Raw genomic sequence first — 227,141 nt, forward strand, 5'->3', positions numbered from 1 at the left:
ATGGATGCCTGGTCCCGTAGTCTCGAGCGCCTCGAAGCGGAGTTCCCGCCGGAAGACGTTCATACCTGGTTGAAGCCGCTGCAGGCCGATCTGCGCGTGGACAGCCTGGTGCTGTATGCACCGAATGCCTTCATCGTCGATCAGGTACGCGAACTGTACCTGGCCCGGATCCGCGAACTGCTGGCGCATTTCGCCGGTTTCAGCGACGTTTTTCTTGAAATCGGCTCGCGCCCGCGCCCCGTGGAGGCGCAGAACGCGCCGGTTCCCACGCCGTCGGCGCAGGCTTCCAGCGAACCGCAGGTGCCCTTCGCCGGCAATCTGGACAATCACTACACGTTCGCCAACTTCGTCGAAGGCCGCAGCAACCAGCTGGGCCTGGCCGCCGCCTTCCAGGCAGCACAGAAGCCGGGCGACCGCGCGCACAACCCGCTGTTGCTGTACGGAGGCACCGGCCTGGGCAAGACCCACCTGATGTTCGCCGCCGGCAACGCCATGCGCCAGGCCAATCCAGGCGCGAAGGTGTTGTACCTGCGTTCGGAACAGTTCTTCAGCGCGATGATCCGGGCCCTGCAGGAAAAGACCATGGATCAGTTCAAGCGCCAGTTCCAGCAGGTGGATGCGCTGCTGATCGATGACATCCAGTTCTTCGCCGGCAAGGACCGCACCCAGGAAGAGTTTTTCCACACCTTCAACGCGTTGTTCGATGGCAAGCAGCAGATCATCCTGACCTGCGACCGCTATCCGCGCGAAGTCGAGGGGCTCGAAGCGCGCCTGAAATCGCGGCTTGCCTGGGGCCTGTCGGTCGCGATCGAACCGCCGGACTTCGAGACCCGCGCCGCGATCGTGCTGGCCAAGGCACGCGAACGCGGTGCCGAGATTCCCGATGATGTTGCGTTCCTGATCGCCAAGAAGATGCGCTCCAACGTGCGCGACCTCGAAGGTGCGCTCAATACCCTGACCGCCCGCGCCAATTTCACCGGCCGCGCGATCACCACTGAATTCGCCCAGGAAACCCTGCGCGACCTGCTGCGCGCCCAGCAGCAGGCGATCAGCATTCCCAACATCCAGAAAACCGTTGCCGACTACTACGGCCTGCAGATCAAGGATCTGCTGTCGAAGCGTCGGACCCGCTCGCTGGCTCGCCCGCGCCAGGTCGCCATGGCCCTGACCAAGGAACTGACCGAGCACAGCCTGCCCGAGATCGGCGATGCCTTTGCCGGTCGCGATCACACCACGGTGCTGCATGCCTGCCGCCAGATCCGGACCCTGATGGAAACCGACGGCAAGCTCCGCGAGGACTGGGACAAGCTGATCCGGAAGCTGAGCGAATGATGCACGGATGCCGATGAGGCGTCATCGCACAAAACGGTGCAGAATCCGGTAGCAAGCGCGGGACACGTTGTGGATAAAAATGGCGTTTGAAATCGCGCAGAATTTATCCACAGCTTTCCCCACCCCCTGGGGGTCGGTAATACAGAGGGTTTCGATGGATGAAACTCTTTTATTTACAAAGACTTAGCGTTGTTTTCCAGCGATTCTGTCTCTACCAGCACCACCAAGCTTTTGATTTATTCCACATTTTTTTAAAGCATAGGGGCACGGAACCACATGCGTTTCACACTGCAGCGCGAAGCCTTTCTCAAGCCGTTGGCACAGGTCGTCAACGTGGTCGAACGCCGCCAGACCCTTCCGGTTCTGGCCAATTTCCTGGTCCAGGTGCAGAACGGCCAGCTGTCGCTGACCGGTACCGACCTGGAAGTGGAGATGGTGTCGCGGATCGCGGTTGAAGATGCCCAGGACGGCGAAACCACCATTCCCGCCCGCAAGCTGTTCGAGATCATCCGCGCCCTGCCCGACGGCAGCCGGATCACCGTCTCGCAGACCGGTGACAAGATCACCGTGCAGGCCGGCCGCAGCCGCTTTACCCTGGCGACGCTGCCCTCCAACGACTTCCCGTCGGTGGACGAAGTGGAAGCTACCGAGCGTGTAGCCATCGGCGAAGCAACCCTGAAGGAGCTGATCGAGCGCACCGCGTTCGCGATGGCCCAGCAGGACGTGCGCTACTACCTCAACGGCCTGCTGTTCGATCTGCGCGGTGATGCCCTGCGGACCGTCGCCACCGACGGCCACCGCCTGGCGCTGTGTGAAACCGACCTGGCCAAGCCCAGCGGTTCCAAGCGCCAGATCATCGTGCCGCGCAAGGGCGTGACCGAACTGCAGCGCCTGCTGGAAAGCGGAGATCGCGAGATCGAGCTGGAAGTCGGCCGTAGCCATGTGCGCGTCAAGCGCGACGATGTCACCTTCACCTCGAAGCTGATCGATGGCCGCTTCCCGGACTATGAAGCAGTGATTCCGATCGGCGCCGACCGCGAAGTGAAGGTTGACCGCGAAGCACTGCGTGCCTCGCTGCAACGCGCCGCGATCCTGTCCAACGAGAAGTACCGGGGTATCCGCGTGGAAGTCTCGCCGGGCAACCTGAAGATCAGCGCGCACAACCCGGAACAGGAAGAAGCCCAGGAAGAGATCGAAGCCGATACCACGGTCAGCGATCTCGCCATCGGCTTCAACGTGAACTACCTGCTGGATGCGCTCTCCGCCCTGCGCGATGAGGAAGTCATCATCCAGCTGCGCGACTCCAACTCCTCTGCGCTGGTGCGTGAATCCAGCAGCGAAAAGTCGCGCCATGTGGTGATGCCGCTGCGTCTCTGACCGCTGTGCTGTTCCACGTGGAACCGAACGACGCCCGGGATTTCCCGGGCGTTTTTTTTGCAGGTTCCACGTGGAGCATCGCGATGGCCGGATCTCCAGGTATGGGTGAATGCCTTCCTTGAGATCGCTGGTTGCCAATTGATCCTGGTTGCCCTTCCGATGTAATTGGTCCTGAGCGACTGGAACCCCGTTCCTGGCCTGGCCGCTGTCCAGCCGCCTTGGATCGAGAATGCAGTTCCCGGGATTTTCAGGCTGATCGCATGTGCCCTGATCTGGTCCGATGGATGAAGCGGATCACGTGCGCATCGCGGTGATTGCTTCATCTGCAGACATCACTGTCCACAGGCCTGGTTTGGGCCGGATCGGGGCCAGCCTAGCTTCTAAATCTGGGTATAAATCTAAAGCATGGTGGTGATGGTAGGCGCAGATTTCGTGGAGAAATGCATTATCTGATTGATTTTGAAGAGATTTATGCACCTGAAACCCCCTGTATAGAGGCCCCTCAGGCTGGGGTGGAACCTGTGGATAGATTCGCAGGTCGGGCAAAAGGGCTTTTTTACCCACAGTTTGCCCATACCTTGTGTATAAGTCATACAGACCTGCTGTGGACGGCGTGAAACGGCGGGCTCGAATTCTTTGAAATCTGTGGAACCCTCCAGGGCATCGCATCGTAGATTTCAAGAAATCTGCGCGGTGTTCGCGCAAACCACCCGTCGGGGCACCTGGCGATGCTCGCGGAATGAGGCTGAAATCGCTGAAATCTGAGGGCCAGTACCCTGCGCCGCCGCTCAGAATTCAAGGATTCCCAGGCGTATCCAGACCCAGTAGATCCCAGGTGAGGGAGCGCCACCACGTGGAACACGCGTAGTGTTGCCAGGCGGAGGCTTCAGCACAGTGGCGATGTCTGGCGCGGCACGGCTGGCTTGACCGATGCAGTAAGCTGATGGATTCCCTGCCCCTCTACCGCCTTGTGCGGATGGTCTTTCGCGCCCCATGCTTATCCGCCGCCTCGCCTTGCATCAACTGCGTCGCTTCAGTGCGGTGGATCTGTTGCCCCAGCCGGGATTGAACCTGCTGACCGGCGACAACGGTGCCGGCAAAACCAGTGTGCTCGAGGCCCTGCATCTGATGGCCTATGGGCGCAGCTTCCGTGGTCGGGTTCGCGATGGGTTGGTGCGACAGGGCCAGGAAGCTCTGGAAATCTTCGTGGAATGGGAGGAACAGCGTGCCAATCACCCACCGCACCGCCGAAAGGCCGGCTTGCGCCACAGCGGCCAGGACTGGCAGGGTCGATTGGACGGCGAAGACGTGGCTCAGCTCGGCAATCTGTGCGCAGCGCTGGCGGTAGTAACGTTCGAACCCGGCAGCCATGCGTTGGTCAGTGGTGGTGGTGAACCCCGCCGCCGCTTCCTCGATTGGGGCTTGTTCCACGTGGAACCGGATTTTCTGTCGCTCTGGCGCCGTTACTCGCGTGCACTGAAACAGCGAAATGCCCTGCTCAAGCAAGGTGGCTCGTCGCGGATGCTGGATACCTGGGATCACGAACTGGCCGAGGCTGGAGAACCCCTGACCAGCCGTCGCCAGCACTACCTGGAGCGCCTGCAGCAGCGTACCGTCTCCCTGGCTGGCAGCTTGGCCCCGCAACTTGGGATCCAGGCACTGGAACTCAGCCCAGGTTGGCGTCGGCACGAGCTTCCCCTGGCCGATGCCCTGCTTCTAGCCCGGGAGCGTGATCGGCAGGCCGGGTATACCTCGGTCGGCCCGCACCGGGCGGACTGGAGCGTGGATTTCCAAAGTATTCCTGGGCGCGATGCGCTGTCCCGCGGCCAAGCCAAGCTGACGGCATTGGCTTGTCTGCTGGCACAAGCCGAGGACTACGCAGAACAGCGCGGCGAATGGCCGGTGATCGCGTTGGACGATCTGTCCTCCGAGCTGGATCGCACCCATCAGGCGCGGGTTCTGGAGCGCCTGCTCAACGGACCGGCACAGATCTTCGTCACCGCCACCGAAACACCGGCAGCATTGGAAGAACTGACCCACATCGCCCGGTTCCACGTGGAACATGCACAGATCGTGGCTGTGCCATAGTGGGCACACCAGGGCCGCTCGACCCCGGCTGGTATAATTCGGGTTGGAATCCTTTCATTCTCGGCGCATCGCTCCAAGCGGTGGCCGACCTGCGGAGCCTACGGCAAGCGCAATGATCGACGAACAGAACACCCCGGCAAACAACGGCAATTACGACGCCAACAGCATTACCGCCCTGGAAGGCCTGGAGGCTGTCCGCAAGCGTCCCGGCATGTACATCGGTGACGTGCATGACGGCACCGGACTGCACCACATGGTGTTCGAGGTCGTTGACAACTCGATCGACGAAGCGCTGGCCGGCCACGCCGATCACGTTGCAGTGACGATCCACGCCGACGGCTCGGTTTCGGTATCCGACAACGGCCGCGGTATCCCGACCGGAAAGCACGAGCAGATGAGCGCCAAGCTTGGTCGCGAAGTGTCTGCCGCCGAAGTGGTCATGACTGTCCTGCACGCGGGCGGCAAGTTCGACGACAACAGCTACAAGGTTTCCGGCGGCCTGCACGGCGTCGGCGTCAGCGTGGTCAACGCGCTGTCGCAGAAGCTGCTGGTGGACGTGTTCCAGAACGGCTTCCATTACCAGCAGGAATTCAGCGACGGTGCCGCCGTGACCGCACTGGCCAAGCTGGAAACCACCACCAAGCGCGGTACCACCGTGCGCTTCTGGCCGTCGACCGTTGCCTTCCACGACAACGTGGAATTCCACTACGACATCCTGGCCCGCCGCCTGCGCGAGCTGTCGTTCCTGAACTCCGGCGTCAAGATCGTCCTTGCCGATGAGCGTGGCGATGGCCGTCGCGATGATTTCCACTACGAAGGCGGCATCCGCAGCTTCGTGGAGCATCTGGCGCAGCTGAAGACCCCGCTGCACCCGAACGTCATCTCCGTCACCGGCGAGCACAACGGCATCGTCGTGGATGTGGCGCTGCAGTGGACCGACTCCTACCAGGAGACGATGTACTGCTTCACCAACAACATTCCGCAGAAGGACGGCGGCACCCACCTCGCCGGTTTCCGTGGCGCGCTGACCCGTGTGCTCAACAACTACATCGAACAGAACGGCATCGCCAAGCAGGCCAAGATCAACCTGACCGGCGACGACATGCGCGAAGGCATGATCGCGGTGCTGTCGGTAAAGGTGCCGGACCCGAGCTTCTCCAGCCAGACCAAGGAAAAGCTGGTCAGCTCCGACGTACGTCCGGCAGTGGAAAACGCCTTTGGTGCGCGCCTGGAAGAGTTCCTGCAGGAAAACCCGAACGAAGCCAAGGCGATCGCCGGCAAGATCGTCGACGCCGCGCGAGCACGAGAAGCCGCGCGCAAGGCCCGCGACCTGACCCGCCGCAAGGGCGCGCTGGACATCGCCGGCCTGCCGGGCAAGCTGGCCGACTGCCAGGAAAAGGACCCGGCGCTGTCCGAACTGTTCATCGTCGAGGGTGACTCGGCAGGTGGTTCGGCCAAGCAGGGTCGCAACCGCAAGAACCAGGCGGTGCTGCCGCTGCGCGGCAAGATCCTCAACGTGGAACGCGCGCGCTTTGACCGCATGCTGTCGTCCGACCAGGTCGGTACGCTGATCACCGCGCTGGGTACCGGCATCGGCCGTGACGAGTACAACCCGGACAAGCTGCGTTACCACAAGATCATCATCATGACCGACGCCGACGTCGACGGCGCCCACATCCGCACCCTGCTGCTGACGTTCTTCTACCGTCAGATGCCGGAGCTGATCGAGCGCGGTTACGTCTACATCGGCCTGCCGCCGCTGTACAAGATCAAGCAGGGCAAGCAGGAGCTGTACCTGAAGGACGACCCCGCGCTGGACAGCTACCTGGCCAGCAGTGCGGTGGAAAACGCCGCGCTGGTGCCGGCCACCGGCGAACCGGGCATCGAAGGCCTGGCGCTGGAAAAGCTGCTGCTGGCCTATGCCGCCGCGCTGGATTCGATCGAGCGCAACGCGCATCGCTATGACCGCAACCTGCTCGAAGCGCTGGTCGATTTCGTGCCGATGGACCTGGACAGCCTGCGCAATGCCGGCGAAGGCGAAGGCCTGGATGCGCTGGCCAAGCGCCTCAACCAGGGCAGCCTGGGCAGCCCGCGCTTCAGCCTGGAACTGCAGGAACCGAACGATGAGCGCCCGGCCGCGGTGCTGGTGACCCGCCGCCACATGGGCGAGGAGCACATCCAGGTGTTGCCGATGTCGGCGTTCGAGAGTGGCGAACTGCGTGCGATCCACCAGGCCTCCAAGCTGTTGCACGGCCTGGTGCGCGAAGGCGCGACGATTTCCCGCGGCGCCAAGTCGATTGAAGTGGACAGTTTTGCCAAGGCGCAGAACTGGCTGCTCGAGGAGGCCAAGCGCGGCCGTCAGATCCAGCGATTCAAGGGTCTGGGCGAAATGAATCCGGAACAGTTGTGGGATACCACGGTGAACCCGGAGACCCGTCGCCTGCTGCAGGTGCGCATTGAAGACGCGGTCGCTGCCGACCAGATTTTCAGTACCCTGATGGGCGATGTGGTCGAACCGCGTCGCGACTTCATCGAAGACAATGCGTTGAAGGTCGCGAATCTGGATATCTGACACAATCGGGACCTGGCCGGTGCGCGGGGAGCTGCACCGGCCGTCGTCCCTTGAACGCAGGTACCTGATGTCCGCATCCGCCCCGGTTTCCGCCCCGCCTCCGGTTCCGCCGGCATCCGCCCCTCCGCGCGCCGTTGCACCGTTGGCAGGTTTCTTCATCGACCTGGGCATCGCTGCCGTCGCCCTGGTCGGCCTGAGCATGGTCACCGGTCTGTTCTGGGGCTTCTACCGTGCGATCGTGGTCAGCCGCGCCAATGCCGAGGCCAATGGCGGCGCACTGACACCTGACACCGTCAGCGCGGTGGTGGGCCAGCCCGGGGCCCTGGCGCAGATCCTGATGGCCCTGATCGCCACCGGTGGCGCCGCACTGCTGCTGTACTTCTGGCGCCGTCCGGCAAACGCCGGCGAGCGCCAGGCCTCGCGGCAGGCGCTGCTGCGGCCTTCCACCTGGGGCTGGACCCTGCTGGTGGCCACGCTGATCGTGCTGGGCAGCAACGGCATCGCCTTCCTTTCCAAGCAGTTCGGCATCGAGCCGGTACCCACCAACGTGGAACTGATGCAGAGCGCGATCGCTCGCTTCCCGTTGTTCCTGGTGCTGTTCGCGGTCGTCCTCGCCCCCGCCTATGAAGAGCTGCTGTTCCGCCGCGTCCTGTTCGGGCGCCTGTGGCAGGCCGGCCGGCCCTGGCTGGGCCTCATCCTCAGCAGCCTGGCGTTCGCCCTGGTCCATGAAGTGCCCGGTGTCAGCAAGAATTCGCTGCTGGGCATGGCGCAGCTGTGGCTGGTCTACGGCGGCATGGGGGCCGCCTTCTGCTGGCTGTACCGCCGCACCGGCACGCTGTGGGCGGCGATCACTGCGCATGCGCTGAACAATGCGGTTGCGCTGGCCGCGATGGTGTTCCTGGGATCAACGTAACGCCGTGCCCGCTTGACGAAAGATTAAGCAGGTACGCTACACACTGCGCACATGAACACGGGGGTGGACCCATGAAACAACTGCTGCTGGCCCTTGTCATCACCACCCTGGTCAGCGCCTGCGCGACCACTACGTCGCCAACCGGACGACGGCAGATGGTGGGCGGCGTGTCACAGGCACAGCTGGACCAGCTGGGTGCGCAGGCGTTCGCCGAGACCAAGCAGAAAGAGAAGATCAGCACGGATGGCCGCCAGAACGGCTACGTGCAATGCGTGGTCAATGCGCTGGTCGCGCAGTTGCCACCTCAGTACCGTGGCGTACGGTGGGAGACGGCTGTATTCGTCGACAAGGAACCGAACGCCTTTGCCCTGCCCGGCGGCAAAGTGGGTGTGAATACCGGCATCTTCACCGTCGCCAGGAACCAGGACCAGTTGGCTGCCGTGATCGGCCATGAGATCGGGCATGTCATCGCGCGTCATCACGAAGAACGCATCACCCGGCAGATGGGCGCGCAGACCGGCCTGGCCGTGCTGGGCGCGCTGGCCGGTGCCGCCTACGGCGATGGTGCCGCCAGCACGGTCAACCAGCTGGGCGGGATGGGTGCGCAGACGGCCTTCCTCCTCCCGGGGTCGCGAACCCAGGAAAGCGAGGCCGATGTCATCGGCCAGCGACTGATGGCGCAGGCCGGATTCAACCCGGCCCAGGCCGTGGATCTGTGGCAGAACATGATGGCCGCCAGCGGCGGTCGCAGCCCGCAATGGCTGTCCACCCACCCCGATCCAGCCAACCGCATCCAGGAACTGCGACGTGATGCACCGGGCCTGACGCCGGTTTATCAGCAGGCGCAGGCGGCCGGGCTGCGGCCAAAGTGCGGATGAGTGCGCAGTTCTATGCTGTATTGCAGCACATAAAACGATTTCTCACGCCATCTGTTTCTGATACGTTTGGCGGCTCAGATTTTTCTGACAGTCCGACTTTGCCGCTATCCGGCGGTTCGATCGAGGTGAACGATGATTTTCCGTAACCACAAAGCTGTGCTTTCCGTCCTCGTCGCGACCGCCCTGACCGGCGCCGTGGTCACCGATGCCTTCGCGCAGTCCTCGCGCTCCTCCGACCGTGGCAGCCGCGGCGGCAGCAGCAAGCAGGCCAAGGCCGAACCGCTGTACCCGAATGCGACCCGGCAGGAGCCGACCGCCAAGGCCTCGGCCAAGATGGGCAGCAAGCTGCAGAAAATGATCGACAGCTACAACAAGGAAAAGTTCCCGGAGACGCGCACGCAGGCTGACGCGATCCTGGCTGACAGCGCCTCGAACGAGTACGACAAGTCGCTGGCCGCGCAGCTGGCCTCGCAGGCCGCCTACCAGACCGACGACACCCCGGCCGCCATCGCCTACCTGAAGCAGGTGATCCAGTTCAACGGCCTGGACAACAACGGCCACTTCCAGTCGATGCTGATGCTGGGCCAGCTGCAGCTGCAGGAAGACCAGACCGCTGAAGGCCTGGCCACCCTGGACAAGTACTTTGCCGAGAGCAAGTCGACCAAGCCGGAAGAGCTGATCGCCAAGGGCCAGGCACTGTACCAGCTGGAGCGCTACCAGGAAGCGATCCCGGTGCTGAAGCAGGCCATCGCCGGCGCTGCCGAGCCGAAGGACAACTGGAACCAGCTGCTGATGGCGGCACTGTCCGAAGCCGGCCAGACCGGTGAGGCCGTGCAGGCCGCAGAAGCGCTGGCGGCCAAGAACCCGACGGACAAGAAGGCCCAGCTGAATCTGGCCAACATGTACATGCAGGCTGACCAGATGCCGAAGGCCGCCGCGGTGATGGACAAGCTGCGCAGCAGCGGCCAGCTCACCGAAGAGCGCGAGTACAAGCAGCTGTACTCGATCTATGCCAACACCGAGAACAAGGAAAAGGACGTCATCGCGGTCATCAATGAAGGGTTGCAGAAGGGCATCCTGAAGCCGGATTACCAGGTTTACCTGGCGCTGGCCCAGTCCTACTACTACTCCGACCAGGTGCCGCAGGCGATCGATGCGTGGCAGAAGGCCGCCCCGCTCTCCAAGGACGGTGAGACCTACCTGAACCTGGCACGCGTCCTGCATGCCGAAGGTCGCGTCCCCGAGGCCAAGCAGGCCGCCCAGCAGGCGCTGGCGAAGGGCGTGAAGAACCAGGCTGATGCCAAAAAAATCATCAACCTGAAGTAAGTAGGAATAACGCCTGAATGCCTGCTCAGTTGATGCGCAGGCGCTCAGGATTGGTATAAGCTTGGAGGTTCCTGCGGTGTCATGCACCGCTGATCAGGGATCCCGCCCCCGGGATTCCGGCCCCACTATTGAGCTCTTGGCGCATGACGGAACAACTAGTCGTTCACCGGTACGAACAACCCGATGACAAGGGGCTGAGCTGGCCTCGCATCGTCGGCATCGCGTTTGTAATTGCCCTGCATCTGGCCGCCTTCATGATGCTCCTGATTCCCGCCGTGGCTCCCAAGGCCGTCGCGGAGAAGGAGCGCAACGTCATGGTGACCATCGTCGACGCGCCGCCGCCGCCCCCACCGCCGCCGCCGCCGCCGCCGCCGCAGGATACTCCGCCACCGCCGGTGAAGAATCTGTCGCCGCCGAAGCCGTCGCCCGTACCGCCGCCGCCGCAGGCGCCGGTCGTCGATGTGCCGGAGCCGCGCCCGAACGATATCGTCACCCCGCCGTCGCCTCCGGCGCCGCCGGCACCGCCGACCTCGATCGAGGCCAGCGTGGACATCTCGTCGAAGGCCATGAATCCGCCGCGCTATCCGCCGGCAGCCTTCCGCGCGGGTATCCAGGGCGAAGTGATCCTGATCATTGATGTCGATGCCAACGGCAACGTCACCAATGTCACGGTGGAAAAGTCCAGCCGTAACCGCGACCTGGACCGTGCTGCGATGGAAGCGGCTCGCAAGTGGCGCTTCAACGCCGCTGAATCTGGCGGTAAGAAGACGGCAGGTCGCGTTCGCGTCCCGGTCAACTTTGCGCTGAACTGATGCGCCCGGGTGGCCGCCTGGCCGCCCCGGTTCCCAGTTCGATTGTTTGCTTAGCTACACCCTTTATCACCACACACAACAAAGGTAAGCGTCATGCTGCAGGAAATTTTCATCGCCGCTGCTGCCGGGGGCAATCCGTCCAATGCCCTGTCGCAGATGGGCTTCGAGCACCTGATCCACGAAATGACCACCAAGCCGGGTGATTTCGCGGTTTCCTGGGTCGTGCTGCTGACCCTGATCGCCATGTCGGCCATGTCCTGGTACTGGACCGTCATCAACATCTTCCGTGCCACCCGCCTGAAGAGCGCCGCTGATCGCGTCGTCAGCCTGTTCTGGGACACCCCGAACGCGCAGGACGCCATCCGTGCGATGGAAGAACAGCCGGCTTCGGAGCCGTTCTCGAAGATCGCCCTGGACGCTGCCCAGGCGGCTGCCCACCACCAGCGCGCTGAAGGCGGCGCCACCGGTGGCCTGGGTGAGAACCTGAGCCGTTCGGAGTTCGTCGACCGCGCTCTGCGCCAGGCCGTCACCCGCGAAAGCAACAAGCTGCAGTCGGGCATGACCCTGCTGGCAACCGTCGGCGCAACCGCTCCGTTCGTCGGTCTGCTGGGTACCGTGTGGGGCATCTACGGCGCGCTGATCAAGATCGGTGCCACCGGCTCCGCTTCGATCGACGCCGTTGCCGGCCCGGTGGGTGAAGCGCTGATCATGACCGCGATCGGTCTGTTCGTCGCGATCCCGGCCGTGTTCGCCTTCAACTTCTTCAGCAAGATCAACAGCGCGACCATCAGCAAGTTCGATACCTTCGCGCACGACCTGCACGACTTCTTCGCCACCGGTTCGCGCGTCCGCTAATTGCGGCGCGCGTCACCCAGCGACGAAGTAAGTAGTCACCAAGATCTAGACGGAGCCCGTTATGGCTTTCAGTAGTGGTAACAGCGGCGGCCCCATGGCCGACATCAACGTTACGCCCCTCGTGGACGTGATGCTGGTGCTGCTGATCATCTTCATCATCACGGCGCCCCTGATGTCCCACAAGGTCAAGGTGGATCTGCCGGAAGCCAACCTGATCCAGAAGCCGGAAGATGCTGAAAAGCGTTCCGGACCGATCACCCTGGCAGTCAAGGAAGACGGCTCGATCTACTGGAACGACGAAGAAATCAACAAGCAGACTCTCGAGTCGCGCTTGGCGACCGCCGCCCAGCAGACCCCGCAGCCGCCGCTGAACCTGCGTGGTGACCGCACCACCAAGATGCGCGTCATCAACGACCTGACCAAGGTCGCGCAGGAGCAGGGCATGCTGGACGTCGGCTTCGTCGCGACCAAAGAAAAGGGGCAATAAGCCATGGCATTCAGTAGTGGTGGTGGCAAGGGCCCCATGGCAGACATCAACGTCACGCCCCTCGTGGACGTGATGCTGGTTCTGCTGATCATCTTCATCGTGACCGCGCCGATCATGACGTACCCGATCGCCGTGGACCTGCCGCAGCGCGTGCTCAACCCACCGCCGCAGCTGGTCGAACCGCCGCCGCCGATCGAACTGAAGATCGACGCCAGCAACCAGGTCTCGTGGAACAACAGCCCGATCAATACCAGCGAGCTGCAGCAGCGGATGGAGCAGGAGGTCCAGCGTGACCCGACCAACCAGCCGGAACTGCGCATCGACGCCAGCCCGGATTCGGAGTACGACGTGATGGCCAAGGTTCTGGCCGCCGCGAAGAACGCTCAGATGAAGAAGATCGGTTTTGTGCAGCAGTAAACGCGACACCGCAACACAACAGTCATGACGCGACTGCAGACGCCCCTGGAAACAGGGGCGTTTTTTTTTTGTGCCTGCGGGGCCCGTCGGGGTCAGATCCCTTTCCCTCAGGAAAGGGATCTGACCCCATCAGGGAGCACGCGCCCGCTATGATCGGCGGATGCTCGCCCTCTTCGACTCCCTGCGCCATTGGCTCGACGGCATCGCCCACCTCGGCACCATCCTGGCGGTGGCCTACCTGCTGTACCTGTTCGCGCTGGCGGGCTGGATCATGCTGCAGAAGCGCGAGCCGGTGGCCACGCTGAGCTGGATCCTGTCGTTGGCGCTGCTCCCCTACCTGGGGCTCTTCATCTACTACCTGCTGGGTCCGCAGAAGGTGAAGCGGCAGCGGCTGCGCCGTGGTCGCGCCCGCTCGGGGATGGAGCACTACAGTGATGTCTGCCCACCCGATTCGGACTGCACAGAGCTGGCCAAGGTTGCCCAGGCCACCACCGGGCTGGCGCCAAGCAGTGCCACCGAGGTGACCTGGCTGGTCGACGGCGCGGCCACCTACGCCGCACTGCTCGATGCGATCGCACAGGCGCGCGACCACGTGCACCTGGAGTACTACATCTTCAATCCGGACCACGCTGGCACTGCCCTGCGTGATGCCCTGGTCGAGCGCGCCCGTGCGGGGGTGCAGGTGCGCCTTCTGCTGGATGCGGTTGGCTCGTCCGCCCTGCCCCGCCGCTTCCTGCAGCCCCTGCTGGATGCCGGCGGCGAAGCAATCTGGTTCCATCCGCGGCAGCTGCTGAAGCCGTTCAAACGCCCGTGGTTGAACCTGCGCACGCATCGCAAGCTGGTGATCATCGATGGCCGCCTTGCCTTTACCGGCGGCATCAACATCACCGACGAGGAAGACGAGAGCCGCAGACCCGACGCCTACCGCGACCTGCACATGCGTATCCGCGGCCATGTCGTGCGCAGCCTGCAGCTGGTGTTCGCCGAAGACTGGCTGTACGCCAGTGGACAGGATCCCTCGCGGATGGACATCGCCCGTCTATGGCCGGCCGACATGCCGCTGCGCGGTGATGGCGCGATCAACGCGCAGGTACTGGTGTCGGGTCCGGATTCGGGCTGGGAGACCATCCACCGCCTCCACGTCGCCGCCATCCAGGAAGCACACGAGCGGGTGTGGCTGGTCACCCCCTATTTCGTGCCGGGTGAAGCGGCGCGGATGGCGTTGACCTCCGCTGCACTGGGCGGCCTGGATGTGCGCCTGCTGGTACCGAAGATGAGCGATTCGTGGTTCGTCACCCAGGCCGCACGTTCCTACTTCGATGAGCTGTTGCATGCGGGCGTGAAGATCTACGAATACGGCCCGCGGATGCTGCATACCAAGGCGTTCATCGCCGATGACGATGTCTGTATTGTCGGCAGTGCCAACTTTGACCACCGCAGCTTCCGGCTGAACTTCGAGCTGTCGATGATGATCAGCGACCGCGACCGTGTGGCGGCCCTGGCCGAGCTGCTGCAGGGCGAATTCGACCGCGCCACGCGGGTGCATGACCAGGCCGGCCGCTCGCTGTGGCTGTACCGCCTGCCCGAGGCCTTCGCCCGGCTGGCCTCGCCGCTGCTCTGACGCAGCGCTACACTGCGGCGATCATCCGGGGAGCCCGACTATGTACTGGTTGTACCTGCTGCTGGCGCTGGGCTGCTTTGCCTTCGCGCTGAAGACCCCGAGCGCGGGGTTGATGACCCTGTGCCTGCTGGCTGCCCTCGCCTTCCTGCTGGCCTGGGTACGCGGCCGCTACGTGGCCCGTTTCGGCGACCTGCAGCGCGACCCGGCCACCCTCATTGACGCCGAAGAACTGCGACGCCTGCGCGAACAGGCCCAGGCCCGCCGCAACGACGACCACAACGACCACGACCCGTCTCCTCTTTCCAAGTAGTCCCGTTCCATGACCCAGCTCAGCGTCAACGTCAACAAGATCGCCGTCCTGCGCAATTCGCGCGGCGGCGCCGAACCGGACGTGGTGCGCGCCGCCCAGGCCTGCCTGGATGCCGGCGCCCACGGCATCACCGTGCATCCGCGGCCGGACCGCCGTCACATCACCGCCGAGGACGTGCTGGCCCTGTCCACCCTGACCCGCGCGCGTGGCGTTGAATTCAACATCGAAGGCAATCCGTTCGCGCCGCCGCGCGAGGGCTACCCGGGGCTGCTGCCGCTGTGCGAACAGACCGGTCCGGCGCAGGCCACCCTGGTCCCCGATGGTGATGGCCAGATCACCTCCGACCATGGCTTCGACTTCGCGCGTGACGCAGAGCGGCTGCGCCCGCTGATCGCCGAACTGAAGGCGATGGGCTGCCGGGTCAGCCTGTTCGTCGATGCCGGCAACCCGCTGCTGGAGCAGGCGGCCGAGGTCGGTGCCGACCGCATCGAGCTGTACACCGGCCCTTACGCAGAGGCGCATGCGGCTGGCGATGCCGACGCGATGCTGGCGCTGTTCGCCACTGCCGCCCGCCGCGCGCAGGCCGTCGGCCTGGGCGTGAATGCCGGTCATGACCTGTCGCAGGACAACCTGCGCGACTTCCTGGCCCACGTGCCGGAGGTGCTGGAGGTCTCGATCGGCCACGCACTGATTGGCGAGGCGTTGTATGACGGGCTGGATGCCACCGTGCGCGGGTACCTGGCGCTGCTCTGACACCTCCCCGGTAGAGTCGAGCCGTGCTCGACTCAGCACCGCCCTGAACCCTTCAGACGGCCGTCGCAGCCATTGAGACGGTCGCGACGTACTCTGCCGTCATGGGTATTGCGATCAAGGGCCGAGGTTCCACGTCCCACCTTGCCGGGCGCTTTGAAAGCACCGTCAGCGAGGCGGTGGACGACGGCTGGGCGGTCGACGAGAGCGAGGAGTTCCTCGCCCCACGCCTGCGCACCGAGGTACGTGCGGAAACCGCACGCAGCATCATCACCCGCAACACTTCGCCGGACGTCGGCTTCAGCCAGTCGGTGAATCCGTATCGCGGTTGCGAGCATGGTATCAATACCCCCTGATTGTTCACTAGATAAATCCATATAGATCAACAGGTTAGAGAATAATCAGTAAACACATTGCTATCGGCACAATCCCCCGCGCAGTGCCGGCCAAACACGCCCATCCTGGAGAGGTTGGCCAACCTTCGTGGTCTGCAAAGAGTGTTAGAGCCCTGCGGCGCGCAGCAGGGCCGACATCGAGGTACCCATGCCTTTAGCAACTCGCTCCAAGGTAGCGAGAGTGAGGTTCTTTTCGCCACGCTCGATCTTGCTGTAGTAGGCGCGGTGCATCTGGATGTGGTCAGCAAAGGCTTCTTGGCTGACACCCAGATCAATGCGATGCGCGCGGATCACATCTGCAAGTTTCGCTTGGTTCGTATGCTCGACCATACGAAGCAGCTTGTGGTTCCAGTACTTTAAAGACTACGCCTCTAAAGGTAGTCTACTTATAAGTACTAATTGCATCTCCCATGAACTTTTACCTCGTATGTCCGGAACTGGAGTTCACTCTTGAGCTTCCCTTTTCTCCCATGGGCAGGGAGCAGGTCGCTATGCAGATGCGTCGAATGCAAGAAGAGGAAGGGCAAGCAAGAGGCTTTGAGTACCGCCTGGCAGAAGAGCTCTCAAAGCTCATCCCCCAGCTAACGGATTGGGACATCAAGCCGCCCACGGGTGCACAGATGGCATATGCGACTTCGCTCTGCGCACAGTTGGGCATTCCACTGCCTGCAGCAACACGTCGATCGCGGGCATTGATGCAGATCTTCTTGGCGGAAGCCAAAGCGCTCCATGGCCAACGCAGCTGATAAAGGCCTTGCCAGCCGAAGCTGTGGATAAGCCTGGGCAGAACCTACTCGCCAAACGACCGTATGGCCTACAGCTAGCTGAATTTCACGGTGTTGCGGCGCCTGTGGTTAGCAATAATACTAACGGCCCGACCTTCCCAAGTTGTCGCCATGGAACAGGATGCTCGAAAGGCCCAAGTTCCCCTCAAAGGCAGAGGGGCCGCATCGCGTGTCCCAAGCCGTTTCGATACCACTGCAACAGTGGGAGTCGACGACGGCTGGGAGTCGGTCTACCAGGAGATGGAAGACGCGCCACCGCTGAGAACTCAGGTGCAGGAAGAGCGAGCGCGCACAGTGATCAGCCACAACTCATCCCCTGACGTTGGCTTTAGCGCGTCGGTCAACCCGTACCGCGGCTGCGAGCATGGCTGTGTTTACTGTTTTGCTCGCCCTTCTCACTCCTACTTGAGCCTTTCACCAGGCTTAGACTTCGAGACGCGCCTGTTTGCAAAGACAAATGCCCCGGAGCGCCTCAGAGCAGAAATTAGCAAGTCGAACTACAAGTGCACCCCGATTGCGTTGGGGATAAACACAGACGGCTATCAGCCGATTGAAAGGAATTACCAAATTACACGCCAATGCCTTGAGGTGCTTGCTGATGCCAAGCATCCGGTGAGCTTCGTCACCAAGAGTGCCTTGATCACCAGGGACGTCGAACTGCTGGCGTCGATGGCCAAGGATCGGTTGGTTACGGTCTACTTCTCGGTCACCACGCTCGACAGGAAGCTATCTGCAAAACTGGAACCACGAGCTGCTGCTCCCCACGCAAGGCTGCGAGCAATGAATCAGCTGCACGAGGCAGGAGTACCGGTAGGGGTTTTGATCGCGCCGGTCATTCCCATGATCACCGACCATGACCTAGAAGCCATCCTTGAGGCTGCTCACGAACACGGCGCTCGGGCAGCAGGCTACGTGCTTCTCAGGCTACCCAACGAGATTAAGGACATTTGGAGAGAATGGCTCGAGCTGCACTATCCGGACCGCGCTGCGCACGTGCTTAGCTTGATGCGACAGATGCATGGTGGAAAGGAGTATGACGCCAGCTTTGGCACCAGGATGTCCGGAACTGGCCCTGTAGCGGACTTGATCCGGAAGCGCTTTGAAAAGAAGCATCGTGAACTCGGTTTCACTAGGCTGCCAGCGCTGGCCACTCATCTTTTTCAACCTCCCCAAGACAAGTCGCCACAGGGGCAACTTTTCTAGCCGAACGGAAAACGAGGCTAGCATCAGTACAAAGCTATGGATGCAGTCCGAGCGGCGCCTACAGGGACAGAGCGTCCTAGGTTTCTGAGTACTGATACCATCTCCCCGAAAAGGAAATAGCATCTCCTCCGCAGCAAGCTTAGACGGCTTTCCAAACATATTTGGTTATCCCGCTTCCTCATGAAAAGGACCAGCGTATGCCCAAGCAAGTGAGAGGTTTATCAGTCTACCGAAGCACGATTGAGCGGCTGCCACAGTTTCGCATTCTTAGCGGCCCACTCACAGAACACCAAGCGGCGATGCTGGGATTCGACGACCTTCCGCTCGCAGGCGCTTCCATTGTGCCAAGCGCCGAAGGACCCGCGACGTTATTCAATGCCCGAGGCAAAGAGATCATCCGAAAGGACCTTCCGATGGTCACCAAGTCTCGATCAATCAATACCTCGTGGAAGGACTGGCACGGACACACTCACCACGGTACTCAGACAAGATCCTATGAGACCTATCCCAGGGAATACGTTGCACCACCTGGTGAATTCCTCACTGCTGTAGATACAGACAGTGGTATCGCAATGGCTACTAGGATCATTGACCGGACGGAGCCAGAAGAGAGCATTGCAAACCTCCTCAACATCTACCTGGAATGCTTCCAACACTTCGAAATCGTTGACCCGGACCTCGCGGTGCCGGTCAGGGTCGAGAAGATCAACTGGCGCATTCTCCCTCCGGGGAAGTTCCCGTTCGATAGAGCGATGCAGGTATTGGATAGTTATCTGAAGCAGTTGACCGACAGCGACCGCGCAGTCGCTAAGCAGCGCATCCGGACCATCACTCGTCACGAGCCCGACTTCATGGCAGTCGGATTAGGCGGTTTCAGTGAGTACATCGTTTTTGGGTTCACGGGAAGGAATCGATACGTGTTCGAGAGTCCCGAGTCAGGCAATGCCACTTACATCTTCAGGAACGAGTGGGAGGCGGTGTCTCAGCTCACCAAACGCCAGATCCTTCAAGAGCAGCTGCAGGAGACCAGGATCATCCACACCTCGCGTTGGGCCGTAGAGGTCTCAGAAGCAATCCAACGGAAGTGAAGTGGTTGGGCAAAGTTTCAGAGGGGCGTAGCCCGAACCGGTACCCTGTGACCCACGCCATGGATAGCTACCTACCGATGCGTTTACTCAGGCTTAGAAGCTTAGACAGGAACTCCCAATGAAGCCAACCATCCTGGCACTGGACCTCGAAGGCACGCTCATCTCCAACGCAGTCAGTCAGATTCCTCGCCCTGGGCTTCATCGGTTCCTAGAGGATGTCCGATCGCAGTTCGAGGAACTTGTACTGTTCACTACGGTTCCCGAGGCACTTGCAAGAAGAATTGCCGGACTCCTGGCTAGGGAAGGCAGTGTTCCGGCATGGTTTGTCGAGCTTCGATACATCCACTGGTCTGGAAGGACAAAGGATCTTTCCTATGTCTCCCCCCACGTGGGTGAAGCCCTTCTCTTGGATGACCATGGCCCCTATGTGCATGATGGGCAGGAGAGACTGTGGGTCGAGATCCCGCTGTTCGGCTCCCCGTACTCGTCAGACGATGACGGGTTGCAGATCGCAGCTGAACGCCTGACCGATCGCATCATTGAACTGCAGAGTGCATCCGACCTTGGCCACATGATCGCCGATCATGGCTGAGCAGCGCGTTGTCTCGATGGCTCGTTGAAAGAGCGCGTATGCAGCGGCCGTCCTCTCGCACATTCGGCACAGTTAGGGATCAGCACGCGGGCAGCACTCGAGAAACTCTTTGATAGCGTCGCTCCGGAGAACCCGGAGACGGCCAACCAAAGGTTGCCAGCAATCAAAAGTGGTGCAGTGGCGTTGCGGCAACCTTACCTTTGCCGGCAGCAATTGAATCGGTAGCTCCAGGCGTACCCACTGCCCAGCCAACACGCTTCCCTAAAGAACGCGCAGTAGCAACCGCGGCGTCTCCCGATTGATGATGTCAACTCACTGCCAGCCTTGGGTAGCCATTGACCGCGCGCTACCGATTGCCGCGCCAAGCGGACACCAACATTGGTACTGAAGGAGCAAATCTAGCCTGCGCGACGAACGAACCCACCTCTCTGTTGCGCACTTCCCCCGTACCAGCGAGCAGGTCTTCCTTCACACCGAGCGTACCAGTAGGGTCACGATCACGCGTAAATATATGAATCAATGGAAGTAAAAAGTAGGCATGATTCTCATTTCAGTTGTTAACGTACCGTAAGGCTCACAGCAAAAAAAACTTTCCGTATACCTGATAGCTTTCGGCGCCATGGTCTATGACGTCGAAATATGCACCGCACGTGCAATCGCTTCGGAAGCGACAGGAATCAAGTGTGCGCAAGGCGTACCCTTACCCGAAGGCTTCTGCTTTTTGGTCAGCAGGTCTGATGGAACGATCGTTCAGCCCGCTTTTGAATTCTTTGCAGATGCCCATCTAACGATCGGTCCAAAGCCAAAGCTTGCCTGCAGCAAGAACACAACCGCAGCTATCGCGGCTGACCTCACCGACTTCCATCACTTTCTTGACGCAAGAAAAAAGCTCGTTTCCGACGTAGATGAGGATCTCCTCAGATCCTATGCGGACACCTTGACTGACCTGGACTCTGCGGTGACCTTGGATAAGCTCGCCGCCGCGACTATTCATCGAAGATGGTCGACCGTGACCAAGCTAATCGCATTCTGCGTGAAACGGGGATACCTGAGGAAGGCACCAGCGCTGCTGAGCAAGCAGACGAAGCGAGGAACTGTTCAAGTTCTCGACGTTGGCGTCGACCTTCCCGGGCTGAACGACGCTGACGAACTCATCACTGCGCTCCATCCCGAGACCGTCGTCGGTATTCTTGACGAACTAGGTCCAAACCCTGTGCTCGAGCGAAACGGTCTGGTTGAACTGGCATACGCAACCACGGCGCAGCGATTGATGGCTGAGCTTTGCTATCAAGCAGGACTGAGGCGGGCGGAAGTGTGCGATCTCAAAGCGAAAACCATCCTTCAGGCCCGTACGGAAGGGCGCGATCCTCTCACTGCAGTCGCCATCCCCGTGCTCGGGAAAGGTAACAAGAAGCGCAATGTTCCCGTTCCAGTCTGGCTAGTCAACGCGTTGAAGCGCTATGCCAAAGGTGTTCGGCAGCGCCTCGTTGACCTCCGACTGGGATACCACAAGCTCGAGGATCACGGCGTCCTATTCGTCCTCGACGCAAACAACCGCAAGCATGCGGGCAATCCGATAACCCCGCAGATCTTCGACCGGCATTTCGCCCAGGCCAAGGACAGGCTGCTCAAACGGCTCTCCAAAGAGCGTGACCTGGCTCGCTACGAATCCACGCAGCGCGAGCGAATAACCATTCACGCCCTTCGACACACCTTCGCCTTGTACACGTACATGGAGAAGCGCGCAAACGGTGACATGGATGCGATCAAGTATGTTCAGTCGGTACTGGGACACAGTCTCAGGGATACGACTGAGTCCATCTACCTGCGAAGCGCGAACGCATTCGAGAGCGAAACCAGGGAATCGATCAGACTGCACCTTGAAGGTCAACCCTTTATGCGAATCGGCGTCGAGGCCTGACGAGTTGGAGCTCACACGGCTCCACGGCCAGCATACGCACTACTCCTCGCATGTGACCGACTCACCTTATCAAATCAGATTGAACACGGATTGGAGCGTTACGTGGCAGGAAGAAGATCCGCCCAGCTGCGGCACGCCGTAGTAGTTGAGGAAAAGGTAGGCAACACAAAGAAATGGGATGTCCGCGAGAGCGCTGGTCGCCTAGAAGTCGCGTTCAGGCGCGCCGGAGACCTGCGCGACAACATCGTTAATCTCAGCCGGTGGAAGGGCATAGGTGCAGCGGCACCGCTCTTCGCCGAGGCGTTCTGCCGAGCTAACAAGAACAGCAGGGAGACGACTAGATCCTCTTCAGCTAACAACATCGTGAGTGGCCTGGTGCAGTACCTAACCGTAAAAGGGGTAAAGATAAGCGGCCCAGACGACACTCCAATGGATCTCGGCGAGTCCTTTCTAACGTATCTGAAAGGTAGGGATACCACGCACCCGACAGTTCTCTCGGTGGAGACCCAGCGCCACTATTACGGGACCTTCAAGAAGGTCGTTCTTGCGCTGCACGAGATGGATCCACGGTGGAAGGTGATCCGTATTCCGCCAAAGCCGTTCGCAGGACTGCCACGGAAGAGCAAGCCGAAAGAGCTGGACCGTGCGGCTTGGGCCAACGTCATGAAGGCGGCGGTCGAAGAATGCATATCGACAATGGACGAAGTGTGGCCGCTTCTAGATAGGGTTCACAGTGCCCTCGCTCAGAAGAAAAAGGGCGACGCTGTATCGCTAAGCGATCCGGCAGAGGCAATTGCTCAAATATTGGCAAACTTTGACGGTCATCTTCCTCGCCAAGGCGCGGTTCACAAGCTCCCAGGCGTAGGAAAGATCAGCGAAAGCGAGTACTTCCGTCTGAGGAGACTAGCGCACCCGATCGGCGGCGATCTGATCCCATTCTTTCTCGTACTAGCCATGCACTCGGGCTTCAACGAGCAGCCACTTAGAACACTCACCCTGAATGGCATATCGGAGCACTACCCGCTTGGACAAAAGCGAACGGTGATCAAGTCCTCCAAGCGCAGGGCTGGAAGTTCCGCTCAGGGCGCGACACAGCGAGCAGCCTTCCCCGCTAGCGATCACCCGCTAGCGCCTGAAAGATTGATCAGTTTCGTTATTGCTTGGACCAAACGAATCAGAGACTACGCTGCTGGTGAGCTTGCCAATGACTTCTTCCTCCACGCAGTTTCCGAAGGCGGGCGGCACAAGCGCCGAGGAATGCACATCGACTCCTACTCAGCCAGAACCGACGACGTGACCACGCGGGTGACCGGTTACATCACGTTGTTCTGCAAACGAAGGGGGCTTAAGTACTCTGGCTCTCAAGCAAACAGGCTTGCGTTCTCCGAAGCGGTTGATGGGCTGACCGACGGCGACGCCTTCGAGCTCCGAGCAATGCTAGGCCATCGGCTACTGTCAACTGGTCAAGACAGTTACCAGACAACCACGATGCAGCATCGGCAAAAGGAACAGCTGGCAGGAGCCATGACCGCACAGGAGCGCTGGGTGACTTCAAATGGAAAGATCGACACACGCTCCGCCCGAAGTGATCGTGAGCAAACGGCAGCCACGCAGGGCTTCTGCTGTGCAGATCCATTCCAAAGTCCTCAACCAGGGCAGCGCCATGGAAAGCTCTGCACCAGCTATGGTTCCTGTCCTGCATGCCCGCTCGCCGCAGCTGATCCAAACGAAGCCTACGCGCTCGCGCGCTTTCTTCAACTGCAGGAGCTATACGAAGAAGCCAGGGCAGAGCTCGGCAGCGAGATCTGGAGGCGAAAGTTCGAGAATGCCTATCTCGCTCTCCGCGATTCATGGATCCCAGCAGTGAGCACAACTGCGAATCGACAATCAGCGATGATGATCATGCTGACGCCCCTGCCTGGACTTGAATAGTCCGGCTGTACCGCCACTAGCGAATCAATTCTAGAGATATGGCTATGCCCGCAGCAAGAAAGGTCGAAACAGCGCAGGCAGCGACCCTGCATCCTTCCTTCCAAGTTGACTATGACAGTGATGTCTGGACCTTTGCCCAGACCACGGTCGGCCAACAGAAGGAGTTTGTCACAGTTGACTGGGCAATCCCTGTGGCACGCGGAGAGTTGCTCACGGACTACAAGCACAGAGGACTGCTCTCTGAGCTGAAGTGCTACCTCAAGACCGCCATCATTGAGGACACCGTACGTATGACGGTTGGGTCTATCCCTGGCACTTACATGGGCATGAGGGAGCTGGTGAAGTTCATGGGAGAGCGGGAGATCCACTCCCTCTTCGATATCACCACGGCGATGAGCTGGGACTACGTCGAAGGTCTCGAAGAGCAGTACATGACGGCCCGAAGTGATGCCGGTCGAGACAGGGCGTGGACGCATGCGACCGCCTACAAACTCATCCATCCACTTACACAGATCTACGAAATCGCGGACAGCTTGCGCGCCAGAGGCGGACAAGCACCGTGCGAAGCGCCGTTTGACGGAAGAAAGACCTACGACGTCGTGACAGAGCCGCTCGGGCTTGCTCGAACGGGTGGATTGATGCCTGTCCCGGACGAGATCTCGGTACCGATTCTTTCCTACGCATGTGAATGGATTGAGTACGGCTCGGAGGATGTGATCAGACTTCAGGCTGAGGTCATCCCGATGCTGATCGACGCAAGAAGTGCTACGGGACCGAGACGAATCGCCTGCTTTCGTCAGATCAAACGGCACATCGAGGAGTTCCAGATGAGCCCGATCCCAGGGACACTGACACCCTGGCATGAGCCATTGGCCACCATAGATCGGATTGATGACGCTGGTGACGAGCGCGAGATTAGCGGAACTCAGGGCCTGAGACGCCTAATACTAATGACTCAAAGCGCATGCAGTGTCTTGCTGCAGGGATGCACCGGGATTCGAGCTCATGAGCTGATTGGCCTCTCCCTGGACCACGATCCGACGCTACAGCACGGTGTGGTCAAGTCAGTGACGTCGCTAGACGGACTAATGGAGGTGTTCTCCATCTGTGGCATTTCCGCCAAAAGGGAAGCGACTCGCCATGAGTGGACTGCCGGACTGCGCCCGTTGGGCACGAATCACCTGCCGATCGTGCTGAAATCCGTCGAGGTGCTGGTGCGGCTAATGGAGCCTTGGCGAGCACTATCGGGCACTAAGTCACTGATGCTCAGCTTCTCCCACGCCAAGTCCCTTCCATCGGGTCCCGATGGAATCGGCCGAATGACAGCATCCAGAAATTCTCTGCTGCAACGTGAGTTTGCCGTCGAAGCCCTCACGAAGAAGCGTGGCATCGAAACGACGCAAGCTGTTTACGAGGTGAGGTACCTACGCCCGCAGCGATGGAGGATCACCTTTGCGCACTATGTGTTCCGATCCAAGCCGGAACTAATGCCAGCGCTACGGACGCACTTCCGTCACATGAGCGAGCAGATCACGGATCAAGGGTACATTGGAAACGATGCGGCTCTGCTCGAGAACTTGGAAGGAGAGAGAGTCATGGAGACCTCTCGGTTCCTAGTTCAAATCACCCTCGGCAGGCCGATCGGAGGTGGACCGGCGCAGCGTCTTCTCATGCAGCATGCCGAATCAATGACCGAGGCACTGTCCAAGATGGACGGAGAGACGCCGATCGATAAGGCCGTGGCATACGTGAAACTCACCGACCTGCGGATATGGACAGGGACCTACGCAAGTTGCCTGATTGATATGTTGCCTGACCGTTCCAGCTGCAACCCACAAGCAAGCCTCCTCACTGTCCGCGCCTCGCCGAACTTCGGCCTACGGTCGCCCGGCCTGTGCGCGGGGTGCAAGTGCTGCATCATCCTGCCAGAGCATAAGGACTTTTGGGAGGATCGCCTCCTGAAAAATCAGGCCATTGTCCAGATGGAGCGGACCAACTCTAGGGATCAGTATTCCAAGATTGCTATGAGCCGTGTTGTTCAGAGTCGAGCAGTGCTGAGGATGATATCCAACGCTACCGGGGACGCTTCCGATCGTTCCGGCGAAAGTTGACGACATTTGCTCCATCGTCTCTCTTGGTACTCTGCTTCTGAAGCCGGGACACTGCGAGTTGGAGAGATGCGTTGTGGATGTTGGTCTTGTAAAGCAGAGCCTTCAACCTTGCGTTCTCAGCCTTAACCCTGGCGAGCTCTTCAGCTACTGAGCCTCGCCTCTCCTCCTCAGCCAGCTCCTGAATTCTAAGCCAGACGTGCCCAAGTCGAGCGTGCCTTGATCCAAAGCTCCCTCTATTTACTCCTGCCTCTGCCGCGACCGCGGTAGGCGTGATGATCCGATGACCTGCGGCCATCTTTGCCTTCAGCAGTTCATTGGTCGGGCGTCGCTTCACCAGGCGGTCAAGAGCGGCCAATGCCTTATCCTCTACTGAGTTGGGTCTGCTCATTCTGCTGTCCGCTGACGCATCATTGGTAAGCAGATAGCCTACGCCACCTTCGCCGCCCAATCATCTAGGTGGGACAAGGAGAACCTTGAAATCAATCCTGATGCAGTCGCTGCCCGGCGAGACCCACGTTCTTCAGACCCAGATGTTCAGCAACGACTTTGGGACAAGGTCCATTGTGACCATTGCAATGATGAAGCGCCGCAAAGCTTCGTGCCTGATAGGGCGCAGAATGGTTAGGTTGAGGCTATGGGGTCGGGGTCAGCGTTGGGGTACTGGAGCAGATCACCAGCCCTTTCGCACCACGCGTGAGGGCTACATAGAGGTTCTGCACGCTCATGCTCTCCGGATAGAGGACCACGGCAATGTCTGCCTCGAGACCTTTCAGAAGGAGAGTGCTGCCGACTGCTCTGCGCGCAATGGGGCGGCTGAGGTGACGATTTCGCTCGCGGGCATGAAGTGCGGCTCCTAATAGATCTTGCTCTCCGTTGATAACGCTTCGCATGGCTGATCGACAGCAGTGCAGAATCTCGGGCCGATAGACCCGAGTGCCTGTCTGTTCGGCCAAAGCGTCCACCAGCCGCAAGGCGCGCGTCATGGTCCGCTCGGACTCAAAGGCGACTGCCTCAGCTTCTACAGGAGTTGGAGGTGTCCTGGCTCTCCCTCTACGAATGGTACCGACACGCGTCACTAGATTCGCCGTGCCGACGCCCGTCATCATGAGAGCGGAGAAGGTGGCCAAGTCTTGCAGCGCACTAGGAGCCTGAAGATTGAATTGCCTGGCGAAGTTGACGAGGTCTCGCATGTCCACGGCTTCTACCGCCATTGCCCCAGGCGTTTGGCTGGTGAGTTGGTGGCGGCCTTGAACATTCATGGACTCGCCAATTACCAGAACCGTTCCTTGGCTACCAGGCGCATTGGTCCGTGCCGCAGTCAATCTTTGCTGCACTTCACTACCGGCAACCAGCTGGATCCAACGAACGGATGACGGAGCCGTAGTTAGATCAATGGGTAAGCCGGCCGTAAGAGCATGCCTTTGGGATAGCAGCCACTGGCCCAGCTCTTCATTACCTGCAATTTGCCAGCGCCAAGGGGTTCGAAGGCTACCCGCTGCTGGGAAGGACGATTGAACGTCTTGTTCCCAGTGAACCAGCCGATTTCCGCCAAATCCGAAGATGGCCTGCAGAGGGTCACCGAGGACGCACGTGGGCAAAAGCGCAGCGAGGGTGGACACGATGGAGTGCTGAACGGTGCTGCAATCCTGATACTCGTCAACCAAAAGCCGGGCGTAAGTGGCTGCGATGGGTGCAGCGATATGCCCCGAGTCCAAGAGTTGCCGGAATGATTCACGGATCGCGGGGTAGTCGCTACCCGCGTTGTTGAGCTCCAAGAGTTGGGGATGATGGCCACTGCGCGCCGGGAACTTGGCGATGAGACGCATAGCGAATCCATCAATCGTCGACAGCCGATAGGCAGAGCTGGGCACCCCCGCGCGTTTCAAGCGTGTCCTCAACGCGGTGACGCCAGCATTTGTGTGAGTCAGAACAAGGATCGGTCTGTTCCCAGAGTGGGATGCCAGCGCCTCGGCAATCAGCTGGGTTTTGCCGCATCCTGCTGGGGCGGTGATCGATCCGCGTTGGATAGCTAGCAGATCGATTTCAGGCAGCACGGGTAAAGGCCCAGAGTTGGTCTACTACTGCCTTGAAGCTAGCGTCCGCGTTTGCGTAGCCCCGAGAGACGATATCCAGGACGATTGACTGGTAAGTCGTAAGCGACTTGAACCAGCTATTCTTTTTGATACGGGAGACTTCGCCAAGCAGTACGCGAATATCAGGCGGATAGGGTGAATTCGGCCTCAGCGCTTCGATGGACGCCAAAGTTGTTAGACCGTTCGATTTGGCAACCAGCTGTTGGTTCATAAGATCTTCGCCAACACGCTCTTTAGCCTTCAGGAGCAGGGCATCAATCGATGTGTCAGGAAGGCAGAGGAACAGCTCGTCCTCCAACGTCATTCCTGCCCGCCAAGTCACGAGGCTGCCGCCTGATTGAAGATATGCTTCTGCAACACCTGGAGCGGCAGGTTTGTCAGCGTCTATGAAGACGAGGACTCGGTAACCCAGATCCATAAGCGCAGTCGCTCGGGCAAAAGCGTTGTCCGGAGTGCCTCCGCCTGCATTGACGTATGCACCACCTAAAGCCAAGAAAGAGGATTCTTTGCTGGCTACCCCCCATAGATCGAGGCCACGCACAAACCCTACCTCGCTTGCTCCCTCGCACACAATCACAGACTTCGCCAGAAAGGCCTCCGGGTCAGTGCGCAGCGTGCTTTGAATCTCGTCGGTCGAGCCAGCGGAAATGACGACATGGCCAGCCGGTCGTGGCCGAACTACAAGCAGCTGCTCACCTGAAAGCTCACGAAGTGCCACAGGGGAGTGTGTTGTGAGAAACGCTTGGAGAGGCGGCGGCGTCTCCTTGGCTCCCAAGGAATCCAGCAGCCGCATGAGCCGATGGGGCTCTAACCCATATTCCACCTCATCCACCAAGGCAATCGGCGCTGACTCCGCCGCGGCCCGTTGAAGTCCCGTCACCAAGAGTCGAGAAGAACCCGTACCAAGGGACCGAAGGGGGATGCCTGCCTCGCTGTGAAGCGCGATGGCGCCTTCGCCGATGGAGACGGAGTGCGAGTCGAGTAAGGCCTGCGGCATCGATCCGACGTCAACTCCAAGGCTCTGGGCAGTTGTCCGGACGATTCCGAGTGTCTGACTCAGGTGGGGCGATGCTTGAGCGCCAAAGTTGGCGCGCGCCTGACGCGCTGCTAGAGCGAGCTGGGCTCCCAATTCTGCGCGCTCGTCTGTTAGCCGGTTGAGCACCGACCCGCGGCTCCAAGATAAGTTGGAGCTTGTAAAGCTGCCGATGCGTGCCGGAGCTAACACGATGCGTTCTTTCCAAGGCAGGCTTCGTTCCAAGCCTTGTTGAAGCGACCTATCGGAGATCAGCGTCCAGCTGGGCTCAAGGTCCGCCCCGACTTGAAGCAGCAGCGTAAGCACTGTCTCCAACCCCGCGGCGGGTTCGTCTTCTAGGGTGTCAAATACCGAATCGAATCCTCGCAAGAAGTCGCCATAGACATCAATGTCCATCAGCGATGCCGGCAGTTCCCCGAATGTCACGGCAATACGAATGGGCTCTGAGACATCGAGGTCAAAAAAGTCCATGTCGCCGAAGGAAATGCTTCGTCGAGCACCCAAGCACAGGTCGATGGCATCGAGGATGGTGGACTTGCCACTATCGCCAGGACCGATCAAACAGTTGATGCCCGGGGCGGGCGACCAGTCGAGCGCCTTGATGGATCGAAAGTTCCGAATGGCCAAATGGCGAATTCGAGGCATGGGGCGTCCTGTAAGAGGCTTGGTCAACGGTCCGTGTAGGACGCAGACTGACACCAACTCCTACTACGCCCCTGAGGCAATCCTAGCCCTAAAGCGTTCTGCCAGTCATTGGCTCATTGGTGGAACTTGGCGCCACGCCGAGCTGCTTCGCGAACTTCCCTAACCTGTAACGCGGCAACACTGAGAGAGCGGTTCCAGGTCGCTTCTTCCGTGGTCACCTGCCCGCTTGCAGGCGACGGAGGTCCGTTCATCGCCAACAGCGGACTTCCCTGAGCGAAGGAAATTGGTTCGCGAAGCTGAATAGGCTTGAGCTGGTGTCCGCCCGGCGCGCGGCGGTGCTAGGATTCGGCCATGGACATCGGTCGGACAACCTTAACCGTCGGCGTCGCCATAGTCGCGGTTTCTTGCGGCGGGTCCCAGGGGCGCTGGACTGCCTTTGTCTATCCGCCCGGCGCGTCCACTCAGGAAGTCCGTCACGCTGTTTATGGCGATTACGACACCTTCGAGCATTGCCAGGCGGCTGCAATAGCCGCCCTGAGAAATAGCCCTCCACTGCCAGGGGCGCAGGAAGTGGGATCTTACGAATGTGGGCGCGCGTGTCGATATGACGTCGATATGGACTTGTACGTCTGCGACCAAACTCGCAAGTAGGTAGCTCCGTGCTCGCCGCCCGCCTGGCGCCTTGGTCAGCCTGGCCAGCGTGTGTGAAGTTGATCGATGACAAACCGGTGACGGTGCGTGCCATCCACGTCTCGGTGTGCCAAGAGGTGCGGGTCGTCCTCAGCAAGATGTTCGTGCTTATGCGCTATCTCCTCTGGATCGTGCGCCGGCCATCTGCGCCACGCGGCGACCAAACCGAGTGTGGCCAGAATCCCCAAGGCGGCCAAGGCAACATGCAAGCCGTAGCGCGCACCAACCCACCCGGCGAGTGGATAGGCGATCAACCAGCAAACATGCGATAGGGAAAATTGGGCAGCGAAGAGGAATGGTAGATCGGCGGACTCAGCCGAACGCCGCAGCAGCCGCCCGCCGGGGGTAACCAAGCCGGCATACGCCATGCCCAGCAGCGTCCAGGCCGGAATGACCGCCGTCCACCCGGGATGTCCCTTCAGGGCAAACCAGACGCCAAGGAAGGTAACCAGGACAACTGACATGAACAGTCCTGCAGCCAACATTACTGTCCGGTCCGAAATGCGGTCGAGAACCTTCGGAAGAAGAAGTGCGACCAGCATGGACCCGCCTCCGAAGGCCGCCAGCGCCCATGCAACCTGCTCCTCCGCCCCGCCCAGAACGGTGCGGACCATAACCACCGTATTGACGAACACCATCGCGCCGCCGGCTGCGGCGCAGAGGTTCAACGCGAGCAGGCCCTGCAATCGCGGTGTGCGGAGGTAGATTCGCATTCCACGGATGGCTCGGGCATAGGGACCGTCCTTGGAAGAGACCGCAGCGAGGGCCGGGAAGGTGGTGGACGCGACGAGCAGCGCCGAGAGGATGAAACCTACCGAGGTACCAGCGAACAGCCCGTGGAAGCTAATGATCGTCAGCAGTGCGGCAGCAAGCGCCGGGCTCAGCAGGCTTTCAAGGTCATATGCCAATCGGGAAAGTGAGAGCGCACGGGTGTAATCACGCTCTTCTTGAAGAATTTCGGGGATGGTGGATTGAAACAGCGGCGTGAAACATGCCGATGCCGACTGCAGCACAGCGATGAGGACATACACCTGCCAGATCTCGGTGACGAAGGGCAGGCAGACCGCCACAACCGCACGAACCAGATCGAGTGCGATCAGCACCCGCTTGCGCAGCCGTGCAGGGACCAACGCTCCTGAAACGGGCGCCAAGGTCACGTACACGACCATCTTGATCGCCAGCGCGGTGCCCAACACCGCTCCGGCCTGGCTGCCAGCGAGGTCGTAGGCCAGGAGGGCAAGGGCGACAGTCGCCAAGCCGGTTCCGACCAGGGCGACTATCTGGGCACCAAACAGGCGCCGAAACGCCGGGTGACTCAGTACTTCGAGCATGGGATTGTCCTGGTAGCAACGTTCTGACGGCACCAACCCGTGTGCGCCCTTTTGCCCGGATTCAGGGCAGAGGCGGCAGACAGGCGGAGTGTACGCCCACCACTGTTCGGGTCGAGGTGACGACCCCGCCGGAATGGCAGGGTCGTTGGCTAAATCCGAGTGGATTTACTTCTTCTTCGGAGCTGCCTGTGCGTCGCAACGTTCCTTCAGCGCCTTGGTCTGGGCATCCTTGAGGTCCACCTTGTACTTCGAACGGTCGGCAAGCTGTTCGCAAGTCGTCGGCTTGGCCTTGGGAGCAGCCGGGGGAGCCGGATCGGCATGGAGGGCAGGATCATGAGCGGATGCCGTGGTGAAAAGGGACATGCTGAAAAGCAGGCCGGCAATTACTGCGCTATGAGTTTTCATGTTGTTTCTCCTCGGGTTGGGTCGGCGAAGTGCCGGGTGTTACGGCTGATAGATGTCGGCTTGGTAGCCCACAAGTTCGATGCTCACGGTCACCGGCGTGTCGCTTCGGTTCTGCCAGTACCACCCATGAGTTCCTTCAAATGGCGCGACGAAGGTGCCGTGCGCCTCCCGCTGCGCAGCTTCGACGGCGTAGCTGGTCCATGCACCCTTCACGTCGGGCCGCTCACCATGCATATCGACTGCTACATCACCGGTCGCCTTCCAGCTGAACAGAATTCCCGCGCCAGCAGCCATGTGGGATTTGACCTCTTTGCCTTTCCCCGGCTCCAGCGTGATCGTCATCGCGTCCTGGCGAAGCTCACCGTTGGTGAGCGATACCGCGGCTGGATCAAGCGATTGCCCCTTGTTCGCCCCGAACGCAGCCGCAGCCTTTTCCGCCAAGGTGGTCGCTGCGTCCGATGCTGTCGAGGACGTCGGCGTAGCCGGGTCTGCGGCGGTGCTTCCGCCGTCTGCCAGGGCAGTCAGGCCCAGCGCTCGGCCGATCCCGGTGGGATCAATGCCGTACTCCGCCGGCAGAACGGCCGTAACGAGAAGCGCGCCGGCAATGGCGGCAGCGACAAGGGTCGACTTCAGCAGGCGGCCAGTCGTGGGAAGTGGTTGATTGATAGTGATTGACATGATGGGTCTCGGTCAGAAATCAGGAAGCGAAGTAGCCGGTGAGCTGCATGCCGATGAGCACGAAGCCGGCCGTCATCAAGATGGTGTTCACGCCGTAGGCCTGGCGGTTGAAGGAAGGCAGCCGACGCCAGAAGCCCATCACGATCAAGATGCCGGCAAGCGCCAGAAGTTGGCCGAGCTCAACGCCCACGTTGAACGCAAGCATGTTGGGGACCAGCCCGTCCGGCGATAGCGAGAAGTCCTGAAGCTTCGTGGCCAGGCCGAAGCCGTGGAAGAAGCCGAAGACAAGGACTGCAATCTTGGTGTTGGGTTGCACGCCGAACCACCGCTTGAACGCGCCCATGTTGTCCAAGGCCTTGTAGACCACCGAGAGACCGATGATCGCGTCGACCAGATAGGCGTCGACATGAAAGCCGCCGAGCACGCCGAGCAGCAGCGTCGTGCTGTGGCCAATGGCGAACAAGGTGACGTAGATGCTCACGTCCCGCATGCGGTATAGGAAGAAGATCACCCCGAACAGAAATAGAAGGTGGTCGTATCCAGTCACCATGTGCTTGGCGCCAAGGTAGGTAAACGCGATCAGTTGCCTACCGGTGCTTTCTTCAAGGAAGGCCTGGTCTCCCTCGCTTACACCGTGCGCGAACGCCGCAAACGGCAGGAGGACTGCGGCAAGCATCGAAAGCCAAGCAAAGAGCTTGTTGGAAGAAGTCAAAGACAAGTTCCTTGTGCAGAAAGGGGACGGGTGGTTCATGAGGAGCGACTTTCCAGAACAGAATCTTCGCGGTGAACCAATCGATACAGCGCCGGCAGCACGAGAAGTGTCAGCAGCGTTGAAGAGATGATTCCGCCGATAACAACAGTGGCGAGCGGACGCTGAACTTCCGCGCCAGCACCGACGTTCAGGGCCATAGGAAGGAAGCCCAGACTCGCCACCAAGGCCGTCATCAGGACTGGCCGGAGGCGGGTAAGAGCACCTTCGGTGACAGCCTTGTGCAGGGGGACGCCTTCTTCCCGCAGGTTCTTGATGAAGCTGATCATTACCAGGCCATTGAGCACGGCAACGCCCGAAAGAGCGATGAAGCCCACACCTGCGGAGATGGACATGGGAATGTCGCGCAGCCACAGCGCCACCACGCCCCCGGTCAGTGCAAGCGGCACGCCACTGAATACGATCGCAGCGTCCTTCCCTGAGCCGAATGCCATGAACAACAATCCGAAGATCATCACCAGAACCACTGGCACGACGACGGACAGCCGCTTGCTTGCCGAGATCAACTGCTCAAACGTGCCGCCGTACTCGATCCAGTACCCTTCCGGCAGCTGGACCTCCTGTCCGACCTTGGTGCGCAACTCCTCGACAAAGGACCCTAAGTCGCGCCCGCGCACATTGCTTGTGATCACCACCCTGCGTTTACCATTCTCACGGCTGATCTGGTTCGGACCAGGCGCGATCTCGACCTTGGCCAACTGGCCCAGCGGCACGAAGCTGCGCTCTTGGCCTGTGCTCACCCCGGGCGCGACGGCCACAGGTAGTGACGCCAGTGTCCGGACGTCCTGGCGAAGGTTCTCCGACAGACGAACCACGATATCGAAGCGCCGATCGCCTTCGAACACCTGGCCGACCGATTCACCTCCCAGCGCCACCGAGATGGTCTTCTGCACGTCGTCAATGGCTACGCCGTATCGTGCAAGTGCATCCAGGTCCGGCGTGATCGTCATCAATGGCAGACCGGTGATCTGCTCAAGTTTCACGTCGGCCGCTCCCTGGATCTCACTGGCAACGTTCTCTACCTGGCTGCCGATGGTTGCCAGTTGCTCCAGGTCGTCGCCGTACAGCTTGACAGCAACCTCAGCCCGAACGCCCGCAATGAGCTCGTTCATCCGCATCTGCACCGGCTGGGTGAACTCATAGTTGTTGCCAGGAATGGCGCGAACCACTTTCTCGAGCTCGGCAACAAGCTGTGCCTTCGGCTTGCGCGGATCAGGCCATTGGTCCCGATCTTTGAGCATGATGAAGGTGTCGGCTACGGAGGGGGGCATGGGATCGGTGGCCACCTCGGCAGTGCCGATCTTTGCGACGACTTCATCTACCTCGGGGAACTGTTTGATCGCCGCTTCCAGCTGACGTTGCATGCCGATCGCCTGGGTCAAGCTGGTCCCTGGAATTCGAAGCGCATGCAAGGCGATATCGCCCTCATCCAGGTTCGGAATGAACTCGGTGCCGAGGCGACTTGCAAGCAGGCCCGCCAGGACGGTGAGCACCGCAGCAGAGGCCACCACTACCTTGCGTGCATTGACGGCACGCTCAAGCATCGGGCCATACACGTTGGTGACTCGGCGCATGGCTTTGGTTTCCTTCTCCGAAACCTTTCCCGTTACGAACTGAGCCACAGCGGCAGGTACGAATGTCAAGGACAGTGCCATGGCACCGGTAAGCGCGATGACCACGGTAAGCGCCATCGGGTGGAACATCTTCCCTTCCACGCCGGAGAGGGCAAAGATCGGGATGTAGACCGCCGCGATGATGAAAAGGCCGAACAGGCTTGGCTTGATCACCTCTGCACTGGCACTTGCCGCCAAGGAAAATCGTTCTTCCCGAGTCAACAAACGGCCCTGAAGGTGTTGCCGCTCGCCAAAGCGACGCAGGCAGTTCTCTACGATGATGACTGCCCCATCGACGATCAAGCCAAAATCCAGTGCGCCCAGGCTCATCAGATTCGCAGAGACGCGATTCTGGACCATGCCTGTGATCGTCAGCAGCATCGTCAATGGAATGACCGCCGCAGTGATCAGTGCCGCACGAAGATTGCCCAAAAGCAGGAAGAGCACCGCGATGACGAGCAAGGCGCCTTCGAGGAGGTTCTTCTTCACCGTCTCGATGGTCCGATCCACCAGTTCGGTTCTGTCATACACAGGATGCGCCCGAACGCCGTCAGGCAGCGTAGCGTCGATGTCCTTGAGCTTGGCCGCGGTTCGCTGAGCCACGTCCCGGCTGTTTTCGCCGATGAGCATGAACGCCGTACCAAGGACCACTTCGTTGCCATCCTTGGTTGCCGCGCCTGTACGAAGTTCGGTGCCTTCTACAACTTCTGCCAGATCGCCAACACGCAATGGCATGCCATCACGGTTAGCCACTACGATCTTGCGCAAACCCGCCATGTCGGCCACTTGGCCCGGCACGCGTACCAAGTACTGCTCACCGGTTTTCTCGATGTAGCCGGCACCCACGTTAGTGTTGCTGCGGGCCACGGCTTCGAGCACATCCTGCAGCGTCAGTCCGTATGCTTGGAGCTTCTTCGGGTCCGGCGTGATGTGAAACTGGCGAACATAGCCTCCGACGGTGTTGACCTCGGTTACGCCTTTCAAGTGGCGCATCTGCGGTCGGATCACCCAGTCCTGCAGCGTACGAAGCGCCATTGGTGTCCACGTCTCTTCAGCACCGGACTCCGCTTCCACGGTGTACATGAAGATCTCACCCAGGCCCGTCGCTACCGGTCCAAGGCTTGGCTTTAGTCCCACGGGCAATTGGGATCCCGCTTGCTGAAGTCTCTCTGCGACCTGCTGACGGGCGAAGTAGATATCTGTGCCATCTTCAAACACGACCGTGACCTGAGACAGGCCGTAGCGTGAGATGGAACGGGTGTATTCCAGCTTTGCCAACCCGGCCAACGCTGTTTCGACCGGGAAGGTGACCCGTTGCTCGGCCTCCAGCGGTGAGTAGCCCGGAGCTTCGGTGTTGATCTGCACCTGGACATTGGTAATGTCAGGAACGGCGTCGATGGGAAGCTTGCTGTAGTTCCAGATCCCAAGGCCTGAGAGGGCCAGGACCAGAAGGAGCACAAGCCATCTGTGCGCGATAGACGCGCGAATGATTCGCTCTAGCATGGTGCGTCCTTAGTGGTCGTGGCTTGCGCCGGACTTTTCGATGTCGGCACGAATCAGGTAGCTCTGCTCGGAAACGTACCGGGTTCCCGGCTTAAGCCCTTTCAGTACCTCCACGCGATCGCCATCGCGCCTACCCAGTTCAAGCATCCGCACCTCATAGCTGTTGCCCACTTGGGCGAATACCACGGTGAAGTCCCGAAAACGCTGCAGGCCCGATTCCTTTACTGTTAATGGAACCTCCGTTTCCGCGATGACGACTTCGGCGGATACGGCCATTCCTGGTCGCCACCTGCCCTCGCTGTTGGTAAGGGCCACACGTGCCACCACGGTCTGGCCAGCGCTGGCCAACGGAAGGATGCCCTGCAGCTTTCCCGTTGCTTCCAAACCGCCTGTTGCCGAGCGAATGGTCACCATCTGGCCTGGCGACAGTCGCTCGGCATCGCTTCCCAGCGCACGCAGGTCCACCCAGACCTCCGAAAGGTCGGCAATTTCAAACAGCGTGTTGTCGGCAGCGACATCGCCTACCGACGTGCTGCGCGCGAGTACGACTCCACTGAAAGGTGCCGTGACGGAGTAGGTCCGCATGCTGTCATTGCCCTCGACTGTGGCCAACGTCTGACCAGCCGAGACGCGTTGTCCCATCTCGACCGCCACACTGCGGACCACGCCAGGGAAGCGTGCCTTGACCGCAGCAAATCGGCCGGTGTCGACCGCGACGTTGCCCATGAGGGAAACGGTGTCCCGGATGGTCCCCGGTTCGGCGGACTCGACCACGACACCTGCGTCGGCAGCGGCTTTCGGATCTATCGTGGTGCGCCCTTCATAGGAGGCGTAAGACCAGGCGTAGTTCTTTCCACCCACCACCGCATCGGCTTTGACATCAAAGGAATGCGGCTCGACCACCTCCCCGCTGCCGACCAGGTAGTCCTTCTCTGGAATAAAGCTGAAGTTGTTGACTTCGCCGTCCAGACGCTTGAGTTGTATCGTCGCTTTGACTTCTCCAGGTGCCAGCGGTTTGTCGTTGCGATAGGCATACAGCCGGAAATGAGGCGGGGTATTGGTTTCGTAAACAGTTACTTCAAGGGCGAAGTCGCCGTCGCGAAGCATGCGACCGCGATGCGGCCCTCGCTCATAGTCGCCTGCGGTCGCAGCAGTGTCCTCTGGCTTTGCTCGTTGCGACGATTCGTTGCCACCGCACGCAGCCAGGGCAATTGGAAGCAGGATCAGGAATACGTATCGGTTCATGGGCGAATGTCCAAGGCAGAAGCGGTGAGGCGGTCGGCCTCGACCAGGAGACGGAGATAGCGCGCGGCGGCTTCGACTTCCCGTTCGCGAAGATCGAAGAGCCTTTGCTGAGCCTGGCTGAGTACCAGGAAGGAGAAGCGTCCTTCCTCAAAGCCCCTGCGGCTCTGATCAAAGGCCTGCTGGGCCTTTGGCAACTGACGCTGGCGCACTGACTCCACTTCCGATTGCGCTTGCTTGAGCTGTTGGTAGATGCCAAACAGCTCCTGACGCATTTCCAGCATCTGCGCCTGGCGCCGGTATTTGAGAGAGGTGAGTTCGTAGTCCGCTTCAGCCACGGAGAAGTCCGATCGCCGACGGCTCCCCAACGGGACGGAGACGGACATCACCAGGCCGCTGTCCTTGGTGGCTTCCAGTCGGCGGATGCCGAGGCCAACGCTGACATCCGGCTTGGCGCTAGCGCGGGCGATCTCCCTCCTTGCATCTATAACTCCGGCTTGAGCGTCCAAGGCGCGCTGTTGTGGTGTCGTGGCGAGGCGCCGGCTCAGATCATCAAAATCATCCAGAGGGGGAAGGACCGCGGTATCCCCTGCAACCGAGCCGAAATCCGGACTTGGCGCCCCCACGTGGCAGCCAGCGACATTCGCGCGCTTTCCAGAGCCTGCAATGCCTGCTCCCGCTTCAGCTCGGCATCGAGCAGGGCGATCTCGGCGGATCTCAGGTCCGAGTCGGGATTGCGGGCGGCCGCGACCCAACGGGCCACTTCACGGCGCATGGCGCTGGCCATTTTGATGCGCTCTTCGGCGTGCTCGACATGCTCCTGGGCGGCCAGCACGTCGACGAAACGCCCTGCGGCCAAAGTTGCGATAGCGATACGGGTGACGTCCGCTTCGCTTCGGGCAGCGTCCACCTCGGCGCCGCCGAGCGCTTGGCGCGCAGCCCGCTTCCCACCCAGTTCTAGAACCTTGGAGATGCGGAAGGTGGATTCGGCGGCGTCTAGGCCGCTCAGGCCGCCTGAGCCAGCCACGTTTTCAAGCTCGCCGCCCAGCACGAGCGGCGTAGGCAATGCCTCCCGGCCCGCCCGGCTTCTGACAGCTTCCAGTCGAGCGGTGTCTGCCTGGACGCTGGGATGGGTGCCGAGGGCGCGGGCGACCACATCCTCCAAGCGCAGCACTTCAGCGGCATGGCCAGGCACGGCCACACCGTAGGCGCCGGCTATGGCGAGCGCCCACAAACTACGTAATTTCACGGAAAATCTCCGACGATGGTCATGACGACGCGCTGCCGGCCAACATTGGGTGGACAGCGCGCTCAGGCCGCTACAGCGCGGCAGGTGTCGTCAGACGATCGGAGGTCTGAATGGCGAGCCGCGATGACCAGAGGGCTCATCGACGGAGTGCAGGCCGGGCAGTAAAGATGCCGGCGGAACAGTTGCTAGGTTCAGATTCGAAGACACCAGCATGCCGGCAAAGCTCACATCGGCCTGGTGAAGGACGCTGTGCACGCCCGATGCATGCTTCGGATCTACGTTGTCGCCAGTTCCAGGACCGTGTGAGTGCCCGTGCTCTGCCGTTGCAGCGATGTCGTGCTCGGCAGTATGGAGCTCGCCCTGTTGGATCACGATCGGCCGAACAACGACGCTCAACAGCATCAGCACGAAAAGGCTGAACCGGATGAGTCGACGGTGGCGGGCCGAGAAGGCGGACATGAAAGGAAGAATAGAGGCAGTCAAGCTGAGTTGTCGAGAGCCCTGAGTTGGAGCCCCCCCTGATCCAGTTATGGCTTGGCGCTCGAGGGAGGGCGTCGCTTAAGCCCACTCCGATCAGATCGCATTGCCTCAGGTATCGCCGCGCCTGCTGCCGCTTCTGGCCGATAGCGGCCGCCCAGTAAGGATGGTGCCGGCCAGAGGCTGGAACTGGGCCTCACTGCTCTCTGGAACCGCGTCCTCCAGGCTCGTTCCAACGTCGAATGGGGCCTGGCCCCTCTCTCAGGCGTTGGGCGATTCTGCGCTGCTTATGGGATTCAGTAAGACCATATCCGTACCACTAGGCTCACCGTTGGACTTTCAGGTTAAAAGGGCGCAGCGTTCGCTTCTCGCCCAACAGGGCCATTGATTTCGGAGAGCGCAGGTGAGCAGAACAAGTAATTCTCATCCACTGCAGATTGCGACGCTGCCTATCGGCGTGAATGGCGGTGCGATCGGCGTTACCTTTGCACCGGGAAAATATCAGGACGTCGCAATGACGGGGTCTTGGGCCCGAGACTTGGATATCGATCTGGCGTCGATAGTCGCGTGGGGAGCACAGCATCTGATCACGTTGATTGAGCCGTGGGAGTTCGAAGAGCTACGAATTACCTCCTTGGCAGAGCGTGCCAAAGCGCATGGCTTGATGTGGCACGGCCTACCGATTAAGGATGGTGCGGCTCCTGATGCACGGCTGCTTCTGCCATGGCAATCCACAGGACCCCAGTTCGCAGCCGAGCTCTTGTCCGGAAGCAGGATCGTGGTGCACTGCAAAGGAGGCCTAGGGCGAGCGGGGACCGTGGCGTCGATGCTTCTCATTGACACGGGCTGCGCTCCAGACGGCATCGATGCGATCGCTAAGGTGCGCTCGGTGCGCCCTGGTGCAGTGGAGACTGCGGAGCAGGAAGAATTCATCCTGAATTGGCCTGCTCGCAGAGCCTCAAGTCTGGGGGTAGTCGCAATGCCCGGCTAACCTACCCTTTACCGCCTTGGGCTGGAATACAAGAGGACGGAACTCCGCAGGTAGTCTGTAGGGAAGCCGCCGTAGGGGACGCAGTGCTGAACACTTTTCCTCGAACACATATAGTGTTGCTGCTCGTACTGCTTCGCGCGCCCCTCGCATGCCTATCTGAATCTGTCGCCGGGCCTGGATTTCGAGACCAAGCTGTTCGCCAAGACCAATGCGCCGCAACTGCTGCGCAAGGAACTGTCGAAGCCGGGTTACGTGCCGCAGCCGATCGCGCTGGGCATCAACACCGATGCGTACCAGCCGATCGAGCGCAAGTTCAAGCTGACCCGCCAGCTGATCGAAGTGATGCTGGAAACCAAGCATCCGTTCTCGCTGATCACCAAGAACGCACTGGTCGAGCGCGATATCGATCTCCTTGCGCCGCTGGCCGCGGAAAACCTGGTCAGCGTGCACTTCTCGGTGACCTCACTGGACCCGCATCTCTCCGCAAAGCTGGAACCGCGTGCATCAGCACCCCATGCACGGCTGCGTGCGATGAAGCGGCTGCATGACGCCGGCATTCCGGTCGGTGTGATGGTGGCGCCGGTGATTCCGTGGATCAACGACAGCGGGCTGGAAGCCGTGCTGGAGGCCGCACACGATGCCGGTGCCAGCACCGCCGGCTACGTGCTGCTGCGCCTGCCACTGGAAGTGGCACCGCTGTTCCGCGACTGGCTGGATACGCACCATCCCGATCGCGCCGCGCATGTGATGAGCACCATCCAGCAGCTGCGCGGCGGCAAGGACTACGACAGTCGGTTCGGCACGCGCATGCGCGGCCAAGGCGTATATGCCGATCTATTGAACAATCGCTTCAAGCTGGCGCGCAAGCGCCTCGGCTTCAACGCACAGAACAGCCACTGGCCGAAGCTGGATTGCAGCCGGTTCCAGAAGCCGCTGCCGCCGACGAAGGATACGCCGCAGGGCTCCTTGTTCTGAGAAAAGTCGAGCTTGCTCGACTGGCGACGGAAAAGCAGTCGAGCAAGCTCGACGCTACCCCCCAAACAGTTTCTGCGCACTCTGGAACAGGATCCAGCTGGTCGCGATGAACTTGTCGCCACCCTGTGGCCGGTTGCCACGATGGGTGTGGGTGAATGCCGTCGGGGCGATCAGCAGGCTGCCGGTGCGCGGCGCGATCTTCCGCCCCTGGAACAGGAATTCGGTCTCGCCTTCGTCGAAGTCGTCGTTGAGGTACAGCGTCCACAGTACGTGCCGGTGCAGGGTCTCGGCCTGCGCATCCTTCGGGTACAGCTCGCAGTGCCAGTACGGGTAGCCGCCCTCGCCTGCCGCATACCACTGCAGGTTGATCGCGCCCGGACGCAGGCAGGTGCGGGCCAGGTCGGCCAGCTGCTGCTGCGGCATATCGGGGAAGTCCTCGGCAGACAGGCGTCGCGGTTGGCCGTTGCTGTCCTGGATCTGCAACATCAGCGGAGCGATCAACGCCTGTGGATAACGGCGTAGATAACTCAGCAGGCCGTTGAACACCGCAATCTGCAGCTGCTGGTCGACATCCTGCCAGCCGTCCAGGCCACTGATGCGCAGATCCTTGCTGTGCTTGAGTTCGGGGAACACACCACTGCCTACCGCACCGGGCAGCAGGCCACGCGTGGCACGCATGCGCTCGACGATGGCCGCGCAGACCTCGCTGGGGACGGCGTTGTGGATGATTTCGATGAAATCGACCGGGCCCTGCTCGTGCATGCGTGCATTCCTTAGGCGGCAACGGCTTGATGGTGCCGTTTGCCGCCCTCGGTGTCACCCCACGGTCATGTCATCGATCTGCCATGACCGCCGTCAGGCAACCGCCAATCAGACCTTCGCGTCGTCGTGCGCGTGGTGGTAGCGCACGGCTTCAGCCACTTCCTCGCGCGAACCCAGGAACACCGGCACGCGCTGGTGCAGCTGGTCGGGCTGGATGTCGAGGATGCGCTCGCGGCCGGTCCAGGCGGCGCCACCGGCCTGCTCGACCAGCAGGCCCATCGGGTTGGCTTCGTACATCAGGCGCAGCTTGCCGGCCTTGGACGGATCCTTCTTGTCCCACGGGTAGATGAAGATGCCGCCGCGGGTCAGGATGCGATGCACGTCGGCCACCATGCTGGCGATCCAGCGCATGTTGAAGTTCTTGCCGCGCGCGCCTTCCTTGCCCGCCAGCAGGTCGCCGACGTACGCCTGCATCGGTGCTTCCCAGTGGCGCTGATTGGACATGTTGATGGCGAATTCCTGGGTGGCCGCCGGAATCTGCATGTTCTCGGTGGTCAGCACGAATTCGCCCTTCTCGCGGTCCAGGGTGAAGGCGTGGGTGCCATGGCCAACGGTCAGCACCAGCTGGGTGCTGGGCCCGTAGATGCAATAACCGGCGGCGATCTGCTTGCTGCCCGGCTGCAGGAACGCGTCATCGCCCGGCAGTTCGACGTTGGTCGGGCAGCGCAGCACCGAGAAGATGGTGCCGACGGAGACGTTGACGTCGATGTTGGAGCTGCCATCGAGGGGATCGAACAGCAGCAGGAAATCGCCGCGCGGGTAGATATCCGGCACCGGCTGGCTGTGGTCCATTTCCTCCGAGGCGCAGGCGGCCAGGTGGCCACCCCAGGCATTGGCTTCGAGCAGGATCTCGTTGCTGATGACGTCCAGCTTCTTCTGCGCTTCACCCTGCACGTTGCCGGTACCGGCGTCGCCGAGCACGCCACCAAGGGCGCCCTTGCTGACGGCGATGGAGATGCTGGTGCAGGCGCGGGCGACCACGGCGATCAGCTGGCGCAGGTCGGCATTGATGCGGCCGGCGTGCTGTTCCTGGATCAGGAAGCGGGTCAACGAAGTACGGGACATGGTCGGGCAGGTCTCGGCAGCGGGAAAACGCCTATTGTCGCCCGTCTGGCCGAGGCGTGCGTGAGCGCGGGAAGGCGTAATCGTTTCCAGATGCGTTGCGCTCGTGGCGCCTTCCTTCATGGAGGCACAGGGCGAGGTACACCGTGGCCAGGACACGCCGTAAACCCCCCTCCGGGGTCCGGCCCAGCCGCTGACGGCAGGGCGTTCGGGCGCTTGCGAAGCAGTGCTTCGCAGGCAAAGCGCCCTCACCCATGGGGGCTCGGTCGGCGCATCCATGCGCCCCACGGTCCTGTCCACGGTGTACCTCGCCCTGCGCTTCAGGGTTCGCCGCGAGCGCGGAGGGTGTGGCAAAGGCAGAGGCAAAGCAGAAGCAAAAACAAAGGCGCCTTTCGGCGCCTTGTCTTCAAGCTACTGGAGCGTTGCTTCAGCCCTTGGCGACGGTGGCCACGGCCTTGGCGACGTATTCCAGGTTGTTCTGGTTCAGCGCGGCCACGCAGATGCGGCCGGTGCCGACGGCGTAGATGCCGAACTCGTCGCGCAGGCGCTCGACCTGCTCGCGGCTCAGGCCGGAGTAGGAGAACATGCCGGCCTGCTCGTTGATGAAACCGAACTGCGGCGCACCTGCAGCGGCCAGCTTCTCGACCAGGCCCTGGCGCAGGGCGTGGATGCGCTCGCGCATCTCGGTCAGCTCCTGCTCCCACATCGCGCGCAGTTCCGGGTTGGTCAGCACGCCGGCCACCAGCGCAGCACCATGGGTGGACGGGCTGGAGTAGATCGTGCGGATCACGCGCTTGACCTGCGACTGCACGGCCTTGGCGTCCGCGGCGGTCGGTGCCACCATCGACAGCGCACCCACGCGCTCGCCATACAGCGAGAACGACTTGGAGTACGAGTTGGCGACGATGAAGCTGTCGATGCCGGCTTCGGCGATGATGCGCACGGCGGCGCCGTCCTGCTCGATGCCCTTGTCGAAGCCCTGGTAGGCCATGTCGATGAAGGGGAACAGCTGGCGGTCCTTCAGCAGCTGTGCGACCTGCTTCCACTGGGTGACCGTGAGGTCGGCACCGGTGGGGTTGTGGCAGCAGGCGTGCAGCAGCACTACGGTGCCGGCGTCCAGCTTGCCCAGGTCGGCCAGCAGGGCGTCGAAGTTGACCCCATGGGTGGCCGGGTCGAAGTAGGAATACTCCACCACCTCGAAGCCGGCCGCGCTGAACACGGCGCGGTGGTTTTCCCAGCTCGGGTTGCTCAGCGCAACGGTGGCGTGCGGCAGCAGCTTCTTCAGCACGTCGGCGCCGACGCGCAGCGCACCGCTGCCACCGACGGTCTGTGCGGTGGTGACGCGGCCGGCGGCCAGCAGCGGCGAGTCCTTGCCGAACACCAGCTCACGCGTCGCCTGCGTGTATGCCGGCAGGCCATCGATCGGCAGGTAGCCGCGCGGTTTGGCTTCAGCGGCGAGCTGCTGCTCGATCTGCTTGACGGCGCGCAGCAGCGGAATGCGGCCGCTCTCGTCGTAGTAGATGCCCACACCCAGGTTGACCTTGGTCGGGCGGCTGTCGGCGTTGTACGCCTCGGTCAGGCCCAGGATCGGGTCGCCTGGGACCAGTTCCACGTTTGCAAAGAAGGACACGGCGGTACTCGTTCGGTAGACGGAAAGGGGGAGGAAGTGCGCTACGCGGTCTGCGGCTTTTCGGCCGGAAACAGCCCATCGTAACAAAGCCTGCCGGGGCTGGCCGCCGCCATCGTCATCCGCCGCCCCGTACCATGGCGTGCGTTGCCGCCCGATCCATCAACCTGAATCATGAATCCTGCCGCACGACGCCATTGCCTGCCCCTGTCCGCCCTGCTGCTGTCGCCCTGGGCGGCGGCGGCCGAGCCCGCACCGACCGCCCTGCCCAGCGTGCAGGTGCAGGCCGCGTGGGTGCCGGGCATCGACCCGTTCGCGCTGCCGGCCAGCCAGGATACGGTCTGGATCGACGCCGGCCGCGCTGGCGCCGGCGCACAGCTGTCCGAGGCGTTGGCCGGGGTCCCGGGCCTGGTCGCCCGCGACCGGCAGAACTTCGCGCAGGACACCCAGCTGTCGATCCGTGGCTTTGGTGCGCGCTCGACCTTCGGTGTGCGCGGGGTGCGGGTGTTGATCGACGGGGTACCGGCGACCATGCCGGACGGCCAGGGCCAGCTGTCGCACGCCAGTCTGTTGGGCGCCGAGCGCATCGAGGTGCTGCGCGGGCCGTTCTCGGCGCTGTACGGCAATTCCTCCGGTGGCGTACTGCAGGTCTGGAGCGCACAGGGCCAGGCCGGCGACCCGTGGCGGCTGCGCCTCAACGCAGGTGCTGACAACACGCTCAGTGTCGGCGCACAGCTGAAGGGTGCCGGCCGTGTTCTGGATTACAACATCGCCGCCAACCACTTCAGCACCGATGGCTGGCGCGATCACAGCCGTGCGCGCCGCGAGTCGCTCAACGCGCGCATCGGTGGTGAGCTGGGCGGTGGGCGGCTGGAGTTGCTGCTCAACGTGCTGGATGCGCCCGATGCGCAGGACCCGCTGGGCCTGACCCGTGCCCAGGTGGCGGCCGATCCGCGCCAGGCCACCGCCGTGGCGCACCAGTACAACACCCGCAAATCGGTGCGCCAGCAGCAGGCCGGGCTGCGCTGGACCCGGGAGACCGGGGCGCAGCGCTGGCAGCTGATGGGCTATGCCGGCCAGCGCGCGGTGACCCAATACCTGCCGATTCCGCCGACTGCCCAGGTGAATCCGCTGCATGCCGGCGGGGTGATCGATCTGGATGGCGGCTACGGCGGCCTGGACGCGCGCTGGGGCTGGCACGGCGACCTCGCCGGCCGACCGCTGGATCTGGTGGCCGGGCTCAGCGCCGACCGCCAGCGCCAGCATCGCACCGGCTACGAGAACTTCATCGGCAGCACGCTGGGCGTGCGCGGGCGCCTGCGCCGTGACCAGATCGACGTCGTGCAGAATGTGGACCAGTTCGCCCAGGCCTGGTGGCAATGGAGCCAGCGCTGGTCGCTGCTGGCCGGGCTGCGCCACAGCACGGTGCGCTTCGCGTCCGATGACCGCTACATCGTCGGCGCCAACCCAGATGACAGTGGTCGCCGCCGCTACCAGGCGACTACGCCGGTGGCCGGGATCAGCTTCGAGGCCAGCCCGCAGTGGCGACTGCACGCGGCCGTAGGGCGTGGTTTCGAGACCCCCACCTTCAACGAAATGGGCTATCGCGCCGACGGTCAGGCGGGATTGGCACTGGACTTGGCAGCCGCTCGCAGCCGCAATCTGGAGATTGGCAGCAAGTGGCACGCGCAGGACGGAACCCAGCTCGATATCAGCCTGTTCCGTGCAGATACCGACGATGAGCTGGCAGTTGCCAGCAACAGCGGCGGGCGCAGCAACTATCGCAACATCGGCCACACCCGCCGCCAGGGCGTGGAACTGCAGTACCGGCAGCCGCTGGCCGAGCAGCTGGAACTGCAGCTGGCCTGGACCTTGCTGCAGGCGCAGGTGCGCTCGCCGTACCTGACCTCGAACCGTGTGGTTGCCGTCGGCAGCCGCCTACCCGGGGTACCGCGCCAACAGGCCTTCGCTCGGCTGCAATGGTCACCTGGCCAGTGGCAGTGGGCGCTGGAGGCCTCCGCCAGCAGCGATACGGTGGTCAACGACGTGGCGACCGAACGCGCGCCCGGCTTCGCCCTGCTGCATCTGGAAGCAGGCCGTCGCTGGACCGTGCCGGGTGGTGAGCTACGCGCCTTCGCCCGGCTGGAGAACGTGCTGGACCAGACCTACATCGGCTCGGTGATCGTCAACGATGGCAATGGGCGCTTCTACGAGCCGGGACCAGGACGGCGGGCCAACGTCGGCGTGCAGTGGTCGTGGCGCTAGCATGCGACCGCTGCGCCCGCCGGGCATGGCCCGGCGCTACCGTCAATCGGGGGCCTTGGCCGGCACAAAGGGCGAAGTCGGGTCGCTGGCGGGGAAGGTTTCCTCCAGCGCCTCGTCCTGGTTGTCACTGGCGCGCTGCTTGCGCTCGCGGCGCTTGAGCGGGCTTTCCTGACCGCCGCGATGGCGGTCTCCGCCATCCTTGCGGTCCTGCGCCGCCTGTTCAGCCTCGTGTTTCACGGGTAGATGGTCACCACCGTGCTCGGCATCGAAGAACGGCGCGCCGGTGCCGCGGTAGTCGGCATTGTCGGCATCGCGCTTGCCACGTTGCTCGCCGGGAATAGGCGGATGGTTCGCGCGCAGCGGGTCGCGGGAGGTCTCTCGGCTCATGGTCTGATTACCTTCGCTCTGGGAGCCCCACTACACCGCCAGCAAGGTAAAGCCACCGCGAACCTGGCGTCATGAACATCTCGCTCACCCCCTGGTAACGGCACCGCGCGTATTCCTGCCCACCCGCCCCCGCTGCAGGAGCCGGCCATGCCCCGTCTTGAACGACCCGCACCGTCCGTGTTCAACGCCCTGCTCGATCCGCTCGGCCAGCGCACCGCTCAGCGCCGCACGCGTCGCCATGAGGATCCGCAGGCGGTGGCGCAGGACTACCTGCAGTACATGCTCAGTGACTACGAGGAGAGGCGTGACCAGAGCCACCGCAACTGGCGCGATCTGTGCCCGGTCTATGCCTTCGCGCTGACTACCCACGCTGCCGACTGGCCGCGCGGTGATGCCGCCGATACCTGCGAGGAACTGGCCGAGCACTGGGAACAGATGCGCGGGCAGTCGCGGCTGGGCTGGTCGCAGGCACGGCCGGTAGTGGAAGACGCCTGGCGGGCGCTGGATCATATTCCGGCGGCGGCAGTGAGGCCGCTGCTGCAATAGCACCGGGCACCTGAAGCAGCCGAGCGTGGGTTCGGCTCTACAGCAAAGCGGCGGCGCCACCTGGCGTGCACGGCACGGACACGAGTGGTTTACACCGCCAATCCCAAGCTGGGCACCCTGCCCCGCGCAAGAGGTCTGTCCATGGCCCGCCCGATCTGGACCGGCACGCTCTCCTTCGGCCTGCTCAATGTGCCGGTGTCGCTGATGTCAGGCGAACGCAAGGTGGATCTGCAGTTCCGCATGCTCGACTCCCGCGACCGCAAGCCGATCCGTTTCGAACGGGTGAACGCCGACACCGGTGAGGAAGTGCCCTGGAAGGACATCGTCAAAGCCTATGAGTACGACAAGGGCAGCTATGTCGTGCTGGAGGAAGGCGATATCCGCTCGGCCGCGCCGGAAAGCCACGAAACGGTGGAGGTGGAATCATTCGTGGATGCGGCGCAGATCGACCCCCGCTACTACGAGAAACCGTATCTTCTGGTGCCCGGCAAGAAAGCCGAAAAAGGCTATGTGCTGTTGCGCGAAACGCTGCGCAGCACCGGCAGGGTGGGTATCGCACGGGTGGTGGTGCGCACGCGCGAGTACCTGTGCGCGGTGATGCCACAGCAGGACGCACTGGTGCTGATGATCCTGCGCTATCCGCAGGAACTTGTGGATCCTGAGGACTACAAGCTGCCCACCGGCAAACTGTCCGACTACCGCATCACCAGCAAGGAGACGGCGATGGCCGAACAGTTGATCGAGTCGATGGCCGGCGACTGGGATCCGTCGCAGTACCACGATGAATTCCGCGAGCGGCTGCAGCAGGTGTTGAACAAGCGCATCAAGTCCAAGGGCGGCACCACAAGGGTGGACGATGAGCCGGCGCCGCGTGAGGATGCCAGCACCAACGTGGTCGACTTCATGGCGCTGCTGCAGAAGAGCCTGGATGCGAACAAGCGTACGCCGGCGAAGAAGACGGCGACGCGCAAGGCACCGGCGAAGAAGGCTGCGAAGAAGACGGCCAAGAAGGCGGTGAAAAAGACCACCCGGCGCAAGGCAGGTTGAACCATGTCGCTGCATCAGTACCGGCGCAAGCGCCAGCTTGGCGGGGGCGCCGGGCAGACGCCGGAGCCTGACGACACGCCCGCACGCGGCGATCCGCAGCGGCGGCCGATCTTTGTCATCCAGCTGCATCACGCAAGCTCGCGTCACTACGATTTCCGTTTGGAGATGGACGGTGTACTGAAGAGCTGGGCGGTGCCGAAGGGGCCTTCGCTGCGCGTCGGCGAGAAGCGACTGGCCGTGGAGGTGGAGGACCATCCGCTGTCCTACGCCGGTTTCGAAGGCGACATTCCTGAAGGCCACTATGGTGCTGGCCACGTGGATGTCTTTGATCACGGCATCTGGGCCTGCGAAGGCGATCCATTGCAGGCGCTGGCCGCTGGAAAGCTCGACTTCGTGCTGCACGGGCAACGCCTGGCCGGTGGCTGGAAGCTGGTGCGCACGGCAATGAAAGGACGTCAGGTGCAGTGGCTGTTGATCAAACGCGATGACGAGCAGGCGCGCGACGCCGAAGCAGACGATCTGCTGGAAGCACCCGTGCCGGAACGCTCATCCGCAGTGAAGAAGCGTAGTGCGAAGAAGAGGGTACCCGCCGCACCGGCTGCACGCGCCGCTACCCGCAAGGCCGATGCACGCTGGCATGCGCGCGCGCTGAAACTGGACGGCGCACGTGACACGCCCTACCCGCGTGACTTCAAGCCACAGCTGACCGATCATCGCGACGACGCGCCGGACGGCGAACGTTGGCTGCACGAGATCAAGTGGGACGGCTATCGCCTGCTGGCCGATCTGCACGACGGCGAGGTGAAGCTGCGCTCCCGCAATGGCCTGGATTGGACCGATGATTTTCCCGAGGTGGTACAGGCCGTGCGGGCGCTGCCGGTGCGTGATGCGCGCCTGGACGGTGAGCTGGTGGTGCTGGACCCGGAAGGACGCAGCAATTTCGCAGCGCTGCAGCGCGTGATCGATGGAAGCTCGAAGCAACCGCTGCGCTACATCGTGTTCGATCTTCCGGGCGTGGCCAACGCGGACATCAGTCGTGCGCCATTGCTGGAACGCAAAGCACTGCTGAAGGATCTCATCGGGCCCGTGCCCGGTACCCTGGCCTTCAGCGAACATGTGATCGGCCATGGCCCGCAGGTGTTCGACGCCAGTGGCGAGGCGGGATTCGAAGGGATCGTCAGCAAGCAGGTGGATGCACCGTATGTGAACACCCGCGCACGCAGCTGGGTGAAGGTGAAGCACGAAGACACCGACGAGTTCGTGATTGTCGGCTACACGGCCCCCAAGGGCTCACGGGTGGGTTTCGGATCATTGTTGCTGGCAACGACGGACAAGGAGGGCCTGCGCTATGTGGGCCGCGTCGGTACCGGCTTCGACGACGAGAACCTGCGCGCGCTGCTCAAGGCATTGCAGCCACTGGCAGTAAAGACGCCCGTGCTGCAGCTTCCGGCGCATGTGCCGTTCCGCGCCGCCAGCGTGCGCTGGGTGAAGCCGGTGACGGTGGCGGAAGTGGCATTCCGTGGCTGGGGCAAGGAAGGCCTGCTGCGCCAGGCCAGTTTCAAGCGGCTGCGAAGCGACAAGCAGAAGGAGGATCTGGAAGTGGCCACATCGAGTGTTGGAACCGGGGGCGAGGTCCAGATCACTCATCCGGAACGTGTGGTGTTTCCAAGGCAGAAGCTCAGCAAAGGCGATGTGGCCGACTACTACCGGCAGATGGCGCGCTGGATCGTGCCCGAAATTGCTGGACGGCCGCTGTCGCTGCTGCGTTGCCCTGATGGCGTGGGCAAGGCCTGTTTCTTCCAGAAGCACCATGGCCCGGGCCTGGGTGATGCGGTGCATGCGGTGCCGCTGCAGCAGAAGAGCGGCCGCGAGGACTACGTCTATATCGACGATGCGCGGGGCCTGCTGCAGCTGGTGCAGATGAACACGCTGGAGCTGCATCCCTGGGGCGCGACCGTGGCCGACCCCGAGCATCCGGATCGCCTGGTGTTCGATCTCGACCCCGGCGAAGGCGTCAGCTGGGCACAGGTGAAATCAGCTGCACGTGATGTGCGTAACCGCCTGCAGCAGGTAGGCCTGGAGAGCTTCGTGCGCTTGTCCGGTGGCAAGGGCGTGCACGTGGTGGTGCCGCTGCAACCCAAGGCCGACTGGGAACAGGCCAAGGCGTTCTGCGAGGCTTTTGCGCAGGCAATGGCGCTGGAGCAGCCTGATCGCTACGTGGCGACGATGAGCAAGGCCAAGCGTGATGGGGTGATCTTCATCGACTGGCTGCGCAATACCCGAGGGGCTACCAGCGTGTGTTCGTGGTCGCTGCGTGCGCGCGATTCCGCCGGTGTGGCAGTGCCGCTGCGCTGGGAAGAACTGGCCCGGGTGAGCGCGGCCGACGCGTTTCCGATGGCCAAGGCGCTGGCCAGGGTGAAGCGGCTGAAGGGTGACCCTTGGCAGGGTATCGAGCGGTTGAAGCAGGTGCTGCCGCCGCTGAAGCGGTAGTGTCGGCCGCTGGCCGGCACTACCTGCATGCGCTCAGCGCGGATCGCGCGAGGCGCGACGGCCGAACCACCAGCCGGCCAGCAGCTGCAGCGGCAGTGACGCCAGCAGCGAAATGACGAACCAGAACGGGAAATCCGCACCGGCCGTCCACATTGCGTAGCCACAGCCCAGCGCGATCAGCGACCAGATCGAGAAGCCGTGCGAACGCGGCCAGCAGGGCGCGTAATAGGTGGCGAAGGAAATGCCGGCGATGCCGCCGAGCACGCTGAAGGTGAGATCCCACCCCAGCTGCACGCTGTTGCCGCTCGGCGACAGGCCCAGCAACGGGGGCAGCCAGCTGGCGACGCTGCTGACCAGCGCAAGCGACAGCACGCCGCCGATCAGGGCAACGAGGGACAGGAACAGGGTCTTGAGCAGGCCGGGCATGCGCGCATTGTACGGCTGCTGCGGAGTGCCCGGGTTGCCGGCCAGCGGCCAGCACTGCCGATGAATCGGCATGGCCGCCGCGTCCGTGGGAGAGGGGGACGGAGCGACGACGGCCATGCACAGGCGGTCAGGCGGCGAAGTCGAGCACCACGCGGCCTTCGATGGTGCCCGCGTGCATGCGCGCGAACACCTCGTTGATGTTTTCCAGGCGGTCGGTGCTGACCGTGGCCGCAACCTTGCCTTCGGCAGCGAACTGCAGCGACTCCTGCAGGTCCAGCCGGGTGCCGACGATCGAGCCGCGCACGGTGATGCCGTTGAGCACCATGCCGAAGATGTCCAGCGGGAAATTGCCGGGTGGCAGGCCATTGAGCGAGACGGTGCCGCCACGGCGGACCATGCCCAGCGCCTGCTCGAACGCCTTGGGCGACACCGCAGTGACCAGCGCACCGTGTGCGCCGCCGATGTCCTTCTTCAGGAAGGCGGCGGGGTCGGTGGTGCGCGCGTTCACGGTAACCTGCGCGCCGAGCTGCCGGGCCAATGCCAGCTTGTTGTCGTCCACGTCCACCGCAGCCACGTTCAGGCCCATCGCACGGGCGTACTGCACCGCCATGTGGCCCAGGCCACCGATGCCGGAAATCGCCACCCAGTCCCCCGGCTTGGTGTCGGTAACCTTCAGACCCTTGTAGACGGTCACGCCGGCGCACAGCACCGGCGCGATCTCGACGAAGCCCACGTCCTTCGGAAGCAGGCCGACATAGTTGGCATCGGCCAGTGCGTACTCGGCGAAGCCGCCGTTGACCGAGTAGCCGGTATTGCGCTGCGTTTCGCACAGCGTTTCCCAGCCACCCAGGCAGTGTTCGCAATGGCCACACGCCGAGTACAACCAGGGGATGCCGACCCTGTCGCCTTCCTTGACGCGCCCTACCCCGCCTCCCACGGCCACGACGTGCCCCACGCCCTCGTGGCCGGGGATGAACGGCGGGTTCGGTTTCACCGGCCAGTCGCCCTCGGCGGCGTGCAGGTCGGTGTGGCAGACGCCACAGGCCTCGATCTTGACCAGTACCTCGCCCGCCCCCGGGCGCGGTACCGAGACTTCCTCGATCACCAGTGGCTTGCCGAACTCGCGCACGACAGCGGCCTTCATGGTCGAATGCATGTTCGGATCTCCGTAGTGCGCTTGCCCACAGAATGACGCCGGCTCGAGGCCGGCGCTTTGATCACGATCAAACCTTTGAAGATTCGCGGAGCGGGTTCAGCTGGCCAGCACGGACGCTTCGCGGGCCAGGCGCTCGATCGCATCCCAGTCGCGGGTCTGCAGCAGCGCCGGCGTGGTCAGCCACGAACCGCCCACGCACAGCACGTTGGGCAGGTGCAGGAACTGCGGCGCGGTCTGCGCGCTGATGCCGCCGGTCGGGCAGAAGCGCACATCGGCGAACGGACCGTGCAAGGCCGCCAGCAGCGCAGCGCCACCGGCCTGCACCGCCGGGAAGAACTTGAAGGTATCCAAGCCATGCTCGAGGCCCTGGATCAGGTCCGAGGCGGTGGCGGCACCGGGCAGGTACGGCAGGTCGGCGTCGCGTGCAGCGGCATACAGCGCCGGCGTGGCACCGGGGGACACCGCGAAACGCGCACCGGCCTGCTTCGCCGCCTGCATCTGCGCGGCGTCGAGTACGGTGCCGGCACCGATCACCGCATCCGGCACAGCCTCGACCATCGCCTTGATCGCATCCAGCGCCTGCGGCGTGCGCAGCGTCACCTCGATCACCGGCAGGCCACCGCGGAACAGCGCCTGGGCCACTTCGACCGCTTCATTCACATCTTCGGGGGTGTACACCGGGATCACCGGTGCCAGCTTCAACAGCGCGCGCAGGCGCGGATCAGCGCTGGACATGGTCTTGCTCCTTGCCCGACGGGGCATCGCGGATCGCCGCCGGGTCCGGCAGCGCAGCGGCGCATGATGCCACGTGGCTCCGGAAGGTGCTGGCGGAGCCCCGCCCCGCAGGCCCTCGGCTCAGGCCGGGTCGGCCTGCAATGCCTGGATGCGACGCTGGTACCAGCCACCGCCGAGCGGATCGAACACCGCCGACCGTTCCATCTGCGCCTCGTACACGTGCACCGAGATCGCCAGTGCGTCATCGCTGGCGTTGCGCAGGGTGTGGTATTCGTGCGGCGGGATCAGGCTGCCAGCACTGCCGCAGCCCCCGCGCAGCGCGGCGTGGCGGTGGAAACGCCAGCGCTCGCCGGCGCGCTCCAGCAGCTCGTAACGGGTGATCTCCAGCTCGCCCAACCACACTCCCTCCACACACCACATGGCATCGTGGTCGTGCAGCGGCGTGCCCTGCCCTGGGCCCCAGCTCATGGCAATCACGCTGTAGCCGTGTTCGCGGCTGTGGTACAGCGGGCGCCGCGCGTAATGATCGCTGACCGGCCGATGCACGCATTCGGGCAACTCGATGCGGCTGTCGGTTATGGCTTCCTGCAGCGCCAGCTGCAGGTCGGCGGTGATCCGACCGGCATCACCGGAGGTTACCGCCGCGTCGACCGCGGCGATCAACCGGTCGCGGCCACGGAACGGCGGATACGGAGAAGTCTGCAGGTCCATGCACCTGACTGTAGCGGAGCATGGTTAAGGGAATGTTGGCGTTCGCGCGCGTCGCGTCTGCATTCAGGGTGAACATGCGCGGAAGAATGGTTCAGATGCAGAGGCAGTAGAGCGATCACAATGGAACCTCGCGCAACAAAACGGGTCGAACACGACACGATTGAGATCCGCTGCGACATTCCGCAACTTCGCGCCCGACGGGCGCAAGGCTAGAATTCTCCGACTTACCTGGTTCTATACATGTCAGTGCGAAATATCAGCGATGCCGCGTTGCCGGCATCGAAGGGCAAGGCTGCCACGATCAACGACATCGCACGACTGTCGGGAGTTTCCAAGAAAACGGTTTCAAGAATCATCAACAACTCGCCGCTGGTGCGTAAAGACACCCGCGACAAGGTCGAGGCGTTGATGCGCGAGGTCGGTTACGTGCCCGACCCGCTGGCGCGCGGACTCGCGTTCCGCCGCTCCTTCCTGATCGGCCTGGTGTATGACGACCCGGGCGCCCAATGCATTGTTGACCTGCAGCACGGCGCGCTGGAAGCGCTTCGCGGCACTGGTTATGAACTGGTGGTGCACCCGTGCGACAGCGAGGATCCGGACTGCGCCGACGGCGTGCGCCGCTTCGTGCAGCAGCAGAAGCTGCATGGCGTGATCCTCGGCCCGCGCGCCTCCGAGTCGGTGGCGCTGGCGCAGATGCTGGACGCGATCGACTGCCGCTACATCCGCATCAGCGCGCATGCCTCGGACGACGAAGCACAGGCAGTGGTCACCCACGATCGCGATGGTGCCGCCGCGGCTGCGGGCTACCTGCTCTCGCTGGGCCATCGCGATATCGCAGTGATTGCCGGCCCCGGTGACCGGCGTACTGCCCGCGAGCGGACCCATGGCTTCCTTGATCGGCTGGCCCAGGTCGGCCTGACCCTGCCGGGAGAACGCGTGCTGGAGGCGGGCGACACGTTCGAGTCCGGCGTGCATGCCGCCGAACGCCTGCTGATGGGCGACCAACGCCCCAGTGCGATCTTCGCCGGCAACGATGAAATGGCCGCAGGCGTGTACCAGGTGGCATTGCGCGCAGGCATCGCAGTGCCGCAGCAGTTGTCGATCGTCAGTTACGACGACAGCCCGCTGGCATCGCGGCTGTGGCCGCCGCTGACGTCGGTACGCCGCCACGTCTCCGACATTGGCCGGATGGCTGCCGCGATGCTGGTGCAGACCGATGTGCCGGATGCACCGACCGCGGCCAGCGTGCATCCGCAACTGATGGTGCGCGGTTCCTGCAGGGCCATTGACGGTTGACTGCCCTGCCCTTGCCTGCACCGTTGCGACAGGATGGTGCAGGCAGCACTGAAAACGGCGCACCAAGGCGCGCCGTTTTCAGTACGAAACCGTGTGCGCTGAGCGCTTACACGTCGCCGCCGTCAGCCCAGCCTTCGCCGGTGCCGGCCTGGAACACGCGGTCATCGCCCTGCACATCGCCCGCCGGCAGATGCGCCTGATCAGCCAGTGCTGCGTAGATCGGGGTGAAGTCCGGTGACGTCGCCTGCATCAGCTGTTCGAAGCTGTCGATGACGAAGTAGGTCTTCTGGAACGTGTCGATGCGGTACTTGGTGCGCATGATCCGCTGCAGGTCGAAACCGATGCGGTTGGGCGCGGCCGATTCCAGCGAGTACAGCGATTCGCCCTTCGACGACACGATGCCGGCACCGTAGATGCGCAGGCCGTCGGGCGTATCGATCAGGCCGAACTCCACCGTGTACCAGTACAGGCGGGTCAGGTTCTGCAGCGCATCCGGGCCGATCGCGTGGGCTTTGACGCCGCCACGTCCGTACGCCTCCATATAGTCGGCGAACACCGGATTCATCAGCAGCGGCACGTGGCCGAACAGATCGTGGAACAGGTCCGGTTCGGCGATGTAGTCGATCTGGTCCGGGCGGCGGATCCACCAGGTCACCGGGAAACGGCGGTTGGCCAGGTGGTCGAAGAAATCCAGTTCCGGCAGCAGGCCTTCGACGCCGACCAGAGTCCAGCCGGTGGCCGCGCCCAGTACTTCGTTGAGCTGGTCGAAGCGCGGAATCATGTGCGCGCTCATGCCCATCTCGTCCTGTGCATCCAGGAACTCCTGGCAGGCGCGGCCGACCAGCAGTTCGCGCTGGCGCTGGTACAGCGTGCTCCAGGTGGCGTGGTCGTCGGCGCTGTAGGTGTCCCACGGCTGCTCGACGAGCGCGGTGGTGTACACCGGCACGTAGCCCTTGTCGGTCTGCTGGTGTTCGACGCGGCGGGGCTGGGCGAGGTCCATGGGGCACTCCTGGATGGGATACCCACGATGCTAGGGCAGGGCGCGCGCAACAGGGTTGCAAAAGTTGCGTCGATTGGCATTGTTGGCGCAATATCCTTGCGTACTCACCATGTTGCGGGGCAACAATGGCCGGAGAAGTCCAGTTCGATCGCACGGATATACGCCTGCTGGCTGAAATCCAGCGGGATGGGCGCGCCACCAACGCCGAGCTGGCGACGCGGGTGAATCTCTCACCCTCGGCCTGCCTGCGCCGCCTGCAGCGGCTGGAAAGCGAGGGCGTGATCGTCGGCTACGGCGCGCGGCTGGAGCCACGGCAGCTCCGGCTGGGCCTGCAGGCCTTCGTGCGCGTGCAGCTGGAAAAGCACGATCAGGCCGCCATCGGCCACTTCGTGGACAGCGTGCAGGGCTGGGATGAAGTGGTGGCCTGCCATGCACTGACCGGCGACATGGACTACCTGCTGCACGTCTACGTGCGCGACCTGGAGCACTTTTCGCACTTCCTGCTGGACCGGCTGCTCAACGCCGGTGGCGTGGCCGACGCCAATTCCAGCTTCGTGCTGCGCACGGTGAAGGGCTTCCAGGCGTTGCCACTGTCGCAGCTGGAGTCCTGAGCGACCACCGGGCGTGCCCGGTGGCCAGGCATCAATGGATCAGCACTTGTCCTTGCGGCCCATCAGCTTGCCCAGGCGCGAGGGTTCTTCGCACTTGGGTGCGGCCACCGGCGCCGGCGCTGCTGCGGCGGCGCGTGCACGCTGCAGCTGCTGGATCTTCGCGCGGATCTGCGGCATGGCCGCCATCGCGGCCTTTTCGCCTTCCAGGATCGCGGTGCCGCGCTGGCTGAAATCGGCAGCGCCGATGTCCAGCACCTTCGGGCGGATGACGATGTCGGCGCGCGCCAGTTCCTGCTCGCCCAGGCGCTGGCCCATGATCGAGATGGACTGGTTGACGATGCCCAGCATGTCCGTCGGCGCCTTGCCGCTGGCCTTGCTGGAGATGTCGACGGCAATCACGAAGTCGGCGCCGAGCTGGCGCGCAGCGTCCACCGGCACCGGACTGACCACGCCACCGTCGATGTAGTTGCGGCCACCGATCTTCACCGGTTCGAACACGCCGGGGATGCTGCTTGACGCGCGCACCGCCTGGCCGACGTTGCCGCGCACGAAGATCGCGCGCTCGCCGGTTTCCAGCTGGGTGGCGACAGCTGCGAACGGCTTCTTCAGGCGCTCGGCGGGACGGTTGGCGACCTGCTCGTTGACGTAGTCCTGCAGTTTCTGGCCCTGCACCAGGCCACCGGAGAACAGGCGCACGTCGCGGATGCTGGCTTCGTCCAGCGCGACCGCCTTGCTCTGCATCTGGAAGGCGTCCATGCCGCTGGCATACAGCGCACCGACCACGCTCCCGGCGCTGGTGCCGGAAACCACGGCCGGCTCGAAGCCGTTGGCTTCCAGCATCTTGATCACGCCGATGTGGGCGAAGCCCTTGGCCGCGCCGCCGCCAAGGGCGATGCCGATCCTGATCGGCTTGGCCTGCGGCACCACGGTCGGCGCTGGCGGCGGGGAGGGGCGGACCGGGTCGCCACCGCAGCCGGCCAGCAGGCCGATCAGGGCGACGGACAGCAGCAGGCGGGGGCGGAACAGGCTCATCGGCAGTGCGCTCGCGGCGCCGGATTCAGGAAAGGGCGCCAGCATACCGAAGCCGTGGCGGGGCGGGCAGGGTGGGGGAGCCTCTGATAGCTGTGAATCGCTTCTGGTGGGTGCGGACCTTGGTCCGCGCAAATGCCTGGTCGCGCGCTGAAGGAATGTGCCAACCAAGGTTGGCACCCACCAAAGGCAGGTCCAGGCGGCCGCCGAGAACCTCCCTATTCAGCAAAAAGGAACCCCGGTAGGTGCCGACCAAGGTCGGCACCTACCGGGATCCTGTGGTCAGAACCGGTTGTCGCCGTCCAGCATCCGGCCCAGGCCGCCCAGCACCGAGCCTTCGCCACGGTTCTGGGCACCGCCCTGCGGTGCGGCCATCCACATGCGGCCGGCCAGGCGCGAGAACGGCAGCGACTGCAGCCAGACCTTTCCCGGACCGGTCAGCGTAGCCAGGAAAACGCCTTCGCCGCCGAACAGCATGCTCTTGATGCCGGCGACCCGGCGCACGTCCATGTCCACGCTGGGGTGGTAGGCCACCACGCATCCGGTATCCACGTCCAGGCGCTCACCCGCAGCCAGCTCGCGCTCGACCACGCAGCCACCGGCGTGGATGAACACCCAGCCGTCGCCCTCCAGCTTCTGCATGATGAAGCCTTCGCCACCGAACAGCCCGGTCATGATCTTGCGCTGGAACTGGACGCCGATCTGCACGCCGCGCGCGCCGGCCAGGAAACTGTCCTTCTGGCAGATCAGTCGGCCGCCATGCTGGTCCAGCTTCATTGCCAGTACGGTGCCGGGGTAGGGCGCGGCGAAGGCGACCTTGCCCTTGCCGTGGCCGCTCTGGGTGTAGACGGTGGCGAACAGGCTCTCGCCGGTCAGCACCCGCTTGCCGGCGGCCATCACCTTGCCCATCAAGCCGCCGCCCTGGTCGCCGTTGGCGGCGCCGAACACCGTATCCATCTGCACGGTGGCGTCCTTGAACATCAGTGCGCCGGCCTCGGCAATGGCGCTCTCACCGGGGTCGAGCTCGATCTCGACGAACTGCATCTCATGGCCGACGATGCGGAATTCGATGTCGTCGGCGCGGCCGCTGGCGGCGGGGACCGGCGGCGGGGTGTTGGGCATGCCCGGGGCCGCGGACTGAAGTTCGGGCACCTCGGCAATCGACGTCCACCCGCTCATGCCCTGGCACCAGGCCAGGGCGCGTGGATTGGCCTGCGCGTAGCGGCGCGCGGCCTCGTCATCAAGCGGGCCGATACGCTCGGCCTGGGGGGAGGCATGGAAGTACCACTGGGTCATTGCGGCGGCTCCACAGGGCTGGAAAACCCCGAGTCTAGCGAGCGCGTGGGGGCCGGGGCGACGGGGCCATGAACGGCCGGCATTTGCGGGGCAGGTGCTGTATTGCAACAATTATCTGGTAGCGCCGTTTTACCACCCCTCCAAACACAGCCTACCGCCATGTCCCCGACCCGCACTTCCCGTGGCCGCCTTCCGGTCGCGCGCCCCCTCGTTGCCGCCCTTTCCGCCCTGTTGCCGCTGGTAGCAGCCGCCCAGGAAACTCCCGCTGCCAAGGATCCGGTTGCCCTCGACACCCTGCAGGTGACCGCGCAGCGCCGCGTCGAGAACGCCAAGGACGTACCGGTCGCGGTCAGCGCGATCCAGGGCGAGAAGCTGGATGTGCTCGGCTCGGCCGGCGATGACATCCGTTTCCTGGCCGCACGCGTGCCCAGCCTCAACATCGAGTCGTCCTACGGTCGTGCCTTCCCGCGCTTCTACATCCGCGGCCTGGGCAACACCGACTTCGATCTCAACGCGTCGCAACCGGTGTCGCTGGTGTACGACGACGTGGTGCAGGAAAGCCCGCTGCTGAAGGGCTTCCCGCTGTTCGACCTGGCCAACGTGGAAGTGCTGCGTGGCCCGCAGGGCACGCTGTTCGGCCGCAACACACCGGCCGGTGTGGTCAAGTTCGATTCGGCGCGTCCGTCGCAGGATGCCGACGGCTACGTGCGCGTGGGCTATGGCAGCTACAACAGCTGGAACGTGCAGGGTGCCTACGGCGGCCCGCTGACCGACCGTTGGTCGGCACGCGTCTCGGCGATCTACCAGCGCCGCGATGACTGGGTCGACAACACTCGTGTCGGCGCTCCCAACAGCGGCTTCGAAGGCTACGACGAGGCCGCCGGCCGCGTGCAGTTCCTGTACGAAGGCGATGATTTCGAAGCGCTGTTCAATCTGCACAAGCGCAAGCTCAACGGGACCGCCCGCCTGTTCCGCGCCAACATCATCCAGAAGGGTGGCAATTCGCTGGTCGAGAACTTCGACCGCGACAAGGTTGCCAACGATGGCGTCAACTTCTCCGATCTGGAGACCTGGGGTGGCAGCGCACGCCTGCAGTGGAATCTCGGCTCGGTGACCCTGCACTCGATCACCGGCTATGAAACCGCTGAATCGCTCAACCGCGGCGACATCGACGGTGGCTACGGCGCGGCGTTCCTGGGTGCGGGCAATTCGGGCCCGGGCCTGATTCCGTTCTCGTCCGAGTCGGCCGATGGCCTGCCGCATCACCGCCAGTGGACGCAGGAAGTCCGCATCGAGTCCAACGAATGGGGCCGCTTCGACTGGCAGGCCGGCGTCTTCTATTTCGATGAGGACGTGACCATCAACAACTTCAACTACGACTCGCTGGCTCCGGGGAACCCGCAGACCGGCCACGTGGTGCAGAACCAGCGCAACAAGGCCTGGGCGGTGTTCGCCTCGGGTGACTTCGATGTCACCGACCGCTTCAAGCTGCGTGCCGGCGTGCGCTACACGCAGGACAAGAAGGACTTCAGTGCCAGCGTGCTGCAGGCTGTTCCGTTTGGTACCCCGGTCAGCGGCCCGTACCTGGCCAATACCGACGTCAACGACGTCAGCTGGGATCTCAGCGGCGTCTACAAGCTGACCGACGACATCAACGCCTACGCCCGCGTAGCCAAGGGTTTCCGCGCACCGTCGATCCAGGGACGGCTGGCCTTCGCGCCGGGCCTGTCGCAGGCCGATTCGGAGAAGGTGATCTCGTACGAAGCGGGCATCAAGGCTGACCTGTTCGAACGCCGCGCACGCCTGGGCCTGAGCGTGTTCCGCTACGACGTGGATGGCCAGCAGTTGATCGCGGTGGGTGGCACCAACAACACCGCCACCCTGCTCAACGCCGACAAGACCATCGGGCAGGGCGTGGAGCTGGACCTGGAAGCCTACCTGGCCGACAACGTGCTGCTGACCTTCGGCAGCAGCTACAACGACACCGAGATCAAGGACAAGGACCTGGCGGTGGCGATCTGCGGCGGTGGCTGCACCATCAACGACCCGACCACCGTCATCAACGGTGGCACCTATGCGCTGGTCAACGGCAACCCGCTGCCGCAGGCGCCGAAGTGGATCCACAACGCGACCCTGCGCGTCGGCTTCCCGCTCAGCGATGGCAGCGAGCTGTACGCCTACACCGATTGGGCCTACCGCAGCGCGGTGAACTTCTTCATCTACGAGTCGCCGGAATTCCGCGGCCGTAGTTCGCTGGAAGGCGGCCTGCGCCTGGGCTACAACTGGGATTACGGCCAGTACGATGTGGCGGTGTTCGGCCGCAACCTGACCAACCAGACCCGCGTGGTCGGCGCGATCGACTTCAACAACCTGACCGGCTTCCTCAACGAGCCGCGTACCTGGGGCGTGGAGTTCACCGCGAAGTTCTGATGCGGTGGCTGCGGCAATGCAAAGAAGAAGGGCCGGCGCAATGCCGGCCCTTCTGCTTTACATCCATCGGTTGCCGAATGGGGTCAGAGCCCTTTCCAGTGGAAAGGGCTCTGACCCCGGATCGCCGCTTACAGCGCGCTCTGCGGGCGTACCTTCAGCACCGCATTCTCGGTGGCGCAGTCGCGGCTGGAGTGCAGGCCGGCCTTGCGTGCGGCGGCGATCTCCTTGCGTGCGGCCAGCAGGTCCTTGTTGAAGGCAGCGTTGTCGTGCAGGCGGGCCACGGCGGCGGCGCCCATGAAGCGGCCTTCGAGGATGTCGCTCTGCCAGTGCACGTTGCAGACCAGGCGGCTCTCGCCGTAGTTGCGGCCACGGGCCTGGATCGCATCGGCACGGTCCGGCGCGATCTCGGACAGGATCAGTGCCCAGGCCCAGCCGATCGAGGTGTGGCCGGACGGGTAGGAACCGTTCTTGCGCAGGCCTTCCTCGTCCTTCGGCGAGCAGGTCGGCTCACCGTTGACCATGAACGGGCGCGGGCGCTGGTAGTGGTTCTTGGCCGCCTTGGTGGCGGCGCTGGCGTCGATCCTGCTGCGCTCCAGCAGGCGGTACAGCGCCGGGGTTCTCACCGCATCGACGTCGATGTCGGCGGCACAGGAGAAGTGATTGGCGCCTTCGGGGAAGCCGAGTTCCGCATCGACACCGGCCTGGGCGAAGCGCGGGCTGCCACGCAGCGCGCGGGCTTCACGGCTGACCTGTTCGTCCAGGGCGAGGGCGGCCGAACCGGCGACAGGTGGCGCCGGCACCAGGTCGAGGCTGGCCGGAACCACGCTCTTGTCCAGATAGCCCACCGCTTTGGTGGTGATGTTGGCTTCGACGGCGGTCGGCTTGGCGGCGGTGGCGGCACAACCGGCCAGGACCGCAATGACGGCAAGGCCAAGCAGCGGGCGGGCAGGGCGGGAAATCAGCGACATGGACAGGCTCCGGGCAGAAAACATCGCGCCATGATCGCAGCCCCCATACGACACCGCAGTGGCCATCGGTCATACGGCCAGACCCGGCATGGTCACCACACGAGATGAAAAACGTCATCGATTGTTGCCAGTCTGCTGAATCCGGTCGCAGCGCACGGACTTTCACGCGGCTGCGCCATGAGCATCGGCACAACGGTGATCGAGAGGCCGTCCAGTTCCAGCCGGGTCGGGGGGATCCGCTGACAGAGGGAGAGAAGCGATGCGCAGCACCGCAACAGGAAGTACCGTCCTGGCCCTGCTCCTCGGGCTGGCATCCGCACCGGCGCAGGCCGCCGACGTGGTTGGCGTGGCCTTCGTGCATGGCACCGGCGCGCAGACCAATGCCACCCAGGACTACTGGCAGCCGGCGATCATCGACACCGTGCGCCAGGGCCTGCCGAACAGCAGCAACTACGTCGTCATCAACTGCGACTTCACCCAGTACATGTGGAAGCCGGAAGCCGCCGGCTGCCTGGCCAACCAGTTGACCAGCTTCATCGACAGCCGTGGCATCACCCAGCTGGTGGTGATCACCCACTCCAACGGTGGAAACGTGATGCGCTGGATCCTGTCCAACCCGACCTACGACAGCCGCTATCCGAAGATCATCCGCACGGTGCGCAAGGTCAACGCACTGGCACCGTCTTCGGCGGGCACGCCGCTGGCCGATGCGGTGCTGAACGGCAACACCTTCGAGACCTCGCTGGGATGGCTGCTGGGTTACAAGAACGACGCGGTGCGCCAGCAGCAGGTGGCGAGCATGGCCACCTACAACGCGCAGAACCTGTATGGCACGTCCGGTCGCCCGGCGCTGCCCAAGCCGTTCCGCGCGGTGGTCGGCAGCGACGTGGAGTCGGCGGTGTGGGACAGCAACAGCTACTGCGGTGGCTATGCCGCCAATGTCGGCCTGGAGTTCACCCAGAACTGGCTGTCGTCCTGCTCCGATGGCTTCCTGGAGTGCAGCAGCCAGAGGGCCGCCGGCACTACCTGGTTCACCGACAAGGCGCGTACCCAGGGTGCAGAACCGCTCAGCCACAACCAGAGCCGCCGCGAGTGCTTCGGCCTCGGCACGATCCTGCGCAACGACCTGACCCAGTGAGGGAGACGACCATGACGATCCATTCCACCCTGCTGGCCAGTGCGGTGCTTGCCGTGCTGTCCCTTTCCGCCGCGCAGGCCGCGCAGCCGCTGCAGGCCGCCCGCGCAGGCGATCAGGTGCCCGCCGCATTGGTGGCCGCGCCGCTGCCTGCGGATGAAAGCGAACACGCGCCACTGGCCTTTGCCTGGGCGCTGGACCCGATGCAACCGCTGCAGGCGACCACGCCGTATGCCTCGGTCAGCCGCAGCTACTGGCAGCAGGTCGATGGCACGCAGCTGCAGCGCGGCCTGGACCTGCCGCTGACAGCGCCGGATGCGGTGATCCAGCTGAGCCCGGCCGATGGTGCCCGCGCACTGCCGGCCAACACCCTGCAGGTGCGCGACCCGGCTGGCCGCAGCAGCGTTGCCCGCAGTGTCGATGCGCGCGCCTTGCAGGATGTCGGCATGCCGGTGGGTGATGGCAGCAGCATGCTGCGCACCGGCGCGACCAGTGTGGCAGGTGCATATACGCTGCAGAGCGCACAGGCGCAGGGCCGCTATGTGGTACAGGTGCTGGAGCCGAACAGCCCGCTGCGGCTGGAAGTGCAGGCCAACCAGGCGCAGGTGCTGGCCGGTGGCAATGTGCAGCTGCAGGCACGCCTGCTGGAAGACGGCGCCACCTCTGCGCAGCTTGCATCGCGTCGTGGTGGCCTGGGCGGTGAAGCCCTGCTGGTCGCACCGGATGGCCGCAGCTGGCCGCAGCGCCTGCTGCGCACCACCGATGGCAGCCTGCGCGCGCAGGTGCGGATCCCGGCCGATGTCGGCAGCGTGCAGGGGCTGTGGGAGCTTCAGGTGTTCGCACAGGCCGATGGCGTACTGCGCGATGGCAAGGTGGCCTTCGCAGTGGCACGGCCGACCGCGCGCTTCAGTGGCCAGGCGGCGCCGGACCCGTCCAGCCGCCAGGTGGCACTGCCGCTGCAGGTCGCCGCCGCCGGCCGCTATGAGGCGCGGGGCACGCTGTATGCCACTGCCCGCGATGGCCAGCTGAAGCCGGTCGCGCAGGCACACGCGGCCGCGTGGTTCGATGGCCCGGGCGCGGGCCAGCTGGTGCTGCCGTTCGACCAGGCCGCGTTGCCGGCGGGTTTCGGTGCGCCGTACGAATTGCGCGACCTGCAATTGCAGGACCAGAGCCGCATGGCACCGATCGAGTCGCGCGCGCTGGCGTTGAGGTTCTGAGGACAGCGGTGGCGGGCCGGAAGATCCGGCCCGCTGCATCGCGCATTTCGATTACCCCGCGTAGGCGGTCAGCCGGCCTTCCTGCTCGCATACGGTGATCGCGCCGCCGAACACCGCCGACAGCGGCTCGCTGCGCAGCAGCTCGGCACGGGTGCCGTCGGCCAGTACGTGCCCATCGCGCAGCAGTACCACCCGCTCGATCTCGGGAATGATTTCTTCGATGTGGTGGGTTACCAGCACCAGGGTGATGCCCTGCTGCGCCAGAACCCGCATGGTCGCTACCAGCTGCTCGCGGGCGACCAGGTCCAGCCCGGTGGAGGGTTCGTCCAGCAGCAGTGCCTGCGGCCGGTTGACCAGTGCGCGGGCGATCAGCACGCGGCGAGTCTCGCCGGCCGACAGCTCGGCATAGGCGCGTTCGCGCAGGGACAGGGCGCCGGTCATCGCCAGTGTCTCGCCGACGCGCGCGCGCATGTCGGCGGTCACTTCGCGGAAGGCCGGCACCACGTAGCTGGCGAAGAAGCCGGACAGCACCGCCTGCTCCACGGTCAGCCCGGGCATGTCGGCCAGGTTGCTGCTGAGGTCGCCGGTGACGATGCCCAGCTGCGAGCGCAGCCGGTCCACCTGCCAGCGGTTCTGGCCCAGCACCTTCACCGCCACCGTGCCGTCGCCCTGGGCCAGCGGGTACAGCTCGCGGGTGATCAGCTTGATGAAGGTGGACTTGCCGCAGCCGTTCGGGCCGAGCAGGGCGGTGTGCTGGCCCTGCGCGATGCGCAGGCTGAGCCCGTGCAGCACCTTCACCTGGCCGCGCACCACGGTGGCGCGCTCCAGTTCGATCAACGGGGGCAGCTCCGCATCGGGCGGGGCGGCGATCATGGCGCTGGTGCGTGGATCAAGGCTCGACAACTCAGGTCCCCAACTGTGAACGGTGCCACGGATGGCGATGTGATACGCCGCCGCAGGGGTGCAGTTTGCAACGCAAGCGCCCATGATGTCTGCCATCCCCGCGGCGATCCGGAGAGCTGCCATGCCTGATGCCCTGATGTCCCTGTTGACCGGTGGTGTGCTCGGCCTGGGCTGGTGGGCCATGCTGGGGGTACTGCTGGTCTTCACCCAGATCACCATCTTCTCGGTGACCCTGTACCTGCATCGCAGCCAGGCCCATCGCGGGGTCGATTTCCACCCGGCGCTGGCCCACGTGTTCCGTTTCTGGCTGTGGCTGACCACCTCGATGATCACCCGCGAGTGGGTGGCCATCCACCGCAAGCACCACGCCAAGGTGGAGACCGAGGACGATCCGCACAGCCCGGTCACCCGCGGCATCGGCAAGGTGTTCTGGCATGGCGTGGAGCTGTACCGGGAAGCGCGCGGCATGCGCGCGGACATCGAGCAGTACGGCCGCGGTACCCCGGACGATGCGATCGAGCGCCACCTGTATACCCCCCACGCCACGCTCGGCCCGGTGTTGCTGCTGGCGATCAACAGCGTGCTGTTCGGCCTGCCCGGCGTGGCCCTGTGGGCGATCCAGATGGCGTGGATTCCGTTCTGGGCCGCGGGCGTGGTCAACGGCCTGGGCCACTGGTGGGGCTACCGCAACTACGAGTCGGCCGATACTTCCACCAACCTCACGCCGTGGGGGGTCTGGATCGGTGGCGAGGAGCTGCACAACAACCACCATGCCTTCCCCAGCTCGGCGCGCTTTGCGATGCGGCGCTGGGAATTCGACATCGGCTGGAGTGCGATCCGCCTGCTGCAGGCGCTGCGCCTGGCCAAGGTGCTGCGGGTGGCGCCGGCCATGGACGTGCGCCCGAACATCGCCGTGCCCGATGCTGAAACCCTGAAGGCGCTGCTGTCGCACCGCTTCCAGGCGATGACCGACTACCAGCGCAATGTGTTCATGCCGGCCCTGCGCGAGGAAGCCGTACAGGCCGGGGCCAAGCTGCGCCGCCTGCTGCCGCGCCGGCTGCGCCGTGGCCTGGTCAACGATGGCCGCTGGCTGAAGCCGGACAGCCGTGCCCTGCTCAGCGAATGGGTGGCGCAGCGCCCGCGCATCCGCACCCTGGTCGAGTACCGCGCGCGGCTGGCGGCGCTGCTCGAGGCCCGCGGCCACGATGCCGCCGAGCGCCTGCACCAGCTGCAGGCCTGGTGCCGCGAGGCCGAGGAAAGCGGCATTGCCGCGCTGCAGGCCTATGCCGCACGCTTGAAGGGCTACAGCCTGGTGGGCGCGTGAGGGCAGGGCATGGGCTTGTGTTGGCGATGCTGCTGCCAGGCGCGGCGCTGGCCCAGGTCACCGACACTGCCAGCTATCTGCAGCGGATGGACAGCGATGGCGACGGCAAGGTCAGCGAGGCCGAGTACGTGCAGTGGATGCTGTATGCCTTCGACCGCATGGACCGCAATGGCGATGGCGTGCTGAGCGCCGATGAGCTGCCCGGTGGCAAGGGCAGGGCGATCAGCCGCGAGCAGCAGCGGCAGGTGATCGTGCAGCGTTTCCACAGGCAGGATGCCAACGGCGATGGCGTCCTGGATGCCCGTGAGCTGGCGGCGCCGCCACGCTGAGCGGGCGTAGAATCGGTCCATGCCTGAACTGCCCGAAGTAGAAACCACCCGCCGCGGCCTGGCGCCGCACCTGCAGGGCCGCCGCGTGCATGGGGTGATCCTGCGCCGTGCCGACCTGCGTTGGCCGATTCCGCCGGAAGTGGCCGCGCTGCTGCCCGGGCAACGTATCGAGGACATCCGCCGGCGCGCCAAGTACCTGCTGCTGGATACCGCCATCGGCAGCGCGGTGCTGCACCTGGGGATGTCGGGCAGCCTGCGCGTGCTGCCCGGTGACACGCCACTGCGCGCCCACGACCATGTGGATATCAGCCTGGACAACGGCCGCCTGCTGCGCTTCAACGACCCGCGCCGCTTCGGCAGCCTGCTGTGGCAGCCGGCCGGCGAGATCCACCCGCTGCTGCAGGGGCTGGGACCGGAACCGCTGGACGAGGCATTCGATGGCGACTACCTGTTTGCCCGCAGCCGTGGCCGCAGCGCGCCGGTGAAGACCTTCCTGATGGACCAGGCGGTAGTGGTGGGCGTGGGCAACATCTACGCCGCCGAAAGCCTGTTCAAGGCCGGCATCAGTCCGCTGCGCGAAGCAGGAAAGATCTCGCGCGAACGCTACCAGCGGCTGGCCGACGCGGTGAAGGAGATCCTGGGCTACGCCATCACCCGCGGCGGCACCACCCTGCGCGATTTCATCAGCCCTGACGGCGCGCCGGGCTACTTCGAACAGGAACTGCTGGTATACGGCCGCGACGGGCTGCCCTGCCCGAACTGTGGCCGCCCGCTGAAGCACGCCACCATCGGCCAGCGCGCCAGCGTCTGGTGCAGCCACTGCCAGCGCTGAGCCGGGCCGCCAGCGGCAGCTGAACGGGCAGGGCGCGTCTCCGCTGCCCGTTAACGTTTGTCTGCCTATGATGGCCGACCTTCCTCCCTGTACCTGACGCGCCTGCATGCAACGACGCGACTTCATCCGCAATGCCTCCCTCGCCCTGGCTGCATTCGGCCTGCCGTCCCTGCCCGCGTGCGCGGCCAGCAAGAGCGGCCAGATGGGCCTGCGCCGCCTCGGCCAGCCGCAGCCGTTCGACTTCGCCGCCCTGAAGGGCCAGGCACGCGCGCTGGCACAGGCGCCCTACAAGAGCCACAAGCGGGTGCTGCCGGGCCGGCTGGAAGGCCTGGACTGGGACCAGTACCAGTCGATCGGCTACCGCCAGGACCATGCCCTGTGGGCCGACCAGCCGGGCAAGTTCCAGGCCAAGTTCTTCCATCTGGGCCTGTACTTCCACTCGCCGGTACGCATGTTCGACGTGGTCGACGGCAAGGCGCAGGAGCTGGCCTATGACGGCGCGGCGTTCAACTACGGCAAGAGTGGCATCAAGGATGGCGAGTTGCCGGCGGACCTCGGTTTCGCTGGTTTCCGCCTGAACACCCGCAAGGACACCGACCGCGACTTCGCCGCCTTCCTCGGCGCCAGCTACTTCCGCGCAGTCGGCAAGGAAGGCCAGTACGGCCAGTCCGCACGTGGCCTGGCGATTGACACCGGCATGGGCAAGCCGGAGGAATTCCCGGACTTCATCGCCTATTACCTGGAACAGCCGTCGGCCGATTCGGAGACGATCGTGGTCTACGGCCTGCTGGATTCGCCGAGCGTGGCCGGTGCCTACCGCTTCGCGATCACCAATGGCGACGTGCTGCTGATGGACATCGACAGTGCGCTTTACCCGCGCAAGGCGATCGAGCGGTTGGGCATTGCGCCGTGCACCAGCATGTACCAGGTGGGCGAGAACGACCGCCGCATGGGCTGGGACTGGCGCCCGGAGATCCACGATACCGACGGCCTGTCGCTGTGGACCGGTGCCGGCGAATGGATCTGGCGGCCGCTGCTGAACCCGCGCAACCTGCGCTTCAACATGTTCGTGGACCGCAACCCGCGCGGCTTCGGCCTGCTGCAGCGCGACCGCAATTTCGACCATTACCAGGACGACGGCGTGTTCTACGAGAAGCGCCCGTGCCTGTGGGTGGAGCCGAAGGGCGAATGGGGCGAGGGCTCGGTGCAGCTGGTGGAGATTCCCACCGTGGACGAGACCTTCGACAACATCGTGGCGTTCTGGAACCCGAAGGAAAAGCCGCAGCCCGGCCAGGAGCTGCTGGTCGGCTACCGCCTGTACTGGGGCGCCGAACCGCCGGCGCGCCCGCCGTTGGCGCACTGCGTGGCCAGCCGTACCGGCCTGGGCGGTGTTGTCGGCAAGAAGCGCGAGTACTTCAGCTGGCGCTTTGCGGTGGACTTCGAAGGGGGGGAACTGGCCAGCCTGATCGACAAGGGCGAGGTCGAAGCGGTGGTGGAAACCAGCCGTGGCCGGGTCGAGATCGTATCGGCGCGTCCGCTGCGCGAGATCAATGGCTACCGCGCGATGTTCGACCTGGTGCCGCCGGAAGGCAGCACCGAGCAGATCGACATCCGCCTGTTCCTGCGCAGTGGCGGCAAGACGCTTACGGAAACGTGGCTGTACCAGTACACCCCGCCGCCGGCGGGTGCGCCGGAGCGCACGCTGTACTAAGAGGGGGTTGGGTTTGCAGGGCTTGCAGCCCTGCACCTGCACAACGCAACGTCAACGTCAAAAGCCTGCATTCCGTGGGATGGCGGGGTGGGTCCGGTGGCGGGAGACGCCGTAAACCCATCCCTGGGGGCTTGGCCGCGGCATCCATGCCGCGGACACTCCCGCCACCGGACCCACCCCGCCTTCGACAGTTCTGCGCGATCTGTGGGAACAGCTCGTGGGGTCAGATCCGTTTTCCTACGGAAAACGGATCTGACCCCGGATTCATTTCGATATCTGACAGATGTGTCGACCAAGGTCGACACCTACCAACAGCCGCAGCGATCTGTCAGAGGTGGGGCGGTGTCGGATTGCGGGGTGTCAGCCGCATGGGCCCGAGGCATGCCTCGGGCGGGTTGGGCAGGACGCCCAACCCCGGTCTTGCCGTGTGTGCAGGACTGCGCACACGAGCAAGCGGCTGCCAAGCCTACACGGACGTACTTGCGGCGTCCCCGCAATCCGACACCGCCCCGCCATCCCACGGAATGCCAGCTTTCGCTGTTGCCGTTGCCGTTGCCGTTGCCTCTGCAGGTGCAGGGCGCAGCCCTGCAAAAGAACCCCCTTACAGCGGCAGGGGTGCCTGCGCCGGATCGATCCGCCCTTCACCGCGGGTGATCTTCTTGAACTCCGCACGGCTGACCGACACGTAACGGTCGTTGCCACCGATCTCCACCTGTGGGCCGTCCTGTACCGCGTGGCCGTGCTCGTCCACGCGCACGGTCATCGTTGCCTTCTTGCCACTGTGACAGATGGTCTTGATTTCCTGCATCTCGTCGGCCCAGGCCAGCAGGTACTGGCTGCCTTCGAACAGCTCGCCGCGGAAGTCGGTGCGCAGCCCGTAGCACAGCACCGGAATGCGCAGCTGGTCGACCACCTCGCTGAGCTGCCAGACCTGCGCGCGGGTCAGGAACTGCGCCTCATCCACCAGCACGCAGCCCATGGGGCCGTTGGCTGCCAGATCCTGTTCCACCCACCGCTGCAGGTCGGTGTCGCGGTCGAAGGCCATGCCATCGGCGCGCAGGCCGATGCGCGAGGCGACCACGCCGGCGCCGGCACGGTCGTCCAGGCGCGGGGTCAGGATCGCCACCCGCATGCCGCGCTCGCGGTAGTTGTGTGCGCTCTGCAGCAGGGTGGTGGTCTTGCCGGCGTTCATCGCCGAGTAGTAGAAGTAGAGCTTGGCCATCGCCCAATTCTAGTCGCCGCCCGGCCCGCCGTCGCGGATCTGCCGGGGAGCGCCGATCTCGATGCTGGGCGGTAGCCGGTGTTCCGCCAGGTCTGCTCCTGCAGGCTCAAGCAGGCGGCCGGTTTCCCGAAGGCGCCGTGGTAGTAGTCATCGCCGGTGACCGGCCGGCTGGCCTTCGGCCAGTACCCGATGCCGCTGCGCCGTAACCAGCCGCTGCCAGTAGCACCGGCACGAAGGTATCGATGGCACGGCAGGCGCGGCTCATCGCCCGGCTCTGGCCAGTTCCTCGTCCTGCCATTGCCGGTAGGCCACCGGGTCCCAGTAACGGGCCTGCTGGTGCTTCTCCGGTTGCAGCACGCGGGGCCCGGCATCGCCGCGGCCCTGGCTGCGCATGGCGCCGCTCCAGCCGGCGCGGCTGCCGGTCTGCTGCATGCTGCCGGCGCGCAGTTCGCGTTCCAGCCGCGGCGTGGCGGCGGGGTCGCCGAACTCGGCGTACAGCGTGCGGCCCTCGCGCACCGCGCGCTCGCGTTCGTCCGCTGACAGCGCCTCCCAGAAGCGTTCGCGCTGCACCACCAGCCACTCCGTGCCGCGCTCGGCCGCCAGGTCCATCCATGCATAGCCCAGGGCGCGGTCGGCCGGGCCGCCTTGCCCGTTCCACAGCATGTCGGCCAGCGCTGCCTGTGACAGCTTGTCGCCATAGCGCGCGGCATTGCGGAAGTTGTTGCGGGCTTCTTCGTCGCGGCCCCGTTTGCGGGCCTCCATGCCCAGCTGGCGGAAGCGCAGGTCCGGGTGGTAGACGAGGAACTCGTGCGACTGCAGCACGATCGTTTCATAGGCATCCGTGCGCGGCGGCGGGCCGGACCCGGCCGCGGGCATGGCCAGCAGGCCCAGCAGGGCGGCCGCAAGCGGCCGGGCAATGACAATCGAGGACATGGACCACGCTCCTGTGTTCCGGTGCCGATTCAATACCTTACGGCCGGGCACCACGCAAGTCAGGTGTGCCTTCCGGCACCCCGCTACAATCCTGTCCCCATGCACGGTCTGAATCCTCCCCAAGCTGCCGCGGTCCTGCACGTCGAAGGCCCGTTGCTGGTGCTCGCCGGCGCCGGCAGCGGCAAGACGCGCGTGATCGTGGAGAAGATCGCCCACCTGATCAGCTGTGGCCGCTACCCGGCCCGCCGCATCGCCGCGATCACCTTCACCAACAAGTCGGCCAAGGAAATGCGCGAGCGCGTGGCCAAGCGCCTGCGCGAGCAGGACGCCGACGAGGTGACCATCTGCACCTTCCATGCGCTGGGCCTGAAGTTCCTGCAGATCGAACATGCCGCCGTCGGCCTGAAGCGCGGCTTCTCGATCTTCGATGCCGATGATGCCGCCGCGCAGATCAAGGACCTGATGTACGGCGCCAAGCCCGATGACATCGAGGACATGAAGAACCTGGTGTCGCGCGCGAAGAACGCCGGCCTGTCGCCCGAACAGGCGATGGCTGCCGCGCGCAGCAACCGCGAGAAGGAAGCGGCCAGCGTCTACGAGCGTTACCAGCTGCGCTTGACTGCGTTCAATGCGGTCGACTTCGACGACCTGATCCGTTTGCCGGTGCAGATCCTGGAAGAGAACCCCGAGATCGCCCTGGCCTGGCGCGAGCGCATCGGCTACCTGCTGGTGGACGAATGCCAGGACACCAACGACGCGCAGTACCGCCTGCTCAAGCAGCTGGCCGGTGAGAAGGGCAACTTCACCTGCGTGGGCGACGATGACCAGTCGATCTACGCCTGGCGTGGCGCCAACCCGGAAAACCTGCAGCAGATGGGGCGTGATTACCCCGCGCTGGAGATCATCAAGCTGGAGCAGAACTACCGCTGCTCCAACCGCGTGCTGCGCGCGGCCAATGCGTTGATCGCCAACAATCCGCATGAGCACCTGAAGAAGCTGTGGAGCGACCAGGCCGACGGCGAGCGCATCCGCGTATGGGAATGCCGCAACAGCGAACATGAAGCGGAGAAGGTCGCTGCCGAGATTGCCTTCGTGGCGCAGTCGCGCAACGTGCCGTGGAGCGACTTCTGCATCCTGTTCCGTGGCAACTTCCAGTCGCGCCCGCTGGAAAAGGCGATGCAGCTGCTGCGCATCCCCTACCACCTGACCGGCGGCACCATGTTCCTGGAGCGCCAGGAAGTGAAGGACACGCTGGCCTGGCTGCGCCTGCTGGTGAACCCGGACGACGACACCGCGTTCATGCGTGCGGTGCAGTCACCCAAGCGCGACGTCGGTGCCGGCACGCTGGCCAAGCTGGCCGAACTGGCGCAGGAAAAGGACATGCCGATGGCGCAGGCCGCCGAGGCGATCGGGGCGCTGCAGCAGCTGCCACAGCGCGCGGCCAACAGCCTGGCGCGCTTCACCGACATCCTGCGCGACCTGCGTGCGCAGACCCGCCAGGTCACCTCCGGCGACATGATCCGCAAGGTGGCCAAGGAATCAGGGTTGTTGAGTGAGCTGCGCCAGCAGGCCAAGGAAGAGGCCAGCTACCAGCGCCGTGCCAACAACATCGAGGAACTGGCGCAGTGGTTCGAAAGCGGCCCGCGCGGTGCCACCGCCGCCGATCTGGCCGGCCAGCTGGCGCTGCTGTCGCGCAGCGACAAGGACGAGGGCGGCAACCAGGTGCGCATGATGACCATGCACGCTTCCAAGGGCCTGGAGTTCCCGTACGTGTTCATCGTTGGCTGCGAGGACGGCGTGCTGCCGCACCAGGTCAGCCTGGACGAGGGCAATCTGCAGGAAGAGCGTCGCCTGCTTTACGTGGGCATCACCCGCGCCAAGATCCAGCTGTGGATGAGTTACAGCAAGCTGACCCGCAAGTTCGGCGAGCACGTGCGGTTGAAGCCGAGCCGGTTCTTCGAGGAGATTCCGGCCGAGGAGATCCAGCGCGATGGTGCTGACCCGGTGGCCGATGCGGCACGCAAGAAGGAGCGGGCGAGTGCCGGGTTGGCGGCGATCGAGGCGTTGTTCGATTGACCCGGGGTCGGATCCTGTCCCGCAGGGAAGGGCTCTGACCCCAGGGCCGCCCTCAGGGGTCACAGCCCTTCGCATTGCGAAGGGATCCGACCCTCCAGTTCACGGAGGTCTGTGCATGCATCCCATTGAAAGCGAACGCCTGCGCCTGCGCGCGATCGAGCCCGACCGCGATGCGGCGCCGATGCTGGCGCTGTTGAATGATCCAGGCTTCGTGCGCTTCATCGGTGACCGCAACGTGCGCAGCGAGGAGCAGGCGCGTGAGTACATCGCGCTGCGGGTGCTGCACAGCTACGCGTTGAACGGGTTCGGCATGTATGCCATCGAGCGATTGGCCGATGGCGCGTGGCTGGGCAATGCCGGGCTGGTGCGGCGTGATGGCCTGCCGGGGCCGGATATTGGTTATGCGGTGCTGTCCGAATTCGCCGGGCAGGGCTATGCCGGTGAGGCGGCGCGGGCGGTGTTCGCGCATGCGCGCGCTGAACTGGGCCTGCAGGATCTGTATGGCATTACTGATCTGGACAACGTGGTGTCCGGGAAGATCCTGCTGGGCCTGGGCATGCAGGAACGCGGGGTGATCCAGCTGCCGGGCGTGGACAGCCCGAGCCGGTTGTACGCCACGCCGGGCGCGGCCGAGGTTTGATGGTGGTGGGTGCCGACCGTTGGTCGGCACCCACTCCTTCAGCCGCGCAGTTCAGCCAGTTGCGCCTGCAGTTCGGCCACGGCCGCTTCCAGCTGGGCCACGCGCTCGGCCAGGCCCGGGTCGTTGGCCTCGCTGCCACCACCGCTGCTGGCGTACCTGGCGGCCAGTGCCGCGCCGTCCACTTCGCCGCACAGCAGGTGCATGTAGCGGTCTTCGCGCTGGCCGCTGGCGCGCGGCAGCACCACCAGCAGCGCGCGCTGCTGCAGGCGCTCGATGGCATGGCGGGCCTCGTCGATGTCGGCGAAGCGGTGCAGGCGCTCGCTGCGCGTCACCAGCTCGCCCAGGGTCTGCGGCCCGCGCAGCAGCAGCATCGCCAGCAGCACGGTCTGCTGCCGGGTCAGGTCCAGCGCGGCCTGCAGGCGGTGCTCGTAGCGGTCGGCGCGCGAAGAGAAGTGCTGGCGGGCCAGGCCCAGCGTCTCCAGCTGGCGCAGGGCGTGCTGCACGCTGCCGGCGTCGACGTTCATCACCGGCTCGCGGGCGGTCTTCTGGTTGGCGGCCGACTGCGCCGCGTTGACCGTCAGTGGGTAGGTATCCGGGGTGGTCGCCTCCTTCTCCACCAGGCAGCCCAGCAGGCGGGCCTGCACGGCGTCGAGCAGGGGGACGTCGGGGGTCTGGGCGGAATCGGTCATGGCGGCCTCCGGAAGGGCAACGGGTCAACCGCCAAGCATAGCCGTCCCCGGGCCGGCTTTGCCGGTAAAATGCGCCGGTATATCTGATTGCCGGTGAACCCATGCGTCGTCCCGTTTCCCTGTCCCTGACCCTGCTCGCCACCGCGGCGCTGGGCCTGTCCGCCTGCAAGCGCGTGGAGGCGCCTGCCGCTGAAGCAACTGCCGCGCAGGCCCCGGCCGCCGCCGCCAAGGTTGATGGCGCGCGTGATGCGACCGCCAACGACAACCTCAACGCGGTGCTGTGGATGCAGCGCGCGCAGGAGTACAAGGCGATCACCGAGCAGACCTACCGTGCCGCCGCCGACCACCTGGATGCGGCGCTGAAGGAAGCCCACTGGGACGCGCTGGTGCCGGAAGAGCGCGGCAACGAGGCCAAGGGCCTGAAGCCGGCCGTGGTGCTGGACGTGGACGAGACCGTGCTGGACAACTCGCCCTACCAGGCGCGCCTGGTGCGCGACGGCAAGGAATACGACGAGCTGACCTGGGACCAGTGGGTGGCCGAAAAGAAGGCCAAGGCGATCCCCGGCGTGGTTGATTTCGCCAAGGCCGCCAACGCCAAGGGCGTGACCCTGCTGTACATCTCCAACCGCGCCGTGCACCTGAAGGACGCAACCCTGGCCAACCTGCGCGAACAAGGCCTGCCGGTGGCCGACGACAGCGTGTTCCTCGGCCTGGGCACGGTGGTGCCGGGTTGCGAGCAGAGTGGCAGCGAGAAGAACTGCCGCCGCCGCCTGGCCGGGCAGAAGTACCGCGTGCTGATGCAGTTCGGCGACCAGCTGGGTGACTTCGTGGAAGTGACCGCCAACACCAATGAAGGCCGCGACGCCCTGCTGCAGCAGTACCACGACTGGTTCGGCGAGCGCTGGTGGATGCTGCCGAACCCGACCTACGGCGGCTTCGAGCCGGCGCAGTTCAACAACGACTACAGCCAGTCGCGCCAGGCTCGCCACGACGCCAAGCGCGCCGCCCTGGACTACGCACCGTGAGCCGCGCACCGCTGCCGCTGCGCGATGACGAGCGCCTGATCTTCGCGCTGGACGTGCCTGACCGCGCGCAGGCGCTGGAGTGGGTCGATCGCCTCGGCGACAGCGTGGCGTTCTACAAGATCGGCATGGAACTGCTCGCCTCCGGCGAGTACTTCCAGGTGCTCGATGAACTGGCCCGCCGCGACAAGCGCGTGTTCGTCGACCTGAAGTTCTTCGACATCCCGGCCACCGCTGCGGCGGTGATCAAGCGCCTGTCGCAGTGGCCGGTCAGCTACGCCACCATCCATGGCTGGCACCCGGCGATGATGGAAGCCTGCGCGGCCGCCAACGGCAGCGACATGCGCCTGCTGGCGGTGACCGTGCTGACTTCGATGGGTCGCACCGACCTGGCGCAGATGGGCATCGACCGTGAACCGGTGGACGTGGTGGTCGAGCGCGCGCTGGCCGCCCAGGCGGCCGGCATTGATGGCGTGATCGCCTCGGGCCAGGAAGCCGGCCCGATCCGCGCCGCGACCGGCGCCGGGTTCTCGATCGTCTGCCCAGGCATCCGTCCCGGTGGCCCGGTCGGCGATGACCAGAAACGTACTGTTGGCGTGGCGCAGGCCTTTGCCGATGGCGCCGATGCCATCGTGGTCGGCCGCCCGATCCGCCTGGCGGCCGATCCGCAGGCCGCAGCGCGGGCGATCCAGCAGGAGATCGCGTCGGCTCTGGCTGCACGCTGAGCCCGGCGCCGACGCCGGTCACGCCGGTACCACGAACGCCATCCCGATCCATGCGGGATGGCGTTCGCATTTGTGGGTCTGCGCCTGTCGCAGGCAGCGCAATGCACCGGAACTGTGCGGGCGTTCGCGCTGTGGGCCTCACCACTGCTCCTCAATCGATGCACCGGCACGGACCGCGGCCGTGCCGGTTCCAACCATCGCTAGAGGAGTACAGGGATATGTATCGCAGCACCTCTTTGTTCATCGGCCTGCTGTTGGCCGCATCTGCCGTACCCGCCATCGCTGCGCCGCAGGTTCGCGAAGCACCGCGCATCATTGGCGGTGAAGCGGCCCCGGCCGGCGAGTACCCGTTCATGGTCAGCATCCAGGGCATCTCCGGCGGCGATTCGGATCATGACCGCCACTTCTGCGGGGGCACCCTCATCTCACCGTCGTGGGTGTTGACGGCCGCGCATTGCATGCAGGGGGAATCGCCTGGCGGCATCGCCGTTGTCGGCAACACCACTGCCCTGTCTACTGAAGCCTCGCCCCGCGCCTCCAACGTCAAGGCGATCCACGTCCATCCTGCATTCAACAGCGGTAATTCGCTGGAGCACGACGTGGCCCTGATCCAGCTCAGCACACCCGTGGACGGTGTACAGCCGGTGGCACTGCGGTTGCGGCCCGACGCCAGCTACCTCAAGCCGGGCCGCGAATTCACGGTGATCGGCTGGGGAGACACCGACATCGGCGATGGCCGGGTCTACCCGACCCAGCTGCAGGCCTTGCAGGTGCCGTTCGTGGCGTTCAATGAATGCCAGCAGGCCTATGGCGGGGAACTGTCGCGCGGCAAGGTGATCTGCGCCGGCCGCGAGGGCATGGATAGCTGCCAGGCGGATTCCGGAGGCCCCTTGCTGCTGCGCCTGCGTGAAGGCTGGACCCAGTTCGGTGTCGTCAGTTGGGGTGAGGGTTGCGCGCTGGCCGGCTACCCGGGGGTTTATGCCCGAATCGCCGAAAAACACGCCGTAGATTTCATTGAATCCGTCTGGCAGCACGATTGATTAAATAAAATCAATAACATACATACTATTACGTGAAGTGTTGCCTTAACTTGAAGGGCAGCGTACGATCGCCGCCATCCGGTCCTCGGACCGGACATGTGCCACACCACTGTCCCCCGGCCTCGTGCCGGTTTGAAGAGCCTGCGATCCCCGTGATCCGGGCTCTTTTTTTATGCCGGCGGCGGCTCTGGGGTCAGATCCCTTCTGCCCGCGGCAGAAGGGATCTGACCCCCTTGGCCGAAAACCGTGACCGCGCGGCTTGCCGCTGTCACGTCGCAGGCCGCAAGATGCGGGCCGGTCCGGGGAGTCCGATTGCATGAGCGTGGCGGTGCGAGGAAGGTCTGCGCGTGGATGGGGGCTGGTGGCCATGCTGCTGCTGGCCGTGGCGGCGTGCCGCGAGTCTGCCAACGATCCGGCCAGCCCGGCGGCCGAGCCGGTGGCTGCGGTGCAGGCGATGGCGTTGCGCCTGGCCGAAGATGATCTGGTCGGCTACGCAAAGCTGTCGGTACCGCCGGGCCAGTACCAGCGCCTGCAACAGGCCTGGGCCGAGGGCCACAGCCAGTGGCCGCTGACCGAGCTGCCGCTGGGGGACCAGCTGCTGCCGATGCTGGCCGCGCTGCGCAAGCCCGATGCCAGCGCCGAACTGCAGCGCAGCTTCGACCGCCAGCTGGCCGGCCAGGCCAGCGCTGTGCGCCAGGCTGCGCAGTCGATGGGCAACTTCGGCGTGCAGTACCTGCGCCATCAGAAGGGCTACACCCCCGGCCAGCAGGCCCATTACATCGCCCTGGTCGAAACCCTCGCCGGGTGGGCGCAGGGCGCGCCGATCAGTGACCGCGCCCGCGCGCGCAGCACCATCGCCGCGCTGGTCGGCGCGGCCGGCAAGGTCGGCTTCGATGACGAGGCAGGCCTGCAGGCCGCGGGCATGGAAGGCAGCCTGCAGCAGCTGGCGCCGTTCATCCACACCCTCAAGGCGGTGCTGGGCAGCTACGGGCTGGGCGTGGACGACGCGCTGCGCAGCGTGCGGGGCGAGCTGCTCTCGGTGGAGGGCGACAATGCGCTGGTACGCCTGCACTACGACCTGGCCGGGCGCGAGATGACCCTGCAGCTGCCACTGAGCCGGCGCGAGGGCCACTGGTACCTGACCCGTACCCTGGCCGACACCGACGCGTTGCTGCGCAAGGCTGACGCGGACCGCGCTGCTGCGTCGCCGGCACCGGCGCAAGCCCCCGCCGAGGGTGGGGAAGCGGCAACGCCGCCGCCTAAGCCATAATGGCGCCGATGTCGAAACAGAACCCGCTGCCGTTCCCCGGCGAAGAATCCCAGTCGACGCCCGCCGATACGGTGCCGGCGTCCCCCTCGACCGGTACCGGCCCGAACCCGGTACCGCCGCCCGCGCACGCGCGACCGGCCGGTCGCCGCCCGCTGTGGGCGCGCCTGCTCGGCCGCCTGGTCGAGCCGTGGCTGTCGCTGAAGATCGAACCGGAAGACCCGGGCCAGTACAACGATGGCCGCCCGGTCATGTACGTGCTGGAGGACTACGGCCTGTCCAACGCGCTGATCCTGGACAAGGCCTGCCGCCAGGCCGGCCTGCCGTCGCCGCTGGTGCCGCTGGCCGGTGACCCGACCGGCCGCAAGCGCGCCTACCTGGCCCTGTCGCGGCGCAGCTCCAGCAATTCGCTGATTCCCGAACAGCGCGGCGCGAAGACCCACTCCGATTCGCTGGCCAAGGTCCTGCAGGCACACCGCGTGCGCGATGACCTGGACGTGCACCTGGTGCCGGTGTCGATCTTTGTCGGTCGCGCCCCGGACAAGCAGAGCGGTTGGTTCGCGGTGCTGTTCTCGGAAAACTGGGCACTGGTCGGCCGCTTCCGCCGCCTGCTGGCGGTGTTGCTCAACGGCCGCAGCACCATCGTCCGCTTCGCCCCGCCGATCTCGCTGCGCAGCACCGTGGACGAAGGCCTGGAGCCGGAACGCACGGTACGCAAGCTGCAGCGCGTGCTGCGTACGCACTTCCGCCGCATCCGTGAATCGGTGATCGGCCCCGACCTGTCGACCCGGCGCCTGCTGGTGGACCAGGTGCTGGCCGCCGAGCCGGTACGCGAAGCCATTGCCGCACAGGCCAAGCGCGACAACTCGAAGCCGGCCGATGCCTGGAAGAAGGCGCACGCCTACGCCTGGGAAATCGCCGCGGACTATTCCAGCCCGGTGGTGCGCTCGGCCAGCTTCATGCTCAGCCACGTGTGGAACCGCATCTATGCGGGCGTGCTGGTGCATCACCTGGACAAGTTCAAGGCCGCCGCGCCGGGCCACGAAGTGGTCTACGTGCCCAGCCACCGCAGCCACATGGACTACCTGCTGCTGTCCTACCTGCTGTACGACCGTGGCATCGTGCCGCCGCACATCGTGGCCGGCATCAACCTGAACCTGCCGGTGGTCGGCACCCTGCTGCGCAAGGGCGGTGCGTTCTTCATCCGCCGCTCGATCCGTGGCAACGCGCTGTACTCGGCGGTGCTCAGCGAATACGTCGCGCAGCTGGTGGCCGGTGGCTACTCGCTGGAGTACTTCGTCGAAGGCGGCCGCTCGCGTACCGGCCGCCTGCTGCAGCCCAAGGGCGGCATGATCTCGATGACGCTGCGCGCATTCCTGCGCCAGCCGCGCAAGCCGGTGCTGTTCCAGCCCGTCTACATCGGCTACGAGAAGCTGATGGAAGGTGGCAGCTACCTGGACGAACTGTCCGGCCGGCCGAAGGAAAAGGAATCGATCTGGTCGTTGCTGTGGGGCATCCCCAAGGTGCTCAAGCAGAACTACGGCCAGGTGGTGGTGAACTTCGGCGAGCCGATTGCGCTGAACGACGTGCTGGCCGAGAAGGCGCCGGAGTGGAAGGGCGAGGCGGTGTCCGAGGATGAGAAGCCGGCCTGGCTGTCGACCACGGTGGATACGCTGGCCGAACGCATCCAGGTGCGCATCAACGGCGCCGCCGACGTCAACCCGATCAACCTGCTGGCGCTGGCCCTGCTGTCCACGCCAAAGCATGCGATGGGTGAGGCCGACCTGATCGCGCAGATCGAACTGTGCAAGACCCTGCTGGTCGAGATGCCGTACTCGGACCGGGTGACGGTGACCCCGCACTCGCCGGAGCGGATCATCGCCCACGCCGAGGAAATCAACGTCCTCACCCGCATCAAGCATCCGCTGGGCGATGTGCTCAGCGTCAGCGGCGACACCGCGGTGCTGCTCAGCTACTTCCGCAACAATGTGCTGCACCTGTTCACCGCCTCGTCGTGGGTAGCCTGCTGCTTCCAGAACAACCGCCGCATGAGCCGCACCGGCCTGGTCCAGCTGGGCCGCACGGTGTACCCGTTCCTGCAGGCCGAGCTGTTCCTGCCGTGGAGCGAGGACGAGTTCGCCCAGCGCATCGACCAGACCATCGATGTGTTCGTGCGCGAGGGCCTGCTGCAGAACGTCAACGATGACGACGGCGGCATCCTGGCGCGCAATACGGGGCAGACCGACGAGGTGTTCCGCCTGCGTGCGATCGGCCATTCGCTGCAGCAGGCGTTCGAGCGCTACTACATCGCCATTTCGGTGCTGGTGAAGAACGGCCCCGGCGTGCTCGGCGCCGCCGAGCTGGAAAGCCTGTGCCAGCAGGCCGCGCAGCGGTTGAGCCTGCTGTACGCACCGGCGGCGCCGGAGTTCTTCGATCGCGCCCTGTTCCGCGGCTTCATCCAGAAGCTGCGCGAACTGCGCCTGGTGTGGCCGGATGAAAACAGCAAGCTGCTGTTCGACGAACGCCTGGATGCCTGGGCCAAGGATGCCAAGTTCATCCTGGGCCGCGAGCTGCGCCACACCATCGAGCGGGTCAGCCCGGAAGCGGCTCGCCCGGACGAGCCTGCGCCGCAGGATTGACGGCAGCGCTGGGCGATGCGGTGGGTGTGGACCTTGGTCCACACCTTCCAGCCGTGCCAACCCGGGTTGGCACCTACCAGAGCAGTAGGCCAACCCAGGTTGGCACCCCCATGGATGGGCCGTCGGTCAGGCCGGTTCGTCGGGAATCTGCAGGCTCTCCAGCCTGGCGATGCAGTCCTTCAGCTGCAGCTTGCGCCGCTTCAGGCGCTTGGACTCCAGCTCGTCCTCGCCGTTGGCGGCCATGCGGGTGATCTGTTCATCCAGCAGGCGGTGCTCGGCGCGCAGGGCGGCGAGGTGCTCGGCGATCTCGGCGGGGCTGTAGGTGTCCACAGCCTCCGAGCATACACAGCGATGATGACCGCCGGGAGAGGGGAATCCCCGCCCCCGGCCGGGGCGGCTCCGAGCCGTTAGAATGGAACCCATGAGTGCCGTGATTTCCCTTCCCGATCCCCAGCCGCGCGTCGCCCGTGATCCGCGCGTGGCCGAGCGCGAGCAGCACAAGCTGGCCAAGCGCCTGCGCCGCCAGGTTGGCGAGGCGATTGCCGACTTCGGCATGATCGAAGCCGGCGACAAGGTCATGGTCTGCCTGTCCGGCGGCAAGGACAGCTACACCCTGCTGGACGTGCTGCTGCAGCTGCAGAAGAAGGCGCCGGTGCCGTTCGAGCTGGTGGCGGTGAACCTGGACCAGAAGCAGCCGGACTTCCCCGAGCACGTGCTGCCGGCGTACCTGGCCGGGCTGGGCGTGCCGTACCACATCATCGAGCAGGACACCTATTCGGTGGTCAGCCGGGTCATTCCGGAAGGCAAGACCATGTGTTCACTGTGCTCGCGCCTGCGTCGTGGCGCGCTGTACAACTACGCCGAAGCCCATGGCTTCACCAAGATCGCGCTGGGCCACCACCGCGACGACATGGTGGCCACCTTCTTCATGAACCTGTTCCACCACGCCAAGCTGTCGGGCATGCCGCCGAAGCTGCGCAGCGATGACGGCAAGCATGTGGTGATCCGGCCGCTGGCCTACGTGCGCGAGAGCGACATCGTCGACTATGCGCAGGCTCGCCAGTTCCCGATCATTCCCTGCAACCTGTGCGGCAGCCAGGAGAACCTGCAGCGCCGCCAGGTCGGCCTGATGCTGAAGCAGTGGGAAAAGGACCACCCGGGCCGCATCGAGCAGATCGCGCGTGCCATGGGCGAAGTCCGGCCCTCGCAGCTGGCCGACACCACCCTGTTCGACTTCATGGCGCTGGGCCGTCGCGACGACGCGCCGCTGCCCGACGCCCATGCCTGGCTGGCCGGCTCCCCGGCCGACGCCGACGCAGATCCCGAGACGCCCACCGTTTAAGGTCGGTCGCCCTTCCTCTTTGCCATCCGGAATTCCATGTTCTTTCGCAACCTGACGTTCTTCCGTTTCCCGACCACCACCGATTTTTCCGAAGTCGACACCCTGCTGCCGCACGCCCTGCTGAAGCCGGTCGGCGCGCTGGAAATGAATTCGCGCGGCTTCATCTCGCCGTTCGGCCGCGAGGAGAAGGAACTGCTCTCCCACCGCATCGCCGAACACCTGTGGCTGACCGTGGGCGGCGAGGACAAGATCCTGCCGGCGGCGGTGGTCAATGACCTGCTCGAGCGCAAGCTGGAGGAGATCGAGGAGAAGGAAGGCCGTCGCCCGGGTGGCCGCGAGCGCAAGCGCATGAAGGACGACCTGCTGCATGAACTGCTGCCGCGCGCCTTCGTGAAGTCATCGCGCAATGACGCCTTCATCGACCTGCAGCACGGCTATGTCGCGGTGGATACCTCCAGCCGCAAGACCGGCGAGTACTTCATGTCCGACATCCGCGGCCTGCTTGGCAGCTTCCCGGCAATGCCGCTGAACGCCGAAGTCGCGCCGCGCTCGATCCTGACCGGCTGGATCGCCGGCGAGCCGCTGCCGACCGGGCTGAGCCTGGGCGAAGAGTGCGAGATGAAGGATCCGGTGGAAGGCGGCGCAGTCGTCAAGTGCCAGCACCAGGAACTGCGCTGCGACGAGATCGACAAGCACCTGGACGCCGGCAAGCAGGTGACCAAGCTGGCGCTGATCTTCGAGGACAACCTGTCGTTCGTGATCGGCGACGACCTGATCGTGCGCAAGCTGAAGTTCCTCGATGGCGCGCTGGACCAGCTGGAGCATGCCGACGAAGACGGCCGCCGCGCCGAGTTCGACGCCCGCTTCGCCCTGCAGAGCGCCGAGATCCGCCGCCTGTTCCTGTTGCTGGAAGAAGCCTTCAAGCTCAGCAAGGCTGACTGAACAGGCACCCCGTGCGCCGCCGGTCATCCGGCGGCTCGAACCGGCGCTATGCTGGGCGCATGAGCCGTCTGCTGCGCCGCCTGATCTCGCCGACCCCGCCCGCCACCGTGCAGCGCGACACCGTTCGCCTGCGCCTGGAGGATGCCGAGATCGAGGTGCTGCGCGTGCGTGATCCGCGTGCACGCCGGATCAAGCTGAGCGTGGACGAACGCGGTGCACGCCTGACCCTGCCGCCGCGGGCCAGCCTGGTGATGGGCGAGCGTTTCCTGGAACAGCACCGCGACTGGTTGGCGCTGCAGCTGCGCCAGTACCAGAGCCAGGGCCTGCCGGCCCCGCTGCAGCCCGGCGAGGACGGCGTACTGCCACTACGCGGCGAACTGCTGCCGTTGCGCTGGCAGGAAGGCCGCTATGCGCGGCTGGAGATCGACGCGCGGGGCGCCTGCGTGCAGTGGCCGACCCGTGCCGGCGATGCCACCCTGCGCCGCCTGCTGCGCGAGTTCTACGAAGCACAGACCCGTGCCGATGTCGGCCGCTGGCTGCCGAAATACCTGCCCACCCTGCCACGTGCACCCAGCCGCCTGCGGCTGAAGGTGATGTCCTCGCAGTGGGGCTCGTTGGCCCCCGACGGCAGCATGGCACTGGACCTGGCACTGGTGCTGGGGCGCCCTGAAGCATTCGAGTACGTGCTGGTGCACGAACTCTGCCACCTGATCCAGCCGAATCATTCGCCCGCGTTCTGGCAGGAAGTGGAACAACGCTTCCCCGCCTGGCGCGAACAGCGCGATTACTTCCAGCTCGAAGGCCGACGCTTGAAAGCTATGCTCCGGCAACTGCTGTAGCGCCAGCGCTACAGCAGTTGCCCACGCATTCTTCCTCTACCCCCGCCTTCGGCGCACCCCTTCAACAGAAGGGGCTTCACTCCAGAGCGTGTGCTGAGCAGTCGAGCAAGCTCGACGCTACAAAGTGAAGAACAACAACTCCGCGGAATGGGAGCGCGCCGCAGAGCGCGCGCAGCGCGCGACCCGCTTTCGCTCCTGCTCTTCTTTCTTTCTTCCGTGGTGGGCACACCGGAAACTGTCCGTGGCCGGGCGGGGTGGGTTGCGCAGGGGCGTGAGCCGCATGGATGCGGCGACCGAGCTTACAAGGATGTACTTGCAGCGACCCCTGCGCAATCCACCCCGCCCGGCCGAGCACGGCTTCTGATTTGAACGACCCACCACGAGGGGCTCAGCCGTTGGCCGAAACCCTCACCCCGCCCGCAACGCCGCCGCCGCCGCCCAGCGCGCCGCCACCCGCGGCGCCGTGATGCACACCGCCTGGTCGGTCACCGTCGTCACCGCGCGCTCCAGCAGCTGGATATCGGCCTCGTGCTGGCGTGCCACATGCGGGTCCTCGAAGAAGATCGCGCGCTGGCAGCGCCCCTCCAGCACCCGGTCGGCAATCTGTGCATCGCCGCCCATCGGGCCACTCTGGTAACGCGTCACCCACGGCGTATCGCTGGGCCAACCACGGCTCCAGGCCAGCTCGTTCAAGCGCTGGCCGGTGGTGCCCGTCGCAACGCGTTGGCCAAACCGGGCCAGCACATCGAAGTGTTCATCGGCGAAGGCCAGCATTGCCGGCTTCATCGCATCATGCGCGATCAGCGCCAGCGTCTGTGCCTGGAAGGCATGCAGGTCGTCGGCACCGGCATCGGCAGCGAGCCCGGCGTGGATGCGCTCCACCTCGATCCAGTCGCGAGCGGTGGCCACGGTGGAAATGAACGGCTTGCCGTGGATCACGCACTGCCGCTTGAGCGCGGTCGCTTCCGGAAACACCGAGGACGGATCGACAGGGTCGATCAGGTAGATCGCACCATCCAGTGTCCGCTCCGGCCCCATGCCGACCACCTCGGCCACCAGTTTCATCAGGCCGCCCTCGCGGCCATAGGGATACCGGTGCAGGCCACCGTAGCCGGCCAGGAAGCCCTGCCGTTCGATCGCATCGTGGGTGCGCCCGACCGCATGCAATGACACCCCCAGCTCACGCAGGCCTGCCTCGCTGGCACGCAGCCAACGGAACAGCGCGGCGCGCGCATCGTGGTGATGGAGACGGTTGGCGGCCAGGCCGATACGCATCGAGCGCTCCGTTGGGGCAGGTAGAAGCGGCAGTGTATGTCGGCATTCGCCGGTGCGGATGCTTTTCAAATTTTTCTCATTGTCGCGGGGGACTGCCTCGCTAGCGTGGCTGGCAGCGGTACCGCTGCGCGGCCGTGGTTCCTGCCCGCGATATGAGGACGTCTACCGTGAATGTCGCCGGCCGCCGCGCCGCCGCCGCTGTCATGGCATTGCTGTCGCTGCCCGGCATCGCGGCTGCATCCGGCTGTACGAGCCCCTTGCAGGTGGCATGGCGCTCCGATCGGGCGCCGTTGTCATACAGCCTGCAGGGCGAGGTTGCGGGACTGGCCGCAGGTTACCTGCCGCTGTTGGGCATGCCGTCGCCGCCGCATGCCAAGCCGCTGCCGGCTGCGGTGCTCACCGAGGGCTCGCTGCCGGCCGGCACTCAGGTGCTGCTGGGCTGGCCGCGAGCGCAGCTGCCGCCCGACTGGGTGGCCAGCAGGGCCTACCTGGAGGTGCCACAGGTGATCGTGCGGCGTGAGGGCGCCGCTGCCGTGCTGGGGCTGGAGGGCCTGCGTGGCCGCAGCGTGGCCAGTCCGGACAGGGTGCCGCTGGGCGCATTGCTGGCCGAGCAGGCCCCGGGGGCGCAGCTGCTGGCACCTGCGCCGCTGGACCACGCGCTGTCACTGCTGCGCGCCGGGGTGGTCGACGCCGTGGTCGCCAATCTCGCTGAAGTGGAAGCCGCGCTCCGCGCAGAGCCCGGCGACTCCCTGGTGATCGCGGCACCCGCGGGCTTCGGCGATGCGCTGGTACTCGCGGCTGTGCCGGCCTGTGCCGAAGTGGTCGCCGCTTTCGACCGGCAGCTGCTGCAGGAGGGCGATGCGCACCGCGCATCTAACCGCAGCACCTGGCTGCCGGACCTGCCACGCGCGCGGCCCACCGGGTCGGCACTGCGCTGGCTGGTGCCGGCGTCGCTGATCCTGCTCGCGCTCTTTCTGCTGCATGCCTTCGGCTACTGGCGCGTGCACCGCGAGAGCGTGCGCCGCCGCGTGCTGGAGCAGCGGCTGCACGACGTCACCGCGAACCTGCCGGCGGTGGTCTACCAGGCCCGCCGTTCGGCAACCGGCCATTACAGCCTGGCGCAGATCGCCGGCGATGTGCAGGCGCTGTTCGGGGTGGGCGTGGAGACCGCGCGGATCGACCATCTGCAGCTGCTGGCCGCGGTACATGCCGACGATCGCAGCCGGGTGATGGCGTGCATCGAAGCTGCCGCGCTGGTGCGCGGTCCGATCGACGTTACCTTCCGTACCCGGTCGGCGCAGGGCTGGCGCTGGGTCCGTTCGCAGGGACGGCCGCTGCAGTGCGATGACAGCAGCGTGGAGTGGAGCGGCTACTGGATGGATGTCAGCGAAGCACAGGCGCGTGCAGCGGCGCTGGCCGAGGCACGCCGCGCGGCCGAGCAGGCGGCGCTGGCCAAGAGCCACTTCCTGGCGACCATGAGCCACCAGATCCGCACGCCGATGAGCACCCTGCTGGGCATGCTGGAGCGGCTGGCGGGCAGCAACCTGGACGCGGGCCAGCGGCAGGTGCTGACCACGGTGGGTGACGCGGCACAGATGCTGCGGCAGATCCTCGACGATGTGCTGCACAGCCAGCGCCTGCAGCCTGCGCCACTGCAGCTGCAGCCGACCGATCTGGCAGCGCTGGTGCGTGCGGTGCAGCAGCTGTTGATGCCCGTCGCGGCCAGCCGCGGCCTGAACCTGCACAGCGAGATCGACCCGGCGCTGCAGCCGTGGTCGCTGGCCGATGGGCTGCGCCTGCGGCAGGTCCTGTTCAACCTGGCCGGCAATGCACTCAAGTTCACCCTGCAGGGAAGCGTGGTGCTGCAGGTCCATGTGCTGCAGCAGCGCGATGGCGGCCAGCAGTTGCGCCTGCAGGTGACCGATACGGGCGTGGGCATCAGCGTGGAGCGGCAGCAGGCAGTGTTCGCCGCCTACGAACAGGCCGAGACCTCGACCACGCGCCGCTTCGGTGGCAGCGGGCTGGGACTGTCGATCTGCCGCGAGCTGGCGGCATCGATGGGGGGGCAGCTGCACCTGCGCAGCGCACCGGGCAAGGGCACCACCGTATGGCTGGAGCTGGCCCTGGCGGCCTGTGCGGCACCGGCGGCGGTACCGGTGCTCGCGACGGCCGCGCCACGACTGCTGCCGCCGGCGCGGGTGCTGGTTGTCGAAGACCATCCGACCAACCTGCAGTTGCTGGAACAACGCCTGTGCGAACTGGGGCTGCAGGTGCATGCCTGTGGCGATGGGCGGCAGGCTTGGGAGGCGTGGCAGGTGCAGCCCTTCGATCTGGTGATCACCGACTGCCATATGCCGCACATGGACGGCTTCGCGCTGGCACGCGCGATCCGCGGCGATGCCTGCGCCATCCGTGCGCAGGTCCCGATCATCGCGTTGACCGCCAGCGTGCTGGAGCGCACGCGCGAGGCCTGCCGTGATGCGGGCATCGACCATTTCCTGGCCAAGCCGGTGGAGGCGCGCGAACTGCGCGCGATCCTTGAAATGCTGCTGTTGCCGGACTCAGTGCGCCAATAGGCGGACGATGCTGGCAGCGGCATCGCGGCCCTCGGCCACGGCGGTCACCACCAGGTCGGCACCGCGTACCGCGTCGCCACCGGCGAACAGGCGCGGATGCGCGGTCTGGAACGGCAGGCGGTCCTTGCCACCGGCGACGATGCGGCCATTGGACTGGCCTTCCACGCCCAGTTCGGCCAGCCACGCCGGCACGCTCGGCGAGAAGCCGAAGGCAATGATCACCACGTCCGCCTCCAGCAGCGATTCACTGCCTTCGATCGGCACCGCGTTCTGGCGGCCGTTGGCATCGGGCTCGCCCAGGCGGGTTTCGACCACCGTCACGCCGATCACTTCGTCATCGGCACCGGCTTCGATCGACAGCGGCTGGCGGTTGAAAAGGAAGCGCACGCCTTCTTCGCGCGCATTGGCCACCTCGCGCGCGCTGCCGGGCATGTTGGCCTCGTCGCGGCGATAGGCACAGGTGACCTTGGCCGCGCCCAGGCGCACGGCGCTGCGCACGCAGTCCATGCCGGTATCGCCGCCTCCGAGCACCACCACGCGCTTGCCGTTGAGGTCGGGCAGGGCGATGGTATCTTCCCAGCCGGCAATCGGCCGGCCCTTCGGGTCATCGCCGCCGACGATGCGGCTGTTCTGCACCAGGAACGGCAGTGCCGGCAGCACGCCCTTCAGGTCCTGGCCGTCGAGGCCACCATCGGTGTAGCGGTAGGCGCCGGTGCCGACGAACACCGCATCATGGATCTCCAGCAGCTGCTGCACGCTGGTATCGCGCCCGATTTCCACGCCGAGGCGGAACTGCACGCCCATGCCCTCCAGTACCTCGCGGCGGCGATGGATCACGTCCTTGTCCAGCTTGAAGCTGGGGATGCCGAACTGCAGCAGGCCGCCGATCTGCTCATAGCGGTCATAGACCACCGCGGCGATGCCGGCCCGCGCCAGGCGATCGGCGCAGGCCAGGCCGGCGGGGCCGGCGCCAATCACCGCCACGCTGTGGCCGGTCGGCTGCACCGCAGCCAGGTCTGGACGCCAGCCGCTGGCCAGCGCGGTATCGACGATGTACTTCTCCACCGCCCCGATGGTGACCGCACCGAACTCTTCCAGCGTGCAGCTGCCCTCGCACAGGCGATCCTGCGGGCAGACCCGGCCGCACACCTCCGGCAGCGGGTTGGTGCTGTGGCACAGCGTGGCCGCTTCGTGGATGCGGTTCTCCTGCACCAGCTGCAGCCACTGCGGAATGGCGTTGTGCACCGGGCACTTCCAGCTGCAGTACGGGTTGCCGCAATCCAGGCAGCGACCGGCCTGGTACTGGGCATCTTCCTTGCCGAACTTTCCGTACAGCTCGCCCCAATCGCCGGACGTGCGCAGTTCCACCGGGATGCGCTGCGGCATGGTGCGGGGCAGGTCGAGGAACTGGAAGGCGTGCTTGCGGCTCATGGCGGGCTCTGGAATGCGAGGGGGAACGTTGCCGGCCAGGGGCCGGCACAACCGGGAAACATCACGCAGCGCGGCGCAGGGTTTCGGTCAGCGACTCGATGCTGGCGGCCTTGGGTTTGACCAGCCAGAACTTGCCGATGTAATCGCGGAACTCGTCCAGGATCTGCTGAGCCCAGATGCTGCCGGTCAGTTCGCGATGGCGACCGATCAGGCGGTGCAGGTGCTGGCGGTAGTTCTCGAAGCCTTCGGCGGACACGCGATGGATGTCGATCAGCTCGTGGTTGTAGCGGTCGACGAAATCGCGGTCCACGTCCAGCACGTAGGCCAGGCCGCCGGTGAAACCGGCGCCGAAGTTCAGGCCGACCTTGCCCAGCACCAGCACCACGCCATCGGTCATGTACTCGCAGCAGTGGTCACCGGCCCCTTCGATCACCGCCAGCGCGCCGGAATTGCGCACCGCGAAGCGCTCGCCGGCACGACCGGCAGCGAACAGTTCACCGCCGGTGGCACCGTACAGGCAGGTGTTGCCGATGATGGCGGTGCTGCGCGCCTCGAAGCGCGCGCCGCGCGGCGGCCGCACCACCAGGCGGCCCCCGGCCATGCCCTTGCCGACGTAGTCGTTGGCTTCGCCTTCCACTTCCAGGTGCAGGCCACCGACGTTGAACGCACCGAAGCTCTGCCCGGCACTACCGCGGAAGCGCAGTTCCAGCGGCGCTTCGGCCATGCCCTGGTTGCCATGAGCGCGCGCCACCGCACCGGCCAGGCGGGTACCGATGCTGCGGTCGGTGTTGTGGATCAGGAAGCGATGCTCGCCGCCGCGCTTGTGCTCGATGGCCGGCGCCAGCAGGCCATCCATCTGCGTGGCCAGGCTGTCCGGCGATTCGTACAGGCGCTGCGCCGCGCAGTGGCTGCCGTCGTAGCGCGCATCGGCCAGCAGGCGCGACAGGTCCACGCGCACGCCGTCGCGCGGCGCGGCGTCGATCTGCCGCAGCAGGTCGGTACGGCCGACGATCTCGTCCAGCGAACGCGCGCCCAGGCAGGACAGCCAGCCGCGCACTTCCTCGGCCAGCAGGCGGAAGAAGTTCTCCACGCGCTCGGGCTGGCCGGCGAAGTGGTTCTCGCGCAGGCGCTCGTCCTGGGTGGCCACGCCGGTGGCACAGTTGTTGAGATGGCAGATGCGCAGGTACTTGCAGCCCAGCACGATCATCGGCGCGGTGCCGAAGCCGAAGCTGTCCGCGCCCAGCAACGCGGCCTTGACCACGTCCAGGCCGGTCTTCAGGCCGCCATCGGTCTGCAGCAGGGTACGCCCGCGCAGGTCGTTGGCCAGCAGCGCCTGGTGCGCCTCGGCCACGCCCAGCTCCCACGGCACGCCGGCATAGCGGATCGAGCTGACCGGCGACGCACCGGTGCCGCCGTCATGGCCGGAGATGGTGATCAGGTCCGCACCGGCCTTGACCACACCCGCGGCGATCGTACCGACGCCGGCATGGCTGACCAGCTTCACCGACACCAGCGCGGTCGGGTTGACCTGCTTCAGGTCGTAGATCAGCTGCGCCAGGTCTTCAATCGAATAGATGTCGTGGTGCGGCGGCGGCGAGATCAGGCCGATGCCCGGGCGCGCGTAGCGCAGCCGCGCGATCAGCTCGTTGACCTTGTGCCCGGGCAGCTGGCCGCCTTCGCCGGGCTTGGCGCCCTGCGCGACCTTGATCTGCAGCACCTCGGCATTGACCAGGTATTCGGCGGTGACGCCGAAGCGGCCCGAGGCCACCTGCTTGATCTTGCTGCGCTTGGCGGTGCCGTAGCGTGCGGGATCTTCGCCGCCTTCGCCGGAATTGCTGCGGCCACCCAGGCGATTCATCGCAATCGCCAGCGCCTCGTGCGCCTCAGGTGACAGTGCCCCCAGGCTGATCGCCGCGGTATCGAAGCGCGGGAACAGTTCGCTGGCCGGTGCCACCTCATCGAGCGGCGTGGGCGTGGCGGCCGGCACCAGTTCCAGCAGGTCGCGCAGCGCCGACGGCGGGCGCGCATGCACCGCATCGCAGTACTGCTGCCAGGCGCGCGGATCGCCGCTGCGTGCTGCGCGCTGCAGGGTGGTGACCACGTCCGGGTTGTACATGTGGTACTCGCCGCCGTGCACGTACTTCAGCAGGCCACCGACATCCACGTCCTGCTGCGCGTCCCATGCCTGCGCGCACAGCTCGCGCGCGTCGGCATCCAGGCGCGCGAAACCGGCGCCGCCGATGCGCGAGGCGGTATCCGGGAAGCACAGGTCCACGACCTCCGGTTCCAGGCCGATGATCTCGAACAGCTGCGCGCCGCGGTAGCTGGCCACGGTACAGATGCCCATCTTCGAGATGATCTTCGACAGTCCCTTGTAGACGCCCTTGCGGTAGCGGCGACCGATCTGCGACTGCTCACCGCCCTTGCTGAGCTTGAGGATGCCGCGGCGGCCAAGGTCGAACAGGGTCTGGTAGGCCAGGTACGGATACACCGCCGTGGCGCCGAAGCCGAGCAGGCAGGCCATGTGGTGCGGGTCGCGTGCGGTGCCGGTCTCGACGATGAGATTCACGTCGCAGCGCAGCCCCAGCCGCGAGAGGTGGTGGTGGATGGCGCTGGTGGCGAGCAGGGCATGCACCATCGGCCGCCCGGCCACCGGGTAGCGGTCGGACAGCAGCAGCATCACCATGCCATCGCGCGCGGCCTGTTCGGCCTCGGCGCAGATGCGCTCGATGCCGGCGCGCAGGCCCTCGCCTTCGCTGTAGGACAGGTCGAGCAGGCGGTTGGCCTGCACGTACTGGTCCATCTTCAGCAGCTGGCGCAGCTTGCGCTGGCTCAGCACCGGCGAATTGAGGATGACGTGGTTCACCGTCTCCGGGCCGGCATGGAAGATGTTGGTCTCCTTGCCGAGCTGTGTGGACAGTGACATCGCGCAGTCTTCGCGCAGCGGGTCGATCGGCGGGTTGGTGACCTGCGCGAAGGCCTGGCGGAAGTAGTCGTACAGCGGACGGCTGCGCTGGCTGAGCACCGCCATCGGCGTGTCGTCGCCCATCGAGCCGGTGGCTTCCTGCTCGGTCTCGGCCAGCGGCCGCAGCACCTGTTCCACTTCCTCGCTGCTGAGCTGGTACAGCTTGTGGTAGCTGCGCAGGGTGCCTTCGTCGAACGGCTCTTCCACCAGCGAAGGGTCGATCAGTTCGGTCTGCAGGTAGGTCACGCCCTGTTGCAGCCATTGCTTGTACGGCGCGCGGCCACGGTTGATCCGGTCCACCGCATCGGAGTCGAGCAGGTCGCCGCGCTTGAGATCGATGGCCACCATTTCGCCGGGGCCGAGCTTGCCCTTGCGCACCACGCGCTCGGTCGGCACTTCCCACACACCGGCTTCGGAGGCGACCAGGAAGTGGCGGTCGGCGGTCAGCATCCAGCGCGCCGGGCGCAGGCCATTGCGGTCGAGGGTACATACGGCGTAGCGGCTGTCGCAGGCGACGATGCCGGCCGGCCCATCCCACGGCTCGCTGTTGAGGCCGTGGAATTCGTAGAACGCGGCCAGGTCCGGATCCTTGAACTCCAGCGACTGGGTCGCCGGCGGCACCAGGATGCGCAGCGCCTGGATCAACTCCATGCCCCCGGCGACCATCAGCTCCAGCATGTTGTCCAGGCTCTGCGAGTCCGAACCGTGCATGGAGATCACCGGATCGAATTCGGCGATGTCGAAACGCGGCGTCTTCCAGACCTTGCTGCGCGCCTGTGCCCAACGCCGGTTGCCTTCAATGGTGTTGATCTCGCCGTTGTGGGCAAGCATCCGGAACGGGTGGGCCAGCGGCCAGCGCGGCAGCGTGTTGGTGGAGAAGCGCTGGTGGAACACGATCGCGCTGGAGGCCAGTTCGCGCCGCTGCAGGTCCGGATAGAAGCGGCTGAGCTTGTCCGGCAGCACCATGCCCTTGTAGCTGATCGCATCCGGCGTGAGGGTGGTCACGTAGAAATCGGCGTGCGCGCGCAGCTGCTGTTCGCTGCGGCGGCGCGCCAGGAACAGCGCCAGCGCGAAGCCGGCATCATCCTGGCCGACGCCGGCATCGACGAATACCTGCTCGATGCGCGGCAGGGTATCGCGCGCCAGCTGGCCGCAGACGCTGTCGTCGGTCGGTACTTCGCGCCAGCCGGCGACCTTGCAGCCGACTGCTTCCACCTGCGCCTGCAGCTGCATGCGGCAGGCGTCGGCGGCCTCGGCGTCGTGCGGCAGAAACACCAGGCCAACGGCGAAGCGCGCGGCGATGGTGATGCCGGCTTCGCTGGCCAGCAGTTTCAGGAAGGCATCGGGGCGGCGCAGCAGCAGGCCGCAGCCATCGCCGGTCAGGCCATCGGCGGCGACACCGCCACGGTGGGTCATGCGCGAAAGCGCGGCGATGGCGGTATCAACCAACAGGCGCGAAGGTTGATCGTCGAGCTGGGCGACCATGCCAAATCCACAGGCATCGCGCTCGGAGCGCGGGTCGTAAAGCCCTTGGCGGTTGCGGGGGGCCATCTCTACCTCGATGCGTATAGGGTTGGCGGCGACACTCGTCCCCGCCCAATCCCTGGAGCGCATCGTGAGGCCACCGGATGCCTCGACTAGATCACAGGTTGCTGCAGCGCCGCAATACACGGTTGCAGGTGCAACAGAACGCGCCGGCACCCCTGTGCCGGCGCGGGATCGAACTCAGCCGCAGCGCACGCCGCTGACCAGGCCCTTGTCGTCCACTTCGATGTTCAGGCGGTCGCCGAGGAACTCCATCGTGGCGACGTCATTGGGCTTCAGGACGCGCAGTTGGTGGGCACCGGCATCTTCCTGCGCCTGCTTGCCCAGTGCGTCGGCGTAGGCCTGGCCGACCAGGCTCTGCACCTGGCTGGCATCGCAGGTGCCGACCGGCGGTGCCTCGGTGGCCTTGCCGGCTTCGTCGGCCGGCGCCTTGGCTGCCTCGGCGGCCTGCTGGGCGCGGGCCGTGGCCGAATCCTGTTCATCCAGCGCCGGCGCCTGGCAGGCGGTCAGGGCCAGCACGGCCGGCAGCAGCAGGGCGGAGAGCGAACGGGCGCGAATCGGGAACGACATCATGACTCCGGAAGGGATTGTGAAAACCCGAGCATAGCGGCGAACCGATCCTCACGTGTTTGTCTTGTGTTATCGACAGGATCGCGGCAGCACGGCAGCGACACTGCGCGCATGCCAACCCCCTCCACCCCCGAACGACAGGCCGCGCGCGCTGCGGGCCTGCGCTATGTCGACGACACTCAACCGGGCATCAGCCGCCGCCGCGCCGGCAAGGGTTTCAGCTACCGCGATGCCGATGGCCACGCGGTTCGCGATGCCGCGACCCTGCAGCGGATCCGCGCGCTGGCAATCCCACCGGCCTACACTGCGGTGTGGATCTGTGCCCACGCCAACGGCCACCTGCAGGCTACCGGCCGCGACGCCCGCGGGCGCAAGCAGTACCGCTACCACGCCGATTGGGCGAAGGAGCGCGACGCCGGCAAGTTCGACCGCATCATTGCGTTTGGCGAGGCCCTGCCTACGTTGCGGCGGCGGTTGTCACGGGATCTCAAACGACCCGGGTTTCCGCAGGGGAAGGTGCTGGCCATGGTGGTCGCGCTGCTGGCGGACACGCTGGTGCGGGTGGGCAATGAAACCTACGCCCAGCAGAACCGTTCGTTCGGACTGACCACACTGCGCAACCGTCACCTGGAACTGCTGCGCGGTGGCCGGGTACGCATGCGCTTCCGCGGCAAGTCCGGGCAACTGCAGGAGGTGACCGTAGGCGATCGCAGGCTGGGGATGCTGGTGCGGCGCCTGCAGCAGCTGCCTGGGCAGGCGCTGTTCCAGTACCGCGATGACGACGGTGCGCTGCAGCCGGTCGACTCCGGCGCGGTGAACGACTACCTGCGCGGGGTGATGGGCGAGGACTTCACCGCCAAGGACTTCCGCACCTGGGGCGGTACCGTGGCGGCGGTGCAGGCGTTCGCGGCTACCGAGCTGCCGGAACCGGCCAGCCAGCGCGCCCTGGCCCAGGCGCAGCGCGCGGTGGTGTGCGAGGTGGCGTCGCTGTTGGGAAATACCCCGGCGGTGTGCCGCAAGGCCTACATCGACCCGTGCGTGTTCGCCGGCTGGGAGCGCGGCGAACTGGCCAGGCTGGCCGGCCTGCGCGGGCCGCGCCAGTGGGAACAGGCCACCCTGCGCGTGCTGCGCAGGGCGCGCCGGATCAGCCGAAGAGGTCAGCCGCAGTAGATCGCGGTGATGTTGTTGGTGCGGCCTTTTTCGATGGTCAGGCGGTCGCCGCCTTCGCTGGCCGGCGGCACCCGCGGACCGTCGTGGCGCAGTACCCGTACCTGCAGGCTGTCGCTGTCCACGCGTGCGCGGGCCACGGTGGCGTCCGAGGCAGCCAGGCCGACTGCGCCGCGCACCATGTCGCTGTGGCACTGGCCGGAGATCACGCCGTCGATCGGCTGCACCTGGGCCATCGGCGTGCTGCTGCAGGCGGCGAGGGCGAGACAGACGGCGGCGGTGGCGATGGCATGTTTCATGGAGGCGTTCCTTGTGGGGTTGGGTGCAGCGTGCGACGGCGCACGTGGTGGCGGAATGAATACCGTGCACATCGTGGACACGGTGCGCTCACCGCCGCCAACAGCCTGGGTGGAGACACTGCAGGAGCGGCATGCGCCGCCCCCGGTAGTGCCGGCCGCTGGCCGGCAGCCCCTTTCCCTCCCGAGGAGACCTGCATGGCCACCAGCAAGAAGACCCCCGCCCGCCGCAAGGCCTCGCCCAAGGTGCGCAAAGGCAGCACCGCGGCGAAGACCGCTGCCGACTCCGCTCGCCCGCGGGTAGTGAAGACCGCAACCCGCAAGGCGGCGGCCGGCGATCCCCGCGCCGCCCGCGTTGCGGCCCGGCAGCGGCGCCTGCAGGACCAGGAAAAAGCCAAGGACGTGCGTGCGGCGAAAAAGGCCACAAGGAAGTCCGCGACCCAGGCCGGTGCACGCCGGCAACCGGAAGCGATGCCGGCGCAGCAGCTGGCCAAGCCCGGGCATGAGCACGAACTGGAGCTGGCGCCGCGTTTCCTTGCGCCGGACTACGCCGGCAGCGGCAAGCTGCAGGGCATGCGCGCGATCGTCACCGGTGGCGATTCCGGCATTGGCCGTGCGGTGGCGGTGCTGTTCGCACGCGAAGGCGCCGATGTGGCAGTGCTGCACCTGGACGAGGCCGAAGACGCGGACATCACCCGCCAGCACGTGGAGCGCGAAGGCGGCCGCTGCGTGGTGATCGCCGGTGATGTGCGCGATCCGCGCTTCTGCAACAAGGCGGTCAAGCAGGTGGCCAAGGCCTTCGGCGGCATCGACATCCTGGTCAACAATGCCGCGTTCCAGCTGCATTGCGAGCGCCTGGAAGACCTGGAAGACGCGCACCTGCAGGAGACCCTGCAGACCAACATCGGCGGTTACATCCAGATGGCGCGCGCGGTACTGCCGCATCTGGGCGAGGGCGCCAGCATCATCAACACCGGTTCGGAAACCGGTATTTTCGGCAGCAAGGCGCTGATCGACTACTCGGCCACCAAGGGCGCCATCCATGCATTCACCAAGGCGCTGGCCAGCCAGCTGCTGCCACGTGGCATCCGGGTCAACTGCGTGGCGCCGGGGCCGGTGTGGACGCCGCTGAACCCGGCCGACAAGCAGGCCGAGGACGTCGCCGAGTTCGGCAAGGACAGCGACATGGGCCGGCCTGCACAGCCCGAAGAGCTGTCGCCGGCGTATGTGTTCCTGGCCTCGCCGGTCTGTGCCAGTTACATCAGTGGGGTGATCCTGCCGGTGATGGGCGGGCCACGGGGCTGAGCCAGGGCGCGATCTGCCTGAATGCGGCGTGGCAACAAAGGTGTGCGGTGTGTCAAAAGGCCCGCCGGGGCGCTGGGGTAGGCTGACCTTCCAATGATCACGTTCAAGGACCGACCATGCCCGAGATGGATATCAACGCGGCGGCCAATGAAGTCGTTGCCCTGTTGCGGCAGCACGACGCGCGCGGTGCCGCCGCCCGCCTGGAGGCACTGCACGACGGCCAGAGCGTGGTAGTGCAGGAATCGCTGGATCGCTACATCTCGACGCGTGCTGCCACCGAACTCGAGGCGTTGCGACGCAGCGGCGGCGGCGCGGATGCCGCCACGGTCGGCCCGATGCTGGATCGCCTGCGCGAGGCGACGCGGCCGCCGCGGATGCCCGATGCTGCGGAGACTGCGGGCCTGAGCCAGGCCCAGCAGTACGACGTGTATGGCAGCATCGTGGCCCAGCGCGGCAACGCCGCGGCGAACGATGCAATGGCAACCCAGGACCGCGTGGTGCTGGGATTGCGCGACGAGAACCGCACGACCGACGCGCGCGGGCGCGGTGTCTACGACGACCGCATCGTGGTGCTGTGGAAGGATGCGCAGGGTCACGGCCATGTGCGTGAGTTCAACCAGGCCACGACCGAGCCGACCGCCCAGTACGATGGTCATGCCAAGACCACGCCGCGCAGCCCGGGCTTCGGCAACGTGGCGCCACGCACCAAGACCGAGGGTGAGGACGTCAACAGCGACCGGGTCAAGGACCTGGGGCGACTGGGCGAAGGCACCACCGAGATGCGCGCGACCACCCATCCGCGCAACGGCCATCCCGATGAGTTCGCGCTGCGTCCTTCGCAGGACGCGATCACGGCGGGCGACGGCCGGGTGGAGCGCGACAGCAATGGCGACGGCTGGTTCGATGCGCGTGATACCCAGGGCGTGCAGGACCTCAACGACACCTTCAAGATCCATCGCGGCAGCCGATCCAACACCGATTCGGCGGGCTGCCAGACCATCGGCGGCGGCGAGTACGATGACTTCGTGTCGACGGTGCGCGGCACGCCCGGGCAGAACCGTTGGCAGTACGTGCTGACCTCGGTTGCACCGGGACAGGCGCGCGGGTTGGGGCAGGACGTGCCGCTCGCGGCCAATGACGATCCTCGCCAACCCCAACATCGCGATCATGCCCTGCAGCAGCAGATCAGCACGCGCCTGCAGGCCTTGGGTGGGCGCTATGCCGAACACGCCGATGCCTACAGCCTGGTGATGCTGCGTGAAGCGAAGGCTGCGGGCATCACCCAGGTTGACCAGATTGTGGCCAGCAACCCCAGCGCGGGCCGTGCCGCGGGCGAGACGCTGTTCCTGGTACAAGGCCGCCCGGGCGACCCCGCGGCGCTGCGTGCAGGGGTCGATGCGGCCGAGGTGCGCGAGACTGCGGTGGAAACCAGCCTGCGCCAGCTGCAGCAGCAATCACGCGAGCAGGGGGTACCCGCGGCGGCGCCCGCACAGCCGCAGGAAGCACCGGCGATGGGAGGGCGTTGAATGAGGGGCCGTCCGCACCTGATGCCGAGCGTTTCGTTGATGCTGCTGCTGGCCTGCAGCGCCTGCGCGCCCGCCGGAGAGCGCGCCACGCCGGCAGCACCGACTGCGAAGCCGGCGCCGAAAACGGAGGCCCTGCCCACGCAGGCAGTGCCCACCGAACGCGGATTGCCTGCGTTGCCGGAAGCCTCGGGCAGCGCCCACCCCGGCGGCCATTACCGCGCATTGCCGGAAGCGGCCAGGCGGGTGCTGACGCAACTGAAGTGCAACGTGGAAGGCGCTGGCGACGTGCAGGTGTTCTCCATTCCCGGGCAGGGCGGCCAGCAGGATGTCATGGTCACCGATCGCGGTGGGCCGCACTTCCGGTACTGGCTCCGCTCCTTTGCCGGCAGCGCCGGCGCCACCGGCTATCTGGTGCAGTTGCAGGACTGCCCGGCAACCACCGCGGGCATGCGCGCCTACGTCGCGCAGGGAGCCGCACCGCTGCAGGATGTCACTGCATCACTGCTGGCCCAGGCCGGACTGCCCGACGCGGCGACGATGGCGGCCTACCACGGCAAGGGCGCAGGTGATCTGTTCGCCTTCATCGGAGTTCTGGACAAGGTGCCGGTGCTGCGCTGGGTGGCCGAGGCCGATCCCGAGCAGCCGCTGGCAGGGGATGCGCGCACCTTCGACCATGGCAATGCCGTCCATGGCGGCTTCCTGCGCTGGAACCGGGATCACTTCGAGGTGGCAAAGACGGTGCCCGCCGCCCTGTGGCCGTGCGATGACAGTCCGTTGCTGCCATGCAAGGGCGACCCGTTCGTGACTGGGCGTTGAGGCACCGCGCGCATGCATCGCCGATACCGGCGACAAGCAGGCCCGGCGTGCCCATCGGCCAGGCGCTCTGCACTCCACATGCGCCGCAGGGCCATCTCGCTGGTGCGAGGGGCGACGCCGTACGTCGTCACCACATCCGGGATCAGGCCATGGCTCCCGCCGAAGGCGATGCGCGCCTGGCGCGTGCTGCTGAACTGCCCGGTGGCGAGGCAGCGTCCGTAGCAGGAAATGCCCGATTGCAGCGCGATGCATCAAAGGCGTGAGTGCGCGGGGGGCCTACCGTTCGTCGGCCCATGACTTCCGGGGGGTTGACTACAGCTGTCGTCAAGTCGACAGTGACGACACGTGTAGTCAAGGGAGTGGTGTCATGCGTGGCAAGACGATCGGGGACCAGGAACTGGCCCTGCTGCAGTACATCGATGAACATGCGCCGGCCACGGTCGGCGAGGTCGCCAGTGGCTACGGCGAGGCCCGAGGCCTGGCCCGCTCCACCGTGCTGACGATGATGGAGCGGCTGCGGGCGAAGGGGTATCTTCAGCGCCAGCAGCAGGATGGCGTCTACCGCTACCAGGCCACGCGTGGCCCGGAGAGCGTGCTGCAGGGCGCGGTGGCGCAGTTCGTCGACAACACCCTGCAGGGCTCGGTGTCGCCGTTCGTGGCCTACCTGTCGCAGCGCCAGCAGGTCAGCGACAACGAGCTGGCCGAGCTGGAAGCGCTGGTCGCCCAGCTCCAATCGCGCCGCCACGAGGGCTGAGCCATGGACACCACGATGCTGATCCCGATGTTGGAACGGCTGGGCTGGACCAGCCTGCAGACCGTGCTGCTGGTGGCCCTGGTGTACGGCGTATGCCGCGCGCTGCCGTCGCTGTCGGCGGCCACTCGCTGCCGCCTGTGGTGGCTGGTGTCGCTGCAGGCCGTGCTCGGCCTGTTCTGGAGCCAGCCGCTGCAGCTGGCCTGGCTGCCGGCCCCGCAGGCGGCGGCGATGAGCGCGACCGATGTGGCCGCCGAGATGGTCTACCCGCTGGCCCCGGAAGCTTCGGCACAGCTGCTGGCTGCAATGCCGATGCCGGCCGCAGACGTACCGGCGGTGGCGTGGTGGGCTGTCGTGCTGGCCGCGCTGTGGATGTCCGGCGTGGTGTTGATGGTGCTGCGTACCTTCGGTGAGTGGCGCCGCTGCCGTGCGCTGCTGGCAGCGGCCTATCCCTGCGAGGACCAGGCACTGGTGCAGGCCCTGCAGCTGGCTTCCGATGCACATGGCGTGCGTCCTGCGCCGCGGTTGTGGATGAGCACGCAGGTGGACGCACCGCAGCTGGTCGGTCCGTTCCGCCCGGTGCTGCTGCTGCCGGCCGGCGACAACGCCCTGCAGGGTGATGCGCTGGACCTGGCACTGACCCATGAACTGCAGCACCTGCAGCGGCGTGACCTGCAGTGGGGCCTGCTGCCCGCACTGGCCCAGCACCTGTTCTTCTTCCACCCACTGCTGCGCCTGTCGGTACGCGAATACGCACAGGCCCGCGAAGAAGCGGTGGACGCAGCGGTGGTCGGCCAGCATGGTGCGAGCCGCCAGGCCTATGGCCGCCTGCTGCTGCAGCTGGGCGTGGCACCGCAGCCGCACCTGGGCGTGGCCAGCGCCGCACCGAGCACCACCAGTCTCAAGCGTCGCCTGCTTTCGCTGCAGCCGCGCCGGGCCTGCCCGCGCATCCTGGCGATGGCGCTGACCGCTGCCGTGGTGCTGGTGGGCGTGGCGCCGATGCGGCTGGTCGCAGCGCCGGTGCCGCCGGCTCCGCCCGCGCCTCCTGCGGCGCCGAAGGCCGTGGTGCCGCCGCCGCCGAAGGCGCCGCCCGCACCGCCTTCGCCCGCGCGCGTTCCGGCCGTGCCGGTGGCGCCCGCGCCGCCCGCCGAGCCGGCTGACGTCGAGGCGTTGTCAGGTCCGGACGATGCGGATGTGGCGGTCGGCGTGGATGCGGATGTCGATGTCGATACCGGCATGCACAGTCAACATTCGACCTCCCGCACTACCTCCATCACCACCTACGGCCGCCTGGACCTGGGCAAATCGCCGCCGGAGGCCTTCGTGCTGGTCGATGGCGATTCGACCTTCGCCAATGGTGGCATGGACGACGTGACGGTGGCCCGCAGGCAGCTCGGCAAGGGCCCGGCGCTGTGGTTCCGCCAGGGCGACAAGCGCTATGTGGTGCGCGACCCGATGCTGATCCAGTCCCTGCAGCGTGCCTACAGCGGCGCGGCGGATCTGGGCCGCCAGCAGAGCGAACTGGGCCGGCAGCAGAGTGCGCTGGGTCGCCAGCAGGGCGAACTCGGCAAGCAGATGGGCGAGATGGGCCGCCTGCAGGGCGAGGAGGCGCGCCGCATGGCACTGGCTGCCGCCGAGGCCGCGCGCAGCGCGATGGCCGCCCACGACATCAACCGTGAGGCGGCCGCGGAAGCGGCGAAGGCGGCGCACGCTGCGACCAGCGATGTGGCCGCTGCGCGCGAGGCCGCCGCCGAGGCGCGTCGTGCGATGCAGGAAGCCCGCAGCGAGGCTGCGCAGTCCGGCCGCAGCCGTGACATGCAGCGTCTGGCCAGCCAGCAGTCGGAACTGGCCAGCCGCCAGGCGGCACTGGGCAGCCAACAGGCCGCGTTGGGCGAGCGCCAGGCACGCGTGCATGCGCAGGCATCGCAGCAGGCACAGCAGGTGATCGCGCGCGCGCTGGCCAGCGGCAAGGCCGAGCGACTCTGATCGGTAGTGCCGGCCGCGGGCCGGCAATGTGGGGTGCCGGCCAGTGGCCGGCACTACCCTGGGAACATCAGCCGCAGCTGGCGCGCTCGATCCGGTTCTGTGCATCCACCTGCACGGTCACGCGGTCCTGGCGGAAGTCCATGGTTACCGCCATGCCCGGCTTGACCACGCGCGCGTTGCGGGCGCCGCTGTCGGCCACCAGCTTCTTGATCGTGGCCTCGTCGGCGGTCTTGCCGGTGAAGGCTTCCAGCGCCTCCGGCCTGCATTCGTGCGTGGCGTCGGCCACGGGTGCTGGCGCGGCATCGTGGGTGGCGCTGCTGCCGGCGTGGCTGCAGGCGGCCAGCGGCAGGATGGCGAGCAGGGCAAGGGGATTGAGGCGCATCGTCGGGCTCCAGGCATGGATGGTGGCGGCAGTGTCACCGCTGCCACCGTCAGGCCGCGTCAACGCCTACTGCCCGACCAGCGCCAGGGTTTCGCGTTCGCGTTGTTCTTCCCGTACCAGCCGCTGCAGCAGCAGGGCCAGGGTCACCACGTCCTGGTGGTTGTGGTCGGCCACCCGGCGCAGGTTCACCGCGTCGCCTCCGCGCAGGAAGCGCAGCCAGGCGCCCGGGGCTTCGGAGCCAGGCAGGTCGTCCTCGCGCACCACGCGCAGCAGCTGGCGTTCGATGGTGGACAGCTTGCAGTTCTCCCACGTGCCGCGATAGCGACGGCGGGTCGGATAGAGCAGGTCGACGTGATCCAGCGCGCTGATCGGGCAACGCTGGCGGGCCAGCCGGTAGCGTGCCTTCAGTAGTGGCGCATCGTAGCTGCGGCCGTTGTAGCTGCAGAACACGGTGGACGGCTGCAGCCAGCGGGCGAAGGTGGCGAGCATCGCGTCCTCGGCGGCCATCGTCGACATCAGCAACTGGCGGATGCGCAGGCCCTCGCCGCGTTGCGGGCACACATGCCAGTCGGCGGCACCGATCATGAAGGCACGGGTGCCGGTGCCGCCGGCCAGGCCGGTGGTCTCGGTATCGAAGAACAGCAGGTCGCGCGCGGCGACGTGCTCGTGCTCGCGCTTGGCGAAAGCCAGGGAAAGCGGTTCTGCGGGAATCGGCTGCGGCAGCAGCGATTCGATCAGGAACAGGCCCGGTGCGATTTCCTCACCGGGAAGCTGGCGATCCTGCGCACTGGCGCGTGCCGGTGCGGCTCCACCCCGCGAGCGCAGGCCGAGCAGGCGGTGCAGGCTGCCCACTTCCGGTCGACGCAACGGTGCGGGGGCCGCCACAGGCGCGGCAGCGCCGGTCGGCTTGTGGCGGATTTCCTGTTCGACCCAGGCGAACACCGATCGCTCCGCTGGTGGCTGCTGTGCATCGTTGGCGGCTACCGGGGCAGGCGCTGCGGGCGGCGGCTCGGGCGCCGCCGGCGCAACTGCTTTCGGGTCGCCGGCCTGCTTCCGCAGCAGGCGCAGCTTATCCAGGCTCAGGCTCACGGGGCCAGCAGCTCCATCGGGTCGCGCGCGGCCACCACCACGTCGGGTACGTGCTGGCAGGCCTCGGCATCGAACAGGTCGAGCACGCGCAGCGCCAGCGCGCGCGGAGAGGTCTCATCCTCTTCCTGTGCGGCCAGCACCGGGCCGACACAGGCCGGGCAACCGGCCTTGCAGTCGCAGCGCTGCACCAGTTCGCGCGCGCGCTGCACCAGCTCGGCCTGGCGCTGCCACAACGGCTCGCTGAGGCCGACGCCGCCGGGGAAGTTGTCGTACAGATAGACGGTCGGCACGAACTCCTGCAGCAGCTCCACCACGCCGGGGTCACCCTCGCTGCCGCGCAGCTGGCCACGCCCGCTCTGGTCGGCAATCGCGAACCAGGAACCATCGCCGTTGCCGACTGACTTCTGCAGGTCGCGCGCATCGGCCATCACCGCCACGGTGGCGACGATGTGCAGCGCGTAGGCCGCGCCGAGGAAACCATCCAGCGCATCCTGCTTGCTGGCGAAGGCGCGCAGCAGCAGCGCCTGCGGCAGCTGCCACCACACCGCCGTGGTGTGCAGTTCCTGGTCGGGCAGGTTCACCGGCCCGTAGCCGATGTTCTCGTGGGTGTAGTAGCGGATCTTCTTGTAGCCGGCCACGCGCCGCACCACGTGCACTTCGCCATGGTGCGAATCGCCCCGGCCGGCCACGCCACCATCGAAACGGTCCAGCACCTTGAGCTTGGTGAAGTCGATGCTGTCGGTGTAGTAGTCCACGTGGGTGCGGGTGACGTAGGCCTTGCGGCCGTCCCAGTCCAGCGTCTCCACCTGGTAGGGCGTGGACTGCACCATGTGGATGGCGCCTTCGTACAGGGTGAGTGCGGCGGCGGAATAATCGACCTCGGCGATGATCTGCTGGCGGCCATCGCTGCGGTCGACCACCACGAAGTTGCCGTCGGCCACCGCGCGCAGGCTGACCGCGTTGGCCGGATAGCTGTCGGCGATCCATTCCCAGCGCTCGCCTTCGCGGTGGATCACTTCGGTTTCGGCCAGCGCTTCCAGGAACACTTCCGGGTCGATCGGGCCGAAGCCATCGCCGACCCGGAACGGCAGCTCGAAGGCCGCGCAGCGGATGTGGTCGAACAGGATCAGCGGCTGGTCCGGTGCGATGCGTGCATGTTCAGGCGAGGCCTCGGCAAAGAAATCCGGGTGCCGCACCACGTACTGGTCCAGCGGTTGCGAGCTGGCCACCATCACCCCCAGCGCCGGTTGCTGGCGGCGGCCGGCACGGCCGAAGCGCTGCCAGGTGGCGGCCACGCTGCCGGGGTAGCCGTTGAGGATGACCACGTCCAGGCTGCCGATATCCACGCCCAGTTCCAGCGCCGACGTGCTGACGATGCCGTCGATGGTGCCGGCACGCATCGCCCGCTCGGTCTCGCGGCGTTCGGTGGGCAGGTAGCCGCCGCGGTAGGCGCGGATGCGCGGCGGTTTGCGCGGGTCGTGGTCGAAGATGTCCTTCAGGTACTTGGTCAGCACCTCGACCATCAACCGGGTCTGCGCGAACACCAGGGTCTTCAGCCCGGACTTGATCGCGATGCGCGCGATGCGGTTGCTCTGCGAGCGCGCCGAGGCGCGCAGGCCGAGGTCGGGGTTGATCACCGGCGGATTCCACAACAGCACCTGTTTCGGCCCGCTGGGCGCACCGGATTCAGTGATGGCAGTCACCGGGGCCTCGATCAGCGCCTCGGCATGCGCCTGCGGATTGCCGATGGTGGCCGAGCACAGGATGAACTGCGGTTGCACGCCGTAGAACGCGCAGATGCGCTTGAGCCGGCGCAGCACGTTGGTGACGTGGCTGCCGAACACGCCGCGGTAGGTATGCACTTCGTCGATGACGATGTAGCGCAGGTTCTCGAAGAACTGCGCCCACTTGGTGTGATGCGGCAGGATCGCCTGGTGCAGCATGTCCGGGTTGGACACCACGATGTCGCCATGCAGGCGGATCGCCTGGCGCGCATCGCCGGGGGTGTCGCCGTCGAAGGTGAAGGCCTTTACGCCCAGGTCGCCGGCACGGTTGAGTTCCAGCAGCTCGGCCACCTGGTCCTGGGCCAGCGCCTTGGTCGGGAACAGGTACAGCGCCTTGGCGTTGTCCTGCATCGCCGCGCTGACCACCGGCAGGGTGTAGCACAGCGACTTGCCGCTGGCGGTGGGGGTGACGATGGCCACGTGCTCGCCACGCTGGCTGGCCTCCCAGGCCTCGGCTTGGTGGCTGTAGAGCTGCTCGATGCCACGTGCCTTCAGGGCCGCGGCCAGGGCAGGCGGTACCGCATCGGGAATGGGTGCGTAGCGGCCTTCGCGGCCGGGAATGGCGAAGCTGCCGGTGATGCGGTCCTGGTAGCGGCGCTGCAGGCGCGCGCTGAGCAGGGCGCCGTCGCGGGCGGGCAGGCCATCGCGGGTGGCGAGCTTCTGCTCGGCATCGGCGGTGCGCTTGGCGAGTTCGTAAGCCATGGAAAGTGGAGCCGGGACGGATTGCGAGGGGTCACATGGCACCACATCCACGTCTCAGGATGTGAGACTTCGGCATCGGACGGAGTGAACTGTTCATTGCGGTGGCGGCGGCAGTGCCGGATCTCCCCTGGCTGAACAGCCACCGGTGCAGCAACGAAATCTGAAGCCGGCATCCGTATCCTTGATCGCTGGACGCAACCAACAGGGTGGATGGCTGTGGCACGACGTGGAACGCAGGGAGCACTCCTGGCCGGCCTGTTGCTGGCCGGCATCGCGCAGGCACAGCAGGCCACGCCGATAGCGGCGCCCGATCCAGCGCCCGCTCTCCCTGCAGATGCGCCGGCTGCAACCACCGCACCGATCTCCACCACCTTGCCGCAGGACAACGTCACCACCCTCGGCGAAGTGCGTGCGCTCAAGCCCGATGACGAGCCGCTGGACCTGTACCGCTTCAAGAACCCGGTGAAGTTCGGCGACAACCGCTTCAGCCGCGACTGGAGCGAGCCACCGTCGCCAGAGCAGGTCAGCATGGGCGGCGGCTACATCATGATGGGCGTGGTCAAGGGCGTGCTGGCGGCGGGCCGGGGCCTGAACAAGCTCACCGGCGGCCCCGACCAGATCCAGTCCGCCATTGCCCGGCCACCGCCGGAGCTGAGCGCTGAGCAGCAGCGGCGCGCGTTGCAGTTCTGCCAGGAGCAGCAAGGCTGCGCCGCACCGCCGGTGAAGTAGGCCGGTATATCCTGCCGGTCCCTCCATCGGTAGCGCCGCCATGTCTCTGCGTTCGTTCTGCCTGCTGGCTGCATTGCTGCCGGCGTCTGCCTTCGCTGCCGGCATTGCTGGTGATGGCGCCTGCCGCAACGGCGCGTTCCCCTCTCAACAGAGCCGGTTCGCGCTGGCACGCGTGGTCGATGCGCCGCGCCTGTACCTGCTCGGCGACATGGACGGCTGCCCGGAAAAGGGCGAACCGGCCTGCCGCCAGCGCAGCTACGTGGTCAACGGCGATACGGTGGTGACCGGTCGCGACCTGGGCCGCTACCGCTGCGCGTTCTTCCCGAACAAGGTGGGCGGCAGCGCCGGCTGGGTCGACCGCAGCAAGCTGCAGCCGTTGCCGGCGGCCGCGCCAACGCTGCAGGACTGGGCGGGCCACTGGAAGGATGGCGATAACGGTCTGCAGATTTCGGTGCAGGGGGGGCAGCTGCACGTGGAAGGCGATGCCTATTGGCCGTCGGCCAACCCGACGCCGGAACAGCGCCCGTATGGGCCGAACCTGGGCCAGGTGGAAGCGCGCGCGACGCCGCGCGGCGCCGATGTGGAATTCGTTGAAGACACCTGCAAGGTGCGGGTGCACTCGCTGGGTGAGGTACTGGTCGTGGCTGACAACAGCGAGTGCGGCGGCATGAACGTGCGCTTCAATGGCGTGTACCGGCGCGCTGGCAAGCGTTGAAGGACGCATGACGGATGGGGTCAGAGCCCTTTCGTGGACGAAAGGGATCCGACCCGGTGCAGTCAGTAGATCCACGCCATGCGTGGATGCTGTTTGCGATCCGATCGGTGGGCTCAGCGCCGCCGCTCCAGCCACCACAGCAGCGATGCACAGAGCACGAACGCCAGCCACCATGGCCAGCGCGAGCCCGGCACGGGCTTCATCACCGACGTGTTTGCCGGCGTGCTGGATGCCAGTGCATGCGTGGTCGCATCGATCATCGCCTGCCGATGCAGTGCAGGTGCGTCCTTCGGGTCGAACACATAGCGCCAGATCGTGATGTCGCCGTGTTGCAGGTGCTGCCAGCCCGCCTCGCGCGGCCACCAGCCGGCGCAGCGCAGGGGCGATGTCGCGCCGTCGACGATCAGGGGCACACTGTCGCCGCGTGCGTTGAAGACCTGCAGTGGCGCCTGCGCGCCGCACAGCGCCTGCCGTTCGCCCGCCCAGGTGATCGGCTGCGGCGACCACAGCGCATCGCCGCTGCCCTGTGCTCGCGCCAGCGTGGCAACCACGCCGCTCCAGAGTTCACCGTGGCGGTCATCGCGCCCGGCCAGCACCCAGCGCCAGCTGTCGGTGATTGGCAGCAGGCCGATGCGGCCCTTGCCGGCAGCGCGCCAGCCGCCGACGGCCTTGCCCGTGCCATCCTGCAGCAGGGCGTTGCTGCCCGGTGCCTGCAGCGCGAGTGCTTCCAGCGCAGGCAGGGGAGCATTGTGCGAGCTGCGGTCGGCCTCTTCGCCGTAGCCGGTCGGCAGCGTACCCGCGGCGAGCGGGCCACGTCGTGCGGCGAGGACCGCGCTGTCGCCGTCGCCGGGAAGTTCGAGGGCGTGGCTGCTGCCATCGCCTTGCACCGGCAGACCCAGGTCGCGCAGGCGCTGGCGAGCGCTGGCTGCAGGTGCGCCTGCACTACGCACCAGAACGCCGAGCCCGTCGCGCATCGCCTGTCGCACGGCGGTGAGCTGGCCAGCACTCAATGCGGCCAGGCTGCGCTCGTCCAGCAGCAGCAGGTCGCTGCGCGCGAGTGATGCTGCATCCAGGGCGACCACGCCATCTCCAAGGCTGACGCCCGCCCCGGTATCGGCCTGCACCTGCACGCGGATGCCGGTATCGGTGGCCCAGCGGCGCAGGTACTTCAGCTCCGGGCCCGGCGCACTGGCACGCACCAGCAGGCGCAGTGGTGCCGCCGGCAGGGTCTGCTGCGGTACCGGCGCGCTGTCCACCACGTGACCCTCGGCATCGAGCAGGCGCAGCTGGAACACGCTGCGGCCTTCGGCACGCGTGATGCCACTGAGCTGCACGTGGCCGTCCTCGGCAACGTCCACGCGATCCACCACGCTGCCGGCGGGATCGAGCAGTTCCGCCCTGGCCCTGGCGACACCGCGCGCCTGTGCATGGACGTCGAAGCGCGCGCCGGGCGCAGCGTCGGCGGGGGGCTGCATGGCGACCCAACCGCGCCGCGGTACTGCCGGCTGCCAACGCACGTCGCGTGGCAGTACCGCGTCGCGGTCACGCGCGACCAGGCCGGCACCCACCAGCGTCAGCGTGGAGGCGGGGTGCTGGCGCAGCGCTGTGGCCAGGTCCGGCACGCGCAGGCCGCCGGGCACATCGGTAGCTTCCGGCAACAGCAGCAGCGGGCCTGCGCTGGCCGGCAGCGCGCCGGCTTTGCCGGCATCGATTCCCAGCACGACCAGGCCGACTGCGGGCTGCTGGCGGGTGGGGGGGGCCAGGCAGAAGTACAGCAGCGCGGCAGCGATCAGCTGCAGTCCGATCACGATCCACTGGTGGCCACGGCGCGTGGCATTGCCACGCAGCTGGCGCACGCTGGCGGTGACCACGATCAGGGCGAGTGCCAGCGCAATCCACAGGTTCACAGCGGAGGCGTTCATGGCTGCGCCTCCAGCGCGTCAAGGTACCGCTGCCCCATCGCATCGGCGCCGTTGCGCCGCATTGCCTGCGGCAGTGGTCGCTGCAGCGCCCGCCACACTTGTGCGCGCAGGCGCTGGCGGCAGTCGCGGCAGTGGGGTTCGATGCGCAGCTGCTCGATGGCGGCGGCCAGATCGAGTGCGTCGGGCAGGTAGGCGGCATTGCGCTGCTGCCAGCTGGCGAGTGCATCGAGATCGGGCGTTGCCGTGTCATCGCCGAGGCGCTGCCAGGCTTCGACGATGGCTGGATCGGGCGGCGTGCGTGCGGCCAGCGGCAGTTCACGACTGGCCAGTCCGGCGCGGTCGCCGCCCAGCCGGCGGCCTTCATCGATCGGTGGCAGCTCCGGCCCGACCCGGGCCAGGTAGATGCGTTCGGCCTGCTGCACCTGCTTGATGAAAGCCAGCGCCTTGTAGGCAAACGGCAACGCCTGCTCCGGCCGGCCCTGGCGCAGCTCGCCTTCGGCTGACCACATCTGGTCCAGCGCGGCCTTCAGCGTGGCGCGGGTCTGCGGGTCGAGCAGAGTCGCGGCCTCGGCATGGTCATGGGTGTGGCCGTATTCGGAGAGCACATCGGTGGCGCTGCCGAACACCGGTGGCGCATCGGCATTGGCCGCCTTGCCGCCGTGATCGTGGCCATGCTCGTCGTGCGCGTGCGCGTGCGCTTCCGCGCCATGGTCGTGATCATGATCGTCGTCGTGGCTGTCTGCAGCCGGTGCATCGCTGGTGGGAAGGTCGCTGGTCGGCGGTGGCTTGGGTGCGCCCTCGCTCTCCTCGCCCAGGAACTGGCCATAGCGCAGGCGCAGGATGCGCTGGTCGACACCGATCGCATCGCTGCGCTTCACGACGTCCTCGGCGGCAAGGCTGCGTCGCTGCCGGATCAGCGCTTCGGCATCGATGATGATCTGCCGTTGGCTGCGGAAGTAGGCTGGCAGGGCCTTCTTGATGCGGCCTTCCAGTTCGGCGCCGAGTGCAACCTCGGCGCTGGGCAGTCGCAGGATCACGCTGCTGCTGCGCCCGGTCTGCGGCGCGGGCGTGTGGTTGTCGCGTACTTCCAGCTGGGCGATCACATCGTTGCCCGGCTGTGCGCCCAGCGCGGCCAGGTCGAGGGTGTGCGCGAATCGCCGGGCAGTCGCCTCGCCACTGCCGGTGAGGCCGACGCTGCGGCGAACGAAGGTGATGTTCTCGCCGCTGCCCTGTGTGGCGGTGATCGACAGCGTTGCCTGCGTGGCTACGCCGTAGTCATCGCTGGCCTCGAAGCGCAGCGCCCATTGCCGTTGCCCGGGCGTGCCCAGCACCAGGCTGGCGGCCGGCGCCAGCACGCGCACGCTGGGTGCGCGGTCGGCGACCACGTCCAGGCGATGCAGGCGGGTTTCGGCCAGGGCCGGTTCGCTCACCACGCGGTACAGCACCGGCATGCGCGCCACGTCCTGTGCCTGCCATTGGCCATGATGTTCGCTCAGCGGCAGCCGGCGGCCATCATGGAACTGCAGCCATGCCTTGTCCGGCGCGCGGTCGAAACGCAATGACCACGACAGCCGGCTGTCGGCGGCGACCTTGGCATCCAGTGCGTTCTGGGTGAGCGTGGCCTGCCCGGTATAGGCCGGCGCGTCGATACGCAGGCGGGCGGACTGCAAGTGAAGCGGACCTGAGGCGGCCGTGCTGCCAGGCGCCGACGTGCGGGCAGGCGCGGAGCTGGGATTCGAACGTGGCCAGCCGAATGCCAGCGCAACGATGGCCAGGCCTGCGATCCAGTTCAGGGCCAATGCCCTGCGCGGCCAGCGCGGACGCAGCTCCGGCACCGCGCGTTCCAGCGTGGCCAGCACATGCACACGCTGGCGCTGCTGCAGCGGATTGAGCCTGGTGGCATCGGCGAACAACAGGTCGGCGCTGTCCTCGCTGGCGCCGCTGCCATCGAGCCGGCGCTGCAGCCACTGCCGGTCCAACTGGCGGGCACGCGCGGTGGCGAGGGCTGCGCAGGCGAGCAGGCTGATCGTGCCGACCACGCAGGCGATGTCGAAGCCTGCCAGGCGCAGGGCCAGCACCGTTGCGGCCAACGCCCATGGCAGGCCCAGCAGCAGGATGATGAGGGCGCGTCGACGACGCGCGCGCTGCCAGCCATGTTGCAGCGTACTCATGCGCGCCCCCTGCGACGGGCACTGCTGGCCATCCAGCGTTCCAGCGCGAACAGCAGCACGATGGCCAGCAGCAACCCCGCGGTGGGCTCGCGCAGCGGCGGCGTTGCTGCAGGCAGTGCCGCCCGGCGGGGGGCGTGATCCCGTGCATCGCCGATGCGCGGCGGTTGAGGCGGCTGCAGGGCCAGCAGCAGGGCACGCGGCAGGCGCGGATCGCGCAGCGCAGCGTTGCCGGTGGCATCCCAGTCGCCGGGCAGTGACAGCAGGACCCCGTGGCCGATGCGCTGTTGCCACAGCAGCGGGGTGCCCTCGGCGTTGCGCAGCAGGACGTTGGCCTCGGCGGCAGGCTTGCCGGCAGTCACGACACGTCCACCGTCTTGCAGCCACGCCTGCCAGTTCGCCGGCAGTGCGCCGCCGCGGCTCCATACGCCGATCTGGCCGCGTTCGGGCAGGGCATCCGCCACCAGAGGAGCGAGCGGCGCCTGCACGCCCCACGCGCGCTGCAGTGCATTCAACCAGTGCTGGGCGGTGGCCGAAGCATCGCTGTACACGCGCAGGCGCGGCGCCGTTGCGGCACGCGGTTGCGCAGTGACCGGCATCGGCTGCGGGCGCCACTGCACCTCGCGCGACAGCTGCAGGCGGGCGCCATCCAGGCCGGGCAGGGGATCGGGAACGTGCACGGTCAATGCGGTGCCGGCGGGCAGCTGTGCGTCCAGTTCGCGCAGCAGGCTGGGCAGGGATACAGTGGATGCAGGTGGCACTTGATCAATGGCCGGGAAGCCGGGCGCCAGCCAATGCCAGTTGCCCGCTTCGGCGGTGCCGCGTAGTGCGGTCGCGTCCAGCCCTGGAGCAACAACCGTCCACGCGGTGGGGGCTGGCGCAGGTCCGGTCAATGCAGGTCGTGCCAGCAGCAAGGCCAGCGCGGCCAGCAACAGCAGGCGCACCAGCAGCAACGGCCAGTCATCGAAGCGGATGCGCTGGCGCGGCCGGATCTGTGCACGCAGCCAGCGCAGCGCGGCGAAATCCAGCGGTGTGTACGGATGGCGGCGGGCGAGGTGGATCAGCAGCGGCAGCAGCCATGCGGCGAGCGCAGCCAGGCCGAGCGGGAACAGCAGGTTCATCCGCCGCCCCCACGGGCAAACAGTGCCTGCAGCGGCTGGTCCAACGGTTGGTCGAGCCAGCCGGTGGCACTGGCGATGCCGCTGGCCTGCAGGCGCGATTGCAATGCGCCGCGTGCATCGGCGAAGCGGCGCAGATAGTCGGCGCGGATCGCCGCGCCATCGCCCAGCAGTTCCTCGCCGGTCTCCGGGTCGCGGAAGCGATGGCCGGCGTCGAACGGGAAGTCGCGCTCGTCGGCGGTCAGGATCTGCAGCAGGGCCACTTCGCGGCGCGCGCTGGCCAGTTGCTCCAGCAGCACGATGCCGGCCTCGTCGAAGCCATCACCGACCGCCAGCAGCAGGTCGCCCGGGCGCACGCGCTCCCACAGGGGCCGCAGTCGATCCGCCGCAGGCCAGCCGCCGCGCGCCTGCAGCGCATGCAGTTGAAGATGCACGCGGTCACGCTGGCGTGCGCCGTTCGCTGCGGGCACCAGCTGCAGTCCATCGCCATTGATCGCCAGCAAGCCGAAACGGTCGCCCTGCTGCAGGGCCAGTTCGACCAGGCAGGCGGCAACGCCGCGCATGTGGTCCAGGCGCGTGTGCTGCGGTGCCGCGCGATCGGCCTGGCCGGCTGAAGCGGTGGCATCGAGCAGGAGCCAGACCGTGATCGGGCTCTCGCGTTCGGATTCACGCACGAAGAAGCGGTCCGAGCGTGCGTACAGCTTCCAGTCGATCTGTCGCAGTTCGTCGCCCGGCTCGTAGGCCCGGTACTGGGCGAATTCCAGGCCGGCACCGCGGCTGCGGCTGGCGTGCTGGCCGATGCCACTGGCGCCGCTGGCCAGGCGCGGCCGCAACCGCAGCAGGCGCAGGCGCGCGCGCAGTTCGGGTGGCAGGGTCAACGGCGTACCAGCGTTCACGCGTGGATCAACCCGGGAACGGCACGGCCTGCAGCAGGGCGGCGACCACGTCGTCGGCACGCTTCTGCTCGGCCTCGGCGGCAAACGACAGCAGCAGGCGATGGCGCATCACCGGCGCGGCAAGTGCCTGCACATCCTCGCGGGTGGCGGCGAAGCGGCCCTGCAGCAGTGCGCGCGCCTTCGAAGCGAGCACCAGCGACTGCCCGGCGCGCGGGCCGGCGCCCCATTTCACCCACTGGTTGATTGCTGCCGGCGCGCCTTCGCCGGGCCGGCTGGCGCGCACCAGCCGGGTGATCCAGGCCAGCACATCGGGGCTGACGTGCACCTGGCGCACCGCAGCCTGCAGTGCGATGACCGCTTCGGCATCCATCACCTTCGGCACCGCGTCGGTGGCGTTACCGGTGGTCTGTTCCAGGATCTGCCGCTCCTCGTCTTCGCTGGGGTAATCGACCAGCACGTGCAGCAGGAAGCGGTCCAGCTGTGCTTCCGGCAGCGGGTAGGTGCCGGCCTGCTCGATCGGGTTCTGCGTGGCCAGCACGAAGAACGGCGCGGGCAGTGCGTAGGTGGTGCCGGCGTAGCTGACCGTGCGTTCCTGCATCGCTTCCAGCAGTGCGGCCTGGGTCTTGGGCGGAGTGCGATTGAGTTCGTCGGCCAGCAGCAGGTGGGTGAAGATCGGGCCCTGCTGGAAGCGGAAATGGCGGTGGCCGGTGCCGTGGTCTTCCTCCAGCAGCTCGGTGCCGAGGATATCGCTGGGCATCAGGTCCGGAGTGAACTGAACGCGCCGGAACTGCAGTTCCAGCGCCTGCCCGAGCGAGCGCACCAGCAGGGTCTTGCCGAGCCCGGGCGCACCCTCCAGCAGGCAGTGGCCGCCGGCCAGCAGGCCGATCAGCAGCTGCTCGACCACCGTATGCTGGCCCACCACCGCGCGTGCGAGCGCGGCGCGCAGCTCATCCAGGCGCGGCAGCAGGGAATCGAGGTCGGGGGTGGTCATGGGCGTGCGGGTCCTATCAATTGTTCAACGCGTACATCACGATGTTGACGCCGAAGCGGGTGTTGTCTTCGGCCAGGAAGCGCTTGTTGCGCCAGTCGTAATCCCACTCGCAGCCGTAGTCCTTGTTGCTGTAGAGCAGGCCCAGGCGGCCATCGACCTCGATGCCCTTCAGGTAGTCGTGCACCAGGTCGTCGCCCCAGCCGTTGAGTTCGAAGCTGGTGGCGGGCGGGCCATCGGGGAAGCGGAAGAAGCTGCGGTAGAGCGGATGGCTGTTGGGCAGCTTCTGCAGTGCCTTCGGGCCGAACAGGCGGCCCATCTGCGCTTCGAACGAGGTGGCGAACAGGCCGTCGATGTCATGGTTGCAGTCGTCGACGAAGACGAAGCCGCCATTGCGCACGTAGCGCACGAAGTTCTGCCGTTCGGCGGCGTTGAACTCCACCAGCGTGTGCCCGGCCAGGTAGCAGAACGGCGCTTCCAGCATGCGTGGGTCGGCCAGCGCGACCACGTGTTCCTGCGGATCCACACGCAGCGAGGTGTAGTCGATCAGCGAGGTGATCAGGTTGGACGGCATGCGCGCGTCCACGTCCCAGTCACCGGAGTCGTACTGCAGGCGGGTGAACCAGAAGTCGTAGCGCGAACTGCGCGGGCCTGCCTGCGCGAAGGCCGGCAGCGCCGCCGCCGAAGCGGCAGCGGCCAACCAGCGCAGGCAGGCCCGGCGATCCATCAGACGGCGTCGGACAGCGAGGTGAAGGTGAAGTCGCGCAGCTTCATCGGCGGGATCATCATCACGTAGCTGGATTCATCACCGGCCACACGCACCGGCTTGCCGAGCTCTTCGATGTTGTTGAGCATGATCACCGGGGACTCGTTGAAGCGGAAGTTCTTTACCGGGTGCTTGATCTGGCCGTTCTCGATGTAGAAGGTGCCGTCGCGGGTCAGGCCGGTCAGCAGCACGGTCTGCGGATCGACCATGCGGATGTACCAGGTGCGGGTGACCAGGATGCCCTTCTGGGTGCCGCGCACCAGCTCGGCGGTGCTCTTGTCGCCACCGCTCATCAGCAGGTTGCCCGGCGTAGCCTTGGCGGTCTTGCCCTGCTTCTGGGCCCAGAAGCGCGAGTAGTCCAGGTTGGCGATCCTGCCGTTCTCGATGATCGCCATGCGCTCGCGCGGCATGCCTTCGTTGTCCCACGGCAGCACCGGTGCGTCCGGATGCCACGGGTCGGCGATCATGGTCACGCGCGGGTCGTAGACCTGCTCGCCCAGCTTGTTGCCGCCGCCCTTCTTTGACAGGAAGCTGCGGCCTTCATCGGCCGAGCGTGCACTGAAGAAGTTCATCATGAAGCTGATCAGGCCTGCGGCCGCAGCCGGTTCCAGGATCACCGTGTACTTGCCCGGCTCCAGCGCCTTGGCTTCGGCCGATTCGGTGGCCTTGCGCATGGCGATGCGGATGTCCTGGTCGGCCTTGAAGTCGGCGGCATCCTTCAGGTTGCGGCCAACCCAGCCCGAACCGCGGCCGTCCTCAGTGCGCACGGTGCAGGTGTAGTCGAAGTTGGTGGTGCGCTGGTAGGCGAAGTTGCCGTTGCTGTTGGCGGTGGCCTGGAAGCCCTGGCCGTCCTCGAGGAAGCCTGCGGCGATCAGGCCGTGGCCACGGCACGGGGCGATCGAATCGGCGGCGACCTTGGCACGGAACGCCGGATCGATCGCAGCGGTGGATTCGCTGAAGGTCGGGCTGGCGCGGTAGTTCTGCTTGCCGATGGCCGGCATGAACTCCGGGTTTTCCGGGGCCAGGCGGGCCAGGTCTTCGGCACGACGCACCACGCGTTCCAGCGCGGCGTCGTCGAACTCGTTGATCGAGGCCGTGCCGACGCGCTTGCCGAAGGCGACGGTGACCGCCAGCTCGGTATTGTCGACGATGCCGCTGGTGGAGACGTTGTTCAGCGCGAAACGGATGTTGCCGCTGATCGCGCCGGCCAGCACGGCGGTGCACTCGTCGGCCTTGGACAGGGCAATGACCTTGTCGAGGATGGCCTTGGCCTGGGCTTCGGTGAAGATACTCATGGTGTAAGGGCTCCTGACCGATCAGCCGAGGCTGCGTGCGGTGTTGATGACGTTGATGCCGTTGAAGCGCGCGGTGGACGAACCGTGCGAGACCGCCGAGACCTGGCCCGGCTGGCCCTTGCCGTCGAAGAACGAACCGCCCAGGCGGTAGTCGCGCTCGTCGGCCACGGCGGTACAGGCATTCCAGAACTCCGGCGTGCGGATCTGGTAGGCCACGTCTTCCAGCATGCGGGTGATCTGGCCGTTCTTGATCTCGTAGAACAGCTGGCCGCCGAACTGTGCGTTGTAGCGCTGCTGGTCGATCGAGAACGAACCGTCACCGATGATGTAGATGCCGTTCTCCACGTCCTTGATCAGGTCCGGCACGCTCAGCGGCTTCTTGCCCGGTGCCATCGATACGTTGGCCATGCGCTGGAACTGCACGCTGGACCACGAATCGGCATAGCAGCAGCCGTCGGACTCGGTCTTGCCGAGGATGTGGGCCTGGTCGCGGATGGTCTGGTAGTCCACCAGCTTGCCGTTGCTGATCAGGTCCCAGCGCTTGCACTTCACGCCTTCATCGTCGTACGCCACCGCCCCGAGGCTGCCCGGCTGGGTCTTGTCGGCGAAGATGTTGACCAGCTCGCTGCCGTACTGGAAATGCTGTTCGCGCTTGTCCAGGGTGGCGAAGCTGGTGCCGGCGTAGTTGGCTTCGTAGCCGAGCACGCGGTCCAGCTCCAGCGGGTGGCCGATCGACTCGTGGATGGTCAGCCAGGTGTGCGACGGATCGAGCACCAGGTCGTACTTGCCTGGCTTCACCGACGGGGCCTTCAGCTTCTCCTGCGCCTGCTTGGCGGCGGCGATCGCGTCTTCCTTCATGTTGTAGGAAGAGCTGTAGTTGACCACGCCATTCGGGCTGACCACCTTGCCGGCAGCCGCACCGTCCAGGTACTCGTAGCCCAGGCCCATCGGCGAGGACAGGCCTTCGCGGGTACGGAACTTGCCACTGGCCTTGTCGATGGCGGTGATCGTCATCGGGGCCCAGATGCGGTGCACGTCCTGATCGATGTAGGAGCCATCGGTGGAGGCGAAGTACTTCTGCTCGTTCACCAGGAACAGCATCGAGTTGACGAAGCTGGCACCGGCGCCCAGCGCTGCGGCGTTGACGTCCAGCAGCAGGTCGACCTTCTCCTTGATCGGTACCTCCATCGCGTTCTTGCGGATTGGCGTCTTCCAGCTCACCTCGCCCACGCCGGGTGCCTTGGCGAGCTGTACGGGGGCGGTCTGCACGCCGGCGTTGGCCTTGGCGATGGCAGCGGCCTGCTGCGCGGCGCGGGCCACATCGGCCGTGCCCAGCGCATTGGTGGCGGCAAAGCCCCAGGCACCGTTGACGATTACGCGGATGCCAACACCGGTGGACTCGGTGTTCACCACGTTCTGCACCTTGTCTTCGCGGGTGATCACGAACTGCCGCAGGTAGCGGCCGATGCGCACGTCGCAGTAGGTGGCACCGGCGCTGCGTGCGGCCTGCAGGGCGGCGTCGGCCAGGCGCTTCTTCAGCGCCGGGTCGAGGCTGGACTGCAGCTGCTCGGCGGCGATCACCTTGCCGAAGAAGGAGGGCACGATCAGCCCGCCCGCGGTAAGCCCGGTCAGGGCCAGGAAGTCACGTCTTTGCAAGGCTGCTCTCCATGTCGAAGGATGGGTGGCTCAAGCGCCGAGACTGCGCGCGGTGTTGATGATGTTGATGCCGTTGAAGCGGGTGGTGGACGATCCGTGCGAGACCGCCGAGACCTGGCCGGGCTGGCCCTTGCCGTCGAAGAACGAACCGCCCAGGCGGAAGTCGCGTTCATCGCAGATGGCGGTGCAGGCATTCCAGAATTCCGGCGTGCGGATCTGGTACGCCGCATCCTCGACCATGCCGGCGATCTTTCCGTCCTTGATCTGGTAGTACAGCTGGCCGCCGAACTGCGCGTTGTAGCGCTGCTGGTCGATCGAATACGAACCGCGGCCGTGGATGTAGATGCCGTTCTCCACGTCCTTGATCATGTCCTCGACGCTGAGCGGCGTCTTGCCCGGTGCCAGCGAGACATTGGCCATGCGCTGGAACTGCACGCTGGACCAGGAATCGGCATAGCTGCAGCCGTGCGAGGCATCGCGGCCGAGGATGTGGGCCTCATCGCGGGTGGCCTGGTAGTCGACCAGGATGCCGTCGCGCACCAGATCCCAGCGCTGGGTCTTCACGCCTTCGTCGTCGTAGCCGACCGCACCGAGGCTGCCGGGCTGGGTCTTGTCGGCGAAGAAGGTAACGATGTCGCTGCCCCAGCGGAAACCCGCATCGCGCTTGTCCAGCGTGGCGAAGCTGGTGCCGGCGTAGTTGGCTTCGTAGCCGAGCACGCGGTCCAGCTCCAGCGGGTGGCCGACGTTCTCGTGGATGGTCAGGAACAGGTTGGACGGGTCCAGCACCAGGTCGTACTTGCCGGGCTTCACCGACGGCGCCTTCAGTTTCTCGCGCGCGTGGCGGGCGGCCGCAATGGCGTCCTCGACCGGGTCGTAGGAATCGCGGTAGGCAGTGATGCCACCGGGCAGGTGCACCTTGCCGCGCGCATCGCCATCAAGGAACTCGTAGCCCATGCCCATCGGCGAAGACAGGCCGGCACGGGTGCGGAACTTGCCGCTGGCCTTGTCGATGGCAGTGGCGGTGAACGGCAGCCAGATGCGATGGATGTCCTGGTCGATGAACGAGCCGTCGCTGGAGGCGAAGTACTTCTGTTCGTTGACCAGGAACAGGGTCGAATTGATGTAGTCGGCACCCGCATTCATCGCGGCGGCGTTGAGTGCCAGCAACAGCTCGACCTTGTCCTGGATCGGCACCGCCATCGCGTTCCTGCGGACCGGGGTCTGCCAGCGCACTTCACCGACCGATGGCGTCGGCGCCAGCTGCACCGGCCGGGTCTGGATGCTGGCGTTGGCGCGGGCGATTGCCGCAGCCTGCTCGACCGCCGCGCGCACGGCGGCCTCGGTCTGCTGATGGGTCGCGGCGAAGCCCCAGGCACCGTTGACGATCACCCGCACGCCCACACCGGACGATTCGCGGTTGGTCACATTGCCGACCTGGTGCTCGCGGGTGATGACCGACTGGTTGAGGTAGCGACCGATGCGCACATCGCAGTAGCTGGCCTTGGCCGTGCGTGCGGTGGCCAGCGCCACGTCCGCCAGGCGCCTGCGCTGGAGGGTGTCGACCGGGGCCAGCAGCTGCTCGGCGGCGATGGCACGGGAATGCGGCAGCAGCAGGCCCGCCAGGCCCAGACCGGAAAAAGCCAGGAACTCACGTCGTTGCACAGCGTTTCTCTCTCTCGCTTGCGTGCAGCCGGCAACAGGCCGAGCCGATCACGTCAACCACTCGACTTTCGCCAGCGCAGCGCGTCCGGGCAAGTGACTGCAGTCATGGTTGGGGAGGGTTTCGGCAGGGCTGCGCCCTGCACCTGCTCAGAGCCGGAGCAACAGCAACAGCAACAGCAACAGCGGGCTTGCTGAGGGGTGGCGGGGCGGTGTGGGTGGGCAGGACACGCCGTAAACCCATCCTTGGGGGCTCGATGGCGCCATCCATGGCGCCAACGGTCCTGCCCACCCACACCGCCCCACCTCTGACAGATCGCAGCGGCTGTTGGTGGGTGTCGACCTTGGTCGACACATCTGTCAGATATCGAAATGAATCCGGGGTCAGATCCATTTTCCGTAGGAAAACGGATCTGACCCCGATGCCGTTCCAACAGATCGCTGGAAACTGTCGAAGGCGGGGTGGGTCCGGTTGCGGGGGCGTGAGCGCCATGGATGGCGCGACCGAGCCTCCATGGACGGATTCACGGCGTCCCCCGCAATCGGATCCATCCCGCCATCCCCCAGGAAGCCAGCTTTTGACGTTGCTTCGGCCTTTGCGGTTGCTTCGGCGGGTGCAGGGCGCAGCCCTGCCGGGCAACACCCCCTCGTGCACAATGGGGCCGACCCCGCCTGGACACCGTCCTGATGTCGAGCAAGCCGTATTCAGAAGCCTGCGAGCGCAACCGCGAACCGATCGCTACCGCACTCGACCCGTGGATGGGCGACCGTCACCGGGTGCTGGAAATCGGCAGCGGCACCGGACAGCACGCGGCCTTCTTCGCCGAGCGCTGGCCGTGGCTGCGCTGGCAGCCCAGCGACCATCCGGACCATCTGCCCGGCATCGAGGCCTGGCGCGCCGGGGCCGCGCTGCTGAACCTGCTGCCGCCGGTGGCGCTGCAGGTGGAACTTCCACCGGCGCCCGGTCTGAGCCTGCCGCAGGGCAGCATGTTCGACGCCGCATTCAGCGCCAACACACTGCACATCATGAGCTGGGAGCACGTGCAGGTGCTGTTCGCCGCGCTGCCATCGGTGCTGCGTCGCGGCGCGCTGCTGGCGGCGTACGGCCCGTTCAACTACGGCGGCCGCTACACCAGCGAAAGCAACGCGCAGTTCGATGCCTGGCTGAAGGCGCGCGACCCGCGCAGCGGCATCCGCGATAGCGAAGCGGTGCAGGCGCTGGCCGCCGACCACGGGTTCACCCGCCTGGGCGATGTGGCGATGCCGGCCAACAACCGCCTGCTGCTCTGGCGGCTGGGGTGAACCGCCGGCATTCCTTCAAGCCACCTGCACGATGTGCAGCGCCTTCGGGTTGCGCCACTGCGCAAGCAGGGCGGCTTCACGCACCTTGGCCTGCTCGACATGCGCTTCCTTGACGTGGCCGAAGCCGCGGATGTGCTCGGGAACGCTGGCGATTTCCACCGCCAGCGCCAAGCGGTCGTCATCCAGGCCGTCCAGCAGCAGCTGCACGGTGGCCTCGTAATCGCCGATCAGCTTGCGCTCCATGCGGCGTTCCTCGGTGCGGCCGAACACGTCGAAGCGGCCGCCACGCAGGAACTTCAGCCTGGCCAGCAGGCCGAAGGCCTTGAACATCCACGGGCCGTACTCCTTCTTCAGCAGCCGGCCCTGCTCGTCCTTCTTGGCGAACAGCGGCGGCGCCAGGTGGAAGCGCAGCTGGTAATCGCCCTCGAACTGCTGCTGCAGGCGGCGCTGGAAGTCGCCGCTGGTGTACAGGCGGGCCACTTCGTACTCGTCCTTGTACGCCATCAGCTTGAACAGGTAGCGGGCCACGGTCTCGGTCAGTGCGGTGGAACCGCCGATGCGGCCGGCTTCGGCGGCGCGCACGCGCTCGACCAGGCTGCGGTAGCGGTTGGCATAGGCAGCATCCTGGTACTCGACCAGGAACGCGGCGCGGCGCTCGATCATCTCATCCAGCGAACGCGACAGGCGGGCATCGTCCAGCGGCAGGAATGCCACGTCGCCACCGTGCGAGGGCAGGCCGCGCAGTTCGCGTTCGTCGCCGGTGTTGCGCGGTGCCGCGGTGGCGCCCCATTCGTTGCCTTCCCACTCGCCTGGCGGCAGCGGATGCAGCGGGCCCGGGGTGGATTCGGTATCGGTGTGGCGGTTGTGTACCAGGCCGGCGGCCTGCTGCACGGCTTGCGGATCGACCACCGCCAGGCGGCCCCAGGCGAAGGCCTGCTGGTTCATCGCCACCGCAGCGCCGTTGAGTTCGATGGCGCGCATCAGTGAATCGAACGACAGCGGCACCAGGCCCTGCTGCCAGGCGTAGCCGAGGATGAACAGGTTGGCGGCGATCGCATCGCCCAGCAGCGCGGTGGCCAGCTGGGTGGCATCGAGCAGCAGCGGCTCCTGGCCACCCAGCGCCACGCGCACACCGGCAACGATGTCGGCGGCAGGGAACTGCATGTCGGGGCGGGTGGTGAAGGTGCCGGGCATCGCTTCATAGGTGTTCAGCACCACCTGCGAACGGCCGGCGCGCACCTTCGACAGCGCCCAGTAATCGTTCACCACCACCATGTCGCAGCCCAGCACCAGGTCGGCTTCGCCGGCGGCGATACGCACGGCGTGGATGTCGTCCGGGCGGCGCGCAATGCGGATGTGCGTGGTCACCGCACCGCCCTTCTGCGCCAGGCCGGTCTGGTCGAGCACGGTCGCACCCTTGCCTTCCAGGTGGCCGGCCATGCCCAGCAGCGCACCGATGGTCACCACGCCGGTACCGCCGACGCCGGTGATCAGGATGTTCCAGGGCTGCTCCAGGCTGCCGCGGATGGCCGGTGCCGGCAGGTTGTCCAGCAGGGTGGAGGCATCGCGCTTGCTGCCCTTGCGTGGCTGGCCGCCGTGCACGGTGACGAAGCTCGGGCAGAAGCCGTTCACGCACGAATAGTCCTTGTTGCAGTTGGACTGGTCGATCTCGCGCTTGCGCCCGAACTCGGTTTCCTTCGGCAGCACCGAAACGCAGAAGCTCTTCTTGCCGCAGTCGCCGCAGCCTTCGCAGACCAGCGAGTTGATCAGCACCCGCTTCTGCGGGTCTTCCAGCTTGCCGCGCTTGCGGCGGCGGCGCTTCTCGGTGGCGCAGGTCTGTTCGTAGATCAGGATTGAAACACCCTTCACTTCGCGCAGGCGCTTCTGCACTTCGTCCAGTTCGCTGCGGTCGTGGAACTCGACATCGCTGGGGAAGTGCTCGCGTTGGCTGGTCCACTTGCCGATGTTGTCCGACAGCACCACGATGGTGTGGATGCCTTCGGCGCGCATCTGCCTGGCGATGTCCGGCACGCTCAACGGGCCGTCCACCGGCTGGCCGCCGGTCATCGCCACCGCATCGTTGTAGAGGATCTTGTAGGTGATGTTGACGCCGGCGGCGACCGCCTGGCGGATCGCCAGCGAACCGCTGTGGAAGTAGGTGCCGTCGCCGAGGTTCTGGAACACGTGCGGGGTATCGGTGAACGGCGCCTGCCCGGCCCAGGTCACCCCTTCGCCGCCCATGTGGGTGAAGGTGTCGGTGCTGCGGTCCATCCAGGTCACCATGTAATGGCAACCGATGCCGGCCAGCGCACGCGAGCCTTCCGGCACGTTGGTGGACGTGTTGTGCGGGCAGCCCGAGCAGTAGTGCGGCACGCGCGGGAAGCTGGCGCGCGGCAACGCAAGCTCGGCTTCCTTTTCCTGCATCCACTGCAGGCGCTGCTCGATCGATTCGTTGTTGAAGAACTTCTGGATGCGGCGACCGATCACGCCGGCGATGGTGGCCGGAGTCAGTTCACCGGTGGACGGCAGGATCCACTCACCGCTCTCGTCGTACTTGCCGACGATCGACGGGCGCTGGCCCCAGCTGGCCGGCCAGTTGAAGAACTGCTCCTTCATCTGGCGCTCGATGAAGGCACGCTTCTCCTCCACCACGATGATGTCCTCCAGGCCCTGCGCGAAGCGCGCGATGCCCTGCGGCTCCAGCGGCCAGGTCATGCCGACCTTGTACACGCGGATGCCGATGTCGGCGCAGGCGGCTTCGTCCAGGCCCAGGTATTCCAACGCCTGCAGCACGTCCAGGTAGCTCTTGCCGGTGGTGACGATGCCCAGCCGCGCGCGCGGCGCGTCCATCACCACCTTGTCGATGCCGTTGGCGCGGGCGAATGCCTGTGCGGCCTTCACCGCATAGCGGTGCAGGCGCATCTCCTGGTCCAGCGGCGGGTCCGGCCAGCGGATGTTGAGGCCACCTGCCGGCATCTCGAAGTCTTCGGGCAGCACGATGCGGCGCGCCATCGGATCGACCTCGACCGAGGCCGACGATTCGACCGTCTCGGCGATCGTCTTGAAACCAACCCAGCGGCCGGTATAACGGCTCATTGCCCAGCCCAGCAGGCCCATGTCCAGGATGTCCTGCACGCCGGCTGGATTCAGCACCGGCATCATCGCGCTGACGAACTCGTCCTCGCTGCCGTGCGGCAGGGTTGAACTGCGGCAGGCATGGTCATCGGCGGCCAGTGCCAGCACGCCGCCGTAGCGCGAGGTGCCGGCGGCATTGGCGTGCTTGAACACGTCGCCGCAGCGGTCCACGCCCGGGCCCTTGCCGTACCACATGCCGAACACGCCCTGCACGTTGGCGCCGGGGAACAGGTTGGTCTGCTGGGTGCCCCACACCATGGTGGCGCCCAGGTCCTCGTTCAGGCCGGGGGTGAACTTCACCTTGGCCGCGTCCAGGTGCTTGCGTGCGCGCCACAGTTCCAGATCGAAGCCGCCCAGCGGGCTGCCACGGTAGCCACTGACAAAACCGGCGCTGTCGATGCCTTCCTGTGCATCGCGCAGCCGCTGCATCAGTGGCAGCTTCACCAGCGCCTGCACGCCACTCAGATAGATCCGCCCCTCGTTGCGGGTGTACTTGTGGTCGAGCGTGTAGCCACGGTCGATCAGGTCGGCGGAAGAGGGCGAAGTGAGTTGCGCGGTACTGGTCATGGCTGGCCCGGTCAGGATCGGCTGGCACCGGCCGCGTGCGGGCACGCGGCGGGAAAGGCGCGAATTGTAGCAGTGGGGCCCTTCCGCCCCGGCACTCGCGCAGGCGGCCATGCTGGGGTTAGGATCGGGGAGAGAGAGGGAGGCTGCGGTTGCGGCCTGGGGAGAAGGGATGTCAGTTGCAGGAAAGATCCTGGGCAGCATGTTGCTGGTCTCGGGAACGGCCCCGGTGTGGGCCGCGCCGGCGGTGCCGGCACCACAGGAGTTCTACTTCGACAGCGATGCGGCCGCCGTGCCGATGGTCGTGGTCCAGTCCGACGGGGATGAACTGGTGGCGCAGCTGCTCAAGCAGCGCGAGCGCGGCCGGCGCACCGTGGAGGCCACCGTGCAGCTGGCGTCGGTGGCCATTGCGCAGGGCCGCACCGAGCTGGGTGAACAGCTGTATCGCGAAGCACTGAAGGATGCGCCGGTGCAGGGCAGCCTGGGCCGTGGCGTGCGCTGGAATTACGGCTGGGACCTGCTGCGGCAGGGCCAGGCCGAGGCGGCCCTGGAGCAATGGCAGGCCGCCGCCGGTGGTTCGCTGAGCAAGCCGGGCTGGCTGCCACCCACCTATGCGCTGGCGCTGTGGCGGGCGGGGCAGAAGCAGGAGGCGGTGCAGTGGTATGCCGCAGCGGTGCGTACCGAGCCGACGCAGTGGAGCGACAGCAGCCGTTATGCGGAACTGTTGCCGTTGTGGCGTGACGACGAGCGCGCTTCTCTGGCGGAAGTGCAGCAGGCCTGGGCGGCCGCCCCGCCGGCCTGGCCCTGAGGGAAGGGGTTCGGCCGGGTTGCACCCGGCACCCGCAGAGGCAACGGCTGGAGCAACAGCAACAGCCGAAGCAACAGCGGGCTTCCTGTGGGATGGCGGGGCACTGTGGGTTTACGGGGACGCCGTGAACCCCCCTCCGGGGTCCGGCCCAGCCGCTGGCGGCTGGGCGTTCGGGCGCTTGCGAGGCATGCCTCGCAGGCAAAGCGCCCTCACCCATGGGGGCTCGATGGCGCCATCCATGGCGCCAACGGTTCTGCCTGCCCATACCGCCCCGCCTCTGACGGTTCCCTGTTGCTGTTGGTAGGTGTCGACCTTGGTCGACACGGTAGATCCACGCCATGCGTGGATGCATCCGCATCGGAATCAACTATTCGATATCTGATCGAAATGCAGCCGAGCGTGGGCTCGGCTCTACAAAGAGCGACCAGCCAAGCGGCTTTTGCTCTTGCCTTTGCTCTTCTTTTTTCATTTCCGTGGCTGGACGCCCCGGGAATTGTCAGAGGCCGGGCGGGTAGGCTGCGCAGGGGCGTGAGCCGCATGGATGCGGCGATCGAGCTTACAGGGACGTACTTGCAGCGTCCCCTGCGCAGCCTACCCGCCCGGCCCTACCCAGCATCTGCGTTGAGCGACCAGCCACGAGGGGCTGTGCCGTTCGCGGGAACCTCAATCGTCCGCGCAAACCGTGCGCCCCGACGCCCATGCCCGCAGTGCCTCCACCTGCTCGGCCATCAGCACCGACAGCGGCCGCGTGGCACGGATCTCGTTCATCAGCAGCTCGGTATCCAGCGGCCGGCCTTCGGCGTGCGCCGCATACAGCCCGGCCACGATGGCCTGCTCGATCTCGGCGCCGGAGAAGCCGTTGGCTGCCGCCGCCAGCGCCGGCAGCGCGAAGTCGTCACCATTGAGCTGGCGTCGCCCCAGGTGCAGCCGCAGCAGTTCCACGCGTACCTCCGGCGTGGGCAGGTCGACGAAGAAGATCTCGTCGAAACGGCCCTTGCGCAGCAGCTCGGCGGGCAGCTCGTGCACCTGGTTGGCGGTGGCGACGATGAAGACCGGCGCCTTGCGCTCGGCCATCCAGGTCAGCAGGTAGCCGAGCACGCGGCGCGATACGCCACCGTCCTCGCCACCGCTGGCCAGGCCCTTCTCGATCTCGTCCATCCACAACACGCAGGGCGCCAGCTGCTCGGCCGAGGCCAGCGCCTGGCGCAGGTTGGCCTCGGTCTCGCCGTGGTACTTGTTGTACAGCGCACCCACGTCCAGGCGCAGCAGCGGTACGCCGAAGCCGGCGGCGGTGGCCTTGGCCAGCATCGATTTGCCGCAGCCCTGCACGCCCAGCAGCAGCATGCCGCGCGGCGGGTCCAGCCCGGCCGGTGCCGAGCCGGCGATGAACGCCACCCGGCGCTGGCTTATCCAGCGCTTGAGCCGGTTGGCACCGGCCACGTCGCCGAAGCGCGCGCTGTCATGCTCGAAGAACAGGTGGCCACTGCGGTTGAGCAGCTCGAACTTCAGCCGTGCCAGCTGCGGCAGGTCGTCGTCGCGCAGCGCGCCGTCGGCGTAGATCAGCTGGCGGGCGATGCGGCGGGCGTCGACCAGGCTCAAGCCCTGCAGGTTCTTCAGGATCTTCTTCACTGCCTCGCTGTCGACCTCGACGCGGCGGCCGCCGTGTTCGCGCGCATAGGCGTCGGCCTCCTCGCGCAGCATCTTCAGCAGGGCATTGGCATCGGGCAGGCGCGGGTTGAAGCGCACCGCCAGCGCTTCCAGCTCGGCCGGCAGCTCGACCTTGGCGCCGATCAGCACCAGCACGTGCGGCTCGCTGTGGCGGCGCTGGATCAGGTCGCGCAGCGCGCGCTGGTGGCTGGCATAGCCCAGGTAGGGGTGGAAATCGAGCAGCAGGTAGACACCCCGCTGGTCGGCCTGGCGGATCATCTGCAGGGCCGCGCTGGCGTCGGGCGGGCCGACCGGCGGGTCTTCGCGGTCCAGGTCGATGCGACGCAGGCCCTCGGTGATGGACCAGCGGTGCAGGGCCCGCCACACGTGCATCAGCGTCTGCCGGAACAGCTCGACGATGCGGCCCTCATCCTGGGTCTCGATCACGATCAGGGGGGTATTGGCGCGGATCAGTGCGCTCAGGTCCTGCAGTTCGCTCATGCCGGTTCGATCCTTCGGGGGCGCCACGATAGCAAAGGCGATGGCCACTGGTTCAGCACGGCGCTACCTCCCGTCACCACCGCCGGTGTACGCTCGGGGCACGTACCCGGAAGCGAGGCTGGCATGAAGACGATCCTGGTGGCCGGTTCCAAGGGCGGGGTGGGCAAGACCACCGTCGCCACCCACCTGGCCGCGTACGCGGCATTGCAGGGCAAGGCCACGGTGATCGCCGATGCCGACCCGCAGGGCTCCAGCACCCGCTGGGCACAACGGCGTGCCGGGCTGGAAAGCGCGGTGCTCCCCATCGATGTGTACCGGAAGAAGCAGTGGGCGCAGAAGCTGCCCGACGGTACCGATACCGTCATCATCGATGCACCGGCCGGGGCACTGGCCGACGATATCCCCCATTTCCTGGACGCGGCCGACGCCGTGGTGGTGCCGGTGCTGCCCTCGGCGCTGGATATCGAAGCCATCGTCGGCTTCCTCAACAGCCTGGCCCAGAACCCGCGCGTGCACAGCCGCAAGCTGCCGGTGGGGCTGGTCCTCAACCGCACCAAACCCTGGACCCAGACCTCGCAGCAGGCGCTGCAGATGCTGGGCGAGTGGCCGTACCCGGTGGTCGCGCAGCTGCGTGACAGCCAGAGCTACGTGGTCATGACCGGCCTGGGCCGCAGCCTGTTCGACTACCGCTCGGCCCAGGTGCGCGAGCACCAGGCCGACTGGGAGCCGCTGCTGTCCTGGTTGAAGCTGTAACGCTGCACGTCTCCACCCTCTTTTCATGGAATCCCGCGATGCGAGAATTGATCCTGCTGCGCCATGCCCATGCCGAACCCGCCGTTTCCGGCCAGGCCGACCTCGACCGGCCGCTGTCGCCGGTAGGGCTCGCCGAGGCCGAAGCGGCCGGCAAGTGGTTGAAGGAAAACAACCTGCTGCCCGACTGCGTGCTGTGCTCGCCGTCGCGACGCACCCGCGAGACCCTGGAAGCGGTGATGACGGCCATCGGCTATGTCGAAAAGCGCCTGGAAGACCGTATCTATGAGGCTACCCCAGGCACCCTGGCGGCGCTGGTGGACGAGCGCCGTGACCTGGACCGGGTGTTGATCGTCGGCCACAACCCGGGCCTGGAGCAGCTGGTGGCCCTGATGACCGACGGCACCAGCAGTGACTACCGTGGCATGCCGCCGGGCGGCGTGGCCGTCCTTGGCTTCCCGCGCGAGTCCTCGATCGAACCGGGCGTGGCCAGCCTGAACGCGTTCTGGTGGCCGTGATCCGATGAGCCTGGCGCGGCGCAGCCGCTTCCTGCTGCCCGCGTTGCTGGCGCTCGGCCCGGCCTGGGCCGCGGCGCCCCCACCGACCCCGTTGCCGCCCGTGTCCGCCGAGACGCCACGGGTACTCCGCCTGGATACCCAGCGCTCTCGGATCGGCTTCGAGGTGCGCACCCGCTTCGGCCAGCGCATCGAAGGCGTGTTCCCGCACTTCGAGGGGCGTATCGAGATCCTGTCCGATGGCCGCCACCAGGTGCACCTGAAGATGTTCACCCGTTCGGTGGAGATCCCCGGCAAGGCGCGCTATACCGGCTGGATGCGTGGCGAGGAGTTCTTCGATGCCGGGCGCCATCCGGTGGTCGAGTTCGACTCGCTGCCGTACTGGCCGGAGACCGTGGAACAGGGCGGCGACATCAATGGCCGGCTGACCCTGCGCGGCGTCAGCCACCCCGAGTCGCTGCGGGTCGAGAAAGCGGAGTGCGACCGACCCGGCTATGATTGCGATGTCGTCAGCCGCGGTACCGTTCAGCGAGGCCGGTATGGAATGGACAGCTGGCAGCTTGCCTTGAGTGACCGAGTGACTTTCGTATTGCGTGCGCGCCTGAGCGAGGCGCCGAAACCGTGAACCTCCTGCTGCGTGTACTGGCGCTGGCAACCGTGTTGCTGGGCAGCGGTTGTGCATCGCTCTCGCATGCCGAGCGCGATCGCGCCGAAGCAATCGCCGTGCAGGCGCGCTCGACCGACGTCGACTGCCAGCGTGCCGATCGCTGTGCGCAGGACTCTCCCCTGCGTGCGCTGGCCGGGCGGGCGTTCACCGAATCCACCCCGGAACAGCCGCGCCACTACGCCACCCTGCTCGACGAGGGCGAGGGCGCCCTGGTGGCGCGCCTGAACCTGCTGCGCAGCGCGACCCGCAGCATCGATCTGCAGACTTACATCTTCGACAAGGACGACAGTGCGCGGCTGGTCATCGACGAGCTGCTGGCCGCCTCGCGGCGCGGGGTGAAGGTGCGGGTGTTGATCGACCAGCTCTCGGCGATCTCCGACCTGCAGATCCTCGGCGCGCTGTCCGGCGCGCACCAGAACTTCCAGCTGCGGGTCTACAACCCGACCTTCGGCAAGGCCCGGCTGAACTACTTCGACTATGCCGGCAGCGTGCTGTGCTGCTTCCGCCGCTTCAACCAGCGCATGCACAACAAGCTGCTGGTGATCGACGATGCGATCGGCGTGGTCGGCGGCCGCAACTACCAGGATGACTATTACGACTGGGATCGCGAGTACAACTTCCGCGACCGCGACGTGCTGATCGCCGGCCCGGAGGCGCGGGCGATGGCCGCCAACTTCGATGCCTTCTGGCGCGCCAAGCGCAGCGTGCCGGCCGAGCGCCTGAACGATGTCGGCCGCACCCTGCTGCGCGAGGGCGTGCCGACCCTGCCGCCGGCCAGCTTCCGCCGCCCCGAGCGGGTGCAGCGGGTCAGTGCCGAAGCCAACGACATGGACTTCGTCAGCCGTTCCTTCGTCGATACCGCGTTGCCGGTGGCCTCGGTGCGCTATGTGGCCGACCTGCCGCGCAAGCACCGGCGCGAGAAGGCCGATGCGCCGCTGGCAGGCCAGCACGTGACCGAGCCGCAGCTGGATGCGCTGATCGCCGGCGCGCAGAAGGAAGTGATCCTGCAGACCCCGTACCTGGTGCTGTCCAAGCCGGCGCAGAAGCTGTTCCGAGCACTGCGCGAGCGCCCGCAGCCGCCGCGCGTGGTGGTATCCAGCAACAGCCTGGCGGCCACCGACAACCCGATCGTCTATGCGCTGTCGTACAAGTACAAGCGGCGCAACATGCGCGAACTGGGCTTCAACATCTTCGAATACAAGCCGTTCCCGCTGGATGCACCGGTCGATTACCGCAACCTGCTGCCCGACCCGATCGCTGCGCCCGAAGGCGAGGATGACAGCGGGCGCAATCCGTTGATCGGCGGCAGCGCTGCAGGCAGCAATGCCGGCGACAGCCGCGATGAGCGCCCTGCGCCGACCGGCAAGCAGGGCCCGGTGAATCATCCGCGCACCGGCAGCGCCTACCAGAACGCGCGCGAGCGCCGCCGCGCGGCCGGCAGCGAGGTGGAAACGCGCCTGCTGCGCACCGAGACACGACCGTCGTTCCTGGGCAGCAAGGCGGTCAACAAGCCGTTGCCGGTCACCCGCAAGGGCGCCCGTATGGGCCTGCACGCCAAGTCGCTGGTAGTCGATCGCCGCATCGGCGTGGTCGGCACCCACAACTTCGATCCGCGCAGCGAGAACTACAACACCGAAGGCGCGGTGATCATCGATGACCCGGCCTTCGCCGAGCAGCTGGCCGAGAGCATCCTGCGCGATATCCATCCGCAGAACTCGTGGACGGTGGCGCCGCGGGCCAAGCCGCCGGTGCTTTCCGGGCTCAACTACAGCGTCGGCAAAGCCTCCGAAGCACTGCCGATCCTCGACTTCTGGCCGTGGCGCTATGCCACTGACTACGAATTCAAGCCCGGCCCGGACTGCCCGCAGCCATTGCCGCGACAGGACCCGGGCTTCCACCGCTGCTATGTCGCCGTGGGCGACTTCCCCGAGGTCAATGTCGGCCCGAAGTGGCTGCTGGTCCGCATGCTGACCGCATTCGGCGCCGGCCTCGTTCCCATCCTCTGAAGGTGCCCGCATGACCCAGGTGTTCCGCGAAGCCGTTTCCCTCGAGCAGCTCAACACGCTCAGCCGCAACACCGCGATCGCGTCGTTGGGCATTGTCTTCAGCGCGGCCGGTGACGACTGGCTGCAGGCCACCATGCCGGTGGACGAGCGCACCCGCCAGCCCTACGGCATCCTGCACGGCGGCGCGTCGGTGGTGCTGGCCGAGACCCTGGGCAGCAGCGCCGGCAACCTGTGCGTGGATGCGGCCAAGCAGATCTGCGTGGGCCTGGAAATCAACGCCAACCATGTGCGTGCGGTGCGCTCGGGCACGGTCACCGGCACCGCCCGCGCGCTGCACGTGGGCCGCAGCACCCAGCTGTGGGAGATCCGCATCGAGGATGAGCAGGGCCGGCTGGTATGCATCTCGCGGCTGACCCTGGCGGTGGTGGCGGCCGGCCACGGCTGAGCCCCGGAAGGCCGGTGACGGCAGCGGAACCCAGCGTTCCCTGCCGATTGCCCCGGTCAATGGCAGTTATGGCCTAAATCGGCTGGCAGCGATGACGGCCCTCCGGTATCGTGCGCGGATGACTTCCCCCACTCCGGCCCCCCGCGGCGGCGTGGCGCGTGTGTGCCGTTACCTGTACCGCGTACCGCTGCTGTTGGTCCACATCGTCGTGTTCCTGCCGCTCATCCTGATCGGCATGCTTCGGCCGTGGGGCGAACTGCGCGTGGGCGAAGCGACCTTCGGTGCCAAAGTGGTGAACTGGTGGCAGGGTGGGTTGATGTGGATCTTCGGCTTCCGCCTGGTGCAGATCGGCACGCCGTTGCCCGGTGCCGTGCTGTTCGTCGCCAACCACGTCAGCTGGGTCGACATCTGCATCCTGCACAGCCAGCGCATGATGGGCTTCGTCGCCAAGCGCGAGATCGCCAGCTGGCCGCTGGTCGGCTGGCTCGCCGCGCGTGGCCAGACCATCTTCCACCAGCGCGGCAATACCGAATCGCTCGGTGGCGTGATGCAGGTGATGTCCGATCGCCTGCGTGAAGGCAAGGCGGTGGGCGTGTTCCCGGAAGGGCGCACCCGCGGCGGCCACGAAGTCGGTCCGTTCCATGCCCGCATCTTCCAGGCCGCAGTTGAAACCGGCGTGCCGGTGCAGCCGGTGGCACTGGTTTACGGCGCCAAGGGCGATGCGCAGACCATTGTCGCGTTCGGCCCCGGCGAGAGTTTCTTCGCCAATTTCCTGCGCCTGCTCGGTGAGCCGGCGCGGCGTGCGGAAGTGCACTTCCTGGCACCGATCGGTGCGCAGGATCTGGAGGGCCGTCGGCGCATCGCGGAGACTTCGCGCGCGCGCATCGTGGCGGCCATGAGCACGCAGTGAGGCTGCGGTGGCCCTGATCCCGCCACCCGTCCTGGACGCCGGCACGCCGACGCTGCATGCGGCTGACTACCAGCCACCGCGCTGGCTGCGCAATCCGCACCTGCAATCGATGCTCAGCTCCAGCCGCATGCGCCTGCAGCGCGGCCTGCTGCTGCTGGCCGCGACCGGCGCGATCAGCGAAGAACTGATCCTCGACGGTGGCGATGGCGTGCGCCTGCAGGGCTGGCACAGCCGCGTCGAAGGCCGCGAGCCCAAGGGCATGGCCCTGCTGCTGCACGGCTGGGAAGGCAGCGCCGAATCCAGCTACATGCGCATGGCGGCCGCGCGCATGCTCGAACAGGGCTTCGACGTGGTGCGGCTGAATTTCCGCGACCACGGCAATACCCATCATCTCAACCCCGGCATCTTCCACTCCAACCTGATCGACGAAGTGGTGCATGCCGCCGGCGATATCGCCCAGCGCTGGCCGCAGCTACCGCTGGTGGCGGCCGGTTATTCGCTGGGCGGCAACTTCGTGCTGCGCCTGGCCCTGCGCGCGCCGGCCGCCGGCGTGCCGCTGCTGCGCGTGGCCTCGGTATGCCCGGTGCTGGACCCGGCGCTGACCATGGAAAGCATCGAGAACGGCCCGGCGATGTACGACTGGTACTTCCGCCGCAAGTGGGCCGGTTCGCTGCGGCGCAAGCGCGACCTGTTCCCCGAGCTGAGCGACTGCGACGACCGCGTGCTGAAGCTGGACATCCGCGCGTTGACCGCCTGGCTGGTCGAGCGCCACACCAGCTTCGGCTCGTTGCAGGCCTATTTCGATGGCTACTCGATTGCCGGCGATCGCCTGTCCACGCTGCAGGTGCCGGCCGACATCCTGATGGCGCAGGACGACCCGGTGATTCCCTATGCGACCTTCAGCGACTGGCAGCTGCCGCGCCAGGCGCACCTGGAAACCGCCTGCTGGGGTGGCCACTGCGGCTTCCTGGAAAACTGGCGCGGCGACGGCTTCTCCGAGCGCTGGGTGGCGCAGCGCCTGCAGCGCGTGCTGCAAGGCTGAACCGGCACGGGCGCGCAGGCCGCTACAATGCGGGTTTGCCCTTGAACCGGACCGCCATGCAAGACCAGATCATCCAAGCGTTGCGCCAGAACGAGGCCGACCAGGCCGTGCAGCTGGCCCAGGCATGGACCCGTGATGAACCCGGCCAGGCCGAGGCCCACCGCTGGCTGGCGCTTGCGCTGCAGCAGCAGGGCAACGCCGAGGACGCGATGCAGGCCCTGCAGCAGGCGCTGCAGCTGGCCCCGGACAATGCCCAGCTGCACCTGCAGCACGCCGGCCTGCTGCTGGCCCTGCGCCAGTTCGACGGCGCCGGCGAAGCACTGACGCGCACCACCGGGCTGGACCCGAACGCATTCGCCGCCTACCTGATGCAGGCCCACCTGGCGATCGGCCGCAACGATTTCGATGAAGCGCAGCGCCTGTCCACCCTGGCCTCGCGTGTCGAACCGGACCACCCGGAACTGCTGACCATCGACGGCATGATCGCGCTGCGCCGCGATGATCCCGATCGCGCGCTGACGCTGCTGTCGGCCGCCAACCAGGCCCAGCCCAACGACATTCGCGTGCTCTACGCACTGGGCTTCGCCTACCTGGGCAAGAACATGCTGGCCTTCGCCGAGCAGGCGTTCCGCCGCGTGCTGGAACTGAACCCCACCCTTGCCTCGTTGCATGGCCTGGTGGTGCAGCTGGCCATGCGCCAGGGCAACCTGGACGCTGCCGCCGAAGCGATGCAGCTCGCGCTGCAGCAGCAGGGCCTGGATACGCCGTCGATGCGCCGCCTGGCCGGCGAACTGGCACTGCGCAGCGGCCAGCCGCTGCAGGCGCTGGAGCACCTGCTGCCGTTGCTGGAGTCGCTGCCTGACGACCGCGACGTGCTGCAGCTGCTGCTGATGTCCTGGCAGCGCCTGGGCCGCGAAGACGAGGCCCGCGCCCGCCTGGATGCCGCCCTGGAGCAGCACCCGCAGCTGCATGACCTGTGGCTGGCACGCCTGGCGGTGGAAGAGGTCGGCAGTGCCACCGCCGCCGCCACGGTCGAGCGCTGGATGGACGCGATGCCGGGCCACCTGCCGGCGCTGGAAGCGCGCCTGCGCCTGCACGACATGGTCGGCGAACACGCCCAGGCCGAAGCGATCGCCGAGCGCATCGTCAGCCTCGAACCGGGCCGCGTGAGCGGCGAAACCCGCCTGGTCGAAGGCCTGCTGCAACGCGATCCGGCCGCCGCGGTCGCCCGCGTGCAGGCGCTGATCGACATGGCACCGGAAGGCCACCGCGCCGACCTGCGCACCTGGCTGGGTGAGATCCAGGATCGCGCCGGGCAGCACGAAGACGCGCTGCAGACCTGGCTGGCACTGCAGGCCGACCAGGCCTCGCAGCGCCTGCCGCTGCCGCCGCAGGCCAAGGCGCCGCCGAGCTGGCCGGACAAGGGCGAGATCGACGGCGAGGCCACCTCCGCGCCGATCTTCCTGTGGGGTGCGCCGGGTTCGGGCGTGGAGCGCGTGGCGACCGCCCTGGCCGCCGCCAGCCCGGTGCTGCGCAGCGACCGCTACACCTCCAACGCACCCGATGATGCCTTCCAGAACTACCACACGCTGCAGGACCTCGCCTCCGGCGTGCTGACCCCGGAGCGGCTGGTGCAGCGCTGGCGCGAACAGCTGCCGTCGCGGGGCGTGCAGGACGACGCGGTCATCGACTGGCTGCTGTGGTGGGACAACGCGCTGTTGTGGGCGCTGCGCCCGCAGCTGCCGCAGGGCCGCCTGCTGGTGGTGCTGCGTGATCCGCGCGACATGCTGCTGGACTGGGTGGCCTACGGTGCGGCTGCACCGCTGGCGATGACCTCGCTGGCCGAAGCCAGCGAATGGCTGGCACGCGCGCTGGCCCAGGTCGCCGCCCTGCACGAGGACGATCTGTATCCGCAGGTGCTGCTGCGCATTGACCAGATCGGCAACGATCCGCAGGCGATGGCCGAACTGCTGGGCCGCCTGTTCGAGCGGCCGATGCCGCCGGCCGCGCAGCTGGGCGCGCCGCGCTTCCCGCCCGGCCACTGGCGCAACTACCGCGACGTGATGAGCGCCGCCTTCGCCAAGCTCACCCCGATCGCGGTGCGCCTGGGTTACCCGGAAGAGTGAGGACACGCCGATGCAACTGAGCAGCCACAGCCTGACCAACGGTGCACCGATCGACCGCGAATTCGCCGCCGGCGATGCCGCGGGCTTCGCACCGGACCGCAATCCGCACCTGGCCTGGAGCGGCGCGCCGGAGGGCACCCGTTCGTTCCTGCTGGTGTGCGTCGATCCAGACGTGCCCACCGTGCCGGAGACAGTCGGCCGCACCGACATGAGCGTGCCGCGCGACCAGCCGCGCTGTGATTTCGTGCACTGGGTGATGGCCGATATCCCGGCCTCGGTGCACGAGATCGCCGCAGGCAGCTGCAGCGACGGCTTCGTGGTGAAGGGCAAGTCCGCACCGGCCGGCCCGGCCGGCAGCCGCCAGGGCCTGAACGACTTCACCGGTTGGTTCGCAGGCAATCCGGACATGGCCGGTGACTACCTGGGCTATGACGGCCCGTATCCGCCGTTCAACGACGAGCGCCTGCACCGCTATTTCTTCCGCGTCTTCGCGCTGGACGTAGCGTCGCTGCAGCTGCCGGAACGCTTCACCGCTGCCGACGCCTACCGCGCCATGCACGGCCACGTGCTGGCCGAAGCCGCGCTGCATGGCACCTACACGTTGAACCCGGCGCTGGGCTGAGCGAGCCACCTGCTTCTGTAGCCGAGCGCATGCTCGGCTGCTGTCTGCCGGAAGAGCAGCCGAGCATGGGCTCGGCTCGACGACGCACAACGAAGAAGGGCGGCCTTGCGGCCGCCCTCCACCCGTCAGCCGATTGACAGCCGGCTCTACATCACTTCTCGATGGCCGACTCGACCACCATGTCCAGCACGTACGCCTGCGACGGCGCATCGGCCGGCGGGTTCTTCACTTCGTAGCGCTTCACGCGCACCACGTTGCGCACGCCGTCTTCGTGGGTGTAGCCCTCGATGTTGCCGTAGAAGTTCTCGAACTTGCCCGGCTCACCCTGCTTCAGGCCCTTGTCGTCGAACTTCACTTCGCGCACCTGCAGGCACTGGTAGTCCGGGATCAGCGGGTGCGAGCACTTCTGTGTCTTGGCGGCCACTTCCAGGAACACGGTTTCGCCGGCGCCGCCGTAGCGGGTTTCAGCGGTCGGCTCCGGGTTGAACACCAGTACGTCGCCCTTGGCGTTGGTCAGGGTCAGCTTGCCATCGGCATCCTGCTCGGCCTTCAGCTCGCCCTGCAGGCGGCTGGACACGGCCTCGTCCAGCGCCATCAGCGCCTTGTCGGTGCAGGCCATCATGGTCGAGGCCATCGCAGACACGCTCAGCTTGCCGTCGGCCAGGGTGTAGCCGCCGCCCATGCGGTTGCAGGTGTTGCTGACCGACAGGCGGCCATCCGCGAAGTCCAGGGTGACCGGCTTGTCTTCGCGGGCGAACAGCGCGTCGATGCGCTTGCCATCGGCACCGGTGGCCTGCTGCAGCAGCCAGTGCTGGCTCTGCAGGCGCTGCGCATCCAGGTGCGCCAGCGTCTGCTGGTCTGCTGCCTTGGCCGCGGCCGGGGCCACGTCGTCGCCGCCGGTGCCGGCCGGTGCCGGGGTCTGGCTGCAGGCGGCCATCAGGGCCAGCGGGAGGAGCAGGGTGAGCTTGCGGTTCATGGTGATTCTCCTTGGGGAACCGTGGGGGAAACGGGGTGGGCCTGGCAACGGGGTTACCGTGCCCCGGCGCTGTTCAGCTGCCGGAGGGCAACCACAGCAGCAGCGCCGCGCCCAGCGCGATGCGATAAAGGGCGAAGGCAGTGAACCTGTGCGACTTGATGTAGCCCATCAGCCACTTCACTACGACGAAGCCGGTGATGGCCGCGGCAAGGAAGGCCACGCCCACGTCGGCCCAGTCCTCGCTGCCCAACTGCCCGGCCTTGGCCATTTCCAGGAAGGTGTAGGCGCTGGCAGCGAACATGGTGGGAATGCCGACCAGGAACACGAACTCGGCGGCGGCGGCGCGGCGGCTCAGGCCCAGCAGCATGGCCAGGAAGATCGCCGAGGCCGAGCGCGAGGTGCCGGGGAACACCCCGGCCACCACCTGCGCCAGGCCCACGCCGATCGCCACGGTCCAGGTCACCTGGTCGCGGTCGGGCAGGCGCGCGGTATAGGCCTCCACCAGCAGCATCCAGACGCCGCCGATGATCAATGCCCAGGCCACCGGGCTGACCGTCTCCGGCAGCGACCAGCCGGCCTTGCGCACCACCAGGCCGACCACCGCAGTGACCATGAAGGCGGCACCGAGCTTGAACACGTAGTCGCGGTTCTCGCGCTGGCCGAAGCCGGTGGCCAGCTGCAGCAGGCGCTGGCGGAACACCAGTACCACCGCCACGATCGCACCGGCCTGGATGACGATGTTGAAGAAGTCCGAACGGGCTCCCAGCCAGTGCTGGGCGATGAGCAGGTGGCCCGTGCTGGAGATCGGCAGGAACTCGGTCAAGCCTTCGAGGATGCCCAGCAGCAGGGCAGAGAGCAGGTCGGACATGGACGGTGCGGGCGCGCGCGGCAGGAAGAAAGAAGGTCGAGAGGATAGACGATCCCTGCTGCACCAAACGGGTGCGTCTGGTGCCGGCTGCACCCGTTTGGTGCGCACGGTTCTGCACCGGTAGGGGGCGGTCTTTTGCAAATCAATGACTTGCAGCCTGCGAAAAGTTGGCACGGTCGTTGCTGTACCTCAGCAGGCATTCATCCCCATCCGAGGTCGTACCGATGTCCGTGGAAAACGTTGAGAAGCTGATCAAGGACAACCAGATCGAGTTCGTCGACCTGCGTTTCGTCGACATGCGTGGTGTCGAGCAGCACGTGACCTTCCCGGTCAGCATCGTCGAGCCGTCGCTGTTCGAAGAAGGCAAGATGTTCGATGGCAGCTCGATCGCCGGCTGGAAGGGCATCGCCGAGTCGGACATGGTGCTGCTGCCGGATACCGCCAGCGCCTACGTCGACCCGTTCTACGCCGATCCGACCATCGTGATCAGCTGCGACATCCTCGATCCGGCCACCATGCAGCCGTATGGCCGTTGCCCGCGCGGCATCGCCAAGCGCGCCGAGGCTTACCTGAAGTCCTCCGGCATCGCCGAAACCGCGTTCTTCGGCCCGGAGCCGGAATTCTTCATCTTCGACTCGGTCCGCTTCGCCAATGAAATGGGCCACACCTTCTTCCAGGTCGACTCGGAAGAAGCGGCGTGGAACAGCGGCGCCAAGTACGATGGCGCCAACAGCGGCTACCGTCCGGGCGTCAAGGGCGGCTACTTCCCGGTGCCGCCGACCGACACCCTGCACGACCTGCGAGCCGAGATGTGCAAGACCCTGGAACAGGTCGGCATCGAGGTGGAAGTGCAGCACCACGAAGTGGCCACTGCCGGCCAGTGCGAGATCGGCACCAAGTTCAGCACCCTGGTGCAGAAGGCCGACGAACTGCTGCGCATGAAGTACGTGATCAAGAACGTCGCGCACCGCAACGGCAAGACCGTCACCTTCATGCCCAAGCCGATCGTCGGCGACAACGGCAGCGGCATGCACGTGCACCAGTCGCTGTCCAAGGGCAGCACCAACCTGTTCTCCGGTGACGGCTACGGTGGCCTGAGCCAGCTGGCGCTGTGGTACATCGGCGGCATCTTCAAGCACGCCAAGGCCATCAATGCCTTCGCCAATTCCGGCACCAACAGCTACAAGCGCCTGGTGCCGGGCTTCGAAGCGCCGGTGATGCTGGCCTACTCGGCCCGCAACCGTTCGGCCTCGTGCCGCATTCCGTGGGTGTCCAACCCGAAGGCACGCCGCATCGAAATGCGCTTCCCGGACCCGATCCAGTCCGGCTACCTCACCTTCACCGCGCTGATGATGGCTGGCCTGGACGGCATCAAGAACCAGATCGACCCGGGCGCACCGAGCGACAAGGACCTGTACGACCTGCCGCCGGAAGAAGAGAAGCTGATCCCGCAGGTCTGCTCTTCGCTGGACCAGGCGCTGGAAGCGCTGGACAAGGACCGCGAGTTCCTGAAGGCCGGTGGCGTGATGAGCGATGACTTCATCGACGGCTACATCGCGCTGAAGATGCAGGAAGTGACCAAGTTCCGCGCGGCCACCCACCCGCTGGAATACCAGCTGTACTACGCCAGCTGACCGGGGGCGATGGCGGTGGGCTTCCCCCTCCCACCCGCCGCCATCGCGCCCGTTTTCGCGGCTGGGGAGCCGCGGTCAGATCGGGGTCGGATCCCGTTCGTTTACGGACGGGCTCTGACCCCTGATCCAGGGGCAAGAGAGAGACCGGATACGCGACCAGGGCCGCCCTCCCTCCCGCGTCGGTCGTGCAAGGAGAGAGGCACGGCCGTCCCGGCCCTGTACGTGTCCGGTGCAACAGCCACGGTCATCATCCTGATGACCCGTGGTTGCCTGATGCCAACGCGCGCTGGCGCGCTGGCCCCATCCACCATCGGGACATGCGCATGAAACTGATCTCCGCCATCATCCGGCCGTTCAAGCTCGACGAGGTCCGCGAGGCCCTGTCCGACGCAGGCGTGTCGGGCATCACCGTGACCGAAGTGAAAGGTTTCGGTCGCCAGAAGGGCCACACCGAGCTGTATCGCGGCGCCGAGTACGTCGTCGATTTCCTGCCCAAGATCAAGATCGAAACCGTGGTCACCGACGAGCGTGCCGACGCGGTGATCGAAGCGATCCAGTCGTCGGCAGGCACCGGCAAGATCGGTGACGGCAAGATCTTCGTCACCGCCGTCGAACAGGTCATCCGCATCCGCACCGGCGAAATCGGTGCCGACGCCCTGTAACCCCCTTCCGGAGACTCCCCCATGAAGATGCGCCTTCTCACCGGGTGGCAAGCCCGGTTCCATCTGGTGTGCCTGTTGATGCTGCTCAGCGCACTGGTCGCCGGTGCCTGGCCGGGCAGTGCCCACGCCCAGGCCCAGGTCTCGCCGCTGCCCAGCGAAAGCGTTGCGGTTGAACCGCTGCAGGATCCTGCAGCGGCAGCTGCTGCGCCGGCCGTGGCCGAAGCCGCCGCCGCCTATGATCGTGGCGACGTCGCCTGGATGCTCACCTCCACCCTGCTGGTGCTGTTGATGGTCGTGCCGGGCCTGGCCCTGTTCTATGGCGGCCTGGTGCGTTCGAAGAACGTGCTGTCAGTGCTCAGCCAGATCCTGGTGGTGTTCTCGCTGGTGCTGCTGCTGTGGGTGTCCTATGGCTACAGCGCGGTGTTCAGCGCCGGCAATCCGTTCTTCGGCTCGTTCACCGAATTCGCCTTCCTCAAGGGCTTCACCCCCGACTCGGTCGGCAACACGCCGATCAAGGGCCTGCCGGATTACCTGTTCGTCGCCTTCCAGTCGACTTTCGCCGGCATCACCACTGCGCTGATCGTCGGCGCGTTCGCCGAGCGCATCAAGTTCCGCGCGGTGCTGCTGTTCTCGGCGCTGTGGTTCACCCTCAGCTACATCCCGATGGCGCACATCGTCTGGGGCGGCGGCTACCTGGGTGAACTGGGCGCGATCGACTTCGCCGGTGGCACCGTGGTCCACATCAATGCGGGCGTGGCTGGCCTGGTGGCCGCATGGTTTGTCGGCAAGCGCCTGGGCTATGGCCAGACCGCGCTGAAGCCGCACAACGTGCCGTTCACCTATATCGGCGCGATGCTGCTGTGGGTCGGCTGGTTCGGCTTCAACGCCGGTTCCGCCGCCGCCGCCGATACCGTGGCCTCGCTGGCCTTCCTCAACACCGTGCTGGCCACCGCCGCTGCCGTGCTGGGCTGGACGCTGGTGGAAGCCATTGGCAAGGGTAAGCCGTCGGCACTTGGCGCGGCCTCGGGTGCGGTGGCCGGCCTGGTTGGCATCACCCCGGCCTGCGGAACTGTCGGCCCGCTTGGCGCGATCATCATCGGCTTCGTCGCCGGCGTGGTCTGCGTGTGGGGCGTGACGGGCCTCAAGCGCATGCTGAAGGTGGACGACACCGCCGACGTGTTCGGTGTGCATGGTGTCGGCGGCATCGTCGGCGCGATTCTCACCGGTGTGTTCAGCGCACAGTCGCTGGGCGGTACCAAGCCCGATCTGGATATCGCCCATCAGGTCTGGGTGCAGCTGGTCAGCGTCGGCCTGACCGTGGTCTGGTCGGCGGTGGTGACCACGCTGATCCTGCTGGTGGTGCGCAGCGTGGTCGGCCTGCGCGTCACCGAGGAAGCAGAGCGTACTGGTCTGGATGTGACTTCGCACGGCGAGTCCGCCTACGAGGCCTGAAGTAGCGGCGGAGCTACTGCATTGATGGTGTGGGTGCCGACCGTTGGTCGGCACTTCTACTGTTCTGGTGGGTGCCAGGCTTGCCTGGCACTGCTCCTGCTCCGGTGGGTGCCGACCGTTGGTCGGCACAACGGCATGCATCGTCGCGCCTGATCGCGCACAATCGGGCCATGCACCCGACCCGCACCGCCCTGATGCTCTCGGCCTGCCTGCTGCTGGCCGCCTGCGCCTCCACGCCGCAGGAAACCCGCAACCCGCTCGCCACCTGGGTGCCGTCACCCAACCAGAACGCGCGCACGCCGGTCATCATCGTCATTCACCACACCGAGCAGAAATCGGTGCAGCAGAGCCTGCGTACGCTGCGCACCGCCAACAGCGGTGGGCCGGTCAGTGCGCACTACCTGATCGGTGCCGATGGCCATCGCTACCAGCTGGTCGCCGATGAGCGCCGTGCCTGGCACGCCGGCGCCGGGCGCTGGGGCACCATCACCGATCTCAACTCGGCCTCGATCGGCATCGAGCTCGACAACGATGGCCGCAGTCCGTTCAGTGCGGCGCAGATCGAATCGCTGATCGTGCTGCTGCGCGATCTCACCACCCGCCTGAACATTCCGCCGCGCCAGGTGATCGGCCACGCCGACCTGGCGCCGACGCGCAAGCAGGACCCGAGCCGGTTCTTCCCGTGGCAACAGCTGGCCGAGGCCGGTTTCGGCGTCTGGCCGCGCGCGGCCGACGGGGCTGCGCCGGAAGGCTTCGACGCGTGGAATGCGCTGGCCCGCTTCGGCTATCCGCTGGACAACCGCGACGCCACCGTCGCTGCCTTCCACCGCCGTTTCCGTGGCCGCGACGACCTGCCGAAGACGCTGGATGCCGAGGATGCCCGCATCCTGCACTCACTTCTGCTGCAGATGCCCTGAACACTTCTGATTGTCGCGGCTTGCCGCCTGACGACCTGCACGACACCATGGCGGCATGACCGAATCCGCCTCCTTCTCCACGCACAAGCACTGGGCACTGCTTGCCATCGTTCTGCTCGCCGGCTGCGCCACCACGGGTACTGGCCCCGAAGCGCCGGCTGCAGCCAAGCCGGCTGCCGCTACCTACGCCAAGGTCGACTGGAAAACGCTGCCAGCGGTCTCCGATGCCGACCTGCGGGCCGGCTTCGTTGCCTGGCGCAGTAGCTGCACCCGCCTGAAGAACGATGCGGTCTGGGCAAAATCCTGCACCACCGCCGCGGCGGTTTCAGACAAGGACCCGGCCGCGATCCGCCAGTTCCTGCAGCGTGACCTCGATGTCTATGCGCTGCGTGCTGGGGGCCACCAGGCCGACGGGCTGATTACCGGCTACTACGAGCCGATCTACGCCGGCAGCCTCACCCGCACGGCCGCTGCCACCGTACCGGTTTACGGCACGCCGAATGATCTGATCGTGGTGCAGCTGGACAGCGTCTACCCGGAACTGAAGGGCAAGCGCCTGCGCGGTCGCCTCGACGGCAAGGTGCTCAAGCCCTATGACGACGCCGGCACCATCGCGGCCAAGGGCGCCAAGGCCCCGGTGCTGGCCTGGCTGACCGATCCGATGGACCTGCAGCTGCTGCAGATCCAGGGGTCGGGCCGGGTACGCCTTGCTGACGGCACGCAGGTGCGGCTGGCCTATGCCGAGCAGAATGGCCACCCGTATCGCGCCATCGGTCGCTGGCTGGTCGACCAGGGCCAGCTGAAGAAGGAAGACGTCACCATGGACGCGATCCGCGCCTGGGCTCGGGCCAACCCCGCGCGCGTGCCGGAGCTGCTGCGCAGCAACCCCAGCTACGTGTTCTTCGTGCGCAATCCGGACAGCCCGGAGGGTCCGCGCGGCTCACTGAACGTGCCGCTCACCGCCGGCTACAGCGTGGCGGTGGATCGCACCGTGGTGCCGCTGGGCAGCCTGCTCTGGCTGTCCACCACGCGCCCCGATGGCACGCCCGTGGTACGCCCGGTGGCCGCGCAGGACACCGGCGGCGCCATCGCCGGCGAAGTGCGCGCCGACCTGTACTGGGGCAGCGGCGATGCCGCCGGCAAGCTGGCCGGCGACATGAAGCAGAAGGGCAACATCTGGATGCTGTGGCCAAAGGGCGTGGCCTTGCCGAACTGAACCGGCAGGGGTCGGATCCCTTTCCGCAGGAAAGGGCTCTGACCCCGGATGCCTGATAATGGCGCCATTCCGAACTTTCCGGCCGCGCCTGCGGCCAGGACCCCTGCAATGACCTACGCAAAGCACAACGCAAAACCCGGCGCGAAATCCGCCGCAAAGAAGTACTACAAGCACTGGGCCGAATCGGGCCTGGGCAAGGGCAACGTGCTGATGGAAGCCCGTGGCGAGAAGATCGTGCGCCAAGTGGAGATCTACGGCACCAGGATGGTCTGGGCCGACGAGCATGCCCACAGCGATGACCGCTTCCTGCTGGCCGACCAGCCGGTGTCGTTCCTGGATTTCGACGAGGACGACGAAATCTCCGCGCGTGAATTCGAAGCCGCCTGGAAGAAGGCACGGGAAGCCACCGGTTACCCGGTGTAATCCCACCCCCCGGCACCCGCCCTTGTAGCGCCGAGCCTTGCTCGACGCTGCAAAAGTGGGCATGTGAAATGTTATACGATTACATTTCACCGTAACCGCCCCTTCCCATGAAGACTTCCACCCTGGTGGCCGCCCTCGCGGCCGCACCGTTCGCCCCTGAAGCTTTCACGCAGTCGGCCGACGCCGCGCTCACCCTCGGCAAGGTGCAGGTACACCAGCACGGCGAAGGCCAGCTCAGTGCGCACCAGGTGCTGACCTCGGTGGACGTCCTGGGTGCAGACCAGATCGAAAACCGCAACGTCTCGCACAGCTGGGAACTGCTCGGGCAGATGCCCGGCATCCAGCTCACCGAAACCCGGCAGGGCGCCGAATCGGGCAAGGTCAGCTTCCGCGCCTTCAACGGCGAGGGTTACCTCAATGCCATCAAGACGCTGATCGATGGCATCCCCAGCAACGTCAACAGCGGCAACCAGCGCTTCATCGACATGCTGTTCCCGCTGGACATCAGCTACATCGAAGTGGTGCGCGGTACCAACGACCCTCGCTATGGCCTGCACAACATCGGCGGCAACGTGAACTTCGGTACGCGCCAGGGTGGCAGCTACACCGATGCGCGCCTGGCCTACGGCAGCTACAACACCCGTGATGCGCAGCTGGCGGTTGGCCGCGAAGCCAATGGCTTCGCGCAGAATTATTTCGTCGGCACCCAGGCCAGCGATGGCTACCGCGACCACGACACCTCGAAGAAGTACTCGCTGGGTGGCAAGTGGTTCTTCGGCTCGCTTGACGAAGGACTGCGCGTGGGCCTGACCGCGCGCGCCTACCACCATCAGGCCGACGAACCGGGCTTCATGACCGCCGATGAACTGCGTACGCACCGCCGTAGCAGCGAGCTGCGCAACGGCAACGACGGTGATGACCGCGACATGCGCCAGCTTGCCGCGCACCTGGACATGAAACTGTCCGACGCACTCACCTTTGGCACGCGGCTGTACTACAACCGCTACGAAGACGATCGCCGCGTGACCTTCAGCAACCTGCACACCGGCAACCTCCCGCGCCAGCGCCGCGTGTGGGACGAGCGGCAGCATGGCCTGCTCAGCACGCTCACCTGGCAGGCCAGCCCCGCGCTTACTGTCGAGGGCGGCCTGAACTACGAGCAGCAGGACAACGGCTACATCCGCGAGCGCTACGCCTACGCCGAACCCACTGATTTCAGCCGGCCACCGGCACGGGTGCAGAACAATGATCGGCACAGCTTCGACAACTGGGGCGCCTATGTGCAGGCCGTCTACCAGCCCGTCGAGGCCTGGAAGATCGTGCCGGCCTACCGCGTGGACCGCTTCAGCGGCCGCACGCACCTGATGAACGGCGTCAGCGGCCGCCTGCAGGATTACGGCAGCATCGGCCAGCCCAAGCTGAGCATCATCCACAGTCTGGGCCAGACCACCCACGTGTACGCGAACTGGGGCCGCACCTTCCAGGTGCTGACTGGCTCCACCGCACCGGCCTACCTCACCCCGGGGCAGGCGCCCATGCAGCCGTCCACCAACACCGGCATGGAGCTGGGCCTGAAGTTCCAGCCGTTCGCGGGCAGCCAGGCGCGCCTGGCGGTGTGGCAGCAGGATGCGGAAAACGAGGTGTCCAACATGCCGGCCACCGGCACTACGGTCACCCTGGGCAAGACCCGCCGGCGCGGCGTGGATGCGCAGTTGAGCCTGCAGTTGGGCGACGACTGGACGGTATGGGCGTCGCACGCCTACCAGGAAGCGAAGATCACCCGCGACGACCGCGATGCCAGCATTTCCCTGCAGGGCCGCGAAGTGGCCGCCACGCCGCGCCATATCAGCAACCTGGGTCTGGACTACCGCGCCACGGATGCGCTGCGGCTGGGCCTGCAGGCGCGTGCACAGGGCGATTACTACCTTGAGGAGCGCAACGTGGCCGGCAAGTTCGGTGGCTTCGCCGTGCTCGACCTCAGCGCGGCCTACCAGCTCACCCCGCGCTTCAGCGTGGACCTGCAACTGAAGAACGTCACCGGCCGCGAGTACGCCTACGCCTGGTACGACAGCTTCTTCTGGGACAGCGCCCGCCCGATGTTCTCTCCGGCCCCGGCGCGCAGCGTGTTCGTCGGCCTCAACATGAAGCTGTGACCCGCCCACATATCCGGTAGTGGGCGAGCATGCTCGCCCTGCGGCCGGGCCCAGAGCCCCGCGTTTTGCACTACATTGGTGCAATGTCCGACCCCACACCCTCGCCGTCTCTCGATGCCCTGGGCACGCCGCTGGCCTGGGCCGGGGCTGATGGCTGCATTGCCGGTTGCAATCCAGCCTTTGCCCGCTGGCTGGGCGTCAGCGCCCGGCGCCTGCTGGGTCGGCCGCTGGTCGCTCTGGAAGTGCAGGGCGAGGCGCTGGCCCATTTCCTGGCCCGCGATGAGCGCGACAGCCTGCGCCTGAACCGGTTGGCGCTGGCGGTGCCCGGCGAGGCACCGCGCTTCGCCGAGGGCTGGATGAGCCGCCGCGACGATGGTGGCTGGCTGCTGGAGGCGCACCCGGTCGATGAATTCCCCGGGCTGGACCCGACCCAGGCGCTGCCCAGCGCGCTCAGCGCGGCGCTGAAGGGGCTGGCCCACGAGCTGCGCAATCCGCTGGCCGGGCTGAAGGGCGCCGCCCAGCTGCTGGCCCGCCGCGCCGTCCAGCGCGATGCCAGCGAGCGCGAACTGATCGAGCTGATCGGCTCGGAGATCGAACGCCTCAACGGCCTGCTCGACCAGTTGCTGTCGCCCGCCCCGGCCGCACCGCATGCCGAGCTGAACATTCATGCCGCGCTGGAGCGCGTGCTGCGCCTGGCCGAGAACGAGGCCGGCTGGGCGGTACGCCTGCAGCGCGACTACGACCCCAGCATTCCCGAATTCCACGGTGACGCCGACCGCCTCACCCAGGCGGTGTGGAACCTGGTGCGCAATGCGATCCAGGCCGGTGCCGGCAGCATCACCCTGCGCACCCGCGTCGAGCATGGCGTGCGCATTGCCGAACAGCTGCACACGCTGGCGTTGCGCCTGGAAATCGCCGACGACGGCCGTGGCGTTCCCGAGGAACTGGCCGAGCACCTGTTCCTGCCGCTGGTCAGTGGCCGTGCCGAAGGCACTGGGCTGGGCCTGGCGCTGGCCCAGCAGGTGGCACGCGAGCATCGCGGCACGCTGACCTACCGCTCGCGCCCGGGCCATACCGTGTTCACCCTGCTGCTGCCGATCATCAACGGTACCGCCCCGTCCGAGGAGGCCACGCGCAATGTCTGAGTCTTCTTCGTCCCCACAGCGCATCTGGGTGGTCGATGACGATCGAGCCGTACGCTTCGTGCTGTGTACCGCGCTGCGCGAAGCGGGCTACCAGGTCGTCGATTTCGACAGCGCCGCGCCCGCCCTGCAGGCCTTGAGCGAGGGCCCGCCACCGGCGCTGCTGTTCACCGATGTGCGCATGCCGGGCGATGACGGCCTGGTGCTGCTGGACAAGCTCAAGGCCGCGCTGCCGCAACTGCCGGTGGTGGTGATGTCGGCCTATACCGACGTAGCCAGCACGGCGGGCGCGTTCCGCGGTGGCGCGCATGAATTCCTGTCCAAACCGTTCGACCTGGACGATGCGGTGGCGCTGGCGCAGCGCGTGCTGCCGGCAGTGGCACCGGCACTGGCGGCGCCCACGCCAGCGGCGGAAACGCACGGCGATCAACCGCCGCAGCTGGTGGGCGATGCCCCGCCGATGCGCGCGCTGTTCCGCGCCATCGGTCGCCTGGCGCAGGCGCCGCTGGCGGTGCTGATCACCGGCGAGACCGGCACCGGCAAGGAACTGGTGGCCAACGCGCTGCATCGTGAATCACCGCGAGCGCAGGGGCCGTTCGTCGCGCTCAATACCGCCGCGATTCCGGCCGAGCTGCTGGAAAGCGAGTTGTTCGGCCACGAAGCCGGCGCCTTCACCGGTGCGCAGCGCCGCCACATCGGTCGCTTCGAGCAGGCCGACGGTGGCACGCTGTTCCTGGATGAAATCGGCGACATGCCGTTGCCGTTGCAGACCCGCCTGCTGCGTGTGCTGGCACAGGGCGAGTTCTTCCGCGTCGGTGGCCGCGAGCTGATCCGCGTCGATGTGCGCGTGGTCGCCGCCACCCACCAGGATCTGGAAGGCCTGGTTGCACTGGGAAAGTTCCGCGCCGATCTGCTGCACCGCCTGGACGTGGTGCGCCTGCAGCTGCCGCCGTTGCGCGAACGCCGCGAGGACATCGCGCAACTGGCCAGTACCTTCCTGGCCGCCGCTGCACGCAAGCTGGATACGCCCCCGAAGCGATTGACCGCCGCCGCCCTGCAGGCGCTGCGCGAGCATGATTGGCCAGGCAACGTGCGTGAACTGGAGAACGTGTGCTGGCGGATGGCCGCGCTGGCCGCCGCGGACACCATCGGCGTGGCCGATGTCGATACCGCGCTGAACCGCGCGCGGGGCCGCCGCGGCAGCAGCAACAGTGCCGATCCAGGGCAGTGGGAGGCGATGCTGTCGGAATGGGCACGCCGGCAGCTGGGTGAAGGGGCGGAAGGGTTGCACGCGCAGGTGCGCGAGCGGGTCGACCATGCCCTGCTGGAGGCCGCGCTGCAGATCACCCACGGCCGCCGCGCCGAAGCCGCTGCCCGCCTGGGCCTCGGCCGCAATACCCTTACCCGCAAGCTGGGCGCCGGGCGCCGCCGCGGGGGCCATTGAACGGCCCCTGCACGCGATCCTCGCGCCCGCTTGCCGAACCGTTGATCGTTCATGGACGATGCAATGCTTAGTGTCACCTGCAAGGAGTCTTCGATGCGCCTGTCCTTTGCCATCCTGCCGTTGTCCGCCGCCGTGCTGCTGTCTGCCTGTGGCAGTGCGCCGAAGAAGGCCGAGCCCACCCCGCCGCCGCCGACCGTGGTCAGCGCCGCCAAGCAGGCCGAGGCCAATCTGTCGCCGGCCTCGGCCAGCATCGTCAGTGGCCGCATCGCGCTGATGGTGGAGCCCGGTGGCATCCACATCACCGGCCTGATCGGTGGCCTGCAGCCGATGCAGCTGGCCGGCTTCCACATCCACGAGCGCGGCGACTGCAGTGCGGTGGATGCCAGCAGCGCCGGCAATCACTTCAATCCCGGTGGAGCTGCGCATGGCCGCGCCGGTACCGGCAAGCACCACCTGGGCGACATGGACAATCTGCGTGCCGACGCCCAGGGCCGCGCCAACGTCGATATCCACCTCAAGGGCGTTACCCTTGGCGGAGGCGCCGCCACCGATATCGCCGGACGTGCACTGGTCGTGCATGCCAACGCCGACGACTATCGCAGCCAGCCCGCCGGCAATGCCGGCGTCCGCATCGCCTGTGGCGTGATCCGGGTCGTCCGCTGATCACCGCAGGCTTCATCCAGGGAGAGATTCCAATGCGTCTGATCCACACTTCGCTGTTCGCGGCCATCGCCGCGCTGGGCCTGGCGGCCTGCAACCAGCAACCGGCCGCGCCGCAGGCTGAAACCCCGCCGGCCGAGGGCGCCACCACCGAACCGGCGGCAACGCCGGAACCGGCCACCGCACCGGCTGCCGATGCTTCGGCAACGGCCGAGCTGGCACCGACCCAGGGCAACGAAACCAAGGGCAGCGTCACCTTCAAGGTGGTCGATGGCAAGGTCCACGTAACCGGCCAGGTCACGGGCCTGAAGCCGGGCAGCGAGCACGGCTTCCACATCCACGAGAAGGGCGACTGCAGCGCGCCGGACGGCATGAGCGCCGGTGGCCACTTCAACCCGAGCAAGCAGGACCACGGCAGCGTGGCCGCCGATCCGCACCACGGTGGCGACATGCCCAACATCAAGGCCGACGACAAGGGTGTGGCCACCATCGACGGCCCGGTGTCGAGCAACGTGAACATCGGCAAGGGTGATGACTTCGACATCATCGGCCGCGGCCTGATCGTCCACGCCGATGCGGATGACTACAAGACCCAACCGACCGGCAACGCCGGCGCGCGCCTGGCGTGTGCGGTGATCCAGAAGGCCCCGTAAGCGCGATCCTGCTGGAAATGGAAAACGCCGGCGCAAGCCGGCGTTTTTCTTGATCGGTAGTGCCGGCCGCTGGCCGGCAATCGCAGATCCGGAGGTTGCCGGCCAGTGGCCGGCATTACCAACAAGAACAAGCCACCCGGATCAGCGTGCCAGCAGCTCGCGCGCGTCCTGCCCGGCCTCGCAGTGCACGAACAGCACCGGCACGCCGTGCGCTTCCAGCACCGCCGCCATCTGCCGCTGGCGCATCAGGAACTGCTCGTAGATGCCCTTCAAGCGATCGCAGTCGTTCTTGCCGTGGTTGTAGTGGGCGCACCAGCCGGCCGGGTCGAACAGTGCCATGCGCGCCTCGCCGTGCGTATAGCGCAGCAGCGGCTCGGGCGCAGCGTTGAGCCATTCGTCCTCGCCCGGCGCCATGATCGCGGTCTCGATCAGCGGCCACAGCGCCGCCAGGCCTTGATTGTCGTACTGCATCGACATCATCGCGGCCAGATCATTCACGGTGAAATAGCGCGCGTGTTCGATGCGGGCACCGAAGGTGTTCTGCGCCATCAACGCGGTGTCGGCATGCGCCATGCCGTTGGCCAGCAGTGTTTCTTCCAGCGCATTGGCCACCGCATTGGTGGTGGCCACGTCGCTGCCGGTCAACAGGAACGGCACCACGCGCAGGCCGCCACCCACCAGGCTGGCATCGGCCTGGAACGGCAGCGGCACATCACCGTTGGCGTCAGTACCGAAGGCCAGCAGGCGCGGTCCCTGGTTGCGGCCCGGTGCGCGCATCTGCAGCTCTTCCAGCCGGCGGTGGATCGGCCAGCCCGGGCGCAGTACTTCGGCCGGGTCGAAATGGGCGGCGGCGAACACCAGGTCCAGCTCGGCCACCTGCGGCACCAGCTTGGCCAGGTCACGGCCGACGCGTTCGGCCAGTTCACCGGCCTGATCGGCGCTGAGTACCGCCTGGCGGGGGATTTCGCCGCCGGCCAGTTCCAGGGCCAGCACGCCAAGGGCATTCATCGCGGGGTCGGGTTTGCTCATGGTTCCACGGTTGGCCCATCACAGGGCGGCAGCTACACTTGGCTCCATTATGCCTGCTCCGTCGTGCAGGCCATGTTGCAGACACCCTCATCCATGCCAGGTATCTCCATGCCCAACGCTCGTCCCGTCGCCATCCTCGGTGGCGTCCGCATCCCGTTCTGCCGCCAGAACACCGCGTACTCGGATGTCGGCAACCTCGGCATGTCGGTCCGTACGCTGGGCGCGCTGGTCGAACGTTTCGGCCTGCATGGCCAGCAGCTGGGCGAAGTGGCGATGGGTGCGGTGATCAAGCACTCCAGCGACTGGAACCTGGGCCGTGAAGCCACGCTGTCGTCCGGCCTGTCGCCGCTGACCCCGGGCATCACCCTGCAGCGCGCCTGTGGCACCTCGCTGGACAGTATCATCACTGTCGCCAACAAGATCGCGCTGGGCCAGATCGAATCGGGCATCGGCGGCGGTTCGGACACCACCTCCGACGTGCCGATCGTCTACGGCAAGAAGCTGCGTGCGCGCCTGCTGGCCGCCAACCGTGCCAAGAGCACCGGCGACAAGATCCGCGCGCTGACCGCTGGCTTCAAGTTCTCCGAGCTCAAGCCCGAGTTCCCGGGCGTGGCCGAGCCGCGCACCGGCAAGAGCATGGGCGACCACTGCGAGGACATGGCCAAGGAATGGAACATCTCGCGCGACTCGCAGGACGAATGGGCGGTGTCCTCGCACAAGAAGCTGGCCGCAGCCTATGAGCGCGGTTTCTTCAACGATCTGATCGCACCGTTCCGTGGCGTCGAGCGCGACAACATCCTGCGTCCGGATACCTCGCTGGAAAAGCTGGCCACGCTGAAGCCGGCCTTCGACAAGGTCTCCGGCCGTGGCACGCTCACTGCGGCCAACTCCACCCCGCTGACCGACGGCGCCGCTGCGGTGCTGCTGGCCAGCGAAGAGTGGGCGCGTGCGCACGGCCATGAGCCGCAGGCCTACCTGCGCGACGCGCATGTCTCTGCGGTGGACTTCGTGCATGGCGAAGGCCTGCTGATGGCGCCGACCGTGGCGGTGCCGGAGATGCTCAAGCGCAACGGCCTGACCCTGCAGGACTTCGACATCTACGAGATCCACGAAGCCTTCGCCGCGCAGGTGCTGTGCACCCTGCGCGCGTGGGAGAGCGAGGATTACTGCCGCAACCGCCTGGGCCTGGATGCGCCGATGGGTCGCATCGACCCGGACAAGATCAACCTGCTGGGTTCGTCGCTGGCCACCGGCCACCCGTTCGCGGCGACGGGCGCACGCGTGATCGCCACGGCGGCCAAGCAGCTGGCCGAGCGCGGCGGTGGCCGCGCGCTGGTGTCGATCTGCACCGCCGGCGGCATGGGCGTAGTGGCGATCGTCGAGCGCTGATTGCCTTCATCGAACAACAAAAAACGCCGCCCATCGGGCGGCGTTTTTTGTTGTCCGGTGGGTGCCGTTTTTTTCCCGGTGGGTGCCGACCGTTGGTCGGCACACCTCAGCGATGCTTATGGCAACCGCGGATTACCGAATTCGTCGCGCTCCTCGTTGGCGTCATACACCGGCGGCTGCACCGCGATCGGCTGTTCCTCCACCGTGGCACGCAGCGGAGTCTCGGTGCCGCGCACCAGTTCCACGCTGTCCTCGCCCCGCTGCAGTCGCAGCGCATTGGCCAGGCACTGCGCGGCCAGCGCGTGCTCGCCACGCTGTGCGAACAGCTCACCCAGCGCCTCCCATGCCGGGGCACCTGCGCCGGCGGCGATGGCCTCGTGCAGGAACGCATCGGCAGCATCCCACTGCTGCTGGGCCAGGGCGACGCGGCCCTGTGCCAGGCGCAGCGCAGCCGAGTCGTCATGCACGTTGCGCCAGCGTGCCAGATTGCTCTGGCGCGTGGCCAGGCGCTCGGCCGGCAGGCGGCCATACAGCGCCACCAGTTCATCGTCCCAGCGCTGGTCCAGCGCCTGTTCCAGCGCCAGCAGCGCCGGCTCATCCCAGTTCAGTGCCACCGCGCGGCTGGCATAGGCGCCCACCACGTCAGGGGTCGGCCGCAGCGCCTTCGGCGTGGCTTCCCACTGCGCGGCCAGCGCGTTGACGTCGGCCGCTTCCAGCAGCGCCTGTGCAGCCAGGCGTGCTTCCAGTTCGCTGTTCGCGTCGGCCGGAAGCACCTTGCTCTGGCGCAGTGCGCCCAGCTGGCCATACGCCTCGTGGGCGCGGCCGGCCAGTGCCAACGCTTCGGTGCGCAGCCACAGGCCGCGCGGCGGTAGCGGCTGGATTGCCGCTACGTCCAGGGCATTGATCGCATCCACGGGCAGATCGCGCGCCAGCAGCTGTTCGGCGCGCAGCAGCGCCTGCAGGGTGGCATCGCTTTCACCCAGGCGCTGCAGCAGCGCCTCGCCAGCGGGGCCATCGGCACGTGCCTGCGCACTGCGCACGGCATTGGCCAATGCTACCGCGCTCACTTCCGGGTCCTTGGCGGCGCCGTCCAGCAGCTTCTCGGCACGCTGCCACTGGCCATGCTCATAGGCCTGCAGGCCATCGATCAGGCGCACCCGGCCCTGCTTGCGGCGGTAGCGGCCCCAGGCACGGAACGGTGCGGCAATCAGGCTCCACAGCAGCCACAGCACCAGCACCGCGATCACCGACAGCAGCGCCACCTTCGGCAGGTTGCTGTGGTAGTCGTAGCCACCGTAGCGCAGGGTCACTTCGCCGAAGCGGTTCAGGTCATCGGCGCCGAGCCATTGTGCGGCCACCACGCCGATGGCCACGGCCAGCAACAGCACGACCAGTGATTGCAGGGGTTTCATGCGGGCTTACCTCCGGTCGGTCTGGGTGCGCAGTTGTTGCAGGGTGCTGCCAAGAACAGCGTCGCTGGCCTGCAGCGGCAGTTCGCGCAAGGCCTTCAGTTCAGCACGTTGCGCGCGCAGGGCTGGTGAATCCGGCCAGCGCCGTTGCGCCCAGTGCTCCACGCGATCCAATGCCGTATTGCGGCCCGCGCGGTCGCCGCGCTCGATCGCAGCACGCGCCAATGTCAGTTCCAGCTGCAGCGCGTCGTCGGCAGTGCGCTGTTCGGCAGCGGTCAACGGGCCGTTCTGGCGGCTCGGGGTGATGTCCACGAACGGCGCCAGCGTGGCCTGCCACCAGGGCTTGGCGGGGTTGCTGCCGGTCGTGCCGGTGATCTGCGACGGCAGGCCCTGCAGCGCCCTGGCCACCGCATCCAGGCGCTGCAGCGACTGCACGCGCGGGCCGCTGCCGAGCGCATCCAGTGTCTCGCGCTCCTGCACCAGCGCTTGGCGCAGGTTCAGGCCATCACTGTCGGGCAGTTCGGCCAGTGCCGTCGCAGCCTGGGCGTACAACCGGCGTGCGCCTTCCACATCGTCGGCGTAGTTCAGGCGCTGCGCGGCCTGGGTCAGCAGCAGTTCGGCCTCATCGCGCTGTACCGCCTGGCGTCCCTGGTTGGCGCTGTCGGCCAGCTTGGCCAGGTTCTCTTCCAGCAACGCACTGCGCTGGGAAAGGCCCAGCATCTCGTCGCGCAGCACGCGGTTGGTGGCGGCTGCGTCCTGCAGGCGCTGGCTGCTCGCGCGCTGGTCACGGCGCAGTGCATCCAGCGTGGCCTCCAGGCCCTGCAGCTGCACGGCAGTGGTCTGTGCCTGCGCTGCCTGTTCACTTTGTTGCTGTTGCCAGACGTACCAGCCGGCGTAGCCCCCCACGCCAAGCACGACCACCCCGGCCAACGGCAGCAGCCAGCGCACGGGTCGACGGGGCGGGGAAACGGGCGGAGTGTCGTTCATCGGGCTTCCTTGTCGGCAACGTCGCCGGTTGGGGCCGGCAGGCCGCGTTGTGCACAGCATCACTGTTGCTGACGACAGCGGCAAGCGTGACCCACGTCCCTGTTCAGGTCGCTGCCGGGACGGTGAGCGTGGTGTGTGCGGCCGCCACCAGCTGCGCAGCGGTGGGGCCGGCCGCGCGCATGACGTGCTGCAGGCCCAATGCCCGCGCCTGTTCGCCGAGGCGATCACTGGCCACCACGGCGGTCGCGTGCGCCTTCAGGCGTTGCTGCAGTGCCGGCGGGAGCTGCTGCCAGAAGTGCTGCAGCGCTTCGCCACTGCTCACCGCCAGCATCCAGGGATACGGTGAATGCGCCAATCGAGCCAGCGCACGGGGGGGCAGGCGCAGCAGGCGACGCTGGTACACGTCGGCACGCTCGATCGTGGCGCCCGCCGCCTGCAGCTGCGCGGCAATCAGGCCACGACCGCCGGGCGCGGTCACCAGGCCGATGCGCAGGCCCTGCACGTCGGCCAGCACCGGCAGCGCCAGCAGACCTTCACTGTCCATCCGTTGCGGTGCATGCACCTCGGTGATGCCGTGTGCCTGCAGTGCGCGCGCGGTGCCTTCGCCCACGGTCAGCCACGGGCTGCGCTGTGCCTCGACCAGCGGCAGCAGGGACGCGGCTGCGGCAACGGCGGCCGGGCTGGTGAACACCACCCGGTCGCAGTTCAGCGCGCGTTGCAGCTGGCGCATCACGGGCGTGCCGTGCAGCCGTTGCAACCGCCAGGGTGACAGGGCCAGTACATCCCCGCCCAGCCCAGCAACGGCGCGGCGCAGCGCCGCATGCTGGCCCTGCGGGCGCAGCGAGATCAGGGTCCAGCGCACGCCGGAACGGGTGGCGCCAGTGGGTATCGTATGGTCGACCATTGCCTGCATTATGCGGGCCCTTCGTTGTCCTGGTCGCTGCTCCGATGTCCGTTGATGCCCTGACTTCCTCGTTGGCCGCCCTGCAGGACGTGCTGGACTGCATGCCGGCGGTGCGCGCCATGCAGATCCAGCTCGACGGCTATGCCGATGGCGTGCTGCGCATCACCGCGCCGCTGGCCGCCAACGTCAACGACAAGGGCAATGCCTTCGGCGGCAGCCTGGCCTCGGTGCTGACCCTGTCCGGCTGGGCCCTGGTCAGCCTGCGCCTGCGCCTGGCCGGCCACGATGCCGAGGTCTACGTGGCCGACAGCAACCTGCGCTACCTGGCGCCGGTCTACGAAGACCTGCACGCCCACGCCGAAGCGGCCGAAGCCACCGGCTGGGACGCCTTCCTGAACACCTTCCGCCAGCGCCGCAAGGCCCGCATCAGCATCATCGCCACCCAGCCCGGAGCCGATGGCAGGCCGGCCGCCGAGTTCAGCGGTCGCTTTGTTGCCTTCGCCAAAGGGTAGGATGACAGGCTGACGTCCTGGGGAAACCACCGATGCGCCGCCTCATCCAGTTCCTGATGTACTCCCTGCTGCTGGTCAGCGCCGTCGCTTCAGCCGACGACCTGAGCCGCAAGCAGCGCAAGCTGCTGGAAGAGACCCAGGTCGCCTATGGCGCCACCATCCGCTGGGGCAGCATGGACGATGCCATCGGTTACCTCGACCCCAAGCTGCGCAAGGAAAAGCCGCCCACCGAGTTCGAGCTCAACCGTTACGCCCAGCTGCGCGTGTCGTCCTACCGCGAGCGCAGCAGTGCCTCGCTGGACGGTGGCCTGGTCGAGCGCCGGGTCGAAATCGGGGTGATCAACCAGAACACCCAGGCCGAGCGCACCGTGGTCGTGGTCGAGCGCTGGCGCTGGGACCCGGACGCCAAGCGCTGGTGGCAGACCGCGGGCCTGCCGGACCTGTGGAAGGGGCAGTGACGGGCCGCGTCCGGCTTGTGCGACAATCGGCGCCCGCTTAATCGACCCGTGACCTGAGTGAATTACGAAGAGTTGCTGGCCTTTGCAGGCCGAAACCCGATGCTGTCCGCGGCCCTGGTCGGCCTGACCGTGGCCATCATCGTCACCGAGATCCGCCGCCTGTTCCGGGGCTTCAAGGGCATCAAGCCCGCCGAACTGACCCAGCTGATCAACGCGGGCGGCACGGTGGTGGTCGACCTGTCGGCCAGCGGTGACTTCGAGAAGGGCCACATTGCCGGCAGCCGCAATGCCCAGGCCAGTGCCTTCGGCCCGGAAAACAAGCTGGTGGCCAATGCCAAGCAGTCGCCGGTGGTGCTGGTGTGCCGCAGCGGCAACGCCTCGGAAACCGCCGCCAAGGCGCTGAAGAAGGCCGGCTTCGAGAAGGTCTACGTGCTCGACGGCGGCATTCCCGCCTGGCAGCAGGCCGAACTGCCGCTGGTCAAGGGCCGCAACTGATTGTCGCAGGTGGCGGATCCGGCCTTGTATGGGCCTGATCCCGCCCCCATCGCAGTAGTTCGACCATCGTTTTCATTGCATTCACCTGGAGTTACTGGAAATGTCCGAAGAGATCACCAACGGCGCCGCTGCGCCGGTCGATGCCGCCACCGGCCCCGCTTTCACCGTCGAGAAGATCTACGTCAAGGACGTTTCCTTCGAGTCGCCGAACGCCCCGACCATCTTCAACGACCAGGTGCAGCCGGAGCTGCAGCTGAACCTGAACCAGCAGGTGCAGCGCCTGGGCGAGAACGCCTTCGAAGTCGTGCTGGCCGTGACCCTGACCTGCCAGGCCGGTGAGCGCACCGCCTACGTGGCCGAAGTGAAGCAGGCCGGCGTGTTCGGCCTGGTCGGCCTGGACCCGCAGTCGATCGACGTGCTGCTTGGCACCCAGTGCCCGAACATCCTGTTCCCGTACGTGCGCCAGCTGATCAGCGACCTGATCCAGGCCGGCGGCTTCCCGCCGTTCTTCCTGCAGCCGATCAACTTCGAAGGTCTGTACGCAGAGACCCTGCGCCAGCGCCAGGAGCAGGGCGACGCACCGTCGCTGGCTGACTCCGAGCCGGCTGGCAACGCCTGATTCCTGCCGCGACGTCACGGATGAGCACTACCGCTGACAAGATCGCCGTGCTGGGCGCCGGTTCCTGGGGAACCGCACTGGCCAGCCTGCTCGCACGGCACGGTCACACGACCGTGCTGTGGGGGCGCGACGCTGCCGTGGTCGAGGCCATCGACCAGCGCCACGAGAATCCGCGTTACCTGCCGGGCATCCCGCTGCCGGACAGCCTGCGTGCCACTACCGACCTGGCGTCGGCGGTGGAGGGCGCCGCCTGGATCCTGGTGGTCACCCCCTCGCACGCGTTCGGTGAAACCGTGCGTGCGCTGGCGCCGCTGCGTCCGGCCGGTGCCGGCGTGGCCTGGGCCACCAAGGGCTTCGAACCCGGTTCGGGCCGCTTCCTGCATGAAGTGGCGCGCGAAGTGCTGGGCGAGGACGTGCCGCTGGCCGTCGTCACCGGGCCGTCGTTCGCCAAGGAAGTGACCCAGGGCCTGCCGACCGCGATTACCGTGCATGGCGACGTGCCCGAGTTCGCGCAGACGGTGGCCGAGGCGATGCATGGCCCGGCGTTCCGTGCCTACACCGGCGACGACATGGTCGGTGCCGAGCTGGGCGGCGCGATGAAGAACGTGCTGGCCGTGGCTACCGGTGTGGCCGACGGCATGCAGCTGGGCCTCAACGCCCGTGCCGGCCTGATCACCCGTGGCCTCAACGAGATGCTGCGCCTGGCCGCTGCCATCGGGGCCAAGCCGGAAACGCTGATGGGCCTGGCTGGCCTGGGCGATCTGGTGCTGACCTGCACTGGCGACCTGTCGCGCAACCGCCGCCTGGGCCTGGCCCTGGGCCGCGGCCAGACGCTGCAGGATGCCGTGCGCGAAATCGGCCAGGTGGTCGAATCGGTGCAGACCGCCGACGAAGTGATGCGACAGGCGCGCCGCCATGGCATCGACCTGCCGATCTCCGACCGCGTGCGTGCCGTGCTGCACGGCGAGCAGACCCCGGAAGAAGGCCTGCGCGCGCTGCTGGCGCGGGAACAGAAGCCGGAATACCCGGACACGCTGTTCAAGTGAATCGAAAAACCCCGGCCCAGCGCCGGGGTTTTTTCATCAGGGAGTACACACGCGGGTGCCGGGCGGGAGACAGGCTGCGGTGGGTGCCAAGCTTGCTTGGCATCACGCGCGCGGCATATCCACGCATGGCGTGGATCTACGGCAACGCCCGATCACCGCGCCCGTGGCGGCGCGTTGCTGTTGTCCATGTCCGAGAAGATCAACCACGGTCCATCGCCCACGCGCTTCAGCGACAGCGTGAACTTGCCGGTGTCCGCCACGGCGTTGCCATAGCTGTAGGCACCGATGATGTAGCCGACGTTCCCATCCACCGAGTACGCGAAGGCACGCAGCCGCAATGGACTGCCGCCCTGGCCGGCATACGCGGCCTCGATTGCACTGCGTCCACGCACTGGGGACTGGTTGCTCTGCAGCACAAAGCCATCCTCGGCAAAGAGTGCTGCCAGCGCCTTGGTGTCGCCCAGGCGCCACGCCTGCTCGTAATCGCGCAGTACGCGCTCCAGCGGCGCGGGCAAGGCTGCATCGGGAAGCGGCTGTGCGGGCTTCGCGCCTTCAGCATCGTGGGCGATGGCCGGCGATGCCAGCAGCAGGGCACTGCAGAAGATCATGGCGAGTCGTGTACGGCGCATGCGTCCGGCTCCAGGCGATGACGGGAACGTACGAACGCATCCTAGCGCGCTGCTGGTTAGAATCGCGCAGGCGCCCGCATGGCTGCATGCAGCGCAGACCGGACAAGGACAGGGAATGAAGATTCGGATCACAGGGATGGCACTGACGGTCGCACTGCTGGCCGCCTGCGGGCAGGCATCGGCACCGGATGCAGCGCCGGCCGCACCGGCACCGACCACCGAAGCACCGGCCGCCACAGCGACGGTGGTCGAAAACGAGCCGTCCATCGAAGACGGCGTGGATCCCTCGGTGTGGGACAACGAAGGCGAGCCGGAAGACCCGAGTGCCGGCGGCGAACTCACCTGCGCGGACAGCCCGCTGGCGACGCATTTCTTCACCCTGGTGGGTGGCAACACCGTGGACGACTGCGGCCGCAAGGACCCGAAGGTGCTGGCCGCGTTCAACGCCCTGATGCAGAACACGGCGGCGGCCGAATCCGCCGACAAGGAGATTCCCTCGCTGCGCGAACGCCTGTTGAGCGGGCCCAGCGGGCCTGGCGAACGGGTGGTGCTGCAGGGCGAGCCGTGGTGGTTCTACACCGCCTGCCAGGCCCACGACTGCCCCGGCACTGCTCTGGCGATGCTGTATTCGCCCGATCAGTCGAAGATGGTCGGCCGTCTTACCGCGCGCTGCCGTGTGTGGTGGCTGGGCGAACCCACGGCGGAACAACGTGCGCAGATCGAACAGCGCCAGCCTCTGCAGGATGCCGCGTTGAAGGAAGACAGCGCGCTCTGCGAGTGAGGCGGTGCCCGCGTCACCCGTCCGGCCGCATGCGCGCGCTGGCCTGTGCGTTCATGGCCAGGCACGCCATGATCAGCCCTTCCATCACCCGGTCGCCCACGTACTCGGCCTCCGTGCCGTTCTGCCGCACGCGTTCGGCCGCCAGCAGCAGTTCCAGCGTCACGCGCTGGCTTGCCAGTGCGCAGTCCGCGTCGGCCAGCGCCATGCAGCGGCCCGGCATCTGGTGGCGCTCCGGCCAGGGCTGGCCGTCGGCGGCCGCGCCTTTGCCGATGCGGTGAAGCGTGGCGATGAAGGCATTCGGATCGGTCGCAGGCGCGTGTTCTGACGGCTCACCGGCATTGGCGGGCGAGTGATGCGGATGCAGGCGGGGAAAGTCCGGTGAGGTCATGGCAATGCTCCGTGCAGGACAGACGGAAGCCGCCACACAAAGGTGGCGGGCGGAGACGTGGCTCGAAAACCGGGACAGTGCGTACAAGGCCGGCAGGCACAAGGCCTCCACGCTCCGCCCACCATAGTCGGCAGACGAATTGCCCGCCGGCGTCACACTGGGTGACGCCGACGGGCAGGCGCAAACAACGTACGCATTGCCACGGGTTTTCGAGGCCCGGCCACCCTTTTCCGGTGGCCTGCCATCTGTACGCGTGCCGCGGCGCAGTGCCAATCAGAAGAGTTGCATTCAACGCTGGATCAAAGACGCTTTCGGCATTCTTGCATGCTGTTAAGCCATCGCAGACGCAGGCGCCGCAACGGCCGTTGCGGCTTGGGGAATATGCGACATGGGTCGAAGTTGATGACGTGGCGTACGGGTACCCCACCAAGCCGATGACGACAGTGCGGAGTGAAGAGCGTAGATCGACATCGACGCACTCCGTTCTCTCAGTGCTCTTCGCGTCTCTCGTACCACTCTTGAGTACGGTTCACGATCTGCACCACAGACAGCATCACCGGCACCTCGATCAGCACGCCAACCACCGTCGCCAGCGCCGCGCCCGAATGCACGCCGAACAGTCCCACCGCTGTCGCCACCGCTAGTTCGAAGAAGTTGCTGGCTCCGATCAGTGCAGACGGACCGGCCACGCAGTGCGCCACACCCAGTCGACGGTTGAGCAGGTAGGCCAGGCCCGAAGTGAAGTAGACCTGGATCAGGATCGGCACGGCAATCAGCGCGATCACCAGCGGTTGTTCCACGATCTGCTGGCCCTGGAAGCCGAACAGCAACACCAGCGTCAGCAGCAGGGCGGACAGGGACAGCGGCCCCAGCCGTCGAAGCGCGCGCTGCAGCCCCGCCTCGCTGCGGCGCGAAAGGATCCAGTGCCGCAGCAGTGCAGCCACCAGTACTGGCACCACGATGTAGAGGCCCACCGACAACAGCAGCGTGTCCCACGGCACGGTGATCGCCGACAGGCCGAGCAGCAGTGCCACCACCGGCGCGTAGGCAACCACCATGATCGCGTCGTTCAACGCCACCTGGCTCAGGGTGAAGTTGGCATCGCCACGGCACAGGTTGCTCCAGACGAACACCATGGCGGTGCAGGGCGCGGCCGCCAGCAGGATCAGCCCGGCGATGTAGCTGTCGATCTGTGCTGCGGGCAGCAAGTCCGTGAAGGCATGGCGCAGGAACAGCCAGCCCAGCAGCGCCATCGAGAACGGCTTTACGGCCCAGTTGATGAGCAGCGTCACGCCGATGCCCCTCCAGTGCTGCTGCAGCTGGCGCATCGCAGTGAAGTCGACCTTCAGCAGCATCGGGATGATCATCAGCCAGATCAGCACCGCGACCGGCAGGTTGACCTTGGCGATCTCCGCGGATGCGAGCACCGCGAAGGCCTCGGGCAGGAAGTGGCCCAGCAGGGTGCCGGTCGCAATGCACAGCACAACCCACAGGGTCAGGTGCCGCTCGAACAGGCTCATGGCAGCAGCACCGTCACTGCGCGCCGTCGGTCGGCAGCAGCTGGCCGATCCGGTCCAGCGCGTGCTGCAGCGTTTCGCGTTCGGACCACACCGGTTCGGGCAGTGCGAGCAGCGCACGCAGGCGCGTTTTCACGATGGCATGGGCCAGCGCGAAGGCTGCGGCCTTGTCGGCACCGCTGCCCGCTACGGCGGCCGGATCGGGCAGGCCCCAGTGACTGCGGATGAAGTCACCGAACACCACAGGGCAGGCTTCGGCAGCGGCTGCATCACACACGGTGATTACCAGATCCATCGGGGCTGCATCCACGAACTCATCCCACGACTTGCTGCGCAGCTCTTCAACAGACATTTCTTCGGCCTGCAACTGGACGAGCGCAAATGGATTGACCTGGCCGGTGGGCTGGCTGCCTGCACTGAATGCCCTGAAGCGATCGCCGCCCCAGGCACGCAGGGTGGCTTCAGCAAGCACGCTGCGGGCGCTGTTGCCGGTGCAGAGGAACAGGACATTGCGGGTCATGGAGCAACTGCCTTGAGGGAAGGAGATCTGTGCGGGTTCAGCACTTGCATGCAGGCGCAGTGGACACGCATTGCTCGGTCGGCGAGCCCGCGCAGCAGTTGCGCGTCAGGTACTCGATCAAGCCGTTCATGGAATTGAAGTTGGCGCGATAGCAGACATTGCGGCCCTGGCTTTCGCTCTCCACCAGCCCGGCCTGCACCAGCTCCTTCAGGTGGAAGCTGAGCGTGGCTGGGGGCACCTGCAGGGCCGTGGCGATGTCGCCAGCCATGCGCCCTGCCGGGCCGGCCTCCACCAGCAGGCGGAAGGCAGCCAAGCGGGTGACATGGCCGAGGGCGGTCAGGGCGGTGATTGCATTCGACGTTTCCATATTTCTAGAATAGTCGAAAGAATAAGCCAGTCACAAGCCCTGGCCTGCCAAACCCGGTGGAATCGTCATTGCCTCAGCCCGATCATCAGCAGCGCGCCTATCCCCAACCAGTCGTCGGTGTGGCCAAGGCCTGGCAGGAATTCGATGACGACGGACGAATGAAGCCCTCGCCGTACTACGACCGCGTGCTGGACGTGATGGAGGAGCTGGTGAAGTTCACGCTGCTGACGCGGGGCCGATTGGACTATCTGGTGGATCGCTACAGCGAGCGGAAAGGCGACGAGATCGCGGCCGCATTGGTCAGGGCAGCAGGCGCCGCCGCTCGCTGAGTTCCTTAGGCAAACGCGCTCTACTTGCTCGCGCGCCGCGCGCCCTTCTCTTCTTCGTCCTTTGCATCGCCCCGGCTCTGCGCGAACTCGGGGAACGTCTTTGCCATCGAATCCTTGTCCGGCAGGATATAGAACACGCCGCCCTTCTCGAACGTGGCATGCACGATCTGCTCGTAGAACGCCGGCGAGACGTTGATGCAGCCGTGGGTGACGCGGTTGTCGTCCGGGGTCGGCGTTGCCAACCGTTCGGCACGCTTTTCCTTCGGGCTGCCCGGCGGCAGCGGATGCATCGACACGGCCGAATCGTAGTCCACCCACAGCACGCGCCCGGCATCCTCGGAAGGGCCGTAAGCACCAATGAAGCGGCCCGCAGGCGTAGTGCGGTCGTGGCCGGGAATCGCGCTCAGCGCAAGCTTGGCGACGCCCGGTGCGGAGTGATCGCCGATGGCCGAACCGAACAGCGCCGGTGCTGCACCGCGCAGCTTGCCGTCGCCGCTGAAGACCAGAACCTGGGCGGCCGCCTTGTCCATGATCGCGAACGGATAGCCTTGGTTGTCCTTGCTGGCGACTACCCAGCCAGCCAGCTCGATCACTGTTTCGGACACGCTCTGGTCGGGCGGAAGTTCATCAACGGCGGCCACCGGTGGTGCAGGTGCGTCCTTGTCCCTGGCGTTGGCTACGCCGCTGCACGCAACGACCAGTGCCATGGCCAGTGCGGCATGGAGGGCGCGGCGTGCAGGGGAGGAGGAAGTACGAATGGGGTGGCTCCTTGCAATGCAATCTTGGGTGGAAGGATGCCAGTGGCCGGCGAAGGCCACTGGGTCCCGATACAGAGGTGGATCAATTCAAACAGTGCGGGAGCGATTATCCGCGCGGCTTGCGGCCGACGGGTGCCCTTTCAAGCTGCTGCACGCGGCCTTCGATCTGGTCCAGACGCTGGTTGGCCTGCTGTGCGGACTGGTTGGCGGACTCCGCACTCTGCGCAGCGCCCTGCACCTTGACGTCGAGCTGGTCGAGACGCGAGTTGATGGTTGCGAACTCGTCCTTGTAGGTGGCGCAAGCCCCGAGGCTTACGGTGGCGATGAGCGCTACAGCAAGTGCGCGGGCCGTCTTCATGTGTTGCGGGTTCAGGTTCATTGCACTCCCTCCTTCGTCTGGGGAAGCTGGAATATAGCGGCGTTTGTTCCCGGCGCTACCAAGCGCTTTCAGCTGGAATTTGAGTACGTGGAAGCACTGTGAAGCCCGCTTCTGACCCAACATTAACAAGCGGGATCAGGCGAGCTGATCTACGTCGGCGGCGGGCCTTGCGCCTGTTCAACTTCGCCAATTCATCTGTATGAAGCCGGTCTCACAGCAGATGCCTGTCCGCACCTTTTCCACCAATGCAGGCAGGCTGCCATCCGCTCGCCTCAAGCACGGTCGCGGCGGTGTCGGGGCGTACATCCAGCAGCGTGGCGATGGCTTTGGTCCGGTCTGGCGCGCGCGAAACATAGTCGCGGGCGATGCGGTACCCGATCCAGTAACCGAGATCTCCGCGTCGCGCTTCATCACCGGGGCCGTTGTACAGCCACTGCGAATGATCGGTGCCTGCACTGTCCTGCACGAACGCACGCTCCAGGGCACATTCTCGGCCCTGTGTCCAACGATGCAGATGCGTGTTGGCCGGCTGCCCTGAAATCAGTTCGCCCACGTACTCGGCGCCGCCTTCAAGCAACGTCTGATAGAGCAGGGTGGGCTGCGCCACATCGACGCTCGCACCGGGCTGTTGCACGTGCACGTACTCATGGGCGATCAGGTGGACGAATCGATCGCTCACATCGGCCTGCATCCAGTCAGCGTTGCATAGTGCTTCCAATCCGATCACCACACCATCCTCGGTGGTGACGCCGCCACTGTTGCCCCGCCCGACCAGTACGGTGACCGGAGGAAATCGTGCGGAGGGGAGCAGCGTGCCCAACCGATCAAGTGCGTTGGCAACCCGCGCGCGGATCTCCGGCAGCGCCGTCGCGCAGGTGCGCGCCTTGGCGAACAACGCCGGCTTGTCCTGGATGGTCCTGGCCAAACGTTCCATCGAGCCGATGCGGCTATCGGTGAAACTGCGCAATGCATCCGTGCCGGTGTCCAGATAGCCGTGCTGCAGATCTTCGGCACTCGGTTTTCCTCCACTGGCATCGAGCACGCTGAAGAAACGTGTGACGTCGTCTGTCTGTACCACGATGCGCGCGGAAGGCTGGGTGCGCTCGGCTGCGTTGGCTGGCAGCAGCATCATCGGCAGGACGACGAGCAGCAGCCCCCGCACTGTGCGGCGCGCATGGGGCGGAAACAGCAGTGACGCTACGGACGCGTGCAGCATGTGGAGTTCCCTGAATGGAAGCCTTATTTATACACCAGTCAGTTCAATATTCAGGGTTGATTAGACCCCCTAACGGATAATTCACACCTGTCGACCGCCTCCTCTCCCTCCCCTTCCGGGAGGCGGCCGACGAAACCAAAATAATTAAAGGTGTGTCCCGATGAACAAGAATTCGCTGCTCGCCCTGGGTCTTCTGGCTGCTCTGCCGTTCGCTGCATCGGCAACCGATGGCCTGTCATACAACTACGTTGAAGGCGGCTACGTGAACACCGATGCCAAGGGCGGCGACGCCGATGGCTGGAAGGTGAAGGGTTCCGTGGCGGTGCACCCGAACTTCCACATCTTCGGCGACTACAGCGCGCAGGAAACCGACACGTTCAAGAACGACGTCGACCAGTGGCGCATCGGCGCCGGTTACAACTACGGCATCGCGCCGAACACCGACCTGGTGGCGCGCGTCGCGTATCAGAAGTTCGACATGAAGCACGGCCTGGACTTCAACGGCTACTCGACTGAAGTCGGCGTGCGCACCGCGTTCAACCCGTACGTGGAAGGCTACGTGATGGCCGGCTACGAGGACTACACCAAGAAGCACGGCATCAACCCGGACGGCGAGTTCTACGGCCGCGTCGGTGCCACCGCCAAGTTCAACCAGAACTGGGGCCTGAGCGGCGAAGTGAAGCTGGCCAAGGCCGGCGACCGCGAGTGGTTCGTGGGCCCGCGCTTCACCTGGTAACAAACGCCTGTCGTTAGTGCGTGTTGTGCTGGCGTGTGACTCTCTCTCTCCCACACGCCAACCGAAGCCCGGCCCTGCGCCGGGCTTCACTTTTTCCGGGACCCTGAGGCATCGGTAATGCGCGGACATACCTTCAGCCCACCGGATAGCGGATTCCGCATGCAGACCCCCCTTCGCGCATACGTGCAGCAGGCCGATGGCAATACCGTGCAGGTGGTGCTTGTGGACACCAGCGCGCAGCCGGCGCTGGGTGCGCTTGGTTTTCAGGGCGTGCCGCCGATCCTGCATGCCTGCGTCGCCCGCAGCAGTTCCAGTTGACGCAGGAGTAGTGCTCCGGTACTGGCTGCGGAACGAGAACCGCTCCGCCGCCGGCCAGGCGGTTCCGCTATGATCGCCGGCGCATCGCCACCAGCGGTGCATCCGTCTGAAGCCAGCAGGAACTGCCGTGAATTCCCAGCCCGCACCGATCACCGCCCTCAACCACACGCTCGACAACGAGCCGCAGCAGATCACTGCGCCGCTCACCCATTCGGCGGCGTTCCTGGTGCTGAAGGTGAAGGACGATGAGGCGTCGATCGCCAAGGCGCGCGAGGTGCTGGCCAGCACCGATGATCTGATCAAGAACACCGCCATCCGCGAGATCGAGCGCACGTTCACCTGCAACGTGGCCATCGGCCACCGCGTGTGGCAGCCGCTGGTGGGCAGCACGCCGCCACGCGAACTGAAGCCGTTCCGCGAGATCAAGGGCGCGGCCCACACCGCCGTGTCCACGCCCGGAGACCTGCTGTACCACATCCGCGCACGCACCATGGACTTGATCGTGGCGTTCGAGCGCAACCTGCTGATGGCGTTCGGTGATGCGGTGGAAACCGTCGATGACGTGGCCGGATTCCGCTACTTCGATGGCCGCGACCTGCTCGACTTCGTCGATGGCACCGCCAACCCGGAGGGGCTGTCGTTGCCGGAAGCCACCATCGTCGGCGATGAAGACCCGGCGCATGCCGGTGGCAGCTACGTGGTGGTGCAGAAGTACCTGCACAACCTCGATGCCTGGCGCGCACAGAAGACCGAGGCGCAGGAAGCGATCATCGGCCGCACCAAGCACGACAACATCGAGCTGGACGATGCGCCGGCCGATGCGCAGAAATCGCACAAGACCCTGTGCACCATTGAGGACGCCGACGGCGAGCACGAGATCCTGCGTGACAACATGCCGTTCGCCAACCCGGGCCGCGGCGAGTACGGCACCTACTTCATCGGCTACACGCGCCGCCTGTGGGTGATCGAGAAGATGCTCGAGCGCATGTTCATCGGCAATCCTGCACCGCTGCACGACCGCATCCTCGATTTCTCCACCGCCACCACCGGCGTGACCTTCTTCGCGCCCTCGCGCAAGGTGCTGGCCGACCTGGGCGAGTGAACCTCATCAAGAGGAATGCAGGCTCAAGAAGGTTCTCCGCTGGCCGATACCGAGGCGCCCCGCCACATGGCTGGGGTCGCACAAGGACCGACGGAGAATGCAAGTGGAACTGACCCCTTACGAACAGCAGCAATGGAAAGCAATCGTCGAATGGAAGAATGAAGAGCCTTCGGTCATTTCCCAGACCGCCGGAAAAGCACTTGCACCGGTTTCATGGTTGATCGGAAAAGTGGTTCCTGAAGCCGCCATGCGGGGCATCCTCGACCTGTCTTCTTCAGCGGCTGAATGGCTTACCGACACCGGCGACCTCACCCGTGATGCCGGCGTCTCCAGCTTGAATGAACTGAAGACGCTGGGCCTTCAGCGGTCGGATGAACTGGCCGACGAAGTCCACAACTGGGCGATTGGCATGGCCGGCGCGGAGGGTGCTGCTACCGGCGCTGCAGGAATCTTCGGCATCGCGGCGGACATTCCCATGGTGCTTGTGCTGGCACTTCGTACGATCCACAAGATTGGTGCCTGCTACGGGTTCGAGGCAAAGTCGAAAGAAGACAAGGACTTCATGCTCGCAATTCTCTCTGCGTCCAGTGCAAATGAAATGGCGGAGAAAACGGCCGCATTGACTACGCTTCGCATGGTCCAGGTCAGCATCGCCAAAACGACATGGAAAAAGCTTGCGGAGAAGGCTGCAACAGACCGATTCAGCAAAGAAGCCGGCGTTATCGCGGTCAAAACCCTTGCAAAGCAGCTGGGGATCAACATGACCAAGCGCAAGGCACTGCAAGCCATCCCTGCCATTGGTGCGGTGGTGGGTGGATCGGTCAATGCCTGGTATCTGAAGGAGATTGGCTGGTCGGCCAGGCACGCCTTCCAGGAGCGCTGGCTCCTTGAGAACGGGCGCGCGCTTGAGGACGCCGAACTGGCAGTCGTCGGAGGCTGATTCATCTGGGCGGGCCGAAGCAATGCAGCAGGGTGCCATCTCCCTGTCATCCAGTGCGCCGACCATGGCGCGCTGGATGGGAGCGCAGGAGGCTGGCGATGGTCATGGCAGCAAACAGGACCGGCGTACGCCGCTGGTGGCGGCCGCTGGCCGCGTTGTTCGGCGCATTGGCACTGGGGAGTGCCGCAGTGTCCGCGCAGGAAGCCCCTGCGCACTGGATGGCCTATGCCGCCGCCGTGGGCGGCCAGCTGCAGCAGCGCCTGCAGCAGGAGCAGGACCCGCACGCGCAGCGTGTACTGGAATGGCTGCAGGCACACCCCGACGCACCGACGCCGCTGCCGGTGAGCGTGTGGATCACGGCGGATGGCCGCATTTCGAAACTCGAATTCGACAGCCTGGGTGACGCCCAGGTCGACGCCGACCTGCGCGCGATGCTGCAGGCCGCGCCGTTGCAGGCGGCTCCGCCGCCCGACATGCGCCAACCGTTGCGGCTGGGCCTGGTACTGGAGCCGAAGTAGATCCACGCCATGCGTGGATGAGCTTGGTCGTCAGGCGCGCGCCAAACAAGGTTGGCGGCTACCGGTGGTCCCAGCCACGCAAGGCGTGGCTCTACTGCGTTGCCACCTGCGGCTCGCGTGCGGCCGCGCTCCATGCGCGCAGGCCGAACACGGCCAGGCCGAGGAAGAATACGTACAGCGCGGCGGTCACGTGCAGCGACTTGAACAGGTACGCACCCACGTAGACCACGTCCACCGCGATCCACACCCACCAGCAGGCCACGTGGCGGCGTGCCTGCCACCACTGGCCGACCAGGCTCAGCGCGGTCAGCATGGCGTCCAGCCAGGGCAATGCGGCATCGGTGAAGGTATGCATGGCCGCACCCAGCGCCACGCCACCGCACAGGCCGATGGCCAGGTCGCGCAGCAGCTTGCCGCGTGCCAACGGCACGATGCGGACGCTGCCCTCATCGGCGGCGTGCTGCCGCCAGTTGAGCCAGCCATACACCAGGAAACCACCGAAGGCGACCTGCAGCAGCGTATCCGAATACAGCTTGGCCTCGGCGAAGACCAGCCCGTACAGCGTCACCGACAGCAGGCCCACTGGCCACGCCACCAACCGTCGCCGGGCCATCAGCCAGACGCCGAGGATGCTGCACAGCGCGGCGGTCCACTCGAGCATCACGCCGCTCACAGCGCGAACGTCACCGACAGGCGGGCCTGTCGCGGTGCGCCGGGGAACAGGTAGTAGTCACCGCCGCTGCTGCCGGTATCGCGCCAGTAGAAACGATTGAACACGTTGTCCACCGACAGGTTCCAGGTCACCGCGCGCTCGTGCAGGCGATGCTGGAAACGCAGGCCAGCGTCGAACACCGAGTAGTCCGGTGCGCGCACGCCACCGTCGGCGCGGGCAACGTTGGCACCGGCATAGCGCCAGCCACCGGTTACATCCAGGCCCTGCACGAACGGCAGCGCATAAGCCACGTGCACGCTGGCGCGCACCTTCGGCACGTTCACCAGCTGATGGCCTTCATAGGCCGGTGTGCCGGCATCGCGCGCGCGCGCCTGCAGCACGCTGGCGCTGGCCACGATCTGCAGCGCATCGGTCAGCTGGCCGTTGGCGGTCAGCTCCAGGCCGGTGTGGGTCTGCGTGCCTTCCTCGACGAAGGTGTACCCCACGTCGCTGTTGTCGGGCTTGGCGTACTGGTACGGCTGCGAAATGCGGAACACCGCCGCGCCCAGCGTCAGTGCTTCGACCGGCACGTACTTCACGCCCACTTCCAGCTGCCGCGACTGCACCGACGGCAGGAAGGTGTCTGCGTTGCTGGTCCAGAATGGCGCTTCCTGGCCCAGCGAGATGCCGCGCACGTAGCTGGCATAGGCATTGAGCTGGTCGGTGGCCTTCCACACCACCGCGGCCTGCGGCAGGAAGCGCGACAGGCGGCTGTGCCGCTGAGGGTTTCCACGCTTGTCGTAGGCACGCTCGTCCAGGCGTACGAAACGCCCACCGGCCAGCCACTGCCAGTCATCACCGAAGCTCATCCGGTCCAGCGCGAAGAACGCGGTCTGGCGGCTGTCCAGGCGTCGTGCGGAGGGGCCGGGCATCTTCGGCGACGGCTCGAACACCGGCACCTGCGCGTCGTGGATGTTGCTGGTGCCGACGTACTCGTTGACGCTCGGGCGCTTGTCCACGGTGCGGCGGAAGTAGTCGGCACCGACGGTCAGCTGGTGGCCGACGTTTCCGGTCTCGAAGCGGCCGCGCAGCTCGGCGCGGGCCTGCTGGTTGCGGCGCGTGTCGTCCGGGCTGCGGTAGTCGTAGACGTCGTAATCGCCATTGGGGGCGAAGTAGTTGCCCGGCAGGCTGCCATCGGCGCATTGCGTGGCGTAGTAGCAACCGTAGGCGAAGGCGACATTGTCATCGATCACCGAGCGGCTGTGGCCGACCGAGACACGCGACTGCCAGGCATCGTTGAAATCGTAGGTGTGCAGCGCGGTGATGTTGGTGCTGGCGATGTCCACCGGGCGCTGCCATGGCTGGTAGCCGAGCAGATGCTCGCGGTCGACGCCGCGCGGCAGGTCGCGCGCGCCCAGCAGCTGGTAGCCGGACACCGAGCGCTGCGAGCTGGTCTGGTAGTTGGCATCCACTTCCAGCTTGCCGCGCTCGCCGATCAGCCAGTCGGCCGCCAGCGAGTAGAAATTGCGGCGGCCATCGGCGTGCTCGACATAGGAATTGCTGGAATCCCAGGCGGCGTTCAGGCGCAGGCCGAGGCGCGGCGTGATCCAGTGGCCGACATCGACGGCGACGTAGCGCGAGCCTTCCGAATCGGTGCCGAGGGTCGCCGTGCGCACCTCGGCCGGGCGCTTGCCGATGTAGTTGATGATGCCGCCGGGCGCCATCACGCCTGCGGCCAGGCCGGCTTCACCCTTGAGGATCTCCACCGACTGCACGTTCTCCAGCGCCAGGCGCTGTTCGCCGGCGATGGACAGGCCGTTGAAGCGGTAGCCGGTGGCGGCGTCCAGGGCGAAGCCACGGATGGCGATGTTCTGGTAGTAACCCACCGGCGCATACGCATCGCCCAGCGAGGCATCGTTGCTGGCCAACTCGGACAGCGAACGCACCTGGCGGCGATCAAGGTAATCGCGCTCAAGCACGTTCACCGACGCCGGCGTGTCCTTCCAGGAACCACCACCGAAGGCGTTCACGCGCGCGGTATCGGCCTTCGGTTTGCCGGCCTGCACGCGTACCGCCGCCAGTTCGGTGGGCGAGCGCTCGGCGCCGGTGGCAGCCGCATCGGGGGACACCTCGGCCTCGCTGGCGTGCAGCGGCAGTGCGGCGCAGAGGGCGAGGGAGAGCAGGGTGGGGCGCAGGCAGCGGTTCATTCGGTTCGTCTTCGGACAACAAGGGAGACGAAGCGACGGCGCGCAGGTGCACCGGCCCATGACGGGGGCGTGGCTGCGGCTCAAAGCTCCCTACGCCGGTGCAAACCGGATCAGGTTCCAAGGGACTCTCTCAGCCTGGCAGATCCAGGCACCCCCGCTTCAGGTGACCATTTCACTACAAATGGTACGGATTTGCGAGCCGGTGCCCTTCAGGCTGCCGCGTGCAGGGCCTGCAGCAGCGCCTGTCCCGGCGCGCTGTGGAACCACGCCGGGTGCCCCAGCATGAAGGGCTGCCAGGCCACGTTCGCGTTCGCGGTCGAGCCGGTGATGCCTTCGAAGTACTCCACTTCGGACAGTGAGAAGTCGAAATGGACCATCGGCAGCAGGTCGGCCAGCAGGTGTACGCGTGCCGCCGAGAGCGGCTGTACCTCGCGGTAGCCGTCGAGCAGGGCCAGCGCGATATCGATGCGCACCGCCTCCATGCCGCGCTCCAGTTCCAGCCACGCCACCGCGTTGCGCTCGATCGCGGTGGCGAGGTCGAACAGCGCGCTGGTGGGCGAGGCCAAGCCGAAATCCAGCACGGTGCTGATCTGCCCATCGCGCCACAGCAGGTTGGAAACATGCCAGTCGTTGTGCGCCCACAGCCGTGGCTCGTCGCGCAGGCGCTCGGCCAGTCCGGCATGCCACGGCAGCACGTCACGCTGCAGCTGCGATTCCCACGGAATGCGCGCGAGATAGCGGGCCAGCCCGGGGCGCTCGTGCAGCCCCGCCTTGATGGCCGCGATCGGATCGTCGGCGCGGATCAGATCGTCGCGCGCTACCAGCAGATGGGTGCTGCGCTGTGGCGCGTGGTAACTGGCCGCGGCGCGGTGCAGCTGGGCCAGCATGCGGCCAGCCTCGCGGGCCTGCGCGACATCGGTCAACAGCGACCACGACACCGCGTCGCGGTACAGGTCGTCGCCCACGCCAACCGCATGCAGCTCGAAGGTCCATTCGCCGTGTTCGACCGCAGTGTGGCCATCGGTGGCCGCCAGCACCTGCACCACCGGTACGCCGGCGGCGGCCAGATCGGCGATGAAATGGTGTTCTTCTTCCAGGCACGCCGCGCTGCGCACGCTGTGGTGGTGGCGCTTGATGAACACCGCGCCGTCCACGCCGTTGACGATGGCGGCGGCCGACAGCGGCCGCGGGCTGTGCCAGCGGGGCTGGCTGCGCTCGTCCAGCTGAGGGTAACGCCGGCGCAGCCACGCAATGTCCGCCGTGCTGATCGGCGGCCAGTCGGCGGCGACCTCATCGTTGTTGAGGCCCTGCACGCGGTGGGAGGAAGACGTCATGCCGCAACCCAGTGGGGAAAGTCACATCCAAGGCTGCGCATTCAACGCCATGCACGCGGCCAACGCAAACGGGCGGGTCATCGACCCGCCCGTCCGTGCATCGGCATGGGGATGCCGCGCTGCTTACCAGCCGCGATGGCGGCCGCGGTCGTGGTAGTAGCGGTTGTCGTAGTAACGCTCGCGCTGCCAGCGACGGTCGTCACCGCGGTCGTAGTAGCCGCTGCGATAATAGCCACGGTCGTAACGGCGATCGTAGCGGTTGTCGTAACGGCGATTGTCGTAGTAACGACGGTCGCGGCGGTCGGAGGTAGTCAGGTTGCCGATCGCGCCGCCGGCCACGGCACCGCCGACGGTGGCAGCGGGATCACCGTTGGAGAGCAGGTTGCCGGCCACGCCACCGACCACGGCGCCGACCAGGGTGCGCTTGTCCTTCCTCGACATCGCGCTGGCATCGCTGGCCACGGCCACACCGGCCACCAGTGCCAGAGCCATCGCCAGACCACGGAAGCTGAGTGCGGAAGTACTGAGCATGTTCGTTCTCCTGTGAGGTGCATGCCACGCTGGGCAGGGAGGGCGCGGGGCGCCCCGGCTGCCGTGGTGTCCACGCTGGCGTTCCAACATTGCCGGAACATTGCCTGGTCCACCGTGCGGCTTGCGCATTCATCTAGCGGCAGGCGGCATGAAGCAAGGCTGAAAGCGGCCCTGGCCGCTCAGCGGGCAGAAAGGGAAAGGGCCGCGCATGGCGCGGCCCCTCCCGGTCTGCAAGGCGTTGCGGGCCTAGACGCCCATGGCCTTCTGCGCCTGGCGGGTCTGTTCCTGCTGCGCGTCCTGCTGCTGGTGCAGCACGTTCGGCGCGCCGTGCACCGCGCCGCTGCTGAGCGCCATGCTCTGTTCGCTGGCGGTGCGGGTTTCCACCGCAACGCGGCTGGCCGCCGGGTCTCCGATCGTGCCCTGCACGGCGAACAGGCGCTCACCGTTCGGACTGGGCACCACCGCGTCGATGCGCTGCAGGCCGGCGGCATGCGCCTCCCTGGTCAGCGCCGCTGCGGCACTTTCCAGCGCGTGGCGGTCCTTGAAGGTACCCGCCGGCATCCGTTCCAGGCCTTCGCTGGCCTGCAGGTACATCGGATTGCGCGGGTGCCGCTCGTCGTTCAGCAGCGGGCGCTCGCGGGCTTCCCTGATCGCGTCCAGCGTCTTCGCACCGACGATGCCGTCGGCGACCAGCCCGTTGTCCTTCTGCAGCTGGCGCACCGCCGCTTCGGTATTGCGGCCGAAGCGGCCGTCCTCGACCAACGGCTTGCCGTCGGCACCGGCATAGCCGAGGTGGCCCAGCTGCTCCTGCACCTTGCGCACGCCCTCGCTGTGTGCACCCGGCTTGTACAGTTCGGCGTGCGGTGTGCCAGTGCCCTTGTGCTCGGCCGCAGGCTTGCCCTGGGTCTGCTCGTGCGATTGGGTGCGGCTCTCCAGCAGGTCGCGGGCCTTGGACAACGGGTCCGACGCGAACAGCTTCCAGTTCGGGTGGTCCTTCACCTGCTTCAGGTAGTCCTCCACCGGCATGGTGTGCACGCCCTTGCTGCCGGTGGACTGGCTGATCAGCAGTTTGTCGGTGTTCGGGTCGCGCACCACCATCACGATGTGGTCGATGCCGTTCCAGTGCTCATGGCGGGTCCTGGCCGTATCCAGGCCGATGACCATGCCTTCCTTCAGCGCATCGGGCTTGAGGACGGCGTCGCGGTCCAGCAGCACGCCGGACTGGTCGAACGCCTTGCGCACAATGCCACCGGAACCGAGGTTGCCCAGGTCGATGCGATCAGCCTTGCTGAATACCGCGTGCCCGGCCTTCTGGTTGATCTCGTCCATGGTCCGGTTCTGCAGCGTGCCGACCCAGCCGGAGCAATCGATGTAGCCCTGGTCCACGTTCTTGCCGGTCTTGCCCGGCACGTACAGCGCATGGCCCGGGATGTTGATGGCGTACTTGACGTCGTCGTACTTCACGCCGGCGTCGTAGGCGGCCTGCAGTTCGATGCCCGGCTTCGGCGCGGCGGCAGCCGTTGCGGTCGCCGCCAGCGTGGCTGCAGCGGCGCCCACGGCTGCAGTCTGCGCCGGCGCAGCCGGAGTCTGGGTGTGGGTCTGGCCCGGTGCCACGGTCTGCGGTGCGATGTGCTTTTCCGGGATGCTGATCGCTGCGTACTTGTGGATGTAGTAGCTGGAGAAGGTCCGCGCCAGGTCGCCGTCGTTCATGCCACGCATTTCGGCCAGGGTATGGCCGGTCAGTGCCTTGGCATCGGAGCCGATCTGGTTGAGCACGTTGCGGCGCATGTTGATCTCTTCGCCATGGCCGTTGCGGACCACGCCGAAGGTGCCGGTGGCGATCGCGGTCTGCACCGAGCCATAGCCGGCGCTACCCTGCTGGTGGGCCAGGTACAGGTCCAGGCCGGTCGGCGTGTCGCCGCCGGACAGGTACGGGTGGCCGGTGCGCTCATTGCGGCGCGCCATCGAGCCCAGGTTGTCCTGGTACATCTGCGCGGCGGCTTCGGTGTTGCGGGTCGGGTCGAACTCGTGGCCGGTCAGGTGGTACTGGCGGGCCGAGCCGGGCACGAACTGGAACAGGCCCTTGGCTCCGGTCGAGGTGTTGTGGGCGCGCTCGTTGAAGGTGCCACCGGTCTCGATGTGCGCGAAACGCATGAAGTCATCCACGGGGATGCCCTTCTGCCTGGCGACCTGCTCGACGATGTCCAGGACTTCCTTTTTGCTGTAGTCATGCTGTGCCATGACGTTTTCCTCGGGGTTGATGGAGCGGCCGATGCCGCGAATCGCCAACCGGACTCATCCGTGAGTCAAGAACATGTCGGTCAACAGGGAACCCGCGTGTGGCGGGTGCAATCAGGGTGCGACGTACTGCTGGGCCGCGCTGTCGAAGGTGTAGTGCACGGTGTCGCCGGCACCCAGCGTGCGGGTCTTGCCGGGGCCTTCGATGGTGGTGCCCTTGAAAGTCACGGTCAGCTGCGGCAGGCCATTGCTGCCGGCCACGAAGGCCAGTTCGCCATCGCTGTCGGTGCACGGCATCACGTTGCCATCGTCGCAGGCCGCGCTGTTGTCTTCCCCGGTGCGCACCGAGCCGACGTAACGCCAGACCTTGCTGTCGAGGTCGTCCTCGCTGCGCTTGGGGTTGAACAGCAGCAGGGCGTAGCCGCTGCTGCTGACGCCGCGGTCGAAGCTGCTGGTCGGCACTGCCAGCAGCAGGCGGCCGTCGGCGGTGCGGTGTTCGATCGGCTTGCGCCGGGTATCAACGTCATCGGCCTTGTCGTAGGCACCGAGCGCACCGATGGTCCACTCCTGGCCACGGAACTTCCACGGCTTCCTGGCGTCGCTGCCGGCCAGCACGAAGGTGGCTTCGGCCAGATTGGCGCGGTCGTCGGGGCCGGCCGGCTGCTGTTCGCCCGGCTTGCCGTAGTGCTCGCGGGTATCCCAGGAAAAACCGGTGTAGTAGGTAGTGCCGTCCAGGGTGAAGGCGTGGCCGAACCAGAAGGTCGCCACGCTGCCGTTCTGGACCTCATAGGACGTCGCACCATCGCCATCCACCTGGTAGATGAAATACATCACGGTCGGTGCGTCGGGCGGGGTGACGGCGGCATCGGGAGAGCGGTTCTGCATCGGGGCAACATCCTGTCGGGGCGCTTTGGCAGCCTGCGCAGGCGCAGGCTGGGAGGACGAGGGGGCCGGATCGGCGGCGCTGCAGGCGGCAGCGGAAAGAGAGACGAGCAGGCACGCCGCGAATGCGCGCAGGGGCCGCAACGGCAGGGTCCAACGTAGCTTGGGGGGGGACTGCATGCGCCTCTCCATGGTCAGCGTTGCCGGGCCAGACGGCCGGCAGGAAGCCGCACCCCATCCATCAGGGACGGGAGCGAGGACATGAGCCGGTCGATTCCTTCGACCTCGCATTGAGAACTCATGCCCGCCCATCTTGGCACAGATCCGCAGGCCGTCAAAGAGGGGCGCGACGGGCGGGGAGGTTATGTGCGGTGCGTCTCAGATCTTGCCGTCACGCAGATAGTCGAACAATTCGGCGTCACCCTTCAGCCCCAGTTTGAGCATGGCGTCGCCCTTCTGCCGGCTGATGGTGCTGACGCTCTTGTGCAGTTGCAGCGAGATCTCCTTCACCGTCATGCCGGTGCCGAGCAGTCGCAGCACCTCCACTTCGCGTGGTGACAACGGCTTGCCGTCGCCCTCGCGCATGCGCCAGCTGCCGGCCGCGTCCACCCGCTCGCGCAGGCTGCGGCTGATGTAGGGCTGGCCGCGGTAGACCGACTGGATGGCCTGCGGCAGTTCGTCCATCGACGAACTCTTGTCGACCAGGCCGAGTACCCCGCTGTCGAGCACCATGCGCAGGATTGCCAGGTTGTTGGAGACGCTGAGCATCAGCACTGGCAGGTCGGGATGGCGGCGGCGGATCATGCCGATCATGGCGAAGCCGTCGGCCTGTGGACTGCCCGGCATGGAGTAGTCGGTCACCAGCAGGTCGCAGGGCTGGCTGCCGAGCAGGGCCATCAGCGCCTGCGCACTGTCGGCCTCGCCGACCACGCGGCCCACGCCGCTCGACTCGATGACGGCGCGGGTACCGATACGGACCACGGGATGATCGTCTGCGATGATGATGCGCAAGCTCATGCTCTAGTATGGCCATCGGGCACGCCGGGCCGCGACCATCGCGGTCCCTGGCAGGATTCTAGGAGATTGACGCAGATGCGTAGGTGGGCTGTTCGCGGGCTGCTCCTGCTGCTGGCGGTGCTGGCCCTGCCCGTGGCCCAGGCACAGCCGGCCCCTGGCCTGCTGCCGCTCAGCCCGTTGCAGCGCGAATACCTGGTGGCGCATCCGACCATCGTTGTCGGGCAGTATGACAGCGGCTGGCCCCCCTTCGAGTCTCTTCGTGACGGCCAGCAGGTTGGGCTGGGACCGGATTACCTGTCGCATCTTGCTCGCCAGCTCGGCGTGAAGGTCGAGATGCGACGCTATCCGGACTGGACTTCCGTGCTGGATGCGACATGTCGTGGCGAGATTGACGTGGTCATGAATGTCGGTCTCAGTGCCGACCGCACCCGCTGCATGGTCTATACCGCTGCGTATGCCGAAGCGCCGCTGGCGCTGGTGGGACGACCGGCCGATCTTCGCGCGTCCGAGATCCCCGACCTGGATGGCCTGCGCGTGGTGATCGAGCAGGATTTCCTGACCGGTCCTCAGGTGCGTGCCCGTTTCCCGCGTGCCCGCCAGCTTGTCGCAAACGACACGTTGACGGCGTTGCAGATGGTCAGAGACGACAAGGCCGATGTCTACATCGGCAATGCCTTCGTCGCCACTGAACTGATCGCCAGCCGGCGCGTGCTGGGCGTGGCGCTGCTGCGCCCGAGCGATCTTCCACCCGAACGGCTGCATTTCGGCATCCCCAACGGCAAACAACCCCTGGCTGAAGCGCTGGACCTGGCGCTGGCTGCCACCAGCCAGGCCCAGCGCGATGCGCTGGCACAACGCTGGCTGCCCCCTCCGCATTGGTCGGCATCGGCGCAGCTGGCGTTGAGCCAGGCCGAGAAGCGAGTGCTGGAGCAGCCGTTGAAGATCGGCTTTGCGCCGAATGCCGCGCCGCTGTCGTTCATCGGTGAGGATGGCCGGCCCAGTGGACTGGCCAGCGAGTACCTGCAGCGCTTGATGCAGGCTGGCGCCAACCTGCAGATCGAGAACAGTCACGACTGGTACGAGGTGCGTGAGAAGGCCCGCCGCGGCGAACTGCAGGCAGTGATGGGCATGCCCGCCGATTCACGCTACCTGGACCCGGATTGGGTGTTCAGCCAGCCCTTCATCAGCGTGCCGAACGTGATCGTCACCAGAAATGATGGTGCGGCGCTGCTGGGACTGGCCGATCTGCAGGGGAAGCGCGTGCTGCTCTCCGACCCGGAGCGCCTGCGCCGCTACGTGCTGCAGCAGGCACCGCAGGCCCGGATCATCGCCGCGCGCAGCGCCGAGCAGGCGTTGCAACGCCTGCTCGATGGCGAAGCCGATGCCTATGTCGGCAATCTTGCGCTGGTCGATCGCCTGCTGCGCAGCCGTTTCCCGGCGCGGCTGCAGGTGGCGGCGCCGGCCGGCTTCAATGACCAGCTGGCATTGGCGGTGGATCGCCGGCACGCAGCATTGGCCACCACCTTCGATCGCCTGCTGCTGCAGATGACTCCACGCAAGCGCGAAGCGCTGCGCAGCGCCTGGCTGGCGGTGGAACACCGCAGCGGCGTCGACTGGAGCAATCTGCTGCGGTGGGGCGTGCCGGTGCTGCTGGTATTGCTGACCGCGCTGCTCGTGCATGGCGTCGGCCATTGGCGGCTGCGCCGTGAGGTGGCAGGACGCCGCCAGCTGGAGCAGCGTCTGGCCGAGGTGACCGACAACCTGCCCGCAGTGGTGTACCAGGCGCGCCGCGACGCCGATGGCACGCTCAGCTTCCCGTTCATCGCCGGCGATCTGCCTGCGTTGTTCGGTATCACCCGGCAGCAGGCCGAACAGGATGCGAGGCTGTTGCTCGAACGCATCGAGGAAGAGGATCGCGCACACATCCTGCACGCCATCGAGCAGGCCGCGCGCCAGTTCGCGCCGTTGATCCTGGAGTTCCGCCTGCGCAGCGATGGGGAAGGCACGCGCTGGGTGCGCAGCCAGGCCCATCCCTACGCCGCCGAAGAGGGCGCAGTGATCTGGAGCGGTTACTGGGTGGATGTGAGCGAGGCCCGGATGCAGGCCGACGCCCTGACGGCGGCGAAGGCGGATGCCGAGCAGGCCGCCGAGGCCAAATCGCGTTTCCTGGCCACGATGAGCCACGAGATCCGCACGCCGATGAGTGGCGTGCTGGGCATGCTGGAGGTGCTGGCGCACTCACCGTTGGACAGCGAACAGCAGCGCATCCTCGGCGTGATCGAGGATTCGGCACAGATGCTGCGGCAGATCCTCGACGACATCCTCGACTACTCGCGGCTGGAAGCAGGGGCGTTGCGCCTGGAACCGGTGCCGCAACCACTGCGGCCCCTGCTGGAAAGCGTGTGCCGCCTGCTGTCTGCCCAGGCCAGCGCGCGTGGCCTGGCGCTGCATGTGCAGATCGACCCACTGCTGGCGCCTGCCCACGAAGTGGATGGCGTTCGGCTGCGCCAGATCGTGTTCAACCTGCTCAGCAACGCCATCAAGTTCACCGCACAGGGCGAGGTGCGCCTGCAGCTGGAGGTGCTGGGGCCGACCAGCGAAGACGGCGTGCAACCGCTGTGCCTGAGTGTCACCGACACCGGCATCGGCATCGCGCCGGAACAACTGCAGCACCTGTTCGCGCCCTTCATGCAGGCCGGGGCCTACATCCAGCGTGACCACGGAGGCACCGGCCTGGGCCTGAGCATCTGCCAGCGGCTGGTGCAGATGATGCAGGGCGAACTGGCCCTGCACAGCACGCTGGGCGAAGGAACCCGCGCCGAAGTGCGGGTATCGCTGGTGGAGGCCGGCAGTGAGGACGCAGCGGCGCTGCTGGACGAGCAGGAGCAGACCGCGCTGCTGCCCGCCGCGCTGCGCCAGGCGCGGGTGCTGGTGATCGAGGATCACCCGACCAACCAGGCGATGATGGCGTGGCGGCTGCAGCAGCTGGGCGTGCCCCATGTCCTGCTGGGCGATGGCCAGCAGGCGCTGGACCGCTTGTCGTCGGAGAGCTTCGACCTGGTGATCACCGACTGCCGCATGCCGGTACTCGATGGATTTGGCTTCACCCGCCTGCTGCGCGAACGCGAGGGCCGCACCGGCCAGCCGCGGCTGACGGTGCTGGCGCTGACCGCCAGCGTGCTGGACGACGATGCGCGCCGCTGCCGCGAGGCCGGCATGGATGAAATACTGGCCAAGCCGCTGTCACTGGCCACACTGCGTGCCGCGCTGCTGCGCTGGCTGCCGCAGGCCCAGGGCCAGTCATTCGACGTGCCGGCGCCGGAGGTTGCCGCCGATGACGGTGAAGCATTGCCTGACCTGGCCGCCCTGCAGCAGCGCTACGGATCCCGCGCGGTGGCCGAGCAGCTGCGCGACAGCCTGTTGCAGGCCAGCGAGAGCGATCTGGCGGCCGTGCAGCGCGCCGTGCAGGCCGGCGACCGCGAGGCGGCGGCGCTGCACCTGCATCGCCAGGCGGGCGGCCTGGGGGCGGTCGGGGCGACGGCATTGGCCGGGCAGGCCAATGCCCTGGTCGAGCGCCTTCAGGATGCGGCGGAGACCGACCCGGCGCCGTTGTTCGCCGCCGTAACGGCATTCGTGGCACAGCTGCAGCATCAGCTGCAGCGGTTGGCTCACTGAGCCGACTGCTGCTGCAGGTAGGCGATCACCAGCGCGCGGCGTTCTGCGCTGGGGAAGGCGTTGTACATGCGCGTGCCCGGCACCAGGTGCGTCGGTGACTGCAGGAAGGTATCCAGCGTCTGCGCGGTCCAGGTGATGTCTGCCCGGCGCATGCCCTCGGAATAGCCGTAGTCGGGCAGGCTGCCGGCGCGGCGGCCGATCACGCCGTGCAGGTTCGGTCCGAAGCGGTGGATGCCACCGGGCTGCACGGTGTGGCAGCCGGCACACACTTCGAACGCACGCTGCATGGCCTGCTGGTGCGCCTGTTCGGGCGTGGCCGGGACCGCAGGCGGGCGCTGGCAGGCCGTGGCAAGCAGGGCCACGGCAATGGTGATGAGCAGGCGGGAGGCACGCATGGGCGGGCAGGATAGCGGTGCGGTGCAGCGGCCGGGCTGCGACCGGCGGTCGCAGCCCCGGGCGATCACATACCCGAGTAGTTCGGGCCACCGCCGCCCTGCGGGGTCACCCATACGATGTTCTGGGTCGGATCCTTGATGTCGCAGGTCTTGCAGTGCACGCAGTTCTGCGCGTTGATCTGCAGGCGCGCGTTGTCGGCTTCGCCAACGAACTCGTATACGCCGGCCGGGCAGTAGCGTGCTTCCGGGCCCGCGTACTCGGCCAGGTTCACCTTCACCGGAATGCTGGGGTCCTTCAGCGTCAGGTGGCTGGGCTGGTTCTCGTCGTGGTTGGTGCTGCTCAGGAACACCGAGCTGAGGCGGTCGAAGGTCAGCACGCCATCCGGCTTCGGGTAGGCGATGCGGGTGTGCTTGGCCGCCGGTTCCAGGCAGGCATGGTCCGGCTGCGTGCGGTGCAGGGTCCACGGTGGGTTGCGCACGCCCAGCTTCGGCAGCAGCCACTGCTCCACGCCGGTCATCAGCGTGGCCACGGTCTGGCCCTTCTTGAACCACTGCTTGAAGTTCTTGGCCTGCTGCAGCTCGGTGAACAGCCAGCTGGCTTCGAACGCCTTCGGGTAGGCGCTCAGTTCGTCGTGCTGGCGGTCGGCGGCCAGCGCGTCGAATGCGGCATCGGCGCACAGCATGCCGGTCTTGATCGCGGCGTGGCTGCCCTTGATGCGGCTGGCGTTGAGATAGCCGGCCTCGCAGCCGACCAGCGCGCCGCCGGGGAACACCGTCTTCGGCAGCGACAGCAGGCCACCGGCGGTGATCGCACGCGCGCCGTAGCCGATGCGGGTGCCGCCTTCCAAGTGCTTGCGGATCGACGGATGGGTCTTGAAGCGCTGGAACTCTTCGAACGGGCTCAGCCATGGGTTCCTGTAGTCGAGGCCGACCACGTAGCCGATGGCGACCTTGCCACCGTCGGCGTGGTACAGGAACGCACCGCCGTAGGTGTCGCTGTCCAGCGGCCAGCCGGCCGCATGCACCACCAGGCCCGGCTCATGCCTGGCCGGGTCGATCTGCCACAGTTCCTTGATGCCGATGCCGTAGGCCTGCGGGTCCTTGCCTTCGTCGAGCTTGTAGCGGGCGATCAGCTGGCGGCCGAGGTGGCCGCGCGCGCCTTCGGCGAAGATCGTGTATTTCGCGTGCAGCGCCATGCCGCGCTCGAAGGCCGGGCCGATGCTGCCGTCCTTCTCGATGCCCATGTCGCCGGTGGCCACGCCGATCACTTCACCGTTGTCGCCGTACAGCACTTCGGCGGCGGCGAAGCCGGGGAAGATCGCCACTTCCAGCGCCTCGGCCTGCTGCGCCAGCCAGCGGGTCACTTCCCCCAGGCTGATGATGTAGTTGCCTTCGTTGTGGAAGCACTCCGGCAGCAGCGCATGGGGCGTGCTGCGCGCGCCGGTTTCGCTGAGGAACAGGAATTCGTCGCGGGTGACTTTCTGCTTCAGCGGTGCGCCGCGCTCGGCCCAGTCCGGGAACAGTTCGGTCAGCGCGCGCGGGTCCATCACCGCGCCGGACAGCACGTGTGCGCCCGGCTCTGAGCCTTTTTCCAGCACGCACACCGAAAGTTCGCGGCCGGCTTCGATCGCGCGCTGGCGCAGGCGGATCGCGGTGGCCAGGCCGGCGGGGCCGGCGCCGACGATCACCACGTCGAACTCCATTACTTCACGCGGGGGCAGGGCGTTGGCTTCAGCGCTCATCGATTGCATGACTCGTGGGTAGGGCCGGCATCGGGGCCACCGGCGGTGCCTGGGAATCGCGCGTGCAGCCACGGGCGAAACGGTTGTTTGAATGTGTCAGGGTACCGGGCCGCGCGTGATCGAGCTAGATCGCCGATGTTCACACCCGGATTGCTGCAATGCAGCGTAGCGCCGCCGCTCTGGTGGGTGCCGACCCTGGCCGGCACGCTCTGCCCGGATGACCGACAATGGTCGGGTCCTGACTGCGTGTGAGTGCCATGGCTTTGCATCCGTACGATCTGTTCGATGTCCGTTCCCTGCTCAACGAGGAAGAGCGCGCGGTGCAGGAAAGCGTCGCCCGCTTCACCAACGAGCGCGTGCTGCCGATCATCGGCGATGCTTTCGACCAGGCGCGTTTTCCTGAGGAGCTGGTGCCGGAGATCGCCTCGTTGGGCCTGCTCGGCGCGACCCTGCCGGCCGAATACGGCGGCGGCGGCCTCGGTGCGGTCAGCTACGGCCTGATCTGCCAGGAGCTGGAGCGCGGCGATTCGGGCCTGCGCAGCTTCGTCTCGGTGCAGAGCTCGCTGTGCATGTACCCGATCTACGCCTATGGCAGCGAGGAACAGCGCCAGCAGTGGCTGCCGGCGATGGCGCGCGGTGAACTGATCGGTTGCTTCGGCCTGACCGAGGCCCACGGCGGTTCCGATCCGGCCAGCATGAAGACCCGCGCGGTGCGCGACGGCATCGACTGGCGCATCAGCGGCAGCAAGATGTGGATCACCAGCGGCCCGGTGGCCGACCTGGCCATCGTCTGGGCGCAGACCGAAGACGGCATCCAGGGCTTCGTGCTGGAGAAGGGCATGGCCGGCTTCACCACGCAGGAAATCAAGCACAAGATGAGCCTGCGTGCGTCGCTGACCGGTGCGCTGTACTTCGACGACGTGCGCGTGCCCGACAGCCATCGCCTGCCCAATGTGAAAGGCCTGAAGGGGCCGCTGGGCTGCCTGACCCAGGCGCGCTATGGCATCAGCTGGGGCCCGATCGGTGCGGCGATTGCCTGCCTGGATGAAGCGCTGGGCTATGCCAAGGAGCGCGTGCTGTTTGGTCGCCCGCTGGCCGCGACCCAGAGCGCGCAGATCAAGCTGGCGGAGATGGCCCGCCGCATCACCACCGCACAGCTGCTGGCGCTGCAGCTGGGCCGGCTGAAGGAAGCCGGCCAGTTGCAACCGCAGCAGGTCAGCCTGGCCAAGTGGAACAACTGCCGCATGGCGATCGACATCGCCCGCGAGTGTCGCGACCTGCTCGGTGGGGCTGGCATCACCACCGAACACGTGGCGATCCGGCATGCGCTGAACCTGGAGTCGGTGATCACCTATGAAGGCACCGAGACCGTGCACCAGCTGGTGATCGGCCGTGAGCTGACCGGCATCAACGCGTTCTGAAGCCTGGTTCTGGTGGGTGCCAACCTTGGTTGGCACATTCCTTCAGTGCACGACCAGGCATCGGTGCGGACCAAGGTCCGCACCCACCAGGGGTGGTTCACAGCCATCAGAGGTTCTCGGTGGCCGCTTGGACCTGCCCTTGGTGGGTGCCAACCTTGGTTGGCACATTCCTTCAGTGCACGACCAGGCATCGGTGCGGACCAAGGTCCGCACCCACCAGGAGTGGTTCACAGCCATCAGAGGTTCTCGGTGGCCGCCTGGACCTGCCCTTGGTGGGTGCCAACCTTGGTTGGCACATTCCTTCAGCGCGCGACCGGGTATTTGTGCGGACCAAGGTCCGCACCCACCAGGAGTGGTTCACAGCCATCAGAGGTTCTCGGTGGCCGCCTGGACCTGCCCTTTGTGGGTGCCAACCTTGGTTGGCACATTCCTTCAGCGCGCGACCGGGCATTTGTGCGGATCAAGGTCCGCACCCACCAGGAGCGATTCACAGCCACCAGAAGCAGGTCATACCCACCAGCAGCGGTTCACACCCCACCTGAGGCGGTTTACGCCCCGCCGGCAAAGCCGTGCTGGCGCCACGCTTCGTACATCACCACGGCAACGGTGTTGGAAAGATTGAGGCTGCGGTTGTCCGGCCGCATCGGCAGGCGCAGGCGGCGGCCATCGGGCAATGCATCGAGCACGTCCTGCGGCAGGCCGCGGCTTTCCGGGCCGAACAGGAAGGCATCACCGTCTTCGAACGCCACGCTGTCATAGCGGACGCTGGCACGCGTACTCAGGGCGAACAACCGCTTCGGTGCGATCCGCGCCAGCGCGGTGTCCAGGTCGGGGTGCACCTGCAGGCGCGAATACTCGTGGTAGTCCAGGCCGGCGCGCTTGAGCTGCTTGTCTTCCAGTGCGAAGCCGAGCGGCTCGACCAGGTGCAGCTGCGCGCCGGTGTTGGCGCAGAGCCGGATCACATTGCCCGTGTTGGGCGGGATTTCCGGTTGGAACAGGATCACGTGGAACTGGGGCGCGGCATTCATCGGTGCAGTGTACCTGCGACGACCGCCGCCCTTACGGCGCACGCCCTGCACGGGGCAGGGCGGCACCGCTTACGGGCGCAGCAGGACCTGGGCGGTTCCGGTGGCCAGGGCCTGCAGGTCGGCGGCGCTCGGACGCACCTGCAGGGCCGGCAGGTTGGTGATGACCGAGTTGGCGACGTTGGTGGCGGCGGCAGCCAGGGTCGCAGCGTAGCGCTGGGCTTCCAGTTCGGCGGCCAGGGCGACGCGCTGTTCCAGGCTCGGGCGCACTTCCACCGAGGCCAGGGTGGTGATCGGCATCGCGTCGGCGACCGGGGTGGCGACGTAGCCGCTGCGCTCGGCCAGCTGGTCGGCGCTCGGACGCACTTCCACGGTGGCCAGGGTGGGGATGCCGCTGGCCTGTTCCCAGGCCTGCTGGGCCAGCTGGTCGGCGGCCGGGCGAACCTGCACGGTGGACAGGGTCTTGATGGATTCGGAGGCCTGCACCGACGAAACAACCGCGGTGCCGGCGATCAGGGCGATGGCGATGGCAATGGTCTTGGCGTTCATGACGGGGCCTGTTTAGTGTTGGTGATCAGTGGTGTGGTAGTAAGGTAGTACACCAATTCTGGGGATGCAAGGAGAATTTTCGATTTCCTGCATCTGTTCAGTATTCAGTCAGCTTTTGTCTGAAGCCCTTCTTGGCGCAGGAAGTACCAAGCAATCCCTGTGCCAACTTTTAGCTATTGATTTACAAGGGTTTTCTGGTAATCGAAAAGTGTCCGGTGGGCGGACACCTGTCCATTCGATCTGCCGCGGACACTGTCCGGACGCTTTCAGTCGGCGCATGTGACGGTTCAGGCCCTGCGGATGGGCCGGGCCGGATGGCCTCCAGGGCAAACACCCCCAGTGACTGGCGACCGATTCCTGCCGTTGCCTGCGCAGGCTAGGATCGGGGTTCACCTATGTGACCAAGGATCCGGATATGTCTCTCGCCCTTCGCCCGCGCGCTGCACTGCTGGCCGTCGCCCTCAGCACCGCCCTGGGCACGCTTGCGCCCACCTCCGCGCTTGCCGCCAAGCCGGCGGCACCGGCCAAGGTCGATATCCCGTACGAGCAGTTCACCCTGCCCAACGGCCTGCGCGTGATCGTGCATACCGATCGCAAGGCGCCGATCGTCGCGGTCAACGTCTGGTACCACGTGGGCAGCAAGGACGAACCGGCCGGCCGTACCGGCTTTGCGCACCTGTTCGAGCACCTGATGTTCCAGGGCAGCGAAAACCACGACGGCGAATTCTTCGAACCGTTCAAGCAGGTCGGTGCCACCAACCAGAACGGCACCACCAATACCGACCGCACCAACTACTTCGAGAACGTGCCCACCACCGCGCTGGACATGGCGCTGTGGATGGAGTCGGACCGCATGGGCCACCTGGTCGGTGCGATCGACCAGGCGGCGCTGGACGAGCAGCGTGGCGTGGTGCAGAACGAGAAGCGCCAGGGCGAGAACCAGCCCTACGGCCAGGCCTGGGACCAGCTCAACAAGGCGCTGTACCCGGTAGGCCATCCGTATCACCACGGCGTGATCGGTTCGATGAACGATCTGAACGCGGCGTCGCTGGATGACGTGAAGACCTGGTTCCGCACCTGGTACGGCCCGAACAACGCGGTGCTGGTGCTGGCCGGCGACATCGACGTGGCCACCGCCAAGGAAAAGGTCGGCAGGTACTTCGGCAGCATTCCGGCCGGCCCGACCATGGCGCAGCCGGCCGTGAACGTGGCCAAGCGCAGCGCCGACACGCGCGAGACGATGACCGACAAGGTGCCGCAGGCGCGCATCTACCGCGCCTGGAACGTGCCGCAGGTCGGCACCACCGATGTCGATCAGCTGCAGCTGTTCGCGCAGGTACTGGGCGGTGCCAAGTCCTCGCGCCTGAGCCAGCGCCTGCAGCACCAGGACAAGCTGGTGGACAGCATCGCGTCGGGCCTGTCGACGTCGCAGCTGGGTTCGAACTTCGTGATCATGGCGACGGTCAAGCAGGGCCAGGACCCGGCCAAGGTCGAGAAGATCATCGACGAGGAACTGGATCGCCTGATCAAGCAGGGCCCGACCGCGGCCGAGCTGGAGCGTGCCAAGACCGGCGCCCGCGCCGGCTTCATCCGTGGCATCGAGCGCATCGGTGGCTTCGGCGGCAAGGCCGATGCGCTGGCCGAGTGCGCAGTGTTCACCGGCGACCCGGGTTGCTTCCGCACCTCGCTGGCCAACATCGAGAAGGCCAGTGCCGCCGATCTGAGCCGGCTGGGTGCGCAGTGGCTGGACAAGGGCAGCCACACCCTGGTGATCGCACCGGGTGAGCGTGTGGCGCTGAAGGAAGACCCGAGCCAGGCGCCGAAGCCGTTCACCGTGCCGGCGGTGGACCCCAAGTACAGCACCCTGCCGGAGCAGGTCGACCGCAAGGCCGGCGTGCCGCAGACCCGCGAGTTCCCGCAGCTGAAATTCCCGGCGCTGCAGCGCGCCACGCTGAAGAACGGCACCCAGGTGATCCTGGCCGAGCGCCACGAGATTCCGGTGGTGCAGTTCAGCTACCAGTTCCCGGGCGGCTTCAGCGCCGACCAGGGCCGCAAGCCGGGCACCGCCAACTTCACCATGAGCCTGATGACCGAAGGCGCCGGCAAGCTCGGCTCGCTGGCCTTCGCCGATGCCGCTGATGCACTGGGCGCCAGCCTGGATGCCTCGGCCGGCCTGGACTCGATGAGCGTGGACCTGTCGGCACTGAAGGAAAACCTGGCACCGTCGCTGGCGCTGTACCGCGACCTGCTGCGCGAGCCGCGCTTCGAGCAGGGCGAGATCGACCGGGTCAAGGCGAGCTGGATCGCCGGCATCCAGCAGGAGAAGGTCAACCCGGGTGCGGTGGCGATGCGCGTGCTGCCGCCGCTGCTGTACGGCAAGGGCCACCCGTATGCGATTCCGTTCACCGGCAGCGGCGACGAGGCGGCGATCAGCGGCCTGACCCGTGAGGACCTGGTCGACTTCCACCACGACTGGCTGCGCCCGCAGAACGGCACCCTGATCGTGGTCGGTGACACCACCCTGGCTGAGATCGTGCCGCTGCTAGACAAGCAGCTGGGCGACTGGAAGGCTGCGGGCGATGCCCCGCAGGTGAAGGCCGCCACCGACGTCGCATTGCCGAAGGGCCCGCGCGTGTTCCTGATCGACCAGCCGGGCGCGGTGCAGGCCAACCTGTTCGCCGGCCAGGTGGTGGCGCCGTCCAGTGCCACCAGCTCGACCCGCTTTGACATCGCCAACGGCGTGATCGGCGGTGACTTCACCTCGCGCCTGAACATGAACCTGCGCGAGGACAAGCACTGGTCGTATGGTGCACGCAGCAGCGCGATCAACTCGGTGGGCCAGCGCCCGTGGATGGCCAGCGCGCCGGTGCAGATCGACAAGACCGGGCCGGCGATGGCGGAAATGCGCAAGGAAATCGCTGCATTCGCCGATGGCAGCAAACCGGCCACCGCTGCGGAGATCAATCGCATCCGCAACATCCAGACCCTCAGCCTGCCCGGTGCCTACGAGACCGCCAGCGCGGTGGCGTCGACCATCGGTTCGATCGTGCAGTTCAAGCGCCCGGACGACTACGTGCTGCGTCGCAAGGCCGAGATCGAGGCGATGACCCCGGCGCAGGTGCAGCAGGCCGCTGCCGAGATCAAGCCGCAGGCCCTGACCTGGGTGGTGGTGGGTGACCTCAAGCAGACCGAAGCGGCCGTGCGTGCGCTGAACCTGGGCGAGGTGACGGTGATCGACGCCGAGGGCAACCCGGTGAAGAAATAAGGCACTACCCGGCCAGGGGTCGGATCCCTCCCATCGGGAGGGCTCCGACCTCCGCCCGGCTACCCTCGATTCAGGCTGTTCAGGCAGAATCCCCCCATACCCTTCCAGGATCTGCCCATGCGCGTTCTGCTGCTTTCCTCCCTGCTGCTCACCGTCACTGCCTGTACCTGGGTGCCGATCGAACCGGCCGGCAAGGCGACCCGCGTGCTGCCGGCAGGCCCGGTTCCGGCCGGCTGCATCGCCAAGGGCGAGGTCGTGGTTAGCGTGAAGAGCAAGGTCGGCTTCTACAACCGCAACCCGCTGCGCGTACAGGAAGAGCTGGAAACCCTGGCCCGCAACGAAGCCCCGAGCGCCGGGGCCAATGCCGTGCAGGCCGCCGCGGCCCCCGCTGATGGCAGCCAGCGCTTCGCTGCCTACCAGTGCCCGCCGCGCTGAACGCTTCACCATACGGCCAAGCCTGAATTCGTAAAGATGCGGTGAAGGCCCCGGGGGTTATAGAATAGCGCCCCCTTTTGCCTGAGCCTTGGCGCTAACCTCGATGCTCTTCAAGAATGTCTCGATCGCCGGCCTGGCACACGTTGATGCGCCGCATACGCTGACGACCAAGGAAATCAACGAGCGGCTGCAGCCGACGTTGGATCGCCTCGGTATCCGCACCGACGTGCTCGGCGATATCGCCGGCATCCACGCCCGCCGCCTGTGGGACAACGGCGTGCTGGCGTCCGATGCCGCCACCATGGCCGGCCGCAAGGCGCTGGAAGACGCAGGCATCGATGCGACGCAGGTGGGCCTGCTGGTCAACACCTCGGTCAGCCGCGACTACCTGGAGCCGTCCACGGCCTCCATCGTGTCCGGCAACCTGGGCGTCAGCGACGAGTGCATGACCTTCGACGTTGCCAATGCCTGCCTGGCCTTCATCAATGGCATGGATATCGCGGCGCGCATGATCGAGCGTGGCGACATCGACTATGCGCTGGTGGTGGATGGCGAGACCGCCAACCTGGTGTACGAGAAGACCCTGGAGCGCATGACCGCCCCGGACGTCACCGCCGACGACTTCCGCAACGAGCTGGCCGCCCTGACCACCGGATCGGGTGCCGCCGCGATGGTGATGGCGCGCTCGGAACTGGTGCCGGATGCGCCGCGCTACAAGGGCGGCGTGACCCGCTCGGCCACCGAGTGGAACCAGCTGTGCCTGGGCAACCTGGACCGCATGGTCACCGATACCCGCCTGCTGCTGATCGAAGGCATCAAGCTGGCGCAGAAGACCTTCACCGCCGCCAAGATCGCCTTGGGCTGGGCCGTGGAAGAGCTGGACCAGTTCGTGATCCACCAGGTCAGCCAGCCGCACACCGCGGCGTTCATCAAGAACTTCGGCATCGACCCGAAGAAGGTCATGACCATCTTCGGCGAGCACGGCAACATCGGCCCGGCCTCGGTGCCGATCGTGCTGAGCAAGCTCAAGCAGCTGGGCAAGCTGAAGAAGGGCGATCGCATCGCGCTGCTCGGCATCGGCTCGGGCCTGAACTGCTCGATGGCTGAAGTGGTCTGGTAAGAAAGTCACCGCTGACCTGCTGTGTGATTGCCTGGCCAATCGCTCGCGACGGACAGCGATGATTTTTCCAAGTGTCCAAGGGCCGGTTCTACCGGCCCTTTCTACAGGTGCGATCCGATGTCCCAGCTTCCCGGTTACCCCGCCCACCCGCAGCGCTTCGAGGTCCGCCCCGGCCTGTCGATGAACTATCTCGACGAAGGCCCGCGCGACGGCGACGTGGTGGTGATGGTGCACGGCAACCCGTCGTGGAGCTATTACTGGCGCACGCTGGTGGCCGGCCTGTCGGACACGTACCGCTGCATCGTGCCGGACCACATCGGCATGGGCCTGTCGGACAAGCCCGATGACAGCCGCTACGAGTACACGCTGCAGTCGCGCGTGGATGATCTCGACGCGCTGCTGAAGCACCTGGGCATCACCGGCCCGGTGACCCTGGCCGTGCACGACTGGGGCGGCATGATCGGCTTCGGCTGGGCGCTGTCGCACCACGACCAGGTGAAGCGCCTGGTGGTGCTCAACACCGCCGCCTTCCCGATGCCGGCGGCGAAGAAGATGCCGTGGCAGATCGCGCTGGGCCGCCACTGGAAGATCGGCGAGTGGATCATCCGCACCTTCAACGCGTTCTCGTCCGGCGCCTCGTGGCTGGGCGTGGAGCGCAGGATGCCGGCCGACGTGCGCCGCGCCTACGTGTCGCCGTACAACAGCTGGGCCAACCGCATCAGCACCATCCGTTTCATGCAGGACATCCCGCTGTCGCCGTCCGACAAGGCGTGGTCGCTGCTGGAACGCGCCGGCAAGGCACTGCCGTCGTTCGCCGACCGCCCCGCCTTCCTCGGCTGGGGCCTGCGCGACTTCGTGTTCGACCACCACTTCCTGAGGGGCTTCCAGGCCGCGCTGCCGCGGGCCCAGGTACATGCCTTCGAGGATGCCGGGCACTACGTGCTGGAAGACAAGCAGGACGTGCTGGTGCCGGAGATCCGCGCGTTCCTGGACAAGAACCCGATCTGAAGGGCATGCCGACCAACGGTCGGCATCCACCGGAAGAGGGAATGGGCAGGTGCCGACCGTTGGTCGGCACACGGGCCGGCACTTCCCCTACGCAGCGATCGGTGCCTGCGGCGGCGAGGACGGGCTGTTGCCGTTGTCGTCCGGATGATCGTCGTCATTGTCGGCGCCATCGCGCCAGCGCCAGTCGGCCAGGGTCAGCGGATCCAGGCCGTAGGCGATGCGCGCCTTGTCGCACTGCGGGCTGGCCTTGCCGTACTCCCACGACGCATCCACCTCTCGGCACACGCTGGGCCGGTTGGGGTGGATGGTGCAGCGCGAGTACACGCCGACCTGCGCATCCAGTGCCACGCAGCGCACCGGCTTGGAGTGGGTGCCGCGCATGCACAGGCGGTGCGGGTCCAGCACCTCGGTCAGCTGGTGCGGCACGCCGCCGGGGGTGACCTCGTCCGATTCCATCCAGTGGAAGGCCACGCGGTATTGGGTGCAGCAGGCGCCGCAGGTCATGCAGGGGTGTTGCATGGGCAAGCCGCCTCGGGCGGCAGTCGGAATCAGGAGCGAGGGTGCGGATTTTCCACGAAGTGGAGCGCCGCGCAAGAAATTCCGTAAGCGGCGACAATGAACGGATGAACCGACCCTGCAACATTGCCGCGCGCCTGCCTGAACTGGCGCGTGAACGTCCCGACCAGATCGCCATCCGCTGCCCAGGCCGCCGGGGTGCTGGCAACGGCATGGCCGCCTACGATGTGACCCTGGATTACCGCCAGCTGGACGCCCGCAGCGACGCCATGGCCGCCGGCCTGGCCGGCTACGGGATCGGCCGCGGGGTGCGCACGGTGGTGATGGTGCGGCCGTCGCCGGAGTTCTTCCTGCTGATGTTCGCCCTGTTCAAGCTGGGCGCGGTGCCGGTGCTGGTCGATCCGGGCATCGACAAACGCGCGCTGAAACAGTGCCTGGACGAGGCGCAGCCGGAGGCGTTCATCGGCATCCCTCTGGCGCATGTGGCGCGGTTGGTGCTGCGCTGGGCGCCCTCGGCGACCCGCCTGGTCACCGTCGGCCGCCGCCTCGGCTGGGGCGGGACCAGCCTGGCTGCGCTGGAGCGCGCCGGCGCCAACGGTGGGCCGATGCTGGCCGACACCGATGGCGAGGACATGGCCGCGATCCTGTTCACCAGCGGCTCCACCGGCGTGCCCAAGGGCGTGGTCTACCGCCACCGCCACTTCGTCGGCCAGATCCAGCTGCTGGGCAGCGCGTTCGGCATGGAAGCGGGCGGGGTGGACCTGCCGACCTTCCCTCCTTTCGCCCTGTTTGACCCTGCGCTGGGCCTGACCTCGGTGATTCCGGACATGGACCCGACCCGGCCGGCACAGGCCGACCCGGCACGCCTGCACGACGCCATCCAGCGCTTCGGTGTGACTCAGCTGTTCGGCTCGCCAGCCCTGATGCGCGTGCTGGCCCGGCATGGCCGGCCATTGCCCACGGTGACCCGGGTGACCTCGGCAGGGGCGCCGGTGCCCCCCGACGTGGTCGCCACCATCCGCAGCCTGCTGCCCGCCGATGCGCAGTTCTGGACCCCGTACGGCGCCACCGAGTGCCTGCCGGTGGCGGTGGTGGAGGGGCGCGAGCTGGAGCGTACCCGCGCGGCCACCGAGGCCGGCGCCGGTACCTGCGTGGGCAACGTGGTGGAGCCGAACGAGGTGCGCATCATCGCCATCGATGACGCACCGTTGGCCGACTGGTCGCAGGCACGTGTGCTGGCCACCGGCGAGGTGGGCGAGATCACCGTGGCCGGACCGACGGCCACCGACAGCTACTTCAACCGGCCGCAGGCCACCGCCGCCGCGAAGATCCGCGAGACGCTGGCCGATGGCAGCGCCCGCATCGTCCATCGCATGGGCGATGTGGGCTACTTCGATGCGCACGGGCGCCTGTGGTTCTGTGGCCGCAAGACCCACCGGGTGGAAACCGCACAGGGGCCGCTGTACACCGAACAGGTCGAGCCGGTGTTCAATACCGTGCCGGGTGTGGCGCGCACGGCACTGGTTGGTGTTGGTCCGGCGGGTGCGCAGGTGCCGGTGCTGTGCGTGGAACTGCAGCGCGGCCAGTCAGACAGCCCGGCGCTGCGGGAAGCGCTGCGTGCGCACGCTGCAGCCCGCGCGCCAGAGGCTGGCCTGCAGCACTTCCTGATGCATCCGGCGTTCCCCGTCGATATCCGTCACAACGCCAAGATCGGCCGCGAGAAGCTCGCCGTCTGGGCCAGCGCCGAACTGGAGAAGCGCGCATGAAGATCCTGGTCACCGGTGGTGGTGGTTTCCTTGGCCAGGCGCTGTGCCGCGGGCTGGTCGAACGTGGCCACCAGGTGCTGGCGTTCAACCGCAGCCACTACCCGCAGCTGCAGGCCATGGGCGTGGGCCAGATCCGCGGCGATCTGGCCGATGCGCAGGCGGTGCTGCACGCGGTGGCCGGCGTCGATGCGGTGTTCCACAACGGCGCCAAGGCCGGCGCCTGGGGCAGCTATGACAGCTACCACCAGGCCAACGTGGTCGGCACCGACAACGTCATCGCGGCCTGCCGTGCACATGGCATCAGCCGCCTGGTCTACACCTCAACGCCCAGCGTGACCCACCGCGCTACGCATCCGGTGGAAGGCCTGGGGGCTGACGAGGTGCCATACGGCGAGGACTTCCAGGCACCGTATGCGGCGACCAAGGCAATCGCCGAACAGCGCGTGCTGGCCGCCAACGATGCGTCGCTGGCGACGGTGGCACTGCGCCCGCGCCTGATCTGGGGCCCGGGTGACCAGCAACTGGTGCCGCGCCTGGCAGAGCGTGCGCGGCAGGGCCGCCTGCGGCTGGTGGGCGACGGCAACAACAAGGTGGATACCACCTACATCGACAACGCCGCGCTCGCGCATTTCCTCGCTTTCGAAGCGCTGGCACCGGGCGCTGCGTGTGCGGGCAAGGCCTACTTCATCTCCAACGGCGAGCCGCTGCCGATGCGCGAGCTGGTCAACAAGCTGCTGGCCGCGGTTGGCGCGCCGACGGTGGACAAGGCGATCAGCTTCAAGACCGCGTATCGCATCGGTGCGATCTGCGAACGGCTGTGGCCGCTGCTGCGCCTGCGCGGCGAGCCGCCGCTGACCCGCTTCCTGGCCGAGCAGCTGTGCACGCCGCACTGGTACAGCATGGAGCCGGCCCGCCGCGATTTCGGCTATGTGCCGCAGGTCAGCATCGAAGAAGGGCTGCGCAGGCTGAAGGCTTCATCTGCTGCATAGATCGCCATCACTGGTTGCACACCGCGGGAACGGGAGGATGGACCCACGCCATCCAAGGCTCGACCACCCGCGAGGAGCGCCATGCTGCACTACGCCATCATCTTCTTTGTCATCGCCATCATCGCCGCCGTTCTGGGGTTCTCCGGCATTGCCGGGGCCGCAACGAACATCGCCTGGATCCTGTTCGTGGTGTTCCTGATCCTTGCGGTGATCTCGATGTTCCGGAAGCGCGGCTAGAAGACCGCAGGGTAGTGCCGGCCGCTGGCCGGCACTGTTCTTTCCGGTGGGTGCCGACCGTTGGTCGGCACGCCTCTTTGTAGCGTCGAGCCACGCTCGACTCATGAAAAGCAGTCGAGCATGGCTCGACTCTACAGAGACAGCGAGCGCTCCTACACGGCGCTGTGCAATCCACGATCGGCTGCATGGCGCTCCAGCGCCAGTTCGATCAGGCGCGTGATCAGCGTGGTGTAATTCACGCCGCTGGCACCCCACAACTTCGGGTACATGCTGATGCGGGTGAAGCCGGGCAGCGTGTTGACCTCGTTGATGATGATGTCGCCGCCCGCGGTGAGGAACACGTCCACGCGCGCCATGCCCGCACACTCCAGCGCCTGGTAGGCCTGCAGCGCGACCTGCTGGATGCGCGCCTGGGTTGCAGCATCGATATCCGCGGGTACCACCACTTCGGCGCCCGCTTCGTTGATGTACTTGGTGTCGTAGGCGTAGAACTCGTCGTGTACCACCACCTCGCCGCACAGGCTGGCCTGTGGGTGTTCGTTGCCCAGCACCGCGCACTCGATCTCGCGGCCGACCACCGCCGATTCCACCAGCACCTTGTGGTCATAGCGCAATGCCAGTTCGAGTGCCTCGGCGAAAGCCGCCGCGTCCTTGACCTTGCTCACGCCCACCGATGACCCCTGGTTGGCAGGCTTCACGAACAGCGGCAGGCCGAGCTGCGCGATCACCGCATCGACATCGACCGCCGCCGCCTGGGGGCGACGGATGCACAGCCACGGCGCCACCCGCAACCCGGCGTCGCGCAGCAGGCGCTTGGTCACGTCCTTGTCCATCGCCACCGCAGAGCCTAGTACCGGCGAACCCACGAAGGGCAGGTTGGCCATGCGCAGCAGGCCCTGCAGCGCACCGTCCTCGCCCAGTGGCCCGTGTACGATGGGCAGCACGACGTCGATCTGCCCCAGTGCACTGGCCGCGTCGGAGGGCTGCAGCTGTGCCTGCTCGGCACCCGGGCGCACCGCCAGCGACTGGCCCGAGCGATGCAGGGCGATGCGCGACGGATCATCGGCGTTGATCAGAAAGGTGTCCGGCTGGCTCAGATGCCACTGGCCCTGCTTGTCGATGCCGACCAGCACCGGCTCGAAGCGCTCGCGATCAAGCGCATCAAGGATGTTCTTCGCCGACTGCAGCGAAACTTCGTGCTCGGAGGACTTGCCCCCGAAGATGATGCCGACCCGGGTCCGTGCCATGGTGCTGCGGTGTCCTGTGCGTTGCGTGGCCTCATAGCATGAACCTTCATCGGCCCCCCGCGTGAGGCACAGATGAACCAGAAATCCATCCACGCATGGCGTGGATCTAGCGTGTCGACCAAGGTCGACACCCACCGGACCCACCCCGCCAACCCACGGAATGCCCGCTGTTGCTGTTGCTTCGGCTGTTGCCGTTGCCGTTGCCTCTGCGGGTGCCGGGCGGCCGCCCGGCCCAAGCCCCCCACCCACGCAGGTAGAATGCGCACATGGCTCTTTCCCTGCTCAAGTCCCTCAAGCCGGTCGCTGGCCGCGCCCTGCAGATCGCCCTGAACCGCGCGCTGGCGCTGGATCCGGATACCCGCCATGCACTGGCCAGCCTCGATGGCCGGCACATCGACCTGACCCTGGAAGCGCCGTCGCTGGCGATGCGCATCAGCGTCGACGGCGACCAGCTGCGGGTCGGCCCGGTGGATGGGCAGGAAGCCGACCTGGCCGTGCGCAGCAGCCTGGCCGGGGTGCTGGCGCAGCTGCCGCTGCTGGCCAATGCTCGGCGCGGTGACAACAACGTCAAGGGGCGCGTACGCGTGGCCGGCGACGCCGAACTCGCGCGCCGCCTGCAGCAGCTGGCCAAGGGCTTCGATCCAGACTGGCAGCAGCCGTTCGTCAGCGTATTCGGTGAAGTGCTGGGCGTGCAGGTGGCCAACACCCTGCGCAGCGCCCTGCAGCATGCGCGCCAGGGTGCGGTCGATCTGGCCCACAGCGCCGCCGAATTCATCACCGAGGAATCACGCGACGTGGTGCCACGCGCCGAACTGGATGCCTTCCACGATGATGTGGACGTGCTGCGTGACGATGTCGAGCGTCTCGGCGCGCGCGTGCAGCGCCTGCGGGGTGCCGCATGAAGGCCGTGCTGCGGGCCAGCCGCATCGGCCGGGTGATCCTGCGCTACCGCCTCGACGACCTGCTGCAGGGCACGCCGGCCGAGCGCTGGCTGCGGCTGGCCAAGCCGTTCGTACCGCGTGCCTCGGCCAGCATCGCGTCGCAGTCGCGCGGCGCCCGCCTGCGCCTGGCGCTGCAGGATCTCGGCCCGATCTTCGTCAAGTTCGGCCAGATCCTGTCCACCCGCCGCGACCTGGTGCCGCCGGACGTGGCCAACGAACTGACCCTGCTGCAGGACCGGGTCAAGCCGTTCGACGGCGATACCGCGCGCCGCATCGTCGAGGAAGCACTTGGCCTGCCGGTCAGCGAGGCGTTCGCCAGCTTCGATACCGAACCGCTGGCCTCGGCCTCGATCGCGCAGGTGCATGCGGCCACGCTGGCCGATGGCCGCCAGGTGGTGGTCAAGGTGCTGCGCCCGGGCATCGAGAAGCAGATCGACGCCGACATCGCGTTGCTCAACTCGCTGGCCGCCCTGGTCGAGCGCACCCACCCGCGTGCCGACAAGATCCGCCCGCGCGAAGTGGTGGCCGAAGTCGAGAACACCCTGGCCGCCGAGCTGGACCTGCAGCGCGAGGGCGCCAATGCCAGCGTGCTGCGCCGCTTCTGGGAAAACAGCGACGACCTGTACGTGCCGGAAGTGATCTGGAGCCATACCGCCGAGCGCGCGCTGACCCTGGAGCGCGTGTGGGGCATTCCGTCCGACGACATCACCGCACTGGACAAGGCCGGCATCGACCGCAAGGCGCTGGCCGCCAAGGGCGTGCGGGTGTTCTACACCCAGGTGTTCCGCGACAACTTCTTCCATGCCGATGCGCACGCCGGCAACATCTGGGTCGACACCGATCCGTCGCGCCGTGCCAATCCGCGCTTCATCGCGCTGGACTTCGGCATCATGGGCCAGCTGTCGCAGGAAGATCAGTACTACCTGGCCGAGAACTTCATGGCCATCTTCAACCGCGACTACCGCCGCATCGCCGAACTGCACGTGCAGGCGCGCTGGATGCCGGACAACGTACGCATCGATGACCTGGAAGCGGCGGTGCGTTCGGTGTGCGAGCCGTACTTCACCCGTCCGCTGTCGCAGATCTCGCTGGCCGAAGTATTGATGAAGCTGTTCCGCGTGGCGCAGCGCTACCAGCTGACCCTGCAGCCGCAGCTGATCCTGCTGCAGAAGACCCTGCTGAACATCGAGGGTGTCGGCCGCCAGCTGGATCCGCAGATCGACATCTGGGCGGTGGCCAAGCCAGTGCTGGCCAGGATCCTGCGCGAACGCTACAGCCCGCGGCGGGTGGTGCGCGAGATCGGCAAGCGCCTGCCGGAGATCATGACCCATGCGCCGGACATGCCGCGCCTGGTGCACGCCTGGCTGACCCAGCAGGTGGAGGGCCGCCATGAGCTGGCGATGCGCTCGCGCGATCTGGTCGCGCTCGATGCCAGCGTGCAGCGCCTGCAGAAGCACGCGGTGGGTGCGATCACCGGCGTCGGCCTGCTGGCCATCGCCGCGTTGATGTACGTGCTGCAGCCGCCGGGTTGGTACTGGGGCGACCTGCCGATGTGGAGCTGGGTGTCCGGTGCCGTCGGCGTGCTGGCGCTGGCGCGCGCGTGGTGGCGCTGATCCCGGTTGGTCGAGGGTCGGCGGCGACGCACGCTGCCGACCGATCGCGGATCTACCAGTGGTAGCCCAGGCCCAGGTGCGACTGCACGCTCTGGAAGCGGTCCAGGCGTGTCTTGTGCCAGGTCTTGCCGATGCCCATGTCCAGCACCAGATGCTCGCCCAGCGGCTGGCTGCGGCGCAGGAAAGCGCGACGTGCATCGTGCTCGCGCAGCAGCAGCGGGTCGGAGTCGGCGGTATAGCCGGAGGTGCCGCTGCCCAGCCACAGCTGGGTCGAACCACGGCCTTGCCCATCCTTCAGGCGCAGTGACAGCGTGGTGCCATGGCCATCGGGGCCATTGGACTGGCGATGCCGCTCGTGGCGCACAGAGGCGGTCACGCGCGGGAAGTAATGCGCTGCGCCCACCGACCAGCCGCTCACGTACGCGCCGGCATGGTACTGGGCGTACTTGCCGCCCACGCTCAGCACGGTCTGCGGTGCCACCTTCCACTGGACGTCCTGGTTGATCTGGCGGTTGACGAACACCGGGTCATCGTTGGACGCCGTGAAGGCAGTGCGGGTGGACAGGCGCGGGTTCCAGCGCTGGTGCAGCGAGCCCTGCACGCGGTTGCCGCCGAAGCGCTTGCTGCCGTAGTCGCGTTCGCCATGGGCCAGGCCCAGGTGCCAGCGGCTGTCGCCGCTGCGGCCGGCCAGGTCCACGGTCTGTACATCACGCTTGCCGAAGCCAGCGGTGTAGTCGGCATGGTCCAGTTGCACCGAGATCCGGTCGATGCCGGCATGGGCGCTGGACACAGCCAGCAGCAGGGCGCACGGCAGCGCGCCACGGAGGATCAATCGCATGGGGTTACTCCAGGGGTTGGGAATGCAGCGACTGCAGCAGTCGGTAGCGACCGGGTGGCAGGTTTCGTTCCACGGTGATGCGCGGGCCGAACTGGCTGCCCGGCGCGACGATACGACCCGGCAGGACGATCACGCCGACACCCAGCGCGGCGCCTTCACCGATCCAGGCGCCGAGCTTGTCGCGCTGGCTGTCGATGACGGTGTCGCCGATGTGGACGGCGACCGTCGCGCCATCCAGGCGATGGTTGCTGGTGCGCACCAGCGCACCCAGGTAGGCGCGGGCGTCGATGCGGCTGTCGGCGATGAAGCACTGCGGACCAATGCAGACGCCGTCACCGATCAGTGCGTTCTTCAGTTCACTGGCAAAGCCGATGCGCACACCATCACCGATGTGCATTGGGCCGCGCAGCAGCACGTTGTTGCCGATCAGGCAGTCGCGACCGATCGATACCGGCCCCTGCAGCTGGGCGCCGTCGCAGATGCGGCTGCCGGCACCGATCCGCACGTGGCCCTGCACTATCGCGCGTGGCGAAACCTGTGCGCTGGAATCGGCGTGGGGTGCCAGCGCCGAAAGCCCATCGGCCATGGTGGCGAGGTCATTCCACCACATGCGGATACCTGGTCGGTTTGTCGCGCGCCGGTTCGCGGCCGGTGAACAGCCCGGCCAGGCCGTGCATCAGCCAGATCGCGTAGGCGAGCAGCACATACAGCATCGAGAACGCGGCGGCCGGCACCAGCCATGCGCGACGATGGTGGATCGCACTGATCACCGCCAGCAACATGACGATGCCGATCCAGAACACCGGCATCAGCGACAGGGCAAGGCCGCCAGGCCCATGCAGCAGGACCGCGCCGAACCAGACCTGCAACGACATCACGATGCCGGTGAGGGCGAGCAGCATCATCGGCAGGATGCTGAAGAAACCGAAGCGAGTCAGCAGCAGGCCGCGATGCAGGCGCATGCACACCGCATAGCCGACGATCCAGCGTCGCCAGCGCCGCCATTCTTCCACCAGCGTGTTGCATTCCTGCGGGTAGACCACGCAGCGCACGCTCTGGCGGACACGGTAGCCCTGCGCGACCAGCGACCAGGACATGTCCAGGTCTTCCACACGCGTGCGGTCGGAGAAGCCGACCTTGCGCAGTACCGAGGTACGGAACAGGCCACACGAGCCTGAGACGATGAACGGTGCACCGCCCAGCCACTGCTGGAAGCTGCGCTTGATGACGATCATCGGCAGCTTCAGGCTGGCGCGCACATGCGGCAGGAAGCCCGCACCCTGCAGGCTGGACGAAGGCACGCCACCGACGGCATCGGCGCCGCGTTCGATCTCCTCCAGCAGGTGGCCCAGGCCATGGCCGTGCGGATCGATGTGGGTGTCGGCGTCGGTCAGGAACACCTGCTCGGCGCTGGCGTGCCGCAGGCCATGCATCAGCGCGCCCCCCTTGCCGGTGTTGGCCTGGTGGACCGCCACCAGGCGCTCGGGCCATCGCGCCTGCAGTGCATCGAGCACCTGGGCCGTGTTGTCGGTGGAGCCATCGTTGACGCAGATCACCCGCGCCACGTAGGGGTTCTGCAGCAGGCTGGTCAGCGAGCGCTCCAGGCAGGGGGCCTCGTTGTAGGCCGGCACGATCGCATCGATGCTGTACAGGCGCGTGCTGGGTCGACGCGAGGCCTGCATGCACACCCGCACCAGGATGAAGGCACACATGGCCAGGAACAGCAGCGTCTTCATCACAGCACCAACCGGTAGGGCTGGAAGCCCTCGCTGGGGCCGATGCCGATCTGCTGGCCGCGGAACTGCGCATGGCAGCGCAGGTGGCTTTCCTGCATGTAGTGGCGATCGCCCTGGCTGGCATGCTCACGCAGTGCACGGATCTTCAGCTCCAGCTGTGCGCTGATGTCCTCGAACACCTGCGGCGCGAACTGCGGCAGGGTGCTGGGGCTCTCGTAGCAGAGGATCTGCGGGATACTGCGGCAGGCGATGATCGACGCTTCGTGGACGGTGCGATGGTCCTGGTGATGATCCTCACCACACATCGTGTAGACGCGTTGTGGCGTGATCAGGGCGCAGGCCTGCTCGATCGCTGCGACGATGTCGTTGCGGCAGGCGGGAAAACCGGTGTCCGGAAAATCCTGCTGGATCACCTGGGTGACGCCGAGGCGGCGCAGCGCGCGGTGCGATTCGTCACTGCGATCGACACCGGCATGGCAGCCCCGGCCGCCGCGGCTGAGCACCAACGCGTTGACGCGCGCGCCGGCGCGGGCGAGCTTGGCCAGGCTGCCACCGCAACCGAGCTCGATGTCGTCGGGGTGGGCGCCGATTGCCAGAATGTCGAGAACCATGGCCGTGTCCTTGCGCAAACCAAGAGGGCCGCGGGCAGGTGGACCGACCCGCGCGAAGAAGGCGGGAACTATCGCAATGTGAACGCGGCGCAGGGCTAGGAGGAATACGAAATGTGGGCAGGCAGGTCACAATGCTCACCCATGCTGCGGCAGATGAAAGAAGCGATGACGATGCGGCTTTCGGAATTGAAGGACGAACTGGCGCGTTTCGGCGCCGAAAACGACGGGCGTGAAACCGAGCGGGGCCGCCGCATGCTCAACATCACGCCGGATACCGGTGAATTCCTGTCGGTGCTGGTGCGTTTCGGGCAGGCGCGGCGCGTGCTGGAGATCGGCACCTCCAATGGCTACTCCACGCTGTGGCTGGCCGAAGCGGCCGCCGCCATCGATGGCCACGTGACCACGCTGGAATCTGCTGACGACAAGGGGGCGATGGCGCGGGCAACGTTCGCGCGCAGCGGACTGGCCGCGCACATCACGCTGGTGCAGCGCGATGCCGGGCTCTGGTTGGCGCAGGCCGCTGATGCCAGCATCGATCTGCTGTTCCTCGATTCGGACCGCGAACAGTACGCCGGCTGGTGGCCGCAGCTGCGCCGCGTGCTGCGTCCGGGGGGCCTGCTGGTGGTGGACAACGCCCTCTCGCATGCCGAGCAGATGGCGCCGCTGCGCACGCTGCTGGATGCCGATCAGGACTTCGGCACCAGCCTGGTGCCGGTGGGCAACGGCGAGCTGCTGGCCGTGCGCAACGCCTGACTGCCGCGTGCCACAAACCCGGGGTCAGATCCCTTTTCCTGCGGAAAAGGGATCTGACCCCATACAGGCCGCCCTTATAATCCCGCGGTGAGTACCGAACCTGACACCCTCGCCGCGGTCGAGACCGAAACCGCGCCCCTGCAGCTGCTGCATCTGGATGCGCGCCTGGCCGTGGTCAACAAGCCGGCCGGGCTGATGGTCCACGACAGCAAGCTGGCCCGTGGCGAGGATGATTTCCTGGCCGACCGCCTGCGCGAGCAGCTGGGGCGGCCGATCTTCCTGGTGCACCGCCTGGACCGCGCCACCAGTGGCTGCCTGCTGCTGGCCTTCGACCGCGAGACCGCCAGTGCGCTGGGCAAGGCGTTGATGGGCGGTGAAGTGGCCAAGGACTACCTGACGGTCTGCCGTGGCTGGCCGGCCGAGTCATCCTGGCAGGTGGACCATGATCTGGACGGTGGGCCGGGCAAGCCGGTGAAGAAGCCGGCGATCACCGATTTCCAGCGCCTGGCCACCGGCGAACTGTCGGTGCCGGTGGGCGAATTCGCCAGCTCACGTTACGCGTTGCTGCGCTGCCAGCCGCAGACCGGGCGTTTCCGGCAGATCCGCCGGCACCTCAAGCATCTCTCGCACCATATGATCGGCGACACCAGCCACGGTGATGGGCGCCACAACCGCATCTTCCGCATGCAGGGCGTGCACCGCATGCTGCTGCACGCCGAGCGGCTGCGCTTTCCGCATCCGGAGGGCGGCAACGTGGACGTCAGTGCGCCGCTGGACCGCGAATTCCAGAAGGCGCTGGACCTGTTCGGCTGGCAGGTGGAACAGGCCTGACGGCCGTGCTGGCCGTTGGCCGGCAGCTGCACGATCCCAGGCGTACCGGGGAGCCGGCCAGCGGCTGGCACGACCTCACTTCTTTTCAGGCTCGTTGACGATCGCTTCCAGGTCTTTCTGCAGGTCTGCAAACAGCGGCTGCATGCGTGCCTGGATCGCCACCACCACGTTCTGCATCAGCGCCGGGGTCTTGTCCAGCAGGCTCTGGCCCGCCGGGCTCTCGTAGAACTCGGCCATCGCCAGCACGTCTTCCTTGCTGAACGTCTTCTTGTACAGGTCCACGTACATCGGCCGCAGCTGCTGCCACGACATCGCCTGGCGCAGGGTCTGGCTGGTCCGGGCCTGGATCCGCTTCAGCTGTTCCTGCTGCTGCGCATTGAGCTGGCGCTGCGCGGCCACCTGCTGGAACTGCTGCTGCTGCATGGCTTCGATCTGCGGCACCATGGTGTCGATCATGCTCTGCGCCCGCGAGGCCGACAGCAGGCGGTTGATGTCGCCGTCGGTCGGCGGGGCGGCCAGGGCCGGAACGCTGGCCACGGCCAGCACCAGCAGCAGGGCGGCGCGGCGCAGCAGGGACGGCAGGGCGGGTGCGAGGCGGGTCATGCGGGGCTTCCTGCGGTACATGGGACGGCCAGCATACCTGCAGCCAAGGCGAAGGCGGCGTGTTCGGTACCTGATCGGCGGCATACGGGGCGCGATGCCGCACTCCACCGCGTGCCTGCCGCTACAATGCGCGGATGGGCAGTGGACCGGTCACCATCAGCGCGCAGCTTGAAATCCCCGACGGCGAGATCGTCGAGCGGTTCGTGCGTGCCAGCGGCGCCGGTGGCCAGAACGTCAACAAGGTCTCCACTGCGGTGGAATTGCGTTTCGATGTGGCCAACTCGCCCTCGTTGCCCGAACCGTTGCGCGCGCGCCTGCTGGCGCGGCGTGACCGGCGCATGACCGGCGAAGGCGTGCTGGTCATCGACGCGCAACGTTTCCGCACCCAGGATCGCAATCGCGAGGATGCGCGCGAGCGGCTGGCGGCCTTCATCCAGGCCGGGCTGAGCGTGCCAAAGCCGCGCAAGGCCACCAAGCCGACCCTCGGGTCGAAACTGCGTCGTCTGGACGCCAAACGCGGGCGCGCGCAGATCAAGCGCGGGCGCTCATCACGTGACTGGGAGTGATTGCTTGAACAACCCGACTTCGTTGCTGCCGGCCGTGCCGCCGCAGATGCCGCAGGTCAAACCCAACGCCTTCCTGCGCTGGCTGGCGCGCTGCACCCTGCGCATGGGTGGCTGGAAGGTGACCGGTACCCTGCCTGACATCCCCCGGCTGGTCTTCATCATCGCGCCGCACTCGTCCAACTGGGATGGCCTGTGGGGCATGGCGGCCAAGATCGCGCTGGGCATGAAGGTGAAGGTGCTGGGCAAGGCCTCGCTGTTCTGGTGGCCGCTGGGCCCGCTGCTGCACAAGCTGGGCGTGATCCCATTGGATCGCAGCTCGCCGCAGGGCACCGTCGGCCAGGCCGTGGACCTGCTGCGCAACAACGAGAAGATGTGGTTCGCCATCACGCCCGAGGGCACCCGCAAGGCGGTGAAGGACTGGAAGGCCGGCTTCCTGAAAATCGCCCGGATGGCCGACGTGCCGATCCTGGCTGCGTATTTCCACTATCCGGAAAAGACCATCGGCATCGGCCCGCTGTTCACGCCGAGCGGCGACGACGCGGCCGACATGGCCGCCATCCGCGAGTTCTACCGGCCGTGGATCGGCAAGACCCGCGGCACGGTCTGAGCGGGCCGCAGGCCGCCGCATAGACGCCACGTCCGGCACATGCCGGGCGAACGCGACAGGAGTAGGGTGGAGGGCTGGTATCCCGTACCGTCTGCCCAAGGAGTGTTTTACATGTCGCGTACCGTAGTCCTGGCCGCCGCCATCAGCCTGGCGCTGGCGGCCTGTTCCGGCAAGGAGTCCACCCCCGTGTCCGATGCCCAGAAAGCCCCGGCCCAGCAGCCGGCTGAAGCCTCCACCAATCCGCTGCTGAGTGCGAGCACGCTGCCGTTCCAGGCACCGCAGTTCGACAAGATCAAGGACAGCGACTACCTGCCGGCGTTCGAAGAAGGCATGCGCCAGCACCTGGCCGACGTGCGCAAGATCGCCGATAGCAGCGAGCCGGCCACCTTCGACAACACCATCGTGGCGATGGAGCGCAGCGGCGAGACGCTGAACCGCGTGTCGCGCATCTTCTTCGGCCTGGTCCAGGCCGATACCAACGATGCGCGCCAGAAGATCCAGGAAGAGGTGGCGCCGAAACTGGCCGCGCACCAGGACGAGATCAACCTCGACCCCAAGCTGTTCGCGCGCGTGAAGTCGCTGTACGACCAGCGTGACGCGCTGGAGCTGGATCCGGTGCAGAAGCGCCTGGTCGAGCACTACTACGACGGCCTGGTGCGCGCCGGCGCGCAGCTGTCCGACGCCGACAAGGCGACCCTGCGCAAGCTCAACGTGGAAGAGACCACGCTCTCCACCCAGTTCCACACCCGCCTGGTGGCCGCCACCGCTGCTGCTGCCGTCGTCGTCGACGACAAGGCCAAGCTGGCCGGCCTGGATGAGGATGCGATCAACAACGCGGCGGCCGCCGCCAAGGACCGCAAGCTGGATGGCAAGTTCCTGCTGCCGCTGCAGAACACCACCCAGCAGCCGGTGCTCAGCTCACTGAGCGACCGCGACCAGCGTGCCGCCGTGCTGAAGGCCTCGGAAACCCGCGCCGAGCGTGGTGATGCCAATGACACCCGGCAGACCGTGCAGCGCCTGGCCCAGCTGCGTGCGCAGAAGGCCAAGCTGCTCGGCTTCGACACCTTCGCCGACTACCAGCTGGGCGACCAGATGGCCAAGACCCCGGCCGCCGCGCTCAAGCTGCTGACCGATACCGTGCCGGCCGCCACCGCCAAGGCCCGCGCCGAAGCCGGCGAGATCCAGAAGGTCATCGACGCGCAGAAGGGTGGGTTCCAGGTTGCTGCCTCCGACTGGGACTTCTACGCCGAGCAGGTGCGCAAGGCCAAGTACGATCTGGACGAGTCGCAGATCAAGCCGTACTTCGAACTGGACAACGTGCTGCAGAACGGCGTCTTCTACGCCGCCACCCAGCTGTACGGCATCACCTTCAAGCCGCGCACCGACATTCCGACCTACAACCCGGACATGAAGGTGTACGAAGTATTCGACAAGGACGGCACTTCGCTGGCCCTGTTCTACACCGACTACTTCAAGCGTGACAGCAAGTCCGGTGGCGCCTGGATGGACGTGTTCGTCGAACAGGATGGCCTGACCGGTGCCAAGCCGGTGGTCTACAACGTCTGCAACTTCACCAAGCCGGCCGCCGGCCAGCCTGCGCTGATCAGCTTCGACGACGTCACCACCCTGTTCCATGAGTTCGGCCATGCGCTGCACGGCATGTTCTCGAACGTGAAGTACCCGTCGATCGCCGGCACCGCCACCTCGCGCGACTTCGTCGAGTTCCCGTCGCAGTTCAACGAGCACTGGGCGCTGGATCCGAAGGTGTTCGCCAACTACGCCAAGCACTACAAGACCGGCGAGGCGATGCCGCAGGAGCTGGTCGACAAGATCCTCAAGGCACGCAGCTTCAACCAGGGCTATGCGACCACCGAGTACCTGTCGGCCGCACTGCTGGACCTGGCCTGGCACACGCAGAAGGCTGATGCGCCGCTGCAGGATGTCGGCGCCTTTGAAGCCAGCGCGCTGAAGAAGTTCAAGGTCGACCTGCCGCAGGTGCCGCCGCGTTACCGCACCACCTACTTCGACCACATCTGGGGGGGCGGTTACTCGGCGGGTTACTACGCCTACTTCTGGGCCGAAGTGCTCGACCATGACGCCTACCAGTGGTTCACCGAACATGGTGGCCTGACTGCGGCCAACGGCCAGGAGTTCCGCGACAAGATCCTCTCGCGCGGCAACAGCGTGGAGCTGTCGACCCTGTACCGCGATTTCCGCGGCAAGGACCCGTCGGTGGAACCGCTGCTGAAGTTCCGCGGGCTGAAGTAAGAAAGCGAAAACGGCGGGGGCAACCCCGCCGTTTTTCGTTGTGTAGCGTCGAACATGGCTCGACGCTGCAAAAGCGTTACGTGCCCACGTGCACGCGGTTCGCCTGCTCGGCCAGGCCCAGGTGATCCAGCGCGATATCCAGCGCCAGCACATAGCTCTGCGCGCCATACCCGGCGGCGATGCCCAGCCGCTGGCCGACACCGGCCGGCAGGCACGGCTCGGCCACCGCGCCGTCGTCATGCACTTCCACGTAAGCGTTGTGCAGGTACGGCAGCAGGCGCTGCAGGCGCAGGCTGTTGGCACACGCACCCGGGTCAAGCAGGGTCACCTCGCCACGGCTGTGGTCGGCCACGCGCAGGGCATCCAGCAGTTCCTGTTCCGAACCGCAGGCACGGATCGCCACGCTGGTGCCGGCGTCGATCGCCCGATGCACCAGTGACTTCAGTACCGGTGCCGGCAGCGGCATTGCCGTGCGGATCAGCGCACCGGCCGCTTCCGGGCCACGGATGATGAAGATCGACATGGCTCAGCCCTCCTGCGCCAGGCGGCGGCCGACGATGGCCAGCGACAGCGGGTACCCGGCCTGCTGGCTGCGCTGGTCGACCACCACCGCGGCGGGGCCATGCTGCAGGCGCAGGCGTGCTTCCAGGCCGGGCTCGGCGGGGGCCTGCAGCTCGATGTACTGCGCCGGCAGCCGTTCCAGCGCCGCCTGCAGCGCGCCACCTTCGGCCTGCCATTGCGCCTCGTCGGCGGCGCCGACATCCAGCAGTATCCAGTCGGCCGAGCGCGCCTGCGGCTGGCACAGGCACTGGTGTACCTCGGACAGGCTGGCGCAGTCGCTGCACAGCACGCGATGGCCGCTCAGCTGCGCCGGCAGCTTCGGGCGCGGCGCCGACGCCGACGCGTGGCGGATCACCAGGAGGGTCATACAACACCTTGCGGAATGCGCCGTGTGGCGCGGTGGGCACACGATGCGCGCGGGGGCCGTAAAGGTGCGATGCCCGGCCCCCACGGCGGGCGTAAAAGCTGCGTAATGCTTCGATATGCCTGCTCCTGTAGCGCGACCGAAAGCAGCCGAGCATGGGCTGCAGGTGCGTTGCGGGAACCTCCGCTGCCTGTGTATGGTCTGATGGCGCTACCACCTGTCCGGAGCCTTGTCATGGAAGCTGTTGCTCGTCCTCCGTTTTCCGAACGCGCGCTGGTCTGGCTGAAGAAGGAAGCATTGCCGCTGCTGGTGATGCTCGGCCTGCTTGCCGCCGCCCGCGATACCCTCGCCAACCACTACGTGGTGCCGAGTGGCTCCATGCAGCCGACCCTGCAGCCCGGCGACCGGGTGGTGGTGGACATGCGTGCCTACGGCCTGCGCCTGCCGTTCACCGGCAAGGAACTGATGTCCACCGGCACGCCGCAGCGTGGCGAAGTGGCGGTATTCGATTCGCCGGCCGACGGCACCCGCCTGATCAAGCGGGTGGCTGCGGTGGCGGGTGACCAAGTGCAGATGCGCGAGGGCCATCTGAGCATCAACGGCCAGCCGCTGCAGATCGCCGGCCTGCAGGACGTGGAAGCCTTCGGTGAGCGCCGTGCCCGCCTTGACCTGGACGTGGGCGGCGGTCCGGACATCGCCGATCTGGTGGTGCCGGCCGGCAAGGTGCTGGTGCTGGGTGACCACCGCGGCAACAGCTTCGATGGCCGCTTCTTCGGTTTCGTGGATGCCGACAAGATCTACGGCCGCGCGGTGGCGGTCTATTACCGCCGTGGCGACGGTTTCGAGTGGCAGCGCCTGTAAGCTGAATTGATACTTCTTGTGTATCAATCCTGACCTATCAGGTTATGGATCGACTGGATCGACGGGCCTAGTCTGAGGCCCGTTCCCTCCCACGCCCGGCCGCCCCACCGGCCCCTCGATCCCATGACTGGCGAAACTGCGGCGGCCGTCGAACGCCGCCCCGACACTGTCGATTCCAGCACCGAGACCCGCATCCAGCAGGGCACGCCGGCCTTCCGCCGCACCGCGCTGGCGTTGTTCCTGGCCGGCTTTTCCACCTTCGGCCTGCTGTACACCGTGCAGCCGCTGCTGCCCGAGTTCAGCCGTCACTTCGGCGTTTCTGCTGCCGGCAGCGCGATGTCGTTGTCGCTGACCACCGGCACACTGGCGGTGGCAATGCTGCTGGCCGGCCTGCTGTCCGATGCGGTCGGCCGCCGTCCGTTGATGATCGCTGCGCTGCTGGCCTCGGCCATGCTGTCGCTGAGCACGGCGCTGGTGGATGAGTGGACCACACTGCTGGTGCTGCGCACCCTGCTCGGCCTGGCGTTGAGCGGCGTGCCGGCAGTGGCGATGACCTACCTGGTCGAGGAAATGGACAGCCGCGCGCTGGGCCTGGCGATGGGCCTGTACATTGGCGGCAACGCCATCGGTGGCATGAGCGGGCGCCTGCTGGCCGGCATCATCGCCGACCATTGGGGCTGGCGTTGGGGCATCGGCGTGGTCTCGATCATTGCCATCGCCAGTACCGTGCTGTTGTGGCTGCAACTGCCGCCGTCGCGTCATTTCCAGGCGCGTCGCGGGGGCCTGCGCCAGTTGCCATCGCGCTGGCGCACGCTGTTTGCCGACCCGGGCCTGCCGTGGCTGTTCGCCACCTCGTTCGTGCTGATGGGCGTGTTCGTCACCCTCTACAACTACCTGGGCTACCACCTGCTGGCCCCGCCCTACCACCTCAGCCAGACCGTGGTCGGCCTGATCTTCAGCGTGTACCTGGTCGGCACCTTCAGCTCGGCGTGGATGGGGCAGCAGGCGACGCGATACGGCCGCGGCCGCATCCTGTCGATCTCGTTTGCGTTGATCGGCGCCGGCATCGCGCTGTTGGCGCTGCCGTGGCTGAGCACGATGGCGCTGGGTATCGCGCTGGTCACGTTCGGCTTCTTCGGCGGCCATTCGGTGGCCAGCAGCTGGGTTGGCAGCCGCGCCGGCACGATGCGTGCCGAAGCCTCGGCGCTATACCTGTTCGCCTACTACCTGGGTTCAAGTGTGCTCGGTGGTGTCGGTGGCCTGGCCTATGCCGCGTGGGACTGGCTGGGCGTGTGCCTGTTCGCCGCCGTGTTGACGCTGATCGGCGGTGGCATCGTCTGGGCGCTGCAGCAGCGCGCCCCGCAGCCGGTAACGGCGTGATCCAACGCGTACGGTAGTGCCGGCCAGCGGACGGCACTACCGGGTGGATTGCAGGCTTACCCTTCGGCGAACGCTTCGCGCAGCAGCCCGGCGAAGTTGCGGATCAGCGGCGTGACGCCCTCGCGGTGCCACGCCAGCTGTACTTCCGAATGCGCGCCGGCATCGGCGAGGGCCACGAAGCGTGCGCCTTCCACGCGGATGTGGTCGCACGAGGAAGGCAGGATCGCTGCACCGAGCCCGGCGGCGGCCAGGCTGATCAGGGTCGAGGCTTCACCGGCCTCCTGCACGATGCGGGGAGTGAAGCCCGCCGCCGCGCACAACGCGATCATGTGGTCATGGATGCCCGCACCGGCGCTGCGCCGGAACGCCACGAACGGTTCCTGCGCGAAGTCGCGCAGCGACAGTGTGTCCTGCGCCGTTAGTCTGCGCAGGGCAGGGTGGTCGGCATGCACGATCAGTGCCAGCGGGTCGACGAACAGGCTGTGCGCCACCAGCTCCGGCGGCAATGCGCGCTTGCGGATGATGCCCACGTCCAGACTGCCATCGAGCAGCGCATCGATCTGCTGCAGGGTGTTCATCTCGCTCAGCTGCAGGCGCACCTGCGGGTACTGCTGGCGGTAGCGCAGGATCGAACGCGGAATCTGCGGTGACAGCGGCGTGGCCCGGGTCAGGCCGATACGCAGCTCACCCCGCTCGCCCCGCTGCGCGCGCTGCACCTCGTCCACCGCCGTTTCCACCTGCTGCACGATGGCGCGTGCACGTTCCTGCAGCAGCTCACCGGCAGGCGTCAGCTGCACACGACGATGGCTGCGCACGAACAGGCGCGCCCCGATCAGGTCTTCCAGCTGGCGGATCTGCTGGCTGAGTGGGGGCTGCGACATGCCCAGCCGCTCCGCCGCCTGGCCGAAGTGCAGCGTATCGGCAACGGCGAGGAAGTAGCGCAGGTGGCGGAGTTCGATGGACATGGCGCCAGTTTATTCATCGTCAGCCGGGAATGGGGTCAGAGCCCGTTGCGTAGCAACGGGATCCGACCCCGTGCCGACCAACGGTCGGCACCCACCAACAGCAGCTGGCACCGACAGCAGCGGGAAACTGTCGAAGGCGGGGTGGGTCCGGTTGCGGGGGCGTGAGCGCCATGGATGGCGCGACCGAGCCTCCATGGACGGATTCACGGCGTCCCCCGTAGCCGGACCCACCCCGCCATCCCACGGAATGCCCGCTGTCGCCGTTGCCGTTGCTTCGGCTTCGGCAGGTGCAGGGCGCAGCCCTGCCGGCACAGCTCATCGCTCGGAATGCCCGCTCTGGTCGTAATCGCGCGGACTGAACAACTCCGGCTGGATCAGCTCGATGAACGCCCGCGCCTGCGCCGACAACGCCTTGCCACGCCGCACGATCACCCCGTAACTGCGTTCGGGGAACCAGCGCTTCATCGACCGCGCCGCCAACCGCTCGCGATCGGCCTCGTTCAGGCACAGCGCCGGCACGATGGAAATGCCCATACCCATCGCCACGTACTGCTTGATCACCTCCCAGCCGCCCACTTCCAGGGCCACGGTGTAGGCGATGCGGTGGCGCTGGAACACCTGGTCGACCAGGCGGTAGGTGATCTGCCGCTTCGGTGGCAGCACCAGCGGATAGCGCGCGATGTCGGCCAGCTCCAGCTCGCCGCCGCTGGCCAGCGGATGGTCGTGCGGCGCGATCAGCACCTGCTCGAAGCGGTAGGCCGGGGCGTAGCTGAGGTCGGCCGGCACATCGGTCATCGAACCGATTGCCAGGTCGGCGGCGTCCTCGCGCAGCAGGTCGGTGCCATCGGCGCTGATCGCGTTGTGCAGGGTCAGGCGCACGTCCGGGTGGTGCTGGCGGAAGCGTTCGACGATCTTCGGCAGCAGGTACAGGATGGTCGAACTGTTGGCGGCGATGTTCAGCTCGCCCGCGTCCAGGCCGCGCACCTTGTCGCGGAATCGTGCCTCCAGCCCGTCCAGGTTCTCCACCAGCGGCTGTGCCATTTCGTACAGCAGCTGGCCCTCGCGGCTGGGCACCAGGCGGCGCCCGCTGCGCTCGAACAACGGCACCCCCAGCTCCCGCTCCAGCGCCTGCAACTGCAGGCTGATCGCCGGCTGGCTGACGAAAAGTGCCTCAGCCGCCCGTGAGACCGAGCCAAGGCGCACCGTCTGGCAGAACGCGCGCAGTGGCTTCAGCCGGTCGGATTTGTAGGAAAAACGGGGGCTTGGAGGGGGGCGTGTGGTCATCGCGTCACAAGTATTAGCACAATTTATGTAGAACATTGCAAAAACTGTTTTGCCAAATACTCGGCCCCGGCGGCACCGTGGAGACGTTCCCCCACCGCTGGAGTTGCCCCATGTCCGCCGTCGCTTCCGCTGTTCCCACCCCTGCCAGCAAGGCCACCCCCGGCATCGCCCTGGCGACCCGCGTGGCCGGCCAGGACACCCTGCTGCCGGCACCGCTGCTGGCCCTGCTGGTGTCGCTGCACCGTGCGGTGGAACCGGGCCGGCAGGCACGGCTGCAGGCGCGCCGCGAGCGCCAGGCGTTCTTCGACCAGGGCGGCCTGCCGGACTTCCGCACGGACACCGCCGCGATCCGTAGCGGCGACTGGCGTGTTGCCCCGCTGCCCGCCGCGCTGCAGGACCGCCGCGTCGAGATCACCGGCCCGACCGATCCGAAGATGGTCATCAACGCGCTGAACTCCGGTGCCAAGGTGTTCATGGCCGACTTCGAGGATTCGACCTCGCCGACCTGGCGCAACCTGCTGGCCGGGCAGCAGTCGCTGGCCGCCGCGGTGCGTGGCGATCTTCAATACACCGCACCCAATGGAAAGCACTACGCCCTGCGCCCGTACGACGAGCAGGCGGTGCTGATCGTGCGCCCGCGTGGCTGGCACCTGGACGAGAAGCACGTGCGCATCGATGGTCAGTTCATCGCCGGCGGCCTGTTCGACGCGGCGGTGTTCGCCTTCCACAACGCCCGCACCCTGCAGGCGAAGGATCGCGGCCCGTATTTCTACCTGCCCAAGCTGCAGAGCATGGAAGAGGCGGCGCTGTGGGAAACCGCGCTGTCGCACATCGAAGGCATGCTCGGCCTGCCGCACGGCCAGATCAAGGTGACCGTGCTGATCGAAACGCTGCCGGCGGTGTTCGAGATGGACGAGATCCTGCACGCGCTGCGTGACCGCATCGTCGGCCTGAACTGCGGGCGCTGGGACTACATCTTCTCGTACCTGAAGACCTTCCGCCGCCACGCAGATCGCGTGTTGCCCGAGCGCGGCCAGGTGACCATGACCCAGCCGTTCCTGAAGGCGTATTCGGAGCTGCTGATCCAGACCTGCCATCGCCGTGGTGCGCATGCGATGGGCGGCATGGCCGCGCAGATTCCCATCAACAACGATGCCGCTGCCAACGAACAGGCGATGGCCCGCGTGCGCGCCGACAAGCTGCGCGAAGTGAGCGCCGGCCACGACGGCACCTGGGTCGCGCACCCGGCGCTGATTCCGGTGGCGATGGCGATCTTCGACGAACACATGCCCGGTGCGAACCAGCACAGCGTGCTGCGCCAGGATGTGCGCGTCGGCCGCGACGAACTGATCGCGCGGCCGCCGGGCACCATCACCCGCGCTGGTTTCGAAGGCAACGTGGAAGTCTGCGTGCGTTACCTGGCGGCGTGGCTGGATGGCAACGGCTGCGTGCCGATCCACCACCTGATGGAGGACGCAGCCACCGCCGAGATCAGCCGCAGCCAGCTGTGGCAGTGGCTGCATACGCCGGGCCAGCAGCTGGACGATGGCACCGCCATCGACCTGGCGCTGCTGGATGCCACGCTGGCGCAGCTGCCGGCACGGCTGGGCGATACCGCCGCGTTGCCCGGTGGCGCGCGCATCGGCGAAGCCATCGCCCTGCTGGGCGACCTGAGCCGCAACGACGAACTGACCGATTTCCTGACCCTGCCGGCCTACGCGCGCATCGACTGATCGCCGCCCGCGTTTCCTGCCGTTTCCCTCCCCGCTGCACGCACGAACCGAACTGGAGAAAGACATGAGCAAGCTGCCCACTGCCGAACAGATCCAGCACGACTGGGATACCAACCCGCGTTGGGAAGGCATCCAGCGCAACTACAGCGCCGCCGACGTGGTGCGCCTGCGCGGCACCGTCCACATCGAGCATTCGCTGGCCCGCCTGGGTGCGGAGAAGCTGTGGGCGTCGCTGCATGAGCGCGAGTTCGTCAACGCGCTCGGTGCACTGACCGGCAACCAGGCCATGCAGCAGGTGAAGGCTGGCCTGAAGGCGATCTACCTGTCCGGTTGGCAGGTGGCCGCCGACGCCAACCTGGCCGGCCAGATGTACCCGGACCAGTCGCTGTACCCGGCCGATTCGGTGCCGGCGGTGGTCAAGCGCATCAACAACACACTGCTGCGCGCCGACCAGCTGCATCACGCCGAAGGCAAGGACGACATCGATTTCCTGCAGCCGATCGTGGCCGATGCCGAAGCCGGTTTCGGCGGCGTGCTCAATGCGTTCGAACTGATGAAGGCGATGATCGAGGCCGGTGCCGCTGGCGTGCACTTCGAAGACCAGCTGGCCTCGGTGAAGAAGTGCGGTCATATGGGCGGCAAGGTGCTGGTGCCGACCCGCGAGGCGATCGAGAAGCTCAATGCCGCGCGCCTGGCTGCCGACGTGCTGGGCGTGCCGACCCTGCTGGTGGCGCGTACCGATGCCGAAGCCGCGGATCTGCTGACCAGCGACATCGACGGCAACGACCGGCCGTTCACCACCGGCGAGCGCACTGTCGAGGGCTTCTACAAGACCCGCAACGGCCTGGACCAGGCGATCAGCCGTGGCCTGGCCTACGCGCCCTATGCCGACCTGGTGTGGTGCGAGACCGGCAAGCCGGACCTGGAATTCGCTCGGAAATTCGCCGAGGCGATCCATGCGAAGTTCCCGGGCAAGCTGCTGGCCTACAACTGCTCGCCCAGCTTCAACTGGAAGAAGAACCTGGATGACGCCACCATTGCCAAGTTCCAGCGCGAACTGGGCAGCTACGGCTACAAGTTCCAGTTCATCACTCTGGCCGGTTTCCACGCCTTGAACTACGGCATGTTCAATCTGGCCCATGGCTACGCACGCCGGCAGATGAGCGCGTTCGTGGAACTGCAGGAAGCCGAGTTCGAAGCGGCCGAGCGCGGCTTCACCGCGGTCAAGCACCAGCGCGAGGTCGGCACCGGCTACTTCGATGCGGTGACCCAGGCGATCCAGCAGGGCCAATCGTCGACTACCGCGCTGACCGGCTCGACCGAGGAAGAACAGTTCCACGGCGGCCGCAGCGAACGCGCTGCGTGATCCGGTAATGCCGGCCGCTGGCCGGCAACCCGCCGATGTTTCCGGAGTCCACGGGGTTGCCGGCCAGCGGCCGGCTCTACCGAAGCTTCGGAATCCGATCAGGGTGGCCAGGGAAGGGCCAGACAACGCCGGCCGGTCGGGGGACCTGCCGGCGTTGTTGTATCGATGCAAGGGGGGCAACCGGTGGGCAGCGTCAATCAGGCGCACCCCGGTCCCGGCAACCTGGCCGAAACCCCGTGAAACCCGGCATCGGATTGATCCAGCAGGAGTTTTGGCTGGACACCGATAGCCAGAATGGGCCACCACCGATCTTCACATCAATCAAGATCGGCAGAAGGCTCAAAATGAGATAGGGCGCACACTTTAAAGCGGTGCTATGCTCCGCGGCTCACCAGGGGACGCTGGCGGCGGGTGCAGGGAATGACCGGCAGGGGTGCGGCCGAGAACAGTGATGTGACGACAGGTATCGCCCGGGTGGCGATGGCCGAGATCGTGCACGCTCTGTTGTCAGATGCCGAGGTGGCATTGTTCGCCAGATTCGCCCGCGCATGCAAGCTCCGTGCCGGACAGTGGCTGTTCCAGCGGGGCCACCGCGGCGAGCGCATGTATGTGATCCTCGAAGGACAGATCGAACTGGACTTTGGCGAGGACCTGGTGATCAAGACGCTCGGGCAGCATGAGTTCTTCGGAGAACTGGGCCTGCTGGTCGGCGATCACCTGCGCAGCGCCAGTGCGCGCGCGCTGGTCGACTGCGACGTGCTGGAGCTGGGCCCGGCCGATTTCCATCGGCTGGTCGAATCCGATCCCGGCCTGGTGGCCTACTTCCTGCGCCGCACGATCATGCGCGTGCTGACCAACGAACAGGCACTGATCAGACAGCTGCGCCGGCGCAACCACGATCTGGAAACCGCGCTGGACAACCTGTACATCACCACCCACCAGTTGACCCACACCCGTGAGCTGGTGCGTACCGATGAACTGACCGGGCTGCACAACCGCCGTGGCCTCACCCTGTACCTGCAGGAGTGCCGCGAGCATGCCGAGGGACCACCGCAGGCGTTGCTGCTGATCGATTGCGACCGTTTCAAGCAGATCAACGACCGCCACGGCCACCAGGCCGGCGACCGCGTGCTGCAGAGCATGGGCAACATCCTGCGCTCGATGGCCGGCGAGCAGGACCTGGCCTGCCGGCTCGGCGGCGATGAGTTCTGCCTGATCCTGCGCCGTGGCAACCACGAGATCGTGCAGCACGCGGCCGAGTTCATCCTCAGCGCGGTGCATGGCCTGCTCGAGCGCAGTCATGGCACGCCGCATGTCAGCCTGGTGAGCATCGGTGCCAGCCTGCTGGCGCCGGAGGCAGGCTGGAGCGAGTGGTATGCCAGCGCCGATCGGGCGCTGTACCGGGCCAAGCGCGACGGCGGCAACTGCCTGCGCTGGGTGGATGATCCGGACGGCCAATAGGGAGAGGCAGGCGATGAATGGCGACAACGGAACGTCAGCCCCGCATAGCCCACAGCTACGCGCCCTGCTGTTCACCGATCTGTGTGATTCGCTGCAGCTGGTCGAGCGTATCGGCGATGTGGCGGCGGCGAGCCTGTTCCAGGAGCACGACCGCCTGGTGCTGGGGCTGCAGCACCGCTGGAATGGCCAGCTGATCGACCGCTCCGACGGGCTGTTCATGCTGTTCGAGCGCACCATCGACGCACTGGGTTTCGCCCTGGACTACCAGCGTGAACTGCACGCGCTGGGTCAGCAGCGCGCCATTGAACTGCGCGCGCGTGCCGGCCTGCACGTGGGTGACGTGCTGACCTGGGAAAACAGTGCCGAGGCGGTCCGTGCCGGTGCCAAGTCGATGGAAGTGGAAGGCCTGGCCAAGCCGATGGCGGCGCGCCTGATGATGCTGGCCCGCCCTGGCCAGATCCTGCTGTCGGCGGTGGCCGAATCGCTGACCCGCCGTGCCACTGATGCGCTGGGTGAGCGCGGCACGCGCCTGCTGTGGAAATCGCACGGGCGCTGGCGCTTCAAGGGCGTGCCGGTAGTTCAGGAAGTGATCGAAGTGGGCGAGATCGGTTCGGCGCCGCTGCGCATGCCGCGCGCCAATGCCAAGGCGCGCCGCGACCTGCCGCTGTGGCGGCAGCCGCTGGTCCTGGCTGCCGAAGGCCTGGTGCTGGCGGTGGCCGTGCTGGGCGGCTGGCTGCTGCTGCGGCCGGAACCGGCGATTGCATTCGCTGAGCGCGACTGGGTGGTGCTCGGCGATGTCGACAACCTCACCGGCGATCCGATCTTCGATGACTCGATGCGGCACGCGATCCGGATCGCGCTGGAACAGTCGCGCTACGTGAACGTGCTGTCGGAGGGCAAGATCCGCGAAAGCCTGGAAATGGCGCGGCTCTCGGGCGATACCCGGTTGAACCGCGATACCGCCGTCGACGTGGCGGTAAGGGAAGGCGCCCGCGCCGTGCTGTTGCCGACCGTGCGGCAGAAGATCGGCGGCTATGAGCTGGCCATCGATGTTGCTGCGCCGGGCAGCGGGCAGGTGATCCAGACGTTCACTGCCACCGCGGATCGATCCGACCAGATGGTGTTCGCGGTGGACGATGTGGTCGGGCGCCTGCGGCGTGGACTGGGCGAGTCGGTGGCAAGCCTGGAACAGTCGTTGCCGTTGCCGCGGGCATCGACCCAGGACCTGCGCGCACTGCGTGCATTCGCCCTGGCCGAGAGTGCACTGGGCCAGCGTCGCTTCGAGGAGGCACGCAACCTCTACCAGGCTGCGATCGATATCGATCCTGGCTTTGCCCTGGCCTACATGGGCGTGGCCAAGCTGCATGCGCGGGTCGAGGAAGGGCGGCGTGCGCGCGAAGCCATGCAGCATGCGCTGGACCTGCAGGATCGCCTGCCACCACGCGAGCGCCTGTACCTGAAGGCCTGGATGGCCGAGCTGGAACCAGGTGGCTGGGCGCTGGAGCAATGGCGCACGCTGGCCAAGGTCTATCCGGATTCGTTCGCGGGGCTGTCCAACACGTCCTGGTACCTGTTGCAGGCCAACCAGTTCAGCGAGGCCGAGCCTTATGCGCGAGCGGCCGCAGTGCCGCAGGACCCCTTGCGGCTGTATCCGCTGGTCCATCTGGTGCGGATACAGATCGCTGCCAACCAGCCGCAGCTTGCCGCGGAAACACTGGCGCAGGCACAGATCCTGCGCGGCCGGGATGACGCCGATGAGACCGGCGTGGATGTGCTGGTGGCGCAGGGACAGTACGCCAAGGCAGCGGAGCTGTTGCCGCAGATCCATGCCAGCGATGCCCTGCAGCAGCGGATGAAGCTGCGTGCGCAGCTGCTGCTGGCGGCCGCGCAGCGCGACTGCCCGGCGATGCAGCAGGCGATACGCGAAGATGCACCGGCGCCGGCGCTGGTCGACCTCCAGGTGCAGCAACGCCTGCAGCACGCCAGCGTGGCGGCATTGTGCTCGAGCGCTGGCCGCGCCGAACTGCAGGCCATCGCAGCGCTGCTGCAGCCGATGCTGCAGCAGCGCGATGATCCCATGCTGAATGCCAGAGGCCTGCAGTGGCTGGCGCTGGTCCACCTGGCACAGCGCCAGGGCCAGTTCGAGCTGGCCAAGCGCTGGCTGGACGATCAGCGCCCCCTGCTGCGCAGCCTGCGCAGCCCGGTCGCAGACCGCTGGCTGCGCATCGTCAGCGCCATGGATGAGCTGCAGATGCAGCGACCCGACGCTGCACGCTCGCTGATCGAGCCGATGCTGGATGGGAGCGAGCCCGTGCAGGCACACGTGGTGCTGCTGCTCGCGCTGCGCGCACAGGGCGATGAAGCCGCCGCGCGCCGCCAGCAGGCGTGGCTGGCCCAGCATCGCGGCCAGGCCATTGCCGAGGTCACGGCCCTGCAGGTGTGGCAACCGCTGAACGTGTATGACGTCTCCACGTGGGCAACGCCAGCTACGGCCGGCGCACCCTGATGGCGGATCAGCCGTCGATCCGCTCGCCGACCTTGCCGGCTTCGAAGCAGAACACCACGGTCATGGCCGCCACCGACCCGGACAGGTGGTCCTGCAGCGCGTTACGCACCCGGCCAAGCTCCTCGACCGAGGCCAGGGTGTCGATCTTCATGCAGTCGTTTTCGCCGACGGCAGCGTCCAGGCCGATCGAGGCCAGCGCCTGGGCCGGCGACGCGGTGAAGTGGCTGCGGAACTCGTCGTTGCCGATCAGGTGGTCCAGCAGGGTGCTGGCGTCTGCGGCGGAAAGGCGGGAATGGGTGCTCATGGGGATCGTCCGTAGGTGGAGTTTCTCGTATCGGCCGCGACAGCCTGCCATTGAGGGCCGCGCGCTGCACGTCGCTAAAGTTGGCCGCGCTGCGGTCGTTGCTGCTATGCCGGTTGTGCGGCAGAAGGAAGGAAACCCATGCGACTGCGCCGCTGCGCCAGCCTGATGTTCGAGCCCCGCGAGGCGGTCACCCTGGACCTGCGCGCGATGCTGGCCGGCCATGCCGAGATGGACAGCCAGATCAGCTGGGTGGCGCTGGCCGCCCATCTGGACCAGCCGCTGCCGGTGGATGCCGAGGAGCGCCAGCTGCTGGGCGAGCTCAGCGCGCACCGCTGGAGCGAACCACCCGCCGATGCCTCCCCGGCCATGCTGGCCCGCTTGGTCGAGCAGGGCCTGCTGCTGACCGACCCGCCGAGCGAGGTGGGGCACCAGATGCGCGACGAGGCGCTACGGCGCAGCCAGTGGTGGCCGCTGGCCGCGCTGGCCCATCGCCACGCGCGGTGGCAGGCCGTGGACAGCGTGGAGGACATGCGTCGGCAGGGATTGGACACCGCTGCCGGGCTGCGCCAGCGCCTGGGGCCGCCACCACCGGTGGTGCAGCCCATGCAGGGTGACTACCAGCCGCTGCCGCGCAGCGAAGAGGCCGCGTTCGATGCACTGCTTGCGCGTCGCACCACCTGCCGCAATTTCGATCCGCAGCGCGCGCTGCCGCTGCCGTTGCTGGCCCAGGTGCTGCAGCGCACGCTGATGGCCCACGCCGTGCAGAAGGTCGAGCGCGATACCGAGTTCCTGAAGAAGAACGTGCCTTCCGGTGGCGGCCTGCATCCCACCGAGGGCTTCCTGCTGGTGCAGAACGTGGACGGGCTGGTACCGGGCCTGTACCACTACCACCCGGTGCAGCATGCCGTTCTGCCGTTGCCTTCGCCACCGCCGCAGGCACTGGCTGCGCTGGCGCGGCGGATGCTGTCCGGGCAGGAGTGGTTCGCCGATGCGCCGGCGTTGCTGGTGCTGGCGCCGCGCTATGACCGCTGTTTCTGGAAGTACCGCAACCATGCCAAGGCGCACCGTGCGGTGACACTGGATGTCGGCCACATCTCGCAGCTGCTGTACCTGTGCGCCACCGAGCGCGGCCTGGCGGCGTTCGTCACCGCAGCCATCAACGATGCCGATGTCGATCGCGCCTTCGGGTTCGATGGCATCGGCCAGAGCGCGATGGCCATCTGCGGCCTGGGCTGGCGCAGTGCCACGCTGGACACCGCCGAATTCGATCCCGCTGGTCGGGTGACGGCGGGCGACGACCGTTGAGCGGCCGTCGCCCCGGCGTTCACGCCGCTTCGAAGTCCACCAGCACCGCACCATCACCCACCTGGTCGCCGGCCTTGGCGCGGTAGCCCTTCACCGTGCCATCGGCCGGTGCCTGCAGGGTGTGCTCCATCTTCATCGCTTCCAGCACCACCAGTGGCGTTCCGCGCTTGACCTCGGTGCCGGCCGCGACCAGCGTCGCGACGATCCTGCCCGGCATCGGCGCCAGCAGGCTGCCGGCGTCGGCCACGGCCTGGTCCGATTCACTCACCGGATCGTGCAGGGTGAAGCGGTGCTGGCCATTGGCGCCGAACAGGTACAGCTGGTCACCGTCGCGCAGCAGCTGTAGCGACCAGCGGCGCTCGCCCCGCTGCACCGTCAGGCCGTGCACATCGGCCGTGCCGATCACCTGCAGCGGTGCTGCGTCATCGCACTGCACGCGCCAGCCATCGGCCTGCGCCCACACCTTCACCATGTGCTTGCGTTCGCCCTGCTGCAGCGGCAACACGCGCGGCGCGGACGCGCCGAGGCGCCAGCCATCCTGTGCTCGCCACGGGGAATGCGGGTCGCGCGCGTCGGTGC

At 66.4% G+C, this 227,141-nt stretch carries 196 protein-coding genes, 4 pseudogenes and 1 riboswitch (1 of these 201 running past the window's edge); of the genes and pseudogenes, 114 read left to right on the top strand and 86 right to left on the bottom strand.

From position 1 onward, the window contains the following. The 15 genes and pseudogenes from dnaA to ACYKG1_RS00075 all read left to right on the top strand — a co-directional run. Positions 1-1,332 (top strand): chromosomal replication initiator protein DnaA, encoded by a 1,332-nt coding sequence (gene dnaA, locus ACYKG1_RS00005; RefSeq protein ID WP_478471396.1) that lies wholly within the window; start codon positions 1-3, stop codon positions 1,330-1,332. A 276-nt stretch (positions 1,333-1,608) separates the two neighbouring features. Continuing rightward, positions 1,609-2,709, top strand: coding sequence for a DNA polymerase III subunit beta (gene dnaN, locus ACYKG1_RS00010; RefSeq protein ID WP_005411731.1), 1,101 nt, complete (start codon positions 1,609-1,611; stop codon positions 2,707-2,709). Positions 2,710-3,702: 993 nt separating this feature from the next. Beyond that, positions 3,703-4,797, top strand: coding sequence for a DNA replication/repair protein RecF (recF, locus tag ACYKG1_RS00015; RefSeq protein WP_100475109.1), 1,095 nt, complete (start codon positions 3,703-3,705; stop codon positions 4,795-4,797). A 112-nt stretch (positions 4,798-4,909) separates the two neighbouring features. Further along, positions 4,910-7,369, top strand: coding sequence for a DNA topoisomerase (ATP-hydrolyzing) subunit B (gyrB, locus tag ACYKG1_RS00020; protein WP_478471398.1), 2,460 nt, complete (start codon positions 4,910-4,912; stop codon positions 7,367-7,369). 67 nt (positions 7,370-7,436) lie between these two features. Beyond that, positions 7,437-8,282: a CPBP family intramembrane glutamic endopeptidase gene (locus ACYKG1_RS00025; RefSeq protein WP_262084115.1), complete on the top strand. Its 846-nt coding sequence runs from the start codon at positions 7,437-7,439 to the stop codon at positions 8,280-8,282. 71 nt (positions 8,283-8,353) lie between these two features. Next, positions 8,354-9,160, top strand: coding sequence for a M48 family metallopeptidase (locus ACYKG1_RS00030; RefSeq protein ID WP_100475106.1), 807 nt, complete (start codon positions 8,354-8,356; stop codon positions 9,158-9,160). 132 nt (positions 9,161-9,292) lie between these two features. Further along, positions 9,293-10,486, top strand: coding sequence for a tetratricopeptide repeat protein (locus ACYKG1_RS00035; RefSeq protein WP_087921034.1), 1,194 nt, complete (start codon positions 9,293-9,295; stop codon positions 10,484-10,486). A 143-nt stretch (positions 10,487-10,629) separates the two neighbouring features. Then, entirely contained in the window at positions 10,630-11,298 is a 669-nt protein-coding gene (locus ACYKG1_RS00040; protein WP_100475104.1) for an energy transducer TonB, read from the top strand. 93 nt (positions 11,299-11,391) lie between these two features. Continuing rightward, positions 11,392-12,153: a TonB-system energizer ExbB gene (gene exbB / locus ACYKG1_RS00045; RefSeq protein WP_100475103.1), complete on the top strand. Its 762-nt coding sequence runs from the start codon at positions 11,392-11,394 to the stop codon at positions 12,151-12,153. Positions 12,154-12,214: 61 nt separating this feature from the next. Further along, positions 12,215-12,640 carry an ExbD/TolR family protein gene (locus ACYKG1_RS00050; RefSeq protein ID WP_005411739.1) on the top strand — a complete coding sequence of 142 codons (426 nt, stop codon included), beginning with the start codon at positions 12,215-12,217 and terminating at the stop codon, positions 12,638-12,640. A 3-nt stretch (positions 12,641-12,643) separates the two neighbouring features. Then, on the top strand, positions 12,644-13,057 hold the full coding sequence (locus tag ACYKG1_RS00055) for an ExbD/TolR family protein (RefSeq protein ID WP_005411740.1): 414 nt from the start codon (positions 12,644-12,646) through the stop codon (positions 13,055-13,057). Between the two features lie 160 nt (positions 13,058-13,217). Next, positions 13,218-14,678 (top strand): cardiolipin synthase, encoded by a 1,461-nt coding sequence (cls, locus tag ACYKG1_RS00060; RefSeq protein ID WP_478471401.1) that lies wholly within the window; start codon positions 13,218-13,220, stop codon positions 14,676-14,678. Between the two features lie 40 nt (positions 14,679-14,718). Further along, on the top strand, positions 14,719-14,988 hold the full coding sequence (locus ACYKG1_RS00065; protein ID WP_100475101.1) for a hypothetical protein: 270 nt from the start codon (positions 14,719-14,721) through the stop codon (positions 14,986-14,988). A 9-nt stretch (positions 14,989-14,997) separates the two neighbouring features. Then, positions 14,998-15,741 carry a pyridoxine 5'-phosphate synthase gene (locus ACYKG1_RS00070; protein ID WP_478471403.1) on the top strand — a complete coding sequence of 248 codons (744 nt, stop codon included), beginning with the start codon at positions 14,998-15,000 and terminating at the stop codon, positions 15,739-15,741. A 101-nt stretch (positions 15,742-15,842) separates the two neighbouring features. Next, a pseudogene (locus ACYKG1_RS00075) lies at positions 15,843-16,079 on the top strand (radical SAM protein); the annotation flags it as partial. 159 nt (positions 16,080-16,238) lie between these two features. On the opposite strand, the gene ACYKG1_RS00080 reads toward ACYKG1_RS00075, so the two are convergent. Next, the gene (locus ACYKG1_RS00080; RefSeq protein WP_012478633.1) at positions 16,239-16,463 is read right to left on the bottom strand and encodes a helix-turn-helix domain-containing protein; all 225 of its coding nucleotides are present in this window, start codon (positions 16,461-16,463) and stop codon (positions 16,239-16,241) included. 80 nt (positions 16,464-16,543) lie between these two features. Between ACYKG1_RS00080 and ACYKG1_RS00085 the strand changes: the two genes are divergently transcribed. The 7 genes from ACYKG1_RS00085 to ACYKG1_RS00115 all read left to right on the top strand — a co-directional run bounded on the left by ACYKG1_RS00085 (position 16,544) and on the right by ACYKG1_RS00115 (position 25,765). Next, entirely contained in the window at positions 16,544-16,879 is a 336-nt protein-coding gene (locus ACYKG1_RS00085; protein WP_012478634.1) for a hypothetical protein, read from the top strand. Positions 16,880-17,029: 150 nt separating this feature from the next. Then, positions 17,030-18,121 carry a PA0069 family radical SAM protein gene (locus ACYKG1_RS00090; protein ID WP_021204599.1) on the top strand — a complete coding sequence of 364 codons (1,092 nt, stop codon included), beginning with the start codon at positions 17,030-17,032 and terminating at the stop codon, positions 18,119-18,121. 299 nt (positions 18,122-18,420) lie between these two features. Then, positions 18,421-19,209: a hypothetical protein gene (locus ACYKG1_RS00095; RefSeq protein WP_232418926.1), complete on the top strand. Its 789-nt coding sequence runs from the start codon at positions 18,421-18,423 to the stop codon at positions 19,207-19,209. A 118-nt stretch (positions 19,210-19,327) separates the two neighbouring features. Continuing rightward, on the top strand, positions 19,328-19,801 hold the full coding sequence (locus ACYKG1_RS00100) for an NIF family HAD-type phosphatase (RefSeq protein ID WP_021204601.1): 474 nt from the start codon (positions 19,328-19,330) through the stop codon (positions 19,799-19,801). A gap of 619 nt (positions 19,802-20,420) precedes the next feature. Beyond that, entirely contained in the window at positions 20,421-21,722 is a 1,302-nt protein-coding gene (locus ACYKG1_RS00105) for a tyrosine-type recombinase/integrase (RefSeq protein ID WP_478471405.1), read from the top strand. Positions 21,723-21,812: 90 nt separating this feature from the next. Next, positions 21,813-23,654, top strand: a complete 1,842-nt coding sequence (locus ACYKG1_RS00110) for a hypothetical protein (protein WP_021204602.1) — start codon at positions 21,813-21,815, stop codon at positions 23,652-23,654. A gap of 44 nt (positions 23,655-23,698) precedes the next feature. Further along, entirely contained in the window at positions 23,699-25,765 is a 2,067-nt protein-coding gene (locus ACYKG1_RS00115) for an integrase (protein ID WP_229302253.1), read from the top strand. Here the strand turns inward: ACYKG1_RS00115 and ACYKG1_RS00120 are convergent. The 11 genes and pseudogenes from ACYKG1_RS00120 to ACYKG1_RS00170 form a co-directional block, all read right to left on the bottom strand. Further along, the gene (locus ACYKG1_RS00120) at positions 25,728-26,153 is read right to left on the bottom strand and encodes a hypothetical protein (RefSeq protein ID WP_146033496.1); all 426 of its coding nucleotides are present in this window, start codon (positions 26,151-26,153) and stop codon (positions 25,728-25,730) included. The genes ACYKG1_RS00115 and ACYKG1_RS00120 overlap by 38 nt on opposite strands. A gap of 244 nt (positions 26,154-26,397) precedes the next feature. Then, a complete protein-coding gene (locus ACYKG1_RS00125; protein WP_012478642.1) occupies positions 26,398-27,819 on the bottom strand; it encodes a UvrD-helicase domain-containing protein in 1,422 nt (473 codons plus the stop codon). After that, on the bottom strand, positions 27,809-29,536 hold the full coding sequence (locus tag ACYKG1_RS00130; RefSeq protein ID WP_005414983.1) for an ATP-dependent nuclease: 1,728 nt from the start codon (positions 29,534-29,536) through the stop codon (positions 27,809-27,811). The genes ACYKG1_RS00125 and ACYKG1_RS00130 overlap by 11 nt, the downstream gene beginning before the upstream one ends. A 686-nt stretch (positions 29,537-30,222) precedes the next feature. Then, entirely contained in the window at positions 30,223-31,557 is a 1,335-nt protein-coding gene (locus tag ACYKG1_RS00135; RefSeq protein WP_005414984.1) for an MFS transporter, read from the bottom strand. 165 nt (positions 31,558-31,722) lie between these two features. Beyond that, positions 31,723-31,920, bottom strand: coding sequence for a hypothetical protein (locus tag ACYKG1_RS00140; protein ID WP_238558867.1), 198 nt, complete (start codon positions 31,918-31,920; stop codon positions 31,723-31,725). A gap of 81 nt (positions 31,921-32,001) precedes the next feature. Then, positions 32,002-32,640 carry a hypothetical protein gene (locus ACYKG1_RS00145; protein ID WP_012478643.1) on the bottom strand — a complete coding sequence of 213 codons (639 nt, stop codon included), beginning with the start codon at positions 32,638-32,640 and terminating at the stop codon, positions 32,002-32,004. Between the two features lie 19 nt (positions 32,641-32,659). After that, on the bottom strand, positions 32,660-33,391 hold the full coding sequence (locus ACYKG1_RS00150; protein WP_012478644.1) for a HupE/UreJ family protein: 732 nt from the start codon (positions 33,389-33,391) through the stop codon (positions 32,660-32,662). Beyond that, entirely contained in the window at positions 33,388-36,525 is a 3,138-nt protein-coding gene (locus ACYKG1_RS00155) for an efflux RND transporter permease subunit (RefSeq protein ID WP_478471406.1), read from the bottom strand. The genes ACYKG1_RS00150 and ACYKG1_RS00155 overlap by 4 nt, the downstream gene beginning before the upstream one ends. A 9-nt stretch (positions 36,526-36,534) precedes the next feature. Continuing rightward, complete coding sequence (locus ACYKG1_RS00160) at positions 36,535-37,770, bottom strand: efflux RND transporter periplasmic adaptor subunit (protein ID WP_005411786.1); 1,236 nt, start codon at positions 37,768-37,770, stop codon at positions 36,535-36,537. Further along, a pseudogene (locus ACYKG1_RS00165) lies at positions 37,767-39,016 on the bottom strand (TolC family protein). Before ACYKG1_RS00165 ends, ACYKG1_RS00160 begins: the two are co-directional and overlap by 4 nt. Before the next feature lie 90 nt (positions 39,017-39,106). After that, positions 39,107-39,475 (bottom strand): hypothetical protein, encoded by a 369-nt coding sequence (locus tag ACYKG1_RS00170; protein WP_012478647.1) that lies wholly within the window; start codon positions 39,473-39,475, stop codon positions 39,107-39,109. 475 nt (positions 39,476-39,950) lie between these two features. On the opposite strand from ACYKG1_RS00170, the gene ACYKG1_RS00175 reads away from it, so the two are divergent. Together ACYKG1_RS00175 and ACYKG1_RS00180 are read left to right on the top strand one after the other, a co-directional pair. Next, positions 39,951-40,484, top strand: a complete 534-nt coding sequence (locus ACYKG1_RS00175; RefSeq protein ID WP_229298581.1) for a cyclin-dependent kinase inhibitor 3 family protein — start codon at positions 39,951-39,953, stop codon at positions 40,482-40,484. Positions 40,485-40,604: 120 nt separating this feature from the next. After that, a pseudogene (locus ACYKG1_RS00180) lies at positions 40,605-41,459 on the top strand (PA0069 family radical SAM protein); the annotation flags it as partial. Between the two features lie 54 nt (positions 41,460-41,513). Here ACYKG1_RS00180 and ACYKG1_RS00185 read toward each other — a convergent pair. From ACYKG1_RS00185 to ACYKG1_RS00195, 3 genes are all read right to left on the bottom strand, one after another. Continuing rightward, the gene (locus ACYKG1_RS00185) at positions 41,514-42,221 is read right to left on the bottom strand and encodes a 2OG-Fe(II) oxygenase (protein ID WP_478471407.1); all 708 of its coding nucleotides are present in this window, start codon (positions 42,219-42,221) and stop codon (positions 41,514-41,516) included. A gap of 108 nt (positions 42,222-42,329) precedes the next feature. Beyond that, a complete protein-coding gene (locus tag ACYKG1_RS00190) occupies positions 42,330-43,346 on the bottom strand; it encodes a class 1 fructose-bisphosphatase (RefSeq protein WP_100475097.1) in 1,017 nt (338 codons plus the stop codon). A gap of 424 nt (positions 43,347-43,770) precedes the next feature. Continuing rightward, a complete protein-coding gene (locus ACYKG1_RS00195) occupies positions 43,771-44,973 on the bottom strand; it encodes an amino acid aminotransferase (protein ID WP_100475096.1) in 1,203 nt (400 codons plus the stop codon). 171 nt (positions 44,974-45,144) lie between these two features. On the opposite strand from ACYKG1_RS00195, the gene ACYKG1_RS00200 reads away from it, so the two are divergent. After that, positions 45,145-47,235, top strand: coding sequence for a TonB-dependent receptor family protein (locus ACYKG1_RS00200; protein WP_478471410.1), 2,091 nt, complete (start codon positions 45,145-45,147; stop codon positions 47,233-47,235). A gap of 42 nt (positions 47,236-47,277) precedes the next feature. On the opposite strand, the gene ACYKG1_RS00205 is transcribed toward ACYKG1_RS00200, so the two are convergent. Then, positions 47,278-47,622: a hypothetical protein gene (locus tag ACYKG1_RS00205; protein WP_100475094.1), complete on the bottom strand. Its 345-nt coding sequence runs from the start codon at positions 47,620-47,622 to the stop codon at positions 47,278-47,280. A 147-nt stretch (positions 47,623-47,769) separates the two neighbouring features. Here ACYKG1_RS00205 and ACYKG1_RS00210 point away from each other — a divergent pair, with 147 nt between their 5' ends. The 3 genes from ACYKG1_RS00210 to ligD all read left to right on the top strand — a co-directional run bounded on the left by ACYKG1_RS00210 (position 47,770) and on the right by ligD (position 51,705). Continuing rightward, a complete protein-coding gene (locus tag ACYKG1_RS00210; protein WP_100475093.1) occupies positions 47,770-48,168 on the top strand; it encodes a hypothetical protein in 399 nt (132 codons plus the stop codon). Between the two features lie 141 nt (positions 48,169-48,309). Next, a complete protein-coding gene (ku, locus tag ACYKG1_RS00215) occupies positions 48,310-49,215 on the top strand; it encodes a non-homologous end joining protein Ku (RefSeq protein WP_100475092.1) in 906 nt (301 codons plus the stop codon). A gap of 3 nt (positions 49,216-49,218) precedes the next feature. Continuing rightward, complete coding sequence (ligD, locus tag ACYKG1_RS00220) at positions 49,219-51,705, top strand: DNA ligase D (RefSeq protein ID WP_478471413.1); 2,487 nt, start codon at positions 49,219-49,221, stop codon at positions 51,703-51,705. 33 nt (positions 51,706-51,738) lie between these two features. Here ligD and ACYKG1_RS00225 read toward each other — a convergent pair whose 3' ends face one another. The 4 genes from ACYKG1_RS00225 to ACYKG1_RS00240 form a co-directional block, all read right to left on the bottom strand. Next, a complete protein-coding gene (locus tag ACYKG1_RS00225) occupies positions 51,739-52,131 on the bottom strand; it encodes a hypothetical protein (protein ID WP_049422362.1) in 393 nt (130 codons plus the stop codon). Between the two features lie 127 nt (positions 52,132-52,258). Beyond that, on the bottom strand, positions 52,259-53,287 hold the full coding sequence (adhP, locus tag ACYKG1_RS00230) for an alcohol dehydrogenase AdhP (RefSeq protein WP_478471415.1): 1,029 nt from the start codon (positions 53,285-53,287) through the stop codon (positions 52,259-52,261). A 96-nt stretch (positions 53,288-53,383) separates the two neighbouring features. Beyond that, positions 53,384-54,022, bottom strand: coding sequence for a bifunctional 4-hydroxy-2-oxoglutarate aldolase/2-dehydro-3-deoxy-phosphogluconate aldolase (gene eda / locus ACYKG1_RS00235; RefSeq protein WP_262084108.1), 639 nt, complete (start codon positions 54,020-54,022; stop codon positions 53,384-53,386). A gap of 120 nt (positions 54,023-54,142) precedes the next feature. Next, entirely contained in the window at positions 54,143-54,733 is a 591-nt protein-coding gene (locus ACYKG1_RS00240) for a cysteine dioxygenase family protein (protein WP_100475087.1), read from the bottom strand. 240 nt (positions 54,734-54,973) lie between these two features. On the opposite strand from ACYKG1_RS00240, the gene ACYKG1_RS00245 reads away from it, so the two are divergent. Beyond that, the gene (locus tag ACYKG1_RS00245) at positions 54,974-56,029 is read left to right on the top strand and encodes a LacI family DNA-binding transcriptional regulator (RefSeq protein WP_478471418.1); all 1,056 of its coding nucleotides are present in this window, start codon (positions 54,974-54,976) and stop codon (positions 56,027-56,029) included. 106 nt (positions 56,030-56,135) lie between these two features. Here the strand turns inward: ACYKG1_RS00245 and phhA are convergent, their stop codons facing one another. Continuing rightward, entirely contained in the window at positions 56,136-57,029 is an 894-nt protein-coding gene (gene phhA / locus ACYKG1_RS00250; protein ID WP_100475085.1) for a phenylalanine 4-monooxygenase, read from the bottom strand. A gap of 125 nt (positions 57,030-57,154) precedes the next feature. Between phhA and ACYKG1_RS00255 the strand changes: the two genes are divergently transcribed. Then, the gene (locus tag ACYKG1_RS00255) at positions 57,155-57,640 is read left to right on the top strand and encodes an Lrp/AsnC family transcriptional regulator (RefSeq protein ID WP_053448379.1); all 486 of its coding nucleotides are present in this window, start codon (positions 57,155-57,157) and stop codon (positions 57,638-57,640) included. A 39-nt stretch (positions 57,641-57,679) separates the two neighbouring features. Here ACYKG1_RS00255 and ACYKG1_RS00260 read toward each other — a convergent pair whose 3' ends face one another. After that, positions 57,680-58,672, bottom strand: coding sequence for a patatin-like phospholipase family protein (locus tag ACYKG1_RS00260; RefSeq protein WP_478471421.1), 993 nt, complete (start codon positions 58,670-58,672; stop codon positions 57,680-57,682). 279 nt (positions 58,673-58,951) lie between these two features. Beyond that, positions 58,952-59,965, bottom strand: a complete 1,014-nt coding sequence (locus tag ACYKG1_RS00265; protein ID WP_100475083.1) for a TIGR00266 family protein — start codon at positions 59,963-59,965, stop codon at positions 58,952-58,954. A gap of 159 nt (positions 59,966-60,124) precedes the next feature. Here ACYKG1_RS00265 and ACYKG1_RS00270 point away from each other — a divergent pair, with 159 nt between their 5' ends. Continuing rightward, positions 60,125-62,395 carry a TonB-dependent receptor gene (locus ACYKG1_RS00270; RefSeq protein ID WP_100475082.1) on the top strand — a complete coding sequence of 757 codons (2,271 nt, stop codon included), beginning with the start codon at positions 60,125-60,127 and terminating at the stop codon, positions 62,393-62,395. Between the two features lie 128 nt (positions 62,396-62,523). On the opposite strand, the gene ACYKG1_RS00275 is transcribed toward ACYKG1_RS00270, so the two are convergent. Further along, positions 62,524-63,363 carry an acid phosphatase gene (locus tag ACYKG1_RS00275; protein ID WP_478471422.1) on the bottom strand — a complete coding sequence of 280 codons (840 nt, stop codon included), beginning with the start codon at positions 63,361-63,363 and terminating at the stop codon, positions 62,524-62,526. A 259-nt stretch (positions 63,364-63,622) separates the two neighbouring features. Here ACYKG1_RS00275 and ACYKG1_RS00280 point away from each other — a divergent pair, with 259 nt between their 5' ends. Together ACYKG1_RS00280 and ACYKG1_RS00285 are read left to right on the top strand one after the other, a co-directional pair. Next, positions 63,623-64,501 carry a hypothetical protein gene (locus ACYKG1_RS00280; RefSeq protein ID WP_100475080.1) on the top strand — a complete coding sequence of 293 codons (879 nt, stop codon included), beginning with the start codon at positions 63,623-63,625 and terminating at the stop codon, positions 64,499-64,501. An 11-nt stretch (positions 64,502-64,512) separates the two neighbouring features. Further along, positions 64,513-65,715, top strand: coding sequence for a DUF4785 domain-containing protein (locus tag ACYKG1_RS00285; protein WP_100475079.1), 1,203 nt, complete (start codon positions 64,513-64,515; stop codon positions 65,713-65,715). Positions 65,716-65,766: 51 nt separating this feature from the next. Here the strand turns inward: ACYKG1_RS00285 and ACYKG1_RS00290 are convergent, their stop codons facing one another. Then, positions 65,767-66,588 carry an ABC transporter ATP-binding protein gene (locus ACYKG1_RS00290; protein WP_478471424.1) on the bottom strand — a complete coding sequence of 274 codons (822 nt, stop codon included), beginning with the start codon at positions 66,586-66,588 and terminating at the stop codon, positions 65,767-65,769. A 151-nt stretch (positions 66,589-66,739) separates the two neighbouring features. On the opposite strand from ACYKG1_RS00290, the gene ACYKG1_RS00295 reads away from it, so the two are divergent. The 4 genes from ACYKG1_RS00295 to ACYKG1_RS00310 all read left to right on the top strand — a co-directional run bounded on the left by ACYKG1_RS00295 (position 66,740) and on the right by ACYKG1_RS00310 (position 70,814). Continuing rightward, positions 66,740-67,942 (top strand): DesA family fatty acid desaturase, encoded by a 1,203-nt coding sequence (locus tag ACYKG1_RS00295; RefSeq protein WP_100475077.1) that lies wholly within the window; start codon positions 66,740-66,742, stop codon positions 67,940-67,942. Further along, the gene (locus tag ACYKG1_RS00300; RefSeq protein WP_262227385.1) at positions 67,939-68,271 is read left to right on the top strand and encodes an EF-hand domain-containing protein; all 333 of its coding nucleotides are present in this window, start codon (positions 67,939-67,941) and stop codon (positions 68,269-68,271) included. The genes ACYKG1_RS00295 and ACYKG1_RS00300 overlap by 4 nt, the downstream gene beginning before the upstream one ends. Before the next feature lie 19 nt (positions 68,272-68,290). Further along, a complete protein-coding gene (gene mutM, locus ACYKG1_RS00305) occupies positions 68,291-69,103 on the top strand; it encodes a bifunctional DNA-formamidopyrimidine glycosylase/DNA-(apurinic or apyrimidinic site) lyase (protein WP_262084099.1) in 813 nt (270 codons plus the stop codon). Positions 69,104-69,209: 106 nt separating this feature from the next. Beyond that, positions 69,210-70,814, top strand: a complete 1,605-nt coding sequence (locus tag ACYKG1_RS00310) for an OpgD/OpgG family glucan biosynthesis protein (protein WP_262084098.1) — start codon at positions 69,210-69,212, stop codon at positions 70,812-70,814. Positions 70,815-71,415: 601 nt separating this feature from the next. Here ACYKG1_RS00310 and ACYKG1_RS00315 read toward each other — a convergent pair. Continuing rightward, positions 71,416-72,036 (bottom strand): thymidine kinase, encoded by a 621-nt coding sequence (locus tag ACYKG1_RS00315; RefSeq protein WP_008264720.1) that lies wholly within the window; start codon positions 72,034-72,036, stop codon positions 71,416-71,418. A 261-nt stretch (positions 72,037-72,297) separates the two neighbouring features. Beyond that, positions 72,298-72,969 (bottom strand): SEL1-like repeat protein, encoded by a 672-nt coding sequence (locus ACYKG1_RS00320; RefSeq protein WP_478471425.1) that lies wholly within the window; start codon positions 72,967-72,969, stop codon positions 72,298-72,300. A 99-nt stretch (positions 72,970-73,068) separates the two neighbouring features. Here ACYKG1_RS00320 and ACYKG1_RS00325 point away from each other — a divergent pair, with 99 nt between their 5' ends. Next, the gene (locus ACYKG1_RS00325) at positions 73,069-75,045 is read left to right on the top strand and encodes a UvrD-helicase domain-containing protein (protein WP_478471426.1); all 1,977 of its coding nucleotides are present in this window, start codon (positions 73,069-73,071) and stop codon (positions 75,043-75,045) included. Between the two features lie 115 nt (positions 75,046-75,160). Next, entirely contained in the window at positions 75,161-75,685 is a 525-nt protein-coding gene (locus ACYKG1_RS00330) for a GNAT family N-acetyltransferase (RefSeq protein ID WP_100475071.1), read from the top strand. A gap of 38 nt (positions 75,686-75,723) precedes the next feature. Here the strand turns inward: ACYKG1_RS00330 and ACYKG1_RS00335 are convergent, their stop codons facing one another. Beyond that, a complete protein-coding gene (locus ACYKG1_RS00335; protein ID WP_100475070.1) occupies positions 75,724-76,374 on the bottom strand; it encodes a YceH family protein in 651 nt (216 codons plus the stop codon). Between the two features lie 101 nt (positions 76,375-76,475). On the opposite strand from ACYKG1_RS00335, the gene ACYKG1_RS00340 reads away from it, so the two are divergent. The 5 genes from ACYKG1_RS00340 (at position 76,476) to plsB (ending at position 83,067) form a co-directional block, all read left to right on the top strand. Further along, positions 76,476-77,399: a 5'-nucleotidase, lipoprotein e(P4) family gene (locus ACYKG1_RS00340; protein WP_100475069.1), complete on the top strand. Its 924-nt coding sequence runs from the start codon at positions 76,476-76,478 to the stop codon at positions 77,397-77,399. Beyond that, positions 77,396-78,121, top strand: coding sequence for an orotidine-5'-phosphate decarboxylase (pyrF, locus tag ACYKG1_RS00345; RefSeq protein ID WP_100475068.1), 726 nt, complete (start codon positions 77,396-77,398; stop codon positions 78,119-78,121). The genes ACYKG1_RS00340 and pyrF overlap by 4 nt, the downstream gene beginning before the upstream one ends. Before the next feature lie 218 nt (positions 78,122-78,339). Beyond that, a complete protein-coding gene (locus tag ACYKG1_RS00350) occupies positions 78,340-79,161 on the top strand; it encodes a S1 family peptidase (RefSeq protein ID WP_478471429.1) in 822 nt (273 codons plus the stop codon). Positions 79,162-79,477: 316 nt separating this feature from the next. Beyond that, positions 79,478-80,431: a hypothetical protein gene (locus tag ACYKG1_RS00355; protein WP_478471431.1), complete on the top strand. Its 954-nt coding sequence runs from the start codon at positions 79,478-79,480 to the stop codon at positions 80,429-80,431. Next, positions 80,431-83,067 carry a glycerol-3-phosphate 1-O-acyltransferase PlsB gene (plsB, locus tag ACYKG1_RS00360; RefSeq protein ID WP_262084092.1) on the top strand — a complete coding sequence of 879 codons (2,637 nt, stop codon included), beginning with the start codon at positions 80,431-80,433 and terminating at the stop codon, positions 83,065-83,067. Before ACYKG1_RS00355 ends, plsB begins: the two co-directional genes overlap by 1 nt. A gap of 126 nt (positions 83,068-83,193) precedes the next feature. Here plsB and ACYKG1_RS00365 read toward each other — a convergent pair whose 3' ends face one another. Next, on the bottom strand, positions 83,194-83,397 hold the full coding sequence (locus ACYKG1_RS00365) for a YdcH family protein (protein ID WP_100475064.1): 204 nt from the start codon (positions 83,395-83,397) through the stop codon (positions 83,194-83,196). 91 nt (positions 83,398-83,488) lie between these two features. On the opposite strand from ACYKG1_RS00365, the gene ttcA reads away from it, so the two are divergent. The 3 genes from ttcA to ACYKG1_RS00380 are packed head-to-tail and all read left to right on the top strand — an operon-like array spanning position 83,489 to position 86,190. Further along, positions 83,489-84,409 (top strand): tRNA 2-thiocytidine(32) synthetase TtcA, encoded by a 921-nt coding sequence (ttcA, locus tag ACYKG1_RS00370; RefSeq protein ID WP_262227393.1) that lies wholly within the window; start codon positions 83,489-83,491, stop codon positions 84,407-84,409. A gap of 36 nt (positions 84,410-84,445) precedes the next feature. Then, a complete protein-coding gene (locus ACYKG1_RS00375; protein WP_005411825.1) occupies positions 84,446-85,351 on the top strand; it encodes a recombination-associated protein RdgC in 906 nt (301 codons plus the stop codon). 59 nt (positions 85,352-85,410) lie between these two features. Beyond that, complete coding sequence (locus ACYKG1_RS00380) at positions 85,411-86,190, top strand: M48 family metallopeptidase (protein WP_100475062.1); 780 nt, start codon at positions 85,411-85,413, stop codon at positions 86,188-86,190. 408 nt (positions 86,191-86,598) lie between these two features. On the opposite strand, the gene ACYKG1_RS00385 is transcribed toward ACYKG1_RS00380, so the two are convergent. Further along, on the bottom strand, positions 86,599-87,465 hold the full coding sequence (locus ACYKG1_RS00385; protein WP_100475061.1) for a methylglyoxal synthase: 867 nt from the start codon (positions 87,463-87,465) through the stop codon (positions 86,599-86,601). A 167-nt stretch (positions 87,466-87,632) separates the two neighbouring features. Here ACYKG1_RS00385 and ACYKG1_RS00390 point away from each other — a divergent pair, with 167 nt between their 5' ends. Beyond that, entirely contained in the window at positions 87,633-90,041 is a 2,409-nt protein-coding gene (locus tag ACYKG1_RS00390; RefSeq protein WP_478471434.1) for an ATP-binding protein, read from the top strand. Here ACYKG1_RS00390 and ACYKG1_RS00395 read toward each other — a convergent pair. The 3 genes from ACYKG1_RS00395 to ACYKG1_RS00405 form a co-directional block, all read right to left on the bottom strand. Further along, positions 90,027-91,472 carry an FAD-dependent oxidoreductase gene (locus ACYKG1_RS00395; protein WP_100475059.1) on the bottom strand — a complete coding sequence of 482 codons (1,446 nt, stop codon included), beginning with the start codon at positions 91,470-91,472 and terminating at the stop codon, positions 90,027-90,029. The genes ACYKG1_RS00390 and ACYKG1_RS00395 overlap by 15 nt on opposite strands. 61 nt (positions 91,473-91,533) lie before the next feature. Continuing rightward, positions 91,534-95,988, bottom strand: coding sequence for a glutamate synthase large subunit (gltB, locus tag ACYKG1_RS00400; RefSeq protein ID WP_478471436.1), 4,455 nt, complete (start codon positions 95,986-95,988; stop codon positions 91,534-91,536). 174 nt (positions 95,989-96,162) lie between these two features. Further along, on the bottom strand, positions 96,163-96,552 hold the full coding sequence (locus ACYKG1_RS00405) for an I78 family peptidase inhibitor (RefSeq protein ID WP_100475292.1): 390 nt from the start codon (positions 96,550-96,552) through the stop codon (positions 96,163-96,165). 111 nt (positions 96,553-96,663) lie between these two features. Here ACYKG1_RS00405 and ACYKG1_RS00410 point away from each other — a divergent pair, with 111 nt between their 5' ends. Beyond that, on the top strand, positions 96,664-97,722 hold the full coding sequence (locus ACYKG1_RS00410) for a DNA topoisomerase IB (protein WP_478471438.1): 1,059 nt from the start codon (positions 96,664-96,666) through the stop codon (positions 97,720-97,722). Here ACYKG1_RS00410 and ACYKG1_RS00415 read toward each other — a convergent pair. Continuing rightward, positions 97,710-98,018: a hypothetical protein gene (locus ACYKG1_RS00415; protein ID WP_100475056.1), complete on the bottom strand. Its 309-nt coding sequence runs from the start codon at positions 98,016-98,018 to the stop codon at positions 97,710-97,712. The genes ACYKG1_RS00410 and ACYKG1_RS00415 overlap by 13 nt on opposite strands. A 195-nt stretch (positions 98,019-98,213) precedes the next feature. Between ACYKG1_RS00415 and ACYKG1_RS00420 the strand changes: the two genes are divergently transcribed. The 5 genes from ACYKG1_RS00420 (at position 98,214) to ACYKG1_RS00440 (ending at position 104,399) form a co-directional block, all read left to right on the top strand. Next, entirely contained in the window at positions 98,214-99,320 is a 1,107-nt protein-coding gene (locus tag ACYKG1_RS00420) for an SDR family oxidoreductase (protein ID WP_478471440.1), read from the top strand. Between the two features lie 116 nt (positions 99,321-99,436). Further along, on the top strand, positions 99,437-100,846 hold the full coding sequence (locus ACYKG1_RS00425; RefSeq protein WP_478471441.1) for an XVIPCD domain-containing protein: 1,410 nt from the start codon (positions 99,437-99,439) through the stop codon (positions 100,844-100,846). Further along, complete coding sequence (locus ACYKG1_RS00430; protein ID WP_478471443.1) at positions 100,847-101,662, top strand: hypothetical protein; 816 nt, start codon at positions 100,847-100,849, stop codon at positions 101,660-101,662. It abuts the gene before it with no gap. Between the two features lie 367 nt (positions 101,663-102,029). Next, the gene (locus tag ACYKG1_RS00435; protein WP_014035478.1) at positions 102,030-102,416 is read left to right on the top strand and encodes a BlaI/MecI/CopY family transcriptional regulator; all 387 of its coding nucleotides are present in this window, start codon (positions 102,030-102,032) and stop codon (positions 102,414-102,416) included. Between the two features lie 3 nt (positions 102,417-102,419). Continuing rightward, positions 102,420-104,399 (top strand): M56 family metallopeptidase, encoded by a 1,980-nt coding sequence (locus ACYKG1_RS00440; RefSeq protein WP_478471444.1) that lies wholly within the window; start codon positions 102,420-102,422, stop codon positions 104,397-104,399. A gap of 67 nt (positions 104,400-104,466) precedes the next feature. Here ACYKG1_RS00440 and ACYKG1_RS00445 read toward each other — a convergent pair whose 3' ends face one another. The 3 genes from ACYKG1_RS00445 to ACYKG1_RS00455 form a co-directional block, all read right to left on the bottom strand. Then, complete coding sequence (locus ACYKG1_RS00445; RefSeq protein WP_262084084.1) at positions 104,467-104,781, bottom strand: I78 family peptidase inhibitor; 315 nt, start codon at positions 104,779-104,781, stop codon at positions 104,467-104,469. A 66-nt stretch (positions 104,782-104,847) separates the two neighbouring features. Then, positions 104,848-105,870: a ribonuclease H-like domain-containing protein gene (locus ACYKG1_RS00450; protein ID WP_478471445.1), complete on the bottom strand. Its 1,023-nt coding sequence runs from the start codon at positions 105,868-105,870 to the stop codon at positions 104,848-104,850. Next, positions 105,867-108,356: a DEAD/DEAH box helicase gene (locus ACYKG1_RS00455; protein ID WP_100475049.1), complete on the bottom strand. Its 2,490-nt coding sequence runs from the start codon at positions 108,354-108,356 to the stop codon at positions 105,867-105,869. The genes ACYKG1_RS00450 and ACYKG1_RS00455 overlap by 4 nt, the downstream gene beginning before the upstream one ends. A 210-nt stretch (positions 108,357-108,566) precedes the next feature. On the opposite strand from ACYKG1_RS00455, the gene ACYKG1_RS00460 reads away from it, so the two are divergent. Together ACYKG1_RS00460 and ACYKG1_RS00465 are read left to right on the top strand one after the other, a co-directional pair. After that, positions 108,567-109,085, top strand: coding sequence for a hypothetical protein (locus ACYKG1_RS00460; protein WP_262084081.1), 519 nt, complete (start codon positions 108,567-108,569; stop codon positions 109,083-109,085). 40 nt (positions 109,086-109,125) lie between these two features. Next, the gene (locus ACYKG1_RS00465; protein ID WP_478471447.1) at positions 109,126-109,800 is read left to right on the top strand and encodes a hypothetical protein; all 675 of its coding nucleotides are present in this window, start codon (positions 109,126-109,128) and stop codon (positions 109,798-109,800) included. Between the two features lie 113 nt (positions 109,801-109,913). On the opposite strand, the gene ACYKG1_RS00470 is transcribed toward ACYKG1_RS00465, so the two are convergent. From ACYKG1_RS00470 to ACYKG1_RS00510, 9 genes are read right to left on the bottom strand one after another with little or no spacing between them, the layout of a single operon-like run. After that, a complete protein-coding gene (locus tag ACYKG1_RS00470) occupies positions 109,914-111,722 on the bottom strand; it encodes a hypothetical protein (RefSeq protein ID WP_478471449.1) in 1,809 nt (602 codons plus the stop codon). Beyond that, positions 111,719-113,893, bottom strand: a complete 2,175-nt coding sequence (locus ACYKG1_RS00475) for a hypothetical protein (RefSeq protein ID WP_478471451.1) — start codon at positions 113,891-113,893, stop codon at positions 111,719-111,721. The genes ACYKG1_RS00470 and ACYKG1_RS00475 overlap by 4 nt, the downstream gene beginning before the upstream one ends. After that, a complete protein-coding gene (locus ACYKG1_RS00480; RefSeq protein ID WP_478471453.1) occupies positions 113,890-115,011 on the bottom strand; it encodes a BatA domain-containing protein in 1,122 nt (373 codons plus the stop codon). Before ACYKG1_RS00480 ends, ACYKG1_RS00475 begins: the two co-directional genes overlap by 4 nt. Continuing rightward, a complete protein-coding gene (locus ACYKG1_RS00485; RefSeq protein ID WP_262084076.1) occupies positions 115,008-115,904 on the bottom strand; it encodes a DUF58 domain-containing protein in 897 nt (298 codons plus the stop codon). Before ACYKG1_RS00485 ends, ACYKG1_RS00480 begins: the two co-directional genes overlap by 4 nt. Before the next feature lie 7 nt (positions 115,905-115,911). Continuing rightward, positions 115,912-116,895 carry an AAA family ATPase gene (locus ACYKG1_RS00490; protein ID WP_262084075.1) on the bottom strand — a complete coding sequence of 328 codons (984 nt, stop codon included), beginning with the start codon at positions 116,893-116,895 and terminating at the stop codon, positions 115,912-115,914. Positions 116,896-116,911: 16 nt separating this feature from the next. Beyond that, positions 116,912-117,619: a DUF4159 domain-containing protein gene (locus ACYKG1_RS00495; RefSeq protein WP_043400817.1), complete on the bottom strand. Its 708-nt coding sequence runs from the start codon at positions 117,617-117,619 to the stop codon at positions 116,912-116,914. After that, positions 117,619-118,953 carry a TldD/PmbA family protein gene (locus ACYKG1_RS00500; RefSeq protein ID WP_154261856.1) on the bottom strand — a complete coding sequence of 445 codons (1,335 nt, stop codon included), beginning with the start codon at positions 118,951-118,953 and terminating at the stop codon, positions 117,619-117,621. Before ACYKG1_RS00500 ends, ACYKG1_RS00495 begins: the two co-directional genes overlap by 1 nt. A 21-nt stretch (positions 118,954-118,974) precedes the next feature. Continuing rightward, on the bottom strand, positions 118,975-120,609 hold the full coding sequence (locus ACYKG1_RS00505) for a TldD/PmbA family protein (RefSeq protein WP_100475040.1): 1,635 nt from the start codon (positions 120,607-120,609) through the stop codon (positions 118,975-118,977). A gap of 30 nt (positions 120,610-120,639) precedes the next feature. Further along, positions 120,640-122,271, bottom strand: a complete 1,632-nt coding sequence (locus ACYKG1_RS00510) for a TldD/PmbA family protein (protein WP_262084073.1) — start codon at positions 122,269-122,271, stop codon at positions 120,640-120,642. Positions 122,272-122,955: 684 nt separating this feature from the next. Between ACYKG1_RS00510 and ACYKG1_RS00515 the strand changes: the two genes are divergently transcribed. Then, positions 122,956-123,570, top strand: a complete 615-nt coding sequence (locus tag ACYKG1_RS00515; RefSeq protein ID WP_100475038.1) for a DUF938 domain-containing protein — start codon at positions 122,956-122,958, stop codon at positions 123,568-123,570. Positions 123,571-123,585: 15 nt separating this feature from the next. On the opposite strand, the gene ACYKG1_RS00520 is transcribed toward ACYKG1_RS00515, so the two are convergent. After that, on the bottom strand, positions 123,586-127,272 hold the full coding sequence (locus ACYKG1_RS00520; RefSeq protein WP_478471456.1) for an indolepyruvate ferredoxin oxidoreductase family protein: 3,687 nt from the start codon (positions 127,270-127,272) through the stop codon (positions 123,586-123,588). 169 nt (positions 127,273-127,441) lie between these two features. Here ACYKG1_RS00520 and ACYKG1_RS00525 point away from each other — a divergent pair, with 169 nt between their 5' ends. Continuing rightward, positions 127,442-128,077 carry a tetratricopeptide repeat protein gene (locus ACYKG1_RS00525; RefSeq protein ID WP_100475036.1) on the top strand — a complete coding sequence of 212 codons (636 nt, stop codon included), beginning with the start codon at positions 127,442-127,444 and terminating at the stop codon, positions 128,075-128,077. Positions 128,078-128,740: 663 nt separating this feature from the next. Here the strand turns inward: ACYKG1_RS00525 and ACYKG1_RS00530 are convergent. Beyond that, entirely contained in the window at positions 128,741-130,225 is a 1,485-nt protein-coding gene (locus ACYKG1_RS00530; protein ID WP_478471458.1) for an AAA family ATPase, read from the bottom strand. A gap of 123 nt (positions 130,226-130,348) precedes the next feature. On the opposite strand from ACYKG1_RS00530, the gene ACYKG1_RS00535 reads away from it, so the two are divergent. From ACYKG1_RS00535 to ACYKG1_RS00575, 9 genes are all read left to right on the top strand, one after another. Further along, positions 130,349-130,978 carry a ParA family protein gene (locus ACYKG1_RS00535; RefSeq protein WP_010487235.1) on the top strand — a complete coding sequence of 210 codons (630 nt, stop codon included), beginning with the start codon at positions 130,349-130,351 and terminating at the stop codon, positions 130,976-130,978. Between the two features lie 38 nt (positions 130,979-131,016). Beyond that, the gene (locus ACYKG1_RS00540) at positions 131,017-131,493 is read left to right on the top strand and encodes a SixA phosphatase family protein (protein WP_262084071.1); all 477 of its coding nucleotides are present in this window, start codon (positions 131,017-131,019) and stop codon (positions 131,491-131,493) included. Positions 131,494-131,497: 4 nt separating this feature from the next. Continuing rightward, entirely contained in the window at positions 131,498-132,115 is a 618-nt protein-coding gene (locus ACYKG1_RS00545; protein WP_478471460.1) for a YceI family protein, read from the top strand. Continuing rightward, positions 132,112-134,163 carry a phospholipase D family protein gene (locus ACYKG1_RS00550; protein ID WP_262084069.1) on the top strand — a complete coding sequence of 684 codons (2,052 nt, stop codon included), beginning with the start codon at positions 132,112-132,114 and terminating at the stop codon, positions 134,161-134,163. The genes ACYKG1_RS00545 and ACYKG1_RS00550 overlap by 4 nt, the downstream gene beginning before the upstream one ends. A 10-nt stretch (positions 134,164-134,173) precedes the next feature. Further along, entirely contained in the window at positions 134,174-134,608 is a 435-nt protein-coding gene (locus ACYKG1_RS00555) for a hotdog fold thioesterase (RefSeq protein WP_100475032.1), read from the top strand. A 118-nt stretch (positions 134,609-134,726) separates the two neighbouring features. Then, positions 134,727-135,518, top strand: coding sequence for a lysophospholipid acyltransferase family protein (locus tag ACYKG1_RS00560; protein ID WP_100475031.1), 792 nt, complete (start codon positions 134,727-134,729; stop codon positions 135,516-135,518). Between the two features lie 52 nt (positions 135,519-135,570). Beyond that, entirely contained in the window at positions 135,571-136,560 is a 990-nt protein-coding gene (locus tag ACYKG1_RS00565) for a YheT family hydrolase (RefSeq protein WP_202908165.1), read from the top strand. Positions 136,561-136,616: 56 nt separating this feature from the next. Further along, the gene (locus ACYKG1_RS00570; protein WP_262084067.1) at positions 136,617-138,686 is read left to right on the top strand and encodes a tetratricopeptide repeat protein; all 2,070 of its coding nucleotides are present in this window, start codon (positions 136,617-136,619) and stop codon (positions 138,684-138,686) included. 10 nt (positions 138,687-138,696) lie between these two features. Continuing rightward, the gene (locus ACYKG1_RS00575) at positions 138,697-139,308 is read left to right on the top strand and encodes a YbhB/YbcL family Raf kinase inhibitor-like protein (protein ID WP_100475028.1); all 612 of its coding nucleotides are present in this window, start codon (positions 138,697-138,699) and stop codon (positions 139,306-139,308) included. A gap of 151 nt (positions 139,309-139,459) precedes the next feature. On the opposite strand, the gene ACYKG1_RS00580 is transcribed toward ACYKG1_RS00575, so the two are convergent. Next, on the bottom strand, positions 139,460-140,284 hold the full coding sequence (locus ACYKG1_RS00580) for a DUF4377 domain-containing protein (RefSeq protein ID WP_478471464.1): 825 nt from the start codon (positions 140,282-140,284) through the stop codon (positions 139,460-139,462). Positions 140,285-140,357: 73 nt separating this feature from the next. Continuing rightward, positions 140,358-141,152, bottom strand: coding sequence for an undecaprenyl-diphosphate phosphatase (locus ACYKG1_RS00585; protein ID WP_478471465.1), 795 nt, complete (start codon positions 141,150-141,152; stop codon positions 140,358-140,360). Positions 141,153-141,376: 224 nt separating this feature from the next. Between ACYKG1_RS00585 and glnA the strand changes: the two genes are divergently transcribed. From glnA to ACYKG1_RS00640, 11 genes are all read left to right on the top strand, one after another. Further along, the gene (glnA, locus tag ACYKG1_RS00590; RefSeq protein ID WP_478471467.1) at positions 141,377-142,786 is read left to right on the top strand and encodes a type I glutamate--ammonia ligase; all 1,410 of its coding nucleotides are present in this window, start codon (positions 141,377-141,379) and stop codon (positions 142,784-142,786) included. A gap of 323 nt (positions 142,787-143,109) precedes the next feature. Beyond that, a complete protein-coding gene (locus tag ACYKG1_RS00595; RefSeq protein ID WP_004134334.1) occupies positions 143,110-143,448 on the top strand; it encodes a P-II family nitrogen regulator in 339 nt (112 codons plus the stop codon). 21 nt (positions 143,449-143,469) lie between these two features. Then, a complete protein-coding gene (locus ACYKG1_RS00600; RefSeq protein ID WP_478471468.1) occupies positions 143,470-144,900 on the top strand; it encodes an ammonium transporter in 1,431 nt (476 codons plus the stop codon). 170 nt (positions 144,901-145,070) lie between these two features. Then, the gene (locus ACYKG1_RS00605) at positions 145,071-145,817 is read left to right on the top strand and encodes an N-acetylmuramoyl-L-alanine amidase (RefSeq protein ID WP_087924112.1); all 747 of its coding nucleotides are present in this window, start codon (positions 145,071-145,073) and stop codon (positions 145,815-145,817) included. A gap of 55 nt (positions 145,818-145,872) precedes the next feature. Next, the gene (mltA, locus tag ACYKG1_RS00610) at positions 145,873-147,033 is read left to right on the top strand and encodes a murein transglycosylase A (RefSeq protein WP_478471469.1); all 1,161 of its coding nucleotides are present in this window, start codon (positions 145,873-145,875) and stop codon (positions 147,031-147,033) included. 108 nt (positions 147,034-147,141) lie between these two features. After that, positions 147,142-147,456 carry a hypothetical protein gene (locus ACYKG1_RS00615; protein ID WP_021204073.1) on the top strand — a complete coding sequence of 105 codons (315 nt, stop codon included), beginning with the start codon at positions 147,142-147,144 and terminating at the stop codon, positions 147,454-147,456. 107 nt (positions 147,457-147,563) lie between these two features. Further along, complete coding sequence (locus ACYKG1_RS00620; RefSeq protein ID WP_478471470.1) at positions 147,564-149,609, top strand: TonB-dependent receptor; 2,046 nt, start codon at positions 147,564-147,566, stop codon at positions 149,607-149,609. Between the two features lie 83 nt (positions 149,610-149,692). Continuing rightward, positions 149,693-150,754 carry a two-component system sensor histidine kinase NtrB gene (locus ACYKG1_RS00625; protein ID WP_100475020.1) on the top strand — a complete coding sequence of 354 codons (1,062 nt, stop codon included), beginning with the start codon at positions 149,693-149,695 and terminating at the stop codon, positions 150,752-150,754. Then, entirely contained in the window at positions 150,747-152,195 is a 1,449-nt protein-coding gene (gene ntrC / locus ACYKG1_RS00630; protein WP_100475019.1) for a nitrogen regulation protein NR(I), read from the top strand. The genes ACYKG1_RS00625 and ntrC overlap by 8 nt, the downstream gene beginning before the upstream one ends. A 93-nt stretch (positions 152,196-152,288) precedes the next feature. Continuing rightward, a complete protein-coding gene (locus ACYKG1_RS00635) occupies positions 152,289-152,858 on the top strand; it encodes a superoxide dismutase family protein (protein ID WP_087921124.1) in 570 nt (189 codons plus the stop codon). A gap of 32 nt (positions 152,859-152,890) precedes the next feature. Next, positions 152,891-153,508, top strand: coding sequence for a superoxide dismutase family protein (locus ACYKG1_RS00640; RefSeq protein WP_478471472.1), 618 nt, complete (start codon positions 152,891-152,893; stop codon positions 153,506-153,508). 141 nt (positions 153,509-153,649) lie between these two features. Here ACYKG1_RS00640 and ACYKG1_RS00645 read toward each other — a convergent pair whose 3' ends face one another. Then, positions 153,650-154,537: a hypothetical protein gene (locus tag ACYKG1_RS00645; RefSeq protein ID WP_262084055.1), complete on the bottom strand. Its 888-nt coding sequence runs from the start codon at positions 154,535-154,537 to the stop codon at positions 153,650-153,652. Between the two features lie 93 nt (positions 154,538-154,630). Here ACYKG1_RS00645 and ACYKG1_RS00650 point away from each other — a divergent pair, with 93 nt between their 5' ends. Then, the gene (locus tag ACYKG1_RS00650; RefSeq protein ID WP_029550824.1) at positions 154,631-155,926 is read left to right on the top strand and encodes an acetyl-CoA C-acetyltransferase; all 1,296 of its coding nucleotides are present in this window, start codon (positions 154,631-154,633) and stop codon (positions 155,924-155,926) included. A gap of 116 nt (positions 155,927-156,042) precedes the next feature. Here ACYKG1_RS00650 and ACYKG1_RS00655 read toward each other — a convergent pair whose 3' ends face one another. From ACYKG1_RS00655 to ACYKG1_RS00665, 3 genes are all read right to left on the bottom strand, one after another. Then, positions 156,043-157,338 (bottom strand): heme biosynthesis HemY N-terminal domain-containing protein, encoded by a 1,296-nt coding sequence (locus ACYKG1_RS00655; protein ID WP_478471474.1) that lies wholly within the window; start codon positions 157,336-157,338, stop codon positions 156,043-156,045. Between the two features lie 6 nt (positions 157,339-157,344). Next, positions 157,345-158,322, bottom strand: coding sequence for a uroporphyrinogen-III C-methyltransferase (locus ACYKG1_RS00660; protein ID WP_478471476.1), 978 nt, complete (start codon positions 158,320-158,322; stop codon positions 157,345-157,347). Between the two features lie 103 nt (positions 158,323-158,425). Beyond that, a complete protein-coding gene (locus tag ACYKG1_RS00665; protein ID WP_478471477.1) occupies positions 158,426-159,235 on the bottom strand; it encodes a uroporphyrinogen-III synthase in 810 nt (269 codons plus the stop codon). Between the two features lie 35 nt (positions 159,236-159,270). Here ACYKG1_RS00665 and ACYKG1_RS00670 point away from each other — a divergent pair, with 35 nt between their 5' ends. The 5 genes from ACYKG1_RS00670 (at position 159,271) to ACYKG1_RS00690 (ending at position 162,356) form a co-directional block, all read left to right on the top strand. Beyond that, the gene (locus tag ACYKG1_RS00670) at positions 159,271-159,738 is read left to right on the top strand and encodes a YiiD C-terminal domain-containing protein (protein ID WP_061479369.1); all 468 of its coding nucleotides are present in this window, start codon (positions 159,271-159,273) and stop codon (positions 159,736-159,738) included. A gap of 32 nt (positions 159,739-159,770) precedes the next feature. Further along, a complete protein-coding gene (locus ACYKG1_RS00675; protein ID WP_100475013.1) occupies positions 159,771-160,196 on the top strand; it encodes a hypothetical protein in 426 nt (141 codons plus the stop codon). A gap of 57 nt (positions 160,197-160,253) precedes the next feature. Continuing rightward, complete coding sequence (locus ACYKG1_RS00680) at positions 160,254-160,691, top strand: rhodanese-like domain-containing protein (RefSeq protein ID WP_049416566.1); 438 nt, start codon at positions 160,254-160,256, stop codon at positions 160,689-160,691. A 100-nt stretch (positions 160,692-160,791) separates the two neighbouring features. Continuing rightward, positions 160,792-161,310: a protein-export chaperone SecB gene (gene secB / locus ACYKG1_RS00685; protein ID WP_005407596.1), complete on the top strand. Its 519-nt coding sequence runs from the start codon at positions 160,792-160,794 to the stop codon at positions 161,308-161,310. A gap of 20 nt (positions 161,311-161,330) precedes the next feature. Further along, positions 161,331-162,356, top strand: coding sequence for an NAD(P)H-dependent glycerol-3-phosphate dehydrogenase (locus ACYKG1_RS00690; RefSeq protein WP_100475012.1), 1,026 nt, complete (start codon positions 161,331-161,333; stop codon positions 162,354-162,356). Between the two features lie 152 nt (positions 162,357-162,508). On the opposite strand, the gene ACYKG1_RS00695 is transcribed toward ACYKG1_RS00690, so the two are convergent. Continuing rightward, a complete protein-coding gene (locus ACYKG1_RS00695; RefSeq protein ID WP_478472783.1) occupies positions 162,509-162,964 on the bottom strand; it encodes a YybH family protein in 456 nt (151 codons plus the stop codon). A 136-nt stretch (positions 162,965-163,100) separates the two neighbouring features. Between ACYKG1_RS00695 and ACYKG1_RS00700 the strand changes: the two genes are divergently transcribed. Continuing rightward, complete coding sequence (locus ACYKG1_RS00700; protein ID WP_478471479.1) at positions 163,101-163,766, top strand: Ivy family c-type lysozyme inhibitor; 666 nt, start codon at positions 163,101-163,103, stop codon at positions 163,764-163,766. Between the two features lie 13 nt (positions 163,767-163,779). Here ACYKG1_RS00700 and ACYKG1_RS00705 read toward each other — a convergent pair whose 3' ends face one another. The 4 genes from ACYKG1_RS00705 to ACYKG1_RS00720 form a co-directional block, all read right to left on the bottom strand. Next, complete coding sequence (locus ACYKG1_RS00705; RefSeq protein ID WP_100475009.1) at positions 163,780-164,154, bottom strand: hypothetical protein; 375 nt, start codon at positions 164,152-164,154, stop codon at positions 163,780-163,782. Positions 164,155-164,642: 488 nt separating this feature from the next. Beyond that, on the bottom strand, positions 164,643-165,674 hold the full coding sequence (arsB, locus tag ACYKG1_RS00710; protein ID WP_478471481.1) for an ACR3 family arsenite efflux transporter: 1,032 nt from the start codon (positions 165,672-165,674) through the stop codon (positions 164,643-164,645). 13 nt (positions 165,675-165,687) lie between these two features. Next, entirely contained in the window at positions 165,688-166,191 is a 504-nt protein-coding gene (locus ACYKG1_RS00715) for an arsenate reductase ArsC (RefSeq protein WP_478471483.1), read from the bottom strand. Between the two features lie 37 nt (positions 166,192-166,228). Further along, complete coding sequence (locus ACYKG1_RS00720) at positions 166,229-166,558, bottom strand: ArsR/SmtB family transcription factor (protein WP_478471484.1); 330 nt, start codon at positions 166,556-166,558, stop codon at positions 166,229-166,231. 99 nt (positions 166,559-166,657) lie between these two features. Between ACYKG1_RS00720 and ACYKG1_RS00725 the strand changes: the two are divergent. Continuing rightward, positions 166,658-166,887 (top strand): annotated as a pseudogene (locus ACYKG1_RS00725) (arsenical resistance protein ArsH); the annotation flags it as partial. Positions 166,888-166,907: 20 nt separating this feature from the next. On the opposite strand, the gene ACYKG1_RS00730 reads toward ACYKG1_RS00725, so the two are convergent. The 3 genes from ACYKG1_RS00730 to ACYKG1_RS00740 form a co-directional block, all read right to left on the bottom strand. Beyond that, positions 166,908-167,594, bottom strand: a complete 687-nt coding sequence (locus ACYKG1_RS00730; protein WP_100475005.1) for a L,D-transpeptidase family protein — start codon at positions 167,592-167,594, stop codon at positions 166,908-166,910. A gap of 157 nt (positions 167,595-167,751) precedes the next feature. Then, entirely contained in the window at positions 167,752-168,024 is a 273-nt protein-coding gene (locus ACYKG1_RS00735) for a hypothetical protein (protein ID WP_005420910.1), read from the bottom strand. A 211-nt stretch (positions 168,025-168,235) separates the two neighbouring features. Continuing rightward, positions 168,236-169,240, bottom strand: coding sequence for a DUF2268 domain-containing putative Zn-dependent protease (locus ACYKG1_RS00740; RefSeq protein WP_478471486.1), 1,005 nt, complete (start codon positions 169,238-169,240; stop codon positions 168,236-168,238). 160 nt (positions 169,241-169,400) lie between these two features. Here ACYKG1_RS00740 and ACYKG1_RS00745 point away from each other — a divergent pair, with 160 nt between their 5' ends. From ACYKG1_RS00745 to ACYKG1_RS00765, 5 genes are all read left to right on the top strand, one after another. Further along, positions 169,401-169,976, top strand: a complete 576-nt coding sequence (locus ACYKG1_RS00745) for an OmpO family porin (protein ID WP_049465985.1) — start codon at positions 169,401-169,403, stop codon at positions 169,974-169,976. Between the two features lie 159 nt (positions 169,977-170,135). Further along, positions 170,136-170,294 (top strand): hypothetical protein, encoded by a 159-nt coding sequence (locus ACYKG1_RS00750; RefSeq protein WP_478471488.1) that lies wholly within the window; start codon positions 170,136-170,138, stop codon positions 170,292-170,294. Between the two features lie 127 nt (positions 170,295-170,421). Then, positions 170,422-171,396: a Dyp-type peroxidase gene (locus ACYKG1_RS00755; protein WP_262084045.1), complete on the top strand. Its 975-nt coding sequence runs from the start codon at positions 170,422-170,424 to the stop codon at positions 171,394-171,396. A 97-nt stretch (positions 171,397-171,493) separates the two neighbouring features. Further along, on the top strand, positions 171,494-172,336 hold the full coding sequence (locus ACYKG1_RS00760) for an EcsC family protein (protein WP_100475003.1): 843 nt from the start codon (positions 171,494-171,496) through the stop codon (positions 172,334-172,336). A gap of 98 nt (positions 172,337-172,434) precedes the next feature. After that, positions 172,435-172,854, top strand: a complete 420-nt coding sequence (locus ACYKG1_RS00765; RefSeq protein ID WP_478471490.1) for a hypothetical protein — start codon at positions 172,435-172,437, stop codon at positions 172,852-172,854. A gap of 91 nt (positions 172,855-172,945) precedes the next feature. On the opposite strand, the gene pnuC is transcribed toward ACYKG1_RS00765, so the two are convergent. The 7 genes from pnuC to ACYKG1_RS00800 form a co-directional block, all read right to left on the bottom strand. Beyond that, positions 172,946-173,515: a nicotinamide riboside transporter PnuC gene (pnuC, locus tag ACYKG1_RS00770; protein WP_478471491.1), complete on the bottom strand. Its 570-nt coding sequence runs from the start codon at positions 173,513-173,515 to the stop codon at positions 172,946-172,948. A gap of 8 nt (positions 173,516-173,523) precedes the next feature. Then, positions 173,524-175,713, bottom strand: a complete 2,190-nt coding sequence (locus ACYKG1_RS00775; RefSeq protein ID WP_478471493.1) for a TonB-dependent siderophore receptor — start codon at positions 175,711-175,713, stop codon at positions 173,524-173,526. Positions 175,714-175,783: 70 nt separating this feature from the next. Continuing rightward, positions 175,784-175,879: riboswitch (TPP riboswitch) on the bottom strand. 43 nt (positions 175,880-175,922) lie between these two features. Continuing rightward, complete coding sequence (locus ACYKG1_RS00780; RefSeq protein ID WP_478471494.1) at positions 175,923-177,047, bottom strand: phosphotransferase enzyme family protein; 1,125 nt, start codon at positions 177,045-177,047, stop codon at positions 175,923-175,925. A gap of 123 nt (positions 177,048-177,170) precedes the next feature. Next, a complete protein-coding gene (locus ACYKG1_RS00785; protein WP_100474999.1) occupies positions 177,171-177,578 on the bottom strand; it encodes a glycine zipper 2TM domain-containing protein in 408 nt (135 codons plus the stop codon). A 246-nt stretch (positions 177,579-177,824) separates the two neighbouring features. Next, the gene (locus ACYKG1_RS00790) at positions 177,825-179,819 is read right to left on the bottom strand and encodes an XVIPCD domain-containing protein (protein WP_478471496.1); all 1,995 of its coding nucleotides are present in this window, start codon (positions 179,817-179,819) and stop codon (positions 177,825-177,827) included. A gap of 111 nt (positions 179,820-179,930) precedes the next feature. Continuing rightward, complete coding sequence (locus tag ACYKG1_RS00795) at positions 179,931-180,701, bottom strand: hypothetical protein (protein WP_478471497.1); 771 nt, start codon at positions 180,699-180,701, stop codon at positions 179,931-179,933. A 375-nt stretch (positions 180,702-181,076) separates the two neighbouring features. Continuing rightward, a complete protein-coding gene (locus tag ACYKG1_RS00800; RefSeq protein ID WP_100474997.1) occupies positions 181,077-181,715 on the bottom strand; it encodes a response regulator in 639 nt (212 codons plus the stop codon). A gap of 75 nt (positions 181,716-181,790) precedes the next feature. Here ACYKG1_RS00800 and ACYKG1_RS00805 point away from each other — a divergent pair, with 75 nt between their 5' ends. Continuing rightward, entirely contained in the window at positions 181,791-185,390 is a 3,600-nt protein-coding gene (locus ACYKG1_RS00805) for an ATP-binding protein (RefSeq protein ID WP_478471499.1), read from the top strand. On the opposite strand, the gene ACYKG1_RS00810 is transcribed toward ACYKG1_RS00805, so the two are convergent. Both ACYKG1_RS00810 and ACYKG1_RS00815 read right to left on the bottom strand, forming a co-directional pair. Beyond that, positions 185,384-185,785, bottom strand: a complete 402-nt coding sequence (locus tag ACYKG1_RS00810; protein ID WP_262227439.1) for a c-type cytochrome — start codon at positions 185,783-185,785, stop codon at positions 185,384-185,386. The two genes, ACYKG1_RS00805 and ACYKG1_RS00810, sit on opposite strands and share 7 nt — an antisense overlap. A 65-nt stretch (positions 185,786-185,850) precedes the next feature. Then, positions 185,851-187,527, bottom strand: a complete 1,677-nt coding sequence (locus tag ACYKG1_RS00815; protein WP_100474994.1) for an electron transfer flavoprotein-ubiquinone oxidoreductase — start codon at positions 187,525-187,527, stop codon at positions 185,851-185,853. Positions 187,528-187,784: 257 nt separating this feature from the next. Between ACYKG1_RS00815 and ACYKG1_RS00820 the strand changes: the two genes are divergently transcribed. Continuing rightward, positions 187,785-188,948, top strand: a complete 1,164-nt coding sequence (locus tag ACYKG1_RS00820; protein ID WP_478471501.1) for an acyl-CoA dehydrogenase family protein — start codon at positions 187,785-187,787, stop codon at positions 188,946-188,948. Positions 188,949-189,496: 548 nt separating this feature from the next. On the opposite strand, the gene ACYKG1_RS00825 is transcribed toward ACYKG1_RS00820, so the two are convergent. Together ACYKG1_RS00825 and ACYKG1_RS00830 are read right to left on the bottom strand one after the other, a co-directional pair. Further along, positions 189,497-189,976 carry a tRNA (cytidine(34)-2'-O)-methyltransferase gene (locus ACYKG1_RS00825; protein ID WP_005407625.1) on the bottom strand — a complete coding sequence of 160 codons (480 nt, stop codon included), beginning with the start codon at positions 189,974-189,976 and terminating at the stop codon, positions 189,497-189,499. 69 nt (positions 189,977-190,045) lie between these two features. Continuing rightward, on the bottom strand, positions 190,046-190,522 hold the full coding sequence (locus ACYKG1_RS00830; protein ID WP_478471503.1) for an XAC0231 family protein: 477 nt from the start codon (positions 190,520-190,522) through the stop codon (positions 190,046-190,048). A 415-nt stretch (positions 190,523-190,937) separates the two neighbouring features. Between ACYKG1_RS00830 and ACYKG1_RS00835 the strand changes: the two genes are divergently transcribed. The 4 genes from ACYKG1_RS00835 to ACYKG1_RS00850 all read left to right on the top strand — a co-directional run bounded on the left by ACYKG1_RS00835 (position 190,938) and on the right by ACYKG1_RS00850 (position 196,350). Continuing rightward, a complete protein-coding gene (locus ACYKG1_RS00835) occupies positions 190,938-193,787 on the top strand; it encodes a M16 family metallopeptidase (RefSeq protein ID WP_478471504.1) in 2,850 nt (949 codons plus the stop codon). A 117-nt stretch (positions 193,788-193,904) separates the two neighbouring features. Continuing rightward, entirely contained in the window at positions 193,905-194,222 is a 318-nt protein-coding gene (locus tag ACYKG1_RS00840) for a DUF4156 domain-containing protein (protein ID WP_100474990.1), read from the top strand. Between the two features lie 103 nt (positions 194,223-194,325). Then, positions 194,326-195,342 carry a 3-oxoacyl-ACP synthase III gene (locus tag ACYKG1_RS00845; protein WP_014035559.1) on the top strand — a complete coding sequence of 339 codons (1,017 nt, stop codon included), beginning with the start codon at positions 194,326-194,328 and terminating at the stop codon, positions 195,340-195,342. 117 nt (positions 195,343-195,459) lie between these two features. Continuing rightward, entirely contained in the window at positions 195,460-196,350 is an 891-nt protein-coding gene (locus ACYKG1_RS00850) for an alpha/beta fold hydrolase (RefSeq protein ID WP_478471506.1), read from the top strand. 87 nt (positions 196,351-196,437) lie between these two features. On the opposite strand, the gene ACYKG1_RS00855 is transcribed toward ACYKG1_RS00850, so the two are convergent. Next, positions 196,438-196,869: a YkgJ family cysteine cluster protein gene (locus tag ACYKG1_RS00855; RefSeq protein ID WP_100474988.1), complete on the bottom strand. Its 432-nt coding sequence runs from the start codon at positions 196,867-196,869 to the stop codon at positions 196,438-196,440. A gap of 104 nt (positions 196,870-196,973) precedes the next feature. On the opposite strand from ACYKG1_RS00855, the gene oleC reads away from it, so the two are divergent. From oleC to ACYKG1_RS00870, 3 genes are all read left to right on the top strand, one after another. After that, complete coding sequence (gene oleC / locus ACYKG1_RS00860) at positions 196,974-198,632, top strand: olefin beta-lactone synthetase (RefSeq protein ID WP_100474987.1); 1,659 nt, start codon at positions 196,974-196,976, stop codon at positions 198,630-198,632. Continuing rightward, complete coding sequence (oleD, locus tag ACYKG1_RS00865) at positions 198,629-199,621, top strand: 2-alkyl-3-oxoalkanoate reductase (protein ID WP_262084033.1); 993 nt, start codon at positions 198,629-198,631, stop codon at positions 199,619-199,621. The genes oleC and oleD overlap by 4 nt, the downstream gene beginning before the upstream one ends. Positions 199,622-199,702: 81 nt before the next feature. Beyond that, a complete protein-coding gene (locus ACYKG1_RS00870) occupies positions 199,703-199,858 on the top strand; it encodes a DUF1328 domain-containing protein (protein ID WP_005407633.1) in 156 nt (51 codons plus the stop codon). A gap of 152 nt (positions 199,859-200,010) precedes the next feature. On the opposite strand, the gene ddlA is transcribed toward ACYKG1_RS00870, so the two are convergent. Continuing rightward, positions 200,011-201,105, bottom strand: coding sequence for a D-alanine--D-alanine ligase (gene ddlA / locus ACYKG1_RS00875; protein ID WP_478471509.1), 1,095 nt, complete (start codon positions 201,103-201,105; stop codon positions 200,011-200,013). A 266-nt stretch (positions 201,106-201,371) separates the two neighbouring features. Between ddlA and ACYKG1_RS00880 the strand changes: the two genes are divergently transcribed. Then, complete coding sequence (locus ACYKG1_RS00880) at positions 201,372-202,007, top strand: ubiquinone biosynthesis accessory factor UbiJ (protein WP_478471510.1); 636 nt, start codon at positions 201,372-201,374, stop codon at positions 202,005-202,007. Continuing rightward, on the top strand, positions 202,004-203,659 hold the full coding sequence (gene ubiB / locus ACYKG1_RS00885) for a ubiquinone biosynthesis regulatory protein kinase UbiB (RefSeq protein WP_262084030.1): 1,656 nt from the start codon (positions 202,004-202,006) through the stop codon (positions 203,657-203,659). Before ACYKG1_RS00880 ends, ubiB begins: the two co-directional genes overlap by 4 nt. Before the next feature lie 52 nt (positions 203,660-203,711). Here the strand turns inward: ubiB and ACYKG1_RS00890 are convergent, their stop codons facing one another. From ACYKG1_RS00890 to ACYKG1_RS00905, 4 genes are read right to left on the bottom strand one after another with little or no spacing between them, the layout of a single operon-like run. Next, the gene (locus ACYKG1_RS00890) at positions 203,712-204,497 is read right to left on the bottom strand and encodes a YaiO family outer membrane beta-barrel protein (RefSeq protein WP_478471512.1); all 786 of its coding nucleotides are present in this window, start codon (positions 204,495-204,497) and stop codon (positions 203,712-203,714) included. A gap of 4 nt (positions 204,498-204,501) precedes the next feature. Further along, positions 204,502-205,107 (bottom strand): LbetaH domain-containing protein, encoded by a 606-nt coding sequence (locus ACYKG1_RS00895; protein ID WP_478471514.1) that lies wholly within the window; start codon positions 205,105-205,107, stop codon positions 204,502-204,504. Beyond that, a complete protein-coding gene (locus ACYKG1_RS00900; RefSeq protein ID WP_478471515.1) occupies positions 205,094-206,233 on the bottom strand; it encodes a glycosyltransferase family 2 protein in 1,140 nt (379 codons plus the stop codon). The genes ACYKG1_RS00895 and ACYKG1_RS00900 overlap by 14 nt, the downstream gene beginning before the upstream one ends. Next, positions 206,233-206,844 carry a PIG-L deacetylase family protein gene (locus ACYKG1_RS00905; protein ID WP_478471516.1) on the bottom strand — a complete coding sequence of 204 codons (612 nt, stop codon included), beginning with the start codon at positions 206,842-206,844 and terminating at the stop codon, positions 206,233-206,235. Before ACYKG1_RS00905 ends, ACYKG1_RS00900 begins: the two co-directional genes overlap by 1 nt. Positions 206,845-207,009: 165 nt before the next feature. Between ACYKG1_RS00905 and ACYKG1_RS00910 the strand changes: the two genes are divergently transcribed. Continuing rightward, positions 207,010-207,597: an O-methyltransferase gene (locus tag ACYKG1_RS00910; RefSeq protein WP_478471518.1), complete on the top strand. Its 588-nt coding sequence runs from the start codon at positions 207,010-207,012 to the stop codon at positions 207,595-207,597. 87 nt (positions 207,598-207,684) lie between these two features. Continuing rightward, positions 207,685-208,428 carry a pseudouridine synthase gene (locus ACYKG1_RS00915; protein WP_478471520.1) on the top strand — a complete coding sequence of 248 codons (744 nt, stop codon included), beginning with the start codon at positions 207,685-207,687 and terminating at the stop codon, positions 208,426-208,428. Between the two features lie 75 nt (positions 208,429-208,503). Here ACYKG1_RS00915 and ACYKG1_RS00920 read toward each other — a convergent pair whose 3' ends face one another. Next, positions 208,504-209,031 (bottom strand): DUF2059 domain-containing protein, encoded by a 528-nt coding sequence (locus ACYKG1_RS00920; protein ID WP_430542425.1) that lies wholly within the window; start codon positions 209,029-209,031, stop codon positions 208,504-208,506. Positions 209,032-209,165: 134 nt separating this feature from the next. Here ACYKG1_RS00920 and arfB point away from each other — a divergent pair, with 134 nt between their 5' ends. The 3 genes from arfB (at position 209,166) to dcp (ending at position 212,472) form a co-directional block, all read left to right on the top strand. Then, on the top strand, positions 209,166-209,597 hold the full coding sequence (arfB, locus tag ACYKG1_RS00925) for an alternative ribosome rescue aminoacyl-tRNA hydrolase ArfB (protein ID WP_005420755.1): 432 nt from the start codon (positions 209,166-209,168) through the stop codon (positions 209,595-209,597). 46 nt (positions 209,598-209,643) lie between these two features. Further along, positions 209,644-210,204 (top strand): lysophospholipid acyltransferase family protein, encoded by a 561-nt coding sequence (locus ACYKG1_RS00930; protein ID WP_226053502.1) that lies wholly within the window; start codon positions 209,644-209,646, stop codon positions 210,202-210,204. A 111-nt stretch (positions 210,205-210,315) separates the two neighbouring features. Next, a complete protein-coding gene (dcp, locus tag ACYKG1_RS00935) occupies positions 210,316-212,472 on the top strand; it encodes a peptidyl-dipeptidase Dcp (protein ID WP_478471522.1) in 2,157 nt (718 codons plus the stop codon). A 76-nt stretch (positions 212,473-212,548) separates the two neighbouring features. On the opposite strand, the gene ACYKG1_RS00940 is transcribed toward dcp, so the two are convergent. Both ACYKG1_RS00940 and ACYKG1_RS00945 read right to left on the bottom strand, forming a co-directional pair. After that, positions 212,549-212,995, bottom strand: a complete 447-nt coding sequence (locus tag ACYKG1_RS00940; RefSeq protein WP_004153636.1) for a 3-dehydroquinate dehydratase — start codon at positions 212,993-212,995, stop codon at positions 212,549-212,551. Positions 212,996-212,998: 3 nt separating this feature from the next. Further along, positions 212,999-213,400, bottom strand: a complete 402-nt coding sequence (locus tag ACYKG1_RS00945) for a hypothetical protein (RefSeq protein ID WP_478471523.1) — start codon at positions 213,398-213,400, stop codon at positions 212,999-213,001. 231 nt (positions 213,401-213,631) lie between these two features. Here ACYKG1_RS00945 and lepB point away from each other — a divergent pair, with 231 nt between their 5' ends. Further along, positions 213,632-214,258 (top strand): signal peptidase I, encoded by a 627-nt coding sequence (gene lepB / locus ACYKG1_RS00950; protein WP_262084024.1) that lies wholly within the window; start codon positions 213,632-213,634, stop codon positions 214,256-214,258. Between the two features lie 123 nt (positions 214,259-214,381). Beyond that, a complete protein-coding gene (locus ACYKG1_RS00955) occupies positions 214,382-215,638 on the top strand; it encodes an MFS transporter (protein ID WP_478471525.1) in 1,257 nt (418 codons plus the stop codon). A 56-nt stretch (positions 215,639-215,694) separates the two neighbouring features. On the opposite strand, the gene ACYKG1_RS00960 is transcribed toward ACYKG1_RS00955, so the two are convergent. After that, positions 215,695-216,603 carry a LysR family transcriptional regulator gene (locus ACYKG1_RS00960; RefSeq protein WP_478471527.1) on the bottom strand — a complete coding sequence of 303 codons (909 nt, stop codon included), beginning with the start codon at positions 216,601-216,603 and terminating at the stop codon, positions 215,695-215,697. 315 nt (positions 216,604-216,918) lie between these two features. Then, positions 216,919-217,887: a LysR family transcriptional regulator gene (locus ACYKG1_RS00965; protein WP_154261933.1), complete on the bottom strand. Its 969-nt coding sequence runs from the start codon at positions 217,885-217,887 to the stop codon at positions 216,919-216,921. Positions 217,888-217,997: 110 nt separating this feature from the next. On the opposite strand from ACYKG1_RS00965, the gene aceB reads away from it, so the two are divergent. The 4 genes from aceB to ACYKG1_RS00985 all read left to right on the top strand — a co-directional run bounded on the left by aceB (position 217,998) and on the right by ACYKG1_RS00985 (position 224,953). Continuing rightward, positions 217,998-219,620: a malate synthase A gene (gene aceB / locus ACYKG1_RS00970; RefSeq protein WP_100474969.1), complete on the top strand. Its 1,623-nt coding sequence runs from the start codon at positions 217,998-218,000 to the stop codon at positions 219,618-219,620. Positions 219,621-219,684: 64 nt separating this feature from the next. After that, positions 219,685-220,986, top strand: a complete 1,302-nt coding sequence (aceA, locus tag ACYKG1_RS00975; RefSeq protein WP_100474968.1) for an isocitrate lyase — start codon at positions 219,685-219,687, stop codon at positions 220,984-220,986. A gap of 420 nt (positions 220,987-221,406) precedes the next feature. Next, a complete protein-coding gene (locus ACYKG1_RS00980; RefSeq protein ID WP_478471528.1) occupies positions 221,407-222,447 on the top strand; it encodes a GGDEF domain-containing protein in 1,041 nt (346 codons plus the stop codon). 13 nt (positions 222,448-222,460) lie between these two features. Further along, positions 222,461-224,953: a putative peptide modification system cyclase gene (locus tag ACYKG1_RS00985; protein WP_478471529.1), complete on the top strand. Its 2,493-nt coding sequence runs from the start codon at positions 222,461-222,463 to the stop codon at positions 224,951-224,953. A 7-nt stretch (positions 224,954-224,960) separates the two neighbouring features. Here ACYKG1_RS00985 and ACYKG1_RS00990 read toward each other — a convergent pair whose 3' ends face one another. Then, on the bottom strand, positions 224,961-225,257 hold the full coding sequence (locus ACYKG1_RS00990; protein WP_478471530.1) for an NHLP-related RiPP peptide: 297 nt from the start codon (positions 225,255-225,257) through the stop codon (positions 224,961-224,963). Positions 225,258-225,395: 138 nt separating this feature from the next. Between ACYKG1_RS00990 and ACYKG1_RS00995 the strand changes: the two genes are divergently transcribed. Then, positions 225,396-226,562 carry a putative peptide maturation dehydrogenase gene (locus ACYKG1_RS00995; protein ID WP_262227457.1) on the top strand — a complete coding sequence of 389 codons (1,167 nt, stop codon included), beginning with the start codon at positions 225,396-225,398 and terminating at the stop codon, positions 226,560-226,562. A gap of 19 nt (positions 226,563-226,581) precedes the next feature. On the opposite strand, the gene ACYKG1_RS01000 is transcribed toward ACYKG1_RS00995, so the two are convergent. Then, positions 226,582-227,141 carry the 3' portion of an acetyl/propionyl/methylcrotonyl-CoA carboxylase subunit alpha gene (locus tag ACYKG1_RS01000; protein WP_478471532.1) on the bottom strand. 1,423 nt of this gene lie beyond the right edge of the window, so 560 of the gene's 1,983 nt are visible here — the last part of the coding sequence; its start codon lies beyond the right edge, outside the window; it ends in the stop codon at positions 226,582-226,584.

The organism is Stenotrophomonas sp. 85239_Sma, from assembly GCF_056481725.1.

What these genes read in the sequence shown, in the direction of transcription:
- dnaA (WP_478471396.1), top strand. Translation starts at nt 1, where the DNA reads ATGGATGCCTGGTCCCGTAGTCTCGAGCGCCTCGAAGCGGAGTTCCCG.
- dnaN (WP_005411731.1), top strand. Translation starts at nt 1,609, where the DNA reads ATGCGTTTCACACTGCAGCGCGAAGCCTTTCTCAAGCCGTTGGCACAG.
- recF (WP_100475109.1), top strand. Translation starts at nt 3,703, where the DNA reads ATGCTTATCCGCCGCCTCGCCTTGCATCAACTGCGTCGCTTCAGTGCG.
- gyrB (WP_478471398.1), top strand. Translation starts at nt 4,910, where the DNA reads ATGATCGACGAACAGAACACCCCGGCAAACAACGGCAATTACGACGCC.
- ACYKG1_RS00025 (WP_262084115.1), top strand. Translation starts at nt 7,437, where the DNA reads ATGTCCGCATCCGCCCCGGTTTCCGCCCCGCCTCCGGTTCCGCCGGCA.
- ACYKG1_RS00030 (WP_100475106.1), top strand. Translation starts at nt 8,354, where the DNA reads ATGAAACAACTGCTGCTGGCCCTTGTCATCACCACCCTGGTCAGCGCC.
- ACYKG1_RS00035 (WP_087921034.1), top strand. Translation starts at nt 9,293, where the DNA reads ATGATTTTCCGTAACCACAAAGCTGTGCTTTCCGTCCTCGTCGCGACC.
- ACYKG1_RS00040 (WP_100475104.1), top strand. Translation starts at nt 10,630, where the DNA reads ATGACGGAACAACTAGTCGTTCACCGGTACGAACAACCCGATGACAAG.
- exbB (WP_100475103.1), top strand. Translation starts at nt 11,392, where the DNA reads ATGCTGCAGGAAATTTTCATCGCCGCTGCTGCCGGGGGCAATCCGTCC.
- ACYKG1_RS00050 (WP_005411739.1), top strand. Translation starts at nt 12,215, where the DNA reads ATGGCTTTCAGTAGTGGTAACAGCGGCGGCCCCATGGCCGACATCAAC.
- ACYKG1_RS00055 (WP_005411740.1), top strand. Translation starts at nt 12,644, where the DNA reads ATGGCATTCAGTAGTGGTGGTGGCAAGGGCCCCATGGCAGACATCAAC.
- cls (WP_478471401.1), top strand. Translation starts at nt 13,218, where the DNA reads ATGCTCGCCCTCTTCGACTCCCTGCGCCATTGGCTCGACGGCATCGCC.
- ACYKG1_RS00065 (WP_100475101.1), top strand. Translation starts at nt 14,719, where the DNA reads ATGTACTGGTTGTACCTGCTGCTGGCGCTGGGCTGCTTTGCCTTCGCG.
- ACYKG1_RS00070 (WP_478471403.1), top strand. Translation starts at nt 14,998, where the DNA reads ATGACCCAGCTCAGCGTCAACGTCAACAAGATCGCCGTCCTGCGCAAT.
- ACYKG1_RS00080 (WP_012478633.1), bottom strand. Translation starts at nt 16,463, where the DNA reads ATGGTCGAGCATACGAACCAAGCGAAACTTGCAGATGTGATCCGCGCG.
- ACYKG1_RS00085 (WP_012478634.1), top strand. Translation starts at nt 16,544, where the DNA reads ATGAACTTTTACCTCGTATGTCCGGAACTGGAGTTCACTCTTGAGCTT.
- ACYKG1_RS00090 (WP_021204599.1), top strand. Translation starts at nt 17,030, where the DNA reads ATGGAACAGGATGCTCGAAAGGCCCAAGTTCCCCTCAAAGGCAGAGGG.
- ACYKG1_RS00095 (WP_232418926.1), top strand. Translation starts at nt 18,421, where the DNA reads ATGCTGGGATTCGACGACCTTCCGCTCGCAGGCGCTTCCATTGTGCCA.
- ACYKG1_RS00100 (WP_021204601.1), top strand. Translation starts at nt 19,328, where the DNA reads ATGAAGCCAACCATCCTGGCACTGGACCTCGAAGGCACGCTCATCTCC.
- ACYKG1_RS00105 (WP_478471405.1), top strand. Translation starts at nt 20,421, where the DNA reads ATGGTCTATGACGTCGAAATATGCACCGCACGTGCAATCGCTTCGGAA.
- ACYKG1_RS00115 (WP_229302253.1), top strand. Translation starts at nt 23,699, where the DNA reads ATGCCCGCAGCAAGAAAGGTCGAAACAGCGCAGGCAGCGACCCTGCAT.
- ACYKG1_RS00120 (WP_146033496.1), bottom strand. Translation starts at nt 26,153, where the DNA reads ATGAGCAGACCCAACTCAGTAGAGGATAAGGCATTGGCCGCTCTTGAC.
- ACYKG1_RS00130 (WP_005414983.1), bottom strand. Translation starts at nt 29,536, where the DNA reads ATGCCTCGAATTCGCCATTTGGCCATTCGGAACTTTCGATCCATCAAG.
- ACYKG1_RS00135 (WP_005414984.1), bottom strand. Translation starts at nt 31,557, where the DNA reads ATGCTCGAAGTACTGAGTCACCCGGCGTTTCGGCGCCTGTTTGGTGCC.
- ACYKG1_RS00140 (WP_238558867.1), bottom strand. Translation starts at nt 31,920, where the DNA reads ATGTCCCTTTTCACCACGGCATCCGCTCATGATCCTGCCCTCCATGCC.
- ACYKG1_RS00145 (WP_012478643.1), bottom strand. Translation starts at nt 32,640, where the DNA reads ATGTCAATCACTATCAATCAACCACTTCCCACGACTGGCCGCCTGCTG.
- ACYKG1_RS00150 (WP_012478644.1), bottom strand. Translation starts at nt 33,391, where the DNA reads ATGAACCACCCGTCCCCTTTCTGCACAAGGAACTTGTCTTTGACTTCT.
- ACYKG1_RS00155 (WP_478471406.1), bottom strand. Translation starts at nt 36,525, where the DNA reads ATGCTAGAGCGAATCATTCGCGCGTCTATCGCGCACAGATGGCTTGTG.
- ACYKG1_RS00160 (WP_005411786.1), bottom strand. Translation starts at nt 37,770, where the DNA reads ATGAACCGATACGTATTCCTGATCCTGCTTCCAATTGCCCTGGCTGCG.
- ACYKG1_RS00170 (WP_012478647.1), bottom strand. Translation starts at nt 39,475, where the DNA reads ATGTCCGCCTTCTCGGCCCGCCACCGTCGACTCATCCGGTTCAGCCTT.
- ACYKG1_RS00185 (WP_478471407.1), bottom strand. Translation starts at nt 42,221, where the DNA reads ATGCACGAGCAGGGCCCGGTCGATTTCATCGAAATCATCCACAACGCC.
- ACYKG1_RS00190 (WP_100475097.1), bottom strand. Translation starts at nt 43,346, where the DNA reads ATGTCCCGTACTTCGTTGACCCGCTTCCTGATCCAGGAACAGCACGCC.
- ACYKG1_RS00200 (WP_478471410.1), top strand. Translation starts at nt 45,145, where the DNA reads ATGAATCCTGCCGCACGACGCCATTGCCTGCCCCTGTCCGCCCTGCTG.
- ACYKG1_RS00205 (WP_100475094.1), bottom strand. Translation starts at nt 47,622, where the DNA reads ATGAGCCGAGAGACCTCCCGCGACCCGCTGCGCGCGAACCATCCGCCT.
- ACYKG1_RS00210 (WP_100475093.1), top strand. Translation starts at nt 47,770, where the DNA reads ATGCCCCGTCTTGAACGACCCGCACCGTCCGTGTTCAACGCCCTGCTC.
- ku (WP_100475092.1), top strand. Translation starts at nt 48,310, where the DNA reads ATGGCCCGCCCGATCTGGACCGGCACGCTCTCCTTCGGCCTGCTCAAT.
- ligD (WP_478471413.1), top strand. Translation starts at nt 49,219, where the DNA reads ATGTCGCTGCATCAGTACCGGCGCAAGCGCCAGCTTGGCGGGGGCGCC.
- ACYKG1_RS00225 (WP_049422362.1), bottom strand. Translation starts at nt 52,131, where the DNA reads ATGCCCGGCCTGCTCAAGACCCTGTTCCTGTCCCTCGTTGCCCTGATC.
- adhP (WP_478471415.1), bottom strand. Translation starts at nt 53,287, where the DNA reads ATGCATTCGACCATGAAGGCCGCTGTCGTGCGCGAGTTCGGCAAGCCA.
- eda (WP_262084108.1), bottom strand. Translation starts at nt 54,022, where the DNA reads ATGTCCAGCGCTGATCCGCGCCTGCGCGCGCTGTTGAAGCTGGCACCG.
- ACYKG1_RS00240 (WP_100475087.1), bottom strand. Translation starts at nt 54,733, where the DNA reads ATGGACCTGCAGACTTCTCCGTATCCGCCGTTCCGTGGCCGCGACCGG.
- ACYKG1_RS00245 (WP_478471418.1), top strand. Translation starts at nt 54,974, where the DNA reads ATGTCAGTGCGAAATATCAGCGATGCCGCGTTGCCGGCATCGAAGGGC.
- phhA (WP_100475085.1), bottom strand. Translation starts at nt 57,029, where the DNA reads ATGGACCTCGCCCAGCCCCGCCGCGTCGAACACCAGCAGACCGACAAG.
- ACYKG1_RS00255 (WP_053448379.1), top strand. Translation starts at nt 57,155, where the DNA reads ATGGCCGGAGAAGTCCAGTTCGATCGCACGGATATACGCCTGCTGGCT.
- ACYKG1_RS00260 (WP_478471421.1), bottom strand. Translation starts at nt 58,672, where the DNA reads ATGAGCCTGTTCCGCCCCCGCCTGCTGCTGTCCGTCGCCCTGATCGGC.
- ACYKG1_RS00265 (WP_100475083.1), bottom strand. Translation starts at nt 59,965, where the DNA reads ATGACCCAGTGGTACTTCCATGCCTCCCCCCAGGCCGAGCGTATCGGC.
- ACYKG1_RS00270 (WP_100475082.1), top strand. Translation starts at nt 60,125, where the DNA reads ATGTCCCCGACCCGCACTTCCCGTGGCCGCCTTCCGGTCGCGCGCCCC.
- ACYKG1_RS00275 (WP_478471422.1), bottom strand. Translation starts at nt 63,363, where the DNA reads ATGTCGCTGATTTCCCGCCCTGCCCGCCCGCTGCTTGGCCTTGCCGTC.
- ACYKG1_RS00280 (WP_100475080.1), top strand. Translation starts at nt 63,623, where the DNA reads ATGCGCAGCACCGCAACAGGAAGTACCGTCCTGGCCCTGCTCCTCGGG.
- ACYKG1_RS00285 (WP_100475079.1), top strand. Translation starts at nt 64,513, where the DNA reads ATGACGATCCATTCCACCCTGCTGGCCAGTGCGGTGCTTGCCGTGCTG.
- ACYKG1_RS00290 (WP_478471424.1), bottom strand. Translation starts at nt 66,588, where the DNA reads ATGATCGCCGCCCCGCCCGATGCGGAGCTGCCCCCGTTGATCGAACTG.
- ACYKG1_RS00295 (WP_100475077.1), top strand. Translation starts at nt 66,740, where the DNA reads ATGCCTGATGCCCTGATGTCCCTGTTGACCGGTGGTGTGCTCGGCCTG.
- mutM (WP_262084099.1), top strand. Translation starts at nt 68,291, where the DNA reads ATGCCTGAACTGCCCGAAGTAGAAACCACCCGCCGCGGCCTGGCGCCG.
- ACYKG1_RS00310 (WP_262084098.1), top strand. Translation starts at nt 69,210, where the DNA reads ATGCAACGACGCGACTTCATCCGCAATGCCTCCCTCGCCCTGGCTGCA.
- ACYKG1_RS00315 (WP_008264720.1), bottom strand. Translation starts at nt 72,036, where the DNA reads ATGGCCAAGCTCTACTTCTACTACTCGGCGATGAACGCCGGCAAGACC.
- ACYKG1_RS00320 (WP_478471425.1), bottom strand. Translation starts at nt 72,969, where the DNA reads ATGTCCTCGATTGTCATTGCCCGGCCGCTTGCGGCCGCCCTGCTGGGC.
- ACYKG1_RS00325 (WP_478471426.1), top strand. Translation starts at nt 73,069, where the DNA reads ATGCACGGTCTGAATCCTCCCCAAGCTGCCGCGGTCCTGCACGTCGAA.
- ACYKG1_RS00330 (WP_100475071.1), top strand. Translation starts at nt 75,161, where the DNA reads ATGCATCCCATTGAAAGCGAACGCCTGCGCCTGCGCGCGATCGAGCCC.
- ACYKG1_RS00335 (WP_100475070.1), bottom strand. Translation starts at nt 76,374, where the DNA reads ATGACCGATTCCGCCCAGACCCCCGACGTCCCCCTGCTCGACGCCGTG.
- ACYKG1_RS00340 (WP_100475069.1), top strand. Translation starts at nt 76,476, where the DNA reads ATGCGTCGTCCCGTTTCCCTGTCCCTGACCCTGCTCGCCACCGCGGCG.
- ACYKG1_RS00350 (WP_478471429.1), top strand. Translation starts at nt 78,340, where the DNA reads ATGTATCGCAGCACCTCTTTGTTCATCGGCCTGCTGTTGGCCGCATCT.
- ACYKG1_RS00355 (WP_478471431.1), top strand. Translation starts at nt 79,478, where the DNA reads ATGAGCGTGGCGGTGCGAGGAAGGTCTGCGCGTGGATGGGGGCTGGTG.
- plsB (WP_262084092.1), top strand. Translation starts at nt 80,431, where the DNA reads ATGGCGCCGATGTCGAAACAGAACCCGCTGCCGTTCCCCGGCGAAGAA.
- ttcA (WP_262227393.1), top strand. Translation starts at nt 83,489, where the DNA reads ATGAGTGCCGTGATTTCCCTTCCCGATCCCCAGCCGCGCGTCGCCCGT.
- ACYKG1_RS00375 (WP_005411825.1), top strand. Translation starts at nt 84,446, where the DNA reads ATGTTCTTTCGCAACCTGACGTTCTTCCGTTTCCCGACCACCACCGAT.
- ACYKG1_RS00380 (WP_100475062.1), top strand. Translation starts at nt 85,411, where the DNA reads ATGAGCCGTCTGCTGCGCCGCCTGATCTCGCCGACCCCGCCCGCCACC.
- ACYKG1_RS00385 (WP_100475061.1), bottom strand. Translation starts at nt 87,465, where the DNA reads ATGCGTATCGGCCTGGCCGCCAACCGTCTCCATCACCACGATGCGCGC.
- ACYKG1_RS00395 (WP_100475059.1), bottom strand. Translation starts at nt 91,472, where the DNA reads ATGAGCCGCAAGCACGCCTTCCAGTTCCTCGACCTGCCCCGCACCATG.
- gltB (WP_478471436.1), bottom strand. Translation starts at nt 95,988, where the DNA reads ATGGCCCCCCGCAACCGCCAAGGGCTTTACGACCCGCGCTCCGAGCGC.
- ACYKG1_RS00405 (WP_100475292.1), bottom strand. Translation starts at nt 96,552, where the DNA reads ATGTCGTTCCCGATTCGCGCCCGTTCGCTCTCCGCCCTGCTGCTGCCG.
- ACYKG1_RS00410 (WP_478471438.1), top strand. Translation starts at nt 96,664, where the DNA reads ATGCCAACCCCCTCCACCCCCGAACGACAGGCCGCGCGCGCTGCGGGC.
- ACYKG1_RS00415 (WP_100475056.1), bottom strand. Translation starts at nt 98,018, where the DNA reads ATGAAACATGCCATCGCCACCGCCGCCGTCTGTCTCGCCCTCGCCGCC.
- ACYKG1_RS00420 (WP_478471440.1), top strand. Translation starts at nt 98,214, where the DNA reads ATGGCCACCAGCAAGAAGACCCCCGCCCGCCGCAAGGCCTCGCCCAAG.
- ACYKG1_RS00425 (WP_478471441.1), top strand. Translation starts at nt 99,437, where the DNA reads ATGCCCGAGATGGATATCAACGCGGCGGCCAATGAAGTCGTTGCCCTG.
- ACYKG1_RS00430 (WP_478471443.1), top strand. Translation starts at nt 100,847, where the DNA reads ATGAGGGGCCGTCCGCACCTGATGCCGAGCGTTTCGTTGATGCTGCTG.
- ACYKG1_RS00435 (WP_014035478.1), top strand. Translation starts at nt 102,030, where the DNA reads ATGCGTGGCAAGACGATCGGGGACCAGGAACTGGCCCTGCTGCAGTAC.
- ACYKG1_RS00440 (WP_478471444.1), top strand. Translation starts at nt 102,420, where the DNA reads ATGGACACCACGATGCTGATCCCGATGTTGGAACGGCTGGGCTGGACC.
- ACYKG1_RS00445 (WP_262084084.1), bottom strand. Translation starts at nt 104,781, where the DNA reads ATGCGCCTCAATCCCCTTGCCCTGCTCGCCATCCTGCCGCTGGCCGCC.
- ACYKG1_RS00455 (WP_100475049.1), bottom strand. Translation starts at nt 108,356, where the DNA reads ATGGCTTACGAACTCGCCAAGCGCACCGCCGATGCCGAGCAGAAGCTC.
- ACYKG1_RS00460 (WP_262084081.1), top strand. Translation starts at nt 108,567, where the DNA reads ATGGCTGTGGCACGACGTGGAACGCAGGGAGCACTCCTGGCCGGCCTG.
- ACYKG1_RS00465 (WP_478471447.1), top strand. Translation starts at nt 109,126, where the DNA reads ATGTCTCTGCGTTCGTTCTGCCTGCTGGCTGCATTGCTGCCGGCGTCT.
- ACYKG1_RS00470 (WP_478471449.1), bottom strand. Translation starts at nt 111,722, where the DNA reads ATGAACGCCTCCGCTGTGAACCTGTGGATTGCGCTGGCACTCGCCCTG.
- ACYKG1_RS00475 (WP_478471451.1), bottom strand. Translation starts at nt 113,893, where the DNA reads ATGAGTACGCTGCAACATGGCTGGCAGCGCGCGCGTCGTCGACGCGCC.
- ACYKG1_RS00480 (WP_478471453.1), bottom strand. Translation starts at nt 115,011, where the DNA reads ATGAACCTGCTGTTCCCGCTCGGCCTGGCTGCGCTCGCCGCATGGCTG.
- ACYKG1_RS00490 (WP_262084075.1), bottom strand. Translation starts at nt 116,895, where the DNA reads ATGACCACCCCCGACCTCGATTCCCTGCTGCCGCGCCTGGATGAGCTG.
- ACYKG1_RS00495 (WP_043400817.1), bottom strand. Translation starts at nt 117,619, where the DNA reads ATGGATCGCCGGGCCTGCCTGCGCTGGTTGGCCGCTGCCGCTTCGGCG.
- ACYKG1_RS00500 (WP_154261856.1), bottom strand. Translation starts at nt 118,953, where the DNA reads ATGAGTATCTTCACCGAAGCCCAGGCCAAGGCCATCCTCGACAAGGTC.
- ACYKG1_RS00515 (WP_100475038.1), top strand. Translation starts at nt 122,956, where the DNA reads ATGTCGAGCAAGCCGTATTCAGAAGCCTGCGAGCGCAACCGCGAACCG.
- ACYKG1_RS00520 (WP_478471456.1), bottom strand. Translation starts at nt 127,272, where the DNA reads ATGACCAGTACCGCGCAACTCACTTCGCCCTCTTCCGCCGACCTGATC.
- ACYKG1_RS00525 (WP_100475036.1), top strand. Translation starts at nt 127,442, where the DNA reads ATGTCAGTTGCAGGAAAGATCCTGGGCAGCATGTTGCTGGTCTCGGGA.
- ACYKG1_RS00530 (WP_478471458.1), bottom strand. Translation starts at nt 130,225, where the DNA reads ATGAGCGAACTGCAGGACCTGAGCGCACTGATCCGCGCCAATACCCCC.
- ACYKG1_RS00535 (WP_010487235.1), top strand. Translation starts at nt 130,349, where the DNA reads ATGAAGACGATCCTGGTGGCCGGTTCCAAGGGCGGGGTGGGCAAGACC.
- ACYKG1_RS00540 (WP_262084071.1), top strand. Translation starts at nt 131,017, where the DNA reads ATGCGAGAATTGATCCTGCTGCGCCATGCCCATGCCGAACCCGCCGTT.
- ACYKG1_RS00545 (WP_478471460.1), top strand. Translation starts at nt 131,498, where the DNA reads ATGAGCCTGGCGCGGCGCAGCCGCTTCCTGCTGCCCGCGTTGCTGGCG.
- ACYKG1_RS00555 (WP_100475032.1), top strand. Translation starts at nt 134,174, where the DNA reads ATGACCCAGGTGTTCCGCGAAGCCGTTTCCCTCGAGCAGCTCAACACG.
- ACYKG1_RS00560 (WP_100475031.1), top strand. Translation starts at nt 134,727, where the DNA reads ATGACTTCCCCCACTCCGGCCCCCCGCGGCGGCGTGGCGCGTGTGTGC.
- ACYKG1_RS00570 (WP_262084067.1), top strand. Translation starts at nt 136,617, where the DNA reads ATGCAAGACCAGATCATCCAAGCGTTGCGCCAGAACGAGGCCGACCAG.
- ACYKG1_RS00575 (WP_100475028.1), top strand. Translation starts at nt 138,697, where the DNA reads ATGCAACTGAGCAGCCACAGCCTGACCAACGGTGCACCGATCGACCGC.
- ACYKG1_RS00580 (WP_478471464.1), bottom strand. Translation starts at nt 140,284, where the DNA reads ATGAACCGCAAGCTCACCCTGCTCCTCCCGCTGGCCCTGATGGCCGCC.
- ACYKG1_RS00585 (WP_478471465.1), bottom strand. Translation starts at nt 141,152, where the DNA reads ATGTCCGACCTGCTCTCTGCCCTGCTGCTGGGCATCCTCGAAGGCTTG.
- glnA (WP_478471467.1), top strand. Translation starts at nt 141,377, where the DNA reads ATGTCCGTGGAAAACGTTGAGAAGCTGATCAAGGACAACCAGATCGAG.
- ACYKG1_RS00595 (WP_004134334.1), top strand. Translation starts at nt 143,110, where the DNA reads ATGAAACTGATCTCCGCCATCATCCGGCCGTTCAAGCTCGACGAGGTC.
- ACYKG1_RS00600 (WP_478471468.1), top strand. Translation starts at nt 143,470, where the DNA reads ATGAAGATGCGCCTTCTCACCGGGTGGCAAGCCCGGTTCCATCTGGTG.
- ACYKG1_RS00605 (WP_087924112.1), top strand. Translation starts at nt 145,071, where the DNA reads ATGCACCCGACCCGCACCGCCCTGATGCTCTCGGCCTGCCTGCTGCTG.
- mltA (WP_478471469.1), top strand. Translation starts at nt 145,873, where the DNA reads ATGACCGAATCCGCCTCCTTCTCCACGCACAAGCACTGGGCACTGCTT.
- ACYKG1_RS00615 (WP_021204073.1), top strand. Translation starts at nt 147,142, where the DNA reads ATGACCTACGCAAAGCACAACGCAAAACCCGGCGCGAAATCCGCCGCA.
- ACYKG1_RS00620 (WP_478471470.1), top strand. Translation starts at nt 147,564, where the DNA reads ATGAAGACTTCCACCCTGGTGGCCGCCCTCGCGGCCGCACCGTTCGCC.
- ACYKG1_RS00625 (WP_100475020.1), top strand. Translation starts at nt 149,693, where the DNA reads ATGTCCGACCCCACACCCTCGCCGTCTCTCGATGCCCTGGGCACGCCG.
- ntrC (WP_100475019.1), top strand. Translation starts at nt 150,747, where the DNA reads ATGTCTGAGTCTTCTTCGTCCCCACAGCGCATCTGGGTGGTCGATGAC.
- ACYKG1_RS00635 (WP_087921124.1), top strand. Translation starts at nt 152,289, where the DNA reads ATGCGCCTGTCCTTTGCCATCCTGCCGTTGTCCGCCGCCGTGCTGCTG.
- ACYKG1_RS00640 (WP_478471472.1), top strand. Translation starts at nt 152,891, where the DNA reads ATGCGTCTGATCCACACTTCGCTGTTCGCGGCCATCGCCGCGCTGGGC.
- ACYKG1_RS00645 (WP_262084055.1), bottom strand. Translation starts at nt 154,537, where the DNA reads ATGAGCAAACCCGACCCCGCGATGAATGCCCTTGGCGTGCTGGCCCTG.
- ACYKG1_RS00650 (WP_029550824.1), top strand. Translation starts at nt 154,631, where the DNA reads ATGCCAGGTATCTCCATGCCCAACGCTCGTCCCGTCGCCATCCTCGGT.
- ACYKG1_RS00655 (WP_478471474.1), bottom strand. Translation starts at nt 157,338, where the DNA reads ATGAAACCCCTGCAATCACTGGTCGTGCTGTTGCTGGCCGTGGCCATC.
- ACYKG1_RS00660 (WP_478471476.1), bottom strand. Translation starts at nt 158,322, where the DNA reads ATGAACGACACTCCGCCCGTTTCCCCGCCCCGTCGACCCGTGCGCTGG.
- ACYKG1_RS00665 (WP_478471477.1), bottom strand. Translation starts at nt 159,235, where the DNA reads ATGCAGGCAATGGTCGACCATACGATACCCACTGGCGCCACCCGTTCC.
- ACYKG1_RS00670 (WP_061479369.1), top strand. Translation starts at nt 159,271, where the DNA reads ATGTCCGTTGATGCCCTGACTTCCTCGTTGGCCGCCCTGCAGGACGTG.
- ACYKG1_RS00675 (WP_100475013.1), top strand. Translation starts at nt 159,771, where the DNA reads ATGCGCCGCCTCATCCAGTTCCTGATGTACTCCCTGCTGCTGGTCAGC.
- secB (WP_005407596.1), top strand. Translation starts at nt 160,792, where the DNA reads ATGTCCGAAGAGATCACCAACGGCGCCGCTGCGCCGGTCGATGCCGCC.
- ACYKG1_RS00690 (WP_100475012.1), top strand. Translation starts at nt 161,331, where the DNA reads ATGAGCACTACCGCTGACAAGATCGCCGTGCTGGGCGCCGGTTCCTGG.
- ACYKG1_RS00695 (WP_478472783.1), bottom strand. Translation starts at nt 162,964, where the DNA reads ATGATCTTCTGCAGTGCCCTGCTGCTGGCATCGCCGGCCATCGCCCAC.
- ACYKG1_RS00700 (WP_478471479.1), top strand. Translation starts at nt 163,101, where the DNA reads ATGAAGATTCGGATCACAGGGATGGCACTGACGGTCGCACTGCTGGCC.
- ACYKG1_RS00705 (WP_100475009.1), bottom strand. Translation starts at nt 164,154, where the DNA reads ATGACCTCACCGGACTTTCCCCGCCTGCATCCGCATCACTCGCCCGCC.
- arsB (WP_478471481.1), bottom strand. Translation starts at nt 165,674, where the DNA reads ATGAGCCTGTTCGAGCGGCACCTGACCCTGTGGGTTGTGCTGTGCATT.
- ACYKG1_RS00715 (WP_478471483.1), bottom strand. Translation starts at nt 166,191, where the DNA reads ATGACCCGCAATGTCCTGTTCCTCTGCACCGGCAACAGCGCCCGCAGC.
- ACYKG1_RS00720 (WP_478471484.1), bottom strand. Translation starts at nt 166,558, where the DNA reads ATGGAAACGTCGAATGCAATCACCGCCCTGACCGCCCTCGGCCATGTC.
- ACYKG1_RS00730 (WP_100475005.1), bottom strand. Translation starts at nt 167,594, where the DNA reads ATGGCACTGGTCGTTGCGTGCAGCGGCGTAGCCAACGCCAGGGACAAG.
- ACYKG1_RS00735 (WP_005420910.1), bottom strand. Translation starts at nt 168,024, where the DNA reads ATGAACCTGAACCCGCAACACATGAAGACGGCCCGCGCACTTGCTGTA.
- ACYKG1_RS00740 (WP_478471486.1), bottom strand. Translation starts at nt 169,240, where the DNA reads ATGCTGCACGCGTCCGTAGCGTCACTGCTGTTTCCGCCCCATGCGCGC.
- ACYKG1_RS00745 (WP_049465985.1), top strand. Translation starts at nt 169,401, where the DNA reads ATGAACAAGAATTCGCTGCTCGCCCTGGGTCTTCTGGCTGCTCTGCCG.
- ACYKG1_RS00750 (WP_478471488.1), top strand. Translation starts at nt 170,136, where the DNA reads ATGCAGACCCCCCTTCGCGCATACGTGCAGCAGGCCGATGGCAATACC.
- ACYKG1_RS00760 (WP_100475003.1), top strand. Translation starts at nt 171,494, where the DNA reads ATGCAAGTGGAACTGACCCCTTACGAACAGCAGCAATGGAAAGCAATC.
- ACYKG1_RS00765 (WP_478471490.1), top strand. Translation starts at nt 172,435, where the DNA reads ATGGTCATGGCAGCAAACAGGACCGGCGTACGCCGCTGGTGGCGGCCG.
- pnuC (WP_478471491.1), bottom strand. Translation starts at nt 173,515, where the DNA reads ATGCTCGAGTGGACCGCCGCGCTGTGCAGCATCCTCGGCGTCTGGCTG.
- ACYKG1_RS00775 (WP_478471493.1), bottom strand. Translation starts at nt 175,713, where the DNA reads ATGAACCGCTGCCTGCGCCCCACCCTGCTCTCCCTCGCCCTCTGCGCC.
- ACYKG1_RS00780 (WP_478471494.1), bottom strand. Translation starts at nt 177,047, where the DNA reads ATGACGTCTTCCTCCCACCGCGTGCAGGGCCTCAACAACGATGAGGTC.
- ACYKG1_RS00785 (WP_100474999.1), bottom strand. Translation starts at nt 177,578, where the DNA reads ATGCTCAGTACTTCCGCACTCAGCTTCCGTGGTCTGGCGATGGCTCTG.
- ACYKG1_RS00790 (WP_478471496.1), bottom strand. Translation starts at nt 179,819, where the DNA reads ATGGCACAGCATGACTACAGCAAAAAGGAAGTCCTGGACATCGTCGAG.
- ACYKG1_RS00795 (WP_478471497.1), bottom strand. Translation starts at nt 180,701, where the DNA reads ATGCAGAACCGCTCTCCCGATGCCGCCGTCACCCCGCCCGACGCACCG.
- ACYKG1_RS00800 (WP_100474997.1), bottom strand. Translation starts at nt 181,715, where the DNA reads ATGAGCTTGCGCATCATCATCGCAGACGATCATCCCGTGGTCCGTATC.
- ACYKG1_RS00805 (WP_478471499.1), top strand. Translation starts at nt 181,791, where the DNA reads ATGCGTAGGTGGGCTGTTCGCGGGCTGCTCCTGCTGCTGGCGGTGCTG.
- ACYKG1_RS00810 (WP_262227439.1), bottom strand. Translation starts at nt 185,785, where the DNA reads ATGCGTGCCTCCCGCCTGCTCATCACCATTGCCGTGGCCCTGCTTGCC.
- ACYKG1_RS00815 (WP_100474994.1), bottom strand. Translation starts at nt 187,527, where the DNA reads ATGAGCGCTGAAGCCAACGCCCTGCCCCCGCGTGAAGTAATGGAGTTC.
- ACYKG1_RS00820 (WP_478471501.1), top strand. Translation starts at nt 187,785, where the DNA reads ATGGCTTTGCATCCGTACGATCTGTTCGATGTCCGTTCCCTGCTCAAC.
- ACYKG1_RS00825 (WP_005407625.1), bottom strand. Translation starts at nt 189,976, where the DNA reads ATGAATGCCGCGCCCCAGTTCCACGTGATCCTGTTCCAACCGGAAATC.
- ACYKG1_RS00830 (WP_478471503.1), bottom strand. Translation starts at nt 190,522, where the DNA reads ATGAACGCCAAGACCATTGCCATCGCCATCGCCCTGATCGCCGGCACC.
- ACYKG1_RS00835 (WP_478471504.1), top strand. Translation starts at nt 190,938, where the DNA reads ATGTCTCTCGCCCTTCGCCCGCGCGCTGCACTGCTGGCCGTCGCCCTC.
- ACYKG1_RS00840 (WP_100474990.1), top strand. Translation starts at nt 193,905, where the DNA reads ATGCGCGTTCTGCTGCTTTCCTCCCTGCTGCTCACCGTCACTGCCTGT.
- ACYKG1_RS00845 (WP_014035559.1), top strand. Translation starts at nt 194,326, where the DNA reads ATGCTCTTCAAGAATGTCTCGATCGCCGGCCTGGCACACGTTGATGCG.
- ACYKG1_RS00850 (WP_478471506.1), top strand. Translation starts at nt 195,460, where the DNA reads ATGTCCCAGCTTCCCGGTTACCCCGCCCACCCGCAGCGCTTCGAGGTC.
- ACYKG1_RS00855 (WP_100474988.1), bottom strand. Translation starts at nt 196,869, where the DNA reads ATGCAACACCCCTGCATGACCTGCGGCGCCTGCTGCACCCAATACCGC.
- oleC (WP_100474987.1), top strand. Translation starts at nt 196,974, where the DNA reads ATGAACCGACCCTGCAACATTGCCGCGCGCCTGCCTGAACTGGCGCGT.
- oleD (WP_262084033.1), top strand. Translation starts at nt 198,629, where the DNA reads ATGAAGATCCTGGTCACCGGTGGTGGTGGTTTCCTTGGCCAGGCGCTG.
- ACYKG1_RS00870 (WP_005407633.1), top strand. Translation starts at nt 199,703, where the DNA reads ATGCTGCACTACGCCATCATCTTCTTTGTCATCGCCATCATCGCCGCC.
- ddlA (WP_478471509.1), bottom strand. Translation starts at nt 201,105, where the DNA reads ATGGCACGGACCCGGGTCGGCATCATCTTCGGGGGCAAGTCCTCCGAG.
- ACYKG1_RS00880 (WP_478471510.1), top strand. Translation starts at nt 201,372, where the DNA reads ATGGCTCTTTCCCTGCTCAAGTCCCTCAAGCCGGTCGCTGGCCGCGCC.
- ubiB (WP_262084030.1), top strand. Translation starts at nt 202,004, where the DNA reads ATGAAGGCCGTGCTGCGGGCCAGCCGCATCGGCCGGGTGATCCTGCGC.
- ACYKG1_RS00890 (WP_478471512.1), bottom strand. Translation starts at nt 204,497, where the DNA reads ATGCGATTGATCCTCCGTGGCGCGCTGCCGTGCGCCCTGCTGCTGGCT.
- ACYKG1_RS00895 (WP_478471514.1), bottom strand. Translation starts at nt 205,107, where the DNA reads ATGTGGTGGAATGACCTCGCCACCATGGCCGATGGGCTTTCGGCGCTG.
- ACYKG1_RS00900 (WP_478471515.1), bottom strand. Translation starts at nt 206,233, where the DNA reads ATGAAGACGCTGCTGTTCCTGGCCATGTGTGCCTTCATCCTGGTGCGG.
- ACYKG1_RS00905 (WP_478471516.1), bottom strand. Translation starts at nt 206,844, where the DNA reads ATGGTTCTCGACATTCTGGCAATCGGCGCCCACCCCGACGACATCGAG.
- ACYKG1_RS00910 (WP_478471518.1), top strand. Translation starts at nt 207,010, where the DNA reads ATGACGATGCGGCTTTCGGAATTGAAGGACGAACTGGCGCGTTTCGGC.
- ACYKG1_RS00920 (WP_430542425.1), bottom strand. Translation starts at nt 209,031, where the DNA reads ATGACCCGCCTCGCACCCGCCCTGCCGTCCCTGCTGCGCCGCGCCGCC.
- arfB (WP_005420755.1), top strand. Translation starts at nt 209,166, where the DNA reads ATGGGCAGTGGACCGGTCACCATCAGCGCGCAGCTTGAAATCCCCGAC.
- ACYKG1_RS00930 (WP_226053502.1), top strand. Translation starts at nt 209,644, where the DNA reads ATGCCGCAGGTCAAACCCAACGCCTTCCTGCGCTGGCTGGCGCGCTGC.
- dcp (WP_478471522.1), top strand. Translation starts at nt 210,316, where the DNA reads ATGTCGCGTACCGTAGTCCTGGCCGCCGCCATCAGCCTGGCGCTGGCG.
- ACYKG1_RS00940 (WP_004153636.1), bottom strand. Translation starts at nt 212,995, where the DNA reads ATGTCGATCTTCATCATCCGTGGCCCGGAAGCGGCCGGTGCGCTGATC.
- ACYKG1_RS00945 (WP_478471523.1), bottom strand. Translation starts at nt 213,400, where the DNA reads ATGACCCTCCTGGTGATCCGCCACGCGTCGGCGTCGGCGCCGCGCCCG.
- lepB (WP_262084024.1), top strand. Translation starts at nt 213,632, where the DNA reads ATGGAAGCTGTTGCTCGTCCTCCGTTTTCCGAACGCGCGCTGGTCTGG.
- ACYKG1_RS00955 (WP_478471525.1), top strand. Translation starts at nt 214,382, where the DNA reads ATGACTGGCGAAACTGCGGCGGCCGTCGAACGCCGCCCCGACACTGTC.
- ACYKG1_RS00960 (WP_478471527.1), bottom strand. Translation starts at nt 216,603, where the DNA reads ATGTCCATCGAACTCCGCCACCTGCGCTACTTCCTCGCCGTTGCCGAT.
- ACYKG1_RS00965 (WP_154261933.1), bottom strand. Translation starts at nt 217,887, where the DNA reads ATGACCACACGCCCCCCTCCAAGCCCCCGTTTTTCCTACAAATCCGAC.
- aceB (WP_100474969.1), top strand. Translation starts at nt 217,998, where the DNA reads ATGTCCGCCGTCGCTTCCGCTGTTCCCACCCCTGCCAGCAAGGCCACC.
- aceA (WP_100474968.1), top strand. Translation starts at nt 219,685, where the DNA reads ATGAGCAAGCTGCCCACTGCCGAACAGATCCAGCACGACTGGGATACC.
- ACYKG1_RS00980 (WP_478471528.1), top strand. Translation starts at nt 221,407, where the DNA reads ATGACCGGCAGGGGTGCGGCCGAGAACAGTGATGTGACGACAGGTATC.
- ACYKG1_RS00985 (WP_478471529.1), top strand. Translation starts at nt 222,461, where the DNA reads ATGAATGGCGACAACGGAACGTCAGCCCCGCATAGCCCACAGCTACGC.
- ACYKG1_RS00990 (WP_478471530.1), bottom strand. Translation starts at nt 225,257, where the DNA reads ATGAGCACCCATTCCCGCCTTTCCGCCGCAGACGCCAGCACCCTGCTG.
- ACYKG1_RS00995 (WP_262227457.1), top strand. Translation starts at nt 225,396, where the DNA reads ATGCGACTGCGCCGCTGCGCCAGCCTGATGTTCGAGCCCCGCGAGGCG.